This is a genomic window from Amycolatopsis coloradensis (assembly GCF_037997115.1).
GTDB classification, from domain to species: Bacteria; Actinomycetota; Actinomycetes; order Mycobacteriales; family Pseudonocardiaceae; genus Amycolatopsis; species Amycolatopsis coloradensis_A.
In genome coordinates, this window is sequence record NZ_CP150484.1 from 536967 (window position 1) to 766308 (window position 229342).

Annotated in this window: 219 protein-coding genes, 2 tRNA genes and 4 pseudogenes; 120 read left to right on the forward strand and 105 right to left on the reverse strand. The window is 69.1% G+C overall.

Features of this window, described 5'->3' with window-relative positions:
* Positions 1-70: 70 nt before the first annotated feature.
* Positions 71-790 carry a VIT family protein gene (locus LCL61_RS02370; RefSeq protein ID WP_340685293.1) on the reverse strand — a complete coding sequence of 240 codons (720 nt, stop codon included), beginning with the start codon at positions 788-790 and terminating at the stop codon, positions 71-73.
* A 111-nt stretch (positions 791-901) separates the two neighbouring features.
* Here LCL61_RS02370 and LCL61_RS02375 point away from each other — a divergent pair, with 111 nt between their 5' ends.
* Both LCL61_RS02375 and LCL61_RS02380 read left to right on the forward strand, forming a co-directional pair.
* A complete protein-coding gene (locus LCL61_RS02375) occupies positions 902-1354 on the forward strand; it encodes an ATP-binding protein (RefSeq protein ID WP_340685294.1) in 453 nt (150 codons plus the stop codon).
* A gap of 3 nt (positions 1355-1357) precedes the next feature.
* Positions 1358-2134, forward strand: coding sequence for a tRNA(His) guanylyltransferase Thg1 family protein (locus tag LCL61_RS02380; protein WP_340685295.1), 777 nt, complete (start codon positions 1358-1360; stop codon positions 2132-2134).
* Here the strand turns inward: LCL61_RS02380 and LCL61_RS02385 are convergent.
* A complete protein-coding gene (locus LCL61_RS02385) occupies positions 2098-2778 on the reverse strand; it encodes a DUF2848 domain-containing protein (protein WP_340685296.1) in 681 nt (226 codons plus the stop codon). The genes LCL61_RS02380 and LCL61_RS02385 overlap by 37 nt on opposite strands.
* Positions 2779-2885: 107 nt before the next feature.
* Between LCL61_RS02385 and LCL61_RS02390 the strand changes: the two genes are divergently transcribed.
* Both LCL61_RS02390 and LCL61_RS02395 read left to right on the forward strand, forming a co-directional pair.
* A complete protein-coding gene (locus LCL61_RS02390) occupies positions 2886-4190 on the forward strand; it encodes an MFS transporter (RefSeq protein WP_340685297.1) in 1305 nt (434 codons plus the stop codon).
* Positions 4187-4522 (forward strand): cupin domain-containing protein, encoded by a 336-nt coding sequence (locus LCL61_RS02395; protein WP_340685298.1) that lies wholly within the window; start codon positions 4187-4189, stop codon positions 4520-4522. Before LCL61_RS02390 ends, LCL61_RS02395 begins: the two co-directional genes overlap by 4 nt.
* Before the next feature lie 54 nt (positions 4523-4576).
* On the opposite strand, the gene LCL61_RS02400 is transcribed toward LCL61_RS02395, so the two are convergent.
* From LCL61_RS02400 to LCL61_RS02410, 3 genes are all read right to left on the reverse strand, one after another.
* The gene (locus tag LCL61_RS02400) at positions 4577-5071 is read right to left on the reverse strand and encodes a DUF6319 family protein (RefSeq protein WP_340685299.1); all 495 of its coding nucleotides are present in this window, start codon (positions 5069-5071) and stop codon (positions 4577-4579) included.
* A 194-nt stretch (positions 5072-5265) separates the two neighbouring features.
* Positions 5266-7236: an acetate--CoA ligase gene (acs, locus tag LCL61_RS02405; protein WP_340685300.1), complete on the reverse strand. Its 1971-nt coding sequence runs from the start codon at positions 7234-7236 to the stop codon at positions 5266-5268.
* Between the two features lie 100 nt (positions 7237-7336).
* On the reverse strand, positions 7337-7924 hold the full coding sequence (locus tag LCL61_RS02410; RefSeq protein ID WP_340685301.1) for a GNAT family protein: 588 nt from the start codon (positions 7922-7924) through the stop codon (positions 7337-7339).
* A 116-nt stretch (positions 7925-8040) separates the two neighbouring features.
* Here LCL61_RS02410 and LCL61_RS02415 point away from each other — a divergent pair, with 116 nt between their 5' ends.
* The 5 genes from LCL61_RS02415 (at position 8041) to LCL61_RS02435 (ending at position 13286) form a co-directional block, all read left to right on the forward strand.
* The gene (locus LCL61_RS02415; protein WP_126730058.1) at positions 8041-8538 is read left to right on the forward strand and encodes a phosphoribosyltransferase; all 498 of its coding nucleotides are present in this window, start codon (positions 8041-8043) and stop codon (positions 8536-8538) included.
* Positions 8535-9266, forward strand: coding sequence for an oxidoreductase (locus tag LCL61_RS02420; protein ID WP_340685302.1), 732 nt, complete (start codon positions 8535-8537; stop codon positions 9264-9266). The genes LCL61_RS02415 and LCL61_RS02420 overlap by 4 nt, the downstream gene beginning before the upstream one ends.
* Before the next feature lie 89 nt (positions 9267-9355).
* Entirely contained in the window at positions 9356-10114 is a 759-nt protein-coding gene (locus LCL61_RS02425; RefSeq protein ID WP_340685303.1) for a 3-hydroxybutyrate dehydrogenase, read from the forward strand.
* 23 nt (positions 10115-10137) lie between these two features.
* Entirely contained in the window at positions 10138-11454 is a 1317-nt protein-coding gene (locus LCL61_RS02430; RefSeq protein WP_340685304.1) for an MFS transporter, read from the forward strand.
* Entirely contained in the window at positions 11451-13286 is a 1836-nt protein-coding gene (locus tag LCL61_RS02435) for a helix-turn-helix domain-containing protein (protein WP_340685305.1), read from the forward strand. Before LCL61_RS02430 ends, LCL61_RS02435 begins: the two co-directional genes overlap by 4 nt.
* Here the strand turns inward: LCL61_RS02435 and LCL61_RS02440 are convergent.
* Together LCL61_RS02440 and LCL61_RS02445 are read right to left on the reverse strand one after the other, a co-directional pair.
* On the reverse strand, positions 13264-13848 hold the full coding sequence (locus LCL61_RS02440; protein WP_340685306.1) for a nitroreductase family protein: 585 nt from the start codon (positions 13846-13848) through the stop codon (positions 13264-13266). The two genes, LCL61_RS02435 and LCL61_RS02440, sit on opposite strands and share 23 nt — an antisense overlap.
* A gap of 4 nt (positions 13849-13852) precedes the next feature.
* Positions 13853-15124 carry a tannase/feruloyl esterase family alpha/beta hydrolase gene (locus LCL61_RS02445; protein ID WP_340685307.1) on the reverse strand — a complete coding sequence of 424 codons (1272 nt, stop codon included), beginning with the start codon at positions 15122-15124 and terminating at the stop codon, positions 13853-13855.
* A gap of 119 nt (positions 15125-15243) precedes the next feature.
* On the opposite strand from LCL61_RS02445, the gene LCL61_RS02450 reads away from it, so the two are divergent.
* Positions 15244-16098, forward strand: a complete 855-nt coding sequence (locus tag LCL61_RS02450) for an extracellular catalytic domain type 1 short-chain-length polyhydroxyalkanoate depolymerase (RefSeq protein ID WP_340685308.1) — start codon at positions 15244-15246, stop codon at positions 16096-16098.
* Here the strand turns inward: LCL61_RS02450 and LCL61_RS02455 are convergent.
* The gene (locus tag LCL61_RS02455; RefSeq protein WP_340685309.1) at positions 16075-16380 is read right to left on the reverse strand and encodes a metalloregulator ArsR/SmtB family transcription factor; all 306 of its coding nucleotides are present in this window, start codon (positions 16378-16380) and stop codon (positions 16075-16077) included. The genes LCL61_RS02450 and LCL61_RS02455 overlap by 24 nt on opposite strands.
* Positions 16381-16432: 52 nt before the next feature.
* On the opposite strand from LCL61_RS02455, the gene LCL61_RS02460 reads away from it, so the two are divergent.
* Positions 16433-17602 carry an MFS transporter gene (locus LCL61_RS02460; RefSeq protein WP_340685310.1) on the forward strand — a complete coding sequence of 390 codons (1170 nt, stop codon included), beginning with the start codon at positions 16433-16435 and terminating at the stop codon, positions 17600-17602.
* A gap of 112 nt (positions 17603-17714) precedes the next feature.
* On the opposite strand, the gene LCL61_RS02465 is transcribed toward LCL61_RS02460, so the two are convergent.
* From LCL61_RS02465 to LCL61_RS02495, 7 genes are all read right to left on the reverse strand, one after another.
* Positions 17715-18746 (reverse strand): HoxN/HupN/NixA family nickel/cobalt transporter, encoded by a 1032-nt coding sequence (locus LCL61_RS02465; protein WP_340685311.1) that lies wholly within the window; start codon positions 18744-18746, stop codon positions 17715-17717.
* Positions 18747-18813: 67 nt separating this feature from the next.
* On the reverse strand, positions 18814-19743 hold the full coding sequence (locus LCL61_RS02470; protein ID WP_340685312.1) for an N-acetylmuramic acid 6-phosphate etherase: 930 nt from the start codon (positions 19741-19743) through the stop codon (positions 18814-18816).
* 17 nt (positions 19744-19760) lie between these two features.
* Positions 19761-20759: a MurR/RpiR family transcriptional regulator gene (locus LCL61_RS02475; protein ID WP_026467087.1), complete on the reverse strand. Its 999-nt coding sequence runs from the start codon at positions 20757-20759 to the stop codon at positions 19761-19763.
* A 210-nt stretch (positions 20760-20969) separates the two neighbouring features.
* A complete protein-coding gene (locus LCL61_RS02480) occupies positions 20970-22745 on the reverse strand; it encodes a serine hydrolase (RefSeq protein WP_340685313.1) in 1776 nt (591 codons plus the stop codon).
* An 11-nt stretch (positions 22746-22756) separates the two neighbouring features.
* Complete coding sequence (locus LCL61_RS02485; RefSeq protein WP_340685314.1) at positions 22757-24025, reverse strand: DUF1343 domain-containing protein; 1269 nt, start codon at positions 24023-24025, stop codon at positions 22757-22759.
* Positions 24022-25827, reverse strand: coding sequence for a glycoside hydrolase family 3 protein (locus LCL61_RS02490; protein ID WP_340685315.1), 1806 nt, complete (start codon positions 25825-25827; stop codon positions 24022-24024). Before LCL61_RS02490 ends, LCL61_RS02485 begins: the two co-directional genes overlap by 4 nt.
* 668 nt (positions 25828-26495) lie before the next feature.
* Complete coding sequence (locus LCL61_RS02495; RefSeq protein WP_340685316.1) at positions 26496-27293, reverse strand: HAD family hydrolase; 798 nt, start codon at positions 27291-27293, stop codon at positions 26496-26498.
* Positions 27294-27867: 574 nt separating this feature from the next.
* Between LCL61_RS02495 and ssd the strand changes: the two genes are divergently transcribed.
* From ssd to LCL61_RS02535, 8 genes are all read left to right on the forward strand, one after another.
* A complete protein-coding gene (gene ssd, locus LCL61_RS02500) occupies positions 27868-28941 on the forward strand; it encodes a septum site-determining protein Ssd (protein ID WP_340685317.1) in 1074 nt (357 codons plus the stop codon).
* On the forward strand, positions 28938-30080 hold the full coding sequence (locus LCL61_RS02505; RefSeq protein ID WP_340685318.1) for a TadA family conjugal transfer-associated ATPase: 1143 nt from the start codon (positions 28938-28940) through the stop codon (positions 30078-30080). Before ssd ends, LCL61_RS02505 begins: the two co-directional genes overlap by 4 nt.
* Positions 30077-30820 carry a type II secretion system F family protein gene (locus LCL61_RS02510; protein ID WP_340685319.1) on the forward strand — a complete coding sequence of 248 codons (744 nt, stop codon included), beginning with the start codon at positions 30077-30079 and terminating at the stop codon, positions 30818-30820. The genes LCL61_RS02505 and LCL61_RS02510 overlap by 4 nt, the downstream gene beginning before the upstream one ends.
* A complete protein-coding gene (locus LCL61_RS02515) occupies positions 30814-31392 on the forward strand; it encodes a type II secretion system F family protein (RefSeq protein ID WP_340685320.1) in 579 nt (192 codons plus the stop codon). Before LCL61_RS02510 ends, LCL61_RS02515 begins: the two co-directional genes overlap by 7 nt.
* 18 nt (positions 31393-31410) lie before the next feature.
* Positions 31411-31584, forward strand: a complete 174-nt coding sequence (locus LCL61_RS02520) for a DUF4244 domain-containing protein (RefSeq protein ID WP_340685321.1) — start codon at positions 31411-31413, stop codon at positions 31582-31584.
* On the forward strand, positions 31584-31928 hold the full coding sequence (locus LCL61_RS02525) for a TadE family type IV pilus minor pilin (protein ID WP_340685322.1): 345 nt from the start codon (positions 31584-31586) through the stop codon (positions 31926-31928). Before LCL61_RS02520 ends, LCL61_RS02525 begins: the two co-directional genes overlap by 1 nt.
* Complete coding sequence (locus tag LCL61_RS02530; RefSeq protein WP_340685323.1) at positions 31925-32281, forward strand: Rv3654c family TadE-like protein; 357 nt, start codon at positions 31925-31927, stop codon at positions 32279-32281. The genes LCL61_RS02525 and LCL61_RS02530 overlap by 4 nt, the downstream gene beginning before the upstream one ends.
* A 419-nt stretch (positions 32282-32700) precedes the next feature.
* Entirely contained in the window at positions 32701-33327 is a 627-nt protein-coding gene (locus tag LCL61_RS02535; protein WP_340685324.1) for a bifunctional DNA primase/polymerase, read from the forward strand.
* A gap of 13 nt (positions 33328-33340) precedes the next feature.
* On the opposite strand, the gene LCL61_RS02540 is transcribed toward LCL61_RS02535, so the two are convergent.
* On the reverse strand, positions 33341-35806 hold the full coding sequence (locus LCL61_RS02540; protein ID WP_340685325.1) for a DEAD/DEAH box helicase: 2466 nt from the start codon (positions 35804-35806) through the stop codon (positions 33341-33343).
* Positions 35807-36124: 318 nt separating this feature from the next.
* Here LCL61_RS02540 and LCL61_RS02545 point away from each other — a divergent pair, with 318 nt between their 5' ends.
* From LCL61_RS02545 to LCL61_RS02560, 4 genes are all read left to right on the forward strand, one after another.
* Positions 36125-38419, forward strand: coding sequence for a sodium-translocating pyrophosphatase (locus LCL61_RS02545; protein WP_340685326.1), 2295 nt, complete (start codon positions 36125-36127; stop codon positions 38417-38419).
* 116 nt (positions 38420-38535) lie between these two features.
* Entirely contained in the window at positions 38536-39087 is a 552-nt protein-coding gene (locus LCL61_RS02550; RefSeq protein WP_340685327.1) for a hypothetical protein, read from the forward strand.
* A 90-nt stretch (positions 39088-39177) separates the two neighbouring features.
* The gene (locus tag LCL61_RS02555; RefSeq protein ID WP_340685328.1) at positions 39178-39762 is read left to right on the forward strand and encodes a hypothetical protein; all 585 of its coding nucleotides are present in this window, start codon (positions 39178-39180) and stop codon (positions 39760-39762) included.
* Between the two features lie 34 nt (positions 39763-39796).
* The gene (locus LCL61_RS02560; protein WP_219147549.1) at positions 39797-40408 is read left to right on the forward strand and encodes a hypothetical protein; all 612 of its coding nucleotides are present in this window, start codon (positions 39797-39799) and stop codon (positions 40406-40408) included.
* A gap of 55 nt (positions 40409-40463) precedes the next feature.
* On the opposite strand, the gene LCL61_RS02565 is transcribed toward LCL61_RS02560, so the two are convergent.
* Positions 40464-41276, reverse strand: a complete 813-nt coding sequence (locus LCL61_RS02565) for a serine protease (protein WP_340685329.1) — start codon at positions 41274-41276, stop codon at positions 40464-40466.
* 268 nt (positions 41277-41544) lie between these two features.
* On the opposite strand from LCL61_RS02565, the gene topA reads away from it, so the two are divergent.
* On the forward strand, positions 41545-44433 hold the full coding sequence (gene topA / locus LCL61_RS02570; RefSeq protein WP_340685330.1) for a type I DNA topoisomerase: 2889 nt from the start codon (positions 41545-41547) through the stop codon (positions 44431-44433).
* Between the two features lie 191 nt (positions 44434-44624).
* Positions 44625-44879 (forward strand): hypothetical protein, encoded by a 255-nt coding sequence (locus tag LCL61_RS02575; RefSeq protein WP_340688822.1) that lies wholly within the window; start codon positions 44625-44627, stop codon positions 44877-44879.
* Here LCL61_RS02575 and LCL61_RS02580 read toward each other — a convergent pair.
* Positions 44840-44965 (reverse strand): annotated as a pseudogene (locus LCL61_RS02580) (TetR/AcrR family transcriptional regulator); the annotation flags it as partial. The gene LCL61_RS02575 and the pseudogene LCL61_RS02580 sit on opposite strands and share 40 nt — an antisense overlap.
* Positions 44966-45077: 112 nt before the next feature.
* Here LCL61_RS02580 and LCL61_RS02585 point away from each other — a divergent pair.
* From LCL61_RS02585 to LCL61_RS02610, 6 genes are all read left to right on the forward strand, one after another.
* Positions 45078-45869, forward strand: coding sequence for an ESX secretion-associated protein EspG (locus LCL61_RS02585; protein WP_340685331.1), 792 nt, complete (start codon positions 45078-45080; stop codon positions 45867-45869).
* Positions 45862-46635 (forward strand): ESX secretion-associated protein EspG, encoded by a 774-nt coding sequence (locus LCL61_RS02590; protein WP_340685332.1) that lies wholly within the window; start codon positions 45862-45864, stop codon positions 46633-46635. The genes LCL61_RS02585 and LCL61_RS02590 overlap by 8 nt, the downstream gene beginning before the upstream one ends.
* 28 nt (positions 46636-46663) lie before the next feature.
* Positions 46664-47884: a hypothetical protein gene (locus LCL61_RS02595; RefSeq protein WP_340685333.1), complete on the forward strand. Its 1221-nt coding sequence runs from the start codon at positions 46664-46666 to the stop codon at positions 47882-47884.
* Positions 47885-47897: 13 nt separating this feature from the next.
* Entirely contained in the window at positions 47898-48503 is a 606-nt protein-coding gene (locus LCL61_RS02600) for a hypothetical protein (RefSeq protein WP_340685334.1), read from the forward strand.
* 146 nt (positions 48504-48649) lie between these two features.
* On the forward strand, positions 48650-50704 hold the full coding sequence (locus tag LCL61_RS02605; protein ID WP_340685335.1) for a dTMP kinase: 2055 nt from the start codon (positions 48650-48652) through the stop codon (positions 50702-50704).
* Positions 50701-51909, forward strand: coding sequence for a DNA polymerase III subunit delta' (locus tag LCL61_RS02610; RefSeq protein WP_340685336.1), 1209 nt, complete (start codon positions 50701-50703; stop codon positions 51907-51909). The genes LCL61_RS02605 and LCL61_RS02610 overlap by 4 nt, the downstream gene beginning before the upstream one ends.
* A 460-nt stretch (positions 51910-52369) precedes the next feature.
* On the opposite strand, the gene LCL61_RS02615 is transcribed toward LCL61_RS02610, so the two are convergent.
* Positions 52370-54067 (reverse strand): hypothetical protein, encoded by a 1698-nt coding sequence (locus LCL61_RS02615; RefSeq protein ID WP_340685337.1) that lies wholly within the window; start codon positions 54065-54067, stop codon positions 52370-52372.
* A 140-nt stretch (positions 54068-54207) separates the two neighbouring features.
* Here LCL61_RS02615 and LCL61_RS02620 point away from each other — a divergent pair.
* A tRNA-Thr gene (locus tag LCL61_RS02620) sits at positions 54208-54281 on the forward strand.
* A gap of 82 nt (positions 54282-54363) precedes the next feature.
* On the opposite strand, the gene LCL61_RS02625 is transcribed toward LCL61_RS02620, so the two are convergent.
* Entirely contained in the window at positions 54364-55002 is a 639-nt protein-coding gene (locus tag LCL61_RS02625) for a TetR/AcrR family transcriptional regulator (protein WP_340685338.1), read from the reverse strand.
* Positions 55003-55046: 44 nt separating this feature from the next.
* Here LCL61_RS02625 and LCL61_RS02630 point away from each other — a divergent pair, with 44 nt between their 5' ends.
* The 12 genes and pseudogenes from LCL61_RS02630 to glyA all read left to right on the forward strand — a co-directional run bounded on the left by LCL61_RS02630 (position 55047) and on the right by glyA (position 65878).
* On the forward strand, positions 55047-55973 hold the full coding sequence (locus LCL61_RS02630; RefSeq protein ID WP_340685339.1) for an alpha/beta hydrolase: 927 nt from the start codon (positions 55047-55049) through the stop codon (positions 55971-55973).
* Positions 55970-56785, forward strand: a complete 816-nt coding sequence (locus LCL61_RS02635; protein WP_340685340.1) for an SDR family NAD(P)-dependent oxidoreductase — start codon at positions 55970-55972, stop codon at positions 56783-56785. Before LCL61_RS02630 ends, LCL61_RS02635 begins: the two co-directional genes overlap by 4 nt.
* Positions 56785-57714: a ferritin-like domain-containing protein gene (locus tag LCL61_RS02640; RefSeq protein ID WP_340685341.1), complete on the forward strand. Its 930-nt coding sequence runs from the start codon at positions 56785-56787 to the stop codon at positions 57712-57714. The genes LCL61_RS02635 and LCL61_RS02640 overlap by 1 nt, the downstream gene beginning before the upstream one ends.
* Entirely contained in the window at positions 57711-58196 is a 486-nt protein-coding gene (locus LCL61_RS02645; protein ID WP_340685342.1) for an FAD-dependent oxidoreductase, read from the forward strand. The genes LCL61_RS02640 and LCL61_RS02645 overlap by 4 nt, the downstream gene beginning before the upstream one ends.
* Positions 58193-59680, forward strand: a complete 1488-nt coding sequence (locus tag LCL61_RS02650) for an NAD(P)/FAD-dependent oxidoreductase (protein ID WP_340685343.1) — start codon at positions 58193-58195, stop codon at positions 59678-59680. Before LCL61_RS02645 ends, LCL61_RS02650 begins: the two co-directional genes overlap by 4 nt.
* A 72-nt stretch (positions 59681-59752) precedes the next feature.
* The gene (locus LCL61_RS02655) at positions 59753-61285 is read left to right on the forward strand and encodes a PstS family phosphate ABC transporter substrate-binding protein (protein WP_340685344.1); all 1533 of its coding nucleotides are present in this window, start codon (positions 59753-59755) and stop codon (positions 61283-61285) included.
* A gap of 77 nt (positions 61286-61362) precedes the next feature.
* A pseudogene (locus LCL61_RS02660) lies at positions 61363-61485 on the forward strand (TetR family transcriptional regulator); the annotation flags it as partial.
* 122 nt (positions 61486-61607) lie between these two features.
* Positions 61608-62834, forward strand: coding sequence for a M14 family metallopeptidase (locus LCL61_RS02665; protein ID WP_340688477.1), 1227 nt, complete (start codon positions 61608-61610; stop codon positions 62832-62834).
* A 260-nt stretch (positions 62835-63094) separates the two neighbouring features.
* Positions 63095-63616 carry a gamma carbonic anhydrase family protein gene (locus LCL61_RS02670; protein ID WP_340685345.1) on the forward strand — a complete coding sequence of 174 codons (522 nt, stop codon included), beginning with the start codon at positions 63095-63097 and terminating at the stop codon, positions 63614-63616.
* Between the two features lie 34 nt (positions 63617-63650).
* The gene (locus tag LCL61_RS02675) at positions 63651-64082 is read left to right on the forward strand and encodes a 50S ribosomal protein L11 (protein WP_340685346.1); all 432 of its coding nucleotides are present in this window, start codon (positions 63651-63653) and stop codon (positions 64080-64082) included.
* Positions 64079-64498 (forward strand): hypothetical protein, encoded by a 420-nt coding sequence (locus tag LCL61_RS02680; protein ID WP_340685347.1) that lies wholly within the window; start codon positions 64079-64081, stop codon positions 64496-64498. Before LCL61_RS02675 ends, LCL61_RS02680 begins: the two co-directional genes overlap by 4 nt.
* A 111-nt stretch (positions 64499-64609) precedes the next feature.
* Positions 64610-65878, forward strand: a complete 1269-nt coding sequence (glyA, locus tag LCL61_RS02685; protein ID WP_340685348.1) for a serine hydroxymethyltransferase — start codon at positions 64610-64612, stop codon at positions 65876-65878.
* A 198-nt stretch (positions 65879-66076) separates the two neighbouring features.
* Here the strand turns inward: glyA and LCL61_RS02690 are convergent, their stop codons facing one another.
* Positions 66077-66595 (reverse strand): inorganic diphosphatase, encoded by a 519-nt coding sequence (locus LCL61_RS02690; RefSeq protein WP_016337787.1) that lies wholly within the window; start codon positions 66593-66595, stop codon positions 66077-66079.
* 167 nt (positions 66596-66762) lie between these two features.
* Between LCL61_RS02690 and dacB the strand changes: the two genes are divergently transcribed.
* The 13 genes from dacB to folK all read left to right on the forward strand — a co-directional run bounded on the left by dacB (position 66763) and on the right by folK (position 80584).
* Positions 66763-68769 carry a D-alanyl-D-alanine carboxypeptidase/D-alanyl-D-alanine endopeptidase gene (gene dacB / locus LCL61_RS02695; protein ID WP_340685349.1) on the forward strand — a complete coding sequence of 669 codons (2007 nt, stop codon included), beginning with the start codon at positions 66763-66765 and terminating at the stop codon, positions 68767-68769.
* A gap of 100 nt (positions 68770-68869) precedes the next feature.
* Complete coding sequence (locus tag LCL61_RS02700; protein WP_340688478.1) at positions 68870-69898, forward strand: zinc-dependent metalloprotease; 1029 nt, start codon at positions 68870-68872, stop codon at positions 69896-69898.
* Entirely contained in the window at positions 69895-70878 is a 984-nt protein-coding gene (gene tilS, locus LCL61_RS02705) for a tRNA lysidine(34) synthetase TilS (RefSeq protein ID WP_340685350.1), read from the forward strand. The genes LCL61_RS02700 and tilS overlap by 4 nt, the downstream gene beginning before the upstream one ends.
* Positions 70879-70891: 13 nt before the next feature.
* Complete coding sequence (hpt, locus tag LCL61_RS02710) at positions 70892-71455, forward strand: hypoxanthine phosphoribosyltransferase (RefSeq protein ID WP_034310045.1); 564 nt, start codon at positions 70892-70894, stop codon at positions 71453-71455.
* 144 nt (positions 71456-71599) lie between these two features.
* Entirely contained in the window at positions 71600-71962 is a 363-nt protein-coding gene (locus LCL61_RS02715) for a hypothetical protein (protein WP_125683481.1), read from the forward strand.
* Between the two features lie 17 nt (positions 71963-71979).
* A complete protein-coding gene (locus LCL61_RS02720; protein WP_340685351.1) occupies positions 71980-73344 on the forward strand; it encodes a hypothetical protein in 1365 nt (454 codons plus the stop codon).
* A 256-nt stretch (positions 73345-73600) separates the two neighbouring features.
* Positions 73601-74395 carry an ESX secretion-associated protein EspG gene (locus LCL61_RS02725; protein ID WP_340685352.1) on the forward strand — a complete coding sequence of 265 codons (795 nt, stop codon included), beginning with the start codon at positions 73601-73603 and terminating at the stop codon, positions 74393-74395.
* A 319-nt stretch (positions 74396-74714) separates the two neighbouring features.
* Entirely contained in the window at positions 74715-75548 is an 834-nt protein-coding gene (locus LCL61_RS02730) for an ESX secretion-associated protein EspG (RefSeq protein WP_340685353.1), read from the forward strand.
* Positions 75549-75737: 189 nt separating this feature from the next.
* Entirely contained in the window at positions 75738-78155 is a 2418-nt protein-coding gene (ftsH, locus tag LCL61_RS02735; RefSeq protein ID WP_126730140.1) for an ATP-dependent zinc metalloprotease FtsH, read from the forward strand.
* Positions 78124-78738 (forward strand): GTP cyclohydrolase I FolE, encoded by a 615-nt coding sequence (gene folE, locus LCL61_RS02740; protein ID WP_016337777.1) that lies wholly within the window; start codon positions 78124-78126, stop codon positions 78736-78738. Before ftsH ends, folE begins: the two co-directional genes overlap by 32 nt.
* On the forward strand, positions 78735-79577 hold the full coding sequence (gene folP, locus LCL61_RS02745) for a dihydropteroate synthase (RefSeq protein WP_340685354.1): 843 nt from the start codon (positions 78735-78737) through the stop codon (positions 79575-79577). Before folE ends, folP begins: the two co-directional genes overlap by 4 nt.
* On the forward strand, positions 79570-79983 hold the full coding sequence (gene folB / locus LCL61_RS02750; protein ID WP_340685355.1) for a dihydroneopterin aldolase: 414 nt from the start codon (positions 79570-79572) through the stop codon (positions 79981-79983). Before folP ends, folB begins: the two co-directional genes overlap by 8 nt.
* Positions 79984-80092: 109 nt before the next feature.
* Positions 80093-80584: a 2-amino-4-hydroxy-6-hydroxymethyldihydropteridine diphosphokinase gene (gene folK / locus LCL61_RS02755; protein ID WP_340685356.1), complete on the forward strand. Its 492-nt coding sequence runs from the start codon at positions 80093-80095 to the stop codon at positions 80582-80584.
* Between the two features lie 302 nt (positions 80585-80886).
* On the opposite strand, the gene LCL61_RS02760 is transcribed toward folK, so the two are convergent.
* Positions 80887-81828 (reverse strand): MerR family transcriptional regulator, encoded by a 942-nt coding sequence (locus LCL61_RS02760; RefSeq protein ID WP_340685357.1) that lies wholly within the window; start codon positions 81826-81828, stop codon positions 80887-80889.
* A gap of 60 nt (positions 81829-81888) precedes the next feature.
* On the opposite strand from LCL61_RS02760, the gene LCL61_RS02765 reads away from it, so the two are divergent.
* From LCL61_RS02765 to LCL61_RS02795, 7 genes are all read left to right on the forward strand, one after another.
* A complete protein-coding gene (locus LCL61_RS02765; RefSeq protein ID WP_340685358.1) occupies positions 81889-82350 on the forward strand; it encodes a DUF3180 domain-containing protein in 462 nt (153 codons plus the stop codon).
* Positions 82351-82419: 69 nt separating this feature from the next.
* Positions 82420-84423, forward strand: a complete 2004-nt coding sequence (locus tag LCL61_RS02770) for a DUF6779 domain-containing protein (protein ID WP_340685359.1) — start codon at positions 82420-82422, stop codon at positions 84421-84423.
* A 142-nt stretch (positions 84424-84565) separates the two neighbouring features.
* Complete coding sequence (locus LCL61_RS02775) at positions 84566-85735, forward strand: PrsW family intramembrane metalloprotease (protein ID WP_340685360.1); 1170 nt, start codon at positions 84566-84568, stop codon at positions 85733-85735.
* Positions 85736-85882: 147 nt separating this feature from the next.
* Positions 85883-86797, forward strand: coding sequence for a Rossmann-like and DUF2520 domain-containing protein (locus LCL61_RS02780; RefSeq protein WP_340685361.1), 915 nt, complete (start codon positions 85883-85885; stop codon positions 86795-86797).
* Positions 86794-87702, forward strand: a complete 909-nt coding sequence (panC, locus tag LCL61_RS02785; RefSeq protein ID WP_125683504.1) for a pantoate--beta-alanine ligase — start codon at positions 86794-86796, stop codon at positions 87700-87702. The genes LCL61_RS02780 and panC overlap by 4 nt, the downstream gene beginning before the upstream one ends.
* Positions 87703-87714: 12 nt before the next feature.
* Positions 87715-88209 (forward strand): aspartate 1-decarboxylase, encoded by a 495-nt coding sequence (gene panD, locus LCL61_RS02790; RefSeq protein WP_340685362.1) that lies wholly within the window; start codon positions 87715-87717, stop codon positions 88207-88209.
* Between the two features lie 4 nt (positions 88210-88213).
* Positions 88214-88993 (forward strand): type III pantothenate kinase, encoded by a 780-nt coding sequence (locus LCL61_RS02795; RefSeq protein ID WP_340685363.1) that lies wholly within the window; start codon positions 88214-88216, stop codon positions 88991-88993.
* 46 nt (positions 88994-89039) lie between these two features.
* On the opposite strand, the gene LCL61_RS02800 is transcribed toward LCL61_RS02795, so the two are convergent.
* Both LCL61_RS02800 and LCL61_RS02805 read right to left on the reverse strand, forming a co-directional pair.
* On the reverse strand, positions 89040-89807 hold the full coding sequence (locus LCL61_RS02800) for a class I SAM-dependent methyltransferase (protein ID WP_340685364.1): 768 nt from the start codon (positions 89805-89807) through the stop codon (positions 89040-89042).
* Positions 89804-90577, reverse strand: coding sequence for a class I SAM-dependent methyltransferase (locus LCL61_RS02805; protein ID WP_340685365.1), 774 nt, complete (start codon positions 90575-90577; stop codon positions 89804-89806). The genes LCL61_RS02800 and LCL61_RS02805 overlap by 4 nt, the downstream gene beginning before the upstream one ends.
* 96 nt (positions 90578-90673) lie before the next feature.
* On the opposite strand from LCL61_RS02805, the gene lysS reads away from it, so the two are divergent.
* Together lysS and LCL61_RS02815 are read left to right on the forward strand one after the other, a co-directional pair.
* Positions 90674-92185: a lysine--tRNA ligase gene (lysS, locus tag LCL61_RS02810; RefSeq protein ID WP_340685366.1), complete on the forward strand. Its 1512-nt coding sequence runs from the start codon at positions 90674-90676 to the stop codon at positions 92183-92185.
* A 151-nt stretch (positions 92186-92336) separates the two neighbouring features.
* Entirely contained in the window at positions 92337-92690 is a 354-nt protein-coding gene (locus LCL61_RS02815; protein ID WP_005165380.1) for a histone-like nucleoid-structuring protein Lsr2, read from the forward strand.
* Between the two features lie 6 nt (positions 92691-92696).
* On the opposite strand, the gene LCL61_RS02820 is transcribed toward LCL61_RS02815, so the two are convergent.
* Positions 92697-93536, reverse strand: coding sequence for an AraC family transcriptional regulator (locus LCL61_RS02820; RefSeq protein ID WP_340685367.1), 840 nt, complete (start codon positions 93534-93536; stop codon positions 92697-92699).
* Positions 93537-93614: 78 nt separating this feature from the next.
* Between LCL61_RS02820 and LCL61_RS02825 the strand changes: the two genes are divergently transcribed.
* A complete protein-coding gene (locus tag LCL61_RS02825; protein ID WP_340685368.1) occupies positions 93615-94196 on the forward strand; it encodes a TIGR03086 family metal-binding protein in 582 nt (193 codons plus the stop codon).
* On the opposite strand, the gene LCL61_RS02830 is transcribed toward LCL61_RS02825, so the two are convergent.
* Positions 94193-95011, reverse strand: coding sequence for a (2Fe-2S)-binding protein (locus tag LCL61_RS02830; protein ID WP_340685369.1), 819 nt, complete (start codon positions 95009-95011; stop codon positions 94193-94195). The two genes, LCL61_RS02825 and LCL61_RS02830, sit on opposite strands and share 4 nt — an antisense overlap.
* Before the next feature lie 346 nt (positions 95012-95357).
* Here LCL61_RS02830 and LCL61_RS02835 point away from each other — a divergent pair, with 346 nt between their 5' ends.
* Positions 95358-97916, forward strand: a complete 2559-nt coding sequence (locus LCL61_RS02835; protein ID WP_340685370.1) for an ATP-dependent Clp protease ATP-binding subunit — start codon at positions 95358-95360, stop codon at positions 97914-97916.
* Positions 97917-98149: 233 nt separating this feature from the next.
* A complete protein-coding gene (locus LCL61_RS02840) occupies positions 98150-99916 on the forward strand; it encodes an Hsp70 family protein (protein ID WP_340685371.1) in 1767 nt (588 codons plus the stop codon).
* On the opposite strand, the gene pcp is transcribed toward LCL61_RS02840, so the two are convergent.
* Together pcp and LCL61_RS02850 are read right to left on the reverse strand one after the other, a co-directional pair.
* Positions 99917-100552 (reverse strand): pyroglutamyl-peptidase I, encoded by a 636-nt coding sequence (gene pcp / locus LCL61_RS02845; RefSeq protein WP_340685372.1) that lies wholly within the window; start codon positions 100550-100552, stop codon positions 99917-99919.
* 26 nt (positions 100553-100578) lie between these two features.
* Entirely contained in the window at positions 100579-101994 is a 1416-nt protein-coding gene (locus tag LCL61_RS02850; protein ID WP_340685373.1) for a M1 family metallopeptidase, read from the reverse strand.
* Positions 101995-102190: 196 nt separating this feature from the next.
* Here LCL61_RS02850 and LCL61_RS02855 point away from each other — a divergent pair, with 196 nt between their 5' ends.
* Positions 102191-105376, forward strand: a complete 3186-nt coding sequence (locus tag LCL61_RS02855; RefSeq protein ID WP_340685374.1) for a BTAD domain-containing putative transcriptional regulator — start codon at positions 102191-102193, stop codon at positions 105374-105376.
* 61 nt (positions 105377-105437) lie between these two features.
* On the opposite strand, the gene LCL61_RS02860 is transcribed toward LCL61_RS02855, so the two are convergent.
* Entirely contained in the window at positions 105438-106238 is an 801-nt protein-coding gene (locus tag LCL61_RS02860; protein WP_340685375.1) for an ABC transporter permease, read from the reverse strand.
* Positions 106235-107212 carry an ATP-binding cassette domain-containing protein gene (locus LCL61_RS02865; protein ID WP_340685376.1) on the reverse strand — a complete coding sequence of 326 codons (978 nt, stop codon included), beginning with the start codon at positions 107210-107212 and terminating at the stop codon, positions 106235-106237. The genes LCL61_RS02860 and LCL61_RS02865 overlap by 4 nt, the downstream gene beginning before the upstream one ends.
* 137 nt (positions 107213-107349) lie before the next feature.
* Here LCL61_RS02865 and LCL61_RS02870 point away from each other — a divergent pair, with 137 nt between their 5' ends.
* On the forward strand, positions 107350-108366 hold the full coding sequence (locus LCL61_RS02870) for an endonuclease/exonuclease/phosphatase family protein (RefSeq protein WP_340685377.1): 1017 nt from the start codon (positions 107350-107352) through the stop codon (positions 108364-108366).
* Between the two features lie 49 nt (positions 108367-108415).
* Here the strand turns inward: LCL61_RS02870 and LCL61_RS02875 are convergent, their stop codons facing one another.
* Together LCL61_RS02875 and LCL61_RS02880 are read right to left on the reverse strand one after the other, a co-directional pair.
* Positions 108416-109243, reverse strand: a complete 828-nt coding sequence (locus tag LCL61_RS02875) for an SIR2 family NAD-dependent protein deacylase (protein WP_340685378.1) — start codon at positions 109241-109243, stop codon at positions 108416-108418.
* Positions 109236-109544 (reverse strand): antibiotic biosynthesis monooxygenase family protein, encoded by a 309-nt coding sequence (locus tag LCL61_RS02880; protein WP_016337748.1) that lies wholly within the window; start codon positions 109542-109544, stop codon positions 109236-109238. Before LCL61_RS02880 ends, LCL61_RS02875 begins: the two co-directional genes overlap by 8 nt.
* A gap of 60 nt (positions 109545-109604) precedes the next feature.
* Between LCL61_RS02880 and LCL61_RS02885 the strand changes: the two genes are divergently transcribed.
* Positions 109605-110795 (forward strand): FAD-dependent monooxygenase, encoded by a 1191-nt coding sequence (locus tag LCL61_RS02885; protein ID WP_340685379.1) that lies wholly within the window; start codon positions 109605-109607, stop codon positions 110793-110795.
* Between the two features lie 345 nt (positions 110796-111140).
* Here the strand turns inward: LCL61_RS02885 and LCL61_RS02890 are convergent, their stop codons facing one another.
* Entirely contained in the window at positions 111141-112580 is a 1440-nt protein-coding gene (locus LCL61_RS02890; RefSeq protein WP_340685380.1) for a M1 family metallopeptidase, read from the reverse strand.
* Between LCL61_RS02890 and LCL61_RS02895 the strand changes: the two genes are divergently transcribed.
* Positions 112579-113376 carry an alpha/beta hydrolase gene (locus tag LCL61_RS02895; protein ID WP_340685381.1) on the forward strand — a complete coding sequence of 266 codons (798 nt, stop codon included), beginning with the start codon at positions 112579-112581 and terminating at the stop codon, positions 113374-113376. The two genes, LCL61_RS02890 and LCL61_RS02895, sit on opposite strands and share 2 nt — an antisense overlap.
* Here the strand turns inward: LCL61_RS02895 and LCL61_RS02900 are convergent.
* The 3 genes from LCL61_RS02900 to LCL61_RS02910 form a co-directional block, all read right to left on the reverse strand.
* Positions 113358-113792 (reverse strand): thioredoxin family protein, encoded by a 435-nt coding sequence (locus LCL61_RS02900; RefSeq protein WP_034310116.1) that lies wholly within the window; start codon positions 113790-113792, stop codon positions 113358-113360. The genes LCL61_RS02895 and LCL61_RS02900 overlap by 19 nt on opposite strands.
* Positions 113793-113804: 12 nt before the next feature.
* Positions 113805-114155 (reverse strand): rhodanese-like domain-containing protein, encoded by a 351-nt coding sequence (locus tag LCL61_RS02905; RefSeq protein WP_037335273.1) that lies wholly within the window; start codon positions 114153-114155, stop codon positions 113805-113807.
* Positions 114156-114247: 92 nt separating this feature from the next.
* Positions 114248-115201, reverse strand: a complete 954-nt coding sequence (locus tag LCL61_RS02910) for a LysR family transcriptional regulator (protein WP_340685382.1) — start codon at positions 115199-115201, stop codon at positions 114248-114250.
* A 159-nt stretch (positions 115202-115360) separates the two neighbouring features.
* Between LCL61_RS02910 and LCL61_RS02915 the strand changes: the two genes are divergently transcribed.
* From LCL61_RS02915 to LCL61_RS02925, 3 genes are read left to right on the forward strand one after another with little or no spacing between them, the layout of a single operon-like run.
* Positions 115361-116047, forward strand: coding sequence for a tRNA-dependent cyclodipeptide synthase (locus LCL61_RS02915; RefSeq protein WP_340685383.1), 687 nt, complete (start codon positions 115361-115363; stop codon positions 116045-116047).
* A 2-nt stretch (positions 116048-116049) separates the two neighbouring features.
* Positions 116050-117363, forward strand: coding sequence for a cytosine permease (locus LCL61_RS02920; RefSeq protein WP_340685384.1), 1314 nt, complete (start codon positions 116050-116052; stop codon positions 117361-117363).
* Positions 117360-118328, forward strand: a complete 969-nt coding sequence (locus LCL61_RS02925; protein ID WP_340685385.1) for a LysR family transcriptional regulator — start codon at positions 117360-117362, stop codon at positions 118326-118328. Before LCL61_RS02920 ends, LCL61_RS02925 begins: the two co-directional genes overlap by 4 nt.
* A gap of 286 nt (positions 118329-118614) precedes the next feature.
* On the opposite strand, the gene LCL61_RS02930 is transcribed toward LCL61_RS02925, so the two are convergent.
* Positions 118615-120057 carry a M1 family metallopeptidase gene (locus LCL61_RS02930; protein ID WP_340685386.1) on the reverse strand — a complete coding sequence of 481 codons (1443 nt, stop codon included), beginning with the start codon at positions 120055-120057 and terminating at the stop codon, positions 118615-118617.
* 167 nt (positions 120058-120224) lie between these two features.
* Between LCL61_RS02930 and LCL61_RS02935 the strand changes: the two genes are divergently transcribed.
* Entirely contained in the window at positions 120225-121379 is a 1155-nt protein-coding gene (locus tag LCL61_RS02935; protein ID WP_340685387.1) for an MFS transporter, read from the forward strand.
* On the opposite strand, the gene LCL61_RS02940 is transcribed toward LCL61_RS02935, so the two are convergent.
* The 4 genes from LCL61_RS02940 to LCL61_RS02955 form a co-directional block, all read right to left on the reverse strand.
* On the reverse strand, positions 121324-122286 hold the full coding sequence (locus tag LCL61_RS02940; RefSeq protein ID WP_340685388.1) for a peptidoglycan recognition protein family protein: 963 nt from the start codon (positions 122284-122286) through the stop codon (positions 121324-121326). The two genes, LCL61_RS02935 and LCL61_RS02940, sit on opposite strands and share 56 nt — an antisense overlap.
* Positions 122287-122374: 88 nt before the next feature.
* Entirely contained in the window at positions 122375-123250 is an 876-nt protein-coding gene (locus tag LCL61_RS02945) for an A/G-specific adenine glycosylase (protein WP_340685389.1), read from the reverse strand.
* Between the two features lie 189 nt (positions 123251-123439).
* Positions 123440-123934, reverse strand: coding sequence for a carbonic anhydrase (locus LCL61_RS02950; RefSeq protein WP_340685390.1), 495 nt, complete (start codon positions 123932-123934; stop codon positions 123440-123442).
* Positions 123935-123985: 51 nt separating this feature from the next.
* Complete coding sequence (locus LCL61_RS02955) at positions 123986-125086, reverse strand: LacI family DNA-binding transcriptional regulator (RefSeq protein ID WP_005165317.1); 1101 nt, start codon at positions 125084-125086, stop codon at positions 123986-123988.
* Positions 125087-125286: 200 nt separating this feature from the next.
* Here LCL61_RS02955 and LCL61_RS02960 point away from each other — a divergent pair, with 200 nt between their 5' ends.
* The 5 genes from LCL61_RS02960 to LCL61_RS02980 all read left to right on the forward strand — a co-directional run bounded on the left by LCL61_RS02960 (position 125287) and on the right by LCL61_RS02980 (position 131969).
* Complete coding sequence (locus LCL61_RS02960) at positions 125287-126219, forward strand: metal ABC transporter solute-binding protein, Zn/Mn family (RefSeq protein WP_340685391.1); 933 nt, start codon at positions 125287-125289, stop codon at positions 126217-126219.
* Positions 126219-127052: a metal ABC transporter ATP-binding protein gene (locus LCL61_RS02965; RefSeq protein WP_340685392.1), complete on the forward strand. Its 834-nt coding sequence runs from the start codon at positions 126219-126221 to the stop codon at positions 127050-127052. Before LCL61_RS02960 ends, LCL61_RS02965 begins: the two co-directional genes overlap by 1 nt.
* A 174-nt stretch (positions 127053-127226) precedes the next feature.
* Positions 127227-128108: a metal ABC transporter permease gene (locus LCL61_RS02970; protein WP_340685393.1), complete on the forward strand. Its 882-nt coding sequence runs from the start codon at positions 127227-127229 to the stop codon at positions 128106-128108.
* 156 nt (positions 128109-128264) lie between these two features.
* Positions 128265-130121, forward strand: a complete 1857-nt coding sequence (locus LCL61_RS02975; RefSeq protein WP_340685394.1) for a serine/threonine-protein kinase — start codon at positions 128265-128267, stop codon at positions 130119-130121.
* A 9-nt stretch (positions 130122-130130) separates the two neighbouring features.
* Entirely contained in the window at positions 130131-131969 is a 1839-nt protein-coding gene (locus LCL61_RS02980) for a serine/threonine-protein kinase (RefSeq protein ID WP_340685395.1), read from the forward strand.
* On the opposite strand, the gene LCL61_RS02985 is transcribed toward LCL61_RS02980, so the two are convergent.
* The 4 genes from LCL61_RS02985 to LCL61_RS03000 form a co-directional block, all read right to left on the reverse strand.
* Positions 131966-133111, reverse strand: a complete 1146-nt coding sequence (locus LCL61_RS02985; RefSeq protein ID WP_425342028.1) for an alginate O-acetyltransferase AlgX-related protein — start codon at positions 133109-133111, stop codon at positions 131966-131968. The two genes, LCL61_RS02980 and LCL61_RS02985, sit on opposite strands and share 4 nt — an antisense overlap.
* Before the next feature lie 396 nt (positions 133112-133507).
* On the reverse strand, positions 133508-134731 hold the full coding sequence (locus tag LCL61_RS02990; RefSeq protein WP_340685397.1) for a DUF445 domain-containing protein: 1224 nt from the start codon (positions 134729-134731) through the stop codon (positions 133508-133510).
* A 50-nt stretch (positions 134732-134781) separates the two neighbouring features.
* Positions 134782-136008 carry a DUF445 domain-containing protein gene (locus LCL61_RS02995; protein ID WP_340685398.1) on the reverse strand — a complete coding sequence of 409 codons (1227 nt, stop codon included), beginning with the start codon at positions 136006-136008 and terminating at the stop codon, positions 134782-134784.
* A 50-nt stretch (positions 136009-136058) separates the two neighbouring features.
* Positions 136059-137288, reverse strand: coding sequence for a DUF445 domain-containing protein (locus tag LCL61_RS03000; protein WP_340685399.1), 1230 nt, complete (start codon positions 137286-137288; stop codon positions 136059-136061).
* A 123-nt stretch (positions 137289-137411) separates the two neighbouring features.
* On the opposite strand from LCL61_RS03000, the gene LCL61_RS03005 reads away from it, so the two are divergent.
* Positions 137412-138383 carry a hypothetical protein gene (locus tag LCL61_RS03005; RefSeq protein ID WP_340685400.1) on the forward strand — a complete coding sequence of 324 codons (972 nt, stop codon included), beginning with the start codon at positions 137412-137414 and terminating at the stop codon, positions 138381-138383.
* Between the two features lie 4 nt (positions 138384-138387).
* Here the strand turns inward: LCL61_RS03005 and LCL61_RS03010 are convergent, their stop codons facing one another.
* The 3 genes from LCL61_RS03010 to LCL61_RS03020 all read right to left on the reverse strand — a co-directional run bounded on the left by LCL61_RS03010 (position 138388) and on the right by LCL61_RS03020 (position 142101).
* Entirely contained in the window at positions 138388-139827 is a 1440-nt protein-coding gene (locus LCL61_RS03010; protein ID WP_340685401.1) for an FGGY-family carbohydrate kinase, read from the reverse strand.
* Positions 139824-141158 (reverse strand): MFS transporter, encoded by a 1335-nt coding sequence (locus tag LCL61_RS03015; protein WP_340685402.1) that lies wholly within the window; start codon positions 141156-141158, stop codon positions 139824-139826. The genes LCL61_RS03010 and LCL61_RS03015 overlap by 4 nt, the downstream gene beginning before the upstream one ends.
* An 870-nt stretch (positions 141159-142028) precedes the next feature.
* Positions 142029-142101 (reverse strand) — tRNA-Asn (locus tag LCL61_RS03020).
* Positions 142102-142263: 162 nt separating this feature from the next.
* Here LCL61_RS03020 and LCL61_RS03025 point away from each other — a divergent pair.
* Positions 142264-142443 carry a hypothetical protein gene (locus LCL61_RS03025; RefSeq protein ID WP_007031230.1) on the forward strand — a complete coding sequence of 60 codons (180 nt, stop codon included), beginning with the start codon at positions 142264-142266 and terminating at the stop codon, positions 142441-142443.
* Positions 142444-142495: 52 nt separating this feature from the next.
* On the opposite strand, the gene LCL61_RS03030 is transcribed toward LCL61_RS03025, so the two are convergent.
* The 3 genes from LCL61_RS03030 to dnaG are packed head-to-tail and all read right to left on the reverse strand — an operon-like array spanning position 142496 to position 145716.
* Complete coding sequence (locus LCL61_RS03030) at positions 142496-143260, reverse strand: trans-aconitate 2-methyltransferase (protein WP_340685403.1); 765 nt, start codon at positions 143258-143260, stop codon at positions 142496-142498.
* Between the two features lie 33 nt (positions 143261-143293).
* The gene (locus LCL61_RS03035; protein ID WP_340685404.1) at positions 143294-143806 is read right to left on the reverse strand and encodes a hypothetical protein; all 513 of its coding nucleotides are present in this window, start codon (positions 143804-143806) and stop codon (positions 143294-143296) included.
* A 2-nt stretch (positions 143807-143808) separates the two neighbouring features.
* Positions 143809-145716 carry a DNA primase gene (gene dnaG / locus LCL61_RS03040; protein ID WP_340685405.1) on the reverse strand — a complete coding sequence of 636 codons (1908 nt, stop codon included), beginning with the start codon at positions 145714-145716 and terminating at the stop codon, positions 143809-143811.
* 142 nt (positions 145717-145858) lie between these two features.
* Between dnaG and LCL61_RS03045 the strand changes: the two genes are divergently transcribed.
* Together LCL61_RS03045 and LCL61_RS03050 are read left to right on the forward strand one after the other, a co-directional pair.
* Entirely contained in the window at positions 145859-146797 is a 939-nt protein-coding gene (locus LCL61_RS03045) for a sigma-70 family RNA polymerase sigma factor (RefSeq protein WP_340685406.1), read from the forward strand.
* A gap of 148 nt (positions 146798-146945) precedes the next feature.
* Positions 146946-148202 (forward strand): aldehyde dehydrogenase family protein, encoded by a 1257-nt coding sequence (locus LCL61_RS03050; protein WP_340685407.1) that lies wholly within the window; start codon positions 146946-146948, stop codon positions 148200-148202.
* Here the strand turns inward: LCL61_RS03050 and LCL61_RS03055 are convergent.
* The 12 genes from LCL61_RS03055 to LCL61_RS03110 all read right to left on the reverse strand — a co-directional run bounded on the left by LCL61_RS03055 (position 148192) and on the right by LCL61_RS03110 (position 161186).
* Positions 148192-149988 (reverse strand): glycosyl transferase, encoded by a 1797-nt coding sequence (locus tag LCL61_RS03055; protein WP_340685408.1) that lies wholly within the window; start codon positions 149986-149988, stop codon positions 148192-148194. The two genes, LCL61_RS03050 and LCL61_RS03055, sit on opposite strands and share 11 nt — an antisense overlap.
* 182 nt (positions 149989-150170) lie before the next feature.
* Positions 150171-151247, reverse strand: a complete 1077-nt coding sequence (locus LCL61_RS03060; protein ID WP_340685409.1) for a serpin family protein — start codon at positions 151245-151247, stop codon at positions 150171-150173.
* A gap of 325 nt (positions 151248-151572) precedes the next feature.
* Positions 151573-152841 carry a deoxyguanosinetriphosphate triphosphohydrolase gene (locus tag LCL61_RS03065; protein WP_340685410.1) on the reverse strand — a complete coding sequence of 423 codons (1269 nt, stop codon included), beginning with the start codon at positions 152839-152841 and terminating at the stop codon, positions 151573-151575.
* A gap of 39 nt (positions 152842-152880) precedes the next feature.
* Positions 152881-153534, reverse strand: a complete 654-nt coding sequence (locus LCL61_RS03070) for a YdcF family protein (RefSeq protein ID WP_340685411.1) — start codon at positions 153532-153534, stop codon at positions 152881-152883.
* Between the two features lie 32 nt (positions 153535-153566).
* Positions 153567-154172, reverse strand: a complete 606-nt coding sequence (locus LCL61_RS03075) for a response regulator transcription factor (RefSeq protein WP_340685412.1) — start codon at positions 154170-154172, stop codon at positions 153567-153569.
* On the reverse strand, positions 154169-155365 hold the full coding sequence (locus tag LCL61_RS03080) for a sensor histidine kinase (protein WP_340685413.1): 1197 nt from the start codon (positions 155363-155365) through the stop codon (positions 154169-154171). Before LCL61_RS03080 ends, LCL61_RS03075 begins: the two co-directional genes overlap by 4 nt.
* Positions 155366-155378: 13 nt before the next feature.
* Complete coding sequence (locus tag LCL61_RS03085) at positions 155379-156107, reverse strand: ABC transporter permease (protein WP_340685414.1); 729 nt, start codon at positions 156105-156107, stop codon at positions 155379-155381.
* Positions 156104-157021, reverse strand: a complete 918-nt coding sequence (locus tag LCL61_RS03090; protein WP_340685415.1) for an ABC transporter ATP-binding protein — start codon at positions 157019-157021, stop codon at positions 156104-156106. The genes LCL61_RS03085 and LCL61_RS03090 overlap by 4 nt, the downstream gene beginning before the upstream one ends.
* 195 nt (positions 157022-157216) lie before the next feature.
* Complete coding sequence (locus LCL61_RS03095; protein WP_340685416.1) at positions 157217-158605, reverse strand: glycine--tRNA ligase; 1389 nt, start codon at positions 158603-158605, stop codon at positions 157217-157219.
* 91 nt (positions 158606-158696) lie between these two features.
* Positions 158697-159359, reverse strand: a complete 663-nt coding sequence (locus LCL61_RS03100) for a class F sortase (protein ID WP_340685417.1) — start codon at positions 159357-159359, stop codon at positions 158697-158699.
* 116 nt (positions 159360-159475) lie between these two features.
* On the reverse strand, positions 159476-160105 hold the full coding sequence (locus LCL61_RS03105; RefSeq protein WP_340685418.1) for a class F sortase: 630 nt from the start codon (positions 160103-160105) through the stop codon (positions 159476-159478).
* Positions 160106-160112: 7 nt separating this feature from the next.
* A complete protein-coding gene (locus LCL61_RS03110; RefSeq protein WP_340685419.1) occupies positions 160113-161186 on the reverse strand; it encodes a hypothetical protein in 1074 nt (357 codons plus the stop codon).
* A 257-nt stretch (positions 161187-161443) separates the two neighbouring features.
* On the opposite strand from LCL61_RS03110, the gene LCL61_RS03115 reads away from it, so the two are divergent.
* Positions 161444-161827 carry an ArsR/SmtB family transcription factor gene (locus tag LCL61_RS03115; protein ID WP_340685420.1) on the forward strand — a complete coding sequence of 128 codons (384 nt, stop codon included), beginning with the start codon at positions 161444-161446 and terminating at the stop codon, positions 161825-161827.
* Positions 161828-161829: 2 nt separating this feature from the next.
* Positions 161830-162243: a Fur family transcriptional regulator gene (locus tag LCL61_RS03120; protein WP_020629376.1), complete on the forward strand. Its 414-nt coding sequence runs from the start codon at positions 161830-161832 to the stop codon at positions 162241-162243.
* An 88-nt stretch (positions 162244-162331) separates the two neighbouring features.
* Here LCL61_RS03120 and LCL61_RS03125 read toward each other — a convergent pair whose 3' ends face one another.
* The 8 genes from LCL61_RS03125 to LCL61_RS03160 are packed head-to-tail and all read right to left on the reverse strand — an operon-like array spanning position 162332 to position 167955.
* Entirely contained in the window at positions 162332-163057 is a 726-nt protein-coding gene (locus LCL61_RS03125; protein ID WP_340685421.1) for a TIGR03943 family putative permease subunit, read from the reverse strand.
* The gene (locus LCL61_RS03130; protein WP_257488246.1) at positions 163054-164070 is read right to left on the reverse strand and encodes a permease; all 1017 of its coding nucleotides are present in this window, start codon (positions 164068-164070) and stop codon (positions 163054-163056) included. Before LCL61_RS03130 ends, LCL61_RS03125 begins: the two co-directional genes overlap by 4 nt.
* A gap of 37 nt (positions 164071-164107) precedes the next feature.
* A complete protein-coding gene (locus tag LCL61_RS03135; RefSeq protein WP_005158775.1) occupies positions 164108-164530 on the reverse strand; it encodes a hypothetical protein in 423 nt (140 codons plus the stop codon).
* On the reverse strand, positions 164527-165357 hold the full coding sequence (locus tag LCL61_RS03140) for an isoprenyl transferase (RefSeq protein WP_340685422.1): 831 nt from the start codon (positions 165355-165357) through the stop codon (positions 164527-164529). Before LCL61_RS03140 ends, LCL61_RS03135 begins: the two co-directional genes overlap by 4 nt.
* Before the next feature lie 39 nt (positions 165358-165396).
* Positions 165397-166158: a DNA repair protein RecO gene (gene recO / locus LCL61_RS03145; RefSeq protein ID WP_125676128.1), complete on the reverse strand. Its 762-nt coding sequence runs from the start codon at positions 166156-166158 to the stop codon at positions 165397-165399.
* A 49-nt stretch (positions 166159-166207) separates the two neighbouring features.
* Complete coding sequence (locus LCL61_RS03150; RefSeq protein ID WP_340685423.1) at positions 166208-166642, reverse strand: CD225/dispanin family protein; 435 nt, start codon at positions 166640-166642, stop codon at positions 166208-166210.
* A gap of 38 nt (positions 166643-166680) precedes the next feature.
* Complete coding sequence (locus LCL61_RS03155; protein ID WP_091599740.1) at positions 166681-167148, reverse strand: CD225/dispanin family protein; 468 nt, start codon at positions 167146-167148, stop codon at positions 166681-166683.
* A 54-nt stretch (positions 167149-167202) separates the two neighbouring features.
* Positions 167203-167955 carry an RDD family protein gene (locus LCL61_RS03160; protein ID WP_340685424.1) on the reverse strand — a complete coding sequence of 251 codons (753 nt, stop codon included), beginning with the start codon at positions 167953-167955 and terminating at the stop codon, positions 167203-167205.
* A 48-nt stretch (positions 167956-168003) separates the two neighbouring features.
* Here LCL61_RS03160 and LCL61_RS03165 point away from each other — a divergent pair, with 48 nt between their 5' ends.
* Positions 168004-168537, forward strand: coding sequence for a hypothetical protein (locus LCL61_RS03165; RefSeq protein WP_340685425.1), 534 nt, complete (start codon positions 168004-168006; stop codon positions 168535-168537).
* Positions 168538-168764: 227 nt separating this feature from the next.
* Here the strand turns inward: LCL61_RS03165 and LCL61_RS03170 are convergent, their stop codons facing one another.
* The 13 genes from LCL61_RS03170 to LCL61_RS03230 all read right to left on the reverse strand — a co-directional run bounded on the left by LCL61_RS03170 (position 168765) and on the right by LCL61_RS03230 (position 178975).
* Positions 168765-169217 (reverse strand): DUF2752 domain-containing protein, encoded by a 453-nt coding sequence (locus LCL61_RS03170; RefSeq protein WP_126729486.1) that lies wholly within the window; start codon positions 169215-169217, stop codon positions 168765-168767.
* Positions 169214-169564, reverse strand: coding sequence for a CD225/dispanin family protein (locus LCL61_RS03175; protein ID WP_340685426.1), 351 nt, complete (start codon positions 169562-169564; stop codon positions 169214-169216). Before LCL61_RS03175 ends, LCL61_RS03170 begins: the two co-directional genes overlap by 4 nt.
* Positions 169565-169589: 25 nt before the next feature.
* Positions 169590-169931: a CD225/dispanin family protein gene (locus LCL61_RS03180; RefSeq protein ID WP_340685427.1), complete on the reverse strand. Its 342-nt coding sequence runs from the start codon at positions 169929-169931 to the stop codon at positions 169590-169592.
* Between the two features lie 156 nt (positions 169932-170087).
* Positions 170088-170987: a GTPase Era gene (gene era, locus LCL61_RS03185; RefSeq protein ID WP_016332464.1), complete on the reverse strand. Its 900-nt coding sequence runs from the start codon at positions 170985-170987 to the stop codon at positions 170088-170090.
* Entirely contained in the window at positions 170987-171313 is a 327-nt protein-coding gene (locus tag LCL61_RS03190) for a cytidine deaminase (RefSeq protein ID WP_340685428.1), read from the reverse strand. The genes era and LCL61_RS03190 overlap by 1 nt, the downstream gene beginning before the upstream one ends.
* Entirely contained in the window at positions 171306-172658 is a 1353-nt protein-coding gene (locus tag LCL61_RS03195; RefSeq protein ID WP_340685429.1) for a hemolysin family protein, read from the reverse strand. The genes LCL61_RS03190 and LCL61_RS03195 overlap by 8 nt, the downstream gene beginning before the upstream one ends.
* A gap of 11 nt (positions 172659-172669) precedes the next feature.
* Positions 172670-173224, reverse strand: a complete 555-nt coding sequence (gene ybeY, locus LCL61_RS03200) for an rRNA maturation RNase YbeY (RefSeq protein WP_340685430.1) — start codon at positions 173222-173224, stop codon at positions 172670-172672.
* Complete coding sequence (locus LCL61_RS03205; RefSeq protein WP_340685431.1) at positions 173221-174306, reverse strand: PhoH family protein; 1086 nt, start codon at positions 174304-174306, stop codon at positions 173221-173223. Before LCL61_RS03205 ends, ybeY begins: the two co-directional genes overlap by 4 nt.
* A gap of 114 nt (positions 174307-174420) precedes the next feature.
* Positions 174421-174771 carry a histidine triad nucleotide-binding protein gene (locus tag LCL61_RS03210; RefSeq protein ID WP_340685432.1) on the reverse strand — a complete coding sequence of 117 codons (351 nt, stop codon included), beginning with the start codon at positions 174769-174771 and terminating at the stop codon, positions 174421-174423.
* Positions 174772-175300: 529 nt separating this feature from the next.
* Positions 175301-176053 carry a 16S rRNA (uracil(1498)-N(3))-methyltransferase gene (locus LCL61_RS03215; RefSeq protein WP_340685433.1) on the reverse strand — a complete coding sequence of 251 codons (753 nt, stop codon included), beginning with the start codon at positions 176051-176053 and terminating at the stop codon, positions 175301-175303.
* Between the two features lie 3 nt (positions 176054-176056).
* Positions 176057-177217: a molecular chaperone DnaJ gene (gene dnaJ / locus LCL61_RS03220; RefSeq protein WP_340685434.1), complete on the reverse strand. Its 1161-nt coding sequence runs from the start codon at positions 177215-177217 to the stop codon at positions 176057-176059.
* A 42-nt stretch (positions 177218-177259) separates the two neighbouring features.
* Positions 177260-178285, reverse strand: a complete 1026-nt coding sequence (gene hrcA / locus LCL61_RS03225; RefSeq protein WP_340685435.1) for a heat-inducible transcriptional repressor HrcA — start codon at positions 178283-178285, stop codon at positions 177260-177262.
* An 81-nt stretch (positions 178286-178366) separates the two neighbouring features.
* Positions 178367-178975: a DUF1707 domain-containing protein gene (locus LCL61_RS03230; protein WP_340685436.1), complete on the reverse strand. Its 609-nt coding sequence runs from the start codon at positions 178973-178975 to the stop codon at positions 178367-178369.
* On the opposite strand from LCL61_RS03230, the gene LCL61_RS03235 reads away from it, so the two are divergent.
* Both LCL61_RS03235 and LCL61_RS03240 read left to right on the forward strand, forming a co-directional pair.
* Positions 178974-179156, forward strand: a complete 183-nt coding sequence (locus tag LCL61_RS03235; protein WP_340685437.1) for a hypothetical protein — start codon at positions 178974-178976, stop codon at positions 179154-179156. The genes LCL61_RS03230 and LCL61_RS03235 overlap by 2 nt on opposite strands.
* 128 nt (positions 179157-179284) lie before the next feature.
* Positions 179285-180487 (forward strand): lipase family protein, encoded by a 1203-nt coding sequence (locus LCL61_RS03240; RefSeq protein WP_340685438.1) that lies wholly within the window; start codon positions 179285-179287, stop codon positions 180485-180487.
* Positions 180488-180593: 106 nt separating this feature from the next.
* Here LCL61_RS03240 and LCL61_RS03245 read toward each other — a convergent pair whose 3' ends face one another.
* Entirely contained in the window at positions 180594-182090 is a 1497-nt protein-coding gene (locus LCL61_RS03245) for a CoA-acylating methylmalonate-semialdehyde dehydrogenase (protein ID WP_340685439.1), read from the reverse strand.
* Positions 182091-182235: 145 nt separating this feature from the next.
* Between LCL61_RS03245 and LCL61_RS03250 the strand changes: the two genes are divergently transcribed.
* Entirely contained in the window at positions 182236-183858 is a 1623-nt protein-coding gene (locus tag LCL61_RS03250) for a PucR family transcriptional regulator (protein ID WP_340685440.1), read from the forward strand.
* Positions 183859-183917: 59 nt separating this feature from the next.
* Positions 183918-184283, forward strand: a complete 366-nt coding sequence (locus LCL61_RS03255; RefSeq protein ID WP_340685441.1) for an SSI family serine proteinase inhibitor — start codon at positions 183918-183920, stop codon at positions 184281-184283.
* 121 nt (positions 184284-184404) lie between these two features.
* Here the strand turns inward: LCL61_RS03255 and LCL61_RS03260 are convergent, their stop codons facing one another.
* The 3 genes from LCL61_RS03260 to LCL61_RS03270 all read right to left on the reverse strand — a co-directional run bounded on the left by LCL61_RS03260 (position 184405) and on the right by LCL61_RS03270 (position 187801).
* Positions 184405-186009, reverse strand: coding sequence for a DUF4173 domain-containing protein (locus LCL61_RS03260; RefSeq protein WP_340685442.1), 1605 nt, complete (start codon positions 186007-186009; stop codon positions 184405-184407).
* Between the two features lie 86 nt (positions 186010-186095).
* A complete protein-coding gene (locus tag LCL61_RS03265; protein ID WP_340685443.1) occupies positions 186096-187121 on the reverse strand; it encodes a HAMP domain-containing sensor histidine kinase in 1026 nt (341 codons plus the stop codon).
* A complete protein-coding gene (locus tag LCL61_RS03270) occupies positions 187118-187801 on the reverse strand; it encodes a response regulator transcription factor (RefSeq protein WP_340688479.1) in 684 nt (227 codons plus the stop codon). The genes LCL61_RS03265 and LCL61_RS03270 overlap by 4 nt, the downstream gene beginning before the upstream one ends.
* A 241-nt stretch (positions 187802-188042) precedes the next feature.
* On the opposite strand from LCL61_RS03270, the gene LCL61_RS03275 reads away from it, so the two are divergent.
* From LCL61_RS03275 to LCL61_RS03290, 4 genes are read left to right on the forward strand one after another with little or no spacing between them, the layout of a single operon-like run.
* Positions 188043-189614, forward strand: coding sequence for an NCS1 family nucleobase:cation symporter-1 (locus LCL61_RS03275; protein WP_340685444.1), 1572 nt, complete (start codon positions 188043-188045; stop codon positions 189612-189614).
* Positions 189565-190407: a nitrilase-related carbon-nitrogen hydrolase gene (locus LCL61_RS03280; protein WP_037310537.1), complete on the forward strand. Its 843-nt coding sequence runs from the start codon at positions 189565-189567 to the stop codon at positions 190405-190407. The genes LCL61_RS03275 and LCL61_RS03280 overlap by 50 nt, the downstream gene beginning before the upstream one ends.
* Positions 190407-191792 carry a dihydropyrimidinase gene (gene hydA / locus LCL61_RS03285; protein WP_340685445.1) on the forward strand — a complete coding sequence of 462 codons (1386 nt, stop codon included), beginning with the start codon at positions 190407-190409 and terminating at the stop codon, positions 191790-191792. The genes LCL61_RS03280 and hydA overlap by 1 nt, the downstream gene beginning before the upstream one ends.
* 12 nt (positions 191793-191804) lie before the next feature.
* Positions 191805-192794 (forward strand): TIGR03842 family LLM class F420-dependent oxidoreductase, encoded by a 990-nt coding sequence (locus tag LCL61_RS03290; RefSeq protein ID WP_340685446.1) that lies wholly within the window; start codon positions 191805-191807, stop codon positions 192792-192794.
* Between the two features lie 60 nt (positions 192795-192854).
* On the opposite strand, the gene LCL61_RS03295 is transcribed toward LCL61_RS03290, so the two are convergent.
* Positions 192855-194345 (reverse strand): FAD-dependent monooxygenase, encoded by a 1491-nt coding sequence (locus tag LCL61_RS03295; RefSeq protein WP_340685447.1) that lies wholly within the window; start codon positions 194343-194345, stop codon positions 192855-192857.
* Between the two features lie 174 nt (positions 194346-194519).
* Between LCL61_RS03295 and LCL61_RS03300 the strand changes: the two genes are divergently transcribed.
* A complete protein-coding gene (locus LCL61_RS03300) occupies positions 194520-195983 on the forward strand; it encodes an alpha/beta hydrolase (RefSeq protein WP_425341979.1) in 1464 nt (487 codons plus the stop codon).
* Here the strand turns inward: LCL61_RS03300 and LCL61_RS03305 are convergent.
* The 5 genes from LCL61_RS03305 to LCL61_RS03325 all read right to left on the reverse strand — a co-directional run bounded on the left by LCL61_RS03305 (position 195959) and on the right by LCL61_RS03325 (position 199150).
* Positions 195959-196363, reverse strand: a complete 405-nt coding sequence (locus LCL61_RS03305; RefSeq protein ID WP_340685449.1) for a hypothetical protein — start codon at positions 196361-196363, stop codon at positions 195959-195961. The two genes, LCL61_RS03300 and LCL61_RS03305, sit on opposite strands and share 25 nt — an antisense overlap.
* 67 nt (positions 196364-196430) lie before the next feature.
* Positions 196431-197666, reverse strand: coding sequence for a serine hydrolase domain-containing protein (locus LCL61_RS03310; protein WP_340685450.1), 1236 nt, complete (start codon positions 197664-197666; stop codon positions 196431-196433).
* A gap of 10 nt (positions 197667-197676) precedes the next feature.
* Positions 197677-198477, reverse strand: a complete 801-nt coding sequence (locus tag LCL61_RS03315) for a siderophore-interacting protein (RefSeq protein WP_340685451.1) — start codon at positions 198475-198477, stop codon at positions 197677-197679.
* Between the two features lie 76 nt (positions 198478-198553).
* Entirely contained in the window at positions 198554-198715 is a 162-nt protein-coding gene (locus LCL61_RS03320; RefSeq protein ID WP_340685452.1) for a hypothetical protein, read from the reverse strand.
* A 21-nt stretch (positions 198716-198736) separates the two neighbouring features.
* A complete protein-coding gene (locus LCL61_RS03325; protein ID WP_340685453.1) occupies positions 198737-199150 on the reverse strand; it encodes an SgcJ/EcaC family oxidoreductase in 414 nt (137 codons plus the stop codon).
* Between the two features lie 111 nt (positions 199151-199261).
* On the opposite strand from LCL61_RS03325, the gene LCL61_RS03330 reads away from it, so the two are divergent.
* The gene (locus tag LCL61_RS03330) at positions 199262-199936 is read left to right on the forward strand and encodes a TetR/AcrR family transcriptional regulator (RefSeq protein ID WP_340685454.1); all 675 of its coding nucleotides are present in this window, start codon (positions 199262-199264) and stop codon (positions 199934-199936) included.
* 205 nt (positions 199937-200141) lie between these two features.
* Here LCL61_RS03330 and LCL61_RS03335 read toward each other — a convergent pair whose 3' ends face one another.
* The 4 genes from LCL61_RS03335 to LCL61_RS03350 are packed head-to-tail and all read right to left on the reverse strand — an operon-like array spanning position 200142 to position 204026.
* Positions 200142-201164, reverse strand: coding sequence for a GNAT family N-acetyltransferase (locus LCL61_RS03335; RefSeq protein WP_340688480.1), 1023 nt, complete (start codon positions 201162-201164; stop codon positions 200142-200144).
* Positions 201158-202201 (reverse strand): GNAT family N-acetyltransferase, encoded by a 1044-nt coding sequence (locus LCL61_RS03340; protein ID WP_340685455.1) that lies wholly within the window; start codon positions 202199-202201, stop codon positions 201158-201160. Before LCL61_RS03340 ends, LCL61_RS03335 begins: the two co-directional genes overlap by 7 nt.
* Positions 202198-203301 carry a hypothetical protein gene (locus tag LCL61_RS03345; RefSeq protein WP_340685456.1) on the reverse strand — a complete coding sequence of 368 codons (1104 nt, stop codon included), beginning with the start codon at positions 203299-203301 and terminating at the stop codon, positions 202198-202200. The genes LCL61_RS03340 and LCL61_RS03345 overlap by 4 nt, the downstream gene beginning before the upstream one ends.
* Positions 203301-204026: a hypothetical protein gene (locus LCL61_RS03350; protein WP_340685457.1), complete on the reverse strand. Its 726-nt coding sequence runs from the start codon at positions 204024-204026 to the stop codon at positions 203301-203303. The genes LCL61_RS03345 and LCL61_RS03350 overlap by 1 nt, the downstream gene beginning before the upstream one ends.
* Before the next feature lie 322 nt (positions 204027-204348).
* Here LCL61_RS03350 and LCL61_RS42535 point away from each other — a divergent pair.
* From LCL61_RS42535 to LCL61_RS03370, 6 genes and pseudogenes are all read left to right on the forward strand, one after another.
* A pseudogene (locus LCL61_RS42535) lies at positions 204349-205299 on the forward strand (glycosyltransferase family 2 protein); the annotation flags it as partial.
* A 435-nt stretch (positions 205300-205734) separates the two neighbouring features.
* A pseudogene (locus LCL61_RS42540) lies at positions 205735-206214 on the forward strand (ATP-grasp domain-containing protein); the annotation flags it as partial.
* Positions 206191-206583 (forward strand): hypothetical protein, encoded by a 393-nt coding sequence (locus tag LCL61_RS42545; protein ID WP_425342029.1) that lies wholly within the window; start codon positions 206191-206193, stop codon positions 206581-206583. The pseudogene LCL61_RS42540 and the gene LCL61_RS42545, both read left to right, overlap by 24 nt.
* On the forward strand, positions 206580-207857 hold the full coding sequence (locus tag LCL61_RS03360; protein WP_340685459.1) for a hypothetical protein: 1278 nt from the start codon (positions 206580-206582) through the stop codon (positions 207855-207857). The genes LCL61_RS42545 and LCL61_RS03360 overlap by 4 nt, the downstream gene beginning before the upstream one ends.
* 20 nt (positions 207858-207877) lie before the next feature.
* Entirely contained in the window at positions 207878-209680 is a 1803-nt protein-coding gene (locus LCL61_RS03365) for a carbamoyltransferase family protein (RefSeq protein WP_340685460.1), read from the forward strand.
* Positions 209677-210369, forward strand: coding sequence for a hypothetical protein (locus LCL61_RS03370; RefSeq protein WP_340685461.1), 693 nt, complete (start codon positions 209677-209679; stop codon positions 210367-210369). Before LCL61_RS03365 ends, LCL61_RS03370 begins: the two co-directional genes overlap by 4 nt.
* A gap of 444 nt (positions 210370-210813) precedes the next feature.
* Here the strand turns inward: LCL61_RS03370 and hemW are convergent, their stop codons facing one another.
* From hemW to LCL61_RS03385, 3 genes are all read right to left on the reverse strand, one after another.
* Positions 210814-212028, reverse strand: coding sequence for a radical SAM family heme chaperone HemW (gene hemW / locus LCL61_RS03375; protein WP_340685462.1), 1215 nt, complete (start codon positions 212026-212028; stop codon positions 210814-210816).
* A gap of 65 nt (positions 212029-212093) precedes the next feature.
* On the reverse strand, positions 212094-212450 hold the full coding sequence (locus LCL61_RS03380; protein ID WP_340685463.1) for a hypothetical protein: 357 nt from the start codon (positions 212448-212450) through the stop codon (positions 212094-212096).
* Between the two features lie 85 nt (positions 212451-212535).
* Positions 212536-212949: a VOC family protein gene (locus LCL61_RS03385; RefSeq protein ID WP_340685464.1), complete on the reverse strand. Its 414-nt coding sequence runs from the start codon at positions 212947-212949 to the stop codon at positions 212536-212538.
* An 83-nt stretch (positions 212950-213032) separates the two neighbouring features.
* On the opposite strand from LCL61_RS03385, the gene LCL61_RS03390 reads away from it, so the two are divergent.
* The 10 genes from LCL61_RS03390 to LCL61_RS03430 all read left to right on the forward strand — a co-directional run bounded on the left by LCL61_RS03390 (position 213033) and on the right by LCL61_RS03430 (position 221016).
* Complete coding sequence (locus tag LCL61_RS03390; RefSeq protein WP_340685465.1) at positions 213033-213605, forward strand: TetR/AcrR family transcriptional regulator; 573 nt, start codon at positions 213033-213035, stop codon at positions 213603-213605.
* Between the two features lie 153 nt (positions 213606-213758).
* Positions 213759-213845 carry a putative leader peptide gene (locus tag LCL61_RS42550; protein WP_360907593.1) on the forward strand — a complete coding sequence of 29 codons (87 nt, stop codon included), beginning with the start codon at positions 213759-213761 and terminating at the stop codon, positions 213843-213845.
* 36 nt (positions 213846-213881) lie between these two features.
* Positions 213882-215576, forward strand: a complete 1695-nt coding sequence (locus LCL61_RS03395; protein WP_340685466.1) for a nitrite/sulfite reductase — start codon at positions 213882-213884, stop codon at positions 215574-215576.
* Positions 215573-215725, forward strand: coding sequence for a hypothetical protein (locus LCL61_RS03400; protein ID WP_007034818.1), 153 nt, complete (start codon positions 215573-215575; stop codon positions 215723-215725). The genes LCL61_RS03395 and LCL61_RS03400 overlap by 4 nt, the downstream gene beginning before the upstream one ends.
* Positions 215722-216417 (forward strand): phosphoadenylyl-sulfate reductase, encoded by a 696-nt coding sequence (locus tag LCL61_RS03405; protein ID WP_192745816.1) that lies wholly within the window; start codon positions 215722-215724, stop codon positions 216415-216417. The genes LCL61_RS03400 and LCL61_RS03405 overlap by 4 nt, the downstream gene beginning before the upstream one ends.
* 11 nt (positions 216418-216428) lie before the next feature.
* Entirely contained in the window at positions 216429-217349 is a 921-nt protein-coding gene (gene cysD, locus LCL61_RS03410) for a sulfate adenylyltransferase subunit CysD (RefSeq protein ID WP_340685467.1), read from the forward strand.
* Positions 217349-218611, forward strand: coding sequence for a sulfate adenylyltransferase subunit 1 (locus LCL61_RS03415; RefSeq protein WP_340685468.1), 1263 nt, complete (start codon positions 217349-217351; stop codon positions 218609-218611). The genes cysD and LCL61_RS03415 overlap by 1 nt, the downstream gene beginning before the upstream one ends.
* Positions 218608-219345, forward strand: coding sequence for a sirohydrochlorin chelatase (locus LCL61_RS03420; protein ID WP_340685469.1), 738 nt, complete (start codon positions 218608-218610; stop codon positions 219343-219345). The genes LCL61_RS03415 and LCL61_RS03420 overlap by 4 nt, the downstream gene beginning before the upstream one ends.
* Before the next feature lie 194 nt (positions 219346-219539).
* Positions 219540-220163, forward strand: coding sequence for a cyclase (locus LCL61_RS03425; RefSeq protein ID WP_340685470.1), 624 nt, complete (start codon positions 219540-219542; stop codon positions 220161-220163).
* Positions 220164-220242: 79 nt separating this feature from the next.
* Positions 220243-221016, forward strand: a complete 774-nt coding sequence (locus tag LCL61_RS03430) for an enoyl-CoA hydratase-related protein (RefSeq protein ID WP_340685471.1) — start codon at positions 220243-220245, stop codon at positions 221014-221016.
* Here the strand turns inward: LCL61_RS03430 and LCL61_RS03435 are convergent.
* From LCL61_RS03435 to LCL61_RS03445, 3 genes are read right to left on the reverse strand one after another with little or no spacing between them, the layout of a single operon-like run.
* Complete coding sequence (locus LCL61_RS03435; protein WP_340685472.1) at positions 221013-221369, reverse strand: barstar family protein; 357 nt, start codon at positions 221367-221369, stop codon at positions 221013-221015. The genes LCL61_RS03430 and LCL61_RS03435 overlap by 4 nt on opposite strands.
* Positions 221366-221845: a ribonuclease domain-containing protein gene (locus LCL61_RS03440; protein WP_340685473.1), complete on the reverse strand. Its 480-nt coding sequence runs from the start codon at positions 221843-221845 to the stop codon at positions 221366-221368. Before LCL61_RS03440 ends, LCL61_RS03435 begins: the two co-directional genes overlap by 4 nt.
* An 11-nt stretch (positions 221846-221856) precedes the next feature.
* On the reverse strand, positions 221857-222060 hold the full coding sequence (locus LCL61_RS03445; RefSeq protein WP_340685474.1) for a hypothetical protein: 204 nt from the start codon (positions 222058-222060) through the stop codon (positions 221857-221859).
* 59 nt (positions 222061-222119) lie between these two features.
* On the opposite strand from LCL61_RS03445, the gene LCL61_RS03450 reads away from it, so the two are divergent.
* The 3 genes from LCL61_RS03450 (at position 222120) to LCL61_RS03460 (ending at position 225867) form a co-directional block, all read left to right on the forward strand.
* Positions 222120-223097: a zinc-binding dehydrogenase gene (locus tag LCL61_RS03450; protein WP_340685475.1), complete on the forward strand. Its 978-nt coding sequence runs from the start codon at positions 222120-222122 to the stop codon at positions 223095-223097.
* A gap of 171 nt (positions 223098-223268) precedes the next feature.
* Positions 223269-224312: an alpha/beta hydrolase gene (locus LCL61_RS03455; protein WP_340685476.1), complete on the forward strand. Its 1044-nt coding sequence runs from the start codon at positions 223269-223271 to the stop codon at positions 224310-224312.
* 79 nt (positions 224313-224391) lie between these two features.
* Positions 224392-225867: an amino acid permease gene (locus LCL61_RS03460; protein ID WP_340685477.1), complete on the forward strand. Its 1476-nt coding sequence runs from the start codon at positions 224392-224394 to the stop codon at positions 225865-225867.
* Here the strand turns inward: LCL61_RS03460 and LCL61_RS03465 are convergent.
* On the reverse strand, positions 225842-226891 hold the full coding sequence (locus LCL61_RS03465) for a nitronate monooxygenase (protein WP_340685478.1): 1050 nt from the start codon (positions 226889-226891) through the stop codon (positions 225842-225844). The two genes, LCL61_RS03460 and LCL61_RS03465, sit on opposite strands and share 26 nt — an antisense overlap.
* A gap of 154 nt (positions 226892-227045) precedes the next feature.
* Between LCL61_RS03465 and LCL61_RS03470 the strand changes: the two genes are divergently transcribed.
* Both LCL61_RS03470 and LCL61_RS03475 read left to right on the forward strand, forming a co-directional pair.
* On the forward strand, positions 227046-228809 hold the full coding sequence (locus LCL61_RS03470) for a family 20 glycosylhydrolase (RefSeq protein ID WP_340685479.1): 1764 nt from the start codon (positions 227046-227048) through the stop codon (positions 228807-228809).
* Positions 228810-228866: 57 nt separating this feature from the next.
* Positions 228867-229313 (forward strand): pyridoxamine 5'-phosphate oxidase, encoded by a 447-nt coding sequence (locus LCL61_RS03475; RefSeq protein WP_340685480.1) that lies wholly within the window; start codon positions 228867-228869, stop codon positions 229311-229313.
* The last annotated feature ends 29 nt before the right edge of the window (positions 229314-229342 follow it).

Below are 229342 nucleotides of genomic sequence, written 5' to 3' on the forward strand. Positions count from 1 at the left end.
CTCCTTCACCGCATAGGAAGCGGTGAAGGGCCCTTTCGCTGCGTCTTGCTCCTCAAGTGCGCGAGGTCGCCTACGCCACGCTCGTCCCGAACAGCACACCGACGTAGTAGGTCACCAGCATCGTCAGCGCACCGACGCCGACGTTCCGCGCGATCGCGCGGCCCACGCGGGCGTCGCCGAGTTTCGCGCTGATGAACCCGGTCAGCGCCAGCCCGGCCACGACCGCCGACGCGCACGCCCAGACCCGCGCCGAGGTCGGCGTCCACACGATCGCCAGCAGCGGCAGGAGCGCGCCGACGGTGAACGCCACCAGCGACGCCCACGCCGCCTGCCACGGGCTGGTCAGATTGTCCGGATCGATGCCGAGTTCGGCTTCGGCGTGCGCCTGCAGCGCGTCCTTTTCGGTCAGTTCACGGGCGACCTCGGCGGCGAGTTCCGGGGAAAGCCCCTTCTCCTCGTAGATTTCCGCGAGTTCCCGTTCTTCGGCCTCGGGCATCTCTTTCAGTTCGCGCTTTTCCAGCCGCAACTGGGCGCGTTCGGTGTCGCGCTGTGTGCTCACGGAGACGTATTCGCCGCCCGCCATGGAAAGCGCGCCCGCGACCAGTCCCGCGATTCCCGCGGTGGCGATCGCGGTGGAGTCGGTGGTCGCGCCCGCGACGCCGACCACGATGCCCGCCACCGAGACGATCCCATCGTTCGCGCCGAGAACCCCGGCGCGCAACCAGTTCAGCTTGCCGCCGAGGTCCGCGTGCGGTTCGTGCGGATGTGAAGTCGATACGGTATCGGTCACCTTTTCAGTGAAACACAAAGAACGGCATCCGGCGAGCGAAGAACGTTTCGGTAAATAGAGGCAATCCTTATTGACTATTGCCTTACCTAACCCATCGGCTACGTTGTGTCCGTGGCCGAGGTGGTGATCCTGATCGGGCTCCAGGCATCCGGGAAGACGACGTTCTTCCGCCGGGAGTTCGCGGCGACGCACGTCCACGTCAGCAAGGACACCTTCCCCAACGCCAGGCGGCCGCAGGCCCGGCAACTGCGGATGCTGTCCGAAGCGCTCGAGGACGGCCGTTCGGTGGTCGTGGACAACACCAACCCCTCGCCGGAGGAATGGGCGCCGTTGGTCGAAGTCGCCAGGCGGTACGGCGCGGGGGTCCTCGGATACTGGTTCCCGCCGGATCTCGAAGGCTCCCAAGAGCGCAACGGCCGCCGGAAGGGGAAAACCCGGGTGCCCGACGTCGGTCTGTATGCGACGCTGAAACGCCTCAGGCGCCCGAGCGCCGAAGACGGTTTCGACGAGCTGTACACCGTCGGTTTCGACGGCGAAGGCGGTTTCGTCGTCGAGCGGGGGTGAACCATGGACGCCGGTGATTTCGAGGCGCGGCAACGGGAACGAGAGTGGTTCCACGGGCTGACCGTGCCGCCGGGAGCCTGGACGGTGCTCCGCGTCGACGGCCGGGGTTTCTCGAAGTTCACCGAAGCGCGGTTCGAGAAGCCGTTCGATCCCCGGTTCGCCGACTGTATGGCAAAGGCGGCGGGCGCCTTGCTGTCGGAGTTCGCTTCACCTTACGTATACACGGAAAGCGACGAGATCTCGCTCGTGCTAGCCCCGTCCGCCGACCTCTTCGGCCGGGGTGTCGAGAAGCTCGTGTCGATCTCCGCCGGCGTCGCCTCGGCCGCGTTCACCCACGCGGCCGAGGTACCCGCGCACTTCGACGGCCGCGTTTGGCTCGGCACGACGGCGGACGACGTCGTCGACTACTTCTCCTGGCGCCAGGCGGACGCGGCCCGATGCGCGCTCAACGGCTGGTGCTACTGGATCCTCCGCAAGGCGGGGAAATCGGCGAACGAGGCCGGAGCCGTCCTCGACGGCGCCGGCGTCTCCGAGAAGAACGAGCTGCTCTTCGCGCACGGCGTCAACTTCGCCGAAGTCCCCGCCTGGCAACGGCGCGGCGTCGGGCTGTACTGGGAGTCCTACGAGCGCACCGGATTCGATCCGGTGCGCGAGGTCGAGGTCTCCGCGACCCGCCGCCGCGTTCGCGTGGAGCGTGAGCTGCCGATGAAGGACGAGTACCGCACCTTCCTCGGCGAACTGCTTCAGCCGATCGGTTCGGGCAGCCGTCTCACGGTGTAGGCGAGTTCGATCGTCTCGCCGGTCGCCGGGTCGCCCAGTTCCACGCGCCAGGAGTCGGCGAACTGGTCGACGCCGTGCACCATCGGGATCGTCCCCGAGATCAACACGGTGCCCGGCGCGTGCAGGCCGCGTTCGCGCAGCACGTCCAGCCAGTACGACGGCGGCAGCAGTTCCGCGAGCTTTCCTTGCTGGATCAGGGTTTCCCCGGCCCAGGCGGACAGCGTGAGGTCGTCGAGCCGGTCCTGGACGTCCACGAGCCGCCACGCCTTGGCGGCGAGGACGTCGGGGCCGGCGTTCTTGCTCCACGCGACGCCGTGCGCTTCGAGCGCGCGGTCGGTGTGGTCGCAGGCGGCGGTCAGGAGGACGTCCTCGGGCGCGGGGCCGGTGATGACGATGGCCCATTCGGCCTCGCCGGAGGTCCGCTCGTGCTGCACCGGGACCTCGTCGGTCTGGCTCGCCAGGTACGGCGCGACGGGGTAGAGCGCCGGGATCACCGAAGGCGCGGGGACGCCGAGTTCGGCAAGTTCGGCCACGTGGGCGGCGACGTCCTCCTGGCTGCGACCGGCGTATCCGGCGTTCAGCAGCGTGTGGACCTCGGTCCACCGCTCCTGGCCGTCGGGAAGGGTGAAACGCAGCTCAGGCATCTGTCCTCCGAGATTGGGGGTTGCGCATACAGCTTGTATACAAGGAGTATATCCGCAATTCAACCCCTCCCGGCGGGGTTGCGGATCTCCTATGGACGGATGTGGACATGACCTCACCAGCCGGTGACCGGCGTTCGTTGCACAAGGCCTTCGCGGCCAGCCTCTCGGGAACAGCGCTCGAGTGGTACGACTTCGCGGCCTACTCGGTGGCGGCCGCGACGATCTTCGGGAATCTCTTCTTCCCCTCGGAAGACCAGCTCGCGAGCACGATGGCGGCGTTCTCCACCTACGCCGTCGGCTACCTCGCCCGGCCGCTCGGCGGGTTCCTGTTCGGCCGCCTCGGCGACGTGCTCGGCCGCAAGCGAATCCTGGTCATGACGCTCGTGCTCACCGGGGTGGCGACGTTCCTCATCGGTGTCCTGCCCACTTACGAGACCATCGGCGGCTTCGCGGCGGTGCTGCTCGTGGCGCTGCGGTTCGCGCAGGGTGTCGGCATCGGCGGCGAGTGGGGTGGCGCCGTCCTGCTCTCGAGTGAGTTCGGCGATCCGAACAAACGCGGTTTCTGGGCCTCCGCCGCCCAGATCGGCCCGCCCGCGGGCAACCTGCTCGCCAACGGCGTCCTCGCCGTGCTGGCCGGACTGCTCACCGAGGACCAGTTCAACAGCTGGGGCTGGCGGATCGCGTTCCTGCTTTCCGGCGCGCTGGTCGGGTTCGGCCTGTGGATCCGGCTCAAGCTGGAGGAGACCCCGGTCTTCAAGCAGATCCAGGAGCGCGGCGAACGTCCGTCGGCGCCGATCTCCGAGGTCTTCCGCACCGAACGCCGCGCGCTGGTCGCGGCCGTGCTGATCCGTGTCTGCCCGGACGTGCTGTACGCGCTGTTCACCGTCTTCGTCCTCACGTACGTCACCACGCACACCGATCTCTCGCGCGGCGCCGGGCTGGCCGCGGTGATGATCGGTTCGGCGTTCCAGCTGGTGCTGATGCCTCTGTTCGGCGCGCTCTCGGACCGCGTCTCGCGGCGCAGGATGTACCTGATCGCGACCATCGCCGCCGGGATCTGGCCGTTCGTGTTCTTCCCGATGGTCAGTGGCGGTTCGTTCGTCATGCTGGCGATCGGGATCGTGCTCGCGCTCGTCATCCACGCGGCGCTCTACGGGCCGCAGGCCGCGCTCGTCACCGAGCAGTTCTCGCCGCGCCTGCGCTACACCGGCAGCTCGCTGGCGTACACGCTGGCCGGCGTGATCGGTGGGGCTCCCGCGCCGCTGCTGTTCACGGCGCTGCTGGCCGGTTTCGACACCTGGCTCGCGATCGGAGGCTACTTGCTCGTGACGGCGGTGGTGACCATCATCGGTGTCGTGCTCGCCCGTGACCCGGACCGCGAGGAGGCGGCTGCCATGGAGCCGGTGCGATGACCTGGACGACCATGTCCACAGTGGAGGGTCTGCCGCTGATCGGCGGACAGGGCCGGTTCCGCACGCTCGCCACGGCGGAAGGCGGGCTGGCGTACGAGATCGCCTACCCGGCGGGCGTCGCTTCTCCCGTGCACAGCCACGATCACGACAGCATCGTGTACCTGGTTTCGGGTTCGCTGCGCGGCACGCTCGACGGCCGGGAAGTGGCCCTCGAAGCGGGCGGCACGATCGTCCACCCGCGTGGCGTCCGGCACAGCGTCGAGGCCATTGTGGACAGTCAGTGGGTCGAATTCAAGACGCCACTGCCTTCGCGGCCGCCCATCGCGGAATGAAAAAACCGGGGCGGACACTGATTTCCAGCGTCCGCCCCGGTCAGGAGGAAAGTCTTACGCGTCCAGCTCGGCCAGCGCCAGCTTCGCCTTCTCCAGCTCGGCTTCGAGCTGGGCGACCTTCGCGGCCTGCAGCTCGCGGGCGGCGTTGATGACCTCGTCGATCGGGCCCGACAGGTCGGCGTGCAGTTCCTTGGCGGCGCGGGACACGGCCGCGGCCGGGATCTCCAGGCCCTTCGTGACCCACTTGCTGCCGTTCTTGAGCTCGGCCTGCCACTCGCCGTCGGCGGTGCCGGTGACCGTGAGGGTCAGCTCGACGGTGCGGGTCTTCTTCGCCGTCGTGGCGACCTTCGGGCGGCCACGCTTGGGCTTGGGGGACTCCGCCGCCTCTTCGCCGGGGGTCTCCGCCGGGGTCTCCGGGCTTTCCGGGGTCTCGGTCTTCGCCTCGGCCGGGGCTTCGGCCGTCTCCGCCTGCGGCGTCGAGTCGACGGGCGCTTCGGTAGCCGCTTCTTCGGACACGGCGTCAGTGCGTGTCAAGGCATCCACGGTCATCGTCGGTGTCGTCTCCTTGCCCGGGTATGGGGTGGTACCCGGCACATCCTAGAACAGGCGTTCGAGTGACGCGAACCGGACAATTTCGCGAGCGGTACGAAGTGCAGGCCGACCACGAAGAGCACCCACGCGGGCACGGCTTCGNCATCGCAAAATTTGCGATGAAAGACTCCTTCATGTCAGGTGGGAGGTCGCTACTCCTCGGACTTGCCGGACTTCAGGCCCGAAGAGATCAGGTCCATCACCGACGAGTCGGCCAGCGTGGTCACGTCGCCGACCTGGCGGTTCTCCGCGACGTCGCGCAGCAGGCGGCGCATGATCTTGCCGGAGCGCGTCTTCGGCAGCTCCTGCACGACCAGGATCTGCCGCGGCTTCGCGATCGGCCCGATCTCCTTGGCGACGTGGTTGCGGAGCTCCTGGACGGCCTCATCGCCACCGTCCACCGCGTTTCCGCGCAGGATGACGAACGCGACGATGCCCTGCCCGGTGGTCGGATCGGTCGCGCCGACGACGGCGGCCTCCGCGACCGTCGGGTGCGAGACCAGCGCCGACTCGACTTCGGTGGTCGAGATGCGGTGCCCGGACACGTTCATCACGTCGTCGACCCGGCCCAGCAGCCAGACGTCGCCGTCAGCGTCGTACTTCGCGCCGTCTCCGGCGAAGTAGAAGCCCTGGTCGGCGAAGCGGGACCAGTAGGTCTCGCGGAAGCGCTGCTCGTCGCCCCAGATGCCGCGCAGCATGCCCGGCCACGGCTTGTCGAGCACCAGGTATCCGCCGCCGCCCTTGCCGACCTCGACGCCCTGGTCGTCGACGACCTTCGCCGAGATGCCCGGCAGCGCCTTCTGCGCGGAGCCCGGCTTCGTGGCGGTGACGCCCGGCAGCGGCGAGATCATGATCCCGCCGGTCTCGGTCTGCCACCAGGTGTCCACGATCGGCGCGGCGTTCGCGCCGATGTTCTCGCGGTACCAGATCCACGCCTCGGGGTTGATCGGCTCGCCGACACTGCCGAGCACACGCAGCGACGAGAGGTCGTACTTCTGCGGGATCTCGTTGCCCCACTTCATGAACGTGCGGATCAGCGTGGGCGCGGTGTAGTAGATGGAGACCTTGTGCTGCTGGACGATCTCCCAGTGGCGGCCCTCGTGCGGGGTGTTCGGCGTGCCTTCGTAGACGACCTGCGTCGTCCGGTTCGCCAGCGGCCCGTACACGATGTACGTGTGCCCGGTGATCCAGCCGATGTCGGCGGTGCACCAGTAGACGTCTTCGCCTGCCTTGTGGTCGAAGACGTTGTGGTGCGTGTACGCGGCCTGAGTCAGGTATCCGCCGGAGGTGTGCAGGATGCCCTTCGGCTTCCCGGTGGTGCCGGAGGTGTAGAGGATGAAGAGCGGGTGCTCGGAGTCGAACGCCTGCGGCGCGTGCTCCGCGGACTGGCCGTCGACCAGTTCGTGCCACCAGATGTCGCGGCCTTCGGTGATCGGCACCTCTTCACCGGTGCGGCGGACGACGATGACCTTCTCGACCGATTCGGCGCCTTCGAGCGCTTCGTCGACATTGGCCTTCATCGGGGCGGCCTTGCCGCGACGGTACTGGCCGTCGGTGGTGATGACGATCCGCGCCGCCTGGTCGTCCACGCGGGAACGCAGGGCTGTCGGGGAAAAACCACCGAAGACGACACTGTGCAGGACGCCGATCCGGGCGCAGGCGAGCATCGCGACGATCGCCTCGGGCACCATCGGCATCTGGATGGCGACGCGGTCGCCCGCCTTGAGGCCGAGGGACTCGAGCGCGTTCGCGGCCTGGGAAACCTCGTCCTTCAACTGGGCGTAGGTGATGTCGCGGCTGTCGCCGGGCTCGCCGACCCAGTGGATGGCGACCTGGTCGCCGTGCCCGGAATCGACGTGGCGGTCGACGCAGTTGTACGCGACGTTGAGCTTCCCGCCCACGAACCACTTCGCCACCGGCGCATTGGTCCAGTCCAGTACCTGCGACCACTTCGTTTCCCAGTGCAGGCGCTCGGCCTGCTTGGCCCAGAACGCTTCCCGGTCGGCGTCGGCTTCGGCGTAGAAGTCGGCGGTGGCATTCGCTTGCGCGCTGAAAGCCTCACTCGGGGGGAAGGTCCTGCTCTCCGTGAGCAAATTGTCCAGCGCCGGCGACTGCTCGGTCATGGTGCGATGCCTCCTGTGATTCGCGTGTCTTCACGCCCGTTGGCACGCTATCGACGTTACGACGCGAAGTAAAAGGTTGCATCGCGGTTGCGTGCGGCATTCACACGCTTGAGGACAAAGCGGTACGGACCGCAGGCCATTCTGGTCCGGTGAGGGAGTAGACGACAGTGTCGCGGACGCTTCCGTCGGGCCGGACGCGATGCGCGCGCAGCACCCCTTCCCGTCGCGCGCCGAGACGTTCGATCGCCTTCTGTGACTTGAGGTTGCGGATGTCGGTCTCCCACGAGACGCGGTTCGCGCCGAGGTCGTCGAAAGCGTGGCGCAGCAACAGGAGTTTCGACTCGCGGTTGAGTCCGGTCCGCTGCCATTCGGAACCGATCCAGGTGTGGCCGATGGAAACGATCTTGTGGCGCGCGCTCATCGCGTAGAACGACGTCGTGCCCGCGACTTCGCCGGTGCGCGCGTCGATCTGGGCCCAGGCGCGGCGGTCGGTGTCGGCGAGGATGCCGTCGACCATGGCTTCGGTGGCGGCGAGGTCCTGCGGCTGCCGGAGGCTGAGCCAGGTCCAGATCGCCGGGTCGGAGCCCGCCGCGAAGAGGCCCTTCGCGTGGTCGCGGGTGAGGGGTTCGAGGCGGACGCGTTCGCCGCGCAGGGTGGCATGGACACTCCAGCTGTTCCAGTCGGTCACGGCCTCGACGCTACGTCCTTGTAATGGCCTTACTGGATAGCCAGTTTCGAAGCATTCGAGAAGGCCACTACGGCGTTGCCTATGCTCGCGGGAACGATCGACGAAGGCGAGGCACCATGGCCGAAGAGCGGGAAGAGCTCACCTGGGAGTTGTTCGGGACGGCCAGCAGGGAGCTGGCGCAGGCCGTCGCCGACGACGGCTTCGAGCCGGACCTCATCCTGTCGATCGCGCGCGGCGGGCTGTTCGTCGCCGGCGCGCTCGGTTACGCGCTCGACGTGAAGAACCTGCACGTGATGAACGTCGAGTTCTACACCGGCGTCGACCAGCGTCTCGACCTGCCGGTCATGCTGCCGCCGGTGCCGAACGTCGTCGACCTGACGAAGAAGAAGGTGCTCGTCGCCGACGACGTCGCGGACACCGGTGCGACCCTGAAGCTGGTCCGCGACTTCTGCGCCGACCACGTCGCCGAGGTGCGCTGCGCGGTCGTCTACGAGAAGCCGCGCTCCGAGGTCAAATGCGAGTACGTCTGGAAGCACACGGACCGCTGGATCAACTTCCCGTGGTCGGTGCAGGCGCCCGTGGTGCGGCGCGCGGGACAGGTGCTGGACGCGTGACCGATCCGCTGAAGCCGCTGCTGGACCTCGAAGGGGTCGCCGCGGCCGCGAAATCGGCGCAGGACGCGGTGTTCGCCGTCCATCGGCTGCCCGCCAACCTGCGCGGCGGCGCGGCGACGGCCGCCGAAGCGTCCGTGCGGTCGGCGCGGGCGTCGGCCGGGATCGAAGGCGCCGCGCCCGAGCTGCCCGAATCCGGTGAAGTGACCGATCCGGTGCTGGCGGGCGCGCTGCGGGTCGCGGAAGCGCTGGAGGGTCTGCTGCCGACGTGGCGGCGCGCGCCGTTGCAGGCGTTGGCGCGTCTGCACGTTCTCGCCGCGTCGGATCTGGTGACGGATCTCGACGCGCTGGGGCGGCCGCGGTCGTCCGGTGACGTCGGGCCGCGGCTGGAGATGCTGGCGCAGCTGGTCACCGGTGCGACGTCGGTGCCGGGGCCGGTGCTGACCGCCGTCGTGCACGGGGAACTGTTGGCACTCAAGCCTTTCGGCTCCGCGGACGGTGTTGTCGCGAGGGCGGCGGCGCGGCTTTCGGCGGTGGCGACCGGACTGGACCCGAAGGCGCTGACGGTACCGGAGGTCGCGTACTTCCGGCGGGTGCCGAAGTACCTCGAAGCCGCTTCGGCGTTCGCGGGCGGAACCCCGGAGGGCGTCCGGGCTTGGCTGCTCTTTTCGTGTGAAGCGTTCGAGGCGGGCGCTCGCGAGGCGAAGTCCATCTCCGACGCCGCCGGCTGACCCCTGGCGAGATCTCACACGGGATCTTGCCCAGGTGTAGTGCGTGACCACATGGCCTAAGCGCGCCGGGAGACCTAACGTCGTCCGGCATGAGTGGTGCGTATCACAGCGATCTGGCCGGTAAGTCCGCGCTGGTCACAGGCGCGGCGAGCGGGATCGGCCTGGCCTGCGCCGAAGCGCTCGCCGAGGCGGGGGCCAAGGTCCACCTCGCGGACATCGACGACGCCGTCGAGAAGGCGGCGGCCGACGTCAACGGCATCGCGCACGTCGTCGACCTCACCGACGCCCAAGCCGTCGAGACGCTCCCGGCCGAGGTCGACATCCTCGTCAACAACGCCGGTTTCCAGCACATCGCGCCGATCCACGAGTTCCCGCCGGAGACGTTCGCCCGCGTCCAGGCGCTCATGGTCACCGCGCCGTTCCTGTTGATCCGCCGCGCGCTGCCGCACATGTACGAACGCGGCTGGGGACGCGTGGTCAACATGTCCAGCGTCCACGGCCTCCGCGCGAGCCCGTTCAAATCCGCGTACGTCACCGCGAAGCACGCGCTCGAAGGCCTCTCCAAGGTCACCGCGCTCGAAGGCGCGGAGCACGGCGTGACCAGCAACTGCGTCAACCCCGGCTACGTCCGCACGCCGCTGGTCACCGGCCAGCTCCAGGCGCAGGCCGAGGAACACGGCCTCGAACGCGACGCCGTCATCGAACAGGTCCTCCTGCGCCGTTCCGCGATCAAGCGGCTCATCGAACCCGCCGACGTCGCCGCGTGCGTGCTCTGGCTGTCCGGCGAGCACGCCGCCCATGTCACCGGTACCTCGATCCCCCTCGACGGCGGCTGGACCGCCGCGTGAACCCCCAAGAAAGGACGTCTTCGGTGACCACCCAGAACCGTGGCTCGATCGCGAAGGTCGTCAGCGCCAGCCTGATCGGAACGACGATCGAGTGGTACGACTTCTTCCTCTACACCTCCGCCGCGGCGCTGGTGTTCGGCAAATTGTTCTTCCCCTCCAACGATCCGCTGACCGGTACGCTGCTCGCGTTCCTGACCTACGCCGTCGGTTTCCTCGCGCGGCCGATCGGCGGGCTGGTGTTCGGCCACTTCGGTGACCGCGTCGGCCGCAAGAAGCTGCTGGTGCTGAGCCTGTTGCTGATGGGCGGTTCCACCTGCGCCATGGGCATCCTCCCGACGTATGCCTCCGTCGGTGTCCTGGCACCGATCCTGCTGACGCTGCTGCGGCTCGTGCAGGGTTTCGCGCTCGGCGGCGAATGGGGTGGCGCGGTGCTGATCGTCTCCGAACACGGCGACGACAAGCGACGCGGATTCTGGGCGTCCTGGCCGCAATGCGGTGCTCCCGGCGGGAACCTGCTCGCGACGGCGGTGTTGGCGATCCTCGCCGCGACACAGTCCGACGAGGTGTTCCTCAGCTGGGGTTGGCGGATCCCGTTCCTGCTTTCCGGTGTCCTTGTGGTGATCGGGCTGTGGATCCGGCTCGCGGTCAGCGAATCACCGGTCTTCCTCGCCGCGCAGAAGAACAACGCGACCACGCACGCGCCGGTCGTCGAGGTGTTCCGCAACAGCTGGCGCGCGGTGCTGATCACGATCGGTTCGCGGATGGCGGAGAACGTCTCGTACTACGTGATCACGGCGTTCATCCTCGTCTACGTGACCACCGGCCTGAGCCTGCCGAAATCGGCGGGGCTCAACGCGGTGCTCATCGGTTCGGCCGTGCACTTCCTGACCATTCCCTTGTGGGGCATGCTTTCCGACCGGATCGGCCGCCGCCCGGTGTACCTGTTCGGCGCGATCGGCATGGCGGTGTGGAGTTTCGCGTTCTTCGCCATGCTCGATACGAAGAACCCGGGCGTCATCATTCTCGCGGCGACCGTCGGGCTGGTGCTGCACGGCGCGATGTACGGCCCGCAGGCCGCGTTCTTCTCCGAGCAGTTCCCGACGCGGGTGCGCTACACCGGCCTTTCGGTCGGCGGTCAGTTGTCGTCGATCGCGGCCGGGGCGGTGGCGCCGCTCATCGCGGTCGCGTTGTTCAGGGAGTTCGGCAGCACGATCCCGGTCTCGCTCTACGTGGTCGCGATGTGCGTGCTGACCGTGATCGCCCTGCTCGCCGCCCGCGAGACCAAGGGCGAGTCCCTGCACTCCGAAGTTCTCACGGAGCGCGGTCACGTGTCAGCATGACCGTTGTGGACGGTTCCGCGCAGTTGCGCCGGCTGCTCGAACTGCTCGCCTCCGGGGCGGGCAGCGAGCAGCTGGCGCACGTCCCCGTCGACCCGAAGGCCACCGAGCTGGCGCTGCGGATCCGGGACACCGTCGCCGAGCACAGGCGGCGCGAGGCGGAGCTGGCCGCGCTGTTCGACACGGCCAGTGACCTCGCCCGGCTGGACGATCCGGACGCCGTCCTGCGGTCGATCGTGCGGCGGGCGCGGGCGTTGCTCGGCGTGGACGTCTCGTATCTCAGCCTCAACGACGAGACCGAAGGCAAGACCTACGTCCGGGTCACCGACGGGTCGGTTTCCGCGCTGTTCCAGGACATCGTGCTCGGCATGGGCGAGGGGCTCGGCGGCCTGGTCGCGCAGACCGCGCGGCCGTACGCGACGGCGGATTACTTCGACGACAAGCGGTTCCGCCACACCTCGTCGATCGACACGGGGGTGCTCGACGAGGGATTGACCGCGATCCTCGGGGTGCCACTGGCGATCGGCAGCAAGGTCATCGGGGTCCTGTTCGCCTCGGACCGGACCACGCGGGAGTTCTCGCCCGACGAGGTCGCGCTGCTGTCGTCGCTGGCCGACCACGCGGCGATCGCGCTGGACAACGCGCATCTGCTCGACGAGACGCGCCGCGCGGTCGCCGAGCTGAACGCCGCGAACGCGACGATCAGCGCGCACAACGACGCGATGCGCCGCGCCGAGGACGCGCACGACCGGCTGATGGATCTCGTGCTGCGCGGTGGTGACCTGGCCGAGGTCGCCGCCGCGGTCGCGGACGTGCTCGGCGGCGCCATTGCGGTCTACGACGCGGACGGCGCGGTCCTCGCCAGGACCGACGGCGAGCTGAGTCTTTCGCGTACCGCGGTTTCCGCGTCTCGGACGAGCGGGCGCGCGGTGTCCACTGAGGACGGTTGGCTGTGCGCGGTCCAGGCGGGGCAGGAATTCCTCGGCAGTCTGGTACTCGGCGGCGGGCCGTCGCTCGGCGAGGCCGACCGGCGGCTGTTCGAGCGGGCGGGCGTGGTCACCGCCGTCCTGCTGATGCAGCGGCGTTCCGTCGCGCGCGCCGAGGACGAGGTGCGCGGGGAGTTGCTGTCGGACCTGCTCACCGCGCCGGGCCGCAATCCCGCCGCGCTGCTGGCCCGCGGCCGCCGCCTGGGGGTCGATTTGTCGGCACCGCACGCGGTGCTGGTCGCGCATGCCGACGACGTCTCCCGGCGGAGGCTGGCCACGGCGGCCGCGCGGCACGCGGACCTCGTCGGTGTCCACGCCGACGAAGTGGTGCTTCTGATTCGAGGTGCGGATGCCGGGGCGCTCGCCCGGTCCGTCGCCGCCGAGCTGACGTCCACAATGGACTGTGCGGTCACGGTCGGTGCGGCGGGGCCGGCGGCGTCACCGCGGGAGCTGGCCGTGGCGCACGCCGAAGCCGCGCGATGCGTCGCGTCACTGCTGGCGCTGGGCCGGGCTGGGGAAGGCGCGAGCATGGCCGACCTCGGTTTCGTCGGGCTGCTGCTCGGCGAGCACGCCGACCTCGGCGCGTACGTGACCGCCACGATCGGCCCGGTGCTCGACTACGACGAACGCCGCGGCACGGATCTGATCGGCACCCTTCGCGCGTATTTCGCCTGTGGCGGCAACTTGACACGCGCGAAGGACCTGCTCCACGTGCACGTCAACACCGTCGTGCAACGACTGGACCGCATCGCGTCACTGCTGGGCGAGCAGTGGCAGGCACCCGAGCGCGCGCTGGAACTCCAGCTCGCGCTCAGGCTGCACCGACTCACCAATGACCGAAACGGATGACGTCGTCGAAGTCGCGCCGGGCGATCGTGGTCGGCGACGAGCCCGGCGACGGACCGGATTCGGCGCCGTGCCCGAGCGCCACGACACCGATCGGGTCGTGATCCTCCGGCACGCCGAACTCGCCGTGCAGCCGCTCCACGCTTTCCGGCGCCAGCCCGAAGAACACCGCGCCGAGACCCTCGTCGACCGCCGTCTGGAGGATCAGCATCGTCGCCATCCCGGTGTCGACATCCCAGTACGGCACGCGCCACCACGAGTCGTCGCCCTCGGCGAAACCCTTGTCCGGCTTGGCATAGCGGTCGAGGTACGCGTTCTTGACCGAAAGCGGCACGATCGCGACCGGGGCCGTGGTGACGGATTCCGGCGCCCAGCTCGCCCCGAACTCCCAGAATTTGGCGAGTTCTTCGCCGGTGAGGACGAGAAATCCTTGTCCCTGTGAGAATCCGGCGGAGGGGCCTTTCAGCGCGTTGCGCAGGACGCGCTGAAGACTCGCCTCGGCGACGGGCTCGTCGGTGAACTTCCGGACCATGCGACGGCGTCGTACGACGTCCTGGAATTCCATGCGATCAGCTTAGTGCGCAAGTGGTCGCCAGGTCACCGCTCGCGCGCGGGATCGTCGCCGAAGCGGGCGGGCGGACGCCGTCGAGCCAGCCTTCGAGAGCGCTGAAAGCCGTGCGGAAACACGGGCCGATGGGCCGCAGCCTGTCCGGGTGCGCGTCGTAGAGCCCGTCGACGTGGTTGCCGTCGACGATCCGGTAGTAGCGCTGGAGTCCGGCACGGCCCTGGTCGGCGATCATCCGCTGGTAGACGTCGGAATCGCGGGTGATCGGCAGCAGGGTGTCGAGGGTGCCGTGCAGGGTGATCAGCGGTTTGCCGATCCGGCCGGTCAGCGAGATCCGTTCCACCGCGCGGTGCACCGACGGCGGGCGAGTGGCGTAGTCGTAGTCGGTTCCGGCGAACGACGGATCGAATTCCGCCTGATGGATGCGCTGGGTCAGGCCCCAGTAGACGTCGTTGTGGTACGGCCAGAGGAATTCCGAGCCCGGCGCGAAACCGGCGTCGAGAATCCGCTGATGGGCTTGCGCGGAACCGGCGGCGTACGCGGGGTAGGCCTTGATCGCGGGCGGCAGGAAGGTGAACAGATTCGGGCCGTCTTCGTGCCACAGCGTGCCCTCCCAATCGATACCGCCGTCGTAGAGCCACGGCCGGTTCTCGAGCTGCCAGCGGACGAGATAGCCGCCGTTCGACATCCCGGCCGCGAGGGTGCGGCTCGGCAGGCGCCCGTAGCGATGCGCGACGGCGGCCTTCGCGGCGATCGTCAGCTGGGTGACCCGTGAGTTCCACTCGGCGAGCGCGTCACCGGGGCGTCGTCCGTCGATGTGGAAGTCAGCGCCGGTATTGCCCTTGTCGGTGGCGGCGAACGCGTAGCCGGCGGCGAGGACCTGGTCGCCGATCGCGCGATCGTTCGCGTACTGCCGTCGCACACCGGGCGACCCCGAGACCACCAGGCCACCGTTCCAGCGATCGGGCAGCCGCAGCACGAACTGCGCGTCGTGGTTCCAGCCGTGCGTCGTGTTGGCCGTCGACGAATCCGGGAAGTAGCCGTCGATCTGGATGCCGGGAACCGCCTTGGGCGCGGGGAAACCGACCGAGGTGAGTCCGGCCCAGTCGGACTGGACGGTGTGCCCGGTGACCAGGGTGCCGGTCGTGGTCAGATCGTCCAAACAGGACAGTTGTTGTTTCGGAGCGCCGGGAACGCGGACGTTCCCGCAACCGCTCGCCGCCTGGGCGGGGGTCGCCAGGGCCAGCATCATCGCGAGGACCAGAATGAGCCGCATCGGCCGACGGTAAGCGGGCGTTTCGCGGATCGGTACCCGTCGCGACCACACAAAACGGGTTGCCGCTGTGGTGGTCTTCCACGTGGAAACCCCGTAGGCGCCGGTTTTAGCCTGAGGTGATGCGAAAACTCCTCATCGGCGCGGTGGTTTCGGCATTGGCCCTTCTCTTTCCTGCTCCGGCGCAGGCGGCGGCGATCCGCCCGATCACCGGGTTCGGGAGCAATCCCGGCGCGTTGCAGATGTTCGAATACGTTCCCGACGGGCTGCCGTCCGGACGTCCGGCGGTGGTCGTGCTGCACGGCTGCACCCAAGACGTGGCCGGGTACGCGCGTGACTCCGGCTGGATCGGGCTCGCGGACAAGCTGCGGTTCAAACTCGTTCTGCCGCAACAGGTTTCGGCGAACAACTTCAGCAAGTGCTTCAACTGGTTCCAGGCGGGTGACATCAAGCGAGGATCCGGAGAGGCCGAATCGATCGCGCAGATGGCGCGGTTCTCGGCAGGGAGCCGGACGTACGTGACCGGTCTGTCGGCGGGTGGCGCGATGACTTCGGTGATGCTTGCGGCGTATCCGGATCTGTTCGCGGGCGGCGGTGTCGTCGCGGGGCTGCCTTACGGCTGCGCGACTTCGATGATCGACGCGTACTCCTGCATGAACCCCGGCAAGGACCTGACCCCGAAGCAGTGGGGTGACAAGGTGCGGGCCGCGGGCAGTGGGCCGCGTTCGCCGGTCAGCGTCTGGCACGGGACCGCGGACCACACGGTGGCTCCGATGAACATGCGCGAGCTTGCCGAGCAGTGGACCGACGTCGGCGCGGCCGTCGACACGCACGCCGTCACCGGGATGGGGCACGGTCAGCCGATCGCACCGGGAGCCGGATGCGGGCAGGCGGGGCCGTATCTGCTCGACGTCGGCGTGTGCGCCGCGGCGGAACTCGCGGCGAAGTGGCGGCTAGGCGAGGACGGCGTCCAATAGCCCGGGGAAGCGCGCGTGGACGTCTTCGGTGCGGAGCTCGACCCAGCGGGTCCGGCCCTCGACGAACGTCGTCGTGAGGCCGGCCTCGCGCAGAACCTTCCAGTGATGGGAGAGCGTCGGCGCGCTGATCTCGACGTCGTACTCGGTGATGGCGCAGCTTCGCGGCGAAGGATTGCTCCGCAGTGCGCGGATCAGCTCCAGGCGTACGGGGTCCGCGAGCGCCTGGAGCACCGGCACGATCTCGATCTCGTCGATCGACGGCTGCGGCAGCGTGGTGCTCACTTCACTCCAAACTGTTTGACAGTCATCGAATAGTCACGCCACTATACCGCGCATGACGATTCGACGATCATCAAATGATCGGCTCGCTCTGGGGGCTCTGCTGGTACTCGCCGTCGGGACGTTCACCGTCGGCACCGACGGATTCGTCCTGAACGGGCTGCTGCCCACCATCGCCGCGGACCTGCGCGTCTCCGAGGCCGTCGCGGGTCAGCTGACCACGGTCTTCGCGGTGACCTACGCGGTTTCCTCGCCGATCATCGCGGCCTTCACCGGACGGCTCGACCGGCGCTGGGTGCTCGGCGCGGGGATGGTGCTCTTCACGATCGGCATGGCCGGTCAAGCGCTCGGCGAGTCCTTCGCCGTGGTCGCCGTCGCACGCGTGCTGGCCGCCCTCGGCGCCGCCGCGTTCCAGTCCAACGCCTATGTCCTCGCCGGTGCTCTGGCGTCGGACGAGCGCCGTGGTCGGGCACTGGCCACGGTCTCCGCCGGGATGAGCGTGTCGATGGTGCTCGGCGTGCCGATCGGGGTGCTGGCCGGGAACTGGTTCGGCTGGCGTGCGGTGATGTGGGGGATCGGCGCGGTGGCGCTGATCGTGATGCTGCTCGTGCCGCTTCTGCCGGGAGTCCGGATGCCGACGGTGTCGTTGCGCGACAGGCTCGCCGTCGTCGTACGGCCACCGATCGCGCGCGTGCTCGGCGTGAGTGTTCTCGGTACCGCCGCGGGCTTCGCGGCCTTCGTGTACTTGCCGGTGCTGGTCGCTCCGGTGGCGGCGGGCGCGATGATCTCGTGGCTGCTCGTCGGTTTCGGGATCGGGCAGATCGCGGGCAACGCCTTCGCGGGCCGGGCCACCGACTCGCTCGGCCCCGCGCGCGTCCGCGCTCTCTCGCTCATCGGGACGATCGTGACCCTGGCGCTGGTGGACGTCGCCGTGCTGAGCCTGCCCGGCGCGCTGATCCTCGCGCTGGCATCGGGCGTGTTCGGCGGAATGCTGATGGTGCCGCAGCAGCACCGGCTGTTCTCGCTGGCGCCCGACGCGCCGACGGTCGCCTTGGGGCTGAACGGTTCCGCGATCTACGCGGGTGGTGCACTCGGCGCCGCGCTGGGTGGCGTCGTCCTGTCCTCGGCGGGCGTTTGGTGGGTCGGTCCCGTTGCCGCCTTCGTCGCTCTGCTGGGCTTCGCGCTTTCGGTGCCTTCGCGGACGCGGGTGCCCGAGCCCGCCTGATCAAAAGGGGAGCAAGGGACCTTTGCTCTCGTTTGCGTAGGCATGCTAACTACCGCGTGGACGCGCCCAGCGGCAGTAAAGGTCCCTTGCTCTCTTTTCGCAGGTCAGAACGCTATTCGACGGACCAGCGCTCCTCGATACGCGCGAAGCGCCACACGAGGAGCGCGAAGAGCCACGTAAGCACGAAGAGCGCTACGACCGCGTAGCCCACGTAGTCGAGGCTCAGCGACCCGATCGCCGCGAGCGGTCCGGTCGTGATGCCGAAGCGTTCGGTGATGATCGAGATGACCTCGATCGTCCCGATGAGCAAGGCGACCGCGACGGAAAGCGCCGTCACGATGAGGTTGTAGTAGATCTTCCGCACCGGCTTCGCGAGCGCCCAGCCGTACGCGTAGTTCATGAAGCAGCCATCGGCGGTGTCGAACAGCGTCATCCCCGCGGCGAACAGGATCGGCAGCACCAGGATCGCGTACCAGGGCAGCGAAAACGCGGCCGCCCCGCCGGCGAGCACCAGCAGGCTGATCTCGGTCGCGGTGTCGAAGCCGAGGCCGAACAGCAAGCCGATCGGGTAGATGTGCCACGGCTTGCGCACCGCTTTGGTGGCGCCACGGAGCAGGCGGTTCAGGAAACCGCGGTTGTCGAGTTGCCGCTCCAGCGCCGCTTCGTCGAACTCGCCCCGCCGCATCCGCCGGAACACCTTCACGATGCCGACCAGCACCACCAGGTTCATGATCCCGATGAGGTACAGGAACACCGCGGAAACCGACGTTCCGATCAGCCCGGTCGCCTCGTGTAGCGCCGAGGAGTCGTCCTCGACGGCGCCGGCCAGCGCTCGCACGCCGAGCGACAGCAGCAGGCACAGGGCGAACACGATCGTCGAATGGCCGAGGGAGAACCAGAAACCGACCGAAAGCGGCCGTTGCCCGTCGGCCATCAGCTTGCGAGTGGTGTTGTCGATCGCGGCGATGTGGTCCGCGTCGAACGCGTGCCGCATCCCGAGCACGAACGCCGTGACACCGAGGCCGACCCCGAACACGCCCGTGGCGCCGAGCTCGTATTGGCGCGGCGCCACGAAAAGCGTCAGGACCCCCCAGCCGATGACGTTGAGCAGCAGGATGAACCCGGCCATCCCGGCGACGGACACCCGTTCGCGTCGCGTGAGCGCGAGGCGTCGGGATGAACGGGTCTGTCCGCCGGAACTGGGCAATCGATCAGCTCGCGCGCACCCGCAGGGAGTCGAGAGCCTTGCGTACGTGGCCATCGTTGGCCGCCAGCGCCTTCGCCGCACTCGCGACGTCCTCGCCGGACAGCAGATGGACCAGCGCGACCTTGAGGTCGCCGTCGGCCTCGGTGAGCGCGTCGGAACAGTCCGCCATGCTCATGCCGGTGGCCTCGCGCAGGATCCGGATGGTCCGTCCGCGCAGCTTGGCGTTGGTCGCCCGCATGCTGACCATCAGGTTCGAATACGTGCGCCCGAGCTTGATCATCGTCGCGGTGGAGAACCCGGTGAGGATGATCTTCTGCGCCGTGCCCGCCTTCATCCGCGTCGACCCGGCGATCGCCTCGGGGCCGGTGTCCACCGCGATGAGGACATCGACGCCCGGCGGCGTCACCGCGGCCGGATTGCCCGACACCAAGGCGGTGCGGGCACCGCGACGGCTGGCCGCGGCCAGCGCGCCGAGGACGTAGGGCGTCCGGCCGGAAGCGGTCAGCCCGAGCACGAAGTCGCCGGGTGCGACGGACTCGGCCACCTCGGCGGCTCCGGCCTTCGCGTCGTCCTCGGCGTCTTCGACGGCTTGGCGCAGAGCGCGCGCGCCGCCCGCGTGATGCGCGATGAACCAGTCCGAGGGCACGTTGAACGTCGGCACGAGTTCCGCCGCGTCCAACGTCGCCAGCCTGCCGGAGGTGCCGGCCCCGAAGTAGTGCACGCGGTGTCCCGACCGCAGCGCTTCCACGGCGAAGTCGACCGCCCGCGCCACCTGCGGCAGCACCGCGGCGACGGCTTCGGGGACCCGGCGGTCCTCGGCGTTGATCGCGCCGAGGATGCCCATGGTCGACATCAGGTCGATGTCGGTCGTCCGTGGATTGCGCTGTTCGGTTGGCGAATCGACGTGCACCACCTGGCGTGGGACGGTCATCATGCGCCTCACTTTTTCGCTCATTTGCCGGTTTCCCGCGGCCGCCGCCTGCCGTCGGGCCGGACGCCCAGACGGTGCGAGCCAACCGCGTCCCTGGTCGCGTCGAGCGCGTTGACCGACGCGTCCATGTGCCGCTGCGCGACACCGATGAACAGGCAGTCGATGACGGTCAGCTGCGCGATGCGACTGGCGGTCGCACCCGAGCGGAACGTCGTCTCCCGCGCGGCCGTGGTCAGCACGTGGTCGGCGACCTCCGTGATCGGCGAACGCGGGAAGTTCGTCACGGCGACGGTGATCGCGCCGTGCTCACGAGCCACACGCAGCGCCTCGACGGTGTCCGTGGTCGCGCCCGTGTGGGAGATGCCGATCGCGACGTCGCCGGGGCTCAGCACGGCGGCCGAGGTCAGCATGATGTGCGTGTCCGACCAGGCGAAGCTGACCCGCCCGATGCGGTGCAGCTTCTGCTGCAGGTCCGCGGCGACGAACGCGCTCGCGCCCACGCCGTAGACGTCCACGCGCCCCGCGCCGGCCACGATGTCGATCACGCGCTGTAGCGAAGGGACGTCGAGCTGGTCAGCGGTCTCCTCCACGGCGCGGGCGTCCGCGAAGCTGACCTTGCCGATGACCGCGGCCAGGTCGTCCTCCGGCCCGATCTCGCCGCCGAGGTTGCGGGACGACCGCGCCTCGGACCGGGCGGTGTCGGCCGCCAAGGCGATCCTGAGCTGCGGATACCCGCCGACGCCGACCGCCTTGCAGAACCGCGTGACGGTGGTTTCGCTGGTGTTCGCGGCCAGTGCGACCTCGGTGATGCTGCGCCGCGCGACCTGCGCGGGGTCGTCGAGGACGACCTTCGCGACGCGCTGCTCTGCCCGGGCGAGCCCGGGCAGGAGAGAGCGAATCCGGACAAGCGGACTCGCGTCGGCGTCCCGTGTCGGCTGCGCCGGCACGGCCTCGGACGGTGCGGCCGCGATTACGGATTCGGTATCGCCCACCGTGGGAAAGTTACTAACCGTTGGCATCTGCGACAAGGCTACCCACACCCTTCGGGAAGATCGCAACCTATCCGTGTCTGCGGATTCGATTTGCGATTAATCGTTGACCAGAAAGTCGCTAACCAGGTCGAGGCCGTTAACGAGGTCGAGCTAACGACTTGGCAACTTAGTGTCGCGACGCAAGGGGCTGCGTCCCGGTCAACGGGGCGGTTCGGTCAGCGCAGTGAAGCGGGCCGGTTACCTAGTGCTCAACTTCCAGCCGGTAGCGACGAAAGTAGGCGGATTATGCTCACTGTCCAGCAGTATGCGGCCGCGTTCAGTGACTTTCACACCGTCCAAGGAAATTCCCCGTCCGGTGTAACGGGCATCGGTCGTGTAACGCCAGCGGAGGGTGATTTGTGAGCTTTGCGACACCTCGGCCGCAGCCCGCCACCAAGCCCGATGACCGTGCCCGCCGAGACCGGGTTGGTCCCCGGCGGGAGCGCCTGGTCCGTTTGCACGCAGAGTAATCGTTTTCCAGGTGGCTCCGCCGTCGGTACTTGTTTCCAGGAACAGCGAGTCCGAGGGGCCTTCGGTGTCCACGAAGGTGTCGAAGGTGACCTTCAACGGCCCGCCGCGCGTCTGTAACGGCGGAGTCGTGAGCGTGGCCGTGGAGACGTCCCCGGCGCCGCTGAACCACGCGTCGTGGCCGCGCGCCGGGCGGACGGCCATCGCCTTCGCCAGCGAGCTCGCCCAGGTCTCCCGGGCGATGTTGATCGAGCCCCAGTTCCGGGTCGGGTGCACGCGGTTGGTGAGCAGGATCGCGAACGACCGCGACAGCGGGTCGATCACCAGCGAGGTCCCGGTGAACCCGGTGTGCCCGGCCGTCGAGGGTGCCGACAGCGCGCCCATGTACCAAGGCTGGTCGAGCTCGAAGCCGAGGCCGTGCGCGTTGTCGGGGAACTTGTGGTTGTAGTTCGTCAGCATCGCCCGCACGGTCTCCTCGCGCAGGATCCGGTGGCCTCGGTACGCGCCGCCGTTGAGGAGCGTCTGCGCCAGCACCGCCATGTCGGCGGCCGTGGAGAACACGCCCGCGTGCCCGGCGACGCCGCCCAGCGACCAGGCGTTTTCGTCGTGGACCTCGCCGCGTACGAGCCCCCGAGGCGGTTTCGTGGCGTACTCGGTCGCCGCGACCCTGGCCAGTTTCGACGCGGGCGGGTTGTACCCGGTGTCGGCCAGGCTTAGCGGAGCGGCGATACGGTCCTGGACCACCTTGTCCAGCGGTACCCCGGCCACCTTCTCGACCAGGAAGCCGAGCGTCAGCAGGTTGATGTCGGAGTACAAGTACGTACTGCCCGGCGCGTTCTTCAGCGGGCTGTCGAGGACGGCCTTGCGGCGTGACGGGATGTCCGGGTAGCCCTCCCACAGCGACGGGAGCGGTGTCGCGGCGAAGCCCGAGACGTGGGTGAGCAGCTGCTGGACGGTGACGGCCTCCTTGCCGTTCACCCCGAACTCCGGCAGATACCGCACCACCGGCGCCGAGATGTCCAGCTTGCCCGTCTCGGCCAGCTGCATCACCGCGATGGAGGTGAACAGCTTCGAGATCGAGGCCATGTCGAAGATCGTGTCCGCGCGCATCGGCACCTGTTGCTCGGGCGGCAGTTCCGTGCCCTTCGCGTCGGCGTAGCGGACCGCGCCACCCACTGCCTGCCGCTCGACGACCACGCCGTCGTGCGCGAGCAGGCCGACCGCTCCGGAGAAGTGCGGATGCCCGGTGGCGTCCGGCTTCGTCCAGCTCTCGATGAACCGCTCGGCCGATTTGATCGGCTCCGGGTCGAGACCGACGTCGGAGGGCGCGCCGTCACGCAGGACGGTGGACGCGGGCGCGAAGCCTTCGCGCGGCTTGTCGAACCGGCCCGCCGCGCGGTCGCGCTGCTGCTCGCTCCCTGGAATCGCCTGTGCTCCCGCCGTCGACAGCGTGGTCGCCGCGACCAGTACGGAGACGGCCGCGATCAGGATCTTCCTAACACGCAAGGTCGTTCCCCTCAGCGATAGATGAGATGGCGACGGCGTTTCCGGTCGAACTCGGCCAGTTCGGCCTGCCAGGATCCGACGATCTCGTCCACTCCGGCGCCTTTGTCGATCATCGTGCGCAACCTGTCGGAGCCGGAGAGCTTGTCGAGGAAGTTGTCGGGCCGCCACTTGAACTTGTCCGGGTGCACCTGCTTCGCGGTGACGAACATGGTGACCGCGGTGCGGATGGCGTCGAACGCCCGCGGGTCCGTGACGGTCACCTGCACGCCGCCGCAGGGCTCGTTGACGAACTTGCCGAACGTCGGCACGAAGTACGCCTCGCGGAACTTCACCCCGGGCAGCCGTAGCTCGCCGAGCTTCTCGCGCCAGCGCCAGTCGAGGCCCGGCGCGCCGATGATCTCGAACGGCCTGGTGGTGCCCCGGCCTTCGGAGAACACGGTGCCCTCGAACATCCCGGTGCCGGGATAGACGAGCGCGGTGTCCGGCGTCGGCATGTTCGGGCTCGGCGGGACCCACGTCAGCCCGGTGCTCGCGAAGAGCTGATCACGTCGCCAGTCCCGCACTTCGACGATTTCGAGCTTGCCCGGCGTGACACCCTCGGCAGGCAGGAACTCGGCGGCGAAGAACCGCGCGAGCTCGCCGACGGTCATGCCGTGCTGCTGCACGATCGGCTTCCGGCCGACACCCGAGGCGAACGCCGGGTTCAGCATCGGCCCGGCGGCCTTGCCGCCCAACGGATTCGGCCGGTCCAGCACGACGACCGACGCGCCGGCCTTCGCCGCCGCGACCATCGCCGTGTACAGCGACCAGATGTAGGTGTAGAACCGCGCGCCGACGTCGGCGATGTCGAAGACGACGGTGTCGACGCCCGCCTTCATGAACATCCCGGCGAGCTTGGTCGCGTCGGCGCCGTACGCGTCGTAGACGGGCACGCCGGTGCGTGGATCGGTGTAGTCGCCTTCCGAGCCGCCCGCTTGCGCGCTGCCGCGGAAGCCGTGCTCCGGGCCGAACGCGGCGAGCGGCCGGACCCCGGCGGCGACCATCGAGTCGACGATGTGGTCGCCGCTCGCCAGTACGCCCGTCGGATTCGACAGGACGCCGAGCTTGCGGCCGGACAGCGGCGCCCAGCCCTTGGCGGCGAGCACGTCCGCTCCGGTGCGGGTGAGCGAGGGACCTTTGCTCTCGCTGTCCGGCTGGGCCCCCGCGACCGAGGACCCGGCCGTCAGCGCGGGGACCGCGAGCGCGCCGGTGGCGAGGAAGTGGCGGCGGTTGAGGTTCACCAGGTCAGCCCGTGGCCGAAGGGGTACTTCACCGTGCCGACGTCCTTGCCGGCGGGAACGTCCACAGGCAGCTTGCCCTGCGGCTTCACCTTCCCGAGGATCACCCTCGCCAAAGCCTCGAGCGAAGGCGAGATGTAGCCGTACGTGGCGAGCCACGTCTCGATCGGGTTCTCGTAACCGGCGTCGTACGGGATCTGGGCGGCGACCGCGACGACGGGTTTCCCGGTGTCGGCCAGCGCCTGCAACAGCTTGCCCTGCAACGGATACGTACCGACGTTGTTGGTCAGCACGACGACGAGGTCGACGTTCTTGGCCGCCGCGACGGCCTGCGAGATCTGCGCGTCGGTCGGCGCCTGACCGGTCTGCAACGCGGTCGCCTGCGTGCCGTGTGCGGTGAGCTTCGCGGCCAGCGACGTCGTCGTGCTCACGCCCCAGCCGGTCACGAGCGTCTTCGCGGGCTGTTGCTTGAGCGGCAGGACGCCGCCGTCGTTGCGGATCGCGGTGACCGACCGGTCGGCGATGCCCTGCGCGGTCGCGAGGTTGGCCGGGGTGCCGACCTTCGACATCACCTTGGCCGGGTCGACGAACGGCGAGGTCAGGATGCCCCGGTTCAGCTTGAGCTTGAGCACCCGCAGGACGCTCTCGTCGATGCGCCGCTCGGTCAGCTCACCCTTGCGGACGGCGTCGAGCACGGAGTTGATGGCGAGTTCGAGGTTGACCGGCATGAGCAGCTGGTCGATACCCGCCTTGAGGGCCAGCACCGGGATCTCGGCGTCGGTGTGCATTTCGCGCACGGCGTCCATCGACAGCGAGTCGGTGACGACGACGCCGCGGTAACCGAGTTCCTCGCGCAGCTTGCCGGTGAGGATCGGCTTCGACAGCGTGGCCGGCTCGCCCGACGGGTCGAGGCTGGGGAACTGGATGTGGGCGCTCATGATCGAGTCGATACCCGCCTTGATGGCGGCCTTGAACGGCGGCACGTCGGTCGCGCGCCAGCTGTCCTCACTGCGGTCGATCCTGGGCAGCTCGTGGTGACTGTCGGTGGCCGCGTCGCCGTGGCCGGGGAAGTGCTTCGCGGCGGCGGACACCGTCTCCGAGCGCCGTCCGGAGTTCTGGAAGCCCTTGACCTGGGCTTCGACGAACTGGCTCGCCAGCTCCGGGCGGCCGGAGAAGGAACGGACGCCGATCACCGGGTTCGCCGGGTTCGAGTTCACGTCGGCGTCGGGGGCGAAGTCCTGGTTGATACCGACTGCGCGCAGCTCGTGCCCGAGGATGCGGGCGGCCTCCTGCGCGGCCTTGGTGTCACGGCCCGCCGAGATCGCCATCGCGTTCGGCAGCTCGGTGGCGGGGGCACCCATCCGGGTGACCGTGCCGCCTTCCTGGTCGGTCGCGATCTGCAACGGGATACGGGCGCCGCTGCGGAGCGCGGCCCGCTGGAGCCCGTTCGACAGCTTGGCGACCTGCACCGGGTCGTCGAAGTTGTCGCGGCTGTCGTTGTTGAAGTAGATGACGCCGCCCAGGTGGTACTTCTCGATCACCTGCGCGGGGGTGTCGACGCCGAAGTCGGCCTTGTTCTTGGCGTTGACCTCGTCGGCGGACTTCCCGTTCACCCACGTGACGAACAGCTGCCCGACCTTCTGCTCCAGGGTCAGCCCGCGCAGCGTCCGCTGCGCCTCCACGTCCGCCGTCACCGGCTGCGCGGTCGCCGGGACGCCCGCGACACCCAGGGTGAGCAGGCCCGCGAGGGGCAGGGCGAACGCATGGATCCTCCGATGACGGGCGTGCGCGGTTCGGGTCGTCACCTCAAGCCTCCCAGATTCGTGCCTGACTCTCAGATGGAAAGAAGTCCACCTGGAAGCACTGATATCCGGAAGCTACCCACGAGCACTTTGCTTGTCCATCGGCCACCCGCACGAACGGTCCGTTCATACACAAAGGGACGCGAAGGGGCCTGTCACGCTTGAAAACGGGGGCAAAACACTGGCGGCGCCCTCGACGATCACGGTCCGATGGTCGGNAGACCGTCCTTCCCGCCGAGTATCGCGTGCTCGAACTGCGCACGGTCGGCGAACTCGTCGACGCCCGTCGGCAAGAAGCCGGCGGGCGCCGCCAGTCAGTGCGGACGACTCGGGCGACCAAGCGTGCAACTCTGGTCGTACCTTCATGGACTCGGCGTCCGGCGTCCCGGTACGCAGTCCCTAGACGACGAGCCTCCCGCGGCGCGCTGCGCGTGGGTACCCGGTGTCCGCACACGGAGATTCGCCGGGGTGGAACAGGCTTCTCTTCTACCTGTTCCCTGGCCGACCGAACGTCCGCACCTACTTTCTACGCCGTGAGCCGGGTCACTTCAAGTGCGCAGACGGGTGCACCGGTACAGAGGCTCGATCTAGTGACACGGGCACCCTCCGCGACGGACAATTCGCCGCCCTGACTGCGAAAACCGGCCCGGTACCGCCGTGTGGGCGTGTGCTCAGCGGGTGCGTTTGCGCCGGTTGTAGCCGTACCAGGTGGCTCCCGCCGCGACGGCGCCGAGCGCGACCAGTCCGGCCGAGCGCGCCGGGATCCGGGTCCGCAGCGACATCGGGTGCTCGAAGGCGAGGATCTCCCAGCCTTGTTCCGTCGCGTGCTTGCGCAGTACGCGGTCGGGGTTGACCGCGTGCGGCCGTCCGACGACCTCGAGGAGCGGGATGTCGGTGCTCGAGTCGGTGTACGCGTGGCACTGGGTGAGGTCGTAGCCGTAGGTCGCCGCGAGCTGCTTCGCCGCGACGGCCTTGTTCTCGCCGTAGCAGTAGAAATCGACTTCGCCCGAGTAGCGACCGTCCACAATCTGCATCCGCGTGGCCACGCTGCGCGTCGCGCCGAGCATTTCGGCGACCGGCGCGACGACTTCCTCGCCGGTCGCCGACAGGACCACGACGTCGTGCCCGTCCGCGCGATGCGAGGAGATCAGTTCCGCCGCCTCCGCGTAGACGAGCGGGTCGACGACGTCGTGCAGCGTCTCGCGGACGATCGCGGAGACCTGCGCGACGTCCCATCCGGCGCACAGCGCGGAAACCTCGGCCCGCATCCGCTCGGTCTTCGCCGCGTCCGCGCCCGCGAGGGAGAAGACGAGTTGGGCGTACGCGCTGCGAAGCGCGGCTCGGCGGTTGATGAGGCCTTCACGTAAAAGCGGCTTGCTGAAGGCCAACGCGCTCGATGACGCGATGATCGTCTTGTCGAGATCGAAGAACGCCGCGACCTGGCTGGGCGTCGTGCTGGGTCGGTCCACTCGCCAAGGATAGGAGAGCCGGACCGGCGCGCGCCCGTTGGTCGACCACGATCGGGATACCGCGGTGGAAAATTCACGACCGCGCACCCGATCGGGCGCGTCGTGCCGTTACCGAATTGTGGGTACGGAGGTCGCCCGCAACAGGCCGGTATCGGAGCTACAGTGAGATTATCCGGTGTCGCACCGGGCCCAGGTTCAGTCCGACCCCCCGGGGCTGAACCCCAGGCGGCCCTCGTCCCTCCCCCCTGGCGAGGGCCGCCTCCTTTATCCCTTGTGGTTTCAGTGGTTCAGACCTCGTCGGCCGCGAAAACCTCGCCCGGGCAAGGCTGGAACCGCCCGGAGTTCGTTAACTTTCTTTTATCTCAACTGTTTTCGTGCTCGTCACCGTGCCGAAAATGGGTCGTGGGTTCGTGCTGGGAAGGACCGACAAAACCGTGGGAAACCGGTTTCCCACGACGGAGTTGTCCACAACACCCCGGTTGTCCACAGGTGGTACGGAATGGCGTTGTGCGCGGCGGGGACCGGCGCGACCGTGGAGTCATCACCCGAGTCCGACCGAATCACTGGGGGAGCCATGACCGCGGAACATCCGCTCGTCGTCGCCGGCGACGACATCCTGCTCGACGAGATCCTGCGCGTGGCCGCGGCCGCGGGCTGCGAGGTCGAACGCGCGCCCGATCTGGCCGCCGCACGCGGCAGGTGGGCCCGCGCGCCGCTCGTGGTACTCGACGAGGAAGCCGCGAGCGCGCCGAACCGCCTGCTACGGCGGAACAAGGTCCTGTTGGTCTGCAAGGGCGCGCCGACGCCGGTGACGTGGGAGCGTGCTTTCAACACCGGTTCGGAGAAGGTCCTTTCGCTCCCGGACGAGGAGGGCGACCTCATCGGCGAGTTCGCCGACGTCGTCGACGGGCCGGCGCGTGACGACGGCGTCGTCATCGGGATCATCGGCGGGCGGGGCGGTGCCGGGGCTTCCGTGCTGGCGGCCGCAGTCGCGTACCAAGCGGAGAAGTCCGGCACCGGTGGGCTGCTGGTCGACTGCGATCCGCTCGGTGGCGGGGTCGACGTCCTCCTCGCCGCCGAGCGCGATCGCGGGCCCCGGTGGCCGGAGCTCGATCTCGGCGGCAGGGTGTCCATGGCCGCGTTGAGCGAAGCCCTGCCGCGAAAGAAATACTCGACCGGCTCACTGTCCTTTGTGTCCTATGGCAGGGAAGGACGCGGCCCCGGGCCCGACGCGATCGAGGGCGTGCTGAACGCCGGACGGCGGGCGGGGCGGACGGTCGTCTGCGATCTGCCGAGGTATTTCGGCGCCGAGACGGGCACCGTGATCGGGCTGGCCGATCTCGTCGTGGTCGTGGTCCCCGCGGAACTCCGTGCCTGTGCGGCGGCGAAACAGGTCCTCGCCAGGCTCGAACCTCACGCGACGAGGATCGGTGTCGCGGTCCGTGGGCCGTCGCCCGCCGGGCTGATCCCGCAGGAGATCGCCGACGCCGTCGGCGTCCCGCTCATCACGTCGATGGGTCGCGAGCGATCCCTCTCGGCGGCCCTCGACCGCGGCGAATTCGTCCCGAGGCATCGCGGGCACCTGGCCACCGCGGCCACCGAAGTCCTCGCGGCGGCGCGCGGAAACCTGGCCGGTGCCTCGCGATGACCGAAGATCTGGTCGAGCGGGTCCGACGGCGGCTGGCCGGGTCGGCCGCCCCGGCGGATCCGGTGAGCGTCGCGCGGGCGGTGCGCGCCGAAGCAGGCGGTTCGCTCGGTCAGGACGCCGTCCTCGGAGCGGTCAGGCTGGCCCGCGACGAGTTCGTCGGCGCCGGCCCGCTCGCGCCGCTTCTCGAAAAGCCCGGCGTCACCGACATTCTCGTCACCGCTCCCGACAAGGTCTGGGTGGACACCGGTGAAGGTCCCCAGGAGACGGAAATCCGTTTCGCCGACGAGGAAGCGGTCCGCCGGCTGGCCCAGCGGCTCGCCCTCGCCGGCGGGCGGCGGCTGGACGACGCGCAACCGTTCGCCGACTGCTGGCTGCCGGGTGTGGGGCCGCAAGGCCGGGTCCGCATGCACGCCGTACTCCCACCGCTCGCGCCCGCCGGGACCGCTCTCTCGCTCCGCGTTCTCCGGCCCGCCAGCCATGACCTCGCCGAACTCCGGTTGCGCGGGGTGTTCGGCACCAGCGGCGCGGATCTGCTCGACTCGGTCATCCGGCGACGGCTCGCGTTCCTGGTCTCCGGCGCGACGGGGTCGGGCAAGACGACCTTGCTCGCCGCGTTGCTCGGCGCCGTACCCCCGTCCGAACGCATCGTCTGCGTCGAGGATGCCGGAGAGCTGCAACCGGACCATCCACAGTTCGTCAGCCTGCTCACCCGCCCGGCCAACGTCGAGGGCGCGGGCGAGATCGGGCTGAGCGAACTGGTGCGTCAGGCATTGCGGATGCGCCCGGACCGCCTGGTCGTCGGAGAGGTGCGTGGCCGGGAGGTGATCGCGTTGCTCAACGCGATGAACACCGGGCACGAGGGTGGCGGCTGCACCCTGCACGCCAATTCCTCGGAGGAGGTCCCGGCACGCATGGAGGCGCTGGCAGCGCTCGGCGGGCTGAAACGCGACGCGCTGCACAGCCAGTTGACGGCGGCGGTGCGGGTGGTCCTGCACATGGTCCGTCTGCCGAGCGGGATCCGGCGGCTGGACGAGGTCGGTGTCCTCAGGTCCTTTCGAGGTGAGGCCAAAGTCGTCCCGGTTTGGAGCAAAGGCACCTGGATCGGCGACGAGACTCCTTTCGAGGAGTTGGCGGCATGAACCCCTGGTTCCTGCTCGCCTGCGGCGCGGGGCTGGCCTGCTGGCCGAAGCAGATGGTGCGCGCGCCGATCGCCTGGCGTTTGCCCCAGGCGGTTCGGACGGGTTGGTGGCCTCTGCCGTCGCTGCTCGTCCTGCCGTTCCTCGGGATCGGCTGGGCGGTGGCGGTACTCGTGTTCACCGTGACCGTCCGCCAGGAGGTCCGGTCGCGGGCGCAGGCGAACGCGGCGCAGGCCGAAGCGGAGCTCACCGCGTCCGTGCTACGGACGATGATCGGTGAACTCCGCGCGGGCGCCCATCCGGTGACGGCGGCCGAAGCCACCGCGGAGGCGATCCCCGCGGCGTCCGGGCGGCTGCGCGGACTCATCGCGGCCGCCCGGCTCGGTGGTGAGACCGCCGCCGATCCGGACGCGCCACCGGCACTGGTGAACGCATGGACGCTCGCGAACCGGTTCGGGCTGCCGATGGCCGACGTGCTCGACGCCGCGAGGCGGGACGCGGAGGCGGGGATCGGCTTCCGCCGCCGGCTCAAAGCCAAGATGGCCGGTCCCCGGGCGAGTGCCGCCGTGCTCGCGGCCCTCCCGCTGGTGTGCCTGCCGCTCGGCGAGGCGATGGGGGCGGGTCCGGTCCAGGTCCTCACCGGGACCGGCGCCGGTCAGCTCCTGCTCGTCGTGGGCAGCGGGCTGATCTGGGCGGGCACGGCCTGGTCCCGTGCCCTCACCGGGCGGGTGGCGTCATGCTGACCGGCGCGGCGTTGATCCTGCTGGGCGGTGCCGTCTTCTGTTGGCCACACGTCGCGGCCGGAGACGTAGCGCGACCAGGTCGGCTTCTCACGCGGATCCGGGCACGGTCGCCCCGGGACAAAGGCGCCTTCGAACTCGTCCGGTCCGCGGCCATCCTCGATCTGCTGGCCGCCTGCCTGGCAGGCGGGCTGCCGGTGCCCGTCGCGCTCGAGGCCGTCGCGCCGACCGCCTCACCGAAGACCGCGGTGGCTCTGCGTTCGGTGGCGTCGCATCTGGCCGTGGGCATCGGGCCGGCGGAAGCGTGGGCGCCGGTCCGCGACCTGCCTGGCCTGACCGAACTGGCCGTCGCCGCCGTCCGGACGGCGCGGGCGGGCACCGCGCTCGCCACGCATGCGAAGGACCTCGCGCGAAGGCTGCGCGAGTCGCTTTCCGCCGAAGCCGAGGAACGCGCGGAACGGGCGGGAGTGCTGCTGGCGGCACCGATCGGCCTGTGCTTTCTCCCCGCGTTCCTCTGCCTCGGCGTCCTGCCCGTCGTGCTCGGCCTGGCCGGGCGGCTCGACGGCGTCCTCTGAACTGAAAGGCGATTCCCTATGAACAAGGTCCCCGACTTCCGTGCAGACGACGGCATGGCGACGATCGAATACGCCATCGCCACCCTGGCCGCCGCCGCGCTGGCGGCCGTCCTTTACTTGGTCATCGACAGCGAAGCCGTCCGCGCCGGGCTCACCGCGCTCATCGAGCGGGCGCTGTCGGTGAAGTTCTGATGCGCGGCGAGGATCGCGGCTCCGTCACCGTGGAAGCCGCGCTCGGCATCGGCGCGCTGACCTTCGTCTCGGCCCTGTTGCTCGCCGGGATCGGGGTCGCCTCCGACCAGCTCCGCTGCACCGACGCGGCCCGCGAGGCCGCCAGGCTCCTCGCCCGCGGCCAGCCCGCCCGTGCCGAACAGGCGGTGCGGGAGATCGCGCCGCCCGGCGCCCGGCTGGACGTCGTCCGCGAAGGCGACGCGATCACCGCCGGCGTCGAGGCCGAACCGGTCGCCGGGCTCCTGCCGGGTATCCGGCTGCGTTCCAGCGCCTTCGCCATCGCCGAGCCGGGGAGCGGGCCGTGACCGGGGACGATCGCGGCGTCGCGACCGTGTGGACCGCCTCGATCGTCGCCGTCCTGGTCGGCGCGGCGGCGTTCGCCTTCTGGATCGGTGCCGCCGTCACGACCCGGCACCGCGCCGAGGCCGCCGCGGATCTGGCGGCGCTCGCGGCGGCCTCACACGCGTCGGACGGTCCCGCCGCGGCCTGCGAACGGGCGCGGCAGGTCGCCGTCCGGATGTCGGTCACGTTGCTGACCTGCCGTTGGGAGCGCGGTGATGCCCTGGTCGAAGTGCGTTCGGAGCCGTCGGGGCGGCCGGCGGTCACCGGACGGGCGGAGGCACGGGCCAGGGCGGGTCCGGTCGACCGGTCACCGTGACGGAGTTCGCGCGGTGAACGGTCGCCGGGCGGCGACCGGCGGGTGGTACGCGCGAGTAACCGCTGAGCGCGAGCAGCGGTCGTTGACGCGCGGCGAGCGGTCGAAGCCATGATCAGCTCTCCGCCGAACGGCCGCTCGCCGCTCACCGCGAGCGCCGCCGCGCAGGAGGGAAGCCCAGGTCGGCTGCGACGAACGGCTCCATACCGGTCGTGCGCGCCCGTTGACCGGACGTCCGGCGTTCGGTCCGTCCGGTCGCACTACCGCGCGTTCATCGCTAAGTAACCGCCGGTTGTCGCGTGAGGTCTTCTCCCGATGTGCAACTTGCCGTTTATTGAGATGTGCGCCACTTCGAAGAGTTCGCCGAGGCCGGTGCGACAGAGACAGACACAGGACAGAGTTGACCTGAGGCAGGGACAGTAATGTTGGACGCGAATTGGCCGGACAGCTGGCGGGGCGCCTTCCGCATCGAAATGCGGGCGGAGGCGATCGGTCTCGCCTGGCGTGGCTGGCCGGTGTTCCCGGGTGCCGAGCCCGCGGCGCTCACCGCCGAAGGTGACGACCTCACCTGGCGGCGTCCGGTCCCGGCCCAGGACAATTGGCGTGAACTGACCGAGACCCACCCGCACGAGGTCGCCACCTGGTTCGGCGACGACACGCACAGCCTCCTCGTCGCCACCGGCACCGTGCTCGACGCCATCGAGGTCGACGACGAGCTCGGCAAGGCCGCCGCCCGCCTGCTGCGCGCCACCGGGCACCCCGCCCCGATCGTCGCGATGCCGAACGGCCGCTGGCTGTTCCTCACCACCGTCGCCGCGAGCATCCCGCGGGAACTGGCCGACCAGGCCTCGATCCAGTGGCACGGCGCGAACGGCTACATCCCGCTGCCCCCGTCGCCGTTCCAGCATGGTGTCGTGCACTGGCGGGTCAAGCCCGAGGTCTGGGGCTGGCAGCTGCCCGAGGCCGCCGACGTGCACGACGTGCTCGTCCGTGCGCTGGCCGGTGACCAGGCCGTCGCCCCGGTGGCGAGCCTTAGCACCGCCGCCTGATCAACCCACAATTTCAAGCCACCCCGTGGCCGGACACGGACCCGTGCTGACGCAAAGCCCCGAGCACGGTGTCCAGAACGGCCACCGCCCCCGCCTTGTCCAGCGGATCGTTGCCGTTCCCGCACTTCGGCGACTGGACGCAGGACGGGCAGCCGGCCGGGCACTCGCAGGAAACGATCGCCTCCCGCGTTGCGGCCAGCCAAGGGACAATCGCGGCAAATCCGCGGTCGGCGAATCCCGCACCCCCGGGATGACCATCGTGCACGAACACCGTCGCCTCCCCGGTGTCTTCGTGCCACGCGGTCGACACCCCGCCAATGTCCCAGCGGTCGCAGGTAGCGAACAGCGGTAGCAGGCCGATCGCCGCGTGCTCGGCGGCATGCAGGGCACCGGGGACGCGCGCCGGATCCAACTCGGCGCCCGTCCCCGGTGCTCCGCCAAGTTCCTCGGTCCCCACCCCGGAGCCTCCGGTCCCCACCGGCTCCAGAACTTCGGTCCCCGTCCGATGGCCCCCGGTCCCCGCCACGCCATCGGACGCGCCGAGCAGCTCGGCCGAGATCGTGTACCAGACGGCACGGGTGTGCAGGCTCTGCTCCGGCAGATCCAGCGGAGTCTGGTCCAGCACCTCGCCGGACGGACGTCTCCGCAAGTAGCCGACCACTCGCGAGCTCACCGAAACCTCGCCCAGGTTCACCGTGACCCCGCCGTGCACTCGCTTCTCGTCGGTGCGCAGCACGCTGATGTCGACGACCTCGCGCGGTGACGTGGTCCAGTCCGGATCCTCCGCGTGCACCAGGGCGAGCCCGGTCTCCAGATCCAGTTCGTCGACCACGTAGGACGAACCCTGGTGCAGGTACACCGCGCCGGGATGGACCGCGTAGCAGGCGGAGCCCGGGTCGACCGTGCCGAGCATCCGACCGGAATCGGCCTCCACCACCGCGATCTGTTCGCCGCCGGAACCCCGGATGCCGACTTCGGCGTGCGGCCGGTCGCGCGAGGTCCAGTACCAGCCGCTCGTGCGGCGGCGGACGATCTTCTCCTTGACCAGATCGGCGAGTACGGCGCGCGCCGAGTCGCCGCCGAAGGCCGCGACCTCAGGCTCGGTCAGCGGGAGTTCGGCGATGGCGCAGGCCAATTGCGGCCCGAGCACATACGGATTCGACGGGTCGAGGACGGCGGCCTCGACGGGCCGGTCCAGGATCGCGGCCGGATGGTGCACGAGATAGGTGTCCAGCGGATCGTCGCGGGCCACGAACACGACCAGCGCCGCGTCGCCCGCGCGCCCGGCCCGTCCCGCCTGCTGCCAGAACGACGCGAGCGTCCCCGGATAGCCTGCCAGGACCACCGCGTCCAGCCCGGCGATGTCGACGCCGAGTTCGAGCGCGTTCGTCGTCGCGACACCGAGCAACCGCCCGGACAGCAACGCCGCTTCGAGGGCGCGCCGCTCCTCCGGCAGATACCCGGAGCGGTACGCGGCGACGGATTCCGCCAGTGCACCGTCCACTTCGGACAGAATCCGTCTGGCGCCGAGCGCGGTCAGCTCCGCGCCTCGCCGCGACCGGACGAACGCCAGCGAGCGAGCGCCTTCGATGACCAGTTCGGCGAGGATCCGGGAGGCCTCGGCCCCCGCCGAGCGCCGCACCGGTGCTCCGTTCTCGCCAGAGAGCTCCGACAGCAGCGGGGGTTCCCACAACGCGACCGTGCGAGCGCCGCGCGGCGAGCCATCCTCGGTGACCGGGACACAGTCCTGTCCGGTGAGTTTCGACGCGAACGCCGCCGGGTCCGCGGTCGTCGCGGACGCGAGGACGAAGACCGGCGAAGCGCCGTAGTACGCAGCGACCCTTCGCAACCGGCGCAGCAGCAGCGCCACGTGGGAACCGAAGACACCGCGATAGCTGTGGCATTCGTCGACGACGACGAACGAGAGCCGCCGGAAGAACCGGGACCAGCGCGCGTGCGACGAGAGGATCCCGCGGTGCAGCATGTCCGGGTTCGTGAACACCCAGTTCGCGTGCGCGCGGACCCAGTCCCGCTCTTCCAGCGGAGTGTCCCCGTCGAACGACGCCGCCCGCGCCTTCTTGATGTCCAAAGAGGACACCGAGCGCAACTGGTCGGCGCCGAGCGCCTTGGTCGGCGACAGGTACAGCGCCGTGGCCCGCTCGTCCTCGACCAGTGCCGAGAGCACCGGTAACTGGTACGCGAGCGACTTGCCCGACGCGGTGCCGGTCGAGATCACGACGTGCCGGCCCTCACGGGCCAAGGACGCGGCCTCCGCCTGATGCCGCCATGGCGTCTCGACTCCGTTCGCCTTCAGCGCCTTGACGACCGGACCCGCCGCCCACTCCGGCCAGTCCACGGAATCCGCCGGACGGGCCGGCAGTTCGGCCACATGGGTGACCGGGTACAGCGAAGCCGGGATCCCCGCCGTCGCGCGGTCGAGAAGCCGCCGGCCCTTGCCGGATCGCACCGTGCCGTCCACCTTCGGAAGCTTCGCACAGCGCACCGACAGAAACGGTCCGCCGCCGGACGGAACGGGCACTGGAAGTGGCCGCCGATGATCGATACAGTGACCAGCCTCACACGATTACGGAACGTACGGTGGCGGGGACGCCTTGCCGCCCGCCATCCCACTACCAATACACTCCCGCAATCCACACCGTCTGTGGCGAGCGTCATGTGAGACGTGCCTTGCAGTGCGACTAGCGTGACGTTCGGCTCAGATCCCCATGCCAGCGTCGGCACGCCGGTTCCATCGGCGGATCGTCGTTGGCCAACGGCGACGTCTCCAGGAGGACGAATGTCCCGGCAGTTCCTCGCGGAGGGCGAACTCACGCTCTCCGGAGGTGGTTACACCATCGTCGGTGTGATCGCCGTGGTCGCCCTTGCCGCACTGGTCATCGGCTACGTTCTGCTCAAGGAGGTCTTGGCCGCGGGCCAGGGCACCTCCAAGATGCAGGACATCGCGAAGGCAGTGCAGGAAGGCGCGGCTGCCTATCTCAAACGGCAGCGCAACACCCTAGCGATCTTCGGTGCGATCGTTTTCGTGCTGCTCTTCGCTTTGCCGGCCGATGACTGGAACGAGAAGATCGGCCGGTCCATCTTCTTCTTGGTCGGCGCTGGGTTCTCCTTCGCGATCGGCTATCTCGGCATGTGGCTGGCGACACAGGCGAACCTGCGTGTCGCGGCCGCTTCGCGCGAGGCGGGCGGTCGCGAGAAGGCGATGCGCCTGGCCTTCCGCACCGGTGGCGTCGTCGGCATGATCACCGTCGGTCTCGGTCTCTTCGGCGCCGCGGTGGTCGTCCTCGTCTACACCGGACAGGCCCCGAAGGTGTTGGAGGGCTTCGGTTTCGGTGCCGCGCTGATCGCGATGTTCATGCGTGTCGGCGGCGGTATCTTCACGAAGGCCGCCGACGTCGGCGCGGACCTGGTCGGCAAGGTCGAGCAGGGCATCCCCGAGGACGACCCGCGCAACGCGGCCACCATCGCCGACAACGTCGGTGACAACGTGGGCGACTGCGCCGGGATGGCGGCGGACCTCTTCGAGTCGTACGCGGTCATGCTCGTCGCGGCGCTGATCCTGGGTAGCACCGCGTTCGGCGTGCACGGCCTGATCTTCCCGCTCATCGTGCCCGCCATCGGTGTGATCACCGCGGTCATCGGTGTCTACATCACCAAGGCCAAGGCGGGCGAAGGCGGTCTGGTCACGATCAACCGCTCGTTCTACATCTCCGCGGCGATTTCCGCGGTGCTCTCGACGATCGCGGCGTTCGTCTACCTGCCCGGTTCGTTCTCCGAGCTGACCAGCGGTGCGACCAGCGAGCCCGGTAGCCCGGCGCTGATCGCGACCATCTCGGTGATCATCGGCATCGTGCTCGCGGCGGTCATCCTCAAGCTCACCGGCTACTACACCGGCACCGAGCACAAGCCGGTCAAGGAGGTCGGCAAGTCCTCCGAAACCGGTGCGGCGACGGTGATCCTGGCCGGTATCTCGGTCGGGTTCGAGTCCGCCGTGTATACCGCGCTCGTCATCAGCGCGGCCGTGTTCGGCGCGTACCTGCTCGGTGGCGGCGTCGCGCTGTTCGCCGTGGCGCTGGCCGGTACCGGTCTGCTCACCACCGTCGGCGTCATCGTCGCGATGGACACCTTCGGCCCGATTTCGGACAACGCGCAGGGCATCGCCGAGATGTCGGGTGACGTCGACGAAGACGCCGCGCAGATCCTCACCGAGCTCGACGCGGTCGGCAACACCACCAAGGCCATCACCAAGGGCATCGCGATCGCGACGGCGGTCCTCGCGGCGACGGCGCTGTTCGGGTCCTATCAGGACGCGATCAGCAAGGCGCTGAAGTCGATCCCGGAGGCGGCGCAGGCCAGCGCGTCCGCGCTGAACTTCTTCGTCAACGAAGTGGTCAGCCCGAACACCCTGGTCGGTGTCATCATCGGTGCGGCGGTCGTGTTCCTGTTCTCCGGTCTCGCGGTCAACGCGGTGTCCCGTGCCGCCGGCGCGGTCGTCTACGAAGTGCGCCGCCAGTTCCGCGACATCCCGGGCATCATGGAGGGCACCACCCGTCCCGAGTACGGCCGGGTCGTCGACATCGTCACGCGTGACTCGCTGCGTGAGCTGACCACGCCCGGTCTGCTCGCGGTCTTCGCCCCGATCGCGGTCGGCTTCGGCCTCGGCACCGGCGCTCTCGCCGGTTACCTCGCCGGTGCGATCGCTTCCGGCACCCTGATGGCGATCTTCCTCGCCAACTCCGGTGGTGCCTGGGACAACGCGAAGAAGCTCGTGGAGGACGGAAGCCACGGCGGCAAGGGATCGGACGCGCACGAGGCCACCATCATCGGTGACACCGTGGGTGACCCGTTCAAGGACACCGCCGGTCCCGCGATCAACCCGCTGATCAAGGTGATGAACCTGGTGTCGGTGCTGATCGCCCCGGCGGTCGTGCAGTTCTCGATCGGCGCGGACGCCAACGTCGGCATCCGCATCGCGATCTCGCTGGTCGCCGTCGCGATCATCGTCGCGGCGATCGTGGTCTCCAAGCGCCGCGAGTCGGTGCTTTCCGAGAACCCCGCGCAAGCGAAGGCTTAACGCCGGAAAGTTTCCTCCGCCGGGCCCGTCACGATTTTCGTGGCGGGCCCGGCGGCTGTCCGGCGCAGGCTAATGTCTGCGCGTCACGCCGATCCGATCCCGGGGGAGTCCCTGCCATGAGGCGTTCGATCATCCTGTTCGCCGCCGTTTTCCTGCTGGCGGGCTGTGGCGGCGCCGAGCGGACGGCCGCCCCTTCTCCTTCTTCTCCCGCCCCCGCGGCCGGGAGTTCCTGGATGGACGGTTTCTGCGGTTCGCTGATCGACTTCGCCAAGATCGGCGATTTCACGATGCCCGACTTCGAGCAGGACGACGTCGCCAGTGCGCGGAAGGTGATGGACGAGGCCTTCGGGGTGTTCGCGCCCGGTTTCGACAACGCGGTCACCGGTTTGGGGAAGCTCGGCCAGGCGCCGAGCGCGGAAGCCGACGCGGCGCGCAGGAGCATCGTCGACGCGCTGACGCCGATCCGGGACAAGGTGCTCGCCGCGAAGGCCGCGCTCGACGCGGCGCCGAAGGACGACAAGGCCGCCGTGGCGGCCGCCGCGGTTTCCTTCCGGCAAATCGGATCCGACATCAACGACATGCCCGACCCGTTCCAGCAGCTGGAAACGAACGTTTCGTTGAAAACACTGGCCGCGCAGGCCCCGAACTGCAAGAAGCTGCCTTCCTGACCTTCTTTCCGCCGCGTTGATTTGCATTGCCCCCCGGTATCGGTACCGTCGGGGGCCAGCCGGGAAGTCGTCAGGTCGGGAGGTGTTTTCGTGCGGCCGCGGTTCACCGTCCTTGCCGCGCTAGCAACAGGTATCGGACTCGGCCTCGCCGGGTGCGGGCACCAGCCCGCGGTGACTTCCCACGCCAGACAAGAAGGTCTCGCGACGGTCAGCGCGTCGGAGGCCGACCCCGCCTCCGCTTGGACGGAGGGGTACTGCGGCGCGGCGGGCGGCCTCGTCCGGACGCTGGCGACGCTGCCCAGCGTCGATCCGAGCACGCCACAGCAGGCTTCCCGTACCTCCAGCGAGCTGATGACCTCGGTGGTCGAAGGGCTGGACCGCACCTCCGCCGCCTTCGAGAACCTCGGTCCGGCGCCGGTCACGGGCGGTGACACCTCGCGCACGGCCGCCGTCGCCCAGCTCGCCGGCATCCGCGCCCGTGCCGACGACGTCCGTCACCGCCTCGACTCCTCAAGCGACCCCGAGGCGACGAAAACGGCGCTTCGCGACGCGAGGACGTCCCTCGACGAACTAGACCGCCTCGACCTTCTCAGGGGCCTTAACGACGTCCCTCAGCTCGCCGCGGCGAGCAGCCGGATCCCGATTTGCCAGGAATTGGTCAAACAACCTCGCTGAGTCACCCCGCGATCACTGGTCATGACTCGAACTTGTGTTCTATTCTGTCCGGGTGGACGGGACGATCTCGCTCTTCTCGGCGGAGGCGAGCGGGCCGGGGCTCGCCGATCTCGCCGGTGTGCTGTGCGGGCCCGGGCGGATGACGGGCTTCGGGCGGACGGCCGCGCGGCTGTCCGCCGTGGTCGACGAGCCGTGGCGGGCGGGTGCCCTCGCCAGGGAATGCCGTCGTCGCGGCGCGGAGGCGCAGGTCTCGGCCGCCGAATGCGGGCGGCCGCTCGTGAGGACGCCGTTCCGGGTCGACCTGCTGCCACTGGAGCAGCGCTGGAACCGTGGTGAAGAGAAGGTCCTGCCGGAGGGCTTCCGGCTCGACGGGGCCATGTTGAGGATGTGGGCGCTCGCGGCGGGCAGTCCCCAGGGCAACGGCTATCTGCTCGCGCTCGATCCGGAGGCGCCGGAGACGCACGAGCGGCTGATCACGGCGCTGGCCCAGCTGGGCGTGCCGGCGAAGGCGCAGAAAGGTGAAGAGGCACTGCTCCGGGTCACCGGACGGAGGCGGCTCGCGCATGTGCTGGAGCTGATCGGAGACGCGCCGGCGGGTGCCGAGCCCGCTTGGCCCAGTCTCGTGCCCGTGGTGCGTGCCGTTTGACGCTCGTGAGTGGTAAGGACGGTTAGAACCGTCCTTACCACTCACGAGGTAGACATCAGGGTTTCGGAGCCCGGCAGTTCGGATTCGACAGGTCGAGTTCACTGTGCGAGAGGCAGGAGGTCAGCTGGTAGGTCTGCTGCCCGTAGTTGATGCCCTTCCGCACGGTCACCTTCCCGGCCGCGTCCACCTCGCACGGGTTGTTCATCGTGCACCGCTGGCCGCTTTCGTTGCCGGTGTTGTTGACGCCGACGACCTTGCCGGTCGACCTCTCGACGATCGGCGACCCCGAGGTCCCGCCGATCGTCTTGCACGCCGAGGTGTACCTGATCGAGTCCTTCCAGACCCAGTTCGCCTCGCGCAGCTCGTGGACGAAGCCGTCGACGTTGCAGGAGTAGATCTTCTTCCAGTAACCCGACACCACGTCCATCGCGATACCCGCCGACGGACGGGTCGGCGAGAGCGTCAGCGGGGCGATGCCGTAGGCCGACTTGATCTTGGCGTAGCTGGTGTCGAGCTGGTAGAGCGAGACGTCGGTGTCGGTCATCGTCGCGTAGAGCAGCTTCTTCGCCTTGAGCGTGCCGAGCGAAGAGCGGCCGTCCTTGGACAGCAGGCTGAAGGTCCGCGTGGACGGCTTGTCGACGATTACTTCCCCGGGGTCCGGGAAACCTTCTTGCAGGCAGTGTCCGTTGGAAAGGACGAGGGCGGGGTCGTCGAGGCTCGCCTCGGGTGGTTTGACCACCGATCCCGAGCAGTTCGACAACGCCACGGTTCCGGCGAAGGTGGTCGTGGCCGCTTGCGCTGTCGCGGTTCCGACCAGCGCGGACGCGGTCAGCATGGCGAACAGTGTGCCGAGGAGTCGTCGGGTCACGTGGAGTCCTTTCGGGTCGGCGTGGACATCAAGTGAAGCGTTGGCGGGAGGGGGCCACCACCGTCGAACGGAGGGTGTTCGCCCCGTCACGCGGGCCCCCGGGCGGACGTGTCCGACATCACGTGCTAGGTGTTGAAAGGAAACGTCGACGAGGTCAGCGGCGATGCGCTGGACACACGATCGGCGGCGTGTTGCACCACCTAGCCGTGGTCCGGGCGGTGCGAGCGTGCACACTGACGGGTCGAGAGGCGGCGCGAAGGCGCCGAAGATGAGCGGAGAGCAGGACAGCGTGGCAGGAGCACGGACGAAGAAGACCGCGGCGTCGGACGACGGCGCGGGCCGTCGTCGGCTGGTGATCGTCGAGTCGCCGACCAAGGCCCGCAAGATCGCCCCGTACCTCGGCGGTAACTACGTCGTGGAGTCCTCCGTCGGACACATCCGCGACCTCCCTCGCGGCGCGGCCGACGTCCCCGCCCAGTACAAGGGCGAGTCGTGGGCGCGGCTGGGTGTCGACGTCGACAACGACTTCAAGGCGCTCTACGTCGTCACGCCGGACAAGAAGTCCAAGGTCACCGAGCTGAAGGGGCTGCTTAAGGACGTCGACGAGCTCTACCTCGCCACGGACCCCGACCGCGAGGGCGAAGCCATCGCGTGGCATCTGCTGGAGACCCTCAAGCCGAAGGTCCCGGTGCGCCGGATGGTCTTCCACGAGGTCACCGAGCAGGCGATCCGCGCCGCGGCCGACAGCACCCGCGAGCTCGACGGGGACCTGGTCGACGCGCAGGAGACCCGCCGCATCCTGGACCGGCTCTACGGCTACGAGGTCTCGCCCGTGCTGTGGAAGAAGGTCATGCCGAAGCTTTCGGCCGGCCGCGTGCAGTCCGTCGCGACCAGGATCGTGGTCGAGCGGGAGCGCGAGCGCATGCGCTTCACCTCGGCGTCGTACTGGGACATCTCGGCGACCATGGACGCCGGAGCCGACGCCTCCCCGCGCACCTTCCCCGCCAGGATGATCGCCGTCGACGGCGCGCGCCTGGCCACCGGCCGCGACTTCGGCTCGGACGGGCAGCTCAAGGCCTCCACCAGCGAGATCCGCGTGCTGGCCGAGGCCGACGCGGTCCGGCTGGCCGAGGCGCTGAAGAACCGCGACTTCAAGGTCGCGAGCGTCGAGGAGAAGCCGTACACGCGCAAGCCGTACGCGCCCTTCATGACCTCGACCCTGCAGCAGGAGGCTGGCCGCAAGCTGCGGTTCACCTCCGAGCGCACCATGCGGATCGCGCAGAAGCTGTACGAGAACGGGTACATCACTTATATGCGTACCGACTCCACGACGCTTTCGGAGTCGGCGATCTCGGCGGCGCGCAGCCAGGCGACGCAGCTGTACGGCAAGGAATACGTCTCGCCGTCGCCGCGCCAGTACACCCGCAAGGTGAAGAACGCGCAGGAAGCCCACGAGGCGATCCGTCCCTCTGGCGAGGTCTTCCGCACGCCGGGCCAGGTCGCGAAGGATCTGGACACCGACGAGTACCGCCTCTACGAGATGATCTGGCAGCGCACGATCGCGTCGCAGATGGCGGACGCGAAGGGCACCACGATGTCGGTGCGCATCGTCGGCACCGCGACCAGCGGCGAGGAGGTCACGTTCGCCTCGTCGGGCCGCACGATCACCTTCGCCGGGTTCCTCAAGGCGTACGTCGAGGCCGTCGACACCGAGAGCGGTGGCGAGGCGGACGACAAGCAGAGCCGTCTCCCGCAGCTGGTCAAGGACCAGGCGCTGACCGCGACCGAGCTGAGCCCGGACGGGCACACCACGTCGCCGCCGGCGCGCTACTCGGAGCCGAGCCTGGTCAGCAAGCTCGAAGAGCTGGGCATCGGCCGCCCGTCGACGTACGCGTCGATCATCAAGACCATCCAGGACCGCGGCTACGTGTGGAAGAAGGGTTCCGCGCTGGTGCCGTCCTGGGTCGCCTTCGCGGTGATCGGCCTGATGGAGCGGCACTTCGAGCGGCTGGTCGACTACGACTTCACCGCCGGCATGGAGGACGAGCTCGACCGTATCGCCGCCGGTGACGAGCACCGCACGCAGTGGCTGTCGAAGTTCTACTTCGGTGGCGACATGGGCGTCGACGGTTCGGTCGGCCGTCTCGGCGGGCTGAAGAAGCTGGTCGGCTCGGGCGTCGAGGACATCGACGCCCGCGAGATCAACTCGATCCCCCTGTTCACCGACGCCGACGGTCACACCGTCGTCGTGCGTGTCGGCCGCTACGGCCCGTACCTCGAGCGCGAGGTCGACGGGACGTCGCAGCGGGCGAACCTGCCCGAGGACCTGCCACCGGACGAGCTGACCAAGGACATCGCGGAGAAGCTGTTCGCGACGCCGCAGGAAGGCCGCGTACTCGGCAAGGACCCGGTCAGCGGACACGAGATCGTGGCGAAGGAAGGCCGTTTCGGCCCCTACGTCACCGAGCTCCTGCCCGAGCCTGAGCCGCTGCCCGAGGGCGCGACGGCCGCGCAGAAGAAGGCCGCCAAGGCGAAGCAGCCGAAGCCGCGGACGGGATCGCTGTTCAAGTCGATGTCGATCGAGACGATGACTCTCGAAGACGCGCTGAAGCTGCTCTCGCTGCCGCGCGTGGTCGGCAAGGACCCGGAATCCGGCGACGAGATCACCGCGCAGAACGGGCGCTACGGGCCGTATCTGAAGAAGGGCACGGACTCGCGTTCGCTCACGACCGAGGACCAGCTGTTCTCGATCACGCTCGAAGAGGCGCTGAAGATCTACTCGGAGCCGAAGCAGCGTGGCCGGTCCGCGACCGCGAAGCCGCCGCTGAAGGAACTGGGCGACGACCCGGCGTCCGGTAAGCCGATGGTGGTCAAGGACGGCCGCTTCGGCCCGTACGTGACAGATGGCGAGTACAACGCGACGCTGCGGAAGTCGGACAGCATCGAGGAGCTGACCGCCGAGCGCGCCGCCGAACTGCTGGCGGAGAAGCGCGCGAAGGGCCCGGCGCCCAAGCGCAAGGCTCCGGCGCGGAAGACGGCGGCGTCGAAGACGACGGCCACCAAGACGACCGCGGCCAAGAAGACCGCCGCGACCAAGTCGACGGCGACCAAGACCGCGGCGGCGAAGAAGCCTTCGACGGCCACGAAGACGAAGTAGTTCCCTCAAGTGCTATGAAGGGGCCTTTCATAGCAAAATTTGCTATGAAAGGCNGGATCGTCGTCGCCATCACGTGGACGTCGAACTCGCGGAACTCTCCCGACTCCTGGCCCCAGCGCAGGATGCGTTCGACCGGTTCCAGCGCCGCCCGCTCGTTCGCCGGGTCGTAGTCGAGTGCGCCGCCGAGGAAGATGTTCAGCAACGCGCGCATCCGGGTCGGCTGCGTTGCGGCGAATTCGAGGTTCGCCTCCAGGTACGTCCGCAGCGCCTCGCTCGCGGACGCGGGCTCGCTCATCCGCTCGGCCATGAACGCGCCGATCTCGCGGAAGACGTCTTCGAGGACCGTGCGGACGAGTTCCTCCTTGTTCGCGAAGTGGTACGAGATGAGCCCGGTGCTCGACAGGTTCGCCTGTTTCGCGATCCGGGCGAACGACGCGCGGGCGTAGCCGAGCTCGGCGATCGTCTCGATGGCCGCGGCCACGATCTGTGCGCGTCTCGCACTCTCGGTGAACGTCTTCGCTTTTGCTTGCATGAGCAATAAATAGCTCAGACGAGCAAAACTGTCGACCGGAAACCGCTCGCCGACCGTTCGCCGAACGACCTCACCCGTTCGAACAAAAGTTCTAAAAATTGTCGGTACCAGGGTGTTCAATGGTCAGGTGAGCACTTCAACGACCGCTGTCTTCGACGTCATCGACGAGGTCATCGCCCCGCTGGCCGCCGAGGTTCCGGAGCGTCCCTCGGTGATGGAGTTCTACGATCCGGAGCTCGTCGTGCCGCCGGTCCTCGCCGACGAGGAGCCGACTCCGGGGCTCACGCTTGCCGAGGAGGTGGAGCAGTACACCCGGTTCGTGAGCGGGATGGCGACCATCGGGCTGGCCCCCGGCGGTGAGGTCACGCCCGAGGCCGTCGGGCTGTATCGCGCGCTGCGCGGCGGGTTCATCCGCGGCGTGGTGACCGGGGTGTTCCCGTCGCGCGCGGAGCCGTGGGAGGTCCGGTTCTTCGGCGACGAGGACTACACCACGGTGCTGAACAAGCTCGGCAGGCGAGCGCGGCTGCGGTCCGGTTTCCTCAGCGCGCTGCCGGGCTGGGTGTTCGACGGGCTGCCCGACCATCCGCCCGGCACCGGCGAGACGGTGCGCATCGAGACGGACGCGGGCGGGCTGATCCCGGTGCGGGCGCGGGAAGCCGTCGAGGTGATCCGTGAGGGTGCTTCGCGGCCGCGGCACGGCACGGTCCTCGTCGATCTCGCGGTGCGGAACGCCATCCTCGCCGAGTACCCGCACGGCGCGTTCGGCCTGGTGGACAACGACCTCGGCCGGTACCAGTTCAGCGCGGCGATGGACGGCGACGGCCGCTGGACGCTCACCTGGGGCCCGGCCAGCCGGTCGACGGCCGAGCAATGGATCGTGAAGGCGGTGCAGAACCATGCGTGAACCGGCGACCGTGAAGGAACTGATGAGGCGCGCCGCCGAGCCGGTGCTGCGCGCCGTGCCCGAGCGGCGGAGCGTGTACCTGGGCTACGACCCCGAGATCACCGACGACGAGATCCGCCGTCTGTGCCCGTCGTACGACGAGCCGGCGGATCTCGTCACCCAGGCCGAGCGGTACGCGGCCAAGGCGGCGATGCTCGAAGAGGCAGGCCTGATGGAGAACGGCGAAATCCATCCCGCGGCGGTCCGGATGCACGGCGTGATGCTGCGAGGTTCGGTGCGAGGCGTCCTCACCGGCGTCTTCGCGTCCGCGCCCCGCTCGGTGCGCGTCGATTGCTACGGCGACGGGCATCAGGCGGTCGTCTGGCGGATGAGGGCGGGGCGGCGGACCACGTTCAGCCTGAGCGATTTCGGCGAGCTGGGCGCCCGCGTCTTCGGCGGGCTCCCGCATGTCCCCGCCGGTGAGACCGAGCCGATGCGCATCAGGATCGACGGGCACGGCGTGCCGCTGCCCGGCCAGGACGAAGGGGTCGGCCTGGTCGCGGACACGCTGAGCCGTCCGCGGACCGGCACGGCGATCCTCGATCTGGTCGCCTTCGGCGGACTGAACGCCGAGTACCCGGACTACGGCTTCGTGATCGTCGACAACGATCTGGGGAGGTTCGTGTTGTACGCCGCCCCTTCCGAAGGGTGGCTGATGTTCGGTGGAATGGACCGCCGGGCACTGGCGGGCTGGCTGCACGAGGCGGTGGATTTGAGCCGGACGTAGCCGCCTTGAGCGAGGACGAGGGGGAGGCATGGACCTGGACCGGCGCGCGGCCGACGCGTGGTTCCGTCGGCGAGGGCTGCCGATGGTCATCCACCGGCGGAGGCGCGGGGCGGGGATGTTGCGCCGGTCCACACCAGGGCTGGTGTTCCTGTGCCTGCTCGACCTGCTGCTGGCCGGGCTGCTGAAGCTGCTCGACGTCCCCGAGGACGTGCTCGCGGCCAGGATGCGCGACAGCGGTGTCGGCTACGTCCTCGGCGTGCTGGCACTGACGTTCGCCGTGGTCGTGGTCCCGGTGATCGCCGGTCGTCTGATGGCGAAGCTGCTCCGCGTGCTCAGCCGCACCAGGGTCCGGTTGGCCGTCATGGCGGCGACGATCGGCTTCTGGCTGTTCGTGCTGCCGCTCGGCGAGCGGCTCACCGGGCTGGTGGCGTGGGACAACCCCTTGTGGATCGCGGTGCTCGCCAACCTCGCCGCGCTGGGTGTGCTGATGCTGCTGGTCCGGATCGGCGTCGGTTCGATCCTGACCTGGGCGGCGCGGAGCGCGGTCGCCCAGGTCAGAGCCATCGGCTCGCTGGCGTCACGGGCGTTGCCGCTGCTCCTGCTGGTGGTGATGTTCAGCTTCTTCACCGCCGAGCTGTGGCAGGCCGTGGAACGGCTGACCCCCGGCCGGTTGTGGCTGGTGGCAGGCTTCCTCGTCCTGATCGGCGCGGTGTTCCTGGCGTCGATGCTCTCCGACGAGATCAAGGAGCTGAAGTCCTGGACCGTGGAATCCGGGGCGACCGTCCTGCGCGGCACGCCGTTCGACGACGACACGCCTCCGCCGGACCGGCGCGCGCTGACGAAGACCGAGCGCCTGAACATCGCCTTGGTGCTGTTCTTCGCCCAAGCGGTGCAGATCGTGGCGTTCGGGGTGCTGGTGTTCGCCTTCTTCGTCGTGTTCGGCGTGCTGATCCTCAGTCCGGAGGTCGTGACCGAGTTCGCCGGCCGCGAATCGGCGCCCGGCACACTGCTGGGTGTCCCCCTTCCGGTGAGTTCCGCGCTCGTCAACGTCTCCGTCTTCCTCGCCGTCTTCTCCGGTCTGTACTTCGCCGCGTCGACCGCGACAGATGCCCGGTACCGGCGTTCTTTCTTCGAGCCTTTGCTGGAGGATGTGAAGATCAGCCTCGCGGCGCGTGACATTTATCTGGCCCATTGGGCGGATGTGCGGCGGGCCGAGGTGGTTACCCTGGAAGCAGAGGACATTCCGTAGTGAGGTGGTCACCATGAGCGGGAAGGGCGAAACTCCCTTCTTCGATGCCCCCGACTTCGTGAAAGGCGACGGCACTCAGGCAGATCCTCCGGGCGACACGTTCGCCGACCCGCTGTCCGGGCTGGTCACGACCGGCGCGGCGTCCCCGTCGGCGGGAGCCGACGACGTCCACGTGCAGGTGCCGGGACCGGTACAGCACGACCCGGAAGTCGTGAGCAGGATGGTCGACGCGGCCATGCTCGCGGACGAGCGTCCCGCCGAAAGCCCGGGCGCCGAGCAGACCGCCGCGCAGTCACCCGCCAAGATCGTCAGCACGGTCGGTGAGCAAGGCGCTGCGCCGATCGGGATCCTGCCCCAGCAGCGCACTTGGCCGTCGAGGCCTTCTCAGCTGATCCGCCAGCCCCGGCGCGTGAAGCAGGAAGAGCCGGTCGAGGTCGACGAAGAGGCCGAAGTCGAAGTACGGCGTGCAAAGCGCTCCATGCAGATGCCGCGACTCGGTAAACCGTCGTCGAACACGGCAGGCGTCATGATCGCGATCACCCTCATGATCGTCTTCGCGGTCCTCGCCATCCAGCTGCTGTCCAGCCTGTTCAACAGCATCGCGGGGATCTTCGGGTAACCCGTCCGGCGGATAGCGCCGGACGGGGCCGTCCATCCATACCTCACCCATCGGGATACCCTGGCCGTACGGTCGGGGTACCCGGTGTTGACCCGGGTCGCACCTCGGCGCCGCGTGACTAGTGGGGTGGGCGTATCAGCGAGGGCGTGCAGTCTTTGCCCGAAGCGGGCACGGGTGATTCGGCGGGGCGTGACGCTTCCACCATGCACCGCGTGCGGCGGGTGCTGGCGATCAAGCCGTTCCGCCGGATCTGGGGTGTCTCCTACCTGTGCAGCGTCGCGGACTGGCTGAACCTCCTGACGTTGACCGGTCTGGTCACCAAACTGACCGACAACTACGCCGCGCAGAACTTCGCGTTCGTCGGGGTCGTGCTGACCTCGCTGCTGCCGGGGCTGCTGTTCGCCCCGCTCGGCGGGCTGCTCGCCGACCGGTTCGACCGGCGCAAGGTGATGGTGCTCTGCGACCTCGGCCGGTGCGGGTTCCTGCTGTCGATCGCGTTCGTCGGCACACCGTGGTGGGTGTTCGTCGGCAACTTCCTGGTCGGCTGCTGCTCGATGATGTGGATCCCGTCGAAGGACGCGGCGGTGCCGAACCTGCTGCGCCGTCCGGACCAGGTCGAGACGGCCAACCAGCTCGGCATGGTGATGACCTACGGCCTCGCGGTGATCACCGCGGCCGGGGCGAACGCCGTGCTCACCGGTAGCAACACGACGTTCCACTTCTTCCAGGGCGACGCCCAGCTCGGCATCGCCAAGGTCGCCGTCGTCATCACCGGCCTGCTGTACCTGGCCAGCGCGATCGTGATCGCGACCCGGATCCCCGAGCTGTCGCTGCGCAACGTCCACGCGGTCGAGAAGCCCAAGGTCAAGGCCGCCGACGAGGAGAAGTTCGGCTTCCGGCAGATGATCGCCGACGGCGCCCGGTTCGTGCGGACGACGCCGCTGGTTCGCGGGCTGATGATCGGTGCGTTCGGCGCGTTCGCCGCCGGTGGCGCGGTGATCGGATCCGCCAAGCCGTACTCGTCCAGCCTGCTCGCCGGTGACGCGGCGTTCAACCTGCTCGTCCTCGCCGTCTTCCTCGGGCTCGCCACCGGTATGGCGGTGGCTCCGAAGCTAGCGCGACGGCTCGCGCACGACCGGCTGTTCGGGATCTCGATCGTCGCCGCGGGCCTGTGTCTCGTCGTGGTGGCGCTGTCGCCGCATCTCGCCGTTTCGCTGGTCGCGGTCGCCGCCGTCGGCGTCTGGGCGGGGACCGCGTTCCTGACCGGTGTCACGATCATCGGTTCGCGGATCGAGGATTCCATCCGCGGCCGGATCAACGCGATCTACCAGTCGCTGATGAAGATCGTGCTGTTCGGTGCGACGGTGCTGGTGCCGGTGCTGATCAGCCTGGTCCAGCCGACCGCGATCTCGGTGTGGGGCAGCACCATCACGATCGACGGCACGCGGCCGGTGATGATCGGCGGCGGCATCCTCGCGCTGCTCGCCGGCATCTTCGCGTACCGGCAGATGGACGACCGGCGGGCCGAGCCGATCCTCGCCGACCTCCGCAACGCCCTGCGCCGTAGCCCGCGTCGCGTGAACGGGCTGCTGATCGCGCTCGAAGGCACGCGGGCGATCAACACCGAGACGCAGGCCGCGCGGCTGGCCGAATGGCTGCGCGCCGGTACTCGTCCTGTCGTGCTGGCCGCCGACCCGGCGCTGGACGATCAGCGGCTCGCGAAGCTGGTCTCCGGTGCTTCGCTGTCCGGTGCGCGGGCGCAGGCGCTGGCCGCCGCCGCGGTGCGGGCGGACATCGTCGAACGGGACATCCAGCCGGCGCTCGACGCCGGGTCCGTCGTGGTGATGGAACGGTTCGTGGACTCGCCGCTGGCGCATCTGTCCGCGGTGGCCGGCCTGGACAGCCAGGAACTCGAAGGGCTCGCCGACTGGGCGACCGGCCGGTTGCGGCCCGACATCACCATCCTGCTCGACGCCGATCCCGGCACCGTGATGCGAAAGTCCGCATCACTGGACGCGCAGTGGCGGGTGCAGCATCTGCTCACGGAAATGGCCGCCGCCGACCCGGACCGGTACGTCGTGGTCGACGCGGAAGGCACCGAGGACGAGGTGAGCGACCGGGTGCGGACGGCGATCCGCGCGGTGCTCGTCGGCAGGCTCGCCGGGCTCGCTCCGGCGGAGGAAAAGGTCGAGGTGAGATGACGGAAGCCCCTGCGCTGATCGGTGTCTGGAAGCAGCTCGTCGGCCAGGAGCCCGCCGCGCGCACGCTTTCCACGGCGTCGGCCGCGGCCGCGCGGATCGTCGACGACCAACCTGTCGCGCCCGGCGCGATGACGCATGCCTGGCTGGTCACCGGTCCGCCGGGTTCGGGGCGCTCGACGGCCGCGCGGGTCTTCGCGGCGGCGTTGCAGTGCAGCACCGGCACCGGATGCGGCGAATGCCCTGGCTGCCGCACCGTGCTGGCCGGGACGCACGCGGACGTCAAGCTCGTCGTGCCCGAAGGCCTTTCGATCTCCGTCGCGGAAATGCGTTCGCTGGTGCAGGCCGCCGCCCGCCGCCCGACCACCGGGAAGTGGCAGGTGGTGATCATCGAGGACTCCGACAGGCTGACCGAAGGCGCGTCGAACGCGTTGCTGAAGGCCGTCGAGGAGCCGCCGGACCGCACGGTGTTCCTGCTGTGCGCGCCGTCGGATCACCCGGACGACGTGTCGGTGACGATCCGCTCGCGGTGCCGTCTGGTCACGCTGCGGACGCCGCCGCCGGAGGCGATCGCGCAGGTGCTCATGGAGCGCGACGGCATCGATCCCGAACGCGCGCGGTGGGCCGCGTCCGTCTCGAGTGGACATGTCGGCCGTGCGCGGCGGCTCGCGACCGACGAGGCTGCCCGGCAACGGCGGGCGACCGTGCTGCGGATCCCGCTCGGCCTGCGCCGTCCGTCCGATGTGTTCACTTGCGCCGATCAGCTGATCAGCGCCGCGGAGGCCGACGCGGGCGAGGAGAGCAAGGTCCGCGACGAGGCCGAGCGTTCCGAACTCCGCACCGCGATGGGCGGCGACGGCATCGGGAAGGGCGTCGCCGGGGCGAAACGAGCCGCCGAAGCCGCCGTGAAGCAGCTCGAGAAGCGCCAGAAGTCCCGCGCGACCCGAACCCAGCGGGACACTCTCGACCTCGCGCTGGTGGACCTGGCCGCGTTCTACCGGGACGTGCTCGTGACCGCGAGCGGCGCGGGCGCCACGCTGAACCACCCCGACCACGCCTCGGAAATCGCGCAGGCCGCCTCCGCCTGGGCGCCGGACTCGATCCTGCGCCGGCTCGAAGCCGTCCTGGAATGCCGCGAGGCCATCGACCTGAACGTGAAGCCGAGGATCGCCGTCGAAGCCATGGTCACCACCCTGCGCCAAGGCTGACCCGCTCGGCTCCGCCACACCCCAGCCCCCGCCCGTCCCAGGGGGGCGACCCCGAGTCCAGTCTACCGGGGGTGGAGGGGTAAAAGGGCTGGTCGCGGGAGTTGTCCACAGGTGGGGATGGTTGTGGACAAGTGCTGTGGGTAAGTGAAGTCGCTTCGGATTCGCGGGGCGGCGGTGAGGGTTCCCAATGTCGCATTTGAGACGCTCAACGCCCCTGATGCGACTTTGGGGAAATCAGGCGAGGCGATCGGGAGAGGGGTGTGTGGAAATAGGGACACTCAACGTCGCTATTTCCACACACCCGCATCGAACTGCCCCGGTGACCGTGTGTCATCCGCCGCGCCGAAATCCAAAGCACGGGGCCTTCACCGCGTCAAAGCGGCGAAGGCCCCACGTACGAACGGACCTCTCACGCCGGGGCTAGGCGTGAAAGGGCCGTTCATCACCCTCCTCGCCCCGTCTAGTCCTCCGAGTCCAGCGAGCGCGGCCGCGGCGAAGGCTTGAACCCCGGCGATCCAGGCGAGTTCTTCGCGATGGGAACCACCGCGAGCCGACGCCGTCCCGGCATGGCGGCCACGAGAACGACACCGATCAGCAGCATCGCCGTACCCGTCCAGAACATCGGCACCGTGTCGTAGGCCGCGTTGGTGTAGGCCAGGTTCTTGACCGGCCCCTTCGGCGCCGCGCCACCGTTGTTGCCTGCGGGCGGCGGAGTAGCCGTGCCGCACTCGACACCACCGGCCGGCGCGTACGCGCGGGCGATCTGCTCGCCGAGCGAGACCTGGGCCAGCGACGACGGGAGGTTCTTCGCGGCTTCCGGCGGGAGCGCCTTCTGCAACGCGGTCGTCGGCAGGATCTGCAGGTCCAGCAGCCGCGCCGAGGCACCCATCTGGAAGCCCTTGAACGGCGAGGTCATGTCGCTCGACTTCTGGTTCAGCCCGGCGATCGACAGCTTCAGCACCCCGAGGTCGAGGGTGAGCCCGTTCCCGGCCTCGCCGCCGGGAAGGTGCTTGGTGGCACCGTCCATCATCTCGGCGAGCCCACCGACGACCGGCACGTTCTTCAGCTGCTCGAAGCCGGGGACCTGCTTGAGCGACGGCAGCGGGATCCCGATCGGGATGTCCTTGGTCGGGTTGTTCGCGTCGAGGGTGAACAGCACCTTGTCGCCGCGGACGATCTGCAGCACCGGCGCGGTGTACTCGACCTTCGACGTCTTCTTGTCGCCGGTCGAGGTGACCCGCAGCGTCGGCTGGCTGGCGACCTTGATCGTCAGGCCGAGCGGCGTGCCCTTCAGTAGTTCGATGTTGGCCGCCTGCAGGGTCGACGTCGACTCGACCGCCTTGTTCTTCGAGCCGGGGATGTCGACCAGCCGCACGACCGAACGCGACGACAGCGTGTTCGGCAGGCTCAGCACGGCGCCCTTGCCGTCGGCGTTGGTGCTGGTTCCCGAAAGCAGGCCGCCCAGGTTCGCCAAAGGACCCAGGGCCGCCAGACCGGCCTTGAGCTGGTCGGAGGCCTGGGTCAGCTGTTCGGCGCCCGGGATGTTCGGAATGGTCGGCAGCAGCGCGAGGTTCGCGATCGACGTGCTCGAATCGGCGATCGTGCCGACGCACGGCCCGAGCGTCGGGCTCCAGCGCGCGTGTGCCTCACCGTTGAGCAGGCCCAGGTTGAACAGCGGGTTCTTCGGCGCGTTGAGGCCGCCGCTGATCGGCTTCGGGTTGTCCGGCAGCGCCGTCTGCACGAGGCTGCCCGGCGTCTGCGGCGCGTTGCCCGCGGCGGACAGGCCGAACGGCGACGACTGCGCGATCGCCTTTTCGTAGCTCAGGTAGGCCTCGGAGTTGGCCTGCGCGCTGGAAAGCCCCATCCCGGCCTCGAGCGCGGACTGCTTCGGCAGCATCTCGCCGGCTCCGGGGAGGATGGCGCTCGTCGGTACCGCGTTCGGCAGCAACCGCAGGACGCCGAGCGCCGCCCCCGCGTCACCGACCGCCTTGCCCAGCGGCTGCGGCCCGATCGGCGCCGACATCGGCGGCTGTCCCGGGTTCGCCGGATCGGGGATCGGCGTGGTCGGGATCGTCTGGGCGGTCGCCGGGGCCGCGGTCAGCAGAAGCAGGGCCGCGGCGGCCGGAAGCGCCAGCACACGGGGCAGTCGTTGCCGCATGAACAGGTCCTCCAGTGGGGATGGGCCGATCTTGGGGGACTGAGACCGGCGTCATAGGACCTTAACGACGGTGGCCCTGGAAGGTGACGTTCGAGCCTCCGCTACACTTGTCCCCGTCATCGGGTGCGAGCCCGATGTCCGCCGCCTTAGCTCAGTCGGCCAGAGCGATTCACTCGTAATGAATAGGTCAGGGGTTCGATTCCCCTAGGCGGCTCCGCAGGTCAGGGCCCCATTCGGATACTCCGGATGGGGCCCTGAGCCGTTTCCGGGGCCGGCGGCGCTGGCCGCCCCGAAATTCACCCGTTGGTGTCACCCTTGAGGAACATCCGCGACAGCGAAGTGCCCACTCCGGTGAGGTGGCCGACGAGCGTGTCCGCGTCCGCGTCGAGCAGGCCGGAGCGCCACGCGAGCATGATCTCGACGAAGCCGCCGATGCCCAGCAGGACGTTGACCCGGAACTCCAGCCCGTCCACGTCCGGCTTCAGGTGCGGCCGGGCGAGTTCGATCAGCAGGCCGGTGGTCTCCTGGACGGTCTGCCGCCGCAGTTGCTCCAGCACCGCGCTGCCCGCGTGGTCGCCGAACAGGATCTGCGCGCGGGCAGGCTCTTCCTGTACGTGGTGCACGACGACGTCGACGGCGGCACGCAGCTGCTCCAGCGCGGGTTGCTCGATGCGGGCGGCGACGGCGTCGAGGACCATCCGCAGGGTCTCGTCGCGGACCTGTTCCCAAGCGGTGGCGAGCAATGCGTCGCGGTTCGCGAAGCTCTCGTAGAAGTACCGGTCGGTCAGGTTCGCCCGCGCGCACACGCCGCGCATGGTGACCGCCGCCCAGCCTTGTTCCTGCCAGATGTCGAGGGCGGCGCCGAGGAGGGCGAGCCGTCGTTCGGAGCGGCGTTCGTCGGCGGTCTTGCCGCTGTAGCGGCGGGACGCGGTCACCTCTCCATCTTGACAGCAGGTGCCCTCAGATTCATTCTGAGGGCATGCGACCGCAGAATGGCCTGCGAACCGGTCTGGCCGCCGCGCTGACGTCCGCTTTCGTGCGGCCGATCGCCAACGCGATCCCGGCCAACCGGGTGGGCGTCGCCTTCTCCCGCGCCTTCATCGCGAGCAGCCTGTGGCTGGCCTCGCCGCCGTTGAAGGGGAGCCGCGTCGAGCCGGGCATCCGCGGCGAGTGGGTCCGCGCGCCCGAGGTGACCGAAGACAACGCCGTGGTCCTCTACCTCCACGGCAGCGGTTACGCGCTCTGCTCGCCGCGCACCCATCGCGGGCTGACCACACGGGTCTCCGCCGGCACCGGGCTGCCGGTCTTCGCCTGCGAATACCGCCTCGCGCCCGGACATCGTTTCCCGAGCGCCGCCGACGACGTCCGCGCGGCCTACGACCGGCTTCTCGGCCAGGGATACCGGCGGATACTTGTCGCGGGTGACTCCGCGGGCGGGCATCTCGCGGTCGACCTCGCCGCGCAGCTGATCCGGGAACGAAAAGACCCGCCTGCCGCGCTGGCCCTCTTCTCGCCGCTGTTCGACCTGACGTTCTCGTTGGCGGCCCAAAGAGAGCGCATGAGCCCGGACCCGATGATCTCCGCCGCCGCGGCCGCGCGGCTGGTCGGTCTGTACACAGTGGACGCCGACCTCGCTTCGACGCGATTGAGATTCGCCTTCGACGACATCAAGGGTTTCCCGCCGACGATCATTCAGGCGGGCGGACTCGAAATGCTCGCCGCGGACGCCATCGAGCTGGCCAGGGCCCTGCGCCGCGCGGGAGCGGACTGCGAACTCGAAGTGGTCCCCGGCCAGATGCACGTCTTCCAGGCGTTGACCCGCTTCATCCCCGAAGCGGCACCGGCGATGGAGCGGGCTTGCCGCTTCCTCACCGGCAATCTTCCGGCGATCGTGAGGGCGGCATGACGAAACGGACCCAGGGAGCGCACGCCGTCGTCACGGGCGCGGGCAGCGGGATCGGGAGGGCGATCGCGGCCGAGCTCGTCCGTCGCGGCAGCCGGGTCGTTTGCGCCGACATCGATCTCGAAGCCGCCGAAGAAACCGCGAAAACGCTCGAGAACGCGGTCGCCATCGCCTGTGACGTGTCCGATGCGGACGAAGTCGCGGACTTGGCGAGCCAGGCACGCTCCTGGTTCGGCCGCGAGCCGGACCTCGTCGTCAACAACGCCGGGATCGGCGCGGGCGGCAAGTTCGTCGGGGAGAGCCCGCTGTCCGATTGGCGACGCACCCTCGGCGTGAACCTCTGGGGCGTGATCCACGGCTGCCACACCTTCGTCCCCGCCATGCGCGCGGCGAAGGCGGGCGGCGTCATCAATGTCGCGTCGGCCGCCGGTTTCACCGCCGCACCGAGGATGGCCGCGTACAACGTGAGCAAGGCCGGGGTCGTCAGCCTTTCCGAAACGCTGGCGGCCGAGCTGTCCGGCACCGGCGTCTCGGTCACCGTGCTGTGCCCGACCTTCGTGCGCACCAACATCTTCGGCGGCGAACTCATCGACGCCGAGGCTCGCGGGCTCGCCAAGCGGGTCTCCGACGTGGTCGGGTTCTCGCCGGAGCGCGTCGCGCGGATGACGCTCGACGCCCACGATCGCGGACGCCTGTACGTGGTGCCGCAGCCCGACGCCCAGCTTCTGTGGCACGCCAAGCGGTTCGTGCCCGTCCCGTACACGCGGATCGCCGGCCTGCTCGGCCGGTTCCTGCCCGCCGAAAAGGAGAAGTGATGGCCTACGACTTCGCCGCGATGCTCCAGACCATCAAGGACAAGCAGTGGTCGCTGGCCGACATCGACTGGGACGCGCCCGGCGCCGAGACGATGACCGACGAACTGCGCGCCAAGATGCGGCCGTTCATGGCCGATCTCGTGTGGATCGAGCACGTCGGCGCCCGCGGGTTCGCCTCGCTGGCCAAGAAGGCGCCGACCCCGGTGATCCAGGAGATCTACCGCTACTTCCACGCGGAGGAACAGAAGCACGCCAACGCGGAACTGGCGTTGATGAAACGCTGGGGCATGCTCGACGAGCACGGTTCGATGCCCGAGCCGAACATCAACGTCAAGCTCGCCATCAAGGTCCTCGACGACTACGGCGACACGCTCCCGCTGACGGCGCTGGCCACGCTCATCCCGCTGCTGGAATGCGCGCTGGACGGCGCACTGGTGAAGTTCCTGCTGGAAGAGGTCTCCGATCCGGTTTGCCACCAGGTGTTCCGGCATATCAACTCCGACGAGTCCCGGCACATCACGGCCGATTTCGAGGTGCTGGAACTGATCGGAGCCGGCTCCACGACCAAGCTCCTCACCGAATCCGTCGGCTCGCTCAAACCCCAGATCGTCCTCGGCCTGATCGTGGTGTTCGTCCCGCTGATCAACAAGATGCGGGACAACATCGTCGCGATGGGCCTGCCGGAGAAGAAGCTGTACAACGCCGTGAAGCGGTTCTCCGCGATCGGCGGCCGCGGCGAGTTCACCAAACGCATCCCGGCGTACCACGTGCTCAAGGCGCAGGCGGCGATGATCGTCGACCGCTCGCACGTCTACCACCGGCTGCTCGCCGACCCGATGGTGAAGGTGACCCGGCTGATCCCCGCGCGGCTGCTGGGAAAGCCGCAGTCGTGGACCGAGGAGATCACCCACGAACCGGTCGCGTCATGAGCCTCGGTGAATTCCGGGGCGAGGTGCTGCGCGGCACCGAGTGGTTCGGGCACGACTTCACCGGGCAGCGTGTCGCCGTGGTCGCGCCCGGCCGCGAGGCGGCGCAGATCGTGCCCGAAGTGGTGGCCACCGCGCGTTCGGTGAAGGTGTTCCAGGAGGAGCCGGACTGGGTGGTGCCGATGCCGGTCCCCGGGCCGACCGTCCTCGGCGTCGCCGTCGCCCGGGTTTTCCTGCGCTGGCAGGTGAAAGACCCCTGGATCCGCAGGCTCCTTACGCCCGACCGCCGATTCGGCTCGCGGCGGACGGCGCCGGGACTCGGCTACTACGGCGCGCTCCGGCGGCCCGGCTGCAAGCTCATCACCTGGCCGGTCTACGCCTTCGCGCCCGACGGGATCCGCACGGCCGAAGGTATCGAGCATCAGGCGGACGTCGTCGTGCTCGGCGCCAGTTCGCTCTTCGCCAAGGAAGGACTTCCCGCATGACGCCGGACCACGAGATCGCGATCATCGGCGGAGGCTTCTCCGGTATCGGCGCCGCGATCCTGCTTCACAAGGCGGGTTTCGAGGACTTCCTGATGCTGGAAGAGGGCGACGGCGTCGGCGGTGCCTGGCACTGGAACACCTATCCGGGTGTCGCCGTCGACATCCCGTCGTTCAGCTACCAGTTCTCGTTCGAGCAGATCTCCGGCTGGTCGCGGGTCTACGCGCCGGGCCGCGAGCTGAAGGCGTACGCCGACTACTGCGTCGACAAGTACGACATCCGCCGCCGCACGCGCCTCGGCAGCAAGGTCGTCTCCGCGACCTTCGACGACGAAACGCACTTGTGGCGCCTCGAAACCACCGAGGGCTGGTCGATGACGGCACGGTTCGTGGTCGGTGCCACCGGCGTGCTCACCCAGCCGAAACCGCCGGACATCGACGGGCTCGATGGTTTCGGCGGCAAGGTCATGCACACCGCGCGCTGGGACCACGGCGTCGATCTGCGCGGTAAACGCGTCGCCGTTGTCGGCACCGGGGCTTCGGCCGTGCAGGTGATCCCGTCCATCGCGCCGGAGGCGGGTCACCTGACGGTGTTCCAGCGCACGCCGATCTGGTGCCTGCCCAAACCCGACGCCGTCCTGCCGCGGCCGGCGCGGCTCGCGTTGCGGCGGCTGCCGGGCGCGAAACTGGTGTCCCGCTTGGCCAGCCAGGCACTCGTCGAGGTGACCTTCCCGCTGGCCGCGCATTTCCACAATCTCCTGCCGACCGCGGGCGCGGGGGAGCGGATCGGGCGCGCGCATCTGCGCCGCGCGGTGAAGGACCCCGTGACCCGCGAGAAGCTCACGCCGCGTTATGCCTTGGGGTGCAAGCGGCCGAGCTTCTCCAACGAGTACCTCCAGACGTTCGACCGGGACAACGTCACGCTGGAGACCACGGGTATCGACGCGATCACCGGATCCGGAGTGCGCACCGCCGACGGCACCGAGCACCCGGTCGACGTCCTGGTGCTGGCGACCGGGTTCAAGGTGTTCGAGAAGGGCAACATGCCCGCCTTCACCGTGCGCGGATCCGGTGGTGCCGATCTGGAGAAGTTCTGGGAGGAGAACCGGTTCCAGGCCTATCAGGGTGTCAGCGTCCCCGGCTTCCCGAACCTGTTCACGATCCTCGGGCCCTACGGCTACAACGGTTCCTCGTACTTCAACCTGATCGAGACGCAGACCGCGCACATCATCCGGTGCCTGCGCAATGCCCGGAAGACCGGCGCGACCCGCGTCGAGGTCACGCACGAGGCCAACGACCGGTACTTCCGGAGCATGCTGGACCGCCGCAAGCACCAGGTCTTCTTCCAGGACAGCTGTTCACTGGCCAACAGCTACTACTTCGACGCGAACGGGGACGTGCCGTTCCGAGCCTCGCCCACGCTGGAAACCATGGTGACGAGCCGGTTCTTCGACCTCGACGACTACGCCTTCGCGGACGGCCGGTGAACACTGGCTGAAGTCCGCCGTCCCCCGCCGGGATGAGCCATAGGTTCGACACCCCGAACCTGGAGGCTGGTCTTGGAAGGCTTTCCCTGGGACGTCCTGCTCGCGGTGGCCGGGATCGCCGTCCCGGCCGTCGCGTTCCTGTGGGAGTTCGTGCTCGTCGGCCGCAAAAGGCTCGGCTACCGCGTGCAGATGGACACTCCGACGGCGTCCGGGCGCGGGTTCGCGCCGACGGCCGACGCGCTCGCGCAGCTCCAGCACGAGAACGGCGAGCGGCTCGTCGACCCGTCGTTCGTGCTGCTGCGCATCGAGAACAACGGCACCACCGACATCGACACCGACGACTACGCGGTCAACGAGAACGACCGCGTCGGCATCCGCGTGGAGTTCCCCGGCCGCACCGTGGCCGGGATGGTGGTGACCGAACTCAGCTCGCCGCATCTGCACGAATGCTTCGGCGACGACTCCGGTTTCGGCGCGCGCGACGAGAATCCCGAACGGCCGTCCGGCGTGATCGACCTGCCGAGGGTGCCGCTGAACCGCGGCGCGCACTACAAGATCCTCGCCGTGCTCGACCGCGTCCCCAACGGCTCGCCCGACGATTTCGACGATCCTCAGGTCGTCGGTGAGATCAAGGGCGGCAGCCTCCGTGAGACCAAGAGCCGCACAGGGCCGACGGGCTCGGTGATGGCGCTGGTCCTCTTCCTCGTCGTGATCAGCATCTTCCAGCTGACCCGGTCACTGTTCTTCGACGAGAAGCCGCCGCCGCTGGACTGCGCGGCCGGGAAACTCACGATCACCGGATCGACGGCCTTCGCGCCGGTGCTGAAGGAGGCGACGGCTTCGTACGCGAAGACGTGCCCGGGTGCGTCGTTCGTCTTCGACACCCGGGGGAGCGCGGAAGGGCTCGGCAGCCTGAACCAGGCCGGGAACGACGGCGTGCTGGCGTTCTCCGACGGCGCCAAGGGCGAGGGCTTTCCGCAATTGCTTCCGCGTCCGGTCGCGTTCTCGCTGTTCACGCTTGTGGTCAACAAGGAAGCCGGAGTCCAGGACCTCACGCTCGCCCAGATCCGCGACGTCTACGACGGCAAGATCGGGAACTGGCGCGAGATCGGCGGCAAGGACCAGCCGGTCCGGCTCGTCGACCGGCATTCCGACTCCGGCACGCGACGGACGTTCGAGGCCCAGATCCTGGCGGGCAAGCGGGAACCCGGCGACAACTCCGACGACTGCCTCAAACCGGCGCCGGGCGCCCAGCCGGGAGTGGTGCGGTGTGCGAAGCCGTCCACCAGCGACGTCCTCGACGCGGTTTCGCGGGTGCCGGGCGCGCTGGGCTACAGCGAACTGGGCGCGGCCACGAAACGCGAGGACGTGCTGCCGGTGCGGATCGACGGCCACCAGGCGACCCTGGAGGGCGCGATCCACGCGGCGTACCCGTTCTGGGAGACCGAGTACGCGTACACGTTCGGAGAGCCGAAGGCCGATTCGCTGGTCGCGAGCTTCCTGCGGTACCTGACGAATCAGGTCGGCAAGGACATCGTCCGGTCGCACGGGCACCGGCCGTGCGCGGAACTGGCGAACCCGGTGCTGTGCCGTCCGGGCGCGTGAAGGCCCCCTTCCCTCGGCTCAGCCGAGGGAAGGCGGTCATGCCGGGGGCGGTGTCGTTGTAGGTGAAGCCGAACGNGGCGCGAGCGCGAGCCCTCCTGTCCTATCTGCTCGGCGCGATCGTCCAGCAGCGCGTCCGGCGGCGGCCGTTCGCCGCCTTGCGCGGAGACATCGAAGCTCTCTGTTTCGCGAACTACGGGTAGAAATACGCATTAGATCCGTACCGTTACGGATTGTTCTCCTCTTCCGGCTCCGGCCATGGTGAGGTTCCCCCTCCCTTCCCTTGCCTGAGAGCTAGGAGACGACGATGCGCATAAGACGGTGCATGGCCGTGGCGATCGCGGCCGTCGCGGCGTTCACCATCCCGGTCGCCGCGAGTCCGGCGACCGCGGACCAGCAGGCCGAGGACGCGCAGGTGCAGATCTACGAGGTCTTCGGCACCGGGACTTCGCAGCAGCGCACCCAGATCTCCCGGCTCGGTGTCGACGTCCTCGGTTCCGCGGGTGGCACGACCACGTTCATCGGCGAGGCACGCGACGCGGCGAAGATCCGTTCGCTCGGCTATCGCGTCGAGCAGCGTGGCGTCGTCGACAGGTCGGAGAAGGTGGGCACCAACGCGATCAACGACTTCCCGCCGTCGGACTCCGGCTACCACAACTACGCCGAGGTCACGACCGAACTGCGCAACGCCCAGTCGAACTTCGGCTCGATCGCGCGGCTGAGCAGCGTCGGCAACTCGTACCAGGGCCGCGCGCTGAACATGCTCAAGATCAGTGACAACGTCGCCACGGACGAGAACGAGCCCGAAGTCCTCTTCACCTGCAACCAGCACGCCCGCGAGCACCTCACCACCGAGATGTGCCTGCGGATCGTGAACCGGTTCACCCAGGGCTACGCCTCCGACCCGGCGATCAAGCGGTTCGTCGACAGCGTCGAGATCTACGTGATCCCGAACGTCAACCCGGACGGCTCGGAGTACGACATCTCCGGCGGCAGCTACAAGTACTGGCGCAAGAACCGGCAGGGCAACGGCACCGACCCCAACCGCAACTGGGCCTACAACTGGGGCTGCTGCGGCGGTTCGTCGGGCTCGACGACCAGCGAGACCTACCGCGGCCCGTCGGCGTTCTCCGCACCCGAGACCCGCGCGGTGTCCAACTTCGTCAACTCGCGCAAGATCGGCGGCGTCCAGCAGATCAAGGCGAGCATCGACTTCCACACCTATTCGGAGCTCGTGCTGTGGCCGTTCGGCTTCACCTACAACGACACCGCCCCCGGCATGACCGCGGCGGAAGCGCAGCGGTTCCAGACGGTGGGCCGTCAGCTGGCTGCGACGAACGGCTACACGCCGCAGCAGTCGAGCGACCTGTACATCACGGACGGGACGATCGACGACTGGATGTGGGGCACCCACAAGATCCTGAGCTTCACCTTCGAGATGTACCCGCGGGGATCGAACCCCGGCTTCTACCCGCCCGACGAGGTGATCGTCCGCGAAACCACCCGTAACGACCGCGCCGTGGACCTCCTCCTCAACACCGCCATCGGCTGACAGCCGTGGGCTGAAAGGGTCCTTCGCCGCATGTGACGCGGTGAAGGGCCCCTTCGCGTCACTTGGCGGCGGGGAGGGTCTTCACTCTCATTCGGTGGTGGCGGGTCGGCGTGTCCCCAATGTGGCATTGGGGACACTCAGCGTCTCGAACGCCACATTGGGGACGCCCGGCTTGCGCCGCGCGGTCCGTGAAGGCCTCCTTTCCTACGCTCAAGGTAGGGAAGGAGGCCTTCACGGACTTTCGGCATAGGGTGCGGGGCATGCCGATGTTCGAATTCGAGGGACACCGTCCCCAGGTGGATCCCGAAGCGTGGATCGCCCCCACCGCCACCCTGATCGGCGACGTCGTCGTCGAGAAGGGCGCCTCCGTCTGGTACGGCGCCGTGCTGCGCGCCGACTTCGGGAGGATTCTCATCCGTGAGGGCGCCAACATCCAGGACAATTCGGTCATCCACGTCAACGACGGTGTGACCGAGGTCGGCAGGAACGTCACCGTCGGGCACCAGTGCCTCGTGCACGACTGCACGATCGGCGAGCAGGCGCTGATCGGGAACGGCTCGACCGTGCTCGACAAGGCGCAGATCGGCGCGAAGGCACTGGTCGCGGCCGGCGCCACGGTGACACCCGGGATGATCATCCCGCCGGAGACGGTCGCCATGGGCAGCCCGGCGAAGAAGCACGTCCCGCTCGACGGCACCGCCCGCGGCTGGGTCGAGCACAACGCGGCGATCTACCAGGACCTGGCGCGCCGTCACGCGGAAAGCGTCAAGCCGATCGATTGACTCTCCAGTAACTGGAGACCATAGCTTCGGACGCATGGCACCGAAGTCGAAGAAGAAAACGCACCAGGCGACGCTCGAGTTGACCGCCGGCAACGCGCCGGTGGTCGACCTCGGGAAGACGCTCGGGCAGACCGGCGTGAACCTCGTCGAGGTCAAGAAGGCCTACGACGCGGCGACCGCCACGCAGCGCGGCGACATCGTCCCGGTGGTCGTCTCGGTGTTCGAGGACCGCTCCTTCGAGCTCCGGCTGAAGACCCCGCCGACGTCGTTCCTCATCAAGAAAGCCTTGGGCGGCAAGGGCGCCGGCCGGCCGGGACATGAGGTCGCCGGCACGCTGAGCCAGGAACAGCTGCGCGACATCGCGGAGCGGAAACTGCCGGACCTCAACACCGGCGACCTCGGCGCGGCCATGCGCACGATCGCGGGCACGGCTCGCTCGATGGGCGTCGCGATCGAAGAACCGTGACGCGCAAGCATGTGATCGTCCCGCCTTTCCGTGACCTCGACCCGGCGCTCGAGGTCGCGGAAAGGCTGCTGGCGCAAGGAAATCCGTCGCTCGCCGGAGTCGTCTCGGCGCTGCCCGACGAGCACGCCGCCGCCGACCGGCTCAACCGGGTCCTCGCCGGGAACGGTGCCGCGCCCCGGCTGGTCGAGGCCGGGAACGGCTGGCGCATGGTGCAGGTGGCGTCGTGGCCGGGCTGCGGGGACCTGGTCGCGGGCGCCTCCGGGCTGGCGGAACTCGTCGTGTTCGGCGGCTGGCGGCGGATCAAACGCTGCGCCGTCTGCGCACAGGCGTTCTGTGATCGCACGGCCGGATGCAGCCGCCGATGGTGCGCCGCGCATCGTCCGCACGCCGAGCCGGGCACGAGCGGAGTGCTCTAGTCTGGTCCGCACCAGCGACTGGCGCCATTTGAGGTGGAGCACCACCGGGAAGCGACGACAAGGCCGGTACCGCGCGCCTGGGTCCGGCCGTCTCTGGCAGGAGTACGTCCGATGACACACCAGCCCGAACTTTCCGCGCTCGCCGCCGCCGACCCGCAGATCGCGGGGCTCGTGGAGGACGAGGCGAAACGCCAGCACGACAAGATCCGCCTGATCGCGTCCGAGAACTACGTCTCCCAGGCCGTGCTGGAGGCGACGGGCACCGTCCTCACCAACAAGTACTCCGAGGGCTACGCCGGCAAGCGGTACTACGAGGGCCAGCAGCTCATCGACCAGGTCGAGAACCTCGCCATCGAGCGTGCGAAGGCGGTCTTCGGTGTCGACCACGCGAACGTGCAGCCCTACTCCGGTTCCCCGGCGAACCTGGCGGTGTACCTCGCGTTCGCGCAGCCGGGTGACACCGTGCTCGGCATGGCGCTGCCGGACGGCGGCCACCTCACGCACGGCTGGAGCGTGTCCGCGACCGGCAAGTGGTTCACCCCGGTCCGCTACGGCGTCCGCAAGGAGACCGGCCGCGTCGACCTCGACCAGGTCCGCGAACTCGCGCTGAAGCACCGGCCGAAGCTGATCTTCGCGGGCGGCACCGCGATCCCGCGCACCATCGACTTCCCGGCGTTCGCGGAGATCGCCCGCGAGGTCGACGCCGTCCTGGTCGCCGACATCGCCCATATCGCCGGGCTGGTCGCCGGTGGCGCGCATCCGTCGCCCGTCGGGCACGCGCAGGTCATCACGACGACCACGCACAAGACGCTGCGTGGTCCGCGCGGCGCGATGATCCTTTCCGACGCCGACCACGCGAAAGCCGTCGACAAGGCGGTGTTCCCCGGACTGCAGGGCGGCCCGCACAACCACACGACCGCCGCGATCGCCGTCGCGCTGGGCGAGGCGCAGAAGCCGGAGTTCGCCGAGTACGCGCACACGATCGTCGCCAACGCGCGGGCGCTGGCGGAGGCGCTGGTGGAGCGCGGCTACGACCTCGTCTCCGGCGGCACCGACAACCACCTGCTGCTGATCGACCTGACGAACAAGAACGTGCCGGGCAAACCCGCCGCGCAGGCGCTGGACCGGGCCGGCATCGAACTGAACTACAACACCGTGCCGTTCGACCCGCGCAAGCCGTTCGACCCGTCCGGCATCCGGCTCGGCACCTCCGCGATCACCACCCGCGGGCTCAAGCCGGAGCACCAGGTGCAGGTCGCCGAGTGGATCGACCGCACGATCACCGCGGCGGCGGGCGAGGAACAGTCCGCTTTGGACACCATCGCCGCCGAGATCCGCGAGTTCCTGGCGCCGTTCCCGATCCCGGGCTACTCGGCTTAGTGCTGCTCCCGCAGATAGTCGACTAACTGCGGGATACGCGAAGGGGCCCTTCACCGCACGCGATGCGGTGAAGGCCACCAACCTGGTGGACACGCTCAACAGCCAGCAGGCCATCACCGNCAGGGCACCGACCTGAGCAGCCTCGCCAAGCGGACCGTCGGCATGTCCGGCGCGGACCAGGCCCCTTCGGCACTGCGACTAGTGAGCCGCCGGACCGTCGATGGCCTCCTTGGCCAGCCGGTCGGTCTCACGGTCGAGCGAACGCTTGATCTCGGCCTCGGCCTCGGAGCGCCCGACCCAGGTCGAACCCTCGACGCTCTTGCCCGGCTCCAGGTCCTTGTACACCTCGAAGAAGTGCTGGATCTCGAGCTTGTGGAACTCGTTCAGGTGGTGGATGTCGCGAAGGTGCTCCAGCCGCGGGTCGTTCGTCGGCACCGCGAGGACCTTGTCGTCCGGGCCCTTCTCGTCGGTCATCCGGAACATGCCGATCGCGCGGCAGCGGATCAGGCAGCCGGGGAAGGTCGGCTCCTGGACGAGCACCAGCACGTCGAGCGGGTCGCCGTCCTGGCCGAGGGTGTCGTCGATGAACCCGTAGTCGGCGGGGTACTGGGTGGCGGTGAACAGCGTCCGGTCGAGTTTGATCCGACCGGTCTTGTGGTCCACCTCGTACTTGTTGCGCTCCCCCTTGGGGATTTCGATAGTGACGTCGAATTCCACGCCGGCCTCGCTGCTCTCGTCTTTGGTACGCCCCGCCGTCGCGGACGGCTCACCGAAATCATCGTCTTGTCTTCACTAGTGTGGACCACGGGGGCTCGGGCGGTCGCATCGATGTGGTCGTATGTGAGCTTGGCCCCTTCCCCGGACGGTGGATGAAGGAGCGTTGAGTGCCGGAAAACGATGCCCCGAGGTGGCCGTCGGACGACAAGGACACCTCATCCGCCGAGCCCAAGAGCACCAAGGGGGAGGGCGAGGCCACCATCTGGCTGCCCATGACGGGGATGGCGAACGGCAAGACCGAAGAGCTGTCAGTGCCGAAGGTCACACCCGAAAGTGGCTCCTGGTTCGAGCCGGTCGTCGAGGTGGAGGAGGAACCGGATGTTCCGGAGACCCCGACGCCGAAGTGGTCCGCCTTCGAACCGGTGACGCCGGTCGAGCCTGAACAGCGCGAGGAGCCGAAGACGCTCTTCGTCCAGCCTGTCCAGCCGCAGCACACGGACGAACCGGACTGGGACCAGTTCGACAGGGTCGCCGAATCCCCGAGACCCGAGCCGAGGCAGGAGCCCCCGCGTCAGGAGCCGCCCCGCCGTCCCGAGCAGAGCCGGGTCGAGCCGCCGCCTCCCGCGCAGGTCCCGTCCGCGACCATGCACGCGCGCCCGGTCCGCATCGAGCCCGCCGAAGAGCGCTTCGACTCCGAAGCGACCGTCGGGATCCAGCGGCCCGAGCCGCCGTCCCAGGAACCCCCGGCAACCGAGGCCGCGCCCGCGCCGAAGCCGAAGCGCAAGCGCAAAGCCCTGCTGATCACGACCCTGGTCGTCGTCCTGCTGCTCGCCGGTATGGGTGGCGCCGCCGCGATGCCGAAGGTGTCGAACCGCCTCGGCCTGCCCTGGGCGCCTAACGCGCCGAAGGGCGAGATCCCCAAACCCGCGGGTATCACCCGGGTCCTGCACGGGCCGGACATCAACGGCGCCGGGCCGACGAAGGAAGGGCTCGCGGCCGCGCTGGCGGGCCCCGCCGGTTCGCCGGACCTGGGCACGCTCACCGGCACCGTCGTGGACGCGGCGTCCGGCGAAGTCCTGTGGGACAAGAACTCCGGCACCCCGCTGACCCCGGCGTCGACCACGAAGATCCTCGTCGTCGCGGCCGCTCTGCTGTCGATGGACCACGGGACGCAGTTCTCGACGAAGATCGTCCAGGGCGCCGAGCCCGGCACGGTCGTCCTCGTCGCGGGCGGCGACCCGTCGCTGACCTCGCTGCCGCTGGGCACGGACTCGCCGCTGTACCCGGGCGCGGCCCACGTCGACGACCTCGTCGCCCAGGTCAAGAAGGCCGCGGGCGGCAAGATCTCCAAGGTCCAGCTGGACATCAGCCTGTTCAAGGGGCCGACGTCCGCGAAGGGCTGGGACCCGGAGGACACCGCCGCCGGGAACACCTACATGGCGCCGGTCCTCCCCGTGATGGCCGACGGCGGCCGCACCGACCCGAAGAACGACCACGCGCCCCGCGTCGCGAACCCGGCTGCCGCGCTGACCCAGAAGATCGCGGGCAAGCTCGAAGCCCAAGCCGGCGGTACGACGACGGCGCCGAAGGACGCGAAGGTGCTCGGCGAGGTCAAGTCGCAGCCGCTCGCGGAGTTCGCCAACTCGCTGATGCAGCTTTCGGACAACCTGATGGCCGATGTCCTCGCCCGCCAGCTCGCGATCTCGAAGGGCGCGGAGGCGTCGTTCACCGGCGGCGCGACCGCGACGATGGACGTGCTCAAGCAGGCCGGGTTCGACCTCACCGGTGTCCAGATCAACGACGGCAGCGGACTGTCCGACCAGAACAAGATCCCGGCCAAGGTGCTCAGCGAGATCCTCGCGGTCGCGGCGGCACCGGACGGCAAGGATCCGAGGACGGCCAAACTGCGGCCCCTGCTGGCCGGCCTCCCCGTGGCGGGTGGCAGCGGGACGCTGGAGAAGCGCTACGGCGATCCGGCGTCGGCCGCGGGCCGCGGCTGGGTGCGCGGCAAGACCGGCACGCTGTCCGGGGTGAACACCCTGGCGGGCGTGGTGCTGGACACCGACGGCCGGATGCTGGTGTTCGCGCTGATGTCGTCCGGTTCGGACCAGAACAAGGGCAGGGCGGCGCTCGACGTCGTCGCGGCGACGCTGCACAAGTGCGGCTGCCGGTGAGTGACCGGAATCGGAGCGTGAGGAAGTCGGGACGGAATCCGGTCTTCCAGCGGGTAGCGTCATAAGAGTGACTGAGGAAACGCCGACCAAGACACGTTCGATGGTCGACTGGTCCCTGGCCGCCTCGACGGGCGCGCTCCTGGTGCGCGGCGGCCCGGTGGTCGACCGCGAAGAGGCCGAAGAGGCCGTCGCCGATCTCCGTGACCTGACCGGCGAGGCGGAGAGGCATGTCCGTGAGCTGACCGGTCTCGGCCTCGACCTGCCGCTGCTGCCCGCCGAAGTCGTCGACAGGCCCGGCTGGGTCCGTTCGGCCGCCGCCGGGCTCGACGCGCTCACCGGCCGTGCGCTGCCGGAGGCGCAGGGCGGCCCGCTGGCTCCCGTGCTGGCCGGTGGCGCCGGTGTCCAGACCGGTCTGGTGCTCGCCTTCCTGGCTTCCCGCGTGCTCGGGCAGTACGACCCGTTCGGCGGGCCGGACCGCGGCGGGCAGCTGGTGCTCGTCGCGCCGAACGTTGTCGCCGCCCAGCGCGCGATGGACGTGCCGGGGCACGATTTCCGGCTGTGGGTCTGCCTGCACGAATGCACCCACCGGCTGCAGTTCACCGCGGTCACCTGGCTGCGCGACTACTTCGCCGACGAGGTCGAGCGCCTGATCGGCGGGCTCGCCGGCCGGGACGCGGACGGGCTGAGCGATCTGGTCGGCCGCCTGCCGGACACCATCAAGCAGATCGGCAAGGGCAAGGCGGGCGGCGCCGGCCTCGCCGAACTCCTGCAGTCGCCGAGCGAGCGAGCGGTGTTCGACCGGTTGCTGGCCCTGTCCACGCTGCTGGAGGGGCACGCAGACTTCGTGATGGACGCCGTCGGGCCGCAGGTCGTGCCGAGTGTCGAGCTGATCCGTTCGCGGTTCACCGCCCGGCGCAAGGGCGGCGGCCTGATCGACCGCGTGCTGCGCAGCCTCCTCGGCGTGGACGCGAAGCTGCGCCAGTACGAACAGGGCGCGAAGTTCACCAAGCACGTCGTCGAGGCCGTCGGCATGGACGGCTTCAACGCGGTGTGGACGTCGCCGAACACGTTGCCGACCAGGGCCGAGATCAGCGATCCGGCGGCCTGGGTGCGGCGCCTGCACGGGTGAGCGGGCCGGATCCGGCGATCGCGGCCGTGCGGACGGCCGTGCGGGACTTCCTCGCGTCGATCGACAGCACAGGCGCCGTCGACGAGCTGTGCGTCGCGGTTTCCGGGGGCGCGGACTCCTTGGCGCTGGCCGAAGCGGCCGCGTTCACCGGCGGCCGCGCGGGGCTGAAGGTGCGGGCACTCGTCGTCGACCACGGCCTCCAGGAGGGTTCCGCCGAAACCGCCGCCCGCGCCGCGAACACGGCTCGGGAGCTGGGCGCCGACACGGCCGAAGTCCTGAAGGTGCGGGTCGAGGGCGCGGGCGGACCGGAGGCGGCGGCCCGCCGGGCCCGCTACGGCGCCTTGCGCTCGGCGCTGCCGGACGGACGCGGGGTAGTCCTGCTCGGCCACACCCTCGACGACCAGGCCGAAACCGTGCTGCTCGGCCTCGGCCGGGGTTCCGGGCCGCGGTCATTGGCCGGGATGCGCCCGCACGACCCGCCGTGGGGACGGCCGCTGCTCGGCATCACCCGCGCCACCACCCGGCGGGCCTGCCAGGCGCTCGGCGTCGACCCGTGGCAGGACCCGCACAACGAAGACCCGCGGTTCACCCGTGTCCGGTTACGGACCGAAGTACTGCCCCTCCTGGAGGAGGTGCTGTCCGGCGGTGTCGCGGCGTCGCTCGCCCGCACGGCGGCGCAACTGCGCGAAGACACGGAGGCGTTGGACACACTCGCGGGCGAGGTCCACCTGCGCGCCTTCACCGGTGAAGGGCTCGACGTCGCGGTGCTCGCCACCGAACCGCCCGCGCTGAGGCGGCGCGTCATCCGCAGGTGGCTGCTGGACTCCGGCGTCCGCGAACTCACCGACGCCCACCTGCGTTCGGTCGACGCTCTGGTGGGGAACTGGCGGGGTCAGGGCGGGGTCTGGCTACCCGGCGACTTGGTGGCCGCGCGGGCGCATGGCAGGCTCTCCCTCGAAGCACCCCAGTCCACCACCTAGAGGGGATCGTCCCGTGTACGAAGGCGAGATCGCCTCCGTGCTCGTCACCGAGCAGCAGATCAACGACAAGATCGCCGAGCTGGCGGCAAAGGTCGCGGCGGACTACCCGGCCGACGGCCCCGGCGCCGGGCAGGGAGACCTCCTGCTCGTCGGCGTGCTCAAGGGCGCGGTGATGTTCATGACCGACTTCGCCAGGGCGCTCCCCCTTCCCTGCCAGCTCGAGTTCATGGCGGTCTCCTCCTACGGCTCGGCGACGTCGTCGTCCGGCGTGGTGCGGATCCTCAAGGACCTCGATCGCGACATCGCCGGCCGCGACGTGCTCATCGTCGAGGACATCGTCGACTCCGGGCTGACCCTGTCCTGGCTGCTGAAGAACCTCGCGAGCCGGAACCCCGCCTCGCTCGAGGTCGTCTCGCTCCTGCGCAAGCCGGAGGCGGTCAAGGTCGATGTACCGGTCAAGTACATCGGGTTCGACATTCCCAACGAATTCGTAGTCGGATACGGCCTCGACTACGCGGAGCGTTACCGGGACCTGCCCTACATCGGCACCTTGGATCCGCACGTTTACACGTCCTGAGAACCGCTTGCCCGCGTGTGCGGAAATACGGAACCCTGAGCGGCGAGAACGCGTCATAGGCTGCGATCGAGTGCGTTAACCTATGCGAAGACCTTTGCCACACAGCCGTCGTGGCCTGGCCCGGGGGAAACGGAGAGAGCTCAGATGGGGAACAGCTTGGCGGACGCGAACGCGTTCAAGAACGCCGCGGCCCAGGGTCAGGTCGGGATCGACCCTGACGCGGCCCAGACCGTCCTGAACAAGATCCGCACCGGCAAGGACGCCATCGAGGCCCTCCTCCAGCGGGCCGGCGACCTCGGGCAGGCGCCGAAGCTGGGCAACAACCCGGTCGGCAACGCGATCGCCGCGAAGGTGGCGAACCGTGCCGACGGCGGAGGCGACTCGTACGCGGCCGCGCTCCAGAACCTTTTCCAGCAGTACGAGGCCGCCGAGTCCGGCATCGTGACGGCGATGGCCCGCTACCACGAGATCGACCAGGCCGCGGCCGAGCCGTTCCGTAACGTCTGAGGGGGAGTCAGAAAGCCATGCCACCGAAGCACAGCGCCGACTCTTACGGCGAAAGCAGCAGCAGCACCACGCCGGTCCAGCTCGGCGACAACTCGCACGCCGAGAGCATCGTCTCCTCCGCGCGCGGCCGTTCCGACGGGTTCGACATCGGCGCCGACCGCGCCATCACGAACCCGCCGAACTGGGAGAGCGCGCCGAGCAGCCAGGACCTGTGGAACCAGGCCAACATCGGCAACGACCCCAGCACGGCGACCGCCATCAGTCAGTCCTGGGGCTCGCACGGCAGCAAGCTGAGCCAGGCGTCGAACGACCTCTACAACGCGATCTCCGAACTGGGCGCCGCCTGGATCGGACAAGGCGCCGCGGCCGCGCAGGGTTCGCTGGTCGCCATCGCGAACTCGGGTTCGCAGGCCTCCGAGGCCGCGCACACGATGTCGGACAGGCTGCAGAAGCAGGCCGACGCCGCCACCAAGGTCAAGCTCATGCCGAAGCCGACCGACTACAGCCCCGAGAAGGCCATGGGCCAGGCGCTGGCGGCGGGCCCGATCGGCATGATCACCGACCAGAAGCCCCTCGCCGACCAGGACAAGGAAGTGCGGGCGGAGCAGGCCAGGTTCCTCGAGGCCTACACCAAGGAGATGAGCGAGGTCGACAGCTCGACCCCGAGCTTCGGCCCCGAATCCCTCGGCATGAAGCCGACCGCGACGCACAACAGCGCTTCGTTCAGCGGCGTCGGCAACATCGGCGGAGGCCTCAACTCGGGCGCGGTCTCCGGCACCCCCGTCTTCGGCGGTACGCACGGTTATGGCGGCGCGCAGGGCAGCGTCGGGGCTCCCGTCCACGCCGGTCCGGACTCGGGCGTGTTCTCGCAGGCCGGGTACAGCCCCGCCGCGAGCCCGGCCGCCGGTGTCGCGCCGGGTGCGGGCGTCGCGTCCGGCGCCGGTGCCCCGATGACCCCGCACGCCCCGGCGAGCGGCGGCAACGGGCTCGGCCAGGCCCTCACCGCGGCCGCGCTCGGCGGTGGCCTCGGCTACGCGGGCGCCAAGGCGCTCGGCCAGGGCAACAAGTCCGGAGCCAAGGACACCGACAGCACCGACGCCGCCGCCACCGAGAAGGGCGGCCCCGCGCAGAGCGCCGCGTCCCAGGCCGTTCCGCAGCAGGGCATCGTGTCCTCCAGCGGCACCATCGGTGGCGCCACCCCGCCGCCGATGCAGGGCATGGGCGGTATGGGTATGGGCGCCCACGGCGCGCAGGCCGAACAGGAAGAGGAGCACACGCACGCGTCGTTCCTCATCGAGCCGGACCCGGACGACGCCTTCGGCGCCAACGAGGCGACCCCGCCGCCGGTCATCGGCGCCTGGACCGAAGACGACGAACGCTAGAGCGGTTTTTCACCGGGCGCGCAACGTGTCCGACTCGGTCCTCGATTCGCTGAGCCGGGCGCTGCGGCTGCATCGTGNCCGATCTGGCCGATCCGGCCGCGCGCCCGCTGACTTGTGCGAGAGCCTGCCCCGGCCGAAGGCCCCGCCATCGCGGTGGCAGGACGCCCTGTCCGCGGTCGTGAGGCAGCTGACCAAGCAGTGTCCTGCCGACGCCGATCGCGGACGCGGGTTCACCAACAGACACTAGGGGCGGAAGATGGCGAACGGTGAACTGCTCACCCCGGTCGAGCTGGACTTCCTGTGGGAGGGCGCGAACGCCGGAGAGCTGCCGTACCCGCTGCGGCTCCGCTCGCACGGGGCGACCATGGACGAGCGCGGCGCCCTGCGGACGCAGACGCTCCAGTCGCTGAACCAGCGTCGTCTCGCCGACGAGCGCGGACGCCCCGAGCCGCATATCGAGGACTACTTCGGTGTCCTCGCGAGGCCGGACCTGAGCCTGGACTGCGTCCAGCTCAACAATCCCAACACCGAACCGCTGCTCGCGGTCGCGTCGCTGCTCGGCGGCCAAGGCCTGCTGACGGTGCAGGACCCGCGCGGTTTCCACTTCCACCCGATCGCCCCGGACGGCCTCGCGAGCGCGATCGTCTCCCTCCTGCCGCCGGGTTCGCGCGGGACGGAGAAGTCGATCACCCTCCCGCTGGACGGGCTCGTCGGCGCTTCGGGCGCGGACTTCCTCCAGCGTCGTCAGCCGCAGGTCGACGGTTCGGCGACGTCCGACGAGGACCGCAAGGCCCTGTCGAGGCTCCAGGCGCAGCCGCGGCTTCGCGGTGGCCAGTTCGGCGCCAACGCGCGCAGCAAACACGGCACGCGGAGCCGGTCTTCGGTGCTGAGCTGGTTCGACACACAGTCCGGCCGGTACTTCACCCAGGCCACCCGCGGTTCCGACGGCCGGGACTGGATCACCGTCGCGCCCGCGGACCCGGCGACGCTGCGGCAGCGGCTCACGGAGTTGCTGGGGAAGATCGCGGCCGAGGCCTCGCCCGCGCACTGAGCCGAGGGTGGGCAAGGGGGCCTGCACTGCTCTCCGATCGCCCCACCCCGTGCCGCGAAAGCCACTTTCGAGACATCAGACGTCGCGAAAGAAGCCTTCGCGACACGCGTCCCGGCTGGTACATGAAGGCTCCCTTCCCGTACCCAGGCGCAAGGAAGGGCCTTCATGTACCTCGGGAACCGGGTTCCGGAGCCGCGGCCGTGTACCGGTCGTCGATGATCGGCCGATCCGGCCGCCGACCGTCGTACCCCTTCGCTATCGTGAACCTCTGGGCGTCCCGAGGCCCATGAAGCCGAGGTGCCGGGAGGGCACGGAGCACATGCACCAGGAACACTTCACACCGATGGCGTTCGACTTCCTCTGGGAGTCCGCCGAGCTCGGCGACCTGCCATACCCGCTGCGCGTCCGGTCGCACGGCGCGACCGAGCTCGAGCGCCGGGCGCTGCGCCAGCGCGTCGACAACGAACTCCAGGCCCGCGGCATCCGCGACGGCAGGGGAAGGCTGGAGCGGAGGATCGAGGACTGGCTGTATCTCCTCGCCCGCGGTTCGCTGACCATCGACGCGCTGCACATCCCCGAATTCCAGGCCCCGACGATCGCCGTGCTCGGCGCCACCGACGGCCGCGACGCGGTGATCGCGATCCAGGACCAGTCCGGGATCTGGCTGCGCGAAGCACCCGCAGACGGGCTCCCGACAGCGGTCGTCGACCTGCTGCCCCCCGGGAAGCGCGGCTCGGAGGCGTCCGTCACGCTGCCGATCGACGACGCCCGCCGCACCGAGCCGATCCGCGCGGCCATCAACCCGACGAAGCAGGCCGAGGAGCCCGAAGCGGCGAAGAGCCGCCGCAAGGACAGGTCGCGCGTCTCGCTCAGTGAACGCATCACCGCGGATCCGCGCGAGGCGTTCGGCAAGCTCACCGGCCAGCCGAGGCTGCGCGGCGGTCAGCTCGCGGCGAACAGCCGGTCCCACGTGGGCGCCAAGCAGCGGTCCCGGGTCCTCGGCTGGTTCGACACCGCCAGCGGCCGCTATCTCAGCACGTCACAGGCCGGTCCCGACGGACGCGAGTGGGTCACCGTCTCGCCCGCCGACGTCAAGACACTCCGAATGCGGCTGGGCGAAATGGCCGCCGGTGTGGCGGTCGACACACGCTAGGGTCCCGCTCCGGGAACCCTCGCGCGACGTCCGCCGTTTACGTCCGAGAGGCTCACCACCCTCATCCGTCCAGGCGGGCGGTATCCTGAGGGGCGGGTGTCGGAGCACCATGGGTCGTCAAGATCGTGATGGCGGGTATCACAGGAGCCGCCCAACCAGGAAGGGTCGAGGCCACCAGGGCCGAGTCGTATGAACCGGAAGAGCGTGCTCAGGAACCCAGTGCTCTGGATTCTCGCGGCGGTACTGGCGTTTCTCGCATACAACACGATCTTCGACAGTGATCGTGGCTACACCCAGGTGCCGATCTCGATCGCGAACCAGCAGATCACCGCGAACAACGTCAAGGAAGCCTCGCAAGAGGACAAGGAGCAGCAGATCAAGCTGCTGCTGAACAAGAAGATCGAGGTCGACGGCCAGCAGGTCGACCAGATCATCGCGCAGTACCCGGCGAACGTCGCGGGCACCATCTACGGCCAGCTCATCGGCCTGAAGAGCGGTGACAACCCGGTCAAGTTCACCACCAAGGTCACCCAGCAGAACGTCCTCACCCAGATCCTGATCTTCGCCATCCCGCTGGCGCTGGTGCTGGGCCTGCTGATGTGGATGATGAACAACGCCCAGGGCGGCGGGAACCGCGTCCTCAACTTCGGCAAGTCGAAGGCCAAGCAGCTCAACAAGGACATGCCCAAGACGACCTTCGGGGACGTCGCGGGCGCCGACGAGGCCGTCGAAGAGCTGTACGAGATCAAGGACTTCCTGCAGAACCCGGCGCGCTACCAGGCTCTCGGCGCGAAGATCCCCAAGGGCGTCCTGCTCTACGGGCCGCCCGGTACCGGTAAGACGCTGCTCGCGCGAGCCGTCGCCGGCGAGGCGGGCGTGCCGTTCTACACGATCTCCGGTTCCGACTTCGTCGAGATGTTCGTCGGTGTCGGTGCTTCCCGAGTCCGCGACCTGTTCGAGCAGGCCAAGCAGAACGCGCCCTGCATCATCTTCGTCGACGAGATCGACGCGGTCGGCCGCCAGCGCGGCGCCGGCCTCGGCGGCGGCCACGACGAACGCGAGCAGACGCTGAACCAGCTCCTCGTCGAGATGGACGGCTTCGACGCGCGCGGCGGCATCATCCTGATCGCCGCGACCAACCGTCCCGACATCCTCGACCCGGCGCTCCTGCGTCCCGGCCGCTTCGACCGCCAGATCCCGGTGTCCGCGCCGGATATGCGCGGCCGCAAGGCGATCCTCGAAGTGCACGCCAAGGGCAAGCCGATCGCGCAGGGCACCGACCTGAGCAGCCTCGCCAAGCGGACCGTCGGCATGTCCGGCGCGGACCTGGCGAACGTGCTCAACGAGGCCGCGCTGCTCACCGCCCGCCAGAACGGGCACGTGATCACCGACGCCGCGCTGGAGGAGTCGGTCGACCGCGTCGTCGGCGGCCCCGCCCGCAAGAGCCGGATCATCTCCGAGAAGGAGAAGAAGATCACGGCCTACCACGAGGGCGGGCACGCGCTCGCCGCGTGGGCGATGCCGGATATCGAACCGGTCTACAAGCTGACGATCCTGCCGCGCGGGCGCACCGGCGGTCACGCCCTGCTCGTGCCGGAGGACGACAAGGAGTTGATGACCCGTTCGGAGATGATCGGGCGCCTGGTCTTCGCGATGGGCGGCCGGACGGCGGAGGAACTCGTCTTCCACGAGCCCACCACCGGTGCCTCCTCCGACATCGAGCAGGCGACGAAGATCGCCCGCGCGATGGTCACCGAATACGGCATGAGCGCCCGGCTCGGCGCGGTCAAGTACGGCCAGGAGCAGGGCGACCCGTTCCTCGGCCGCTCGGCGGGCCGCCAGGCGGACTACTCGCTCGAGGTCGCGCACGAGATCGACGAGGAGGTGCGCAAGCTCATCGAGACCGCGCACACCGAGGCGTGGCACGTGCTGAGCACCTACCGCGACGTGCTGGACGAGCTGGTCATCGAGCTCCTCGAAAAGGAGACGCTGACCCGCAAGGACCTCGAGCGGATCTTCGCGACCGTCGAGAAGCGCCCGCACATCACGATCTTCAACGAGTTCGGCGACCGCAAGCCGTCCGACAAGCCGCCGATCAAGACCCCCGGCGAGCTGGCGATGGAGCGCGGCGAGCCGTGGCCGCCGCCGGAGGAGAAGAAGGAGCAGCCGGTGCTGCAGCCGGCGCCGACCCCGGTCGGCACCGCGCAGGGCGGTGGCGACCTTCCCGGCGGTCCGCCGTACGCGCAGCCCGCTCCGCCGCCGGACCCGAACGCGAACCCGTACGCTCCGCCGCCGCCGGGCGCCTACCCCAACGGTGGTCGCCCCAACGGTGGGCCGAACGGCACCGGTCACTGGCCCCAGGCATATGGTGGTCAGCAGCCGGGCGGTCCGGCAGGCGGTTACCAGGGTGGGCCCGTTGGCGGTCCGCCGAACTACGGGGCTCCTCCCGGATGGACCCCGGCCACGCAGCCGGGCGGCCAGCCGAACCAGCCCTGGCGTCCCGCCGAAGACCGCCCGCGCGACGGCTGGTTCGCTGACCAGCCCGGCGGTCAGCAGGACGAAGGACAGCAACGGCGTGACGACGGACAGGACGACACCAAGCGGTAACGGCGCAAGCCCGGTCTTCGACCAGGACCGGGCCGAGAAGGCCGTACGCGAACTCCTGCTCGCCTGTGGTGAGGACCCGGACCGGGACGGTCTCTTGGAGACCCCGGCCCGGGTCGCTCGCGCTTACCGGGAAATGTTCGCCGGGCTCTACACCGAACCGGACCACGTCCTGGACCGCACGTTCGACGAGGCACACGAAGAACTCGTGCTCGTGACGGACATCCCGATGTTCAGCACCTGTGAACACCACCTCGTGCCCTTCCACGGTGTCGCCCACGTCGGCTACATCCCGAACGGCCACGGCAAGGTCACCGGCCTGTCCAAACTGGCCCGTCTCGTCGACCTCTACGCCAAGCGCCCGCAGGTCCAGGAGCGGCTCACCTCCCAGGTCGCCGACGCGCTCATGCGCAAACTCGAGCCCCGCGGCGCGATCGTCGTGGTCGAGGCCGAGCATCTCTGCATGGCCATGCGCGGTATCCGCAAACCCGGAGCCAGGACGACGACGTCCGCCGTGCGCGGGCTGCTGCAGTCTTCGGCGTCCTCGCGGGCGGAGGCGCTGGATCTGATCAAGGGCCGTCGATGACCGCCCTGCCCCGGCCCGGCCGGTGTGCGGTGATGGGCATCCTGAACGTCACCCCGGATTCCTTTTCGGACGGTGGCCGCTACCTCGGTGTCGAGCAGGCTTTGGAACACGCGCACGAGATGTGGGCGCGCGGCGCGGATCTGATCGATGTCGGCGGGGAGTCGACGCGGCCGGGGGCGTCCCGGGTGGACGCCGAGACCGAGATTTCCCGGATCATGCCGGTGATCCGCGCGCTCGCCGCCGACGGTGTCGCGATGTCCGTGGACACCACCCGCGCCGAAGTCGCCCTCGCCGCCGTCGAGGCGGGCGCTTCCGTCATCAACGACGTCTCCGGTGGGCTGGCCGATCCGAACATGGCGAAGGTCGCCGCCGAAACCGGTGTCCCGTATGTGCTGATGCACTGGCGCGGGCACAGCAAGGACATGAACGCGCTGGCGTCCTATGAGGACGTCGTCGCGGACGTACGCGCCGAGTTGCTGTCCCGAGTGGACGAAGCGCTCGCCGCGGGCGTCGACGACGGCGCGATCGTGCTCGATCCCGGGCTCGGGTTCGCGAAGAACGCCGAACACGACTGGGCGTTGTTGAACGGCCTGGATTCCTTTCTGGCACTGGGTTTCCCGGTCCTCGTCGGCGCCTCGCGCAAACGGTTCCTCGGGCGCCTTTTGTCTGGAAAGGACGGAACGCCCGCCCCGCCGGACGGTCGCGAGAACGCGACCGCGGCCGTGTCCGCGCTCGCCGCGGCGGCCGGTGCCTGGGGAGTGCGGGTGCACGAGGTCGGCGCGAGTATCGACGCCGTGACCGTCGCGGCGGCTTGGCGGAAGGGGAGTCCCGTTGTCTGACCGGATCACGTTGACCGGATTGAGGGTCTTCGGCAGGCATGGGGTCTTCGACCACGAGAAGCGGGATGGGCAGGAGTTCGTCGTCGACATCGTGGTGTGGCTGGACCTCGGCCCGGCGGCCGCGTCCGACGACCTGACCAAGACGCTGCACTACGGCGAACTGGCGGAGCTCGCCGCCGGGATCGTGGCGGGAGAGCCGTACGACCTCATCGAGAGTGTCGCCGGGAAGATCGCCGGCGAGGTGCTGCGCGACGAGCGGCTGACCGCGGTCGAGGTGACGGTGCACAAGCCGTCCGCGCCGATCCCGCTGAACTTCGACGATGTCGCCGTCACGGTGTTTTCCGCGCGCGCTGACGAAAACGCGCAGACGGGGCGCGGACCGGAGCCACCCCGGCGGTCGGCATGACCGGCGCCCCGGCAACGCGTTTTCGGGCGGCCTGGCGGCCGCGAAAGAGGGCGCGCGCGGTGAAGTCCCCGATCGTGCGCTGCGCGCACTCACAGAGACGGCGGGAGCGATGAGCCGCGCGCTGCTCTCGCTCGGCTCCAACCTGGGTGACCGGCTCGCGTTCCTTCAGTCCGCCGTCGACGCGGTCCGGCCCGCGGTCGTCGCGGTGTCGTCGGTCTACGAGACCAAGGCATGGGGTGTCGAGGATCAGCCGGACTTCCTCAACGCCGTCGTCCTGGTCGACGACCCGGCGCGGGATCACTGGGACTGGCTGCGCATCGGGCAGGCCGCCGAGCAGGCGGCGGAACGCGTGCGCGAACTTCGCTGGGGTCCGCGCACGCTGGATGTCGACATAGTGACCGTGGACGAGGTTCGCTCCGACGACCCTCGGTTGCTGCTTCCCCATCCCGGCACGCCGGAGCGCGCGAGCGTGCTGATCCCCTGGCTGGAGATCGAGCCCGGCGCGGTGCTCCCCGGCCACGGTCCCGTCGCCGATCTCCTCGCCGCCCGCCCCGCTTCGGACCGCGACTCGGTCCGGCTGACCCCCTTGACCCTGGCCTGACCCTCGCCTCCCGCGTTTCGTCCTCTGAATGCGGTAGTTGGCAGTGCGAACCACCGCGTTCAGAGGACGAAACGCGCTTCGAGCGGGAGGGTGTGGATATAGGGACGTGAAGTGTCCCTATGTCCACACACCCCTCGCGTGCGGTCACCTGGCGGTGATGATCGGGCCTGCCGTGCGGGACCGGGTGGATTTCGGTGCGTGGGACGACCAGAAATCCACACGGTCGCCGCCCGCCCCCGCATTTCGTCCTCTTCTTGCGGTAGTTCGCGGCACGAACCACCGCCAGGAGAGGACTGATCGCGCTACTCCAGCGCGGAGCGCAGGGCGGCGATGATCCACTCGGCCTGCGCCATCTGCGAGGGGAACGACGGCCAGCCGTTCATCTTCCCCAGCAGCAGCCAGTACCGCTCGGCGCGCGGGTCGGAGCTGATCGCCATCCCGTCGGTCAGCCGCTTCCGCCAGGCGGGGTCGGCCGGGTCCTGGCCGTTCCGCGAAGACTGCGTGAAGATCGTCTCCGCCAGCTCCCGGCCCTCGGCCGAGTCGGGCGCGAGGCCGGCTTCGAGCGCTTCGGTCGCCTTCGCGCTCCACGCCATCCACAGCTCCTGCTGCTTCGCGCCGAAGTCCGCTCCGTCCTGCTTCCGGAGCTGCGAGTGCCACTCGCTCATCCGCCGGATGGACGCTCGGAACTCCTCGTGCTGCACGAGTTCGGCGAACTCGATCCAGGCCTCCAGCTGCTCGGGCGTCGGGTCGTCGGGCAGTTCCGGTTTCGCCGAGCGCATCCGCTCGTAGAACTCCGGATCCAGGTCCAGCCCTTCGACCATGTCCGCCCAGAACTCGTCGAGCAAACGTTTGCGGTCTTCGTCCGACATCGACGCGAGTTTGTTCATCAGTTCGACCTCCTCCAGTGGTGAGTCCCGTTTGGCCACCGCTCGCAGGACCGCCCGGCGCAGCTTCAGCCGCCGGATCTGCTCGTCCAGGGCGGCGACGTGCTGGACCGCGAGGTCCCCGATGGTCGCTTCCCTGGTCAGCGCCCGCTCCACGTCGGCGAGGCCGAGCCCGAGCTCCCGCAGCGTCCGGACCAGCTCGAGGCGCGCCATCGCGGTGGCGTCGTAGAGCCGGTAGCCGGAGCTGGTGCGGTCGGTCGGGGGCAGGAGCCCCTCGTCGGAGTAGAAGCGGATGGTCTTCACCGGCAGGCCGGTCCGTTTGGCCAGCTCCCCGATGGTGAAAACCGCTGCGGTGCCCATATGCTTCATCGTCGACTCTCCAGTTGGTGGAGAGTCAAGCCTGCCAGGTAGCGTTGGACCATGCACTTCACCCGGCCACGTGAGCTGGCGGTGGCCGGCCTCCTGGGTCTGCTCCTGGCCTATCTGGTCTTCCAGGTCGCCTACGGATCCATCCCCGCGCTTCCGCTCTTCGCCGGAGTCACGCTGCTCGTCCTCGCGCTCTGCGAGTTCGTGCTCGCCTTCATCATCCGGTCGCGGATCAAGGAGGGCCGCGTGCTCGCCGCGATCTCCGTAGCCCGATCGGTGGCCCTCGCCAAGGCCTCTTCGCTCGCCGGATCCGCCATGACGGGCGTCTGGCTCGCGGCTTTCGCGTATCTTTTTCCGCGACGTGACGAACTCCTCGCGGCGAGCGGTGATCTCCGCTCGGCGACGGTCGGGATCGTCAGCTCGGCGGCGCTGGTAGCTGCGGCTTTATGGCTCGAACACTGCTGCCGGACCCCCGAGGGCGGTGATCGGGACAGCGATCCCGAGCCGACCGGTTAACGCTCGGGAGCCGCCGCTCGAAGTACCGACTAGGTCTCGTTCGGATTACTAGAAGGTACGGTGTTGGGCATGACCGGGGTGGGTGACGACTCGCGCGGCCGCCTTGCGGGTAGGCCGTGGCTTGTCGTCGGCTTGGTTCTCGCCGTCGGCGCGACTCTCGCATTGGTGCTTTCCGACGACCTCCGCTACTTGCGTCTGGGGATCGTCGCGGCGCTGTGGGCCGCCTTGATCGGTGCGTTCCTGGCGGTCCGCTACCGCAAGCACGTGTCACAGAGCGAGGACGCCGTCGCCGAGGCGCAGGCCGTCTACGAGCTGGAGCTGGAACGCGAGATCGCCGCCCGCCGCGAGTTCGAGCTCGAAATCGAGGCGGAGACCAGGCAGGCCGCCGAGAGCCGCTCCCAGGAAGAGCTCGAAGCGCTCAGAGCCGAGGTGAGCGCTCTGCGTGAAAGCCTCCAGTCGCTCTTCGGCGGCGAGGTCCTCCTCGAACGCGTCGCGCTCACCGCGCAAGCCACCCGGATGCGGTCTCTCGACAACAAGCAGCTGATGAGCGCCGGGTCCGAGAACGGCAACGGAAAACCCCAGCTCATGGCGGCCAAAAGCACCACGATCGACGTCGACGAGCGTGAGCGTGAGCGCGACCGCCCGACCGAGATGATCGACCGCGTCCTCGAGCCCGCCTCCGCGCGGGCCGGGACACCGCCCGCCGCTCGCCGCAAACCGGCGAACGGCCAGGTCAACGGCACCAACGGCTACGGCCAGAGCAATCAGGTCCAGCGGCCGAAGCCGGTCGACGAGTCGACTCGCCGCAGTATGCGCAAGGCGGACGCCCGCGCCTCGAAGGCGGCCGAAGCACTCGCCGCCGAAGCCGCCCGTCGCGAGCGGCTCGAGATGTCGAACCCCGGGATGTCGCCCGCCGAGGTCTCCCGGCCGATGCCGAGGGTCGACCCCCAGCGCAAGACCCCGCCGCCGGTGACCCCGGCCGAGGTGTCCCGCCCGTCCATGCCGGGTGTGTCGCGCGCGGAGGTCTCGCAGCCGTCGATGCCCACCGTCGCCCGGCAGCCCCAGCGCCCGGAACCCCAGCGCAACGAACCGCCCCGCCGCCCGCAGCAGTCTTCGCTGCAGCAGCGGCTCGACGCCGGCACCGTGCAGCGTCCTCCCGCGACGCGGCCCGAGGAGCAGACCCGCAAGCAGACGCCGCCGGTGAAGCCCCCCGCGCAGGCGAAGCCGGTCAAGAAGGTCGAGCCGGATCGTCCCCGCCCGAACCGCGAGCTCGGCCTGACCCGCCCCGGTATGAAGCCGGTCGAGCGGTCCAGTCCGGCCGGCGGCACGCCGCCGCCCGCGAACAAGCCCGCCGCGCCGGAGCCGATGGAGGCCACCGGCGAGTGGAAGCCGTCGTGGACGCAGGAGCGCCCGGTCTCCGACCTGAGCGCGGCGTTCCCCAGGAAGGACGACTTCCAGGACCGGCCGCGTCCCACGCCGCCGCCGAAGCCCCAGCCCTCGGTCTCCTTGCCCCGGCCCGAGCCGAGGCCGGAGCCGCGTCGTGAGCCGGAGCCGCCGACGCCGCCGTCGATCCCGGCCGTGTCCGAGCCGCCTCGCCGGGCCGAGCCCGTGCGGAAGCCGGAGCCCGAACCGGTGCGCCGTCCGGCGGCCGAGGCGCCGTCGCGGCACAGCTCGCCGCCCGTCGAGGAGCCGCCCGCGGTCAACCCGACGCTGCCCGAAGAGATCCGCCTGGCGCAGAACGGCGGCGGTGGACGTCGTCGTCGCGCGGCGGAAGACTCCTCGGTTTCGCTCACCCCGGCCCCGAACGTCCCCGAGCCCACCGGTGGCGGTCGTCGACGTCGTCCGGACGGGGAGCCCCCGGCCTGGCAGAGCACCGAGTCCACAGGCGGCCGTCACGGCGGCGGGCGGGCGAAGCCGGACGACGAGGAGTCGTCCCGCAACGGGTCCTCGCACAGCCGTCCGGAGAACTCCGCCGCGGGTTCCCACGCCTCCGGCCGGTCGGTGATGGATCTGCTCGCCGCCAACGGCGCGAACGAATCCACTCCGCGGCGCAGGCGGCGCGCCGAAGACTGACCGCGTCCGACAGGTGAACCAGCGATCGGCGTCGGCAGGGCCAGGTCTTCGGCCGGACGGGTTCACACGTGTGGCCGGTACTGTGTCGAACTTCAGCTCCACGTCCCGCTCTTGTCCCGTACCGACGGTAGGGTGACCCGCTGTGAGCGAGCCTTCCTCCCCGGCGCCCGGTCCCGACCGGACCCGCCGGTCTCGGTCGATCACCGTGCTGCTGCCGGTGCTCGGGCTGATCGCCGTCGCGCTGTGCGGGCTGTTCGTCTTCGGCACGGTGACCGAAAAGGTCGGCCCGCTCGCGGTGGGGATCGGCGTGCTCGCGGCGCTGGTCCCGGTCGCCGTGGTGGTCACCGCGTTCCTGTGGGTCGACCGCTGGGAACCGGAGCCGCCGAAGCTTCTGCTGCTGGCCTTCGTCTGGGGCGCGTGTGTCGCGACGATCATCGCGCTGCTGCTCAACAGCGGTGCCGAGGCCGTCGGTGACCTGCTGCTCGGCACCGGCGTCGGCGGCAAGATCAGCGGTCTGGTCTCCGCGCCGCTGGTCGAGGAGGCCGCGAAGGCCGCTTTCATCCTGCTGTTGTGGTGGCGCCGCCCGATCGAGTTCGACGGCGTCGTGGACGGCATCGTCTACGCCGGGTTCACCGCGGCGGGCTTCGCCTTCACCGAGAACATCTATTACTTCGGCCGCGCCTTCGCCGAGCACGGCTTCGGCGACGGCACGAGCGCCGGTGTGCTCGCGGCGTTCTTCCTGCGCGGTGTGCTCTCGCCGTTCACCCATCCGCTGTTCGCCGTGATGACCGGGATCGGGCTCGGTGTCGCCGCGAGCAGCAAGGTGCGCTCGCTGCGGATCCTGGCGCCGATCGGCGGCTACATCGTCGCGGTGCTGCTGCACGCGCTGTGGAACGGTGCCGCGCTGCTCGGCGGTGCGAAGACCTTCCTGAACGTCTACTTCCTGATCATGGTGCCGCTGTTCATCGGGGTCTTCTCGGTGGTGGTCATGCAGCGACGCCGTGAGCAGCGGATCGTCGCGGCGGCGCTGCCCATGATGGTCGACGCACGCTGGATCGCCCCGTCGGAGGTCGCGCTGCTGGCCAGCCTCTCCGGACGCCGGTCGTGGCGGAAACAGGCGCGGAAGCAGTCGGGGCGGGAGGCCGCGAAGGCCGTCAGCCGCTACCAGGCCAGCGTGACCGAGCTCGCGTTCCTGCGGCGCGGACGCAAGCTCACCGAAGACGCGAAACAGCGGCAACGTGAGCTGCTCCAGGTGCTCAAGACGTCACGGGCCGAGGCCGTGCGGCTGGCCGACGGCGCGCCGCGCGGGTGACCACTGTCAGGTGAAGCTGGTCACGGGGGCCGGTTCAGAGGCGGGCCGGAGGGTTACCCTCGCGCCGTCGTCTGGTACCCGCGACCGCAGAGCGGGACTGGAACGAGTTGAGGAGTTTTCGACCATGAGCGTCCACTGGCGCACGCCATGATGAGGCCCGCTCGCCTGGCCGTCGGCGTCGTTTCCGCGGGGCGCGTCGGCAGCGTCGTCGGCGCCGCGCTCACCCGCGCCGGGCACACGGTCGTCGCCGCTTCGGGTCTTTCCAACGCCTCGGTGCGCCGGGCGGAGCAACTGCTCCCCGACGCGCCCCTCCTGTCTCCTGACGAGGTCGCCCGCCGTGCCGACCTGGTCCTGCTCGCCCTTCCGGACGACGCGCTCGCCGGGATGGTGCGCGGTTTCGTCGCCACCGGATCCCTCCGGCCAGGGCAGATCGTCGTGCACACCTCCGGCGCGCACGGTATCGACGTCCTCGCGCCCGCCGCCGAGGCCGGGGCGCTGCCGCTGGCGCTGCACCCCGTGATGACCTTCACCGGCCGCGCCGAAGACCTCGACAGGCTGGCCACCTGCAGTATCGGTGTCACGGCGACAGAAGGTGACGAAGCGGCGTGGAACGTCGGCGAGGCGCTGACCGTGGAGATGGGCGCGGAGCCCGTCCGGGTCCCTGACGAGGCGCGGGCGCTCTATCACGCGGCGTTGGCACACGGCGCGAACCACCTGATGACACTGGTCGCCGACTGCGCGGAACTGTTGCGGGAGGCGGGAATCGCCCAGCCCGAACGCCTGGTGGCTCCGTTGTTGTCGGCGGCGTTGGATAATGTTCTGCGACACGGGGACCGGGCTCTCACCGGGCCGGTGGCCCGTGGTGATCTCGGCACCGTGCGCAAGCATCTCGCGGTGCTGGCCGAACGTGGCCCCGACGTCGCCCCGAGCTACCGCGCGCTGGCCAAGCGCACGCTGGCGCGTGGCGACGCCGCCGGGCTCTTGGACGCTTCGGCCGCCGCCGAGCTCACCGAACTCCTCAGTGATCCCGCAGATCCCGCCGAAGGGCAGCAAAACCAGTGACCACACCGAAATTCGCCCGAGGCACGCTGCACACCTTCCAGCCGCCCGAGCAGGTCAGCCAGGTGACGCGTGCCCTGCACGGCGTCGGCCGCAAGGTCGCGCTCGTGCCCACGATGGGCGCACTGCACGCGGGGCACCGCGAGCTGATCCGCCGGGCGAAGCGGCTGCCGAACACGGTCGTCGCGACGTCGATCTTCGTGAACCCCCTGCAGTTCGGGGAGGGCGAGGACTTCGAGGCGTACCCGCGTCCGCTGGACAAGGACCTCGAGGTGCTGAAGGAGGACGGCGTCGAGCTGGGCTTCCTGCCCAAGGCGTCGGATCTTTATCCCGACGGGGCCACCGTCACGGTGCATCCCGGCGCGCTCGGCGACGAGCTGGAAGGCGCGGTGCGGCCGGGGCATTTCGCCGGCGTGCTGACCGTGGTGGCGAAACTGTTCAACATCGTGCGGCCGGACTACGCCTTCTTCGGGGAGAAGGACTACCAGCAGCTGGTGCTGATCAAGAAGATGGTGCGTGACCTGAACTTCGACACCCGCGTCATCGGGGTGCCGACGGTCCGGGAACGCGACGGGCTGGCGTTGTCCTCGCGCAACGTCTACCTGACTCCGGAACAGCGCGAGGACGCGATCGTGTTGTCGGCGGCACTCACCGCGGGTGCCTTCGTCGGACGCGACGGCGCGGAAGCCGTGCTGGCGACCGCCAGGCAGACCCTCGCCGCGCGGCCCGCGGTCGAGGTCGATTATCTGGAATTGAGGGGAACCGACCTCGGGCCCGCGCCCGTGGACGGTGAGGCGCGGTTGCTGATCGCGGCCAGGGTGGGGAGTACCCGGCTGATCGACAACGTCCCGGTGGTGCTCGGCGCCGCCGCGGACCATCCGGAACACGCGCTGGACGCAGGGGAATAGGGAGAGTCCACGATGTACCGCACGATGCTGAAATCGAAGATCCACCGGGCGACGGTCACTCAGGCCGACCTCCACTACGTCGGCTCGGTGACCGTCGACGAGGACCTGATGGACGCGGCGGATCTGCTGCCGGGCGAACAGGTGTCCATTGTGGACGTCACGAACGGCGCGCGGCTCGAAACGTACGTGATCGCTGGCGAACGCGGCAGCGGGGTGCTCGGCATCAACGGTGCCGCGGCGCATCTGGTGCACCCCGGCGATCTGGTGATCCTCATTTCGTACGCGCAGATGGAGAACGCCGAGGCTGCCGCGTTCCGGCCGCGGGTCGTCTTCGTCGACGCGGACAACCGGATCGTCGAGAAGGGCGCCGACCCCGGGCACGCGCCGGAGGGCTCCGGTCTGTTGAGCGGCACCGTGACACTGCCCGACGACGACACGATGACCTTCCCGGTCGCCGAAACCGCCGACGCCCGCCGTCTCGACGCGCTGCTGCACGCCGAAAGCTGAGCCCTTGCTGCTCACGGTCGACGTCGGCAACACCAACATCGTGCTCGGGCTGTACGACGGCCGAGAGCTGATCGGTGACTGGCGCATGCGCACCGACGCGCGGATGACCGCCGACGAACTCGCGTTGACCATGCGCGGCCTCCTCGGCTCACACGCGGACGCGATCACCGGGATCAGCGCGCTGTCCACGGTTCCCGCCGTGCTGCGGGAGCTGCGCGTCATGCTTTCGCGGTACTACGCCAAAGTGCCGAAGATCGTCGTCGAGCCGGGGGTGCGCACCGGCGTGCCGCTCCTGGTCGACAACCCCAAGGAGGTGGGCGCGGACAGGCTGGTGAACACCCTCGCCGCGCACCATCTGCACCCGGACACCGCTTGCGTGGTGGTGGATTTCGGGACTTCGACCAATGTGGACGCCATCTCCGCCAAGGGCGAGTTCCTCGGTGGCGCCTTCGCGCCCGGCATCGAGATCTCGGTCGACGCGCTGGCCGCGCGGGCCGCGGCGCTGCGCAAGGTGGAGCTGGTGCCGCCGCGGTCGGTGATCGGGAAGAACACCGTGGAATGCCTGCAATCCGGCATCCTCTACGGTTTCGCCGGCCAGGTCGACGGCCTGGTGAAGCGGATCAAACGCGAGCTCTCGCCCGGCGGGGCGGATCCGGTCGCGGTGATCGCGACGGGCGGCCTCGCGCCCCTGGTGCTCGGCGAGTCCGAGACGATCACCGAGCACGTCCCGGACCTGACGTTGCTGGGCCTGCGGCTGGTCTACGACCGCAACCACCGCGTTTAGTCCTCTGAACGCGGTCCTTGCGTGTGCAACTACAGCATTCAGAGGACTAAACGCGGCGGCGTGAGGCGACCATCAGCACCCGCCGCGTCATCAGGTCCTGGTTCCGCAGCGTCTGCTCGAGGCTCGCCCGCAGCCGCGCCGGATCCTGCCCCGATTCCGCGGCCAGTTCCTCCAGTCGTTCGAGCGACAGCTCCACGGTCCGCCGCTGCCACGCCCGCCAGCCGGGCGTCTCCTCGTAGGAGAGGACGTCGAATCCCGCCGCTTCCAGCAGTGGCCGGTGGTCGGCCACCTGGGGCGGCCGGTTCACCGGTTGCCCGTCGAAGTCCCAGGTCGTGACGAGCAGGCGCCCGCCAGGCACGAGGATCCGCGCGAACTCCGCGCAGGCACGCCGCTTGTCGGGCGCGAACAGCAGCGCGTCGACGCTCATCACCGCCTCGAACGACGCGTCGTCCAGTCCCGTGTCCTGGAAATCACCGACCAGGAACTCGGTCGCTTCGATGTCCATCGCCTCCGCGCGACGCCGCGCCGACGCCAGCGCCGTCTCCGCGATGTCGACACCGGTGAGCGTCGCGTAGGTCCGTGCGGCGACCCACAGCCCGGGACCGCCGCGCCCGCAGCCGATGTCGGCGAGCCGCCCGCCCGGTTCGAGTCGCGCTTCGGCCGCGATACGGCGCAGGTCCGTCCGGGTCACGAAGCTGTAGGTGTCCAGCTCGGCGGGGTACTCGTCGCCGTACACCTCGGCCCAGATCCGCGCGGACACGGCCGACGCGGGAGCGCCGAACGTCGCGGTGAACGCCGCCTTCCAGTCGGTCATCGCTTACGCGCCCGGAAGACGGTGGTGGTGATCGGCAGGTCGAACTCCCCCGAGGCGGTTTCCGGGTTCCGGTCGAGGAATTCCCGCGCCATGCGAAGTTTGGCTTCGCGTTCCTCCGCCGGGGCCACCAGCATGTGCGAATGGGTGGCGAGAGTCGCCACCAGGGTCTCCGCGGTCCTCGGCTGTTTGTGGCCGAACGTCTTCTTCTCGAACGGCTCGAAGGCCTCGTGTTCCGGCAACGATTCGTAGTCGCTCAGCCAGCGCCTGCTCATCGAGGTCTTGATCAAGGTGTTCAACTCGGCGAGCCAGCCCGCCGACTCGTCGTCGTGGTTCCACAACGCGGCCACGACACCTCCCGGTTTCAGCACCCTGGCCATCTCCGGATACGCCCGGTCGAGGTCGAACCAGTGGACGGCCTGACCGACGACCACGGTGTCCACGGAACCGTCGGGCAGCGGGATCTCCTCGGCCGTCCCGATGAGCGGGGTCACGGAGGGGAGCGCCTTCTTCAGTTCCGCGAGCATCTTCTCGTCCGGCTCCACCGCGGTGACCTCGACACCCAGCGCGAGCAGCCCTTCGCTGACCTTGCCGGTCCCGGCCGCGAGGTCCAGTACCCGTTCCGGCGCGTGCCGGGCGCCGGCGAGCCCCCAGGCCAGTGCCTTTTCCGGATAGTCGGGCCGATGCGCGGCATAGGCGGCGGCTCTCGCGCCGAACGAAGCGGCGCGGCGTGCGTGCAGTTCGGGTTCGATGCCGGGACTGGATGAGTTCACGCGCTCAAGGTTAAAGGACAGAAAACCGGCCGGTCCGGAGTCGGAAAAGGTAATCCGGTTGGCGTAGGGAAGCGGCGGGTTCGTACGCTGTGCGCCATGACTGAAATCCCCGCATCCGAGGGCGTGAGCCCCGACGAAGACCTGCCGGAACAGATGCGGGTGCGCCGGGACAAGCGCGACCGGATAATCGCGGAGGGTATCGATCCGTATCCGGTAGAGGTGCCCCGGACGCACTCGCTGGCCGAAGTGCGCGAGAAGCATTCCGGTCTTCCTGTCGACACCGCCACCGGCGAGATCGTCGGCGTCACCGGCCGGGTCATGTTCATGCGCAATACCGGCAAACTGTGTTTCGCGAGTCTTCGTGAAGGCGACGGCACCGAGTTGCAGGCGATGCTCAGCCTCGCGAAGGTGGGCGAGGACGCGCTCGCGTCGTGGAAGTCCGATGTCGATCTCGGTGATCACGTATTCGTCTCCGGCGAGGTCATCACCTCCAAGCGCGGTGAGCTTTCCGTGATGGCTGACTCCTGGCGCATCACGTCGAAAGCATTGCGCCCGTTGCCCGTGGCGCACAAAGACCTGGCCGAGGAAACGCGGATTCGGCAGCGTTATGTCGATCTGATCGTGCGTCCCAAGGCTCGGGACGTGGTGCGCACCCGCGCCGGTGTGCTGCGTTCCCTGCGTGACTCGTTTCACGGCCGGGGATTCCTCGAGGTCGAGACCCCGATGCTGCAAACGCTGCACGGCGGCGCGGCGGCCAGGCCATTCGTCACGCATTCGAATGCCTTCGACCTCGACCTCTACTTGAGGATCGCGCCGGAGCTGTACCTCAAGCGTTGTGTGGTCGGCGGTATCGAGAAGGTCTTCGAGATCAACCGGAACTTCCGGAACGAGGGCAGCGACTCCTCGCACTCGCCGGAGTTCGCCATGCTCGAGTACTACGAAGCGTATGCGACCTATGACTCCAACGCGGTGATGACGCGCCAGCTCATCCAGGAGGCGGCGCAGAACGTTCTCGGTACTCAGGTGGTCACTCTCGCCGACGGTTCGGAGTACGACCTGTCCGGCGAGTGGACCACACTCGGAATGTACGAGTCGTTGTCCGAGGCGTTGTCAGAAGAGGTCACTCCCGAGACATCGGCGGACAAGCTGCGTTCCTATGCCGAAGCGCGAGAGCTGGAGCTCGACCCAAAGTTAGGCCACGGCAAACTCGTCGAAGAACTTTGGGAACATCTCGTCGGCGATCATCTCCACGAACCTACTTTTGTCCGTGATTTTCCGGTCGAGACCTCCCCGCTGACCAGGCAACATCGCAGCAAGCCGGGGGTCGCCGAGAAGTGGGATCTGTACGTGCGCGGATTCGAACTGGCCACCGGGTACTCCGAGCTGGTCGATCCCGTCGTGGAGCGTCAGCGGCTGGTGGAACAGGCCCGGCTGGGTGCGCAGGGCGATAGTGAGGCCATGAACCTGGATGAGGATTTCCTCCGTGCGCTGGAGTACGGAATGCCGCCGAGCGGTGGTGTCGGAATGGGGATCGACCGGTTGCTGATGGCGCTGACCGGCCTTGGTATCCGGGAGACCATCCTGTTCCCGCTCGTCCGACCCGAATAACCCGTCCGCGTGACAGATACCTCGATCGTTCTCGTAAACAAGATTTGCGTTATGTCTCGGTAGCGGGTATTAATGTCGCTAGACAAAGTCTTCTGTCCGGGGCATGCCCCGTACCAGATCATTCGTGTAAGCCCCCAGCAGGAGGAAACAGATGGCACAGAAGGTGCTCGTCTCGCTCGTCGACGACCTCGACGGCACTGAGGCGGAAGAGACCGTCGAGTTCGGTTTGGACGGTGTGAGCTACCAGATCGACCTTTCCGCGGAAAACGCGGAAGAGCTTCGTGACGCGCTGGCCCAGTATGTGGAGCACGCCCGTCGTGCGGGTGGCCGTAAGCGCACCGCCATTCGTCCGGTCGCCGGCGTGAAGGCCGCCGCCCGTCCCGCCACCGTGGACCGCGAGCAGAACCAGGCCATTCGCGCCTGGGCCCGCAAGAACGGCTTCCAGGTTTCCGACCGCGGACGTATCCCGTCCGAGGTCGTGGAGGCCTACCACAAGAAGAACTGAGGTCTTTCAGACTCGCACGCCGCCGGGAATCCGTTCCCGGCGGCTTTCTTGTTCTTGTACACGGTTCAAGCGGGCGTACTCGGTGGGCGTCCATCCGGTCACGGAGCGGAAATCCCGGATGAAGTGCGCTTGGTCGCTATAGCCCAGCGTGGTCGCCAGTTCCGCGTAGTCCGGCCGTTCCTCGGCGGCGATCCGTGTCGCCGCTTCGTTCAAGCGGTATACCTGAATCGCCCATTTGGGGGCGGCGCCGACATGTTCGGCGAAGAGGCGTTGCAGGCTTCGGCGAGACAGGCCCGTCCGGCTCGACAGCTCGCCGACTCTGGTAATGGCCGGATCGGCCGCGATTGTTTCGACCGCTTCGACGGCCGTCCTGGCCGCGGCGGTGAGCACGGGATCTTTCGCGAGGAGCAGTTCCTCGCACCGGCGGACCATTTCGAAGTCGTCCGTCGCATTCCGTACCGATTCCGTCACCGGTCCGGCACCGGGGAAGAGATCGGTGAGTGGAACGGAACCGCCGGAGATCATCGAGACCGGACCGGTGAGGAATGCCCGGAAAGCCCCCGGCCGGAATCGCACGCCGATACCGTGGTCCGTGCCCGCGACGGTGTAGCGGAAAGGTCGTTTCCCCGGGCCGAACGCGCCCGCCGCGTCGCGGAAGAACGTGACGTTCACCGCGAGATTGGGCAGAACCACCTGTTCATGGGGCGGACGGCCGCTCAGGTCCCAGCGCAGCACCCAGTGGTGGTCGACGAACGGGCGCAGCTCCGGCGCGGGGCGATGCCGGACCAGGCTGAACTTCGCCTCCCGCATGGTGACGATCCCGGCCGGGATCCGGTGCCCGCTCACCGGAACAACCTAGGCCACGGCCCAACCCTGTCGCGTTTCTTCAAGACAGCGCGCCGGGTTCCGTGAACTCATGCCCTCATGTCCGAACACGCTGCCCTGATCGCTCCCGCCGCGGCGGAATTCGCCGGAATCCTGCGCCGGATCGGCGAGTCCGACCTCTCCGCGCGAACCCCGTGCGCCGAATACGACGTCCGCGCGTTGCTGAACCACCTTCTCTACTGGGGCCCCTGGCTCGAAGCCGCCGGGCGCAAGGCGCCACCGCCCGAGGTGTCCTCCGGCGAGGCCGAGGCGGATCTCGTCGGCGACGGATGGCTCGACGGCATCGAAAAGCAGACCGTGCGGCTCGTGGACGTCTTCGGGGCGCCGGAGGCATGGCGGGGGCAGACCACTTTCGGCGGCAACCCGATGCCCGCGTCGATGGCGGGGTACATGGTGCTGGACGAGTTCGTCTTCCACGGCTGGGACCTCGCCAGGGCGACCGGCGCGGAGTTCACCGTTCTCCCCGAAGTCGCCGACGCCGTGTACGCCATCGCACTGGAGATCGGTGACCAGGCGCGCGCGATGAAGGTGTACGGCGAAGAAGTGACCGTCGCGGATGACGCGACGGCGTTCGAGCGCGCCTTGGGCGCGACGGGACGTAATCCCGGCTGGACGCCTTAACGAACTCTCGGGCAGCCGCCGCATTCCGATTCCGCGGGAAGCAGATAGTTGAAGCAGCAGCTTTCGCGGGTTCTCGCCCACTCGCGGCGTCCGTCGGCTCCCGTGGTCAGCGTCAGCTTCGACGGCGATGTCAGTGGCGGGAACCGGGCTTCGAGGACCAAGGCGGCGTCCGCCACGCCGGCGCCCTCGGATTCCGGGGTCCCGCCCAGCCGTCCCGCCGACCACAGCGCGTTGTCGAGCGCGTCCGTGGCGGCCGCCCACAACTGCCGTCGCCCGAGTCTCGTCAGCGGGCCGTAGACGTCGATGAACCGGCTCGCGTGGGCGACGAACCTGCCCCGCAGCACCGTCGCCAGTGCTCGCTCGTCCGGGACCACGACGGCACTCGGATGCGCCGAGCCCGGGTCGGTCGGCAGACAGTGGAAGCCGTCACCGAGGACGGCGACGGAGTCCGGGTGGGGCCGTCCGGCCCCGATCCGGAACGCCAGCGCGGACGGCGCCAGCGACGGGACGCGGCGTCCGTGGTGGAGCAGCATCGCGCCGGCGAGGGCCGGAACGTGCAGGTACCAGGACAGGATCCAGCTCGCCGGGGTCCGTTCGGGGATCACAGGGGCGTCCCAATACGTCTCGGCCAGCCAGCAGGCGAGCCGCTCCCGCCACCGCACGAGCCGGGCCGGTTCGCCGAGCAGGTCGCCGCAGAGGACCCAGTCCGGCTCGCCCGCCGGGACGTCCGCGCGGAGCCGGGCGTCCTCGGGCATCCTGGAGAGTGAGGCCCTCAGCCCGCCTTCGGGTGACGCCAGCGTCCGCGGATGTGACACGCCACCCTCCCGTCCTTAGGTACGGCTAACCTTACATGCGATCCGTGGCTACTCCGGACGGGTGTCCATTCACCGGGCAGACCCGTGTTCGCGCTCAGCGGACAACCCTCGTCCGGCGGAATCCGCGCGCGCGTTCGTACGTTGAGCTTGACGTAAAGGTGCAGGGCAACCGGAAGATGAAAGAGCGCACGGCCGGAGAACGGCCGGGGCGCGAACGGGCCGCAATCAGCCGTAGTGGTACGCCAGCGCGACCACATGGCTACTAGAGTGGTCTCACGGTGCTGAATCCATCGCGGTGAAAGCACGATGGAAACGGGCCGCCGTCGCAGCAGTCGAGGGAGTGCACATGTTTGAGAGGTTCACCGACCGCGCGAGGCGGGTGGTCGTCCTGGCCCAAGAAGAGGCCAGGATGCTCAACCACAACTACATCGGCACCGAGCACATCCTCCTGGGTCTGATCCACGAGGGTGAAGGTGTCGCCGCCAAGGCGCTGGAATCGCTGGGCATCGCGCTGGAGGGCGTCCGCCAGCAGGTCGAGGAGATCATCGGCCAGGGGCAGCAGGCCCCGAGCGGGCACATCCCCTTCACCCCGCGGGCCAAGAAGGTGCTTGAGCTGTCCCTGCGCGAAGCGCTGCAGCTCGGCCACAACTACATCGGCACCGAGCACATCCTGCTCGGGCTGATCCGCGAGGGTGAGGGCGTCGCCGCGCAGGTGCTCGTCAAGCTCGGCGCGGACCTCAACCGGGTGCGTCAGCAGGTCCTGCAGCTGCTGTCGGGCTACCAGGGTGGCAAGGAGTCGGCCGAGACCGGTTCCGGACGCGGTGAAGGCACCCCGTCGTCGTCGCTGGTGCTCGACCAGTTCGGCCGCAACCTGACCGTGCAGGCCCGCGAAGGCAAGCTCGACCCGGTCATCGGCCGGGGCAAAGAGATCGAGCGGGTCATGCAGGTGCTGTCGCGGCGCACCAAGAACAACCCGGTCCTGATCGGTGAGCCCGGCGTCGGCAAGACCGCCGTCGTCGAAGGGCTCGCGCAGAACATCGTCAAGGGCGAGGTCCCCGAGACGCTGAAGGACAAGCAGCTCTACACCCTCGACCTCGGCTCCCTGGTCGCCGGTTCCCGGTACCGCGGTGACTTCGAAGAGCGCCTCAAGAAGGTGCTCAAGGAGATCAAGACCCGCGGCGACATCATCCTGTTCATCGACGAGCTGCACACGCTCGTCGGCGCGGGTGCCGCCGAGGGCGCGATCGACGCCGCGTCGATCCTGAAGCCGATGCTGGCCCGTGGTGAGCTGCAGACGATCGGCGCGACCACGCTCGAGGAGTACCGCAAGTACATCGAGAAGGACGCCGCGCTGGAGCGCCGCTTCCAGCCGATCCAGGTCGGCGAGCCGTCGCTCGAGCACACGATCGAGATCCTGAAGGGTCTCCGTGACCGGTACGAGGCGCACCACCGCGTCTCGATCACCGACGGCGCCCTGGTGCAGGCGGCGACCCTCGCGGACCGCTACATCAACGACCGCTTCCTGCCGGACAAGGCGATCGACCTGATCGACGAGGCAGGCGCCCGGATGCGCATCCGCCGCATGACCGCGCCGCCGGACCTGCGCGAGTTCGACGAGAAGATCGCCGACGTGCGCAGGGACAAGGAGTCCGCGATAGACGCGCAGGACTTCGAGCGCGCCGCCCGCCTCCGCGACGAGGAGAAGACCCTCCTCGGCCAGAAGGGCGAGCGGGAGAAGCAGTGGAAGGACGGCGACCTCGACGTCGTCGCCGAGGTCGACGAGGAGCAGATCGCCGAGGTCCTCGCCAACTGGACCGGTATCCCGGTGTTCAAGCTCACCGAGGAGGAGACCACGCGTCTGCTCCGCATGGAGGACGAGCTGCACAAGCGGATCATCGGCCAGGAGGACGCGGTCAAGGCCGTCTCCCAGGCGATCCGCCGCACCCGTGCCGGCCTGAAGGACCCGAAGCGCCCCTCCGGCTCGTTCATCTTCGCCGGCCCGTCCGGTGTCGGTAAGACCGAGCTGTCCAAGGCGCTCGCGGCGTTCCTGTTCGGCGAGGACGACGCGCTCATCCAGATCGACATGGGCGAGTTCCACGACCGCTACACCGCTTCGCGGCTCTTCGGTGCCCCTCCGGGCTACGTCGGCTACGAAGAGGGCGGCCAGCTGACCGAGAAGGTGCGGCGCAAGCCGTTCTCGGTGGTGCTGTTCGACGAGATCGAGAAGGCCCACCAGGAGATCTACAACACGCTCCTGCAGGTCCTCGAAGACGGCCGTCTCACCGACGGTCAGGGTCGTACGGTCGACTTCAAGAACACCGTGCTCATCTTCACCTCGAACCTGGGTACCTCGGACATCTCCAAGTCCGTGTCGCTCGGGTTCTCGTCCGGGGGCGACACCGCCAACCGGTACGAGAAGATGAAGCAAAAGGTCAACGAGGAAATGAAGAAGCATTTCCGGCCCGAGTTCCTGAACCGGATCGACGACATCATCGTCTTCCACCAGCTGACCAAGGACCAGATCATCCAGATGGTCGATCTGATGATCGCCCGGGTCGAGACGCAGCTCAAGGCCAAGGACATGGAGCTCGAGCTCACGCCCAAGGCCAAGTCGCTGCTCGCCAAGCGCGGCTTCGACCCGGTGCTGGGCGCGCGGCCGCTGCGCCGCACGATCCAGCGCGAGATCGAGGACCAGCTGTCGGAGAAGATCCTGTTCGGCGAGGTCCAGCCCGGCCAGATCATCCTGGTCGACGTCGAAGGCTGGAACGACGAAGAGGGCGAGAAGGACGACAAGGCGCACTTCGTCTTCCGTGGCGAAGCCCGGCCCTCGTCGGTACCGGACGCCCCGCCGGTGAGCATCGGTGCCGGCTCGACCGAAGAGAACGGTGAAACCGAGGGCGAGTAAGTCCTTTCGGTTCCGGAAGTGCCCGTCGCGGGTTCGCCGCGGCGGGCACTTTCGCGTCCGGGGCGCCGTGTCGTCCGTCAAATCACGCGTGTTCGCCGTTCAATCACGCGAGTTCGGTGCCCAAGCACGCGAGTTCGCCCTTTTCGCACAGGGAGCCTGCGTGCGTGATCAGGCGGCGAACTCGCGTGATCAATGGGCGTGAGACGATGCCCTCGGGTCCGGGAGGGGGTCAGGTGGACGTTCTGGCGATCGATTTCGGTACCTCCAGCACGGTGGGGGTGCTTTCGATCCACGGCAGGGGGACGCAGGTCGTCGAGATCGACGGGTCGGTGACGATGTCGTCCGCGATCTACGCCGACAAGGACGGCACGGTCTTCGTCGGTCGTGACGCCGAACGCCGGGCCCGGCTGGATCCGAGCCGGTTCGAGGCGAATCCGAAGCGGCGCATCGACGAGGGTGCCCTCCAGCTCGGTGACGTCTCGCTCCCCATCGCCGACGCCTTCGCCGCGGTCCTGCGCCGGGTCGGCGAAGAGGCCGAGCTGCTCCTCCAGCGTCCGCCCGCGCAGGTGCGCATCTCGCATCCCGCGGGCTGGGGTCCGGATCGCAAGCAGATCCTCCGCGACGCCGCGCTCAAGGCCGGTTTCGGTACGACGATGCTCATTCCCGAGCCGGTCGCCGCCGCCGCGCATTACGCCTCACTCGGCAACGGTCACCGGCCGTCCGGTCCGATCGCGGTGTACGACCTCGGGGCGGGCACCTTCGACTGCGCGGTGGTCGGTGTCAGCGCGCAGGGGTTCGCCGTGCTGGCCGAGGACGGTCTGCCCGACCTCGGCAGTCTCGACATCGACCAGGCGCTGCTGGTGCACATCGGCCGCGAGGTTTCGCATTCCGAACCCGCGCGCTGGCAACGGATCCTGCGCCCGCAGTCGGTCAGCGACCGCCGGACGCGCCGGTCGTTGCTGCAGGACGTCCGTGACGCCAAGGAAAGCCTGTCCCGCCACCAGCAGACCGAGATCCCGATGCCGGAGCCGTTCGGCGACGTGCGGGTGACGCGGACGGAGCTCGAGGCGCTCGTCCGGCCGAGTTTCCTGCGCAGCGCCGAGCTTCTGGCCACCACGATCCGCCGTGCCGGGCTGTCCCCGGACCGGCTCGGTGGCGTCTACCTCGTCGGTGGCCCGAGCCGGATGCCGTTGCTGGCGAGCCTGCTGGCGAATCAGCTCAGGATCGCGCCGACGACGCAGGATCAGCCGGAGACGGCGGTCGCGTTCGGGCTCCACCACGTGCCCGCCGGTGGCGAGGACTCCCAGCTGACCGTGCCCGCCTTCGCGCCGGTCGCGCCGCCAGTGCGGCAGCAGCCCGTGCAGCGACAGCCGCCGCGGCGCCCGCAGCCGCCGCGCTGGACACCGCCCACACCCCCACCCGCGCCGGGCCGGAACTGGCGGAAGCCCACGGCCTACGGCGTCATCGTGCTCGCTCTCGCGGCGATCGTGACCACGATCTTCCTGCTCAGCGGCGGCGAAGACGAGCCGGTCGCCGGAACCGCCCCGGCGAAACCGGTCAGCTGCGATCAGCCGGGGCCGAAGGACGCGCAGGGGTTCACGGACTGTCTCCGCCGGATCGCCGCCGTCATCCCGCAGCGGGACGACTGCCGGGACGCGCCGGACGCGGCCGCCACGGTGGGGGCGGCGTCGGCGGTCACCTGCGTGTTCAAGGACGGCAAGGGATCGAACGCGATCAACTACTACCAGGGCATCGCGATGACCGGCCTGGAGGACGGCGTCCGGCAGCGCATGACCAAGGGCAAGCCCGCGGAGGGCACCTGGGCGGCAGACGGGCTCCGGGGGCGCTACTTGGCGGGCGTGGGGCAGCGAAGCGGCATCGTGCTCTTCGGGACCGAAGACGCGCCGTTGAGCGCGATGCTGGTCTCGACCCGCAGCGACGGCTCCGCGCGGACGACCGCGGAGATGGTCGAGTTCTTCACGGCGCAGCTCAAGCCTTGATCAGTGCAGGGTGCCCGCCGGGGTCGAAAGATCCTCGGTCACCGAAAGCGAGGTCTCCACGATGATCTCCAGCGCTTCCGCCGCGCGGTGCACGGCCAGGCTCGGCGCGGTCGTCCGCGCGGCCTGCTCCGGCGTGTACGGCACGTGCACGAAACCGCCGCGAACGCCGGGAAAGTCGTTGTCCAGCAAGTGCATCAGCCCATAGAAGACCTGGTTGCACACGTACGTCCCGGCGGTGTGCGAGACCGACGCCGGAAGTCCCGCGTCCTTGATCCCCGTGACGCACGCCTTCACCGGCAGCGTGGTGAAGTACGCGTTGGGCCCGCCTGGGATCACCGGGACGTCGACGGGCTGCGAGCCCGCGTTGTCCGGGATGCGGGCGTCGATCAGGTTGATCGCGACCCGTTCCGGGGTGACGTCGGGGCGTCCGCCCGCCTGCCCGACGCAGATCACCAGTTCCGGCCGGTATTCGTCGATCGCGTCGCGCAAGGTAACCAGCGAACGCGAGAACACGCACGGCAGTTCGACGGCGACGGTGTCGTGCCGCCGTCCGGTGAGCAGGGAAACCGCCTGCCACGACGGGTTCACCCGCTCACCGCCGAACGGTTCGAAACCGGTGAGGAGCACGGACGTCATGCCCTCACCCTAACGTGTGACGACGGTCAGGCGGCCGGCTTGAGGTCCCCCGGGTAGAGGAACTCGGGTGCCGGTTTGGTGTCGCCGTAGAACCACGCGTCGAAGAAGCCCTGGAGATCCTTGTGCGCGACGCGTTCGGCGAACTTCCGAAACTCCGGCAGGCTCGCGTTGCCGTCGCGGTGGATGGCGGGCCACGTCTTCAGGATGCGGTCGAACGACGCCGCGCCGATGTAGTTCTTCAGCGCGTGCAGCGCCACCGGGCCCTTCGAATACACGTACGTGAACTCGTTGCCGGGCCCCATGTCGTACAGCTTCCCGGCCCAGAAGCGGTCGGTCGCCTTCTGCACGGCGGTCAGGTAGCGCGCCTTGAGGTCCTGGCCCGACTTCGCCTCCGACCACAGCCATTCCGCGTACGAGGCGAAGCATTCGTTGAGGCAGACGTCCTTCCATTTGTCGACGGCGACCGAGTCGCCCCACCACTGGTGGGCGTTCTCGTGCACGATCGTCGGGACATTGCCCGCCGCGCCCGAGTAGATCGGCCTGCTCAGCGTCTCCAGCGAGAACCCGATCGGCTCGGCGAGGAAGATGCCGCCCGCCGCGTCCACCGGGTAGCGCCCGAACTTCGACGCCAGGAAGTCGATGATCTCCGGCAGCCGCGCCTCCGCCTGCTTGGTCGAGGCGGGCGTGCCGGGGGCGTAGGCGTTGACGACCGGGGTGCCGTCGGACAGCTTCGTCCGCTCGAACTCCCATTTGTCGATCGCGACCGTCGTCATGTACGGCACGGCCGGGGTCTCTTCGGCCCAGACGTACGTGGTGTTCTTCCCCGAAGCGAACTTCCCGCGCTCGCGGCCGTTCGAGATGACGCCCCACTCCGAGGGCACGGTGACGGCGAGGTGGAAGGTCGCCTTGTCGCGCGGGGTGTCGTTGACCGGGTACCAGGTGGTCGCGGATTTCGGCTCGCCCGCGACGAACGCGCCGCCGGATTTCGCGTACTGCCAGCCGTTCTCGCCCAGCGCCGGATCCTCGATCGGCTGCGGGACGCCGTGGTAGGCGATCTCGGCGGTGAACCGCTCGTGGTTCCGCAGCGGACGCGCCGGGGTGATCACGAGTTCGTGGTCACCGGTCCGGGTGAAGGCCGCCTTGCGCCCGTTCACCTTGACCGAGTCGACGGTCAGCCCGTGCAGGTCGAGGTTGAACGAGCTCAGCGCCTGGGTGGTGCGCCCGGTGATCGTCTGGAGGCCGGTGAGCCGCTTGGTGGCGGGCTCGTAGCCGATCTTCAGGTTGTAGTCGGCGACGTCGTAGCCGCCGTTGCCGTCCTGCGGGTAGTAGCTGTCGCCCGCGCCGTCGGCGCCGGGTTTCCCGGTGTCGGCGACGGCGGTCCCGCCGCCGAGGACACTCGCGGCCAGAACGGCGGCGACGACGGCCGCACTCCGGTACCTCATTCACGCTCCCAGTCGATCGGCTGTGACTCGGTCACGAACGTAGCGCCGTGACCTCGGCCGTCCGCCCGGAAAGATCCTTCGTGCCCGGATAATCCCCACTTCCGTCGCCTGATCGGGGTCCGGAGTCCGAGAGCGCGCTCTGAGAGACACAGCCTGATGGGGCTATCCGTTTGCGGCTTCTGGAAAGCTGGGGGTCGTGCGTGTGACGCTTCTGGGCCCGGTCGGAGCGGAGGCCGGAGACGGCACCCCGGTCGACATCGGCGGTGCCCGCCTCCGCATGCTCTTGGCCCGGCTCGCGCTGGAGCCCGGCCGCGCCGTCCCGGCGGCGGCCCTCATCGACGGTCTCTGGGGCGCGGAGCCGCCCGCCGACGCGGCGAACGCGCTGCAGTCCCTGGTCTCGCGGCTGCGCAAGGTCCTGCGTGCCGACGACGTCGCCCTCGACTCCGGCCCCGGCGGTTACCGCCTGGACGTCGCCCGCGAGGACATCGACGTGTTCCGTTTCGAACGGCTGGCCGCGGAGGGCCGCGCGGAACTGTCGGCGGGACGGGACGCCGGTGCGGCCGCGGTTCTCGCCGAGGCGCTCGGCCTCTGGCGTGGTCAGGTGCTGTCCGACGTGCTCGATGCCCCGTTCGCGCAGGCGCCGGCGACCCGGCTGGAGGACCTGCGCCTGGAAGCGGCCGAAGATCGTTTCGAGGCGGAGATCCGGCTGGGCGGGCACGACCGCGTGCTCGCGGATCTCAAGGAGGCCGCCACGCGGCACCCGTTGCGCGAACGGCTTGCCGGGCTGTGGATCCGGGCACTGTGCGCGGCCGATCGCCAGTCCGACGCCCTCGCCGTCTACGAGGAGGTCCGGGCGGCGCTGGCCGATCAGCTCGGCGTCGACCCGTCGGCCGAACTCCGGGAGATCCATCTCGCCGCGTTGCGCGGTGAGCTCGGCCCGCCACCCGCGGCCACCGATCATCTCCCGGTCCGGCTCACCAGTTTCGTCGGCCGTGACGACGAGTTGAAGCTGGTCGCCGAGCTTCTCGCGGGTGCGCGGCTGGTGACGCTCGTCGGGCCGGGCGGCGCCGGGAAGACGCGGCTGGCCACCGAGGTCGCGACGCGGCATCCGGCACACACGCGCGGACGCGTCTGGTTCGTGCCGCTCGCCGGCGTCCGCGACCCGGGAGACCTGCCCGGTGCGGTCTTCGCCGCCCTGGAGCTGTGGGATCTCGGTCTTTCGCACGGCGGCGACCCGATGCGCCGCCCGGTGGACGCGCTGGCCAGGGTCGTGGAGACGCTCGGCGCCGGAGAATCGGTGCTGGTGCTGGACAACTGCGAGCATCTGGTCGACGCGGCCGCGGAGCTGGCGAACACCCTGTTGCGCCGCGTGCCGACTCTGCGCATCCTCGCGACGAGCCGGGAAGCGCTGGCCATCGACGGCGAGACGCTGTGCCCGCTCGGCCCGCTGTCCGTTCCGGAAGGCTCGCCGACCGTCTCCCAAGCCGCCGAGGCGGGCGCGATCCGGCTGTTCGTCGACCGGGCGGTGGCCGTCCGCCCGGACTTCGTGCTCGACGAGTCCACTGTGGACGACGTCGCGCAGATCTGCCACCGGCTGGACGGGATGCCGCTGGCGCTGGAACTGGCCGCCGCGCGGCTGCGGTCGATGACCGTCGGGCAGATCTCGCGGCGGCTCGACGACCGGTTCCGCCTGCTGACCTCCGGCAGCCGGACCGCGTTGCCGAGGCAGCGCACGCTGCGTGCCGTCGTCGAGTGGAGCTGGGACCTGCTCGACGACGCCGAACGCGTGCTCGCCAGGCGGCTGTCGGTCTTCGGGGCAGGCGCCGAGGTCGAAGCGGTCGAAAGTGTCTGCGCCGGTGACGGCCTGCCCGCCGAAGACGTCCTGTACGTCCTCGGCTCACTCGTCGAGAAGTCCATTGTGGACGCCATCGCCGGAGACCACGGTGAGCCACGGTACCGCATGCTGGAGACCATCCGGGCCTACGCGGCGGAACGTCTCGACGAAGCCCAAGAGCGAGAGCAGCTCACGAAGGCCTATCACCGCTATTACGCCCAGCTCGTCGAACGGCTGGAGCCGATGCTGCGGACGGCGGATCAGCTCGTCGCCATCTCACGGTACGACGCGGAGCACGGCAACATCGTGACGGCGCTCCGGCAGGCCATCGACGCCGGCGACGCGGAAATGGCGACTCGGCTGTTCGGCGGCACCTTCTGGTACTGGCTGGTCAAGGGGGACAGCGACCGGGGCGAGGCCTTCGTCGACGAAGTGCTCACCTTCGGAGAACGCCTGGAGGACGACTTCGCGGCCGCGTTCCGGGCGATGCGTGCGATCACCGGCATGGTGCCGGGCGTCGGCGATCCCGAGGCCGTGCGGGAACTCATCGACGACTGTGTGCGGACGAACGCGCACACCCGGTTCGCCGGGCTGGCGATCGGCCTGCCCATGCTGGCCTTCTTCAGCCAGAACAAGGAACTGGCGCACCGTGAGGTCGAGCGGGCGCTGGCGAGCCCGGACCCGTGGGCCAGGTCGGCGGGGTCGTGGGCGCAGAGTTTCCTTCTCGTCGACGACGGAGACCCCGAGGGCGCGGACAGGGCCAGGGACAAGGCGTACGAAGGATTCACGGCCGTGGGCGACCGCTGGGGCACCGCGATGGCCGTGGGCATGAAGGCGAGCGACATCTCGATGTCGGGTGATCACGAGGCCGCGATCGCGCTGTACCGGCGAGGTCTCGCCCTCGCGCTCGAGCTGGGATCGCAGGACGATGTGATCCAGCAGCGCTGGCGGCTCGCGACGGAGTACGCGCGGGCCGGGGACCTCGAGACGGCGATGCGCGAGATGCGCGACGCGGAGCGCTACGCGATCGACACGGGCAACGACCAGCTCGCGGTGATGGTGCTGGTGGGCAAGGCCGATCTGCTCAGTCGCGCCGGACGGATCGACGAGGCGCGCGCGGTCGGCGCCCGGTTCCGGGAGCGGATGGCGACGGTGCCGATGCCGGGCCTCTTCGGCGACGAATTCGGCGGGTACATCGACACCGAGATCGCGCTGGCCGCCGGAGAGCTGGACGAGGCCGCGCGCGGTGCCGCGATCGTCGTGAAATCCACCGCGGAACGCGGCGACATGGCCGACCTGGGCCGGATCGTGGAGGTCTGCGGCCTGATCCGGTTCCGGCAGGAGAAGCCCGAGGCGGCCGTCCGGCTGCTCGGCGCGGCGAAGCTGCTGCGCGGCAGGCTGGACCTCGGGGAACCCGGTATCCGGCAGCTCATCGACGACCTTCGCGAGCATTTCGGCGAGGAGCGCTACGAAGAGCTCCTCGTCCAGGACGCCGGTCTGTCGCGTCCGGACCTGGTCGCCTGGATCTGTCAGGAAACGAGCGCGTGAAGAAGGGCTCCTCGCCAGGCAGAGGCGAGGAGCCCTTCACGCGCGTTCCCCCTGACCCCCGTCAGACGCGCTTCCGGTAAGCCCACGTGGCGAGCGGGAAGAAGACCGCGAGCGCGGCCGCCATCCAGATCAGCGCCCCGGTCAGCGGCCCGGCGACCGGCCCGCCGTTCATCAGCCCGCGCAGGACGTCGGACATCTGCGTCACCGGGCTGATGTCGGCCCAGGCCTTCAGCCAGCCGGGCATGGTGTTCGTCTGCACGAACACGTTGCTGCCGAAGGTCAGCGGCATCAGCACCACGAACATCAGGCCCTGCACCGCGCCGGGGCTCTTCACCAGCATCCCGACGAACACCGAAGCCCAGCAGAACGCCAGCGCGAACGCGATGACGAGCACGATCGCCAGCGCGAACTCGGCGGGCCCGGTCTGGATCCGGTAACCCATGATCGTCGCGACGACCATCAGCACGACCAGGCACACCAGATACCGCACGATGTCGGCCAGTACGGCGCCGATCAGCGGCGCGGACCGCGCGATCGGCATGGCCCGGAACCGGTCGAACACGCCCTTCGTGACGTCGGTGTTCAGCTGGACGCCGACGGTCATGCTGGCCTGCAGGATGTTGAACACCATGATGCCGGGCACGATCATCTGGAGGTAGCCCTCGGTACTGCCCATGATCGCGCCGCCGAACAGGTAGACGAACATGACCAGGAAGATGATCGGCGCGATGGTGACGTCGGCCAGTTGTTCCGGGTTCTTGCGGATCTTCAGAACACCGCGCCAGGCAAGGGAAAGCCCGTGCCGCACGCTGCTGAGCAGTGAAACGTGCCGTGGTGGTGCGGGCATCGCGATGGTCGTCATACCAGGCTCCCTTCCGGAGTCGTGTCCTTTGTGGACTCGCCGGTCTTCTTGCCGGTCAGTGCGAGGAACACCTCGTCGAGGCTGGGCAGCCGGAGCGCCAGCTCGTCCGCGGTGATCCCGGCCTCGTCCAGCTTGCGGACCAAAGTGGACAGCAGGACCGGGTCGGCGACGGGCGCGGTGAGCAGCCCGGTGTCGTCGTCCCGGTGCGGCCGGGCCCCGGTGAGCCCGGCCAAGATGCGCTCGACGGCGTCGAGGTCGGCGAGCGCGGAGGGCCGGACCTGCAGTGTCTGGCCGCCGGTCCGCCGTTTGAGTTCGTCGGCGCGCCCGTTCGCCACGACGTGCCCGCGGTCGAACACGGTGATCGTGTCGGCCAGCTGGTCGGCCTCCTCCAGGTACTGCGTGGTGAGCAGCACCGTCGTGCCGTCGGCGACCAGCGTCCGGACCACGGCCCAGACCTCGTTGCGGGCGTGCGGGTCGAGCCCGGTGGTGGGCTCGTCCAGGTAGAGCACCTTGGGACGGCCGACCAGGCTCGCGGCGAGGTCGAGCCGCCGCCGCATCCCGCCCGAGTAGGTCTTGATCGCGCGGCCGGCGGCGCCGGTCAGTTCGAACCGCTCCAGCAGGTCGGCCGCGCGCTTCTTCGCGTCCGCCCTCGAGAACTCCAGGAGCCTGCCGATCAGGACGAGGTTCTCCGTACCGGAAAGGTCCTCGTCGACCGACGCGTACTGCCCGGTCAGCCCGATCATGCTCCGGACCGCCATCGGGTTCTTGACGACGTCGTACCCGAAGACACTCGCGTGGCCGCGGTCCGGCCGGATCAAGGTGGCCAGGATCCGGACGGCGGTCGTCTTCCCCGCGCCGTTCGGCCCCAGTACCCCGACCACCTTGCCCGCCGGGACCTCCAGATCGACCCCGTCGAGCGCCTTCGTCTCCCCATAGTGTTTGACCAGGCCCTCGGCCCTGATCGCGTGAGTCATCGCTTTCCTCCTGTGGATCTCGCCCCGCGGACAAAGGTGCACCCGGCGCCTGGCAGACCGCGCACAGCGCGCTGGCAGCGGCTGACAGGACCTGATAAGCGCTGGTAGACGCGGTGTGAGGAGGTTGTGAAGGTGTTGTGGAGACGGCCGTCACGACGCTCTTGATCGGCATACTCGACGGCATGGTGATCGAAGAACGCGTGCGGCAGGGCGCCGGGCGGAAGCTGGTCAGCGGGCTGCTCGTCGCGGCGGTCGTGCCGTTCGCGGTGCTGACGGCGTTGCGGCTGGTGGGCTACGACGGCAACACGTACACGATCGCGGCGCTCGCGCTCACGCCGTACGCCGGGATCGCGACGCTGGTGCTCGGTGTCCTCGCGCTGGGGCTCCGCCGCTGGTGGACCGGGGTGGTCGCGCTGGTGCTGACCTGCACGATCGGATCTCTGGTGCTTCCACGAGCGTTCGCGAACGAGCAGAAGGCGCTCGACGGGAAGCACGTGCGCGTGCTGGCGTCGAACATGCTCGGCGGGCAGGCGGATCCGGACCGGATCGTCGGCTACGTGAAGGAACACCAGGTCGACGTCCTGAGCCTGACCGAGATGACGCCCGAGGCGATCACCGGTCTCGAACGGGCCGGGTTGTTCCAGGTCCTGCCCTACCACGTGCTGCACCCGGCCGAGTGGGCGTCGGGTTCCGGGCTGGTGTCGCGGTATCCGCTCACGCCGCTGAGGCTGAGCGGTAATTCGGACTACAAGCAGCCCAGCGCGAGCGTGGACCTCGGCGACGGCGTCCGGATCGAGGTCGTCGCGGTCCATCCGGCGGCGCCGATGTGGGACCGGCACGCGTGGGTCGACGAGGCCAAGGACCTGCCCTACGCCGACGCCGAGCATGACATCCGGATCCTGGCGGGCGACTTCAACGCCAGCCTGGACCACGCGCTCTTTCGTGAGCTGCTGACCAGGGGATACGTGGACGCGGCCGATCAGCTGGGGAAGGCGTTGGAGGGGACCTGGACGAACGGGCTGGTGCCGCCGGTGCCGATCGACCACGTGCTGGCGGACAAGCGGACGGCCATCGCGGACTTCAAGGTGCTGGAAACGCCGGGCAGCGATCACGACGCCGTCTACGCGGAGGTCGTGCTGCCCAGAGCGGGCTGAAGGGGACTTTCGCCGCATGACACGCGGCGAAAGCTCCCTTCACCGCGTCTCATGCGGGCATGGTCCCCTTCAGCAGGGCGTCCAGTGCCTTGAGCGTTTCGAGGCCGTTGCTCGCCAGGGAAACGCCGCGGCCGTGCCGGACCTGCGGCTCGCGCGGGTTGATCCGGACCAGCGCGCCGGTCGCGGCGCTGGCCAGCTCCGAGTACCGCCGCACCGTCGGCACGGCCTGTCCGGCGCCGAGTTCCACGACCACGAGGTCGCGATGCTCGCGGCGCCACGCGTTCAGCTCGTCGAGCTGGGCCTGGCTGCGCCGCCCGAGCCAGTCGTAGTCGCCGAACATCAGGATGTTGGGCCGGGCGAGGCCGCCACAGCGCGGGCACGACGGCAGCGGCCCGAGCGCGCGCATGCTTTCTTCGTCGATCGGGACCGCGACGTCGTCCGCGGGCCAGATCTCCTTGGTGCAGCTGGCGAGGCACTGCAGATGGTGGATGGATCCGTGCGCCTCGGCGACCCGCGGAAAGCCCGCCTTCTGGAACTGTCCGTCCACATTGGACGTGAACGCGCGCGTGCCGCCCGGTTTGCGCGCTCCCCAGGACAGCAGGAGACGAAAGCCGTCGTGCGGGACGGTGGCGCGGTACAGCGCGAGCCGGTGCCCGTAGAAACCCCAGGCCAGCTCGGGGTCTTCGGCGAAATGCCGCGGGTCGGCGAGCTCGACGAAGCTGATGCCCAGCCGTTCGTACGGCGGATACGCCTTCCAGAAACCTTCGTCGCCCCGGAAATCGGGCAGGCCGGAGTCGACACCCATCCCGGCACCGGCGCAGACGAGCAGCGCGCCGGCGCCGTCGATCAGTTCCGCGGCTCGTTCGAGCTCACTCACCCGGCTTCGAAGCCTGGACGACCTCGAATTCCAGCAGGTTCGCGCCGGTGGAAACCGGCTTCGCGCGCTCGCCCGCGTGCGCCTCACGCGCCGGGCCGGACGCCCACGCCTGATACGCCTCTTCGGACTCCCACTTGGTGTAGACGAAGTAGCGCGACTCGCCGGAGACCGGGCGGAGCAGCTCGAAGCCGAGGAAGCCGGGCTGGTTGTCGACGGCGTGCAGCCGCGCGGCGAACCGCTTCTCCAGCTCGGGGCCTGCGCCTTCGGGGACCTCGATCGCGTTGATCTTCACGACAGCCATGCCGCCAGCCTACGACGAAACTCTTTTGCGCCGCGATGTGATGCGTGGGACCTTCCCAAGGTGGCCGACATCAAGATCCTCATCTCCGGGGCGAGCGTCGCCGGGCCGGCGCTGGCCTTCTGGCTCGCCCGGTACGGCTTCCAGGTGACCGTCGTGGAGCGCGCGCCTTCGCTGCGCCCCGGCGGCCAGGCCGTCGACCTGCGCGGAACGGCCAAGGAGGTCGCGCGCCGGATGGGCCTGGACGAACGTATCCGCGCCGCCTGCACGGACACGAAGGGCGAGACGCTCGTCGACCGGAAGAACCGCACGAAGGCCACGATCCGCGCCGACGACTTCGACGGTGACGGCGTCGTCGCCGAGATCGAGATCCTCCGCGGCGACCTGACCGAAGTGCTCTACGAGGCGACCAAGGAGACGACGGAGTACGTCTTCGGTGACCGGATCACCGCGCTGGACGAGCGGGCCGACGGTGTCGACGTCACCTTCGCCGTCGGTGCCCGGCGGACGTACGACTTGGTCATCGGGGCGGACGGGCTGCATTCGGGAGTGCGGGCGCTGGCCTTCGGCGAAGAGTCCCGGTTCGTCCGGCACCTGGGCTCGTACCTGGCGTTCTTCACCGTGCCGAATCGGCTGGGCCTGCGGAACTGGGCCGTCGGCTACGACGACGTCGGCCGGTCCGCCGGGATCCGAGCCGTCCGCGACGGCGACGAGGCGATGGCCTACTTCGGGTTCGCCTCGGAGAAGATCGACTACGACTATCGCGACGTCGAGGCGCAGAAGGCGCTGGTGCGCGAGCTCGGGGCCGGGATGGAGTGGGAGGCGCCCTGGCTGCTGGACCGGATGGACGAGGCGTCCGACTTCTACTTCGATTCATGCGCCCAGGTGATCATGGAGTCCTGGTCGCGCGGCCGCGTCGGGCTGCTGGGTGACGCCGCTTTCTGTCCCTCGCCGCTTTCCGGGCAGGGCACGAGCCTGGCGTTCGTCGGAGCGTACGTTCTCGCCGGAGAGCTCGCCGCCGGTCTCGACACCGGGCTCAAACGCTACGAGGCGGTCATGCGCGAGTTCGTCGAGAAGACGCAGGAGATGGGGCGGGAGAACGCGGAGTCGATCTTCGCGAAGTCGCGTACCGCGCTGCGGATGCGCTACGTGATGATGCGGGTGATGCGGCTCAAGCCGTTCGCCGCGCTGGCATCGCGGAAGATGCGGGACGTGGTGAACGGCATCGACCTGCCGGACTATCCCGGCGTCTGACCGCATTCAGAGGACTAAATGCGGGAGTTTCAGCCTCGCGGCAGGTAGCCTGGCGCGCTCTTGACCGTCCATAAGGGACGCTAGTCCCGGTGACGGCGTCCTTTTCGGGTACTCGTGAGTGGTAATGAGCGTTCTAACCCTCTTTACCACTCACGACCCCCGCGCCAAACTGTGCATATGGGCACCAAAGGGACATTTCGCCGCACCAGTGTGTCCCTTGTGGACGGTCAGCGCGGTCGCCACGCTGTGAAGGCCTCCTTCACTACCTTGAGGGTAGGGAAGGGGCCCTTCACGGACGGCCGCGCCAGTCGGCACTCCGCATTTAGAGGACTGAATGCGGGATTTTCAGCCTCGCAGGGTGCCCGGCAGCAGCTCGGCGTCCGGCGGGATCGTCGTCCCGTGGAACCACGCGTCGAAGAACGGCCGCAGGTTCTGCTCCGAAAGCTTGATCGTGAACGCCTCGAAGTCCGCCCAGGATGCGTTGGTGTTCCGGTACGCGGCCGGCCATTCCTTCAGCAGGCGCGTGAACGCGCCTTCGCCGATCTTCCGCCGCAGCGCGTGGATGGCCAGGATCCCCTTGTCGTAGACGCCGTGGAATTCCTGCCCGGCCCCCATGTCGACCAGCTTCGACGTCCAGAAATCCTGGCTGCCCCGCATGATCTCGAGGGCGGCGCGGTAGCGGTCGTCCAGGTTCTCGTTGTCCCGCGACTCCTGCCACAGCCATTGCGCGTACGACGCGAGGCATTCGTTGAGGCAGATGTCGGACCACGATTTCAGCGTCACCGAATCGCCGAACCACTGATGCGCGGTTTCGTGCACCACGGTGATCAGGTCGGCCCATTTCGCGTAGGTCGGCCTGGTCTGGGTCTCCAGCGAGAAATGGATGTCCTCGTCGAGATAGATGCCGCCCGCCGCGTCCACCGGGTACGGCCCGAACTTCGAGCTCAGGAAAGCGATGATCTCCGGCAGCCGCCTGCCGGCGTCGCGCCGGTCCTCGGCGCCCGGCGCGTACGCGTTGACCACCGGGGTCCCGTCCGGAAGCGCCATCCGGTCGACGGTGAACTTGTCGATCGCCACCGTGGTCAGATAGGACGCAACGGGCGTGCGCTCCTGCCAGGACGCCGTGGTCCAGCCGTTCGCCGAGGACTTCTGGATCTCGCGCCCGTTCGAGATGACGGTCCAGCCGTCCGGCACACGCGCGGTGAGGGTGAACATCGCCTTGTCGCGCGGGGTCTCGTTGACGGGGTACCAGAACGACGCCGAATGCGGCTCGCCGACGATGAACGCGCCGCCGTCCTTCGACTTCTGCCAGCCGTTCTCGCTGCCGCCCGCCTTGGGTGTCGCCGACGGGTCGCCGCCGTAGAGGACCTTCGTGCGGAAGGCGGTCCCGTTCCGGATCGGCTCGGCGGGCGTCACCACCAGTTCGAATTCGCCCTCGCGCGCGAACTTCGCCGGTTTCCCGTCCACTTCGACGGATTGCACGGTCAGGCCGCGTAAGTCCAAGTTGTACCGATCGAGGTCCTGTGTCGCGTTCGCGATCACCGTGGTGTCGCCGTCGAGACGCCCTTTCGCGGGGTCGTACGTGATACCCACCTGGTATTCGGTCGCGTCGTAACCACCGTTCCCGTCCATCGGGTAGTACGGATCGCCCGCGCCCGAAGCGCCAGGAGCCGGGTTCAGCGGCGGCGGTGGGGGCGTGGCCGGAGGCGGATCGGCGGTGCAGCCGATAATCAGGGCGCAGACGACCCCCAGGACCAGACCGGCGGCGGGGACACGGCTGCGCATGGAGGGGAGCTTAGTGGTGATTCAGCGCGACGGGTTGGTCACTTTCGGCGGTGACGGGCCGCCGATCGTCCTTCTGCACGGACTGATGGGCAGGGCGACGACGTGGTGGCGGGTCGCGCGAAGGCTCCAGCCGTACGGGCGTGTCCACGGCCTCGACGCGCGCGGGCACGGCCGCGGACCGCGTGGCGGACCCTGGCGCACCGAGCGGTTCGCCGACGACGTCGCCGCGGTGCTGCGGACCTTCGACGAACCCGCGGTCCTGATCGGACATTCGATGGGCGGCCTGCACGCGTGGGTCACCGCGGCCACCCATCCCGAGCTCGTCCGCGCCGTGGTCTGCGAGGACTTCGCGCCGGACCAGCGCGGCCGGACCGTGGACACCTGGCGCGGGTACTTCGAATCGTGGCCGGTCCCGTTCCGCTCGCTGGCCCACGTGCGCGAGTTCTTCGGCGACACCGGCGACTACTTCGTCGAATGCGTCGAGGAACGCGACGACGGCTACCACCTGATCGCGTCCCTCCCGGACCTGTACGAGATCGCGGCCGAATGGGGCAGGCGCGACTTCTGGGAGTTCGTCGAACGCGTGAAATGCCCGCTGCTCGCGATCGAGGGCGAACGCACCGCGATGCCGCACGGCCAGCAGGCCGAGCTGGCCGCACGCGTGCCCGGCGGCCTCGGACGGCACATCGTCGTCCAAGGCGCCGGGCACGTGGTGCACGACGAAGCGCCGGAGACCTACCTCGGTGCCGTCGAAGCTTTTCTCTCCGACGTCCTCGGTCAGCCCTTCGCGAGCTGAGCGTCGATCCAGGCGCGCAACCGCGCTTCGCCCGGGTAACCGATGTTCCGCGACGACGGCAGTTCGGCGGCGTTGCGGACACCGACCAGCGTCGGGAGGTAGCGGATGTTGTACCGGGTGGACAGGTCGCGGCTCTGGTCGACGTCGACCTCGCCCAGCAGGAACCGGCCGCCGTATTCACCGGCGAGCCGTTCGATCACGGGCTTCATCTGGCGGCACGGCGGGCACCAGGTGGCGCCGAAGTCCATGATGACCAGCTTCTGCCGCGAGATGTTCATGACCTCGGCGTAGTTGGCCGAAGTCACCGTCATCACGTTCTCGGCCGCCGGCGCGGCCGAAGCCACGCCGTTGCCGAAGCCGGTGATGAGCGCCAGCACACCGGCCAGCACGCAGACGAACCGTTTGCACTTGGACAAGACGATCTCCTTTCAGGACGATGACCAGGTCGGAAGATCGTTCGCGACCCAGTCTTCGATGCCTTCGCGGTACTTGCGGACGTTCGTGTACCCGAGCTCCAGCAGCCGCCGTCCGACGAATTCACTGTTGCGGCACGGCGTGTTCGCGCAATAGACGACGATCGCGGCGGCCTTGTCCGGAAGCACCACGGGTGCCAGCCGGTCGGTGAATTCGGCGGCCCGCTCGTACGGGAAACCCGGAATGTTGCGCGCTTCCGGCAGATGCTCCTTGTCGAAATAGGCGACCGGCATCGTGTCGACCACGACCACCGAACCGGACTCCATCCGGGAAAGCAGTTCCGTACGGGTGATCAACGGCAGCATGGTGCCCCTTCTTTCGGCGACCGTGATTGACGATTCACATCGTCGGTCGTCTCGCGGGACACGCTCTAGTGCCGCCTCGGCATGCCGAGGGGTTATCCAGCGGCCGCCCTGCCGTGGCGGTGCAGCCAGGAGCGGTACGACGCCGTCCGTTCGGCGAGCCGCCAATAGCCCGCTCTCGCCTCGGTGGCGAGTTCCGGGACACCGTGCGCGCACGGACCGTCTTCCCGCCACGCGAGCACATGCCGCACGCACATCGGCGCGCCGGCCAGCGGCCGGATGGCCAGCCCGTCCGCCGGTGGCCGGGTCGGCTGGACCAGCCCGACGCCGTACCCGCCGCTGACCAGATCCTCGCGCGTGGTGTCGATGTCGGCGTCGTGGGTGATCCGGGGGTCGAAACCGTGCGCGAGACACATTTCGCGGAACACCACCCGGCAGCCGTCGCCGCCACTCGACACGATCCAGTCCTCCCCGGCCAGCTCGGCGAGCTCGATCTCCTCTTCGGCGGCGAGCGGGTGTTCCGCGGGGATCGCCACGAACGACGGCTCCTCCACCAGGGTCATGGTCCGCACGTCCGGCGGCACAGGGAGGCCGCGCCCGCCGCAGATCATGATCAGCGCGAGGTCGATGCCCCGGTTCGCGACCTGCGCGAGCAGCCGCGTGCGTGAGGTGTCCGCGCGTGTGCGGAACGGCTCGCCCGGGCGCAGGTCGCGCAGTCCGCCGAGCAGCGAACCCGTGATGGCGCTGTCGTTCCAGCCGATCCTGATCGATTCTGCCGTCTCGGGTTCCTGACGGTGGAAGTCGAGCTCCAGTTCGTCGAAGGTGAGCACGATCGCCCGCGCCCGCCGCAGGATCAGGGCGCCGAGTTCGGTGGGCCGCACCCCGTGCTGGTCGCGGTGGAACAGCGGGCCGCCGACCATCCGCTCGATCCGGCGCAGCTGGTGGCTGAGCGCGGGCTGGCCGAGTCCCAGTCCGGCCGCGGCACGGTTGAGGCTGCCGGAGGCGGCTATCTCACAGATCACGCGAAGATGCCGAACCTGAATCTCCATGACTTCGTATACCGCGACCCGTTCGCGCCCGGCACCCCCGAAAGTCGAGACACCCGATTTCTCATAACCCGGTGACAACATTCGGTGGCAATACCCGTGCCATCCGGCCGTGGCTACGTTCGGTCGACGCCCCGCATATCACGCGAATCAGGAGCCGTCTTGCCGCGACCACTGCCGCTCACGGAGCATTGCGCTGATCCGCTGGCGCGAGCCGAACACGTTTGCCTGGGTGTCAGCCCGTTCAACAGCCATTTCACCGTGGACCGCATCGCCGATCTCGCCCGCTGGGCCATGTCGGCCTTTCACGGTTTCCATTTCTTCGTCCCCGACGGCCCGTCCGCGTTCACCCTCGAAGCGCTCGGCTACGACCCGGTCCGCGCCGCGCAGAAGGCGCAGCGGCAAGGAAATTACACGCGGAACAAGATCGTCCGCGCGCTGGAGCAGGTCTGTTCGCCGGATCCGCACACCTTGATCCTGGATTCCGCGGCGCTCGAAGCCGACAGCGCGTACCTCGGCCTGCTTTCCGAGGCACACCACCGGTTCGCCACCGATCCGGAGTTCGCCGAGCAGTGCCTTGGCGCCACGGGCTGGGTGCTGGACCGGCGGCTGCCCGAGGGCGAACATCCCACGCGCGACCAGTTGCGCAGCGCGGTCCGGTACTTCCTCGCCGAGTTGCCGATGTTCGTCGGCACCGTCGCGGTGGCCGGGGTCGAAAGCTCCGTGTTCGCCTATCACCAGCGGGTCGCCTTCCTCGAACGGCTCTACCGCGGCGAACTCTCGTGGCGGCCGCTGCCCGGCCAAGGTTTCGTCGTCCTCGAACAAGCCGTCCCGGAACGAGTGGAGTGACCGTGGAACACGACGACTTCTCCCTTCGCCGGGTGCCCGCCGACCGCCGCTACTCCTGGATTTCCGTCGCGTTGCAACGGTTCGGTCAGGTGTCCTCGTTCCACCAGTTCCTGCTCGGCGCGGTGCTCGGCTTCGGCATGACGTTCTGGGAAGCGGTACTGGCCATCACGATCGGTTCGGTATTGCTGGAGATCATCACCATCCTGATGGGCATCGCCGGCACCCGGGAGGGGCTTTCGACATCGGTGCTCGCGCGCTGGACCGGATTCGGCACCGGCGGGTCCTCGCTGGTCGGTCTCCTGATGACCTTGAGCCTGGCAGGCTGGTTCGGGGTGCAGAACGACGTGTTCGCCCACGGCCTCCACGCCCTGATGGGCGGCCCGCCGGTGTGGGTGTGGGCGCTCGCGGGCGGCGCGCTGGTCACCGCGATCGTCGTGTTCGGCTTCCACGCGATGGCCTGGACGGCGTATCTGACGGTGCCCGCTTTCCTCGCGCTGGCGGGGTTTTCGATCATCTCGGCGCTCGGCGACCATTCCCTGCCGGCACTGATGGCCGAGCCGCCGCCGGGACCGTCGATGTCGCTGGCACAGGGCACCACGCTGGTGGCGGGCGCGTTCATCATGGGCGCGATCATGACGCCGGACATGACCCGGTTCAACCGGACCGCGTCCGACGTGGTGAAGCAGACCCTGGTCAGCGTCACCCTCGGCCAGTACCTCATCGGCCTGATCGGGGTCCTGCTCGCGCACGCGGCGAAAAGCGCCGACGTGGTCGGGATCATCACCTCGTCGTCCGGTGTGCTCGGCACGCTGATCCTGGTCACCGCGATCCTGAAGATCAACGACTGGAACCTGTATTCGTCCTCGCTCGGGCTGGTGAACACCGTGCAGGTGCTGCTGTCCCGGCGGTTGGACCGCACCACCGCGACCCTGCTGCTCGGCGGTCTCGGCACGGTCCTCTCCGCGATCGGCGTCCTCGACCACTTCACCACCTTCCTGACCTGGGTCGGCGTGCTCACGCCACCGGTGGCCGGGGTGGTGATCGCCGAGTACTACGTGGTCCGGCGCTGGAAACCGGAGCTGGACGCCACCCGCGCGTCCGGGGAGCTGCCGTCCACCTGCCCGTCCTGGGTTCCTTCCGCGCTGATCTGCTGGGTGGCCGGGGCGGCGGTGGGGGCCTGGCTGCCGTGGGGAATCCCCACCGTGAACTCCGTTCTTGGTGCTTTTCTCCTGTATATTCTTTTCGGCAGACGGACCGCGGCCGCGGTGTCCTCCACGGCCATGACTTCTTCCGGCGGGTCGAAAACCCGTTCGTGACAAAGGAGTTCGACGTCGTACAGCTGGATGTCCACCACCTGCGGGTGATCAGGGCGATCGCGGACACGGGAAGCCTTTCCCGGGCCGCGATCGCTCTCGGTGTCACCCAGCCCGCGGTTTCCGCGCAACTCAAACGGCTGGAGAACATGCTGGGCTACCGGTTGTTCGACCGGCGCGAGGGCGGTGTGACCCCGACGCCGATGGGCGAACTGCTCTTGCGCCGCACCGCCGCTTTGTTGCCACAGCTGGACAAACTGCTCGAAGACATCGAGCAGCGCGGCTGTCCCGGCGGCCCGCCCGACGTGGTCCGGGTGGTGGCGGTGGCCAGCGCGCTGGTGGCGCACCTGCCCTCACTGGTGACGGGATTGTGGCCCGAGGTCTCCGAAGTGCAGGTCGTGCACGACGACCACCCCGAACGGCTGCTGCCGCTGCTGGCCCAGCGGCGCGCGGAATTGGGGCTGGTCAAGGACTATCCGGGATACGAGCTCGAACTCCCCGCGAACGTGGACACCGCGGTGGTGGTGACCGAGCCGACCTTCGTCCTGCTGCCGGAGTTCCATCCGCTGGCGCGCGAGAAGGTCGTCGACCTGCGCGACCTGCGGGACGAATCGTGGGTGATGGTGTCCGATTCGTCGGCGGCCACGTTCACCAAGTACTTCGCCGACACCTGCGCGCGGCACGGCTTCAGCCCGTCGTTCACCCATCAGGTGACTTCGCAGCAGGTGGCGCTGTTGGTGGTCAAGGCGGGCGCGGTCGGGCTGTCGCAACCGATCTGCGATCCGGGGAACCACGGCATCGTGCCCCGGCCGCTGCGCGGGGATGTGTTGCCGCGCAGGCACATTCTCGCGTGGAACAAGGAGACCTTCGTGGCGGGGCGGCGGGAGGAGCTGATCTCCGCCGTGGTCGAAGCGTACTGGGCCGAAGCGAGGACGGCGCCCGTCTACGCCGAGTACCTGGACTCGTGAGCGGTAAGGACGGTCTTAGGTACGTACTGCCGGTGCGCGGACGGCGGTTTCGCGTGATTGGACGGACGACACGCGTGTTGGGATGGACGACGCGTGTTCAGGAGGACGACTCGCGGCGTCCATCCAGTCACGCGTGTCGTCCACCGGATCACGCGTGTCGTCCGGTCAATCACGCGAACCCGCCGCATCGGTACGGAGACTCACGAGTCTTGACGTCAGGTGCCAGTGTCATTGCCCGCCCGGAATCCACGGAGGTACCTAGGACGAGGACGGTTCGTACGAGGCCCTACGTCCCGGGAAAGAGGAGTTCGTCCGGCGGCCGCACCGTGCCGTCCAGCCAGGCCTGGTTGAACTCGCCGAGGTCACGCTGGGTCATCGCGGAGACGTAGAGCTCGAAGTCGTGCCAGTTCTGATTTCCCTGCGGGTTGATCATCGGGAAGCCCGCCATGATCTGGAAGAACGCTTCGTCGCCGATGTGACGGCGCAGCGCGTGCACCATGAGCACCGCCTTGGTCGTCGGCGCGAATTCGGTGCCCTTGCCCGGATCGGTGAGCTTGGGCGCCCAGAAAGCCGGGTCGTCGCGCACCGCGGCCACCATCTCCCGGTAGCGACGGTCCAGATCGGCACCGCTCTTGGTCTCGTCCCACAACCAGACGGCGTACCGCGCGACGGACTCGGGCATCAGCGCGTCGCGCCACATCTTGCCGCTCACTCCGGCTCCCCACCACTGGTACGCGACGGCGTACACCAGATCGGCGATGGTGGCGGTGCGGCCGTACACCGGCCGGGTCTGCGCGCCGTGCGTGTAGCCGAGGGAGCGGTCGAGGAACAGCCCGCCCGCCGCCGATTGCGGGTAGTCGCCGAACTTCCCGGTGAGGAATTCCAGGACCTCGGGCAGCCGCCCGCCGATCTGCCGCTTGTCCACGGCGCACGGGTGGTAGGCGTTGACCGCCGTCCGTCCACCAGGAAGAGCGATCCGCTCGACCTCCCAGCGCCCGATGCCGAGCATCGCCGTGCTCGGCGCGAGGGCGGTTTCCTCCGACCAGGTGACAGTGTGCCGTCCCGGGCCCGCGGGCACGTCGGAGACCTGGAAACCGTTGCCCAGTACGGAGAATTCGTCTTGGACGGTGACGGAGACCTGCAGCGCCGCCTTGTCGGCTTCGGTGCCGTTGACGGGGAACCAGGTCATCGCCGAACGCGGCTGCCCAGTGGCCACGGCCGAATCGCCGTAAGCGGCGAGCCAGCCGACCCGGCCCCGCGCGGTGGGAATCGGTTCCGGGCGGCCGTCGTAATCGACCACCACGGTGAACGTCCTGCCGACGGCCACCGGGGTCCGCGGGGTGATCACCAGCTCGTGTTCACCTGCCCGCCGGAACGTGGCGGCCACCCCGTCGACGGTGACCGACCGGACGGTGAGCCCGCGCAGGTCGAGGTCGAACCGGCTCAGGTCCTGAGTCGCCGTCGCGGTGATCGTCGCCCTGCCGCTCAGCAGCATCGAGTACGGCGCGTACCGCAGCGCGAGTGAGTACTTGCCGACGTCGTAACCGCCGTTGCCGTCCTTCGGGTAGTAAGGATCGGGTCCGAGGACGGTCCCGTCGGGCGAGACGTGCACGTATCCGTCGCTGCCGGGTGCCGGCTGGGCCGCCGCCGAAGCCGGGCAGGTGCCGATCATCGTGGTGGCGAGCAACGCGGTGCACAGTGGCTCCTGCCACCGAAGCCGCACGGTCATGAACGAGCCTTCTCTCTCAAGGGGAGGATGTCCGGTCATCGTGCGTACGTGCGCGCCGCGCGCGGCACTGCCAGCCGGTCATGCCGCCGGGTTATCCCGGCCGATAACCCCTCGGCATACCCGCCAGGGACTATCGCGCGCCGCGAGGGAGTGGAGATCGTCGAGGCATGCTGCCTCTCCCGGCGCTGCTCGCGCTGACGACGACGGTCTTCCTCGGCTGCCTCACCGAAGTGCTGCCCGCCGGGCTGCTGCTGGGCATGTCCGAGGATCTGGGCGTTTCCCCGTCGGCCACCGGGCAGCTGGTGACGGTCTACGCGATCACCACCGCGCTGACCGCCGTCCCGCTCACCGGCGCGACCCTCCGGGTACCGCGCAAACGCCTGCTGCTGGCGCTGATCGCAGGCTTCCTGGTCACCAACCTGGTGATCGCCGTGGCCTCGTCGTACCCGCTGATCCTGGCCGCGCGGGTCGTTTCCGGGGCGCTGACCGGGGTGATGTGGTCACTCGTGGCCGGCTACGCGATGCGTCTCGCCCCGCCGGGGCTCACCGGGCGGGCGCTGGCGGTGGCCATGTCGGGCACACCGATCGGCTTCGCGCTGGGCGTGCCCGCCGGTACCGCGCTCGGCGAACTCGCCGACTGGCGCTGGGCGTTCGCCGCGATGGCGCTGATCACCGTGCCGTTGCTGGTTTGGGTGCTCGTCGCGGTGCCCGCCGTGCTCGCGGACCCGGCAGGCCCCACCCGGCCGCTGGCCGCGTCACGGCTGCCCGGGATGCGTCCCGTGCTCGCGACGGTGGCGTTGTTCTCGCTGGGGCACAACGTGGCCTACACCTACGTCGGTCCGGTGCTCGCCGGTCTGGAGGCGGAAACGTTGCTGGGCGCGGCGTTGCTGGTGTTCGGCTGCGCCGCGGTGGGCGGGATGGCCGCGGTCGGCTCCGCCCTCGACAGCCGTCCGCGCGCCGTGCTGCTGTCCTGCACCGTCGTGACCGCCGCCGCCATCGTCCTGCTGGGGATCAGCGACGGTGTCCACGGTCTGGTGCTGGCGGCCGCCGGCCTGTGGGGCCTGGGGTTCGGCGGCGCGCCGACCGCGTTCCAGGCCGTCACCGCCTTGCTCGCGGGCCCCACGGCCGACGCCGCCCAGTCGCTCACGATCGCGGCCTGGAACGGCGCCGTCGCCGGGGGCGCGCTCATCGGCGGACTGCTGCTGCCGCTGGGAACGGGTCTGCTCCCTTGGTACGCCGCCTTGGTGATCCTGTCGCCGCTGCTGTTCAGCCCGCGAGTCGTGCTTTCAGCGCCCGCAGATCAGTGCCGGACCCGACGATGAGCGGCCAGACGTCGGAGCCGAGGAAGCCGGTCTCGTCGGTCGCCGCGGTCGCGCCGCAGGCGTCGCGTTCCAGCCTGTGCCGGGCCGCCACCGCGGCGACGGCATCCTTTGTGGACTGTCCGAAGAGTCCGTCGGCGGGCACGGCGAAACCGCGTGCCCGCAGGAGTTCCTGTGCCATCCGCACCCGCGGCCCGCTGTCGCCGGGTTTGAGGAGCGGCCATTCCGGCAGATCCACCTTCGGCGACGCGGATCCCAGCAGCTTGCCGACCTCGGTGCGCAGTTCCGGAAGCCTGTTGTACAACACGGTGCCCGGGCATTCGGTCGAGTTGAAGTCCCGGTGGCCCTTGATGAATTCCGGCGAAATCCCGTACTGCGAAGCGATGTACGCGACCAGCTTCACCAGCGAGTCCCAGAGCGCCGGCGTGACGTCCTCTTCGCTGTAGAGGCCTTCGTTCTCGATCCCGATGCAGGTGCTGTTGTTGTTGCCCACGTTCGCGCCCAGCACGTGCTGGGTACCGCCGCGCAGGATCTCCAGGCTGCGATGCCTGCCTTCGGTGATGTGCCCGCCGCGGCTGTTCGTGAACTGCTGGCCGGTGTCGACCCAGCCGCGGGTGTCCATATGGAAATTCTGGATGGAGCGCGACGCCCAGAAGGCGTGTTCGAGCGTGTAGTCGGTGACGTTCCCCGGCTCGACCGTGTGGTGCACGACGATGTACGTCGGCTTGTGGTTCTGCACCTCGATCGTGCCGTTCGGCGGCCGGGCGCTCCACGCGGCCGTTCCGTATATCTTCGGTTCTGTCACCCCGGACGCCGCGTCGGCGGCGGAAATCGTTGCTGTCCCCAGTAGCCCGACGGCGCTTACCGTCAGGCCGCCCTTGAGCGCGGTACGTCGGTCGAAGTCGGCCACGGGCGAAACTCCCATCATGCGCGTTGGCCGGAAAACTAACCCGCCACCGTGCCGATGACAACCATTTACCGACTTTTGTCGTAATGCGTTAGTGTTCGCCAGGAAGTGCGAACAGGCCGTCCCCGGTCTGTTCGAGCAGCCCGTCCACGAGCAGGGAGTCGAGGCAGCGGTCGCGCTGCCCGGATTCGTGCCAGACGAGATCGAGCCGCGCCTTCTCGACCGGGCCTTCGCTGCCACGCAGGACGTCGAGCAGCAGCCCGCGCACTTGGCGGTCGGTGCCGGCGAACTTCTGGACCTGCTTCGCGGGCCCGGCGTATGCGGGCCTTCCCGCGTGCTGCCACGCGCAGTCGTCGTAGATCGGGCAGTCCGCGCATCGCGGCGAACGCGCGGTGCAGACGAGCGCGCCGAGTTCCATCAGCGCGGCCGAGAGTTTCGCGGCGGGCGCGTCGTCCGGCGGCAGCAGCGCTTCGACGTCGGCCATGTCGCGGGTGTTCGACGGCGGCCCGGCGTCACCGGCGCCGTGCACGGCCCTGGCCACCACGCGCCGGACGTTCGTGTCCACCACCGGTGCCCGTTTGCCGTAGGCGAAGGCGGCGACGGCGCGCGCGGTGTACGCGCCGATGCCGGGCAGCGCGAGCAGAGTGTCCACATCGGACGGAACGACGTCGCCGTGTTCGGCGGCGATGACGGCCGCCGCGGCGTGCAGCCGCAACGCGCGCCGCGGGTAGCCGAGTTTGCCCCAGGCGCGCACGACCTCGCCCTGCGACGACGCCGCCAGCGCCGACGGCACCGGCCAGCGCGCCATCCAGTCGAGCCAGATCGGCTGGACCCGCGCGACCGGTGTCTGCTGCAACATGATCTCGCTGACGAGCACACCCCACGCGGTGCATTCGGGCTCACGCCAAGGGAGGTCGCGCCCCACTTCGTCGAACCACTCGGTCAGCACATCCGCGTCGACGCCCACCGAGCCAGCTTAAAACGAGCGCCCGGTCGCGCCTCAAAGGCGTCTCCCCAAGGGCGCTCCGCGCCCGACGGAGACTTCACCCGTCGCGCACGCTCTTTTGGGCCGGAGGCCCACGGAAACACGATGAAGGGGCGCCTCCTTGCTCAACGTGACGTTCAGCGGGATCGGCGCCCCTTCGGCGGGTTTCCGTCAGTGCGCGACCTCATGCAGCTGCCCCAGCTTCACGTCGTAGACGAACCCGCGCACGTTGTCGGTGTGCGGCAGGAAGTCGCTGCGCCGGACGCGCTGCACCGACCGGCGCACACTGTCCTCGACCTCCCGGAACGCCTCGACCGACCATGTCGGGCGCAGCCCGCTGGCGGCTTCGAGTTCGTCCTTGAAATCGTCTTCGGTGACCATGGAGAGGCCACAGTCGGTGTGCTGCACGATCAGCACCTCGCGCGTGCCGAGCTTCCGCTGGCTGAGCGCGAGCGAGCGGATCATGTCGTCGGTGACGACCCCGCCCGCGTTACGCAGGATGTGGGACTCGCCCTGGATCAGGCCGAAGATCTCGAACACCCGGATACGGGCGTCCATGCAGGTCAGAATAGCCACCTGGAGTGATGGCCTCGGAGACGAGCGGTCACCAGGAGTGACATCACCCAGCTCCTGGTTGCGCTTGAGCAGTACGTCGATTGAGGTCACACGCTCATTGGAACCGACACGCCGGGGGAGAGCAACGTGTGCGGGCGCAGATCACGGCCCGAACCAGCGTTCTTCCGCCGTTCGTGGCGGCGCCGACGTGCGGCCGACCCGTAGTTCCGTCTGCAGGGTGATCACCTTCGGCCCGACCCGGTCGGCCGAGCTGAGCAGCAGCTTGCCCGCCGCCTTGCCCTTCTCGAGCACCGGCTGGTGGACCGTGGTGAGGCCGGAGCGCTCGGCCTCGGTGATGCCGTCGAACCCGGTGACCGTCAGGTCCTGCGGCACGCGCAGGCCCCGGCGTTCCGCCTCGGCCAGAGCGCCGAGAGCGAGGATGTCCGACGTGCAGATCACGGCCGTGACCTGCGGATACGCGTCGAGCAGCTGGCGTGCGGCCGACGCGCCGTCGTCCACGGTGTGGTCGAAGCGCTCGACCACCGGCACCGTCGCCCAGTCGACCCCGGCCGCCGAGAACGCGGCGGCCAGCGCCTCCAGCCGGATGCGCTGGACGTGGAAGTGTGCGGCGCTCTGCCGCTGGATGGAGACGAAGTCGTCGTTGCGCTCGCGGGCCAGCCGCATGCACAGCACGCCGATCTGCCGGTGGCCCAGCGAGATGAGGTGCTCGGCCATGGCGGTGACCGCGGCCGCGTCGTCCGGGCCGACCCGGTCGACCCCGTCCACCCGGGGCTGGTCGACGATCACCGTCGGCACCGGGCGTTCCAGCACGGCACCGAGATGCGGGTCGTCGTCGGGCACCGAGTAGACGACGAAGCCGTCGACGCCGGCGCGGTGCACGGCCGCGACGTCCTCCCTGCCCGGGCTCGCCGGGACCAGGTGCAGGCCGACGCCCGCGTCCTCGCAGGCCAGCGCCAGCCCTTCGAGCACGCCGACGGCGGCGGGGTCGCGGAAGGCGTAGGAGAGGTTCTCGGTGAGCAAAAGGCCGACAGCGCCGGCTTTGCGCGTCCGCAGTGAACGGGCCACCGGGTCCGGGCCCGGGTAGCCGAGGCGGCGTGCGGTCTCGAGGACGCGACGGCGCAGCTCAGGGGACAACTGGTCCGGTCGGTTGTAGGCGTTCGAGACGGTGGTCCTCGACACACCGAGCTCTGCGGCCAACGACGCCAGTGTCGCCTGCCTCCTGGTGCGGATAGGACGGCCCATCCGCAAACCGTAACGGTTCAGAACGTTTTGCAGAAGCATCACCCGACGTGTGGCAGGTCTCGATTCAGAGTGACCCTGGGTACAGCTCGGACCTGGACCGGAGGTGTCGTCATCCTGATGGGGTACAGTTGAATCTGACAACGGTTTCCATTACCCGGCATTGGGGACACCTGGCCAGGGCATCCGCAGGAGTGCAGTAAATGAATTCCCGCCGTACCAAGAGTGTTTTCGCGGCCGTGTCGGCCCTGGCCGTCCTCGCGCTCGGCGCGACGGCCTGCGCGTCGAGCGACAAGGCGTCGACGGGCTCCGGTTCGCAGAACGCGTCCGCCGCGAACCCGGGCGGCGGCGAAAAGATCAAGGTCGTCGCCTCGACCGACGTCTGGGGCAGTGTCGTGACCGCCGTCGGCGGCGACAAGGTCGAGGTCACCTCGATCATCCACGACCCCTCGGCCGACCCGCACTCCTACGAGACCACCGCGAGCGACGCCGTCGCCGCGAAGAACGCGAAGCTGACGCTGTCCAACGGCGGCGGCTACGACGACTTCTTCTCCAAGCTCGCCGACCAGGCCACCGGCGCGCAGAAGCTGGTCGCCGTCGACATCGCCGCGACCGGCAACGAGAACGAGCACGTCTGGTACAGCCTGCCCGGCGTCGAGAAGGTCGCCGACCAGGTCGCCGCGAAGCTCGGCGAGATCCAGCCCGCCTCGAAGGACGCCTTCACCGCCAACGCGACCGCGTTCAAGGGCAAGACCCAGGAACTCCTGAAGAAGGTCTCGGGGCTGGGCGCCTCGGGCGCGAAGGTCGTCGCGACCGAGCCCGTCGCGCACTACCTGCTCGACAGCGCGAAGGTCACCGACGCGACGCCGCCGGCCTTCGCCGAGGCCGTGGAAGCGGAGCAGGACGTGCCCGCCGCCGCGCTCAACGAGGTCAAGCAGCTGATCTCCGGCAAGCAGGTCAAGGCGCTGGTCAACAACGCGCAGACCACCACCCCGGTCACGCAGCAGGTCGTCGGCGACGCCAAGAACGCCGGTATCGCGGTCATCGACGTCACCGAAACGCTGCCCCAGGGTGTGACCGACTACATTGCATGGATGACCAAGGAAGTGGACGCGCTGGCCGGAGCACTGAAGTAGTGACCTCCGTACCCGCCGAAGCTCGCCCCGCGGTCCGTGTTCGCGGGGCGAGCCTCGCATTCGGCCCCAGGACCCTCTGGTCCGGGCTCGACCTCGACGTCGAACCCGGCGAGTTCCTCGCGATCCTCGGGCCGAACGGCTCCGGGAAGAGCAGCCTGCTCAAGGTGCTGCTCGGCCAGCAGGGGCTGCCCGAGGGCACGGTCGAGATCGCGGGGCGGCGCCCCGGCGGGACGAACCGGCGGATCGGCTACATCCCTCAGCAGCGCGCCCTCGACGAGGGCCTGACGATGCGCGGCGTGGACCTGGTCGGCCTCGGCCTGGACGGGCACCGGTGGGGCACCGGCCTCTTCGGGATCTCGAAGCGGCGTCAGCTCGTCGCGCGGGCGATCGAGTCCGTCGGCGCGCAGGCGTACGCGAAGCAGCCGGTGGGGCGGCTTTCCGGTGGCGAGCAGCAGCGGCTCCGTGTCGCGCAGTCCCTGGTCGGTGACCCCGAAGTCCTGCTCTGCGACGAGCCGCTGCTCTCCCTCGACCTCGCGCACCAGCGCGCGGTCAGCGAACTGATCGACGAGCGGCGGCGCTCCGCCGAGACGGCCGTCCTGTTCGTCACCCACGAGATCAACCCGATCCTGTCCTATGTGGACCGGGTGCTGTACCTGGTGAACGGTCAATTCCGGGTCGGCAAGCCGGACGAGGTGATGAACTCGGAGACCCTGTCCGAGCTGTACGGCACCCGCATCGAGGTGCTGAAGGTCGGCGGGCAGATCCACGTCGCCGGTGCGCAGAGCGCGCTGTGCGAGGACGAACCCCACCACATCGACGAACAGGCTTGTTAGCGCCGTGGTAGACGAAGTGAGGTCATTCGTGCGGTCCGGACCACACGCCGAACCCGCCCCGGCCGGAGGCCGCGGGATCGGGCCGGCAGGGCGCCTCGGCAGGCCGGCTCGACCGGCGGCGCGAACCAGCGCCCTGGTGACGCGATCCCGGTCGCGGGTTCTTGGATAAACACCGTGGACAAGATGTTCGACTTCGCCCTGACCGGTGAACTCCTCGGTCTCGACTTCGTTCAGACGGCGCTGCTCGCGGCCGCCGTTCTCGGCCTGGTCGCCGGGGTGCTCGGCCCGCTGGTCGTCATGCGGCGGATGTCGTTCGCCGTGCACGGCACGGCCGAACTGGCCTTCACCGGCGCGGCAGGCGCGCTGCTGCTGGGAGTCGGCGTCGAACTCGGCGGCCTCGCGGGCGCCGTCATCGCCGCCCTGCTGATCGGGCTCCTCGGCGGCCGCGAGTCCGAACGCGACTCCGTGATCGGCGTGATCCTCGCCTTCGGTCTCGGCATGGGCGTCCTGCTGCTGTCGTTCTACGAAGGCCGCAGCGCCAACAAGTTCGGCATTCTGGTCGGGCAGATCATCACCATCGACTCGACCAACCTGAACCTGCTCGTCGGCGCCTCGGTCGTCGTGCTGGTGGTGCTCGCGGTGATCTACCGGCCGCTGCTGTTCGCCACGGTCGACCCTGCGGTAGCGACGGCGCGCGGCGTCCCGGTGCGGTTGTTGTCGCTGATCTTCGCGGTGCTGGTCGGGATTTCGAGCGCGCTCGGGGTGCAGATCGTCGGCGCCCTGCTGGTGGTCTCGCTGATGGTGACCCCGGCCGCGGCCGCCGCGCGGGTCACGGCGAGCCCGTGGAAGGCGACCGTGCTGTCGATCGTGTTCGCGGAGATCGCCGCGCTCGGCGGGATCGTCCTTTCGCTGGCGCCGGGCAAGCCGGTGAGCGCCTTCGTCACGACGATCTCGTTCGTGATCTACCTCGTCTGCCGTCTCATCGCGTGGCTGCGTGGCCGGAGCTCACGGGTCCGCGTCGAGCCGACAGCGACGGCACAGTCCGCCCTGCGCTAGCTTCCTGAGCCGGAAATACGCGGAGAGTGATTCGAGGATCGGCCGGAAGTTCCACCGTGATTTCGGCGAAGAATCATTCGACGAGGTCTATCCGGCCGTAACCGGATATTCCGCGCGCCCGCCTTTTGTATCATCGCCCTTGAAAAAGGGGGCTTCGTGAAAGCATTGAACGCCGGGGAATCCGCTCAGGTGGGTCGCTACCGCGTGTTCGCCGTGCTCGGCGAGGGTGGAATGGGCCGGGTGCTGCTGGGTCGTTCGTTCGACGGGCGGCTGGTCGCCCTCAAGCAGGTGCGTCCGGCCTTCGCCAACGACCCCGGATTCCGGGAGCGGTTCCGCCGCGAGGTCATCACTTCGCGCATGGTGTCGGGCGCCTTCACCGCCGCGGTGATGGACGCCGATCCGGACGCCCCGACACCCTGGCTGGCGTCGGTGTTCGTACCGGGCCCGTCGTTGTCGGAGGCGGTGGCCGCCGGCGGGCCGCTGCCTCCGCCGTCGCTGCGGTACCTGGCCGCCGGGCTGGCGCTGGCGCTGGGGGAGATTCACCGGGCCGGTCTGGTTCACCGCGATCTCAAGCCGGGCAACGTCATCCTCGCCGCCGACGGCCCACGGGTGATCGATTTCGGCATCGCGCGCGCGATCGAGGGCGACTCGGAACTCACCCACACCGGAGCGATCATCGGCTCACCCGCGTTCATGTCGCCGGAGCAGGCGGAGGGGAAGCCGCCGACTCCGGCCGGCGACATGTTCTCCTTCGGGGCGTTGCTGGTGATGGCGGCGACCGGGCAGAGCCCGTTCACCGGATCGTCCACCCCGCACACCCTCTACAACGTCGTGCACGCCAGGCCGGACCTGAGCCGGCTGCCGGAGGACCTGCGGACGATCGTCGAGCCCTGCCTGGCGAAGGATCCCGAGGACCGGCCGACCCCGGCATGGGTCATGCGGCAGCTCGGTCCCGTCGCGCCGGCTTCCTCACCCTGGCCGCCTCCGGTGCCGCAGCTGACCGAGACGCAGCAGGCCGAGGTGTGGGGGCTGCTGAACCCGGTCCCGCCCAAGCGGTCCCGGCGCCGGCTCCGCGCGGGGCTCGCCGCGGCGGCCGTGGTGCTGCTGGCCGTCTCCGGGGTCGTGGCGGTCAAGCTGCTGACCCGGCCGGACCCGGCACCCGAGATCGCGGCGGCGCCGCGGTCCGGGGTGCCGCCGACCACGCCGGCCAACCCGGACCCGCTCGGCCCGGACAACCTGCGCCGCGTGGACCTGTGCGAGGTACTGGCCGGCTGGGTGGCGCCCGTGCTCGGCACCCTCGCCGCGACGTCGCCCGGACGGCGGCTGGACTGTCTTTACGGCGCGCTGAACCTCGCCGTCGGGCCACGGCTGCTCGACGGGGTACCGGCCGGGGAGCTGGAAGGGCTGCCGATGAACACCACAGCCGTCGGTGGTTCGTGCTCGGCGGCCGTTCCCGTCGCCGGCCTCCAGAACGTCGTGCTCTTCACCGAGGTCGGCGCCATGGTCTCGTCGGACGAGGAGTGCGTGGTGGCGAAAGCCGGGCTCGGTGAGGCGGTGCGGCGGATCCGCGCCGGCGGCCACGCACGCGACCTGCCGCCGGGCTCACTGATCGGGCTGGATCCCTGCGCGCTGCTCCCGCCCGACAAAGTCGACCGGTCGATCGGCCCGGTACGGGCCACCGCTCTCGAGGACCTGCACCACTGTGTCCACCAGGGCGACGGCACCTTCGAGCTGCTCGTGGAGCACGGATATCCGCCGCATGGGCCGGAGCAGGTCAAGGCAGGAGGCTTCCTGCCGGTGGAGGTCGGGGGCACCACGGTGTATCGGGAGGAAAACCCGCCGGCGGGCGTCCGCGGTTGCGTGCTGACCTGGCAGCACCGGGCAGTGAGCGAGAACGTCGGCGAAAACGTCAAAGTGACGTACGAGCCCCAGGGCGCCAAGACCATACAGCAGGCCTGCGCCAAGGCCGAGGAGCTCGTCAGGGCGCTTCTGCCTGCGCTCCCGAAACCCTAGGACAGACCAGTGAAGCCGTTGAATCCCGGCGAACCCCGGCAGATCGGGCCCCACCGGATCATCGCCGCCCTCGGGGAAGGCGGCATGGGCCGGGTCGTTCTCGGGCTCGCACCCGACGGACGGCTCGTGGCCGTCAAACAGATCCATGCCCAGTTCGCCCACGATCCCCGCTTTCGTGAACGCTTCCGCCGCGAGGTCACCACCTCGCGCATGGTGTCCGGCGCGTACACCGCCGCCGTCATGGACGCCGATCCCGAAGCCGAAACCCCCTGGCTGGCCTCGGTTTTCGTCACCGGTCCCGATCTGCGCGAAGCCGTCGACGAGTTCGGCCCGCTCCCGATGGCAGCGGTGCGCCTGCTCGCCTCCGGACTGGCCGCGGCCCTCACCGAGCTGCACCGTGCCGGGCTGATCCACCGGGATCTCAAGCCCGGCAACATCATCCTCGCCGCCGACGGCCCCCGCGTCATCGACTTCGGCATCGCCCGCGCCGTCGAAGAGGCCCAGCACCTCACCGGCACCGGCTCCATCATCGGTTCACCCGCGTTCATGTCGCCGGAACAGGCCGGAAGCGGCCTGGTCGGCACAGCCTCCGACGTGTTCTCGCTCGGTGCCATCCTGGTCATGGCGTCCACCGGACGCGGACCTTTCAGTGGCACTTCGGCGCCTCAGACGCTCTACAACGTGGTCCACGCCGAACCTGAGCTGTCAGCCGTGCCGGCGGAAATCCGGCCGCTCGTCGAACGGTGCCTCGCCAAGGACCCGGCTCGACGGCCCACACCCGAGCAGATCCTGGACTTCTTCGGCCCCGTGCCGCCGGGGATCGCGCCCTGGCCGGACGTCGTGCACGCCCGCATTCAGCGGCAGGACGCCGAAGTACGTGCGGTGCTCTCCTTGCCGATTCCAGCGTGGCGGCCACCGGCCCGGCCCGAGCCGGAACGGAAAAGCCGTACCGGGCTGGTGATCGCGGGGGCGCTGGCGGTGGTGGCCGCGCTGATCGGAACGCTGGTCGTCGTCATCCAGGACGCGACTTCACCACAGGACATCGGGCCCGCCACCATACCGGTGGCGGAGGCGTTGACCTTGGAGCGGCTCCGCCGCGTCGACGCGTGCACGGTGCTCGCCGGCCGGTTCACCGAGGACCTCGGCACACTCAAGCCGGACTCGAACCCGTTGTCCCCGGACAGGTGCACCTACAGTGGCTCCAACGGTCTCCGCTTCGACGTCCGGCTCGGGGAACCCGTGGTCAACGGTGGTATCGGCGCGACGAACCGCACCGCCGAAGGGCTGCCGCTGCTGCGCGCCTCCTTCAGCGGAGGCTGCCACGCGCTCATCCCGGTGACCGGTGTCCCGGAGCTCTACGTGATGCTCTACAACGACACCGACGTGGGTGACGAATGCGCCGTCGCCGACAGCGCACTCACCGTCGTGCTCGCCCGCCTGCGTACCCACGAGGTCGATCGTGCGGACGATCCGGCGGGCTTGCTCCCGCTGGACCCCTGCGTCCTCCCGGATGCCGCCGTGGTCGCCGCGAACATGAACGGAGCACCGGTCCGCCCGATCAGCCTGCGGAACTGCAGGTGGACGGGCGACGGCGAAAGCCTGGACGTCAAAGTGCAGCGGAGCCTTTACGTCGACGACGGTCGTGCGGTCGATCTGGGCAACGGGGTCACCGGGTACGTGAGTGAGAGCAGCGATTCCGTCTGTCTCCTCTCCTGGCCGCACCGCACGCTTCCGGACGGCGACGCCGAGTACGTCTCGGTGTGGCTGCAGGGATACAGCGGCGACCGGGCCTGCGACCGGGCGCGCGCGGTCGCCGTCTCCGTGCTGGCCCGGCTGCCGAAGCGCTAGCGGATCGGGTGCTCGGCGAGCGCCTTCTTGACCGCTCCGAGGAAATCGGGGGCGATGAACGCGAGCTGGCCGGCGGCCACACTGCGTTCCACGACTTCGACGACCACGACGTCCGCGTTCACGAAAGCGTCGACGGCCTCGGCCTGTGACGTCTTCTGGGTGAAGTGCGCCAGCATCGTCAGGTTCGTGAAAGCGCCGGAGAGATACCGCGAAGACGCTTTCGTGAACGAGTCGCCGTAGACCAGCACCTTCTCGTCGACGGTCCCGATCAGCGGGCTGGCGGTGCGGTACACCGGCCGGTCGATGTCGCCGTTCGACTCGCCCGCGCGCTCGACGACGCCGTCCGGACGGAGGCTGTACACCGTGTTCGTCTTCGTGCCCTGCTTGTTGATCAGCGGCGGCAGGTCGGCGGAGGATTCGTACTGGCCGACGGGAACGCTCACCCAGGTCTGCGTGACGCCCGGTTTGATCGCGTTCGCGATGGCGCGCGTCATCACCAGCGCGCCCTCGTCGGCCCAGTGGGTGTCGTTCGGCGGGTAGATCGGCCGCTGCACCCTGCCCTCGGACGCGCGAAGCTCGGGCCGCAGGTCGATCGCGCGCGCGTCCTTGAGCATCCGGTGCCAGGTGGACGCTTCGGCCGACCGCGAGCAGTCCTTGCCCGGGTAGGTGTCGGGCAGGAACTGAGGGACCATCGTCGACTTGTCCGGCGCGACGACGAACTCGAACCGCCTACCGGACTGTTCGACCGCGCGCCGCAGCTCGTTGATCTTGGCGATGGTCTCGCTCAGCGGNCGCCTACCGGACTGTTCGACCGCGCGCCGCAGCTCGTTGATCTTGGCGATGGTCTCGCTCAGCGGACGGGACGGATCGCATTTCGCGTCGGCGTCGTAGCCGTAGTACAGCCAGCCGTCGCGGCCCTGCACGACGCGGCGGTACCCGGAGGCGGCGTTCGGCGCCGGCCCCTGGGTCGGCGCGGTCTTGGGCTGTGACGGCGACGGCTGGGCGGGGATCGGGCCCGCCTGCTGCTGCGGTGCCGGCTGGTCGAGCGGGGCGCTCTCGCCGAAGACGCCGCGGCTGATCGCGTCTGCGGCGGCGATCGCGCCCGGCCGGAACGACAACTGGTCGATCGCCCAGGTCGGCATGTCGGTGAAGAACCCCCAGCCCCGGTCCAGACCGGGGAAGCTCGCGAGCTTGTGGTTCTCGATCTCGCCAGGCCGGACACCGAACACCCACAGCAGCGCGGGGGTGGTGAAGAACAGGAGCGCGCTGATCAGCGCGGTCAGCTGCCTGCCACCGTGACGGGGACGGTGCAACGCGTGCTCACGCGGAAGCCACGCCTCGTGGACGGCTGGCAGCTGCTGGGGTTCGGACGCCACCCCTTTACCGTAATCATCCCGTGTCGCGCGCACGTGAGAACGCCTCACTTCCGCGCCCCGGATCGCGTTCAGCAGGCTAAACGCGGGTCCACCGGGCTCCGGGCGGACCGCTCCTCCTCCGGGACGCGCCCACCCGAAGCGCGTTTAGCGGGCTGAACGCGATCAGTGGAGCATCAGGAGGACCTGCAGCTCACCGACCAGGAAGCCGATGAGCCCGCCCACCGCGATGAGCTTCCACTCGTCCTGCCGGAACGCGGGCCTCAGCAACCCCTCGAACTCCAGCGGCGTCAGCCCGAGCATCCGCCGCTCGACGATCTTCGCGACGTCCATCGCCTCGGTCAGGTAGCCCTCGGCGTGGCGGATCGTCGGCGGGAGCCGCTCCAGCGCCTTCCGCGCGGCCGCCTGTTTGATCTCGTTCAGCCGCTGTCCGCCGACGGCCATCGCGACCATCGGTTTCGCGACGCTCGCCTGCTCGTCGACGGCCCGCGCCACGAGCCGCTCGACCAGCGCGTACAGCCGATCCGACCGCGGTCCGCGCAGGACGGCGTCGAGCAGGTTCGGCACGGTGAGGATCTCGTTCGCGATCATCTCGCCGTACTGGTGTGCGACGTCGGCCCGCCGCCGCTGGAACTTGCCCTGCAGGATCACCCGGCCGACCCGCACCGGCTCGCGCGGCACGAAGATCAGTTTGATCGCGAGCCAGTCGGTGAACAGCCCGATGCAGCCGCCGAAGATCGGCAGCACCCACGGTTCCTTGGTCGCCGCCCAGACGATCGCCTGCACGATGCCGAGCCCGAAGCCGAAAAAGATCCCCGTGCGCGCGATGAACGCCATCTCCGGCCGCGACGTCTCGCGGATCAGCCGGACGAGCAGCTTCTTGTCCCTGGTGAGCCGCCGCACGGTCATATGCTGGAAGTCGAGCACCTCGTCGAGGTTCTCGGTCATCTCCGCCATGAACTCGCGCACCAGCCGCGGCGTCGACGACTGGACCTGCTTGATCAGCAGCTCCTGCGCCATCGTCGGCATGACCTCCCAGAGCCTGGGATGGTGCTTTTCGAGCACTTCGCGGGCGACCTCGTCGACGGCCCGCAGCAGCGGCTGCTCGATCTCGCGCGTGATGATCGCCGGATCGATCCGCCGGAAGACCTCCTTGACGTCCAGCAGATTCGACGTCAGCAGCTCGGTCGCGACGGCGGCCATCCGCCCGCCGTGTTTGGGCACCACACCCTGCCAGCCGAGGAACGGTTTGATCCCGACGAATTCGAGCGGTTTGAACATCATCTCGATGGCGACGCGTTTGGTGACGTAGCCGATCAACGCGGCGACGAAAGGAATCGCGGCGTACAGCCACCAGTGCCGGGCGAGGTCGTCCAGGACGGCGTCCACACGACCTCCTCGCTTCGCTCAGGGAAGGGGGAAACCGTATCGGTTGGCCCTCAGTGAAGCAGCAGAAGCACCTGAAGTTCACCGACAAGGCCCCCGATCACCGCGCCGACGGCGATCAGCTTCCACTCGTCCTGTCGGAACGCCGGGCGCAGCAGCTGCTCGAATTCGAGCGGGTTCAGCCGCCGCATTCTGTCCACAATGGTGTTCCGGACGTCGAGCGCGTTGACCGCGTAGCTCTCGGCGTGGCGGATCGTCTCCGGGATCCGTGCCGCCGCCTTCGCCGCCGCCGTCTGTTTCATCTCCTGGAACCGCCTGCTCCCGACGGCCAGCGCGACGAACGGCTTCACGACGCTCGCCTGCGCGTCGATCGTCCGCTGCACCTCGCGCGTGATCATCGTGAACAGCTTGTCCGACTTCGGCCCGCTCAACACGGCTTCGAGCAGGTTGGGGATGGTGATGATCTCGCGTGCGATCATGTCGCCGTAGTCGGCGGAGACCTGGTCCTTGCGTTTCTGGAACACGCCTTGCCAGGTGTAGAAGCCGAAGAACCGCTTCGGCTCCCGCGGCAGGAAGATCATCTTCAGGGCGATCCAGTCGGTGAACCAGCCGATGCCGATACCGAACAGCGGCAGCACGATCGGCGACTTCGTCAGCGCCCACACCAGCAGCTGCACGCAGCCGAGCGAGAACCCGAACACGATCCCCGACCGCGCGATGAACCGCATCTCCGGCCGCGAGATGTCGCGGATCAGCCGGTTCAGCAAGGCTTTGTCGCGCACCAGGTTCGTCACGACCATGTGCTTGAGGTCGAGCACGTCCTCGATGTTCTCCGCGATCTCGCCCATGATCTTCGTGATCGCGCGCGGCGCCTCGGCCTGCACCCGTTTGAGCAGCAGCTGCTGTGCGGTGTTCGGGAGTACTTCCCAGAGTCTGGGCTGGTACTGCTCCATCACCTCGCGCGTGACGTCCTCGACGATCCGCAGGAGTGGCTGCTCGATCTCCTTCGCCACCTGGGCCGGGTCGAGCCTGGCGAAGATCTCCTTCGGGTCGACGAGATTGGTCGTAAGTATCTCGGTGGCGGTCGCGGCCATCCGCTCGGCGTTGGCCGGCAGCACTCCCTGCCAGCCGAGGAACGGCTTCACACCGACGAATTCCACCGGTTTGAACATCATCTCGATGGCGACGCGTTTGGTGACGTAGCCGATCAGCGCGGCGATGAACGGCATGCTGACGTACACCGGCCAGTGCTCGCCGAGATCGGCGATGACGGCGTCCACTTTCCTGCCCCTCTCGCGTCGCGCTTGAGGGGCAACCTAGCCGCCGGTCCTCAGTGGAGGAGTAGCAGGACCTGAAGTTCACCCACGAGCCCGCCGATCACCGCGCCGACCGCGATCAGCTTCCATTCGTCCTGCTGGAAGGCGGGTCGCAGGATCCCCTCGAACTCGAGCGGGGTCAGCTGCTGCATCTTCGTGACGATGGTGTTGCGGACGTCGAGCGCGTCAGTGGCGTAGCTCTCCACGTGTTTCACCGTTTCGGGGAGATACGCGATCGCCTTCTCCGCCGCGGCCTTCTTCATCTCCTGGTACTGGACCCCGCCGACGGTCAGCGCCACCAAGGGTTTCGCGATGCTCGCCTGCGCGTCGATGGTGCGCTGCACCTCGCGGGTGATCATCGTGAACAGCTTGTCCGACTTGGGCCCGGTGAGCACGGCCTCCATCACGTTCCGCACGGTGAGCACCTCGTCCGCGATCAGCGCGCCGTAGTCCTTGGCGACCGCCTGGCGGCGTTTCTGGAACATGCCCTGCCAGCTGAAGAACAGGAACCGGCGCGGCTCGCGCGGGTAGAAGATCATCTTCAGCGCCAGCCAGTCCGTGACGAAGCCGGTGACGAAACCGAAGATCGGCATGATCAACGGCTGCTTCGTCACCGCCCACGCGACGAACTGGATCAGGCCGATGACGAAGCCGAACCAGATACCGGACCGGGCGATGAAGCGGAGCTCCGGCGTCGCGACCTCCTTGATCAGGCGGCAGGTCAGCGATTTGTCGCGGACCATCGCGTTGATCAGCATCTCGTTGACGTCGAGGACCTCGTCGATGTTCGTCGACACCTCGCGCATCAGCTTCGCGACGACCTTCGGCGCCTGCGCCCGGACCTGGTCGACCAGCATGCGCTGCGCCCGGGTCGGCAGCAGTTCCCACAGTCTGGGCTGGTACTGCTCCATGACCTCGCGGGTGACGTCCTCGACGGCCTTGAGGAGCGGCTCCTCGAGTTCCTTGACCACCTCCTCGGGATCGAGCCGGGAGAAGATCTCCTGCGGATCGACGAGGTTCTTGGTCACCAGGTCGACGGCGGTGGTCGCCATCCGGCGCGAGTTGGCCGGGATGACCCCCTGCCAGCCGAGGAAGGGTTTGATCCCGACGAACTCCAGCGGCCGGAACATCATCTCGATGGCGACGCGTTTCGTGATGTACCCGATGAGCGCGGCGATGAAGGGCATCGTGGCGTAGACGTGCCAATGCTCGCGGATGTCTTCGAGGATCGCCGAGATGTCCAACCGGGCCTCCTCTGCTTACGACCTGTCAACAAAGCAGGATGCCATGTGATCGCCCTGCCGCACGCCGAGTGCAGCCGTTTGGCGGTACTGCCCCACGGGTCCCCGCTCATTAAGGTGGCCGCCATGGTCGCTCCTGAGAAGACGGCGCCTCAGGCGCCCTCAGCGAAATCGCCCCAGTTCGCGGGCGCTGTCCGCGGTTACGACAAGCGCCAGGTCGACGAGCGTCTCGCCGAGCTGGCCGCTGAAATCAAGCAGGCCTCACGCAGCCGCGACGAGGCCGTGGCGACCGCCGGTGAGCTCACCAAGGCACTCGGCCACGCCCAGAAGGAACTGGACGAGACGAAGGCCGCCCTCGTGCGGATGAGTGCGAGCCCGTCCGGCGCCGGCGCGATGGCCGAACGCGTCCGCATGATGATGCAGCTCGCCGAGGAGGAGATCACCGACCTCAAGGCCGCCGCCGAAGCCGACGCCAAGTCGACACGGGCCGAAGCGGACAGGTACGCCCACGAGACGCAGCGCGCGAGTGACAAGGCGGCCAAGGACGCGCAGGCGGAGCGGGAGAAACTGCTCGCGGACGCCAAGGCCGAGATCGAGCGGCTGAACTCCGAGGCGGCACAGAAGCGCAAGGAGCTGGACCTGGAGAGCGTCCGGGCCCGCGCCGCGGCGGACAAGAAGGCCGAGGAGGTATCGGCCGCTCGCCGCGCGGAGGCGGAGAGGGCGTCCGCGGACAAGATCGCGGAAGCCGACCGGGTATCCGCGGCCAAGCGTGCCGAAGCCGAACGGATCTCGGCGGAGAAGATCGCCAAGGCGGAGAAGTCTTCGGCGGAGGACATCGCCGCGAAGCAGGAGCAGGTCGCGGAGGCCCTCGCCGACGCGAAGACCCAGCAGACCGAAGCTCAGCAGGCTCGGAAGCTCTCGCTGGAACTCCGGTCGAAGGTCGCTGAGCGGCTTTCCGCCACGGACGCCGCCGTCCAGGAGGCCATCCGGCTGCTGGCTCCCGCCCCGGACGCCGCCGAGGCGCCCAAACCGAAAGCGGCCGAGCCGGCTACGCCGAAGCCGGCTCCTACCAAGACCAACGGCCCACGCCCTTCCTGATTTCTCACCGCTGGGCGACGGCGAACAGCTCGTCGTCGATCCAGCCCCTGGTGTGCAGCTCGGTGCAGAACCGCCGGTAGGACTCGGCGAGCGCGGCGCTTTCGCGCTCGTCGGGTTCGACCAGCGTTCCCTTGCCGAGCCCTGCGGACGCCTCCGTGAGCCCACCCGGCAGGACACCCGCCGCGGCGAGCAGTGCCGCGCCGTATCCCGTTTCGGCCCGTGGGGACACCCGCAGGCCGAGCCCGGTGACGGTCGCCCGGATCCGCGTCCACAAAGGACTCTTGCTGCCGCCGCCCGCCGCCAGCAGCGGAGCGGTGATCGTGACGCCGAGGCGGCGGAGGTGATCCAACGCCAGCCGCTCGAGGAAGGCGACTCCCTCCAGCCTGGCCCGGTGCAGCTCGACCTCGTCGGCTTCGCCGGACACGAAGCCCTCGGCGTCCGCGCTGGCGAACGGAAAGCGTTCGCCCTTGCGCCGCAACGGGTACGCGACGATCTCGGCCGGGCCCAGCGCGGCCGCCGCGGCGTCGAGTTCGGGAAGACACTCCTGTCCGGCGACGGCCTCGCCGCCGGTGTTCGACGCGCCGCCCGGGAGCCACCAGCCATCCGGATGACGGTGGCTGTACATCGCCCCCGTCGGATCCGGGACCAGTTCTTCGGTGACTCCCTTGAGTACATAGGTCGTGCCGAGGATCCCGACGAAGCTCCCGGGGGTGACCGCCCCGGCCGCGAGCTGGCCCGCGCAGCCGTCGGTCATCCCGGCCACGACGGGGCAGCCCGCCGGGAGCCCGGCGACCGGACGGGCCACCTCGCCCAGCACGGTGGCCGGCGCGACCACCGAGGGAAGCAGGCTCGCCGGTACCCCCAAGGCATCGAACACCTCGCCCGGCCACTCGAGGGCGAGCGGGTCGTAGCCGCTCTTCAGCGCATGCGACCAGTCGGCCGGCACCGGCCCACCGGTGAGTTCCGCGGCGATCAGGTCGGGTGTGTGCCGGATCCCCGCGACGCCGGGGACGTGCTCGGCCAGCCAGGCGACGCGGCCGAGCGCGGCCGTGGCGGACACGCCGAAACCGAGCCGCCGCCAGCGATCCGCGCCGAGTTCGGTGGCCTTGAGGTTGAGCTCCGCGCCACGCCTGTCGTCGTACATCAGCGCGGGCGTGACCGGCTCGCCCGAGGCATCGACCCCGACGATCGTCCCCGACGTCGCGGCGACGGCCACCGCGGCGACCTCGCCGCCCCTGCCCGGCAGCTCGCCGGTGACCTTCGCCAGCACCGTCTTCACCGCGGGCAACCAGGACCGGGCGTCCTGCTCGCTGCGCCCGCGGTCATCGCGAACCGGAGCGGGCAGCGGCGCGGCGGCCGAAGCGAGGACGGTGCCGCCGCGTACCGCGAGGGCGCGGACCCCCGCGGTGGCGACGTCGATGCCGATCGTGACGGGTTGGTTCACGTGGTGACGACCTTCTCTCCGGCTTCCTGCAGACTCTTGTCCTCTTCGATCGCCTTCGCCGTCTCATCGGGCAATTTCAGGTAGCGCACCATGACCGCCGCGACCAGATACAGCGCGGCGAAGACGATCACCACTCCGGCCGCTCCCAGCGGGCCGAGGAACACGCTGACGATCGCCGGCCCGGCGAACGCCGCCGCGCCCGCGCCCAGGTTCAGCAGTGCCATCGCACCGCCCTTGTTCTCCGGGGCGAGGGAGGGGAGCAGCGCCGAGATCGGCACGAACCCGGCGAGCGTGGCGCCGTACAGCGCGCCGACGAGCAGCGCGAGCCAGTAGTACTCGGCGCCCATGGCGATCGGGACGAAGTACAGCAACAGGATCGAGATCGCGCAGCCGATCGCGCCGAACCAGAAGATCGTGGTGCGCCAGCCGATCCGGTCGCTCAGCACACCGAAGATCAGGTTGAAGAAGATGTTCGTGCCGTAGATGACCGAGACCAGGAGGAGCCAGCGGCTCTCCCCGAAGCCGATTTCCTCGATGAAGATCGTCGGGAAGAACACCAGCATCCCGAACTCGGGCGCCGTGTTGATGACGCGGACGAGCATCCCGACGCCGACGCGCGGCTTCTTCCACGCGATCGACACGCTGGACACCAGGCTCTGCACCGGTTTCACGTCCGGCGGCGCGAGCCGCGTGTACCCGGTCCGCTGCCGGACCCCGAAGATCGCCAGCACTCCGCCGGCCGCCAGCAGGGCCACCGACACCCAGAGCGTGCCGTACTGGCCCAGCACCGGGTTCGTGAAGCTCGCGACCAGCGCGCCCAGCGTCGGCAACCCGCCGGTGAACGCGAAGTAGAACCAGCCCACGGCCGCGCCGAGCCTGGCGACCGGCGCCACCGCGGTGATCCAGACCAGGAAACCGAACGCGAACATCGGATAGCCGAAACCGCGGAGACCGTAGAACACCAGCATCAACGGGTAGTTCTCGCCCGACACCGCGACCGCGAGGAACAGCACGTCGAACACCAGCCAGATGGCCAGGCCGACCATCATCACGCGCCGCGGCCCCCACAGGTCCGACAGCGCGCCCGACAACCACGACGCCAGCATCACGGCGACGCCGTACACGGTGATGACGTACGAGGCCTTGATCTCGGTGCCCGCGCCGTTGTCCGCCATGAACGGCGCGATGAAGCCCGACTCGACTCCGTCGCCGATCATGAACAGCAGCAGCCCGGCGTAGCCGAGGAACAGCGGGGCGGGCAGGCCCCAACGGTTCAGTACACGGGCGAACCCGCTCCCGGATCGCGATAACGGCGGTGTTACCTGGTTCATGCACGCCTCCATGACGTCGTGTTCAGCGTATCATGGATCGTGTTAACTTAACTTTCAAGATGTTACATCAGTGGGTTTTCGTGTTAGCCTCGCGCGCCTGGACGGGCCTCGGCCGCGCGTGTGTCGTCCCGTCAATCACGCGAAACGGCCTGCTCGACAGGGTGATCGTTAGGCCGTTGCAGGTGTCTATTGTGACCGAAGTTCTTCACGGAACCGGCAGTACATGCGGGCCGTCGTGAGTGGCGATTCGGGTTCTAACCCAATGTCACGTAGCTTAAGTTGATCTTGGGTGAGGTTGACAGGTGGGGTGAAGGCTCCCTTCGCTGCGTCTGATGTGACGAAGGGGCACCTTCGGCCCTGGTCGTGGGTCGGGTTGGTCGTGAGTGGCGTTTCGGATTCAAACCCGAAACGCCACTCACGGCCCCCTCGTGAAAGCAGTCGGCTCCTGTCGGCCAGGGCAACCGAGCACGTGACCTGCGGCAACCCTCACCGCTTACGATCAAGATCCCCATCCAAGATCAACTTAAGCTACGTGGCATGGAGGTCGCCCCGTCCTTGATGAACCGGGCTCAGGGTGTCGACCTGGTGGCGACATGGCCGACCGCGCCACCGCCGAGGCGGTGATCCGGAACCGGCCCCGCAGGGCACGATCGCCCCCGCCGATCAACTCAAAGCTGTTCTCGCAGGTCAGAATGCTTACCCTTGGCGACTCCGCTTTCCGCGGGAGGGATCCGTGCCGCGGAAAGCCGTCTACCCGAGAGCAGCACGCTGGGCACCGCCACAGCCACGATCTTCAGCACGCCGCCCCTGGACCCCAAACACGAAGAAGCCCAGGCCGCGTGGCCTGGGCTCTCCTGAAGGAACTCTGTGCTCCCCCGCTTGGACTCGAACCAAGAACCCTCCGGTTAACAGCCGAATGCTCTGCCAGTTGAGCTACAGGGGATTGTGCTCCGTACCGGCCGGATCGCTCCGACCGATGAGAGAACTTTAGCCCATGCCCCCGGCGGCCGCGCACCCACCCCCCACTTCGGGGATCACCTCCTCAAGCTCGCGTTTTGAGGGACAATGGCGGCTGGAGCAAGATCGAACGGAGGCGTGGACTCGGATGAAGATGTTCCTGCTGGGCGCGGCCGCGGGCTACGTGCTGGGCGCGAAGGCCGGCCGGGGGCGGTACGAGCAGATCGTGCGGACCTACCGCAAGATCGCTGACCACCCCATGGTGCAGGGCGCCGCCGGGGTCGCTCGCGCCAAGGTCGGTGAGCGGTTCGGGCGGCCCCAGCGCTGACCGTGCCCGAGACGAACCGAAGGGGCCCTTCGCCACTGGCGGAGGGCCCCTTTCACGGCACGACGGCGACCACGAAGACGCGCCGGAACTCGAACCAGGTTGTTCCGTCGGGACGCGGCGGGTAGGCCTCGTCCAGCTTTCGGGCGATCTGCGCCCGGAAGTGGTCCCAGTCCTCGCCCGGCAGGGCCTCCTTGACCGGCCGCAGCGAGGTGCCGGTGATCCATTCGAGTACGGCGTTCTCCCCGGTCAGCCGCTGCAGATACGTCGTCTCCCAGGCGTCGACCGCGCATCCCTCGTCGGCCAGCAGGTTCCCGTAGCCGAGCGGGCTGTCGACGGCCTCGTTCTCCCGCAGGACGACGTCGGCGAGGCGCGGGGCCCACTCCTCGGTGCGCGCGAGGGCGCGGACCAGGGCATGCGACGGGGCATCGAAGTTGCCGGGGACCTGGAACGCGAGCGTCGCCCCGGACGGCAGGAGGCTCACCCAGCGGCGGAGCAGGTCGCGGTGCTCCGGGACCCACTGGAGCACGGCGTTCGAGATGACCACGTCGGTGTCCGGTCCGGGCACCCAGTCGTTGACGTCGAGCACTCGTGCGTCGACGCCGCGCGAGCGGGCGGCTTCGACCATTTCCGGTGAGCTGTCGCTCGCCTCGATGATCGCGCCGGGCCAGCGTTCCGCCAGGCAGGCGGTCAGGTTGCCGGGTCCGCAGCCGAGGTCGGCGACCCGGCGGGGCTTGTCGGCGGGTATCCGCCCGACGAGGTCGTGGAACGGCCTGGCCCGCAGGTCGGCGTAGTCGAGGTACTTGACCGGATCCCACATGGCACCTCCCAGCGATACAGTACGAGCGTACTGCTAGCCGCCGGGCTTCGCCAGCTTCTTGGCCGCTTCCTCGGCGATCGCCTTGACGACGTCGACGTCGGTGCCCGGATCGGGGCGTACCTGCAGCACCGTGCCGTCCTGACCGGGGACCTTGCGCTCGACGAACCACGCTCCCCCGGTTCCGAGGTCCTTGCGGTGCCGTCCCCGGACCGAGCCGTCGACCCGCTGCCGCACCAGGATCGGGACCTTGCCGGGCTTGGGCAGCCGGAACCGGACCGGGGCCTTGTCGGCCAGCAGTACGGCGTTCCCCGCGGTGCCGGTCTCCTCGGACTCGGTCAGGGTCAGCACGCCGTCGGACCACGCGGCCTTGCCGACCAGATGCCAGCCGACCCGGCGCGGCCCCGGTATCCACAGGCCCAGCGCCGTGACCAGCAGGTATCCGCCGCCCTCGACCGCCGCGCCGCCGACGACGTGCTCGCCGTCGTCGAGCGAGCCGTCGAAATCCGCCGGGACACGGTCACCCAGCAGGTGACGCAGCCAGCCCATGCTCAGTCCAATCCGCCGATGGCCTGTTCCTTCAGCGCCTTCCGGTACTGCTCGAGCGCGACGAGGTCGCCGAACAGGGCGCGGTAGTCGTCCGGCGCCTCGACCGGGGAAAGCCGCTGGAGCTTCGACTTGATCTCGTTGATCTGGCGGCCGACGAGGCTCTCCTGCACCGCCGCGAGTTGCGCGGAGATATAGCGCGAATCGACCTCGCCCTTGGCGCGCAACGGTTCCACCGAAAGCTCGCTGAGCACTCGCCGCACCGTCCCCTGCGGGCAGTGCGGGGCGGCGGCGTCGAGCAGGGCGGGTCCGGTCAGCCCGGAGCCCGCTCCCCCGGCGGCCAGCAACGCCTTGTGGATGGTGACGTAAACCGGATGGGTGAAAGCGTCCTCGGGGAGCGAGTCGTACTCGGCCCCGGCGAGCATCGGTTGCTGCAGCGCCGCCTTGAGCGCCTCACGCTGCGCGATGAACCGCGGGTCGCCGGGCGCGGGCCTGGGCAGGTCCTCCTCGGCCGCGGCCGCCGCCGAGGAGGGAGCGGGCCGCCGGACCTCGACGGTGGCGGAGCGTTTCGCCGTGGCCCCCGCGCTGCCGCGCACCCGGTTCACCACCTGCGCCGCGTCCTGCCAGCCGACCCACCACGCGAGCTTCGACGCGTAACCGTCGCGGCTGGCGCGGTCCTTGATCCCCGCGACCATCGGGACGGTCTTCTGCAGCGCCGCCACCTGACCGTCGACGGAGTCGAGGTCGAACGCCTTGAGCATGCTCTTGATCGCGAACTCGAACAGCGGGATCCGCCGCGCGACCAGGTCGCGCACCGCGGCGTCGCCCTTGGCGAGCCGCAGCTCGCAGGGGTCCATGCCGTCGGGGGCGACCGCGATGTAGGTCTGCCCCGCGAAGGTCTGGTCGCCCTCGAACGCCTTCAGCGCCGCCTTCTGGCCCGCCTCGTCACCGTCGAAGGTGAAGATCACTTCGCCGCGGAAGGCGTCGTCGTCCATCATCAGCCGCCGGAGGACCTTCATGTGGTCCTCGCCGAACGCCGTCCCCGACGACGCGACGGCCGTCGGGACACCGGCGGCGTGCATCGCCATCACGTCGGTGTAGCCCTCGACGACGACGACCTGGTGCCGCTTCGCGATCTCGCGTTTGGCCAGGTCGAGGCCGAACATCACCTGCGACTTCTTGTAGATCGGCGATTCCGCCGTGTTCAGGTATTTCGCCGAGACACGGTCGTCGTCGTGCAGGCGCCGCGCGCCGAACCCGACCACCTCGTTGCCGACGTCGCGGATGGGCCAGAGCAGCCGCCGGTTGAACCGGTCCATCGGCCCGCGCTGCCCCTCCTTGGCCAGCCCGGCCGTGAGCAGTTCCTTGACCTCGAATCCACGATTGAGCAGATGTTTCGTGAGCTTGTCCCAGCCCGCCGGCGCGTACCCGCAGCCGAACGTCTGCGCGGCGGCCGCGTCGAAACCCCGTTCGGACAGGAAGTCCCGCGCCGCCCGCGCGTCCGGGGTGAGCAACTGCTCGGCGTAGAACTCCTGCGCGGCGCGGTGCGCCTCGATCAGCCGGGAGCGGGTGCCGCGATCACGCTGGACGCTTCCGCCGCCACCTTCGTAGGTCAGCCGGAACCCCACGCGATCCGCGAGGCGCTCGACGGCTTCCACGAACGAGATCAGGTCCATCTTCTGGATGAACTTGATCACGTCACCGCCTTCACCACAGCCGAAGCAGTGGAAGGTGCCGTGGGTGGGGCGCACATTGAACGACGGGGTCTTCTCGTTGTGGAACGGGCAAAGCCCTTTCAGGCTGCCGCCGCCGGCGTTGCGGAGGGCCACGTAGTCACCGATGACCTCGTCGATCCGGTTGCGCTCGCGCACCTCCGCGATGTCGCTCTCCCGAATCCGTCCTGCCACGCTCATCACTCTAGGCCGTGTCCGGTCAGTCGCTTCGATGGGCTTCGTGATTCAGGTCAGTGGCCGCCCGGGCGCGAAGACCGCGAAGTGACTGACCGGACACGGCCTGAGCTCCCGCTCCCCGAGCGCTGTGCGGCACACTCGGGGAATGAGCACCGCCCTGGACGAACTCGCCGGGAATTTCGCCGAGCTGCGCCCCCATCTGGTGTCGGTCGCCTACCGGCTGACCGGCACGCTGTCCGACGCCGAGGACGCGGTCCAAGAGTCGTGGCTGCGCCTGAGCGGCCTGGACGAACGACGTCGCTCGGCCATCGAAGACCACAAGGGCTGGCTGACCACCGTCGTCAGCCGGATCTGCCTCGACCGGCTGCGGTCCGCGGTGGTGCGCCGCGAGCGGTACGTCGGCGAATGGCTGCCCGAACCCGTCCTCGGCCCGCTGGGCACGCCGCCGTCGGAGGATCCGCTGACCGTCGCCGTCCGCGACGACGGGATGCGCATGGCGGCGATGGTGGTCCTCGACCGGCTGACACCGGAACAGCGCGTCGCGTTCGTTCTGCACGACGCGTTTTCGGTGCCGTTCGGGGAGATCGCCGAGATCCTGGGCTGCACGCCGGAAACCGCGCGCCAGCACGGTTCCCGCGGCCGCCGCGCGGTCGCCGACGCCGACCCCCCGCCCCGGACGGCGCTCGCCGAGCAGCAGCAGATCATCGAGAAGTTCATGACCGCGATGCTCACCGGCGACATCCAGGCCGTGGCCGAGGTCCTGCATCCCGACGTCGTCCTCGTCGGCGACGGCGGCGGCAAGGCGCGCACGGCGGTCCACACGGTCGCCGGGTTCGACAAGGTCACCCGGCTGTTCCAGGGCCTCATGCGGATGTACGACCCGGCGGGGATGGAGCAGGCGAGGCTCGCGCTGGTCAACGGTGACCTCGGGGTCTACCTCCCGCCTCAGCCCGGTTCGGACCGGTACCGGGCGCTCGACGAGCACGTCGACGCGTTCGTCATCCGCGACGGGAAGATCGTCGCGATCTACGACATGGCGAACCCGGACAAGCTCACCACCGCGCGGACCCGCGTCGGCCCCTGACCGCGTTTAGTCCTCTGCGATCCCCCAGCCCAGCGTTTGGCTGTACGCGCCGAAGGTGACACCGAGAACGANCCTCCTGGAGACGCCATGACCCTCGCCGATTTCCCGCGCTACCCGCTGCTGTTCGGCCCCTCCCCGAGGAGGATCGATGCTCGCCGTCGAGGATCCCGCCACCGGACAACGGATCACGGCCGTCCCCGACTGCGGGCCGGCCGAAGTCGACAAAGCGGTACGCGCCGCCGCCGAGGCCTGGCCCGCTTGGCACGCCTCGGATCGGCACGCGGCGCTGGCGTCGTGCGCGGTCGTCGTCGAGGAGGCCGCGTCCGTGCTGGCCCCTGTGCTCTCCGAAGAGCAGGGGAAACCGCTTCACGAGGCCGAAGCCGAGTTCGCCGGGGCGGCGTCGCGGTTCCGGTACTTCGCCGGGCTGCGGCCCGGACCGCAAGCCGATGGCGACGGGCCGGTCGCCGCGATCACGTCGTGGAACTTCCCTGTGCAGTCGGCCGTCGCGAAACTCGCGCCGGCTTTCGCCGCCGGGAACACGGTGGTGCTCAAGCCGTCGCCGCGCACCCCGCTCACCACGCTGCACCTCGGCCGGATGCTGGCGCAGGTGCTGCCGCCGGGCGTGCTGACCGTGCTCACCGGACAAGACCCCCTCGGCGAGCGTCTGCTCGCCCATCCCGGGATCCGGAAGGTCGACTTCACCGGATCGGCGGACACCGGGAAGCGGATGGCCGCCGCGTCCGCGCCGGAATGGCGACGGCTGACGCTGGAACTGGGCGGCAACGATCCCGCGATCGTCCTCCCCGGCACGGATCCGGCCGCCATCGCGGAACGGCTCTTCTGGAGCGCCTTCGCCAACTGCGGCCAGATCGGCGTGGCGGTCGAGCGGGTCTACGCCGTCGGGTCCGTCCACGACGGTGTCGTCGAGGCGCTGGCGGCCGTGGCGGAGCGAGTCGTGGTCGGCGGCGGACGGACACCCGGGACACAGCTCGGCCCGGTGAACAACCGGCCGCGGTACGACCTCGTCATCGGTCTCACCGACGAGGCGCGGGCGGACGGCGCGCGGATCGTGACCGGCGGGCCGCTCGGCGGGCCCGGGTACTTCTTCGCCCCGGCGATCCTCGCCGAGGCGCACGACGGCATGCGAGTCGTGACCGAGGAACAGTTCGGCCCGGTGCTGCCGGTTGTCAGATGCTCCACAGTGGACGAAGCGGTCGGGCTGGCGAACGCCACGGCGCCCGGCGTGTGCGGTTCGGTGTGGGGTGCGGACGAGGAGTACGCCGCCGAAGTCGCGGCACGGCTCGGAAGCGGGACGGTCCGGGTCAACGAGCACCTGGCGATGTCCGTGGACGGACCGTTCGCGGGCTCGCGGTGGTCCGCGAGCCGCGCCGGCCTCAGGGGGTGATCGTCCGGACGTCCCACACCCAGACGCCGTCGATGAACTCGGCGGGCTTCCGCAGCAGCAAGTCCACGGTGGTCCGGAAGGCGTCCTGGTGTTCGCGCGGGATCAGCACGAGCACGTCGGCGTTCCAGTACCGCAGATCCTCCAGCGCCTGCACCCGCTGCGACTCGGTGATCGTCGCCGGCACACCGGTCTGCTTGATCTGGTCGAAGATGATCGACGTCGGCCGCTGGATGGCGCCGTAGCGGCCGCGTTTGTCGTCAGGACCGCTCGGCCCGACGAAGTAGCCCTCCGGCATCGAATAGCCGAGGCCCGCGTCGATCTGCCAGTGCAGCGGTTCGGATTCGCCGGAACTCGGCAACGGCACGGGGACCACGGTCCCGCCGGGCGCGACATAGCTCCGCCAGGTGCCGTCGGCGAGGAACCTCGGTGTCGGCGGCCGTTCCTTCACGATCAGCTGCGTCGGCGCGATCGGCAGCAGGACCGCGATGACGACGCCGATCCACAGCAGCCGCAACGGGAATCGCCGCTCCCCCGGCACTTCGGGGAGTTTCGACGCGACCGCGTAGACGCGCTCGGTCGCCAGCGCCAGCAGAGCGCCGATCAGCGGGATGCAGCCCATCGCGAGCCGTGACTCCAGCAGCGACTCGAACAGTGGCAGTTCCGAGAAGAGTTTCCACGGTCCCGGGATCCCGGTCTCCTCGTGCACCACGATGATCTGCACACCGAGCGAGAGCCAGGCCATCACGAACATCGAGATCGCCAGCGCCCGCGCGAACACCTCGCGCCACAACCACGCGGTGATGACCACCATCAGCACGATCAACGGCCAGCCGAAGAAGGCGTTCTCCTCGGTGCGGTTCATCGACACGTCCGCGGCGGCCTGCGGTTGCCCGGCGACCGACTGCGTCGCGAACCGGGTGAACGCGGCCGTGTCGTTCCCGACCGGGCCGTGCTCGATCGCCTGATAGCTCTGCGGGCCGAAGAACTGCCACCACAGCGGGAAAGCACACAGCACGAGCGCCACGAGGACCCCGATGCCGACGCCGATCCCCAGCGGTTTCGCCATCGGCGGGAACTCGCGGTAGTTCGTCGCGAAGTAGGCGATGGCGAAGATCGCGAACGCCATCGCGAAGATCAGCAGCGGTTCCTCACCGAGGAAGATCTGGTACGCCGCCAGCAGGCCGAGGAAGATCCCGTTGCGGACGGGCCGTTCGCCGCGGGCGATCTTGAAGACCAGCAGCGCGATGAACGGCAGGACGAACCACGCGACGAAGTTCGGGTGCGCGTTGCCGTGCGAGATCATCGGCGGGGCGAAGCCGGCGAACGCGCCGCCGATGGCCGCGCCGACCCGGTGGGTGACCAGATGCCGCGAGAAGACCCAGTACCAGGCCGCCGCGGTGCCGGCGAGACCGCCGGTGAGCGCGATGGCCCAGGTGGCCGTCGGGCCGAAGGTGAGCGTGACCGGCGAAAGCGGGATGCCGATGCCGAGCATGGCCGTGTTGGCCATCAGGTTCACGCCGAGCGGATGGTTCTGGAAATGCGAGCTGAGCGGATTCCTCAGGTGCAGCACGTTGTCCGCGGTGACGGAGAAGAACCACTCCCACAGGTTCTGATCCGACGCGCTGTTCCAGAGATAGCCCTCCTTGAGATCGAGCCAGAGCCCGTTGTAGAGCAGGAAGGCGAACAGCAGGAAGCCGCCCATGATGGCGGCGTCGGCGGCGGCGAATCGGCGGGGTCTCGTGGGAGTCTTCTCGGCCTCCACCTCCGCCGCCTCAGTGGTTGCCATCGGAAGTCCTTCGGGGGTATTCAGCGGATCCAGATTTCCGCTGGGCGTGCGGCCGTGAGGCCCTCGTACCGGGCTGTACTCGGGTCTCACGGCCGTGCGTCCAGCGGGAAGCTGGGCCGTCGAGTCCCCCGGAGGACTTCCGATGGTGACCACTTAGCCTGGAAAAGACTCACTGACCATCCTCACGGCTCGACAACGCGGGCGAGAAAGTAGATCACACCCGTCGAGGCATGCCTGACGAGCAGAAGGAAGGGCCGATCGACGGCGACTTCCAGGGGTTCGTCGACGATGAGCGACGTCAGCCGCATCAGCACCGCCGTCGCGGCGGCGCCTTCGAGGCCTTGTTCGTCGATACGGAGCACGGACTGGTGGAGGACCTCGGACACTTCGAGCCGGTCGTCGTCGGCGAGCCCGGTGAGGTCGGCGTCGGCGGTGAACATCGTCCGCACCCCGAGGTTCTGGAGTTTCGCCGTCAGCGGGCTGTCGACGTCGAGGTCGAGTTTCGGCAGCGACAGGGCGATGGTCTTGGACCGCGTGTTCTCCAGCAGCCGCGCCAGCTTGCCCGCGTCGAGTTCGGCGTCGTCGAGATCGCCGTCCGGAAGCAGGACGACCGCCTCCACCCCACCCTCGGCGCCGAGGCGGACGACCTGCCAGCCGTCCTCGTGGGTGTGGTCGAGCTGCTTTTCGAGCCGCATCGTCGGCACCGTACGGGTGCCGGAGGGCGCGTGGAAGTCCGCGGGCGCGGTGTTGTCACGCGAGAACGGTTTGGTCCAGGCGGTTTTGAGATACAGGGCGTTGACGATCGCGGCGACGGTGTCCGGCGCGACGGTCCCCGGCTTCAGCAGTTCGGGGATCAGTTCGCGGGTGGCCTCGGCGACGTCGGCGTTGATCAGCCGTCGCGCGGCCTCCGGATCGTCGCCGAACGGGGCGCTCTCGACCTTCCCGCCCGGCCAGGTGGCGAGTTCCTCGCGGAAGGAGTTCTCGAGCGGGAGCCCGTCCCAGGCCCAGAGCGTGTTCGCGACCGCGAGTTCGGGGCCGTCGTCGAGCAGCGACGAGGCCTTGCCCAGCAGGTCGGCCAGCTCGTCCGGGTCGCCGAGCAGGGCGATCAGCTCTTCTCTGGTCTTCCCCTTGGCGGCCTGCGTCACCAGGCCGAGCGCGCTCGCGATCGAGTACGGCGAGAAGCACGCGTTCTCCGCGCGGCTCGCCAGCACCCGATAGAGGTCCAGACCAAACCGGAGGTGGCTTTCGACAGCGCCCATGCCGCAGACCGTACCGTGGACAGGCCCGCCCGTCTCCTGTCCGAAAGTTCCGCCTTGAGCGATCAGGGTTCTCTAAAGAGGTAAGTCGAAGGTGTCGTGCCCTGAAGGCCCCCTTTGAGACGTGAAGGTCTTAAAGGGGGCTTTCAGAACATCAGCTTCGACGCCGGGACAGCGGGAGCACCGAACGGGTGGTGAAGGCCTCCTTCACTACCGTCAGGGTAGGCAAGGAGGCCTTCACCNGCACCGAACGGGTGGTGAAGGCCTCCTTCACTACCGTCAGGGTAGGCAAGGAGGCCTTCACCACCCTTTGCTGTAGATGAAGGCCTCAGCCGTGCCTGCCCGTGTGCCAGGCGTGCCACGCGTAGGCCTGCGCGTCCGTGAGCGACGCCACCTGGTCGACGACCACGCGCAGGCGCGCCGCGTCGTCCGGGGCGGCCTCCCACGCGGGAAGGAAGAGCCCGTCCAGCGCGTCGGGCGCGCGACGGCACAGCGCCTCGACCAGTTCGGCGAGTGTCTGCCGCTGGCCGTCCTGCATCGCGAGGCGCCGCCTGTCACTCATCACGTACCGCAGCGCTAGCGCCTTGAACAACGCGACCTCGGCCGCGACCTGCTCCGGAATGACCAGCCGCGCGGCGTAGCGGCTCAGCGGCCCTTCGCCGTACACCTCCCGTGTCGCGCCGACGACTGCCGTCGCGAACCGGCCGACCAGCTCGCTCGTCAGCCGTTTCAACGCGACCTGCGCCTTGAGCGATCCGTCGAGCCCCGGTTCGCTGAGCTCGGCGACCACCGGCAGATCGAGCAGTTCCTTCGCCGCACCCTCCAAAGTGGACTGCGACTGGTGCGAGAACCTTCGCGCCGCCTCGGCCACCGCCGCGCGTTCCTCCGCGTCGGCCAGCACCCGCAACGAGATCCGGCCCGCCAGCACCCCGTCTTCCACGTCGTGCACGGAATACGCGACGTCGTCGGACCAGTCCATGATCTGGGCCTCCAGGCAGGTGCGGCGCTCTGAGGCGCCTTCCCGGACCCACGCGAACACCTCGGCGTCGTCGGCGTAGACGCCGTACTTCGGATTGCCTTCTTCCCGTTGCCACGGGTACTTCGTCGAGGCGTCGAGACAGGCGCGGGTGAGGTTCAGCCCACCCACGACCCCGCCTTCGAGCAGGACCTTGGGCTCCAGCCTGGTGAGGATCCGCAACGTCTGCGCGTTACCCTCGAAACCACCGCACGGCTGGGCGACCTCGTTCAGCGCGCGCTCGCCGTTGTGCCCGAACGGCGGATGCCCGATGTCGTGCGCGAGGCCGGCGGTGTCCACCAGATCGGGATCCGCGCCCAGCTCGTCCGCGATGCCCCTGCCGATCTGGGCGACCTCCAGCGAATGCGTCAGCCGCGTGCGGGGCACGCCGCTGACCTCGGCCCCTTCACCTGGGCCGACCACCTGGGTCTTGCCCGCCAGACGGCGCAGAGCGGCCGAGTGCAGCACTCGGGCGCGATCACGGGCGAAGGCGCTCCGCCCGTCCGCGGCGCCTTCCAACGCCGCGCCCTTGGGCCGCTCCGGCAGCAGGCGCGCCCTGTCGGCCTCGGTGTAGGTGTCCACCCGACCAGACTAAACGTGGTCACCGACACTTATCGGGCGTCAGGCCTCGCCGGTACCGAACAGACTGTCCGCCGGCGACTTCGTGAGGCGGTAGTACAGCAGCGCGCCGGTCTCGCGGACGATGTAGCGCGCCTGCGTCTCGCGGGTCTGCACGATCGGGCCGCGATGGGTGGGCGATGTCCAGGTCTCGAGCCCGAGGTCGTCGGCCATCACCCGCGCGCGGAAGGAGTGCCACGGGTCGCTGACCAGCACCGCGGTCTTCCAGCCCCGTTTCCGCACCTGCTCGGCGACCGCGCGGAGGCTCCGCAGGGTGTCGCTGCCCTCACCGACCGGCAGCGTCGCCGAGGTGGGCACACCGCGTTTGCGCAGCCACTGCGCGCCCGCGTGCGCCTCGGTGTAGTTGTCGTCCGCCTTCTTGCCGCCCGCGGTGACGATCACCTTGGCCACGCCCTGGTCGTACAGCGTCTTCGCCTTGGCCAGCCGGGCCTGGAAGATCTCCGACGGCCTGCCGTTGTACTGGGCCGCGCCGAGCACCACGATGACGTCGGCCCGGTCGCGCACGTCCTCGCGCGCGACCTGCCAGACCCGGAACGCCGTTCCGCCGATCACCGCGACGACGACCAGCAGGAACCCCGCCACGATCCGGCGCACCCAGCTCGCGCGAGTCGGCTTCGTCCGTTCGGCGGTACTCACGCGGGTGATTCTCGCAGAGCGGGGAGTCGATCTCAGAGCCAGCCGTGCTCTTCCGCGAGCCGCACCGCCTCGGCCCGGGTCCGCGCCCCGGTCTTGCCCATCGCGGCCGAAAGATGGTTGCGCAAGGTGCCTTCGGAAAGGTGCAGGGCACGGGCGATGTCGGCCACCGTGCTGCCGTCCTTGGCGGCACGGAGTACGTCGTGTTCGCGTCCGGTGAGCGGGCTCGCGCCGGTGGCGAGCGATTCGGCGGCGAGCGCGGGATCGACCACCCGGAGCCCGCCGTGGACCCTGCGGACGGCGTCCACGAGCTCCTCCGGCGGAGCGTCCTTGACGACGAATCCCGCGGCACCCGCGGCCATCGCCCGCGAGAGATAACCGGGCCTGCCGAAGGTGGTGCAGATGATGATCCGGCACAGCGGAAGCGCGCCGTGCAGCTCGGCCGCGGCTTCGAGACCGTCCTTGCCCGGCATCTGGACGTCGAGCAGCGCGACGTCCGGGGCGGTCTCCTTCGCCCGCTGGAGCACTTCGTCGCCCGAGCCGACCTGGGCGACCACCTCGATGTCGGCTTCGAGGCCGAGCACGGTGGCCAACGCCCCGCGCACCATCGCCTGGTCGTCGGCGAGCAGGACCCGGATCACGCGCAGCCTCCAGCGGATTCGGAGAGTGGCGCGAGCGCGCCGCTCCGCAAGGCGGATTCGGGTACCTCCGCCCGGACGAGCCATCCTCCCCCAGGTGGTGTGGTGGCGGTCAAGGTCCCGCCGACCGCGTCCAACCGTTCGGTGAGCCCGCGCAGGCCATTCCCCGCCGCGGCGTCACCACCCTCACCGTCGTCCTCGACTTCCAGCCAGATCTTGCCGAGGCGGACTTTCACCCGTTTCGCCCCGGAATGCCGGATCACGTTGGTGACCGCTTCCCGCAGCACGTAGCCGAAAGTGCGCTGCAGGGCGGGGTCGACGTTGTCCACCGCGTGCGGCAGATCCGCGTCGATCTCGGCCGCCCGCAACGCCGCCCGCGCCCCGGCGACCTCGGCCGACAGCGACACCTCGCGATACTCGGAGACCGTGGCCCGGATGTCCGACAGCGCGCTGCGGGTCAGCCCCTCGACCTCGCGGATCTCCTGCAGCGCGCGGGAGTCGTCCTTGCCGCTCTCCAGGATCCGGCGGGCGAGCCCGGCCTTGACCGTGATGGTGGTGAGACTGTGGCCGAGGATGTCGTGCAGATCCCGCGCCAGGCGCTCACGTTCACCCGCCACCGCGAGCGTCGCGATCTCCTGGTTCGCCGCCTCCAGTTTCCGCACCGCGCGGACCAGGTTCGCCATGAAGAACATCGCCGCCGTGATCGAGAGGACCGCCACCAAGTCACCGAAATCGTCCTTCCCGACGACCAGGTGGACGGCCAGCACCACCAGCAGGGCGCCGCCGTCCAGGATCACCGCCCACGTCGGCGGAAGCGTGAACGCCAGCACCGCCGTCGCGTAGATCAGGATGTACGGGTTGTTGTCGTGCAGGAAGACCAGGATGAGACCGAGGAGCAGCATCACCACCGAGAAGAGGTAGGTCGTCTTCCGCCGGGAGGACCGCAGGACGAGCGGGAACAGCAGGTAACAGGCGCCGTAGGCGATCAGGAAACCGACGACCACCAGCGTTTCCGCGGTGACCCCGCCGGTGGTCAGCTCGACCACCGTGGGAATGAAGGTCGGCAGGACAAAGGCGGTACCGAGTACGGCCCACTTCGCCGGCCGGGGCCCGCCGCCGGTCCGCGGCGGCATGTCCGACCACCAGTTCTCCCGGTCGTCCAAACCCGTCTTCACCCTGGCCGGGTACTCGTTCACCGGTTCACCCTTCTCAGACCCGCGCACTGTCCTTACGGTAACGCCTGATCACGAGCGCCCCGAGGACCGCGGTCCACGCCGCCAGCACGCCGAGCGCGGCCGCGAGACTCACCGTGAGCTGGTCGGTGACGACCGGGCGGACCAGCTGGATCAGCCAGTACGTCGGCGTCACCTGGGCGATGTCGGCCATCCACGACGGCATCCCGTCGATCGGGATCCACAGGCCGCCGAGGAAACCCATGCCCATCATGACGATCATGTTCAGCGGCTGCATCGACTCCGGCGTGCCGAACTGGCCGAGCAGGAGGCCGAGCAGCACCAGCGGGATCGCGCCGAGCCAGATACCTGCCACGAGCCGCAGCCAGCCGGCGGCGTCGAGGTGGACGCCTTGGAGGAGGACGCCGACCAGCGGGACGACGAGCAGCGACGGGAGCGCGACGAGCAGCGCCGAGAGCGCCTTGCCGCCGAGGTAACCGGCTCCGGTCAACGGGGTCAGCCGCAGCTGGCGCTGCCAGCCGGTGGACCGCTCGATGGCGAGTTTCGCGCCGCTCGTCATGGCGGCGGAGAAGGCCCCGAAGGCCATCATGTTGACCATGATCACGCCGGCGATGTTCACCTCGCCCCCGGCGAAAACGTTGGCCTGCAACAGGAACATCAGCACCGGGAAGGCGACGGCGAAGAGCACGAACCGCGTCGAACGAAAGGTACGGACGATCTCGGTCTTGAGGTAGGTGGGGTTCATCGGACGGCTTCCTCGCCGGTGGTCAGGGACAGGAACGCGCCTTCGAGACCGACGGCGCTGATCTCGATGTCGTGCGCTCCGGGCACGTGGGTCAGCAGCGCCCGCAACGTCGCGTCGGAATCGGAACTGGAGATCGCCACGCGACCGGCGCGGAGTTCGAAACCGGTGACCGCGGGCAGCGCCGCGATCACCGGCTCAGCCGCCGCGGGCACCACCGCGCGGATCGTGCGCCCGCCGGCCAGCGCACGGACCTGCGCGACCGAACCGTCCGCGACGATCCGCCCCGACCGCATCAGCACGACACGGTCGGCGAACTCTTCGGCCTCTTCGAGATAGTGGGTCGCGAACAGGACCGTGCGTCCCGAGTTCGTGTACTCGTACATCGACTTCCAGAACTCGCGGCGCGTGCCGACGTCCATCGCGGCGGTCGGCTCGTCGAGGATCAGCAGATCGGGGTCGCTCACGAGCGCGACGGCGAACCGCACGCGCTGCTTCTGCCCACCGGAAAGCTTGGTGGAGCGCCGGTTCGCGAGGTCACCGATCCCGGCGCGGCGCAACGCCTCGGGCACGGGCATCGGCTCGCGGTGCAGCGCCGCGACCATGCCGACGGTCTCGGCGACCGTGAGATCCTCGACGAGCGCGCCGCCCTGCAGCATCGCGCCGATCATCCCGTCGCCGACCGCGTCCCCCGGCTCGCGCCCGAAGACGGTCACGGAGCCGCTGTCGGGCACGCTCAGGCCCAGGATCATGTCGACCGTGGTGGATTTGCCCGCGCCGTTGGGGCCGAGGAGGGCGACCACCTCGCCCGGCGCGATCGTCAGGTCCACGCCGTCGACGGCGTGGACGTCGCCATAGTGCTTACGCAGACCGGAAAGCCGGACCGCGGCCCCCGCGATGATGTCTTGTTCTCGCATGACTGAAGCTTGTCGCGCTTGGCCGTCCGGGGCGTGGGCCGCGCGTCACGACCTGAGGGTGACAGTTGTCAGGGGTAGCCCTTCGACGCTTCCCCCCGGTGCAATGAAAGGCCCCTTCATCGCAAATTTTGCNAAAAGGCCCCCTCATCGCAAATTTTGCGATGAAGGGGCCTTTCATGTCATGGGCCGAGTGCGTCAGGCGCCGATCAGGCGCCCCGCCAGATACGACTCCAGCTTGTCGATCGCGACCCGCTCCTGCGCCATGGTGTCGCGCTCCCGCACGGTCACCGCGTGGTCGTTGAGCGAATCGAAGTCGACGGTGACGCAGTACGGCGTACCGATCTCGTCCTGGCGCCGGTAACGGCGGCCGATCGCGCCGGCGTCATCGAAGTCGGCGTTCCAGTGCTTGCGCAGCGCCGCGGCGACATCGCGCGCCTTCGGCGTGAGATCGGCGTTGCGCGACAACGGGAGCACGGCGACCTTGAACGGCGCGAGCCGGTAGTCCAGCTTGAGCACCGCGCGGGTGTCGGTGCTGCCCTTGGCGTTCGGCACCTCTTCCTCGTGGTAGGCGTCGACGAGGAACGCCATCATCGACCGGCCGACACCGGCCGCGGGCTCGATGACGAACGGGCGGAACCGCTGCTTCGTGGCCTGGTCGAAGAACGACAGGTCGACGCCGGAGTGGTTCGAGTGCGTCGTGAGGTCGAAGTCGGTGCGGTTCGCGATGCCTTCGAGTTCGCCCCATTCCTGGCCGGCGTTGAACGCGAAGCGGTACTCGATGTCGACGGTGCGCTTCGAGTAGTGGGAGAGCTTTTCCTTCGGGTGCTCGTAGAGGCGGAGGTTGTCCGCCTTGATCCCGAGGTCCTTGTACCACTCGGTGCGCGCGTCGATCCAGTACTGGTGCCAGGTCTCGTCCTCGCCCGGCTCGACGAAGAACTCCATCTCCATCTGCTCGAACTCGCGCGTGCGGAAGATGAAGTTGCCCGGCGTGATCTCGTTCCGGAACGATTTGCCGATCTGGCCGATGCCGAACGGCGGCTTCTTGCGCGCCGCGGTCTGCACGTTGAGGAAGTTGATGAAGATGCCCTGCGCGGTCTCCGGGCGGAGGTAGTGCACGCCTTCCTCGGACTCGACCGGGCCGAGGTAGGTCTTGAGCATCATGTTGAAGTCACGCGGCGCGGTGTACTGCCCGCGGGTGCCGCAGTTCGGGCACGGCACCTCGGACAGGTCGTCCTCGGACACCTCCTTGCCCGAGCGGGCGGAGAAGTCCTCGGCCAGCTGGTCGGCGCGGAAACGCTTGTGGCAGGACAGACATTCGATCAGCGGGTCGGTGAAGACGTCGAGGTGACCCGACGCGACCCACACCTGGCGCGGCAGGATCACCGAGGAGTCGAGGCCGACGACGTCGTCGCGGCTCTGCACGACGGTCTTCCACCACTGGCGCTTGATGTTGTCCTTGAGTTCGACACCGAGGGGCCCGTAGTCCCACGCCGACTTGGTACCGCCGTAGATCTCTCCACACGGGAAAACGAAGCCTCGACGCTTGCACAGGCTGACGACGGTCTCAATGGTGTTGGCGGGCACTCCACGCTCCGAAGCATGCGGGGACGGGTATGGACTAGAAGGACAAGACTAACCGCCCGTCCCCGCACGACCTCCGGCGAGGTCGGACCGCTCAGGGCCTGCTGACCAAGGAGGCGGTGACGATGCGGTTGTCCTCGTAACCGTCGGTCCCGCCGACGTACTCGCCACCGCAGGTGACCAGCACCAGCCGATGCGGCCCGTCCGGTCCGAACAGCTTCTCCGCCTGCTCGGCCAGCTTCGTCTTGTGCACGGTGACGATCTCGCCGATCTTGTAGACCCACTTGCCGCCGTCGGTGTCGACGAGGTCGACCTGCTGGCCGGTCTTGAGCCGCCACAGTTCGTCGAACGGGCCCTTCTTCCCCTTCCAGTTCACATGCCCGGAAAGCAGGGAAGCCCCCTGGCCGGCGCCCAGTTTCGCGCCCCACCAGGTGGCTTCGTCGAGACCCTCGGGGATGGGGAGGGTCCCGTCCGCGGTCAGTTCCTTGCGGATCAGTTTCGCCGTGCCGCCGCCGGGGAGCCTGACCGTGCCGGGCGCCTGTCCCGTGTCCGCCGGAGCCTGGGGTGTCTGCACCGACGACGTGGTCACCTGGTCCTGGGCGGCCGCGACGACGGAATCACTCTTTCCGGTGAAAACCAGCACCGCGACCACGGCCACCACCACGAAGATCGCGCCACCGGCGAGGATCCAGCCCAGGCCGGAACGCTTTTTCGGCCGCACCTCGCTCGCCGTACCGTCGTCGAACTGTCCCACCATCGGGTATTACTCCTTGCTCGCGTCAAGCCGCCGGAGCGGCCGGTGTGGCTAGACACGCGACGCGAGCCGAGAGAGGTTGCACCGACTTCCCGCATTTCGTCCTCTGAATGCGGTAGTCAGGCGGGCGGCCCGGAAACGAGAGTCGCGACGATGACCCGGTTGTCCCGGTAGCCGTCCGTTCCCCCGAGGTAGTCGCCACCGCAGGTGACCAGCACCAGCCGGTGCGGCCCGCTCTGCGCGAACAGCTTCGCCGCCCGCGCGGGCAGGTCGTTCTTGTGCACGGTGACGACCTCGCGCACGCGATAGACCCAGATGCCGCCCGCCGCGTCGCTGACGGCCACCTCCTGGCCCTCGTGCATCCGCCACAGCTCGTCGAAGGGCCCTTTGACGCCGCCCCAGTTGACGTGCCCGGAGATCAGCGACGTACCCGCTTCGGCGCCGAGCCGCGCACCCCACCACGCCGCGTCGGCGAGGCCGCGCGGGATCGGGAGGACACCGTGGGAGGTGACTTCGGAGCGGACGAGTTTCGCCGATCCGCCTTCGGGCAGGCGGATCGTGCCGGGCCGCTGCCCCCGTTTCGAACTGTCGGCGGGCAGCGCCAAGGGAGCTCCGTCCTCGCCCGGCATGACCGCGGGTTCCGCGAACGAGACCACCGGTTCCGGCGGGATCCAGGTCAGCACGACGACGCCCGCTGAGATGGCGAGCGCGGCGACGACGGCGGACAGTGCCGCCAGCCAGGACCGCACGGGGCCGCTACTTCTCCCGGACCGGCACGGGCTTGCGACGGCGGAGCAGCAGCATGGCCGCGGCGCCGATCACGATGCCGCCGCCCAGCAGCCCGAGCCCGACCACGGTCCGCGTCGAGTCCGCGTTCTGCGGCGGGATACCGCCTGCGGGCACCGTCCCCGGCACCGCGGGCTGCGCGGGCGCCGCGCCCGGTCCCGTACCGCCGGCGGGCTTCGCCACGAAGTTCCTCGGGATACCGCAGCTCACGCCGCCGAGCACGATCGTCGTGCGGGCCTCGCGCAGATCCTTGTCCTCCTCGTCGCGCACGTGCGTGACGACGTCGACCTTCCAGCCCGCCACCGCGGTCACGTCACCGGCGCGCCAGCCGTCCTGCCGGATGAGCTGGTCGAAGGCGGTCACCCGCGACACCGTCAGGTCGGAGGTGGTCTTGTCCTTGCTGGCCGTCTTGTCGATCCCACCGGTCGACGGCGGGCCGAGCTTGAGTCCCTTGACGTCGATACCCGAAGCGCCGGACGGCTTCAGGTCACCGTTCTGGTCCCGCACCCAGATCTTGCCCACGCTCGTCGACGACGTCGCCTTGCCAGGCGAGGAGCAGTCGACGGAGCTCTTCGCGCCTTCGAGCACCAGCACGGTGTTGTCGATGGGCTTCGCGCCGCCGCGCCCGTTGTCGATGAGGGCGTAGTTGCTCTCCGCGACCGCCGTCGGGACCGTGGTCTGCTGCAGCGCGGCGATCACGTTGTGGTCGCGGCTGGCGATCCCGGCCGGGAAGGGGCTCTGATCGCCGTAACGGCCAAGGTTGATCGCCCATTGGTCACCGAGGGTGGTCCGCTCACCGGCGTCACGCGGGACGACGGTGCGGTCCGGGGAGAGTTTCGACTGGCCGGGGGTCAACGGCGAACGCTGGGTCTCGGTGATCAGTGATCCCGGGTTCCCGATGCGCACCGACGCCACGTTCGCGAACGACACGGGACCGGTCTTCTCATCGACGGCCTGCGTCGTCTGCGCCGAGGCGAGCCCCGGAACCGACGCCAAAGCGATGGCCGCCGTCGCGGCGGCCAGCTTCGTCACGAAACGAGTCATGTCTCCCCACTGCCTCTCGGGCTCTCAGAGCGCGGTCGTCAGCGAGAAGCGACGAAACGCTCCGCGACAACCTTGCACCGTCGGCGACGACATGCGAAGCGGAATGGCCATTTCTCCGCGAACTCACCCGAATGGAGCAGTAACGCCGCCACCGAGTGGTCGCCCGGTCGGCGAACAGACCACCCGGGACGGGAACACTAAGATGGACTGGACTGTTACTGGCAATGACTTCGGAAATCATGAACATGGAGGCGGCGATGGCTACGGTGACCCCGGACTCGGCCGCCCCGGGCCTCTCGGAAGACCCCGGACCGCATTCGTCGGCCCGTCCCCCCGCCGAACCCGCCGTATCGGCCTCGCCCGCCGTCCTCGCGGACGCCGGCGACCTGCTCCGGGCACTCGCCGCACCCGTGCGCATCGCCATCGTGCTGCAGCTGCGTAACGCGGACCGGTGCGTCCACGAACTGGTGGACACGCTCGATGTCGCGCAGCCGCTGATCAGCCAGCACCTGCGGGTACTGAAGACCGCGGGTGTCGTACAGGGTGAGCGACGCGGCCGTGAGGTGGTGTACCGGCTGGTCGACGATCACCTTGCGCATATCGTGGTGGACGCCGTAGCCCACGTTCAGGAGGGGAAGTGAGCATGAGTCCGACGACGGCCAACAGTTCCGCGCCGGTGCCGGGACGCCGGTCGACGAAACAGCGGGCCGCCGTGGTCGAGCTGCTCAAGGAGATCGACGACTTCCGTTCCGCCCAGGAACTGCACGACGAGCTGCGCAAACGCGGCGACGGGATCGGGCTCACCACGGTCTACCGGACGCTGCAGTCGCTCTCGGAGGCGGGCGAGATCGACGTCCTGCGCACCGACACCGGCGAGGCCATCTACCGGCGCTGCTCGTCGCACCACCACCATCACCTGGTGTGCCGGCTCTGCGGCAGCACCGTCGAGGTCGAGGGACCGGCCGTGGAGCGGTGGGCCGAGAAGATCGCCTCGGAGCACGGCTTCTCCGACATCAGCCACACCGTGGAGATCGTCGGGACCTGCTCGAACCACTGACGCCCTCTAGTAGTGCGATGAAGGACGCTTTCATAGCAAATTTTGCTGTGAAAGCGTCCTTCATCGCACGCCGCAGGGGGGGGCGCGGTCAGTACTCGTAGGGGTCCTTCGGCGCCGGCACCTGCCGCACCGAGGTGAGCGTCAAGTCCGGCATGTAGCTGTTCTCCCGCACCGCGGTCCCCGGCACGACCGTCCCGGTGACCTCCAGCCAGGTGTCGTCGCCGAATCCCGACGCGCCCTCGCCCACCATCCGCACGGTGATCGGGAAGGCGTCGGCGGCGCAGCAGCCGATCACCATCCTGGCCAGCATCGTGTTGCCCTCGTTGTGCACCACGAACCCGGACAGCCGCACCGTCCGCCCGTTCAGGCTGCCGCTCTTGTCCCAGCCCGCCCGGCTGACGAACTCGTTGACCTCCAACGGGACCACGTCCCCGGCGGGCAGGGGCGGGAAGGCGGCCGCGTTGCTCGCCGAAGCGCTTTGCGGCGCCCTGGCCTCGGTGCGGGTCACCGAATCGGCGCCCAGCGCGGGCGGCGCGACCAGGAACACGGCCAGCACCGGCACCATCAGCAGCCAGGCCGACCGGGTGTTGTGGTCGTGCGCGTGGACGTCCCCGGACACGACGGCGGCGGCCCGCGCGGCCAGCAGGTCACGGACGATCGCGACCGCGCCCAGCGCGACCATCACCGCGCCGCCGGCGATGATCCACGGCTGTTGCGCGGGTTTGACGTAGCGCAGGTAGTCGCCGTTGATCGTGATCTTGAGCAGCGCCCCGCCGAGCAGGATCAGGAGGATGTTCTGGGTCTCGCGTTTCACGCGCCACCTCCGAGGATGAGCACGCCGGAGACGACGGCGCAGGAGAGCGCGACGACGAACGTCACAGGCGCGAACCGCAGCGCGAACGACTTGCCGAAGGTACCGGTCTGGAGCGCGAACAGCTTCACGTCGATCGCGGGCCCGACCACCAGGAACACCAGCTTCGGAAGCAGCGGCATCGCGGTCAGCGACGCGGCGACGAAGGCGTCGGCCTCACTGCACAGCGCCAGCACGACGGCGAGCACGGCCATCACCAGCACCCCGAGCACGATCTGCTCCCCCAGCACCCCGAACCATTTGGCGGGCACCAGGACGTTCATCGCGGCGGCGATCATCGCGCCGAGCACGAGGAACCCGCCCGCCTCGACCAGGTCCGCCCGCGCGGTCTCGGCGAAGGTCTTCCAGCGCGAACCGTGCTGGACCTCGGGAAGACGCCGCAAAGCGCGCTCCGCTATCCAGTCGAGCTTCCCCCACTTCGCCCACAGCCAGCCCATCACCATCGCCGTGGCGAGCGAACCGGCGAACCGGGCGAACACCATCTCCGGGTTCCCAGGGAACGCCACCGCGGTGGCCACCAGCACCACCGGGTTCACCGCGGGCGCGGCCAGCAGGAACGTCAGCGCGGCCGCGGGCGCGACACCCTGTCCGATCAGCCGCCGCGCGACGGGCACCGAGGCGCACTCACAACCCGGCAGCGCGACCCCGGCCAGCCCCGCGACACCGACCGCCGCGCCGGCCCGGCGAGGAAGCACCTTCTCCAGCACCCGCGCGGGCACGAACGCCGCGATCGCGCCACTGATCAGCACCCCGAGCACCAGGAACGGCAACGCCTGCACGCAGACCGCGACGAACACCGTCGAGCCCGTCCGCAGCGCGGGCACGTCGAACACCTGCTGGAGCCAGCTCTGCCCGAGGATCGCGATCAGCAGGATCGCGCAGAGCACCTCGATCGAGGTGATCTTGAACCGCCGGGCGGGCTTCCGCTCCGGGGCGCTCCTGGAAATGGTTTCCATGCGCGCGATGATGCCAGGTGACCCTGCGTTCCGGCGGTCACTCCCCGGGAGCGGTCCCCAGCAGGTCCGAACGCAGCTGCGACGCCGTCGAGACGACCAGCATGAGCAGCGTTCCGAGCGGCGAGGGATCCATGCCCTCCGCCGGGAACGCGTACCTCAGCGTGATGTCGATGCCCTTCTCCGAGCGCACGACGCCGAGCGTCCCGAACAAGCCCTGTCCAGCGCGTTCCGCCGCCGAGGCCGCGATCGCCGGGTCGTCCGGCAGGTCCCAGGCGACGACGCAGGTCAGGCTCAGCACGGTCAGCCCTTCGGCCAGCCGGGTCGCCTGGATGACGCACGGGACGTCCGCGTGCGAGAAGGTCAGCGCGCCGTCGTCGTCGACGTGGACTTCGAGATAGCGCTCGAGGGCTTCCCGTGCCGACGTCAGCAACGCCGCCGTGTCCGCTGCTTCGGTGGTCATGCGGTCCCTTCGGAAGCCTTGTCGGCTTTGTCGACGGCCCCGCCGAAGCGGCGGTCCCGTTTCGCGAACTCGAGGCAGGCCCGCCACAGGTGGGTGCGGTCGAAGTCCGGGAAGAGCGTGTCCTGGTAGACCATCTCGGCGTAGGCCGACTGCCAGAGCAGGAAGTTCGACGTGCGCTGCTCCCCCGACGGCCGCAGGAACAGGTCCACGTCCGGCATGTCGGGCTGATACAGGTACTTCCCGATGGTCTTCTCGGTGACCTTGTCCGGGTTCAGCTTCCCGTCGGCGACGTCCTGGGCGATCCGCCGCATGGCGTCACCCAGCTCGGCGCGGCCGCCGTAGTTGACGCACATGGTCATGTTGAGCGCCGTGTTGTGCTTGGTCTTCTCCTCGGCGACCTGCAGTTCCTTGATGACGCTCGCCCACAGCTTGGGGCGGCGGCCCGCCCAGCGGATGCGGACGCCGATCGAACCGAGGTAGTCGACCTGGCGGCGGATGGTGTCGCGGTTGAAGCCCATCAGGAAGCGGACCTCCTCCGGGCTTCGCTTCCAGTTCTCGGTGGAGAACGCGTACACCGACAGCCATTTGACGCCCAGCTCCACGGCACCGCTGGCGACGTCGATCATCACCGCTTCCCCGCGTTTGTGGCCTTCGATCCGCGGCAGTCCCCGCTGGTTGGCCCAGCGGCCGTTGCCGTCCATCACCAGCGCCACATGCTTCGGGAGGAGTTCCCGGGGGATCTCCGGCGGCCGGGCACCGGACGGATGCGGCTCCGGCGCGCGAAGTTCGAATTGTGACGCCTTGTTCTCGCGTCCCCTGCGCAGCACCTTCGAGCCTCCTGATCGAGCGAACCTGTGCCTGCGACCCTACTGCGCCTGCGTGCTGGTCTCCCGCGCACGCCTCTCCACCAGCGGCAGCGACCGCAACTGGCGCTCCAGATGCCACTGCAGATGGGCCGCGACCAGGCCGGACGCGTCCCGCCGCGGCACCGGCTGCGAAGCCTCGGCCACCGGCCACTCGCCGTGCAGGAGCGCCGCGAGCAGGGTCAGCACCTCCGGGGAGGGGTGGACACAGCCGGGGACCCGGCAATCCGGGCACATCGAGCCGCCCGCCGACACGCTGAACGCCTTGTGCGGTCCTGGCAGGCCGCACCGGGCGCATTCGGTGATCGCGGGCGCCCAGCCGGCGTACGCCATCGCCCGCAGGAAGAAGGCATCGAGGATGAGGGAACTGTCCCGTTCCCCGCCCGCGAGCGCGCGAAGGGCTCCGACGACGAGCATGTAGAGCTTGAGCACCGGCTCGCCCTCTTCGGCGGACAGGCGGTCCGCCGTCTCGGCGATGGCGCTCGCGGCGGTGTAGCGCTGGTAATCGGCCACCAGGGGCAGCGCGAAGGCGTCGACCGTCTCGACCTGGGTGATCACGTCGAGGGAACGGCCGGTGTAGAACTGGACGTCGACGTGCCCGAACGGCTCCAGACGAGCCCCGAAGCGCGATGACGTCCGACGCACGCCCTTCGCGACCGCACGGACCTTGCCGTGCCGCCGCGTGAGCAGGGTGACGATCCGGTCGGCCTCACCCAGCTTGTGCGTCCGCAACACCACTCCGGTGTCGCGATAGAGGTTCACCACCCCGACATCGTCCCACCCGGGACCGACATCGGGGTGGTGCGCCCCGGAATCAGCAGTAGCGGCCGTAGCAGCTCGGCACGGACGCGGCCGCGACGATCGAGATGATGATCATCACGATGGCGAAGAGGCAGCCGAGGCCGCCGATGATCGACGCGATCATGCACATGGTCCGTGTCGACCGTGACGCGTCCGCGGCGGCGGCGTAGTTGCCCTGCATCTTGTACGTGTTGACCTCGTTGGACTTCATGATCGCGAAGATCGCGATGATCCAGCAGAGGAAGATGCAGCCGATCGCCCAGCCCTTGTAGTCCTTGATGGCGTTGATGTCGCCACCGCCGCCCGGCATACCGCCCGGAGCGCCGTAAGGGGAAGGCTGGCCGTACGGGGCGGGCTGCCCGTAGGGAGCGGGCATGCCACCGGAGGGCGGCCCATAGCCAGGCTGCTGCTGTCCGTAGGGCTGCTGCTGGCCGTAGGGGTTGGTCATGAAAGTGGTCCTCGTTGTTCTTTCGGCTACGGGTCGGGCTAGATGCTCGCGGCGACCAGGACGATCCAGAGAATGGAGAACAGGCAGCCGACCCCGCCGATGATCGAGGCGATCATGCACATGGTCTTCGTCGACTTCGACGCGTCCATGGCGGCGGCGTAGTTGCCCTGCATCTTGTACGTGTTGACCTCGTTGGACTTCATGATCGCGAAGATCGCGATGATCCAGCAGAGGAAGATGCACCCGATCGCCCAGCCCTTGTAGTCCGGGATCGAGTTGATGTCGCCGCCACCGGGCATGCCGCCCGGAGCGCCGTAGGGCGCGGGCTGACCGTACGGCGCGGGCTGGCCATACGGCGCCGGCTGGCCGTACGGCATCGGGTTCGCGCCGGAAGGCTGGCCGTACGGCGCGGGCGTGGCGCCGGACGGGGGTCCGTATCCGGGCTGAGGCTGCTGACCATAGGGCTGCTGGCCGGGGCCGGGCTGCTGGCCGTACGGGTTCGTCATCGGGTTCCCCACTTGTGTCGTGCTTCCCGACGGGTGGATCCCGCCGGTCGTTCCTTACTGCTGCGGTGTTCCGGGCACGTTCGGCCCATCCGCTCCGGGCAACTGCTGCCTCAGCTGCTCCGGGGTGATCTTCTGCGTCGGCTCGGCTTCGTCGAACCCGGACGGCGCCTGCTGAGGCTGCTGCCCCGGGCGAAGGACCTGCGTCGGCTCGGACTCGCCCAGGGCCGGTCCAGGCTGGGACTCCGAGGACGGCGCCGTGGTTCCCTTCGGCTGCTGACCGAACGGCTGGGGCGGCTGCTGTCCGAACGGCTGTGGCTGCTGGGGCTGTTGGGGCGCGCCGAACGGCTGCTGCTGCGGCTGCTGGCCGAACGGCGAGGGCGGCGCGGGGAACGACGACGAAGCCGGCTGCGGCGGCTCGGGGAACCCCGGCGCCTGGCCGAAGGGCGCCGACGCGGGCGCGGCGGCTTCGCCCGGCACGACGACGGTGCTGAGGATCTTGTCGGCGAACGTCTGCTTCTTCTGATCCCACAGCGGCCAGAGGTAACCGAGACCGCAGACCCAGCCGTCCAGGTTGTGGCACAGGTCCCGGACGAAGGCCATCAGCGGGCCGATCGGCTGCCCGTCACTCTCGCGGACGAGTTTGATCTTCAGGATCTTCTTGCCGAGCGACTGGCCGGTGGTGCCCATCTTGATCCACCGGTTGTAGACGGTCCAGGCGATCCCGGCGAGGTAGCCGACGCCGGAGATGATGCCGCCGACGAGCGAATTCGCGTTCGTGGCGATGATCGCGCCGATGATCGGGAGCACGAAGATCGGCGCGAAGTCGATCAGCGACCCGGCCGCGCGCAGGCCCCAGTGGGCGTAGTCGGTCTGCGGGCCGAACTGGGCGGCCTGACCGAACGGCGAGGGCTGGCCCTGCTGCCCGAACGGAGAAGACTGCCCCGGCTGCTGGCCGAACGGGGACTGCGGCTGCGCTCCGAACGGCTGACTCGGCTGCTGCCCGAAGGGCGACGACTGGTCACTCTGCTGCGACTGCTGCTGCCCGAACGGCGAAGACTGGCCACTTTGCTGCGGCTGCTGGGACTGCGGCGGCTGTTGCCCGAACGGCGAGGGCTGCTCACCAGGAGCCTGCTGCCCGAACGGCGAAGACTGGCCACCTTGCTGCGGCTGCTGGCCGAACGGCGAGGGCTGCTCGGCGGGCGCTTGCTGCCCGAAGGGCGAAGGCTGACCAGATTGCTGCTGCCCGAACGGCGAAGCCTGCTCACCAGGAGCCTGCTGGCCGAACGGCGAAGCCTGGTCACCTTGCTGCGACTGCTGGGCCTGTTGCCCGAACGGCGAAGACTGTTCTCCCGACGGCTGCTGTCCGAACGGCTGCTGCGGCTGCGGTGACTGCTGCCCCTCTCCCGGCGGGGGCCCGGATCCGGGCGGCGGCTGCTGTCCCGGCGGCTGCTGGCCGTAGGGAGTGGTCATCGAAATCCCCTCGCTGGTTCCTCGCCCCTGGCGCACGGGGCCTAGTGGGCGACCCGGGCTGAATGTACGGCATGGGTACACACCGAGCAGACCGGTGCGCGGGAGCGTACTCGGTACCACCGACGATCCGGGCCTCGGCCCGGCACTCACACGTAGAGCGAGGTGAACGGGGCGAAGGGCAGGTTACGGATGACGAACCAGACGACGAACACGACACCGAACGCGAGCGGCGTCCAGCGCCAGTGCAGCCAGCTGTTCACCGCACGGCCACGGAGCCTGCCGACCGCCCAGGCGACGGTGCTCCAGACGAGCAACAGAAGGACCACAAAGGACACCGCGTTGTAGTGCAGCGCGGCGGGGATGTCCCCGTGCAGCGCGCTGTAGACCATGCGCATGCCGCCACAGCCCGGACAGGCGATGCCCAGCAGGGTCTTGGTGGGACAGACCGGAAGCGGCCCGCCCGGAGTGGTGGGATCACCCAGCCAGAGGACGACGCAGCCGAGCCCCGCGCCGGCGGCGATGGCCAGGGGCGGCCCCAGCGCGCGGGCCTTCGCCTTGAACCCGCGCGCCGGGAATCCCGTGTAGACGGACGACGTCACGGCGTGAAGCTTCCCGCCGACGCGCCGATGATGACCATCACCACGATGAAGATGATGTACAGCAGGAAAAGAACGCCAGTGGAGATCGCTCCCCACATGGACCACTTCTTCGCGTCGTCGGCGGCCTTCTGGGCTTCGGCGTGGAAGCCCTGCGACCACAACGTCTGCACTTGGCTCGACTTCACGATCGCCACGATACCCAGCGGCAAGCAGCACAACACCGTGCAGAGGATGGCCCACACCAGGTTGTTGTCCGGCGGCGGACCGTAGTTCGGCACGCCGCCGTAGTACGGCTGCTGCGGCGGTGGCCCGCCGGGAGGCGGGTAGTTCGGGTACTGGTCGGTCATGAGGTCTCCCCCTCGATCGCCTCGATCAGCGGTAGTTGTTCACGTCGACCGAGGTCGCGAAGACACCGAGCACGACGACGAGGATGACGTACAGAACGGCGATCACGGCGCCGACGATCGCCGCGATGATCGACCACTTCTTGGCCGCGTCGGCCGCTTCCTGCGCCGCGGCGGGCTGGCCCTGCGCCCAGAGGGTGTTCACCTGGTTCGCCTTGACGATGGCGACGATACCGAAGGGCAGGCAGCACAGGATCGTGGTGAGGATCGCCCACACCAGGTTGTTGTTGGGCGGCGGGCCGGGGTTGTTGAAGCCTCCACCGCCCTGAGGGTCGCCGGAGTAGTTGGGCAGGCCCTGGTTGTCGGTCATTTACCGCTTTCCCTTCACGAATGAGATGTGGAAATCGACCCGGGCGCCGCCGCCCGATCAGCGATCACCGGAGTCAAGGGTTGAGACTCTAAGGTCACCCGTCCGGTTCCACACCATCAACCGGTCTCCGCGACCGAATCGAGACATTCCGTTCAGTCAGAAGCCCAGCCGTCGCAACTGACGGGGGTCGCGCTGCCACTCTTTGGCGACCTTGATGTGCAGGTCGAGGTAGACCTTCGAACCGAGGAGCCCCTCGATCTGCTGCCGGGCGCGGGCGCCGACGTCCTTCAGCCGCTCACCCTTGTGCCCGAGGATGATGCCCTTCTGGCTCGGTCGTTCCACATAAAGGAACGCGTGCACGTCGATCATGTCGTCCCTGCCCTCGTGGGGCAGCATTTCCTCGACGGTGACGGCGATCGAATGCGGGAGCTCGTCCCGGACACCCTCCAGCGCCGCCTCGCGGATCAGCTCGGCGACCAGGGTCTGCTCGGGTTCGTCGGTGAGTTCGCCGCCCGGGTACAGCTGCGGGCCTTCGGGAAGGTGCCGCACCAGCAGATCCGAGAGCGCGCCGACCTGGAAACCGTCCACAGCGGACACCGGGATCAGCTCGGCGAACTCCATGACCTCCTGCAGGGCGAGCAACTGCTCGGCGACCTGCTCGGGTTTCACGAGGTCCGTTTTGGTGACGACGCCGATCACCGGGGTGCGCTTGGCGATCTTCTTGAGCTCGGCGGCGATGAACCGGTCACCGGGACCGACTTTTTCGTTGGCTGGCACGCAAAGCCCGACGACGTCCACTTCGGACCATGTCGAGTGGACGATGTCGTTGAGCCGCTCGCCGAGCAGGGTTCTCGGCCGGTGCAACCCCGGTGTGTCGATGATCACCAGCTGGGCGTCGTCGCGGTGGACGATGCCGCGGATGGCGTGGCGGGTCGTCTGCGGTTTGCTGGAGGTGATCGCCACCTTGCTGCCGACGAGCGCGTTGGTCAGCGTCGACTTGCCCGCGTTGGGGCGTCCGACGAAGCAGGCGAATCCGGAACGATGCGGCTCGGCCATCAGCTCAGCACCTTGCCGCTGGGATCCGCGAGATAGACCGGGGCGTCTTCGGCGATGTCCCGCACCGCCTGGAGCGAAGCGCCGTTCAGGAGGGCGTCAGCACTGACGACGACGGCGGCCTCGATTCCTTCGGCTCCACTCGAAACGGCGGCGGCGACGGCGGCCTGGAGCGCGGTGAGCTTGAAGGACGGCTGGTCGACCGTGCTCGCCGCGTACGTGCGGCCGTCGGTGTCGCGGAGCGCGGCACCCTCGGCGGCCTGGGTGCGGGCTCGCGCGGACCTGGCCAGGGTCACCAGCTTCTGGTCCTCGGCGTCCAGCTCAGGCATGTTCGACACTCCTGTCACTTTCATCGGGCTGCGGGACCCGGGTCCGGCGCCTGCCCTGGGCAGCGTCGGTCACCGCGTCCGCGTCGGCGGGGTGGACGACCACCGTGGTGATCCGCATCCGCCCGCGCCGGTCCTTACCGCCTTCGGCGAACAGCCGAAGTCCGGCGACCTCGGCTTCGGCCCCCGGCAGCGGGACCCTACCCAGTCGCTCGGCGAGCAGCCCGCCCACGGTCTCCACGTCGTGGTCTTCGAGGTCGATCCCGAACAGTTCGCCCAGGTCGTCGATCGAGAGCCGGGACGAGACGCGGACCGCGCCGTTTTCGAGTTCTTCGACCTCGGGACGTTCGTCGGTGTCGGATTCGTCGGTGATCTCGCCGACGATCTCCTCGAGGATGTCCTCGATGGTGAGCAGGCCGGCGGTGCCGCCGTACTCGTCGACGGCGATCGCCATGTGGTTGTGGGAGACCTGCATCTCCTTGAGCAGGTCGTCGAGCCGCTTCGAGTCCGGCACGAAGCTCGCCGGGTTCATCAGCTCCTCGACCTGGCGCTGCGAGCCGCCCTCGGCCATGTACGCGGGCATGAGGTCCTTGATGTTGACCACGCCCACCACGTCGTCGACGGAGTCGCCGATCACCGGCAGCCGGGTGAACCCGGTCCGCAGGGCCAGCGCGAGCGCCTGGCGCACGGTCTTGTCGTGCTCGATCCAGACGATCTCCGTGCGCGGCACCATGACCTCGCGCGCGACGGTGTCCCCGAGCTCGAACACCGAGTGGATCATCTCGCGTTCGGATTCCTCGACGACGCCGCGTTCCTGGGCGAGGTCGACCAGTTCACGCAGTTCGACTTCTGAGGTGAACGGGCCTTCGCGGAAGCCACGGCCGGGGGTGATGGCGTTACCGAGGACGATCAGCAGCCTGCTGAGCGGGCCGAGGATCGACCCGAGGACGCGTACCGGGCCCGCGACGACCAGGCCGATCCGGTACGGGTGCTGGCGGCCGAGGGTGCGCGGGCCGACCCCGATGAGCACGTAGCTCACCACGACCATCACGCCGGCGGCGACGACCACGGCGAGCCACAGCGGCCGGACCCAGCCGAGGACGTCGACGGTGACCAGCACGGTGGCGGTCAGCTCGCAGGTCATCCGCAGGAGCAGGATCAGGTTGATGTGACGGCGGCGTTCGGCGATGACCAGCGCGAGCTGACGCGCGCCGGGACGGCCGAGCCGGACGAGACCGTCGGCACGGGCCTTGGAGACCGTGCTGACCGCCGCGTCGGCGGCCGCGAACACCCCGGCGAGCAGGATCAGCGCGATGGCGATGATCAGCAGGGCCGCGGGACTACCCATTTCGGCGCCGCCTAGGCCGGCGGTTCGTCGGCGGGCACGGCGTCGAGGCCGGCGGTTCCGAGGAGCCTGTCGTCGGCGGAGCGCTGCGCGTCACGCTTGTTGAGCGCGGCCACGGCCGCCTGGAACTCGCCGAGGATCCGCTTCTGCAGGCCGAACATCTCGCGTTCCTCGGCCGGTTCGGCGTGGTCGTAGCCGAGCAGGTGCAGCACGCCGTGCGTGGTGAGCAGGTGCAGCTCGTCCATCAGGGAGTGACCCGCCGTCTTGGCCTGGTCCTTCGCGAACGCCGGGCACAGCACGATGTCGCCGAGCAGCGCGGGCGACGCGTCCGGCGCGTCGGGGCGGCGCGACGAGTCGAGCTCGTCCATCGGGAAGGCCATCACGTCGGTGGGACCGGGCAGGTCCATCCACCGCTCGTGCAGGTCCTCCATCACCTCGAGGGTGACGAGCAGGATGGACAGCTCGGCGAGCGGGCTGACCTCCATCTTGTCGAGCGCGAAGCGGGCGGCCGACACGATGGAGGCCTCGTCGACGTTCACGCCCGATTCATTGGCGATCTCGATGCTCATGAACGGCGTTGCCCTTTCCAGCCGTTGCCTTTGTCCTGGCTGTCCTGCAGCGCCTGCCACTTCTCGTACGCGTCGACGATGTCGCCGACGAGCTTGTGCCGCACCACGTCCTGGCTGGTGAGCTGGGCGAAGTGCAGGTCCTCGACACCTTCGAGGATGTCGCGGACCACCCGCAGGCCGCTCTTCTGGCCGGTGGGGAGGTCGACCTGCGTGACGTCGCCGGTGACGACGATCTTGGCGCCGAACCCGAGCCGGGTGAGGAACATCTTCATCTGTTCCGGCGTGGTGTTCTGCGCCTCGTCGAGGATGATGAAGGCGTCGTTGAGGGTGCGGCCGCGCATGTACGCCAGCGGCGCGATCTCGATGGTGCCCGCCTGCATCAGCCGCGGGATCGACTCGGGCTCGACCATGTCGTGCAGCGCGTCGTAGAGCGGGCGCAGGTACGGGTCGATCTTCTCGTTGAGCGTGCCCGGCAGGTAGCCGAGGCGCTCACCGGCTTCGACCGCCGGACGGGTCAGCACGATGCGCGTGACCTGCTTCGCCTGCAGTGCCTGGACGGCCTTCGCCATGGCGAGATACGTCTTGCCGGTACCGGCGGGGCCGATGCCGAAGACGATCGTGTGCTTGTCGATGGCGTCGACGTAGCGCTTCTGGTTGAGCGTCTTGGGCCGGATCGTCTTGCCGCGCCGGGAGATGATGTTCATGCTCAGCACTTCGGCCGGTGACTCGTGGTCACCGGTGGAGAGCATGCCGACGGTGCGGCGGACGGTGGCCGGGTCGACCTGCTGGCCGCGGCCGGCGATGGTCACGAGTTCGGCGAAGACACGCTCCGCGAAGGCGACGTCGGCGGGTGCGCCGGTCAGGGTGACCTCGTTGCCCCGGACGTGGACGTCGGCGGCGAGGAGTTCCTCGGCGACGCGGAGGTTCTCGTCCCTCGAGCCGAGCAGGCTGAGCGCGGCGGCGTCGGGAATGGGGAATCGGGACTGCGCCGCCTCGGTGACCGCGGCCTCGTCGGTCTTCGTCGGGATGACGTCCGCGGGAACGTCGGGTCGGGCGGCTTCACCCGGTACGGTTCCGGCCACGTGGCCTCGGGCCTACTTCCTGCGCTTACGCTGCGATTTTCAACGACAGTGACAAGTTCGATGTTACTGGTTGCGGGTGTCGGCACGCAGTCCGGTTTCCGCGGGGCGCGCGCTTCAGCGCCCGAAATGCCCCAGCTGCTCGCCGCCGAGCACGTGCGCGTGCACGTGGAAGACGGTCTGCCCGGCGTCACCGTCGGTGTTGAACACCACCCGGTAACCGGACTCGGCGATCCCCTCGATCTCCGCCACCTTGCGGGCCGTAAGCGCGACATCCGCCAGCAACTGCGGATCCGCCGCCGCCAGCTCCGCCACGTTCCGGTAGCGCTTCTTCGGCACCACGAGCACATGCACCCGGGCCTGCGGCGCTATGTCCCGGAACGCATACGTCGTCGCGTCCTCGTACACCTTGTCGGACGGGATCTCCCCCGCAATGATCCGCTCGAACAACGTCTCCGCGTCACTCATTCCCCCACCCTATCCCCACGCTGAGTACGTGCGCGGATGGCCGACACACGTGATCAGACGGACGACACGCGTGATGGAACGGACGACTCACGACCGACGCGCCTCCATCTCACCAGGCGAGGGCCGCCAGGCCCTAGGCCGGTACCGAAGACCTACGCACGCTCGTTCCCCTACGCACGCTTCGCTTTGCCGCTCCGCCCGCCAACCTCCGCCGACCGCACCGTGGGGGTCCGGGGGGCTCGGCCCCCCGGGTCAACACGCGGAACCGCGCCGCGGCAGCGAATTTCGGGGCGGAGCCTGCGAAGCCCCCGAAATGAAGATGCCGCGGCGCGGTGGAGCCTGGGGGTCGCTCCACCGCCGCCGCGGCGCCGCCGGACCGAGGGGGGAGGTGCCCGGCGGGGATTCACGCGCGCGACTGGGCTTCATCCCCAGTGGCGCGCCGAAACCGTGTGTTGCGCGTCAGTTAACGAGAGTAACGGCTGTTTGCGTGATCGCGCCATAACTCGCCGCAAATTAGTGGGGTGTTTTTTCACTTCCAGCGCTCCGTGAGAACCCCCAGCGCCCCGAGTGCCACGGCGGCGGCGGTGGAGGTGCGCAAAACGGTGGGGCCCAACCGAATGGCGGTCGCGCCGGCGTCGGTGAGGGTACTCAGTTCTTCGTCGGTGATGCCGCCTTCGGGGCCGACGACGAGGAGGATGTCGCCTTGTGCCGGGAGTTCGATCTCGGTGAGGCGGGTGGTGATGCCGGATTCGAGGACCAGCGCGCGGGAAACGGTCTGGGCGAGTTCGGCGAGTTCGCGGGTGGTGACGGGTTCGGCGACTTCGGGGACGTGGGCGCGGCGGGCTTGTTTGGCGGCGGCCCGGGCGGTGGTGCGCCAGCGGCTGAGGGCTTTGTCGCCGCGGGTTCCTTCTTCCCAGCGGGCGACGCTGCGCGCGGCGCGCCAGGGGACGATGGCGTCGGCGCCGGCTTCGGTGGCGAGTTCGACGGCGAGTTCGCCGCGGTCGCCCTTCGCGAGCGCCTGGGCGACGATGACGCGCAGGGCGGGCGGTTCCTCGATCCAGTGTTCTTCGATGGCGAGGGTGAGCGCGGCGTCGCGGCCCGCCTGGACGGCTTCGACGACGCAGCGTGCCATGCCGCCTTCACCGTCTGAGAGCACGAGACGTTCGCCGACGCGCAGGCGGCGGACGGTGGCGGCGTGCCGGGCTTCCTCACCGTCGAGCGTGGTGCGCCCGGAGCCGGGCAGCGCGGCGGTGAGGAAGACCGGGAGTGTCGTCTCCGGCACGGGTTACCGGTGGTTCTTGGTGCGCAGCTTGGAGAACAGCCCGCCGGGCTTGGAGCCGTTCGAGGCGAGCGAAGGGACGTCTTCGCCGCGTTGCTGGGCGAGTTCGACGAGGAGGTCGCGCTGGGCGTCGTCGAGTTTGGTCGGCACCACGACGTCGATGTGGACGTGCAGGTCACCGCGGCCGTCGACGCGGCCGGAGGACCGCAGCCGCGGCATGCCCTTGGCGGTGAGCACGAGTTCGGTGGCGGGCTGGGTACCCGGCTCGATGTCGAGTTCGTAGTCGCCGTCGATGAGCGTCTCGATGGGCACCGTGGCGCCGAGGGCGGCGGTGGTCATCGGGATGCGGAAGTTGCAGTGCAGGTCGTTGCCCTGCCGGACGAACACCTCGTGGGGGGCCTCGTCGATCTCGACGTACAGGTCGCCGGCGGGGCCGCCACCGGGGCCGACCTCGCCCTGGCCGGAGAGGCGGATGCGCATGCCGTCGCCGACGCCCGGCGGGATCTTGGCGGTGACGTTGCGGCGGGCGCGGACCCGGCCGTCGCCGCCGCACTGGCGGCAAGGGTCGGGGATGACCTCGCCGAAGCCTCGGCAGACCGGGCACGGACGGGCCGTGACGACCTGGCCGAGGAAGGACCGCTGCACGGACTGGACCTCGCCCGCGCCGCCGCAGGTGTCGCACGTCTTGGTGCCGGTGCCTTCGGCGGCGCCGGCGCCGCGGCACAGGTCGCAGACGATGGCGGTGTCGACGGTGATCTCGCGGTCGACGCCGGTGGCGCATTCCTCGAGGGTGAGGCCGAGGCGGATGAGCGCGTCGGAACCGGGCTGCACGCGGCTGCGCGGGCCACGGCCGCGGCCGCCGCCACCTCCGGCGGCGCCGAAGAAGGCGTCCATGATGTCGCCGAGGCCGCCGAACCCCGAGAACGGGTCTCCGCCGCCGCGGGCGCCGCCGTCCATCGGGTCGCCGCCGAGGTCGACGACCTTGCGCTTCTGCGGATCGGACAGCACCTCGTACGCGGTGGTCACCTCGCCGAAGCGGTGCTGAGCGTCTTCCGACGGGTTGACGTCGGGGTGCAGTTCACGGGCCAGTTTGCGGTACGCGCGCTTGATCTCCTGATCCGTCGCGTTCTTCGCAACCCCGAGAATGCCGTAATAGTCCCTCGCCACCGTCTTCGCCTTCTCCTTCTGACTTCGACCTCAACGCCGCGTTCAGCGGCCGGAGAGGATCTGCCCCACGTAGTTCGCCACCGCGCGCACCGCGGCGATGGTGTTCGGGTAGTCCATCCTGGTCGGCCCGACGACGCCCATCCCGCCGAGCAGCATGTCGTCCATTCCGTAGCCGATGGACACCACCGAGGTGCTGCGCATCTGCTCGTCCTCATTTTCCTCACCGATGCGCACACTGATCGCACCGGGGTTGCGGGCGGCCGCCAGCAGCTTGAGCACGATGACCTGCTCCTCGAGCGCCTCCAGCACCTGCCGCAGCGATCCGGGGAAGTCCGAAACGTTGCGGGTGAGGTTGGCCGTGCCGCCGAGCACCAGCCGCTCTTCGGGGTGTTCGACCAGCGATTCCACCAGCACGGTACAGACGCGGGTGAGGCTGTCGCGCAGTTCACCCGGCGACTTCTCCGGCAGTTCGGCGACCGCCGCCGCGGCCTCGGAGAGACGGCGGCCCGCCAGCGCCCCGTTGAGCACCGTGCGCAGCCTGGCGACGTTCTCCTCGGTGATGACGTCCCCGAGGTCGACGGTGCGCTGGTCGACGCGGCCGGAATCGGTGATCAGCACCAGCATCAGCCGCGCGGGGGTGAGCGGCACCACTTCGAGGTGGCGGACGGCGGAGTTGGTCATCATCGGGTACTGGATGACCGCGACCTGCCTGGTCAGCTGCGCGAGCAGGCGGACGGAGCGGCGCAGGACGTCGTCGACGTCGGTGCCGCTGTCGAGGAAGGCCGTGATGGCCCGGCGTTCGGCCGCGCTGAGCGGTTTGACCTCGGCGATCCGGTCGACGAACAGGCGGTATCCCTTGTCGGTGGGGATCCGGCCCGCACTGGTGTGGGGCTGTGTGATGTAGCCCTCTTCCTCCAGCGCCGCCATGTCGTTGCGCACCGTGGCGCTGGACACCCCGAGGTTGTGTCTGTCGACGATCGCCTTGGACCCGACGGGCTCCTGGTTGGAGACGTAATCGGCGACGATCGCGCGCAGCACTTCGAATCGGCGTTCTTCCGCGTTGGCCACCCGCACCTCCCTCGGCTCGTCCTCACAACGAGTTTACGGAAGGCGAAGTGCCCGGGGAGCCACCGGACTTCTTTGGGGCCGTCAACCGCGACCGCGAAGGGAGCGCCGCCGCGGCTCCACGGGCCTTCGGATCACTTTCACCGACCCCCACCAGGCGAAACCCGTGACGCGGAGCACCGGCGCGCCCGTCGTCGGCCGCCGCCGCCCCGTCCCGCGGCCGGTGCCGAATCCGCCCATCAGGCCGATGCCCCGGACGTCGAGGGCGAAGTCCTCGGGAACGACGATCTTGACGCCGCCCATGACCGCCACCGCCCTGATCGTGCAAGGTCCGCCGTCGATCCGGGCCCGCCGCAGATCGAGGCGCACGCTGCCCCAGAACGCGCGGCTGACATGGTTCGGCGGCAGTGGCCCGGCGAACCGCCGCGTGGTGGCGGACATGACGGCGAACGAGCGCCGTCCGCCTTGCTCCTCGTCGCCGGCGTGGGTCAGGGCGAGCGTGCCGCCGGGGGACAGATCCGCGACGACGGGTTCGAATTCCGCGAAGGTCTTGGCCGCGTAGACGGCGGCCAGCCTCGTTTCCAGTTCACCGGCGGTGATCCGTCCCGCGCCCATGGCTTCGCACAGCAGTCGCGCGACGTTTTCGCGATCGGAATCGGCCACCCGCATCGCCGACCGCTTCGATTCTGACATGACGGCGATGCTAACCGGAATCGGCGATCGCTCCGGCCATTCCCCGGCGGCCGGACGGAAAGCCATGACCACCATGAGCGAATTCGGTTTCTCCACACTGACCGTAATGACAAACCATTTTCGCCTCATCGTCCGCCTGACAATCGCGGACGCGGACAGCCGTACCGACGCGACAATTTGACGACCGGCGATTGACTGCGCGGGCACGGAAGGGCTTACATCTAGGCATTTCTTCCACCGGCCGCACTTTCCGACCCAGCGTGGAGCGCAGTAATGACTTCTCCCTTTCGCCATACCCTCATCGCCATCTTGACCGCGACCCTGGTCGCGGCAGGCACGGCGGCGACCTCGGCGGTCGCGAGCGCGGACACGAATTCGGTGTACACCTCCTCTTCGCCACTTCCCGCCGGCGAGAACGGTGACGTGGTCAAGTCGCAGCCCTCGACCTACAACGGCGCGAAGGCGACCCGGATCCAATATCTGTCGCGGGACAACAAGAACAAGCAAGTCGCGGTGAGCGGCACCGTTCTGGTACCGGACAAGCCGTGGAACGGTCCCGGCGAACGGCCGATCGTGGCCTACGCGCCCTTCACCTTCGGCATGGGGCCGGACTGCGCTCCCTCGAAAACCCTCGCGGGTGAGGGGGCCTCGGACCTGATCTCCGGTTTCCAAGGCGGTTTCGTCAACGCGTTGCTGGGCGCCGGGTTCGCCGTGGCGCAGACCGACTACATCGGACCGTGGGTGGAGGGCGGTGGCGACCACCCGTACGTCGTCCGGTTGTCCGAGGCGCACACCGTGCTCGACGTCATCCGCGCCGCGCAGCGGCTGCCGGGAACGGGCCTGTCCGCCAAGGGCCCGGTGGGCATCGCCGGCTACTCCGAGGGCGGCAGTGCCGCCGCGGCCGCCGCCGAACTGGCCGCCACCTACGCGCCCGAGCTGGACATCAAAGGCGTCTACTCCGGCGCACCGCCCGCGGACAAGGCCGTGCTGTCGAAGTCGCTCGACGGCGGGATGTACGCCGGGTTCCTCGGTTACGCCCTGATCGGTCTCAACCAGGCCTACCCCGAGGCCAGGTTGATGGACCTGGCCAACCAGGCCGGTGCCGAGCTGTTCCTGCGGGCCCGGCAGACCTGCACCATGAACGCGGTCCTCCAGTTCATGTACAAGCAGTCCAGCTCGCTGACCAAGGACGGCAAGCCGGTGTCCGCCTACCTGACCCAGCCGCCGTTCGACGCGATCGTGGCGGAGAACCGGATCGGCACGATCAAGCCCGCCATGCCGGTCATGGTCGAACACAGCCCGCTGGACGACGTCATCCCGGCCGCCGTCGGCAAGCAGATGGCGAAGGACTGGTGCGGCAAGGGCGCCAACGTCCAGTGGAAGGACTTGACGACCTTCACTCCGTTCTTGTCCCACGCGCTGGGTATGACGACCGCGTCCGGCGACGCCACCGAGTGGCTGAAGGGCGCGTTCACCGGGCAAGCCGGCAACGGCAACTGCGGCCGATTCTGACGCGCGGCGCGACCCACCCGAGCGGCCTCGCGAGTGACCCCGGTCCGTCCTCGTGAGTGGCTAGGACGGTTAGAACCGTCTCCTAGCCACTCACGAGACCCGAGCGTCAGCTGTTGCGCGGGAAGCCGAGGTTCACCCCGCCCTGCGAGGGGTCCGGCCACCGCGACGTGACGACCTTCGTCCGCGTGAAGAAGTGGAACCCCTCCGGCCCGTACGCGTGACTGTCGCCGAACAGCGAGTCCTTCCACCCGCCGAACGAGTAGTAGCCGACCGGCACCGGGATCGGCACGTTCACGCCGACCATCCCGACCTCGACCTCGTTCTGGAACCGCCGCGCGGCCCGTCCGTCGTTGGTGAAGATCGCGGTGCCGTTGCCGTAGGGGTTGCCGTTGATCAGCTCCAGCGCCGCGTCGTAGCCCTCGGCCCGCGCGACCGCCAGCACCGGCCCGAAGATCTCGTCGGTGTAGATCGACATCTCCGGCGTGACGTGGTCGAACAGCGTCGGGCCGAGCCAGAAGCCGCCGTCCTCGCCGTCGACCTCGACGCCGCGGCCGTCGACGACGAGCCGGGCGCCCGCGTCGACCCCCGCCCCGACATAGGACTCGACGCGTTCGTGGTGGGCGGCGGTGACGAGCGGCCCCATCTCCGAGGTGGGCCGCGTGCCGTCGCCGACGCGGAGCCGCTTGATCCGCTCGGCGATCTTCGCGACCAGTTCGTCGCCGACCGGGTCGACCGCGACCACGACCGACACCGCCATGCACCGCTCCCCCGCCGAGCCGAAGCCCGCCGAGACGGCCGCGTCGGCGGCGAGGTCGAGGTCCGCGTCCGGGAGCACGACCATGTGGTTCTTCGCGCCGCCGAGCGCCTGCACGCGTTTCCCGTGCCTGGTCCCGGTTTCATAGACGTACTTCGCGATCGGCGTCGACCCGACGAACGAGATCGCCTTGACATCGCGGTGTTCCAGCAACCCGTCGACGGCCACCTTGTCGCCGTGCAGGACGTTGAGCACGCCGTCGGGCAGGCCCGCCTCGGCGAACAGTTCCGCGATGAAGACGGCCGCGGACGGGTCCTTCTCGCTCGGCTTGAGCACGACGGTGTTGCCGCAGGCGAGCGCGTTCGGCACGAACCACAGCGGGACCATCGCCGGGAAGTTGAACGGCGAGATCACGCCGACCACGCCCAGCGGCTGCGAGATCGAGTAGACGTCGACACCGGTGGAGGCGTTCTCGCTGAACCCGCCCTTGAGCAGCTGCGCGGCACCGCAGGCGTACTCGACGTTCTCGATCGCGCGCGCGACTTCGCCCGCCGCGTCGGATTCGACCTTGCCGTGCTCGCTCGTGACGATCTTCGCCAGCTCGTGGCGCCGCGCCGAAAGCAGCTCACGGAAGGCGAACAGCACTCGCGTCCGCCCGGCCAGCGACGTCCCGCGCCAGCCCGGCAGCGCCCGGGAGGCGGCCGCGACGGCGGCGTCGACGTCGTCCCGCGCGGCGAAGGCGACCTTCGCCCGCACCTGGCCGGTGGCCGGATCGAACACGTCCCCGGATCGTTCGCTCACGCCTTCGCACGGTTTGCCGTCTATCCAGTGGGTGATGCGGTCGGTCACGGGTTCCGCCCTCCTGATCGCCGGGTGCCTGCTCCCGGTCGAGTCTGGGCGCGCGCGCCACACCGACGCCATCGGCAACGTGTACGGACTCCCGGTCCCGGCCGTACAGTCTGTCTCCAGCGTTGCCGAACCGAGTGGGAGGCCGATGTACCCGACCGTCGCCGAGGTGCTCGCGCTGCCGGTGCTGCGTCAGGGCAGGCCCCATGTGGTGGCGGGGGCGGCGGGGCTGGACGCGCCGGTCCGCTGGGCGCACGTCGCCGAGGTCGCGGACATCGCCCCGTTGCTGCGCGGCGGGGAACTCGTGCTCACCACCGGGGTCGCGCTGCCCGACGACGGCGCCGCGCTCGCCCGGTACGTCGCCGATCTGGCCGGTGTCGGAGTGGCGGGGATCGTCGTCGAACTCGTCCGGCATTGGAGCGAGAAGCTGCCGCCCGCGCTGGTCGACGCCGCGGACCGGCACGGTGTCCCGCTGATCACCCTTTCGCGCGAGACGCGCTTCGTGTCGGTCACGGAGGCGGTGAACGGGCTGATCGTCGACGCCCAGGTCGACGAACTCCGCGCGGCGGAGCGGGTCCACGAGACCTTCACCGCGCTGACGGTCGCCGGTGCCGAGCCGGGAGACATCCTGCGCGAGGTCGCGAGGCTCACCGAACATCCGGTCGTGCTGGAGACGCTGTCGCACGAGGTCCTCGCCTACGACACGGCGGGGACCGACCCCGGTGAACTGCTGCCCGGCTGGCCGTCCCGGTCGCGGCCGGTGCAGGTCGGCGAGCGGACCGGTTACCACCCGGGCGCGGGCTGGCTGATCACCGTGGTCGGCGCGCGCGGGCACGACTGGGGGCGGCTGGTCGTCGTCTGCGGGGATCCGCCCCCGCACCGGCACGTCGTGGTCGCCGAACGCGCCGCGTCCGCGCTCGCGGTCCACCGGCTGGTCGCCAAGGACACCGACTCCCTCGAACGCCAGGCGCACCGCGCGATCCTGACCGAACTGCTGGCCAACCCGGTGCCGCCCGCCGAACTGACCGCGCGGGCCTCGGCGCTGGGTGTCCCGCTGACGGGACGGCTGCTCGTCGGGGTCTCCGTGCGGCCGCGGATCACCGTGACCACCAAGGCCGCGCAGTCCACCCCGGTGCTGCTGCGGGAGCTCGCCGAGGCGACCGTGCTCGCCGCCCGGCACGCCAAGGTGTCCGCGCTGGTGGCCACCGACGACACCCAGGTGCGCGCGCTGATCGCGCTGTCGCCGGAGGCCGGGGTCGACGCGGTACTGAGACGGCTGGCGAACGACGTCCACGAGGCCCGCGCCGGAGCGCCCGCCGTGGTCGCGGTCGGGACCACGGGCGGCGGGCCCGCCGACGCGCGCCGGACGCTCGTCGAAGCCGCGCAGGTGGCCGCCGCGGCGCTCGCGGAAAACGTCGAACGGGTGGTCCACCGGCTCGACGACGTCCGGTTGCGCGGACTGCTGCATCTGCTGGCGGGCGACGAACGGATCACCGCGTTCGCCGCGCGGGAGCTCGGCCCGCTGCTGAGCCGGGACGCCGCACAGGGCAGCAGACTCGTCCAGGCGTTGAGGCATTACTGCGAGCACGGCGGAAACAAGTCGGCGGCGGCCGCCGCCGCGCACACCTCGCGCACCGCCTACTACCAGCAGCTGGCCAGGATCGAGCAGGTCCTCGGGGTACGGCTCGAAGATCCGGAGTCGATGCTCTCGCTTTATGTCGCTTTGCTCGCCCACGACATTCGAAAAGCGGACGACCACACGTCCGAGTGAGTAAATCTCACCCGAGCGTGGAACACAGTGACCGGGTCACGTAAGCCGATAGGGTTGATATGGCTTTCTTCGAACCGATCGGCGCCTGCGTGCTCGCGCTGGCCTGTATGGCCCCCGCGCAACCCGCCGAATCCACGTTTCAGCTGACCAGCCACGACACCCGGGGCCGGATCGGCACCGTCTCGCTCACCTGCGAACCCACCGGGGGGTCTCACCCGGGACGCGGTGGCGCCTGCGCCAAGCTGTCCGAAGTGGACGGAGAGTTCGACCGGCTCCGCCCGGAACCGCGGGCCTGCACCCTCGAGTACGCCCCGGTGGACGTCTCCGCGGTCGGCAAGTGGCGCGGCGAGCCGGTCACCTACCGCACTTCCTACGCCAACCGTTGCGTCGCCGACGCCGAGTCGGCAGGCGTCTTCACCTTCTGACCGCTCCCCACTCCGGCGTGGTGATCGCCGGGTCTTCCCCTCGATGGCCCGGCGGCGCCGGTCACCGCGGCCTTGATCGCCCTCACCCCCACGAGGGCGATCAAGGCCGTGGTGTCACGACTCAAGAACGGGGCAGGTACCGGCACCCGATCCCGTCCTCCGCGGCGACAGGGGTCTGACGCGCGAGGGACCGGCTCAGGTTCCAATCGCGCCAATCATCTTCCGAAATTTCCCGCACGACCGGCCTGAGCACACAGGACCGCAGCGGCTCCGGAAGCCGGTCGGCCGACGGCACGACGTCAGCGGAAAACCTTGAGAGGTAACCGGTGTCGAGCGTCTTGCCGTGCGCGAGCCGGTCGATGTTGCGGTCGGCGATGAACCGTTCCGGATCGAGGACGGCCAGTCCGAGCAGCGCCGCGACGGCGGCTCCGATGGCCGCGCGCGGCAGCCATGCCGACCGCAGCGGGATCAGGGAAACGAGCACCAGCAAGAAGATCAGTCCGATCCAGAGTTCGCAGAACTCGACCAGTAGCCGCAGCACGGTGAACCCGTACGCCTGCTGGTATGTCCACATGCGACTCAACGCCGAGGCGACCAGCACCAGGCTGAGCACGCTCAGCGCGCCGAGGAGGCCGCGCTGCCAGGCCCGATCGGCCGCCGACGACTTCGGCGCCCATCGCAGCGCGGCGGCGACCAGCAGCAGGGTCAGCACGGTGATGGCGGAGAGCTGCCAGAACCCGCTCCTGGCGTATTCGGCCGCCGTCAGGCCGCTCGTGGCCAGAAGGTATTCGGTGCCGCCGAACAACACGACCAGGCGGACCACGACGAAGCTCGTGAACAGCGCCACCAGCACCCCCAGCGGCAACGTCCATTCGAGCCGGTGCGCCAGGCGTTTGCGCGCCGTGTCGACAGCAGCACTGTCGGACGGCAGCGGGGGCGCCGCCAGCAGGTAACACGCGCCGGTCACGGCCGACGCGGCCACGACGAAGAAGAATCCCCAGCGCACGAACGTTCCGGGGTTCAGTTCGGGGAGCACCGCGTCGACGACGTTCGCGAACGCGGCGTCCGCGCCCCGCAGCAGCGGCACGAACACCAGCAACAACAAGGCGCTGGCCAGCACCGGCACCAGGAACCTCGGCCTCGCGCGGCCTTCCTGCTTCTTGCCGAGCTTCGCGAGCCCGCGCCCGACCCACGGGATCGAAAGCAGCGCTTCGATCGGGACCGCGAAGACGTCGTAGATGATCGTGTTCACCGTGCGCTTCCCGACCACGGCGAGGGATCCGGCGACGAGGGCGGCCAGCACGCACAACACGTTCAGCCACACGGACGCGCGGACCATGCCGACGGCGAGCAGGCCCAGCGCGGCCGCCGCCCATACCGCGTTGACCAGACGGAAGTGCGGTTCGGCGTCGCCGCGGGCGCGCTTGTCGGCGAAGTAGACGGCCACCGCGAACGCGAGCCCGGCCACGAACCAGCCGGCTCCGGGCTCGTCCGGCATGGCGAAGGCGGCGATCAACCCGGCCGCGACCGCCGCGGGCAGGACGGAGCCGGGAAGCGGGACGATCGTCGATTTGGGCGGCACGCGGGGCCGCATCAGCACCGGGACCTGCGGCGCGGGCGGCATGGGCTTGGGCGGCAGGGCTCCGTCGGGCACGGTCGGAGCCATCGTGCTCGTCGCCCTCGGGGGCGACGCGTGCGCCTGCCGGCCTTCTTGTTCTTCGCTCATCAAGTCCTCCAGTTTGCGAAAGCACATCTCGTGAGTCAGAAGGGCGCCTTCGCCCCATCGCATGCGGGGAAAGTCCCCTTCAGCCCCTACGGAACGGGGATCACGACGCGGATGACACAGCCCGGCCGCTGCTCGGGCGTGACGACGGCGATGCTGCCGTCGTGGAGATCGACCACCCATCGCGCGATCGCGAGCCCCAGGCCGGTGCCCCCGCCGCCGGCCCGTTCGCCGCGGGTGAACCGCTCGAACACGCTGTCGCGCTCACCCGGCGGGATCCCGGGGCCTTCGTCCTCGACCTCGATGACGACGTCGGTCTCGCGGGCCTCCGCCCGCACCCGGACCTCTCCCCCGGCCGGGCCGTGCCGGACGGCGTTGTCGAGCAGGTTGACCACGACCTGGTAGAGCCTGCCGCGGTCGGCGACGGCCGTCGCGCCGGGCGGCTGGACGTCGACGGAGAAGCGCACTCCGCGACCGGTGGCCCCGGCTTCGGTGGCGACCTCCTCCAGCAGCAGTTCGAGATCGAACTCCTCCAGCTGCAACGGGAACGCGCCCGCGTCGATCCGCGAAAGATCGAGGAGTTCCGAGACCAGCCTGCCGAGCCGCTCGGTCTGCTGCAGCGCGGTCTTCAACGTCGCCGGATCGGGTTCGGCGACGCCGTCGACGAGGTTCTCCAGCACCCCGTTCAGCGCGGTGATCGGCGTGCGGAGTTCGTGGGAGACGTTCGCGATCAGCTCCCGGCGCCGCTGATCCGAGGCGTCCAGGTCCGCGGCCATCTGGTTGAAGGCGTGCGACAGCTCCCCGACCTCGTCGCGAGCGGTCGCCCGGACCCGCCGGGTGTAGTCGCCCTTGGCCATCGCGCGGGCGGCGGCGGTCATCTCGCGCAGCGGCCTGGTCATCCCGTGCGCCAGGATCTGCGAGGTCACCACGGCGAGCACCATCGCGGCGATCGTGGTCCGCGGCGGCAGCCAGCCGATCTGCCAGTTGAAGAAGGCGAACGCGATACCGCCCGAGGACACCAGCAGGATCGCGAGCTTGAGCTTGATGGAGCGGACCGGGTCGAGCGGTCTCGGGAGCGCGTCGACGACGCGGCCGAGCAGGGGGCGAAGCTTCACGATCCCACCTCCAGGGCGTAACCGACGCCGTGCACGGTGCGGATGAGGTCGGCGCCCAGCTTGCGGCGCAGCGCCTTGATGTGACTGTCGACCGCGCGGGTGCCCGAACCGGTGCCCGCGACGTCCCAGTCCCAGACCTCGCTGAGCAGGCGTTCCCTCGGCTGCACCGCCCTCGGGCGCTTCGCGAAGTGGACGAGGAGGTCGAACTCGATCGGCGTCAGCTGGGCCTGGTTGCCCGCGCGCGTGACCCGCCGCTGCTCGACGTCGATTTCGAGGTCGCCGAGGACGATCTTCGTACCGGCGTCGCTCACGTCGGTCCTGGCCGCTCGTTCGACGCGGCGCAGCAGCGCGTGCACCCGCGCCGAGAGCACCCGCATGGAGAACGGCTTGGTGAGGTAGTCGTCCGCGCCGACGCCGAGACCGATCAGCATGTCCGTCTCGTCCGAACGGGCGGTCAGCATCAGCACCGGGACCGGACGGCGGGCCTGGATCCGGCGGCAGACCTCGAGCCCGTCGAATCCCGGGAGCATCACGTCGAGCACCACCAGGTCCGGCTCGCGCTCGGCGTCGGTCTCGACGCCGGACGGGCCATCGTGCGCCAGGTCCACGGTGAATCCCTCGGCCCGCAGCCGCGCGGCGATGCTCTCGGCGATGGTCACGTCGTCCTCGACGACCAGCACCCGGCGTCCTCCCAGTTCCATGGGGATGACTGTAAGCACCGGCCGTGGAGACCATCCGGGTGAGCTGTGGAGATCCTGTGGAGATGTTTCGGCCGGTTTGCCGGATTGCAACGTCCGTGTGTGTGACGTAGGTCATGCACCGCGAGCCTTCGAGCGCAATCGACAGTCTGCGCTCCGACGCCATCAACAGTGAACAGTCTGCCAGTCCCACCCGCGCGGCGCGGGCGAGCACGATTCCGCAATGGAGCCGACGGCACGCGGTACGCAGCACGTGCATCCTGATGGCCGGGTGGAACTCGGCGAGGTCGAGTCCTTGAAGGACAGCCGCTTCTACAACGAAGAACTCGCCCCGGTCCCGGTCGAAAAGCGCACCTGGACCACGTACACCTACTTCGCGCTGTGGATGGGCATGGCGCACAACATCCCCTCCTACGCGCTCGCGGCGTCGCTGATCGCGCTCGGGATGAACTGGGTACAGGCGTTGCTCACGATCACGATCGGCAACCTGATCGTGTTGATCCCGATGCTGCTCAACAGCCACGCCGGGACGAAGTACGGCATCCCCTTCCCGGTGTTCGCCCGCGCCTTCTTCGGGATGCGCGGCGCGAATCTGGCGGCGTTGCTGCGGGCGTTCATCGCGTGCGGCTGGTTCGGCATCCAGACCTGGGTCGGCGGCGAGGCGATCTACATCATCGTCGGGCGGCTGGCCGGCTCCGGCTGGAAGGATGCCACCGTCGTCCTCGGCCAGCACTGGACGCTCTGGCTTTCGTTCGGCCTGTTCTGGCTGTTCCAGATGCTCGTCATCTGGCGCGGCATGGAGGCGGTCCGGAAGTTCGAGAACTGGACGGCGCCGCTGGTGTCGGTCGGCTTCCTGATCCTGCTGGGCTATGTCCTGGTCAAGGCGGGCGGCTTCGGCCCGATCCTGGCCGAACCCGGGAAACTCGGCTGGGGACCGGACTTCTGGAAGGTGTTCGCCCCGGCGCTGATGGCGATGATCGCGTTCTGGTCGACGCTTTCGCTGAACATGCCGGACTTCACCCGGTTCGGCGGCAGCCAGGGCAAACAGGTCCGCGGCCAGATCCTCGGTCTGCCGACCACGATGACGTTCATCGCGATCGTGGCCATCCTGACCACCTCGGGCGGCAGTGTCCTCTACGGCGAGCAGATCTGGGACCCGGCGAAACTGGCCGACCGGTTCGACTCGCCGGTCGTCGTGGTGGTCGCGCTGATCGCGCTGGTACTGGCGACGGTGTCCGCGAACCTGGCGGCGAACGTGGTCAGCCCGTCCTACGACTTCTCCAACGCTTTCCCCAAGAAGATCACCTTCGCCGTCGGCGGGCTGATCACCGGCATCATCGGCATCCTCATCCAGCCGTGGCGGCTCTACTCCGATCCGAACATCTACATCTTCGCCTGGCTCGGCTTCTACGGCGGCCTGCTCGGCGCGGTCGCCGGGGTGCTCGTCGCCGGTTACTGGGTGGTCAACCGCACGCGCCTCAATCTGCGGGATCTCTACACCGAACGCGGCGTCTACTGGTTCAACGGCGGCTGGAACTGGCGGGCGCTCGTCGCGACGCTGGTCGGTGCCGTCCTCGCGGTCGGCGGCGCGTACGGCGGGCCGTTCCCCGCCGACGGGCTGATCCCGCTCCTGAAACCGCTCTACGACTACAACTGGGTCGTCGGCCTGGCGGGCGCCTTCGTCGTCTACCTGCTGCTGGCCCTGCCCGAACGCAACCGCACCACCGAGATCGAGGAGGATGCAAGTGAGCGACCTGGTCCGAGCCGGATTGATCCAGCAGCGGTGGACGGGTGACAAGGAGTCGATGATCGCGAACGCGGTCGAAGCCATCGGCAAGGCCGCTTCGCAGGGAGCGCAGGTCGTCTGCCTGCAGGAGTTGTTCTACGGCCCGTACTTCTGCCAGGTGCAGGACACCGACTACTACTCCTACACCGAGGGCATCCCCGACGGGCCGACGACGAAGCTCATGCAGGAGGTCGCCGAACGCCACGGCGTCGTGCTGGTCGTCCCGATGTACGAGGTCGAGCAGCCCGGCGTGTACTACAACACCGCCGCGGTGATCGACGCCGACGGCACCTACCTCGGCAAGCACCGCAAGAACCACATCCCGCAGGTGAAGGGGTTCTGGGAGAAGTTCTACTTCCGGCCCGGGAACCTGGGCTACCCGGTGTTCGACACCGCCGTCGGCCGGATCGGCGTGTACATCTGTTACGAGCGGCACTTCCCGGAGGGCTGGCGCGCGCTGGGCCTGGCGGGCGCGAAGATCGTGTTCAACCCGTCGGCGACCAGCCGGGGCCTTTCGGAGTACTTGTGGCGGCTGGAGCAGCCCGCGGCCGCCGTCGCGAACGAGTACTACGTCGGCACGATCAACCGCGTCGGCGTGGAACCCCTGGGTGACAACGACTTCTACGGCCAGTCGTATTTCGCGGACCCGCGCGGCCAGCTCGTCGGCGAAGCCGCTTCCGACACCGAGGAGGAGATCGTCGTCCGCGACCTCGACATGGCGAAGCTCGCCGAAGTGCGGGACCTGTGGGCTTTCTACCGAGACCGGCGTCCCGACAGCTACGGACCCCTCGCGGAGGCGTGATGACCACCCTCATCAGCGGCGGGCGGGTGCTGTCCACGGCGGGCGCTTCGGCGGCGGACGTCCTCGTCGACGGCGAGACGATCTCGGCCGTCGGCGCCCCCGGCACACTGGGGCCCGCCGATTCGGTGATCGACGCCACCGGGAAGTACGTGCTGCCCGGCGGGATCGACGCGCACACCCATATGGAGATGCCGTTCGGCGGAACACATTCCGTCGACACCTTCGGCACCGGGACGACGGCGGCGGCGTGGGGCGGGACGACCACGATCATCGACTTCGCCGTCCAGGCCAAGGGCACGTCTCTACTGTCCACTATGGACAAATGGCACGAGAAGGCCGACGGCAACTGCGCCATCGACTACGGCTTCCACATGATCGTCTCGGACGTCAACGATTCGTCGTTGAAGGAGATGCGGGCCTGCGTCGACGGCGGTGTCGGCAGCTTCAAGATGTTCATGGCCTATCCGGGGGTGTTCTACTCCACGGACGGCGAGATCCTGCTGGCCATGCAGAAGGCGCGCGAGATCGGCGCGACGATCATGATGCACGCGGAGAACGGCATCGCGATCGACCAGCTGGCCGCGCAGGCGTTCGCCGCCGGGAAGATCGACCCGGTGCAGCACGGGCTCACCCGGCCGCCGGAGCTGGAGGGCGAGGCGACGTCGCGCGCGATCCAGCTGGCCAAGGTGACCGGGGCGCCGCTGTACATCGTGCACCTCTCGGCGTCACAGGCGCTCGCGGCGGTCGCGGAAGCGCGTAACGACGGGCAGAACGTCTTCGCGGAGACGTGTCCGCAGTATCTCTATCTGTCCATCGAGGACTTGGCGAAGCCGGATTTCGAGGGTTCGAAGTACGTCGCCTCTCCCCCGTTGCGGGAGAAGTCGCATCAGGCTGACCTGTGGCGAGGCCTGCGCACCAACGACCTCTCGGTGGTGTCGACGGATCACTGCCCCTTCTGTTTCAAGGACCAGAAGGAGCTCGGCCGCGGCGACTTCCGCGCGATCCCCAACGGGATCCCCGGCGTCGAGCACCGGATGGACCTGCTGCACCAGGGTGTCGTGGCGGGTGAGCTCACCCTCGGCCGCTGGGTCGAGACCTGCTCGACCACCCCGGCGCGGATGTTCGGGCTCTACCCGCGCAAGGGCGTCATCGCGGCGGGTTCGGACGCGGACATCGTCGTCTACGACCCGGCGGCGAAGCAGACCTTGTCGGTCGAGACGCACCACATGAACGTGGACTACTCGGCCTACGAAGGGATGGAGATCACCGGCAAGGTCGAGACGGTGCTGTCCCGCGGGCGCGTGGTCGTGTCGCCGTCCGGCTTCTCGGGCAGTACGACGCACGGGAAATTCCTCTCGCGCGATCTGAACCAGTACCTGAATTGAGGCGGTGGCCGGATGGACTTCGGGATTGTACTTCAGACCGATCCGCCCGCGCGTGACCTCGTGCGGCTGATGAAGGCCGCCGAGGACCAGGGTTTCCGCTACGGCTGGACGTTCGACTCGTGCGTGCTGTGGCAGGAACCGTTCGTCGTCTACTCGCAGATCCTCGCGGCGACGTCGTCGATGATCGTGGGCCCGATGGTGACCAGCCCGGCCACCCGGGACTGGTCTGTGATGGCGTCGACTTTCGCCACGCTCAACGACATGTACGGCAACCGGACCGTCTGCGGGATCGGCCGCGGCGACTCGGCCCACCGGGTGGTCGGCATGCCACCATCCACTTTGGCCACCGTGCGCGACTGCATGCACGTGGTCAAGGAACTCGCCGAAGGACGCGAAGTCCTGTTGCGGGGCAAGCCGGTGCAGATCCCCTGGATCCGCAACGGCAGACTTGAGATGTGGATGGCGGGATACGGGCCCAAGGCGCTGAAGACGGTCGGCGAGCACGCCGACGGCTTCATCCTCCAGTGCGCCGATCCCGCGATCGCCCGGTGGACCATCGGTTCCGTCCGTGAGGCCGCCCGCGCGGCCGGCCGGGATCCGGCGGGGATCACGATCTGCCTCGCGGCCCCGGCGTACGTCGGCGACGATCTGGCGCATCAGCGGGAACAGTTGCGCTGGTTCGGCGGGATGGTCGGCAACCACGTCGCGGACCTCGTGGCGCGGTACGGCGATTCCGGTCCGGTGCCACGCGAACTGACCGACTACATCCGCGAGCGGCAGGGCTACGACTACTCGCACCACGGGCGGGCGGGCAATCCGTCGACCGATTTCGTCCCGGACGAGATCGTGGACCGGTTCTGCCTGCTCGGGCCTTCTTCGGCGCATGTGGAACGCCTGGAGGAGCTGGCTTCGCTCGGTGTCGACCAGTTCTCGCTGTACCTGATGCACGACCAGCGCGAAGAAACCCTGAAGCGCTACGGCTCGGAGGTCATCAACCGCTGACGATCCGCATTTCGTCCTCTGAATGCGTTCTTACCGCATTCAGAGGACGAAATGCGTGGGTCAGGCGCCGAACCAGGCGGCGAGGGCCTCGCCGAGGCCGTCCGGGGCGTCGCCCGCCCAGGCGACGTAGCCGTCGGGGCGGATCAGGAGGACGTCGGCGGGCCGGTCCTCGGTCTTCGCGGTGTGGACGTCGACTCGCCCCTGCGCGAGGTCACGCAGTTCGGGCCTGCCCGCGAGGTCGAGCAGGACCGGCCGCGCCGGGCGCAGCAGTTCGGCGACGCTGGTCGGGCCCTCGTCGGTCTCCAGCGCGAGATCCGGGACGAACGTGCCGGCGAGCGCGTGCCCGGAGCCCGGCATCGGATAGCGCGTGTCGGTCCCGGCGACGTGGGAGGCCAGCCGACGCGCCGCCTGCTCGTCGTCCAGCAGTTCCTGGAAGACCGCGCGGAGCGCTTCGGCCGCTTCGTCGTGCCCGCGCCGCAACGCGACCTGCGCCCGGGACTGCAGGAGCGCACGCGCACCGGCGGCATGCCGTTCCGCGTGGTAGGTGTCCAGCAGCCCTTCCGGCGCCCGGCCCTGGATCTCCGCGGCCAGCTTCCACGCCAGGTTGACCGAGTCGGACATCCCGACGTTGATCGCCGTGCCGGTGGACGGCAGCAGGTGGGCCGCGTCGCCCGCCAGCAGGACCCGCCCTTCGCGGTAGCGCTCCGCCTGGCGGGCGGAGAACTGGTAGCGCGAGAGCCGGACCGGCTCGCCCAGCGGGACGTCGCCGCCGAGCACCCGCCGGATGCTGTCCCCGAGTTCCGCGAGGGTCATCGGCACGTCGTCGTCGACCTCGCCGGGATCGTCCTCCGTGGTCTGGATGAACACGATCCCCGGCGTCAGCGAACCGAGCGCGAACACGCCGGTGTCGGTGCGCGTGAAGCCCGCCTTGATCCGGCCCAGTTCCGGCGTCTCGATGTCGCCGTTGTCGTGGACGGTGAGCCCGTCGGGGATCTTGACCTGTCCGATCCGGTTGACCTCGGGATAGGTGGTGCCGGGGAAACCGATCCCCGCCATCGAACGGACGGGACTGCGTCCGCCGTCGCAGCCCACCAGGTACGGGGCGCTGACCTCGTACGATCCGCCGGGTCCGCGTACCTCGGCGGTCACCGAGTCCTCGTCCTGGCGCAGCCCGACGACTTCGTGCCCGCGACGCACTTCCGCGCCGAGCTCGATGGCGTGCTCCTCCAGCAGCCGCTCCAGCGACTGCTGCCGTACCGAAAGCGCCTTCAGCGGCGGCTCCTCGAACCGGGTGAGGTCCACGTGCACCCCACCGAACGGGAACCGATGCGGCGGGACGGGGTCGGTGACGAGCCCCCGCACCCGCTCCAGCAGGCCGCGATGGTGCAGCAGGTCCAGGATCTGCCCGCTGAGGCCGTGGGCCTTCGGAGTCTTCCCCTGTTCCGGCCGCCGTTCCAGGATCAGCGGGCGCGCACCGGCCAGCCGCAGTTCGGCGGCCAGCATCAGACCGGTCGGGCCGGCACCCACGATGATCACGTCGACGTCCGTCAAATCTTCACTCCTGTTCGGCCTGTTCTCGCTACGGCCGAGGATTCTGCGGCATCGCCGGGGTCTTGCCGCAAGCCCCCTGGTGCGCTATATGTTGAACATGGAGGGGCTTACCCCACCATTTTTCCGGGTACGAGCACCCGGGATCGCGCGCCCGCGAGGCGAGACGCTGGCTTGGTGACCAGAATCCGCATCGCTACTGTGCTCACTCTCACCGCACTCGCCGCCGTCACGATCACGCCCGCGGTCTCGGCCGCGCCGAAGGGTCTCGCCTGGGGTCCCTGCCCGTCCGGATCGCCACCGGGCTACGACTGCGCCGAGATCGAGGTCCCGTTGTCCTATCAGGACCCGGGCGGCCCTCGGATCACCATCGCGCTCGGCCGCCTCCCCGCGACGGACCAGAAGCACAAACGCGGCACCCTCTTCACCAACCCCGGCGGCCCCGGGAACCATGGCCGCTTCAGCAGGTTCCAGACCCCGTCGCTGCACCGGCAGTTCGACATCGTCGGCTTCGACCCGCGCGGCGTCGGCGCCAGCACACCGGTCCGATGCTTCGCCTCCGACACTGAAACCGTTCCGCTCAAACGAATTCTGGGAAACTTCCCGATCACCGCCGAGCAGGAGACCCGGCATTTCGCCGACGCCCGCGAGGTCACCGCCTCCTGCGGCCGCAACGCCGGGCCGCTGCTCGGCCACCTGTCGACCGCGAACGTCGCCAGGGACCTCGACAGGATGCGCCAAGCCGTCGGCGAGCCCCGCCTGCGCTACTACGGGCTTTCCTACGGCACCTACGTCGGCGAGGTGTACGCCAACCTGTTCCCGCATCGGGTCGGCGCCTTGGCACTGGACGCCGTCAACGATCCGATCGCCTGGTCCACCGGACACCGCCCGGAGGACGCGAACGTCCCGTTCAGCACCAGGCTCGGCGGCTTCCGGGACGCCGACCGCGCACTCCAGGCGTTCCTCGACGCGTGCGCGGCCGACACCCGGTGCGCGTTCCGCGAGCCGGGGAAGGACTTGCGGGCCAAGTACGACGGGCTCCTCGACCGGCTGGAAGCCACGCCGGGGCCGGTCACCTATCAGGAGGTCATCCGGCGTACCCACCACGCGCTGACCGACGAGGCCCACTCGCCCGCGCTGGCGGAATTCCTCCAGTCCGTGACGAAACCTGTCGTGGAGAAGGCCATCGCGACACCTTTCGATTCCGCGATGGGTGGCGGCGGGACGATCTGCGCGGACACCACGAACCCGCGTGACCCGGCCGCCTGGCCTCGCGCGGCCCGCGCGGCCGACCGGGAAAGCCGCGGTTTCGGTTCGTACGACGCGTATCTCTCCCTGCCGTGCGCCTTCTGGCCCGCCTCCGACCCGGCGCGGTACACGGGACCGTGGAACCGGCCGACCGCGCCGATCCTGTTGCTGGCCAACGGCAAGGGTGACCCGGAAACGCCGTACGCCGGGGCGAAGCGGGCCGAACGCATCCTCGGCAACGCCCGGCTCCTGACGCTGGACGCCTGGGGACACGGCGCGTTGAACCGCAGCACCTGTGTCGACGCGGCTGTCGACGCCTACCTGTCCCACGGACGCCTTCCGGCGCGCGGCACCGTGTGCGCCCCGGATCACGCGCCGTTCGACGCCAGGTAAGCCAGCGCGGTGTCCGCGTCGGTGAGCCAACCGGCGTAGTCGGCGGGATCGGCGAAGATGTTCGCGAACCGGCGCGCCACCTCGGGCGCCGTCCGCGCGGCTTCCAGGGTGGCCAGCACGTGATCCGGCGGTGGACCGAGCAGATCGTTGCTCAGCCGGGTCGCGTGCTGCGCCTTTTCCCAGTATTCGGCGAAAGTTCCGCGCAGGAACGCTTCGTCGAACGGGCGGTCACCGTGGTCGAGGATGCGCCGTTCGTAGACCGCGGCCGCGTGCGCCGCCATATTCGCGCCCTGTCCGGCGATCGGGTCGTTCGTCACCGCGGCGTCGCCCATCGCCAGGACCTTCGCCCCCGACGGCAGTGTCCCGACCGGGTCGCGCACGATCGGCAGGACCCGGCCGCGCAGAACGTCCGGCGGCCCGCTCGGGCGAGCGTCGGCGAGCTCCCCCTCAGTCGACCAAGGCTTGGTACACCAAGTTCCTCAATTCGACGCGGATCGGATAGGTCGACGACGGCAGCAACTGGGTGAAGAACAGGACCGTGACGTCCTCGTCCGGATCGACCCAGAACGCGGTGCTCGCCGCGCCGCCCCAGGCGAATTCCCCGGCGCTGGCCAGGGTCTTGGCCTTCACAGGGTCGTCGAGCACGGAAAAGCCCAGGCCGAAGCCGAAACCGTCGTACGGCGCCTCGGAGAACCCGGTTCGCCCGCAGGTCTCCAGGTCCACGCCGCCGGGCAGGTGGTTGGTCGCCATGAGCCGCACCGTGCGCGGGCCGAGCAGCCGGACGCCGTCGAGTTCGCCGCCGCGCACCAGCATCTGCGCGAAACGGTGGAAATCACCCGCCGTGGAGACCAGACCTCCGCCACCCGAGAAGCACGAAGGCGCGACGCGGCCGACCTTGCCCAGCTCGTCGTGACGGAACGGCTCCTTGGTGGCGGGATGCGGCACGTAGAGCGCGGCCAGCCGGTCGAGATCGCCGGCGGCGGCCTGGAACCCCGTCTCGTGCATGCCGAGCGGAATAAAGATCCGTTCGGCGAAGAAGACGTCGAGTGACTGCCCGGAGACGACCTCGATCAGCCTGCCGAGGATGTCCGTCGCGACCGAATAGTTCCATTCCGAACCCGGCTGGAACAGCAGCGGCAACCGCGCGATCGCTTCGGAAACGCCCGCCAGATCGAGCCCGGGCGCGGTGCCGAGGTCGAACCCCGCCTCGCGGTAGAGCGCGTCGACCGGATGCGTGCGGTGGAAACCGTAGGTCAGCCCCGCGGTGTGGGTGAGCAGATGCCAGAGGCGGATCGGTTCGGCGGCGGGCACGGTCGCCGGCTTCACCGACGAGCCCCCGGCGAAGACCCGCGGTTCGGAGAACTCCGGCAGCCAGCGCGAGATCGGGTCCTTGAGGTCGATGAGGCCCGCTTCGACGAGCATCATCGCGGCGACGGAGGTGACCGGCTTCGTCATCGAGTAGACGCGCCAGATCGTGTCGGTCTCGACCGGAAGCCCGGCCTCGATGTCGCGCTGCCCGTTCGACGCGAGATGCGCGACCTTCCCGTTCCTGGTCACCACGGCCAGATACCCGGGGAGCCGCTTTCGCTCCAGATACCCGTCGAAGTGCTTGTCGATCCGGCGCAGCCGCTCCGCGTCGAAACCCACCTCGGCCGGGTCGACGTCCACCTTCAGCTCGATCATGCGACCGAGGCTACGCGTTCCGCTCGGCCTGTTTCTCCAGTCGCCACGCCTCGTCGGTCTTCCCGATCCGCCAGTATCCGGAGATCGACAGCAGGTCGCGACGCATGCCCCGGTCGTCCAGCAGATGACGCCGCAGGTCCCGGACGAACCCGGCCTCACCGTGGACGAACGCCTGCACGACACCTTCACACCAGTCGAGCGCGCGGACGGCGGCCGCGAGATCGTCACCCCGGCTCCGGTGCAGCCAGGTGATCCGCGCGTCGCCCTTGGTGGTCAGCGACTGCTCTTCGGCGGCGTCCTCCACGAGGATGAACGCGTGCACGGGAACACCGGCCGGCATCGCCTCGAGCGAAGCGGCGATCGCCGGAAGAGCACTCTCGTCCCCGGCGAGCAGATGCCAGTCGGCCTCCTCGCCCGGCGCGTACGCCCCGCCAGGTCCCGAAATGAGCAGCTCGTCGCCGGGTTTCGCGGCGGCGGCCCACGGCCCGGCGACCCCCTCGTCACCATGGTGGACGAAGTCGAGCACCAGCTCGCCGAGGTTCGCGTCGAAAGCGCGGACGGTGTACGAACGCATCCGCGGCCACTGCTCGCGCGGCAGCTCTTCGCGGACGCGGGTCAGGTCGAACGGTTCGGGATAGGCGACGCCAGGCACCCGGAAGTGCACCTTGACGTAGGCATCGGTGAATTCGTTGGGCTGGAAGGAGGCGATCTCTTCGCCCCCGGCGACGATCCGGACCATATGCGGGGTGATCCGCTCGGTGCGCAGCACCCGCAGCCGGGTCGCCGACACCGCTCTCCGCGCCTCGGCCATGCACACTTCCTTTCCAGGGTTAGGTGAACCTAACCGAGCGTACGCCTTTCGCCGTCGGGCCGGGCGAGGTCTCCCATCATCCGATCAAAGCCTCGCCGACGTCGTACACCCGGCGGGTCACCCCGGCACCGGCCGGGGCCTCCTCGACGGTGTACTCACCGCGATACCACCAGTCACCCAGCCGGGCGAGGAAATGACGCTCGGCATCCGTTCGGCGATCGGCGCCGGGACCACACACCGGACACCTCGACCAGGAGCTTCACGAAGCCCTCGCGGCCGGATCGCTCACCCGGGTGTTCTGGAAGGACGCGACGCGCCAGCCATCGGGCTCCTCCACGAGCACGTACGTCAGCGTCGACTCGCGGCCAGGTTCCGGCTTGTCGTCGGACAGCGACGATCCGCCGCCGGACACGACGATCGCGACGTCCGGCCGGATGAACCGCACCTTGGGCTCGCGACCGCCCGCCACCAGCTTCGATCCCTTGAGCGGCCCCTCGAACAAGGACCGGTGCGCGCTTTCGATCATCGCGCGGCCAGGCATGTTCATTCCGAAAAAGGTCACGTAATCGGCGTCTTCGGTGAAGAGCGACGCGTACGCGGCCGCGTCGCCGTCGTTCCACGCGTCGGCGAGCTTGCCCAGTACGGCCAGGACTTCGGCCTGTCGTTCCGTCATGACTTCCTCCCATTGGACGAACGGCGTTCGTTAGACGAACACCGTTCTACAAGCGAACGGTGTTCGCGTCAAGTAGAGTTCCCGCGAACCCCGGATCAGGAGGCGAACGAAGTGAGCAGGCCCCGGCGTCGCGCCGAGAAACCCGTGCTGTCCCAGGAGCTCGTGGTGAAGACGGCACTGGATCTCCTCGCCGCCGAGGGGCTGGAGGCGGTGAGCATGCGGCGCGTGGCCCAGGCGCTGGAGACCGGCCCGGCGTCGCTCTACGCCCACGTCGCGAACAAGGAAGAGCTCCACGAGCTGATGGTCGACCACGTCCTCGCCTTCGGCCCGTTCCCGGAACCCGATCCGCGGCGATGGGTCGAACAGGCGAAAGACCTGTTGCGCGACAACGTGCGCGCGCTGACGTCGGTTCCGGGGATCGCCAAGATCGCGTGGGCCATCCCCGTCCCGGTCGGCGCGAACGCCCTGCAGCAGGCCGAAGCGATGCTCGCGGTGCTGCGTGCGGGCGGCCTCGACCTCAAGCGGGCCCTGTTCGCCGCCGACGCGTTATGGCTCTACGCCAAGGCTTTCGCCTACGAAGGCGCCGGCTGGCAACACGGCGACATCGACCTGGCCGACCAGGAGGAACGCGGCAAGCGAATGGTCGAATACATGACGTCGTTCCCGCCCGGCGCCTTTCCGAACCTACTGGCTTCGGGTGAATACTTCACCGCGGAGACCGCGCAGGAACGGTTCGAGTTCGCCATCGACCTCTTCTTGCGCGGCTTGGCCTCCGCCGCCTCATGATCTGACGTGGCGACGTGTTGCGAAAGGACGGCGTGCCCAGGTGAGCGTCGGTCGGGTCGGCCGGGCGCGGGCGGCGGTTTCGCGTGTCTGGATGGACGACACACGTGATCGACCGGACGACTCGCGGCGGAGCCTCGGCCCCGGGCGTGTCGTCCATCCAGTCACGCGTGTCGTCCGCCGGATCACGCGCGGCGGTCGGGCGAGCTCAGAGCAGCGCGACCGCGGCCGCGTACTGCGGCACCAGATGCGCCCCCAGCGAAGCCTTCATCTCCGACATCTTCTTCCCGAACACCACCTGCGGCCGCCCGGTTTCCACCGCCCACCGCACCGTTTCGCCGTAGAAGTGGAAGTACAGATTGGGCCGCCCGCCGAGTTCCGGCGGCAGCGCCGCCCAGTGGCGGGCGATCGGCAACGCCGGGTGGTCGAGAAGGGTCGCGACGGCGATCGCCCGGCCCGTCGCCGTCTCACGGTATTCGATGACGTGCACGTCCGGCTGTCGCAGGAGGGCACCCACGTACCCCACGAACGCCGGGAGCGGCACGATCGGCACGTCGTGGTGTTTGGATTCGTTGTGCCGCAGCAGTTCCGCGATCTCGACCGGATCGGCCTCGGCACCCGGCCGCACGCGCACCTCGATCGACGGGTCGGCATCGAAGGTCCGGAAGATCTTGCGCAGGTTCTGTTTGCGTTTCCTGGCCAGCGAGTTCATCCAGTCGTCCCGGCTCGAGAACGGCGAGACGTCGAGGATCGCGACGTCCTCGGTCCGCCGCACCATCTTCAGCCCGCCGCGGACACTGTCCACTCCGGACTCACCGACCTGGCGCACCAGCAGCGCGCGCAGGCCGAAACCGAGTTCCGCGCGCATGGCCGGGACGAACGAGTCCAGCAGCATGCCGACGCCGCCGTCCCCGTCCGCGCCGTCGAACCACCAGCCCGGCATCGCCCCCGAGCCGGGGGACCGCACGTCGAGCCCGCCGAACCGACCGCGTCCCATCGGCCGGGCGAACCGGTGCCGCCGGGTGAGTCCGGTGACCCAAGCGGAGCTGACCACGCCCCGCGGTTCCCCGTCTTCGAGCAGGACCGTGACCGGCTGCTCGGTGCGCGCCGCCCACGCCTGGGTGGTGAGCACCTCCCAGCTCCAGTCCGCCCGCAGACCGGCCTTGGCCCGCAGCGATTTCCAGTACGCGGGCTCCGGATCACGGCGCGGGTCCAGCACGTCGATCACCAGCGCGTCACCGGCCTCGGCACGATGACCCCGAGCAGCGGGACCGGCTGGAAACCGAGTGTCGCCTTGAGCTCGGTCAGCCCCCGGCCCATCGACAGCGACTTCCGGTTGCCGTCGATCATGTAGCGCACGTTCCGCACGACAGCCTCGAAGTAGAGGTGCTTCGGCCGTCCCTCCTCCGGGGCCAGCGCGGCCCAATGCTGGTGCAGCGGCGCGACGGGATGGTCGAGCACGTTGGTGAACGCGAGCAGCCTGCCCTCGCCGTCATGGTAGGTCGAGGTGATCACGTCCGGCCTGCGCACGAGTTCCCCGAGGTATTCGGCGGTGACCGGACCGCGCCGGTCGAACTTCACCGGTCCCATCCGTTCACGATGCTCCCGCAGCATGGTGGCCAGCTCCAGCGCGTCGAGGTCGGTGCGGGCGGCCTCGGTGCGGACGATCACGTCCGGGTCGGCGGCGATCTTCTTCGACTGACCGCGCAGGCTCAGCCGCCTGCTCCGGCGCAGGGACGCCAGCCATCCGTCGACGTCGACGAACCGGTTCTCCAGCACCGACGTCGGCATCGTGTCGCGCACGGGCCTGCCCCGGCCGGTCAGCATGTCGAGCGACTCAGGCTCGACGGTCCGGTAGAGGACGCCCAGGCACCCCGGCCCGGTGAAGCGGCACACGGCGCGCTCGAACCGGCGCATGATCTCCCGCCGGTCGGCGACGTCGACACCGTCCGCGAACAGCCACGGCGGGTATCCGGAAAGCCACGCGTGCTGCACCTCGGCCCAACGCGGCCCGAGCCGCGCCACGCCGCGCACGGCGCCGGGACGATCCGGGGAGACCGGGGCGCACAGCATCGCCAGTACCGCGGCGACGATCTCACCCCCGTCCCTGATCACGGTGAGCACGTTCGGGCTGGGGGAAAAACGCGACTCCACCCGCAGCAATCCGTAGTCCCACGGGACCGGGGCCTGCTGCGCGGCGAGGAATCCCGCCCAGTCCTCGGGTTCCGGATCGATCCGCGGGTCGAGCACCCGCACTTCCCAGGTCATCGGCCCAGCACCGGTCTCGGCACGGCGACCGACACCAGGGACCTGGTGCCGAAGCCGAGCGGGGTCTTGTTCTCCAGCATCGCACGGCCGGCGGTCAGTTCGGGGCGCCGATGCGTGATCATGTGCTCCACTCCCCTGGCGTAAAAGTCGACATAGAGCCCTTTTCGTCCGCCTCCCGCGCTCGGCAGCGCGGCCCACTGGTGCAGCGCGCAGCCGCCTTCGGCGTCGAACACCGTGCCGAATCCCAGCAGGCGCCCGGATCCGTCGCGGTAGGTACGGGTGATGACGTCCGGACGACGGATGAGCGCGTCCAGATAGGACGGTGCGATCGGGCTGCGGGTGTCCATGTGCAGTCCGCCGAACCTTGACCGCTGTCCTCCGGCCCAGGCGCGATCGTCCTGCCTGGAGCGGTGGGCGTTGAGCAGCACGGCGAGTTCGTGGCAGTCCAGGTCCCGGCGGGCCGACTCCGCCTCGGTGCGCAGGTCCCCATCTTCACGCAGTTCGTGCAGTGTCTTGCGGATCCCGTCGTCGAGCGACCGTTCCCAGTCGTCCACAGTGGAGTAGTCGTTGGTCAATACGGCGGCCGGGTCGATCTCGCGGGTCATCCGACCGCGGCCTTCCAGCGCCGGAAGGAGTTCCGGATTCATCGCACGGTAGATCAAGCCCAGCAGTCCCGGGCCGAGGTGGGCGCACAGTGCCCGTTCGAACCGGCGGACCACTTCCCGCCGCTCGGTCTCGTCCAGTCGCTCGTCGAGCACCCCGGCGGGATACCCGCTGAGCTGCCAGAGGTAGGCCTCCGCCCAGCGAGGGCGGAACCGCCCACCCAGGACGGACAGCGGCGCGAACTCACCCGCTCGCCAGCTCCGGCACACCATCACGGTGAACGCGCCGACGATCGTCCCGTTCCGGCGGAGCACCGCGAGTACCGCGGGGTTCTTCGCCATCCAGGCTTCCCTGCGCAGGACCTCGTACTCCCACACCGGCCACAACCGCGCCCGCCGCAGGAACCCGCTCCAGCCTTCGGGTTCGGCCGCGCTTCGCGGATCGAGCACCTCGACCTCGAACGTGGTGCTCCGTGCCGCCACCTTCATGGTCCCCATCACGTGAGCACGACCGGTGTCCCGTGTCGCGGGCACGGCGCGATCTCACCACGGACGCCGCCCGCCGGGAGCACGTCCACGAACCGCGGGGAATCCTGCCGCAGCAGTGTGAACGCGAGACCGCCCGGCGTCGCGCGCGCGTAGACGCGGGGCCAGTCGAGGTGCCATCGGCCGCATTCCTCGATCGCGCCCAGGTAGCCCAGCGCCGGATCGTGGAGCACTCCGTACGGGCCGGAGTCCATTGTGTCCAGTTCTCGTCGCGGTACGGATTCGACCCGGTACGCACGGTCTTCGGGCAGCGCCGCCGCGAAGACGGCGAGCTGCTTGTCGTCACCGACCGCGAGCACGCGGCGACCGCGACGGAGGTGGGACGACAGTTCCGCCAGGACACTCGGCGCCGGTACGTCAGGATCCACCACGCAGCAACGAACTCCACGCGGAAGGTCCACCGGTGCCCGCGCCTCGTCCCCGCCGAGCACGACGACCAGTGCGTCTCCGGTCACCGAACGTGCCTTACGCAGCACGGGACCCAGCCCACGGCTCGGCTCGATCCGTTGGGTGCCACCGGCGAGCGGTACCAGGTCGACGATCTTGTGCACCGCCTCGGCCAGCGGCGCCGCGCCGGAATCCGTCCCGGTGCGACCGGGCACCAGCACGGGATCCGTTCTGCCGTCGAGTGCCCAGCGCTCCCGGTAGAACGGCACCGTCGCGAAGGCCGACCGCACGGACCGCCGGTAGGCAGCCCGCCAGGCAGCATTCACCCCCACAGTCCACATGGCGCGCAAGCCTGCGTCATCGACGCCGGTTTGGGAATACCCCGCGCCGGGTTCATCCGGTTTTCGGCCGACTTCCCACCTTTTCGACTGAGCTGAAAGGACGAACTTGCGGATTCCGCTGGCGGGAACAAAGCGAGTCTGCCTATAACACGGGAACTTTCGAGCCGGCACGACCTGCCGGACGCCTGGGGCCAAGGGGACTCATGAACCGTGAAAACACAACGCGTGACGCTACGAACACGATAGCGCACTCACCGCAGGGATACGACAGATGAGCTGGCCGGCCCCCGGCCCCGCGGAAAGCGGACTCACCGTAGTCGTCCCGTGCTTCAACGAAGTCGACAACGTCGAGCCCTCCTATCAGGAGATCGTCGCCGAGTTGGGAAATCTCCCACTCGAACTGCTCTATGTGGACGATGGGAGTACCGACGGGACGCTGGACGTCATCCGGGCACTCGCGCACACCGACCCCCGGGTGCGGTACGTGTCCTTCACCAGGAACTTCGGCTTCGAGGCGGCCTTTTCCGCCGGTTATCGGTACGCGGGGAAACCGTGGCTCCTGCACATCGACGCCGACCAGCAGTTCCCAGCCTCCGAAGCGGGGAAATTGATCACCGCCGCCGAGGCGGGCAACGACGCCGTTTTCGGTGTTCGCACCAATAGGCAAGATCCCTTACCAAGACGCTGGGGTACCGCCGCCTTCCATTTCCTCGGCCGCCGCGTGCTGCGCATCGAGATCCCGCCCGGCGCGACGGCGTTCCGCCTGGTGCGCACGGAGCTCGCGCGCAAGATCGTCGATCTCCGGCTGGGCACCCCGTACTTCCTCGCCACCGTGCCGAGACTGACCAGCCGCTACACCACCGTCCAGGTGGCACACCGGGCCCGTGAGCGCGGTGAGTCCAAAGTGGGCTTCGGTTTCCTTTCCTCGCACGCCATCGAGCTGTTCGTCGGATTCACCCGGCGGCTGACGACGGTGGCTTCGAGCACGGCGATGCTGACCGCCGGGGTCTCGGTACTCGCCGGGATCGCGGCCGCCACCGGGCTTCTCGGACTGACCGCCGCGTCGGCGCTGACGTTCGTCCTGTTCTCCGTACTGCTCACGGTGCTCGCGTTGACCGTCCGCTACCTGGTCGTGGTCGGCGCCGGACAGCCGCGGCCACGGCAGTTCTACATCAGGGAAGCCAACTTCCCGGTCGACGAGGACGACCGGCTCTACGCCTCGGCCATGGCCGAGATCCATCCTGGGGAAAGGCAAGCGGGAGTGAAGAAAACCGAAGACACGGCGGCCGCACGGAGCCTGGTGATCCTGGGCGGCGCCGACGGTTCGGTCAGCACGTACCACCGGGCGCGGGAACTCGGTTTCCGCACCATCTGCGTGGACGTCCGCACGAGCGCGCCCGCCGTGGCGCTGGCCGACGAGTTCGTCCAGGTCAGCGTCCGCGCGCCGGAGCAGATCGCGGCGGCACTCGAAGGACGGGACGACATCGCCGGGGTGCTCTGTCCGGCCAGTGACGTCGGGCTGCCCGCGCTCGCCTGGCTCACCCGGCACTGGGGCCTGCCGGACCCGCTGCCCGAGGCCGCCGTCGCCGCTTCGGTCGACAAGTCCGTCTTCCGCGAACTCTGTGACAGGCTGCGCCTGCCGACTTACCGGAGTGTCGGCGGGAAACCGGGCCCGGATCTCGCGCTCGCCGCGCAGCAGCTGCGGTTTCCCACGCTGGTGAAACCGGTCGACTCCTCCGGCAGCCGCGGTGTCGTCTCGTGCGCGAGCCCCGGCGGCCTGACCACCGCTTTCTCCGACTCGCTCGCGTTCTCACCGTCCGGCAAGCTGGTCGTCGAGGAACATCTCGACGGCTCGCACTACACGATCGAAGCGCTCGTGGTCGACGGCCGGATCGTGTTCCACGCGGTCACCCGCCGCACGCTGACCCCGCCGCCGTTCTTCGTGACGGCGTCCCACCTGTTGCCCGCCGGGCTGCCGCCGGTGGTCGACCGCGCGCTGCCGGTGATGCTGGCCGCGTTGTGCGCCGAACTCGGTTACCGCACCGGGCCGCTGACGCTCGACGCGGTACTCGGCCGTGACGGGAAGTTCTACCTGATCGAGATGGGCGCCCGGATGGGCGGGAACGGCCTGGCCGAGGCGATCGAGCACAGCACCGGCGTCGACCTGATCGCCGCGGGGATCGCCGCCGCGACCGGCGGTGAGGTCGTGCTCTCGCCGCGCGCCCCGCGACCGACGCTCATCCACATCCTCGCCTCCGACCGCGGCGGCCGGATCGTGCGCATCGAAGGCGTCGACGAGGTCCGCGCCATGCCCGCGGTGCACAACCTGGAACTGTTCGCGGAGCAGGACTCCTACGTCAAACCGTACGAGCAGGCGGGCTACAAGATGGGGTACGCCGTGCTTTCCGCGCCGACCGTGCCCGAGGTGCTCGCGGCGGAGGACGAGTTGCGTGGCACGCTGAAGTTCCTGCTCGACGAGCAGGGAATGGCGGTACCGCTCCCTTGACCGGAACCTCGCTCACCGGTGCCGGCACCGCGTCGATCGCGGCGCCGAAGCGGTCGATGGTGCTCCGGCTGCTCGCCGGGCGTGGCGTCTTCCGGCTGGCGATCCAGGCGATGGGCCTGGTGCTGGTCACCGCGTGGGGTGCGCACGACTACGGCCGGTTCGCCACCGCGCTCGGGCTGATGACCTGGCTCAACTTCGTGCCGTCCGCGGCGGAGAAGTCGGCGTTGAAATGCCTGCCCCGGCTGCGGATTACGCGGGACGCGGTCGCGGCGCTGGCCGTCCGCGTCGCCGTCGTCCCGGTTCTGGTGGTCCTGGCGGCGATGGCGGTCGCGCTGATCGTCGCACCGGACTCGGACGCCGCGCTGTACCTGACGGCCGCGGGCTGGTCGATCTCCGGTGGCCTCCTGATGACGGTCTCCGGCCTGCACCGCTTCACCGGTAGGTCCACTTTGGACGCTCTGGCGTTCACCGCGGGAGCACTGGTGGTCGGCGCCGTGACGGTGGGCACCTGGTTCGTCCGCTGGCCGCCGTTGACCCACCTCGGCCTGCTGCTCGGCGGGATCCTGCTCATCCTCGGTTTCTCCGCGGCGCTGCTGCCGAGGAAGTGGCTGCGCGTCCAACGGATCGAGGGACACCGGCTCCTGCCCGCGTTCGGCCGGACCACCGTGCTGCTCGGGATGACCGAGGTGCTGGACGTCCTCGCGACGTCGACGGTGTTCGGGGTGCTGGCACTGGCGGGCCGGACCGTCGACAGTGGACCGTTCTACGTCGCCTTGCTGGCCGGCAGCGCGTTCTGCTCGCTGCTGTTCTATCAGCTCCGGGTGCACCAGCCGTCGATTTCGGCGCGGCTGCGCGGAAGCGGGGCGGCGGCGGGCAGGGCCCGCGCGGTCGCACTGCTGAAGCTGGTCGAACGGGGCTCGCTCGCGTTCCTCGTCCTGGTGGGCCTCGCCTTCGTGATCCCGGTGGCCCGCCCGGTGCTGACCGCTGAAGACACCGTCGGCGCGTACGTGGTCCTCGGTGTCTTCGTCCTGGTCGAGACGGTGTTGTTCGCTGTCCAGCTCTACGCGGGCTTCCTGATCGAGAACACCAACAGCAAGGTCCTCACGCTCACCGCGTCGGCGTCGATCGCCGGTCTGCTCGCCACCCCGTCGGCCGCCGCCGCGCTCGTGCCGGCGATGGGGCCGGTCGGCGGGTTCGCCGCACTCGTCTTCGCGATCGGCGCGCGGGCGATCGTCCTCCGGCGGCTGCTGCGCCGCCACCACCCCGAACTCTGAACGTCGCACTGGAGAAGGAAATGTACGTACTGGGAATCAGCAGGGTCCACGACTCGGCGGCCGCGCTCGTGCGCGACGGCGAGATCATCGCGTTCGCCGAAGAAGAACGCTTCACCCGGAAGAAGCACGACGGGGACTTCCCCGCGGAGGCGATCAAGTTCTGCCTGGAGCGCGGCGGGATCACCCTCGCCGACGTCGACCACGTCGCCTACTACTGGCAGCGCTGGCGCGAAGGCATCCACGCGGCGAAGGTGTTCGCGAAGTACTTCCCGGCGACGCTGGAGGTCTTCCGCAACCAGAACGGTGACGAGGGCGGCTCCTCGGCGGGAATGGTGGAGACGTTCAAGACCGGTGGCGGCAAAGGCGTCGACGACTACCACGTCGGCGGCGCGGTGCTCGCGCACATCAAGCGGTCCTTCACCCTCGAACGCGACGTGAAGGAGGCCGTGGGCTGGACCGGCCCGACGAAGTTCAAGACGCATCTGGTCGACCACCACAAGGCGCACGCCGCCAGCGGGTACTTCATCTCGCCGTGGGAAGAGTCGGCGGTGCTCACCTTCGACGGTATCGGCAGCGACGGCACCGCGACCTATCTCGGCCATGGCAAGGGAAACCGGATCATCGACATCCGGCGGATCAAGTTCCCGCACTCGCTGGGCGCGATGTACGCCGGCGTCACCGGCTACCTCGGCTTCTACCCCACCCGTGACGAAGGCAAGATCATGGGGCTGGCGCCGCTCGGCGACGCCACCTACGTCGACGCGTTCAAACAGCTGATCCACCTCGACGACGACGGCGGATACGAGCTCGATCTGAGCTTCTTCGGCCACCACCGCACCGGCAAGCACGTGATGTCGAAGAAGTTCACCGACCTGTTCGGCCCGGCGCGGCCCAAGACCAGGGTCACCGCGGAGAACCCGGTGCCGCAGCACTACTGCGACGTCGCCTACGCGTTGCAGGTCACCCTGGAGGAAGCCGGACTGCACATCGCGCGCTGGCTGCAGCGGGAAACCGGGTCGCGCCGGCTGTGCGTCGCGGGCGGTGTCGCGCTGAACAGCGTGATGAACGGGCGGATCCTGCTGGAGACCCCGTTCGAGGACTTCTTCGCCCAGCCCGCGGCCGCCGACGACGGCTGCGCACTCGGTTCGGCGCTGGAGGTGTCGGTCGGCAAGTACGGCAAGCCGCGTCCTCGTGACGGCTACACCTACACCGGCCCGGACTACACCGAGGCGGAGATGGAACTGGCGCTGCAGGACGCCGGGGTCCGCTACACCAAGGTCGACGACATCGCCGCGCACACGGCGAAGAAGATCTCCGAGGGCAAGATCATCGGCTGGGTGCAGGGCCGGATGGAATGCGGGCCGCGTGCGCTCGGCAACCGCTCGCTGGTGGCCGACCCGCGCGACCCCGATTCGAAGACGCGGATGAACGAGAAGGTCAAGCACCGCGAGGCCTTCCGGCCGTTCGCGCCGTCGTGCCTGGCGGAACGCGCGGGCGACTGGTTCGTCAGCGACTACCCGTCGCCGGTGATGCTGCTGGTGTTCGACGTCCTGCCGGACAAACGCGACGAGGTCCCGGCCATCACCCACGTCGACGGGACGGCCCGCGTGCAGACGGTGACCGAATCGGACAACCCGCTGTACTACCGGATGATCAGCGAGTTCGAGAAGATCACCGGGGTGCCGATGGTGGTCAACACCTCGTTCAACGACAACAACGAACCGATCGTCGCCAGCCCGGCCGACGCGGTGGCCTGCTACCTCAAGACCGACGTCGACGCGCTCGCCCTCGGGCCGTTCTGGGCAGAGAAGGACGACCTGTGACCGCGACACTGCCCGACACCGACGGCTGGATTCCCGCGCTCTACCGGCGGCGGAAATGGCTGTGGCTGGTGCCCGCCGTTCCGGCCGTGGTGACCACGCTGCTGATCATGGTGATCCTGCCGCCGGACCAGACGCTGGACAACGTCGTCGACTGGGCGTTCAAGCTGTGCCCGTTCGTGTTCGCGGTCGCCACGGTGGCGCTCTTCCCGCGCACCAAATGGGGTCCGGCGCTGATCGTGCTCGCGGTGTTCGTCTATATGTCCTATTTGGACACCGAGCTGATCATGCGGATCCAGGCGTTCGCCAGGAACGCCGCCACCGACGAGGACGCCTTCCAGCCGGTGTACCAGTTCGAACTGTTCATCGTGACGTTCATCGTCCTGTTCGGACTGATGGCGTACCGGCTGGGCGGCGGCCGGACGGCGAACGTGCTCAAGACCGGGATCGCGGCGATCCTCGTGGTCATCTCGGGCGCGAACGACCTGACGTTCTGGGCGCTCAACGACGTCTGGGCCGCCGGGACGAAACCGACCGAGCTGAAGTGGGCGTCGCACATGATCGTGTTCCTCGGCGGACCGCCGAGCGTTCCGGTCGCGGTGATGTTCATGCTGGTGCACCTGGTGCTGGCGGCGATCGTGGTGGCGCTGCCGGTGGGCCGGTGGGTGGACCGGGCACTGGGGCTCACGTGAGTCGGCGCGTGTCGGGCTCTATTGACGGGTAAGACATACGTGGCGCGCCGGAGTTGGACTCGCCAAAGAGACCCGACACGTTCATATCTGGCCATAAAGGACACTTTTCCCGGTGAAAGTGCCCGATTTAGGCGATTTGCATGGCTTCGCAAAGCGGTCGTGAGTGACAAGGAGGGTCAGAACGCTACTTGCCACTCACGACCCTCATCGAAACCGCACATCTAGTCAACAAACAGACATTCTACCGCCGACATGTGTCCCTTGTGGACGCTCAAGACACAGCCAACTCCTGCCGGCCAGTCCAGAACCACACCACGAAGACCGCCTCTCCCACTTTTCGGCAAAGGGCCCTTCACCGCAGGGACTCGACCACGACACATTGCCCCCACCTCTCAATAACTCGTAAGTCAAAGGTGGCGTGTCGCAACAGGCCTGCCCCACCGCTCAGGTGAGCCGGCGCACCAGACCGTCCGCCAGCAACCGCCCCCGGTCGGTCAGCACCGCGCGTCCCTGACCGTCCAAAGCGGACTGGTCCAGCAGTCCTTCGGTGGCGGCGGCGCGGGCTTCGGCCCGGCCGTCGTCGTCGAGCGCGTCGAGCGGCAGCCCTTCGGACAGCCGGAGTTCCAGCATCACGCGTTCCAGATGCCGGTCCTCGCCGGTCAGCAGTTCGCGGCCCGCGGCAGGCGATTCCCCGTCCGCGAGGGACGCGGCGTAGCGGGCCGGGTGCTTGACGTTCCACCACCGGACGCCGCCGACGTGGCTGTGCGCGCCTGGCCCGGCGCCCCACCAGTCGCCGCCGCGCCAGTAGCCGATGTTGTGCCGGCAGCGGGCTTCCTCCGAGGTCGCCCAGTTGGACACCTCGTACCAGCGCAGCCCCGCCGAGGCGAGGACGCGGTCGATCATCTCGTAGTCGGCCGCCAGCACGTCGTCGTCCGGCGCGGGCAGTTCGCCGCGGCGGATGCGGCGGGCGAGCGCGGTGCCCTCTTCGACGATCAGGGCGTACGCCGAGACGTGGTCGACACCGGCGGCCAGGACCGCGTCCAGGGAAGCCTGGAGATCTTCGGTCCGCTCCCCCGGCGTGCCGTAGATGACGTCGAGGTTGACGTGCTCGAACCCCGCGGCGCGGGCCTCTTCGGCGGCCGCGACCGGACGGCCCGCGGTGTGCACCCGGTCGAGGATCTTCAGCACGTGCTGCGCGGCCGATTGCATCCCGAGCGAGATCCGGTTGTACCCGGCGTCACGGATACCCGCGAAGAACTCGGGCGAGGTGGACTCGGGATTGGACTCCGTCGTCACCTCGGCGTCCGGCGCGAGCCCGAAGGTGTCCCGGACGGCGTCGAGAACGCTTCTGAGCCCGTCGGCGCCGAGCAGGGACGGGGTACCGCCGCCGACGAAGACGGTGTCGACCGCGGGCGGCTTCCCCAGCACGCGCGCGGCCAGGTCGAACTCGCGCTTGAGGCCTTCGAGCCAGGACTGCGGCGACGAACCGCTGTCCAGCTCACCGGCGGTGTAGGTGTTGAAGTCGCAATAGCCGCAGCGGGTCGCGCAGAAGGGGACGTGCACGTAGACACCGAACGGTCGTGTGCCGAGCCCTTCCAGCGCGCTCTCGGGGAGCGCGGACTCGACGGGCGTGGTGGTTTCGGGCAGCAACGCGGGCACACCCCAGTGTCCCCCACGCCGTGAAGGCCTCCTTCCCGGGGGAAAGAGGCCTTCACTCCGACGCGCTATCTGTCGGCGATGCGCACCTTGACCGACGTGGAGCGGGTGCCGTCGTCGAACCGCACCCAGACGAGGGTCTCCATGCTCAGCGAGTAGTCGTTGACCACGTGGTCCACCGACCAGTCGCCGTGGTCGTCCGCGACGACGTCGCGGCTCATGGCGACCTCGACCAGCACCGTATGGGCCAGATGTCCCCGGACGTTCGGCGAGCAGCCGACCGCCTCGAACCGGTACGAATCACCCTTGTGCAGCACCGCCCCTTCGTCAGGCGAGATCAGCCTGCACCCCTGCTGAGCCCCGGAAGCGGTACCCGGGATCAGCAGGGACGCCAGCACCATCGCGGCGACCACCCATCGGCGCATGCGCAACTCCTCCGTCCTCTGTGGATCGGAGACCGAAGCTAGCGGCGACAGCGGCCTCGCGCGGCCTCACTCACCCGAAGCGGTACTAGGCCAACCCGTTCGCGGCCAGCCATTCCGGCGACGGCGGGATCGCCTCGATGATGTCGATCAGAAAGCCGTTGAGGTCCTCGATGTAGAAGTGCCGCTGGCCGAACTCCTCGTCCACGAGCTCGGTGACGATCTTGACCCCCTCTTCGCGCAGCCGCTCGTATTCGGCCGCCGCGTCGTCGACCATGAAACCGACCATGGAGCCGGCCGCTTCCTGCGCCCGCCACGGCTCCGGCGTGGCCTTGTGACCGCGCTTGGCGAAGCTCATTTCGTAGCCGGGGACCCCGACGTTGAGGCTGGAGAACCAGTCGAGCTCGATCGTCACCGTCAATTGCATGTGCCGCTTCCACCAGGCGGTGGTCTCGGCGATGTCGTCGACGAGCACACAGGCACCGAAACCGCTGAGTTGCATCTGGTGTTTCCTCCCAGTTCTAAACCACTTGACCCGTAGTACTATAAACATAGTGGTTTGACTGAGGCAAGGAGAATGTCCCGATGCGACAGAACCCGGAACGCAGGACCGCGCTGACCGACGCCGCCATCACCGTCCTCGCCCGCGAGGGCGCGCGCGGGCTCACCTACCGCGCCGTGGACGTCGAAGCGGACGTCCCGCCGGGAACGACGTCGAACTACTTCCGCAACCGGGATCAACTGCTCGGCGAGGTCGGCGTCCGCGTGCACGAGCGGCTGTCGGCACCGGCGGACGTGATGGCGAACCCGCAGGCCGAGTCGCCGTCCCACGACCGGGTCGGCGTCCTACTGGGCGAGCTCATGGGCCGCCTGACCGCTCACCGCGAGCCCTATCTCGCCCTGCTCGAACTCCGCCTCGAAGCCACCCGGCGCCCGGATCTCTCGGCCGCGCTGACCAAGACCATCCGCGAAGGCATCGACATGAGCGTCGACTGGCACGTCGCGGCAGGCATGCCGGGCGGGCGCGCCGAAGTACTGCTGATGTACCTCGCGCTGACCGGGCTCACCGTGGAACGGCTCACCCTGCCGGAGGTGCTCGCGGACGTCGCCGACGAGGACGTCATCCGGATCATCGTGGACCGCGTCCTGCCGTCGTGAGGAGCGCGCGTTCTGCGTCACAATGCCCGTCGGCGAACCCGGACTTGACCTTCGTGTCAGGCCTTTGACCAGCAAAAACAGCCGGATCCGGACGGGGTTCCCAGTATTCGGACCGGCCTGGACCACATAGTGGGCGCGTGGCACGCTGAATCAATGACCCGCGCCGGAATCACCCTCGTGGCACGCCGCCACGTGGATCTCCGTCGTGTGGCGAGCGCGCTCTGTGCGACGAACCGCTGACTCCCCGCCACCACCACGATCTGCCGGAGGACTCCCATGTCGTCGCCCACGCGCGAGACCCCTGCCCGCACGCCCCGGGTGAAACAGAAACGGGGCGAGGGGCAGTGGGCCCTGGGGTATCGCGAACCCCTGAACCCCAATGAGCGGTCCAAGAAGGACGACAACCCGCTCAACGTCCGTGCGCGGATCGAGAACATCTACGCCCGCGGCGGCTTCGATTCGATCGACCCGGGTGACCTCCGCGGCCGGTTTCGCTGGTTCGGTCTCTATACCCAGCGCAAGCCGGGGATCGACGGCGGCCGCACCGCGACGCTGGAACCCGAAGAGCTCGACGACCGCTACTTCATGCTGCGGGTGCGGCTCGACGGCGGCGCGCTGACCACCGACCAGCTCGCCGTGCTCGGCGAGATCTCGCAGACCCACGCGCGCGACACCGCCGACATCACCGACCGGCAGAACATCCAGTACCACTGGATCCAGATCGAAGACGTCCCGACGATCTGGGCGAAGCTCGAAAAGGCCGGGATGACCACGCTGGAGGCGTGCGGCGACAGCCCGCGCGTCATCCTCGGCTCCCCCGTCGCGGGCATCGCCGCCGACGAGATCATCGACGGCACCCCGGCGATCGACGAGATCAAACGCCGCTACATCGGCGACCCGCGCTACTCGAACCTGCCGCGCAAGTTCAAGACCGCGGTCTCCGGGCAGCAGGACGTCGCGCACGAAATCAACGACGTCGCCTTCGTCGGCGTGAACCACCCCGAGCACGGCCCCGGCTTCGACGTCTGGGTCGGTGGCGGGCTGTCCACCAACCCGATGATCGGGCAGCGGCTGGGCGCCTGGGTGTCCCTCGACGAGGTCCCCGACGTGTGGGAAGGCGTGATCAGCGTCTTCCGCGACTACGGCTACCGGCGGCTCCGCGCCCGCGCCCGGATCAAGTTCCTGGTGAAGGACTGGGGCGCCGCGAAGTTCCGCCAGGTTCTGGAAGACGAGTACCTCAAGCGCAAGCTGACCGACGGCCCGGCACCCGAGGTGCCCGCCGCCCAGATCGACCACGTCGGCGTGCACCCGCAGATCGACGGGAAGTTCTATGTCGGTGCCGCGCCGGTCGCGGGCCGCGTGTCCGGCGCGATCCTGCTGGCCGTCGCGAAGGCCGCCGAGCGGGCCGGGTCGAATCGTGTCCGCTTGACCCCGCACCAGAAGCTCGTGGTCCTCGACGTCCCCGAGGCCGAGGTGAACGGGCTGAAGAGCGAACTGGCCGATCTCGGCTTGGAGACCGAGCCTTCGCCGTGGCGCCGCGGGATCATGGCCTGCACCGGCCTGGAATTCTGCAAACTCGCGATCGTCGAGACCAAGGCCCGCGCGATCGAACTGGTCACCGAACTGGAAAAGCGTCTCGCCGACATCCAGGCAGAGATCGAGAACCCGGTGACCGTGCACCTCAACGGCTGCCCCAACTCGTGCGCCCGCGTCCAGACCGCCGACATCGGACTCAAGGGCCAGATCGTCACCGACGAGGACGGCAAGCAGGTCGAGGGTTTCCAGGTGCACCTCGGCGGCGGGCTCGGCCTGGACGCCGGGTTCGGCCGGAAACTGCGCGGGCACAAAGTGACCGCGTCGGAGCTGACCGCGTACGTCGAACGGGTCGTGCGGGCGTACATCGCCGGACGCGAACCCGGCGAGCGGTTCGCCCAGTGGGTCCTGCGGGCCGACGAGAGCGTCTTGCAGTGACCGAGCGCGCGACTCCGTACCACTGCCCTTTCTGTGGCGATGAAGACCTGCGGCCGGAAGAGGGCGGCTCGTGGCTGTGCTCGGGCTGCCGCCGGGTCTTCACCGTGAAGTTCCTCGGACTGTCCTTTCCGGAGGTGTCGCAAGGATGACCGCCACTGCCGACTACAAGACGCTCGCCGAACGGGCTTCGAAGGAGCTCGCGGAGGCGACCGCGACCGAAGCCCTGCGCTGGACCGCGGAGACCTTCGGTGACGACTTCATCGTCGCCTCCAACATGCAGGACGCCGTCCTCATCGATCTGGCCACCCAGGTCAAACCCGACGTCGACGTGCTGTTCCTGCAGACCGGCTACCACTTCCCGGAGACCATCGGCACCCGTGACGCGGTGCAGGCGGTGTACCCGGGCGTGCGGATAGTCAACGCAGAGGCCGAACAGAGCGTCGCCGAACAGGACGCCGAGTACGGCCCGAAGCTGCACGAGCGCGACCCGAACCAGTGCTGTCACCTGCGCAAGGTCGTGCCGCTGCGGAACACGCTCGCGAAGTACTCGGCGTGGGTGACCGGCGTCCGCCGCGTCGACGCGCCGACCCGCGCGAACACCCCCATCGTCACCTGGGACGACCGCAACGGGCTGGTGAAGATCAACCCGATCGCGCCGTGGTCCGACGACGAGTTCAGGGACTACATCGACGAGCACGGGATTCTCGAGAACCCGTTGGTGTCCATCGGTTATCTGTCGATCGGCTGCGCGCCGTGCACCGCCAAGGTCGCCCCGGGCCAGGACCCGCGCAGCGGCCGCTGGGCCGGGCAGGGCAAGACCGAATGCGGCCTCCACGGGTGAGAAGGGACGAAATGACCACGCTCGAACCGGCCACAGATGCGGCGCAGGACAACCTCGCCGCACTGGAATCCGAGGCCATCCACATCTTCCGCGAGGTGGCGGGTGAGTTCGACCGGCCGGTGATCCTGTTCTCCGGCGGCAAGGACTCGACGCTCCTGCTGCACCTGGCGATCAAGGCGTTCTGGCCCGCTCCGGTGCCGTTCCCGTTGCTGCACGTGGACACCGGGCACAACTTCGACGAGGTCATCGACTTCCGCGACCGCGTCGTCGAGCGGCACGGGCTGCGGCTGGTGGTGGCGAAGGTCCAGGACTGGATCGACGACGGCAGGCTCGAAGAGCGCGCCGACGGGATGCGCAACCCGCTGCAGACCACGCCGCTGCTCGACACGATCGCCGAGAACAAGTTCGACGCGGTCTTCGGCGGCGGGCGCCGCGACGAGGAGCGCGCTCGCGCCAAGGAGCGGATCTTCAGTCTGCGCAACGCTTTCGGCCAGTGGGAGCCGCGACGGCAGCGCCCCGAACTGTGGAACCTCTACAACGGCCGTCACCGTCCAGGCGAGCAGGTCCGCGTCTTCCCGCTGTCCAACTGGACCGAGGCGGACGTCTGGAACTATATCGCGCGGGAGAAGGTCGAGCTGCCGTCGATCTACTACGCGCACCGGCGCGAGGTCTATCAGCGCGACGGCATGTGGCTGGCCGAAGGCCCATGGGGCGGGCCGCGGCCGGACGAGGTCGTCAAGGAACTGACCGTGCGCTACCGGACCGTCGGCGACGGTTCGTGCACGGGCGCCATCGAATCGACCGCCGCCACGGTGGACGAGGTCATCGCCGAGGTTTCGGCCTCCCGGCTCACCGAGCGCGGCGCCACCCGCGCCGACGACCGGATGTCGGAGGCGGCGATGGAAGACCGCAAGCGGGAAGGGTACTTCTGATGTCCAGCCTCCTCAGGCTCGCGACCGCGGGCAGCGTGGACGACGGGAAGTCGACCCTGGTCGGGCGGCTCCTGTACGACACCAAATCCGTCCTCGCCGACCAGCTGGACGCGGTCACCCGCGCCAGTGTCGACAAAGGACTGTCCACTCCGGACCTCTCCCTGCTCGTGGACGGCCTGCGCTCGGAACGCGAGCAGGGCATCACGATCGACGTGGCGTACCGGTACTTCGCGACGCCCAGGCGCAGTTTCGTGCTCGCGGACACGCCCGGCCACGTGCAGTACACGCGGAACACGGTGACCGGGGCATCGACCGCGCAGCTCGCCGTGCTGCTGGTCGACGCGCGCAAGGGCGTCATCGAGCAGACCCGCCGTCACGCCGCCGTACTCGCCCTGCTCGGCGTCCCGAACCTGGTGCTGGCGGTCAACAAGATCGACCTCGTCGGCTACGACGAAGCGACGTTCACCGTGATCGCCGAGGAGTTCGCCGAGCACGCCGCGTCCCTGGGCTACGAACGGGGCTCCGTGCTCGCGGTGCCGGTTTCGGCGCTGGTGGGCGACAACGTGGCGGAGAAGTCGGCGAAGACCCCGTGGTACTCCGGCCCGACCCTGCTGGAGCACCTGGAAACCGTGCCGGTGGCGCCGGATCCGCACGATTCGGCGTTCCGCTTCCCGGTGCAGTACGTGATCCGGCCGCGCACTGCCGACCACCCCGACTACCGCGGGTACGCGGGGCAGATCGCGGCGGGCACAGTCCGGCCCGGTGACGAGATCGTCGTGCTTCCGCAGGGAATCCGCAGCCGGGTGGAGGGCATCGACACCGCCGACGGGCCGCTCGCCGAAGCCGGCGCCGGTACCTCGGTGACCCTGTTGCTCACCGACGATGTCGACATCTCGCGAGGCGACCTGATCGCCGCCGCCGACCGGCAGCCGACGGTGACCGACGAGATCACCGCGACGTTGTGCTGGCTCTCGGCCAAGGCGCTGAAACCGGGCGCGCGGGTGCTGGTGAAGCACGGGACGCGGACGGTGCAGGCCCTCGTCGGCGAGCTCCACGCACGGTTCGACGAGCAGACCTTGTCCAGTGTGGACGACCCGGGCACGTTGGAACTCAACGACATCGGCCGGGTCACGCTCCGGCTGGCGGAGGAGATCGGCGTCGACGACTACGGCGTCAGCCCGCGGACGGGCGCTTTCCTGGTCATCGACCCGAAGGACGGCGATACACTGGCGGCCGGACTCGTCGGCGAAAGGTTCGCATGACCCCACCCCTGCTCGCCGTCGCCCACGGCAGCCGCGACACGCGGTCCGCCGCGACCATCCGCGCCCTGCTCGACGTCTCCCGTGGGCTGGCGCCGGGCCTCGATATCCGCGAGTCCTTTTTGGATCTTTCGGAGCCGTTGCTCACCGACGCCCTGCGCGGCCTCTACGCCGAGGGACATCGCGAGGTCGTCGTGGTGCCCCTGCTGCTCGGCGTCGCGTACCACGCCCGGGTCGACCTGCCCGCGCTCGTCGCCGAGGTGACCGCGGACTGCCCGGGCCTCGACGTGCGGGTTTCCGGGGTGCTGGGGATCGATCCGCTCATCGAGACGGTCGCGCTGGACCGGCTCACCGAGGCGGGTGCCGAGCTCGACGACCCCGGGCTGGGTGTCCTGCTGGCGGGCGTCGGCTCGTCGAACGTCGCGGCGAACGACGCGGTCGCCGGGATCACCACCCGCTGGCACCTGCGCCGCGGATTGCTCGCGACGCCCGCCTTCGCCAGCGCCGCGCAGCCGGACGTGCCCGCCGCCATCGCACGGCTGCGCCTCAACGGCGCACAGCGGCTCGCGGTCGCGGGCTGGTTCCTCGCGCCAGGGCTGCTGCCGGACCGGATCGCGCGACTGGCCCGCGAAGCCGATCCGTCGGTGATCGTCGCCGGGCCGCTGGGGCCGGATCCGCGGATCGCCGGGCTCGTCCTGGACCGCTACGACGTCGCCGCCTCCCGGCTCGCCGCCTGATCATTCATCGGCACAGTAGAGCGGCGCGTCCCGTTCGGGCGCTTGATACCGATTTTCGGTGGGTTCCGTTCCCAGTTCCGTGACACCCCGCGTATGGGAACGGAGATTTCTTGACGAGTTACTTAACTTGCCGGTAACTCTCTAAACGCTGCGCAGCTCCCTCTCTCCCCCTCGAACCCCCAGGTAGGTGGAACATGAAGGCTGCCATCCGTGCCCTGGTCTGCGCCTCGGCCGTGCTCGTCCCGCTCGTCGGGCTCGCCGCACCGGCTTCCGCGGCGACCACCGTCGTCTTCGACTGCGAGGCGAAGCCGCCGCTCGTCGGCAACAAGTACCTCAAGCTGAACCAGGACGCCGACGTCACCGCTCCGGCCACGGTCGCCCCCGGCGCCGCGCTCGACGTCGTCATCGATCCGGCGCCGAACACGGTCCCGGCCGAAGTCAGCGGCTACCAGGTCAAGAACATCAAGGACTTCTCACTGAAGATCCCGATCCCGGCGAACTCGACCTGGGTGGGCGCCGACCTCGCCGGCGGCTCCGGCATCGGCTCGACCCCGCCGAAGATCACCGTCTCCGGCAGCGTCGCGACGCTGAGCTTCCCCGGCCCGATCGCGGGCGGCTCGACGTTCGAACTGCCGACCGTGACCGCGCACCTCACCGCGGGCTCGTCCGGCACCATCGAGACGAAACTGGGCGGGACCAGCTACAGCGACCCGGGCCTGACGTTCACCGCCGTGGTCAGCGCCGGTTTCGACGTCTCCGCCCCGACCGCCTGTTTCCCGAACCCGAGCCCGACCTTCACCACGACGACGATCGGCTGACCAGTGCCTGCGCCACCGTCGGTGGAGATGGTGGCGCAGGCCACTGCCCGGCCTGTCTTCGCCCATGCGAAGGTGGGGCATGGCTGACGAACTGGTGCACTACGACGTGGTGGGCGGCACCGCCACGATCACCTTGGACTCCCCGCACAACCGCAACGCGCTCTCTGCCCAGCTGCGGCGTGAACTGAGCGAATCGCTGGACAAGGCACGGGCGGACGACGCGGTGCGGGTCATCGTGCTCACCCACACCGGTCCGGTGTTCTGCGCGGGAATGGATCTCAAGGAGGCCCGCGGCGCCGGTGCGGGCGCCCAGGGCGTCAACGAGTTCCCGAAGATCCTCGAGCAGCTGTGGACCAGCCCCAAACCTGTCGTGGCCAAGCTGGCGGGCCCCGCGCGGGCGGGCGGTATCGGCATGGTGGCCGCGACCGACATCGCCGTGGCCGTTCACGAAGCGACCTTCGCCTTTTCCGAGGTGCGGATCGGCGTCGTGCCCGCCGTCATCTCGCTCACCGTGCTGCCGCGGCTCAACGCCCGCGCCGCGCACGAGCTCTTCTTGACCGGTGACACCTTCGACGCGAAACGCGCCGTCGAGATCGGCCTGTTGAACTCCGCCGTCCCCGCCGACGAACTCGACGGCGAGGTCGCCCGCTACGTCAAGGCACTCGCCCTCGGCGGACCGAAGGCGCTCGCGGCCACGAAGGAACTGCTCAGCAAGCCTCGCCCGGCGACACCGTCCGAAGGCTTCGAGGCCATGAACAAGCTTTCCGCCGGCTTCTTCGCGAGCGAAGAAGGCCAGGAGGGCATCACGGCCTTCGCGCAGAAGCGCAAGCCGAACTGGGTCCCGGAGGCCTAATCCGGCAAGACGACAGTGAGGCGCCGGGAGTCCTTCCGGTCACCGGAGGGCCCCAGCGCCCGCTGCGCGTCGGAAAGCACGCTGCGGACGGCCAGGTATGCCTTGGGATCGCGCTCCCTGAGGCCCGAGGAACCGGACCAGATCAGCACGTGCTCGCCGACCGGGAGCCACGACAGGTCGGTGAGGCAGTCGTAGAGCGCGTCGAGATTCTTCCCGAAGTAATCAGGGAACGACAGCGCCTCCGCGATCGCGTCGAGCGTCGTGTCCTTGTCGACCGTCCGCGCGCCGTCGATCAGATGCGGATACGCACCGCGGGCGAACGCCTTGTCCGCCGCTTCCTTGCCCGCGCTCATCGACTGGGATCCACTACGACGAAGGATTTGTAGTGGTCGTCGGTGTAGTACAGCTCCTTGCCGCTACCGGTCACCAGTCGCCTGGCCCCGCGATCGGGGCTGCCCGGCGTCTTGACCGTGTACTCCCGGTAGTAGCCGGACCCCTTGGCGGGCAGGACCTTCTCCCGGTTCTGGAAGGTGACATCGTCGTTGCGCGGGTACGGGTACGGCCCACCCGCCTGGATGAGCTTCCAGGTGTCGGACGCCTGCGGGGGAAGTCCGGTGAGCGGTTTGACCGGGAGACCCGACTCCGCGCCCGCGACCTTGCCCTTCGCCTGGCTCGCCGCGGCGTCGCCCGAAGGCGCGGCCGAAGCGGACGAACTCGCCGGAGCGCTCTTCGTGTCGTCACCACTGATGCCGTCCTTGACGAACCAGCCTGCGAGCACCAGCACGATCAGGCCGATCAGGGCGGCGGTGATCCGCCTACGGTTGAACATGGTGTGCCAGCTTAGGACGGCCGGTCGGGGTCGTTCGCATCGCGGGCCGTGCCGAAGAGCCGGGCGACCTTTCCGAACACCGAGTCGAGCACCCAGGCCGCGACCAGGCACAGCGGCACGACGACCGCCATGACCAGTACGAACTGCACGGGAAACGGGGCCTGCGCGAGCCACAGCTCGACGCCGTCCCACCAGTCTGCGAGCCCGTTGAACACGATGTGAGCCTACGCTCGCACCCACTGCCACCGCCGGTCAGGCCATGTAGGTTGCTGACATGTTCGCCGTCTACGCATCCGAACCCAACGCCGAAAAGCCGCTGGACTCGCTGGTGATCGGCGAGCGACCCGAGCCCGACGTGCCCGAAGGCTGGGTGCGGGTCAACGTCAAGGCCGCCAGCCTCAACATGCACGACCTGTGGACGTTGCGCGGCGTCGGCATCAAACCCGAGCAATTCCCGATGATCCTGGGTTGCGACGGCGCGGGCACCCTCGACGACGGCACCGAGGTCGTCGTCCACTCGGTGATCAACGCCCCGGGCTGGCAGGGCGACGACACTCTCGACCCGAAGCGCACCTTGCTCACCGAGAAGTACCAAGGCACCTTCGCCGAGCAGGTCGTGGTTCCGGCGCGCAACGTCGTGCCGAAGCCGTCGAACCTGACCTTCGCGGAAGCCGCGACCATGGGCACGGCGTGGCTGACCGCGTACCGGATGCTGTTCGTGAAGTCCGGGCTGCGACCGGGGCAGACGATGCTCGTGCAAGGCGCCTCCGGCGGCGTCTCGACCGCCCTCGTCCAACTCGGGCGCGCGGCCGGGTTCCGGGTCTGGGTGACCGGGCGTAGCGAGGAAAAGCGTGCGCTGGCCGAGAATCTGGGCGCACATCAGACCTTTGAGTCCGGCGCGCGACTGCCGGAGCGGGTCGACGCCGTCTTCGAAACCGTCGGGAAGGCGACCTGGTCGCATTCGGTGAAGTCGCTCAAACCGGGCGGGATCATCGTCGTTTCCGGCTCGACCAGCGGACCGGATGCTCACGCGGAGTTGCAGCGCGTGTTCTTTCTGCAACTGCGTATCGCGGGTTCGACCATGGGGACCAGGGACGAACTGAACGATCTTCTCGCCTACCTGGAACTCACGGGGGTGCGTCCGCGGATCGGCGCCGAACTGCCGTTCGCGGAGGCCGAAACCGGGTTTAAGAACATGCTCGACGGGGAAACTTCCGGCAAGGTGGTCTTCACGCAGTCGTCGGAGGGGTGAGTCCTCCCCCGCGCCACGATGAAACGCGCACACAGGCGCACGCCCGCGCGTTCCGCGCAGGTCAAACAGTCATTTCACAGTCTTGTCAAGTGTCAAGAACGTTATGACTCGGGGAGCTTTTCACGACCAAAGTTCGACCAAAATCCGACCTCTCGCGGTTAGCCTTGAAGGATGACCGCATCGCAGCGGCCCGAACCGGCGGACCCGGGGGGCCGGACCACCACCGACGCCGACCCCATCCGCGTCTCGTTCCGGCGCTACGCCGGTGTCCGCACCAGAGTGCTCGAAGTCGGGCCGCAGCCGGTGGAGTCCACCGACCGCGCCCCACGGCGGGTGCTCGGTAAGCGGGCCACCGCGCGCGGGCAGGTCAAACCGACGGCGCCGAGGCTGGTGCTGCTGCACGGCTATTGCGACAGCGCCGACACCTGGCGCCCGGTTCTGGAGCTGCTCGCGGCCGCCGGTGTTCCGGCGGTCGCGGTCGATCTGCCCGGATTCGGTGACGCTCAGCCACTGCGGCCGGGCCCGATGCTCCCGCAGTTGGACGCGTTCACCGCGGCCGTGGTCAAGGAGCAGGCGGTACTCGGCACGGTGGTGCTCGCCGGCAACTCGCTCGGCGGCACGATGAGCCTCCGGGCCGCCGAGAACCACCGCCTGCCGGTCGCGGGCGTGGTCTCGATCGCCGCACCCGGTTTCGTGGACAGCTGGCTCATCCGCACCGTGGCCCGATACCCGCTGCCGCTACGGATGTACTCGGCCCTGCCGCTGCCGATCCCCGGTTTCCTCGTGCGCGCCGTCGCCGAGCAGGTCGTCCCCCGGCTGCTGTACGCCGACTCCTCCGTCGCGGACGCCGCTCAGGTCCGCCGGTTCACCTCGCTGTTCCCGGACTACCGGTCCACCACCACCCGGCTCGAACAGGCGAGGCAACTCGTCGAAGAGCTGACGAACGCGTACCGGCTCGAGGAGATCCGGGTCCCGCTCCTGGTGGTCGTCTGCGGCAAGGACAAGCTGGTCAGCGCAGCCTCCGGGCGCCAGCTGCACGCGCTGGTCCCGCACAGCAGGCTGATGGTGCGCGGGGACTGGGGCCACTGCCCCCAGCTGGACGACCCCGTCGAGATCTCCGAGCTGCTGACCTACTTCTCCGCCGGCGCGTCCAGGCCGTCGAAGATCGCCGCTCGCGTGGCCGCCGAAGTGAGCGAGGACACTGTCGCCGGATAGGTGCGATGTCCCGACTCCCGCTACGGTGCCTTTCGGACTGTGACCCAGTCCGAAAGGCACAACCTGTTGGGAGACGACGATGTCCGCACCGCGCAGCCTGGGCTCGGGATCCGGGATTTTCCGCCGTAAACCGATCGATCAGATCCAAGAACTCAGCGGGGGCGGAGGGCTCCAACGCACGCTCGGCCTGCGACAGCTCACCGCGATCGGCGTCGGCGGCATCATCGGTGCGGGGATCTTCTCCCTGGCCGGCGCGGTCGCGAACAAGACGGCCGGACCCGCCGTGCTCATCTCGTTCCTCATCGCGGGTATCGCCAGCGCCGCGGCCGCGTTCTCCTACGCCGAGTTCGCCGGGCTGATCCCCCGCGCCGGGTCGGCCTACACCTACGGCTACACCGTGCTGGGTGAGATCGTCGGCTGGTTCATCGGCTGGGACCTGCTGCTGGAGTACACCGCGATCGTGGCGGTGGTCGCGATCGGCATCTCCGGCTACTTCAACGAACTGCTGGGCTACCTCAACATCGAGCTCCCGACATGGATGTTGGGCGCTCCGGGCACCGAAAAGGCAGGCGTCGAACCGGGGTCCTACAAGATCAACCTGTTCGCCGTGCTGCTGTGCCTGCTGATCGCCTTCATCCTCAACCAGGGCATGAAGAACGCGGCCCGGTTCGAAACGCTGCTGGTCTACCTGAAGGTCGGCCTGGTCCTGCTGGTCATCGTCGTCGGCGTCTTCCACATCAACACCGACAACTATTCGAACTTCTTCCCGTTCGGCCTCAGCGGCGCGTTCACCGGCGCGGCGACCGTGTTCTTCGCCGTCTTCGGTTACGACGCAATGTCCACCGCGGCCGAGGAGTCGACCGACTCCCAGAAGCACATGCCGAAGGCGATCATCTACTCGCTCGCCATCTCGATGGTGCTCTACGTGCTGGCCTGCCTGGTCCTGACCGGGATGGTCAACTACAAGGACATCGACAGCGAGGCCGCCTTCTCCAGCGCCTTCGCCGGCCTGGGCATGAAGTGGCTCGGCCTGATCATCGCCGTCGGCGCGATCATCGGCATCACCACGGTGCTGTTCACCTTCCTCATGGGCGCCAGCCGGGTCGGCTACTCGATGAGCCGCGACGGCCTGCTGCCCAAGTGGTTCAGCAAGACCCACCCGGTGCGCAAGGTGCCGAGCCGGATGACCTGGGTGCTCGGCATCGCGTCGGCGGTCATCGCCGGGCTGCTGCCCATCGGTGAGGCCGCGGAGCTGACGAACATCGGCATCCTGCTCGCGTTCGTCGTCGTCTGCATCGCGGTGATCGTGCTGCGCTACAAGCAGCCCGACCTGCCCCGCACGTTCAAGACGCCGGGTATGCCCATCGTGCCGATCATCGGCGTCGTCTTCTCGATCTGGCTGATCACGTTCCTGAACCCGGAGACCTGGCTGCGGTTCGCGGCCTGGTTCGGCGTCGGCCTGATCATCTACTTCGCCTACAGCCGCCGTCACTCCGCGATGAACGCGGACAACGGCGACGCGAAGCAGGTCAGCGGAGACGACTCAAACGCGTAGCGGCTTCGCGGGCTTCGGTCTGGAGGCGTTCGACGATCGACGCCGCCGGGCCGGAGCCCGCGAGTTCGTAGGTCTGCCCCGCGTAGAGGGACATGATCTCGGGGTCGCCCGCCTTGCCCGCCGCCGCACGGATCGGCTTGGTCAGGTTGTTGACCTCCGGATACGCCGACGGCGCCGTCGCCGAGAAATCCGCGACCGCGCGGTTGACCAGCGACCGGGCGGGACGACCGCTGAACGCCCTGGTGAACGCCGTCGGCCTTCCGCCGTCCGCGAGCGCCTGCCGGTGCGCGGACTGCGTCCCGGCCTCGTCCGCCCGCAGGAAAGCGGTGCCCAGCTGTGCCGCGACGGCCCCCGCCGCCAGCACCGCCGCGATATCGGCGCCGTGCACGAGGCCGCCCGTCGCGACGAGCGGCAAAGCCGTCCGCGCCGAGACCAGGCGAAGCAGGCTGAGGACGCCATACTGCGCGCCGCCACCTTCAGCTCCGGGCTCGTCAGCGAAGATCCCTCGATGCGCTCCTGCCTCGAATCCCTGGACCACGAGCGCGTCCGCGCCGACGGCCACGGCCTGCTCGGCTTCCGCCGGGCCGGTGACGGTGACAGCGACCCTGCTCCCGTTGGCGTGCAAGCGTTCGACGTCCTCGAGCGAAGGTGTGCCGAAGGTGAACGAAACGACCGGCACCTTCCGCTCCAGGACGACGTCGAGCTTCGCGGCATAGGCGTCGTCGTCCCAGCGCGGCTCGCCGGGCTCGACACCGTGGCGTTCGGCCTCGGCTCGCCAACGCTCGATATGCGCGCCGAGATCCGCCTCCGCGGCGCCGCCCGGGACGAAGAGGTTCACGCCGAACGGCTCGCCGGTCAGCGCGGCCGTCTTCGCGATCCGGTCCGAGAGGGCGTCGGCGCTCAGATAGCCCCCGGCCAGGAAGCCGAATCCCCCCGCCGCGGTCACCGCGGCCACGAGCTCGGGAGTGGTCGGCCCGCCCGCCATCGGGGCCACGATCACGGGAAAACGCAGATCTTCGAACACGTTTCCGACGATAGACCGCTCGTGGCGACACGGAATGTGACGTTCGAGTCACTCCGAGATTCGCTCTTGATGGTCTAGACCTTTGACGCCGAAGATGCGACGATCGGACCCGCGCGTGACGCGCGTCACGCCCCCTGTCCCCTGGAGGCACCCGGTGAAGACCTTGAAAGCGCGGCTGGGCCGCGCCTTCGTCGGGGTGGCGCTGCTCGCCGGCGCCACCACCGCAGCCGCCCCCGTCGCCGACGCGGCCACTCCGCCACTGCAGGCGATCGTCCCGGTCCCGGTCTCGGTCCGTGCGGTCACCGGCTCCGACCACACCTTGACCACGAACACCAAGATCTACACCCAGGCCGGTTCGGCACAGGCCAAGGCCGTCGGCGACTACCTCGCCGGAATCTTCCGTGCCTCCACCGGCTTCCCCTTGCCCGTCTCCGACGCACCGTCGGGCACCCCGGCCGACGGAATCTCACTCCTGCTGTCCGGCGCCGACTCTCGCGTCGGCGACCAGGGCTACCAGCTCAACTCGACATCCGCTTCGGTCGTCCTGCGCGCGACGACCGCGCAAGGTCTCTTCGGCGGTGTACAGACGCTTCGGCAGTTGCTGCCAGGCAAGATCGAAAGCCCCACGGTCCAGCAGGGTCCGTGGACGATCCCGGGTGCCGACATCCTGGACTACCCGCGGTTCGGCTACCGAGGCGCGATGCTCGACGTCGCCCGGCACTTCCATCCGGTCGCCACGGTCAAGCGGTACATCGACCAGCTGGCGCAGTACAAGATCAACAACCTGCACCTGCACCTCGCCGACGACCAGGGCTGGCGCATCCAGATCGACAGCTGGCCGCGGCTGACCACCTACGGCGGCAGCACCCAGGTCGGCGGGGGCGCCGGCGGCTACTACACCAAGGCGCAGTACACGGAGATCGTGAACTACGCGGCCTCGCGGTTCATCACGGTCATCCCGGAGATCGACATGCCCGGGCACACCAACGCCGCCCTGGCCTCGTACGCCGAGCTGAACTGCAACAACACCGCTCCCCCGCTGCGCACCGACACCGCCGTCGGCTACAGCTCGCTCTGCATCTCGAAGGAGATCACCTACACCTTCGTCAACGACGTCATCCGCGAGGTCGCCGCGCTGACGCCCGGGCCGTATTTCCACCTCGGCGGCGACGAGGCCCAGGCCACCAGCGACGCGGACTACCGCACGTTCATGAACCGGGTGCTGCCGATGGTGGCCACCGCGGGCAAGCAGGTCGTCGGCTGGCACGAGATCGGCAAGGCCACCCTGCCCGCCACGGCGACTCCGCAGTTCTGGGGCACGACGACGTCCAGCACGGAGGTCACGAACGCCGTCGCCCGCGGCAGCAAGGTGATCCTGTCGCCGGCGAACAAGGCCTACCTGGACATGAAGTACAACTCCAGTACCCCGATCGGGCTCTCGTGGGCCGGCTACATCGAGGTCCAGGACGCCTACAACTGGAATCCGGGCGCCTACCTCTCCGGCGTGCCCGAATCCGCCGTTCGCGGCGTCGAATCGCCGCTGTGGACCGAAACCGTGGTCACCCCGGCGAACATCGACTACCTCGCCTTCCCCCGGCTCCCCGCGCACGCCGAACTCGGCTGGTCGCCGTGGTCGACCCACGATTGGAACACCTTCCGAGTACGCCTCGGCGCTCAAGCCCCGCGATGGCAGGCCCAGGGCCTCGACTACTACAAGTCGAGCCAAGTGCCTTGGGAAACCGGATCCGGGAACCCGGGCACCTGCTCGCTCCCCGCCTGGGACCGCGCTTCGGTCTACACCGGAGGAGCGACCGTCTCCCACAACGGGCACAAGTGGACGGCGCAGTGGTGGACGCAAGGCGAGGAACCCGGCGCAGGCGGCCAATGGGGTGTCTGGCGCGACAACGGCACCTGCTGATCCTTCCGATGGTCCGCTCGGCCCTCTTCCCCTGGCCGGGCGGGCTACGGTGGCCCCATGGCCGCAGACCTCGAACTCGTCCGCGCCCTTTCCTTGCGCGAAAACGGACTCGCGACCGTCTCGACGGTCCGCGCGGACGGCACCGTCCACTCCTCGGTGGTCAACGCCGGCGTCTTCGAAGACCCGGTCACCAAGGCACCGGGGGTCGCCTTCGCGGCGATGGGCGGGGTAAAGAAACTCGACCTGTTCCGCCAGGCCGGCCACGCCACGGTCACCTTCCGGCGCGGCTGGGAGTGGGCGGCGGTCCAGGGAAGCACGCACCTGATCGGACCGGACGACCCGGACCCGGACTTCGACCCGGCAGGTCTCCCCCGGTTGCTGCGCGAGGTCTTCATCGCGGCGACGGGGACCCACGACGACTGGCACGAGTACGACCGCGTGATGGCCGCCGAACGCCGGGTCGCCGTCTTCGTCACGGCGAACCGCATCAGCGGGAATCGCTGACGCGAAAAGGCCGCTCGGATCGCGATCAG

What these genes read in the sequence shown, in the direction of transcription:
- LCL61_RS02380 (WP_340685295.1), top strand. Translation starts at nt 1,358, where the DNA reads ATGGACGCCGGTGATTTCGAGGCGCGGCAACGGGAACGAGAGTGGTTC.
- LCL61_RS02385 (WP_340685296.1), bottom strand. Translation starts at nt 2,778, where the DNA reads ATGCCTGAGCTGCGTTTCACCCTTCCCGACGGCCAGGAGCGGTGGACC.
- LCL61_RS02390 (WP_340685297.1), top strand. Translation starts at nt 2,886, where the DNA reads ATGACCTCACCAGCCGGTGACCGGCGTTCGTTGCACAAGGCCTTCGCG.
- LCL61_RS02395 (WP_340685298.1), top strand. Translation starts at nt 4,187, where the DNA reads ATGACCTGGACGACCATGTCCACAGTGGAGGGTCTGCCGCTGATCGGC.
- LCL61_RS02400 (WP_340685299.1), bottom strand. Translation starts at nt 5,071, where the DNA reads ATGACCGTGGATGCCTTGACACGCACTGACGCCGTGTCCGAAGAAGCG.
- acs (WP_340685300.1), bottom strand. Translation starts at nt 7,236, where the DNA reads ATGACCGAGCAGTCGCCGGCGCTGGACAATTTGCTCACGGAGAGCAGG.
- LCL61_RS02415 (WP_126730058.1), top strand. Translation starts at nt 8,041, where the DNA reads ATGGCCGAAGAGCGGGAAGAGCTCACCTGGGAGTTGTTCGGGACGGCC.
- LCL61_RS02425 (WP_340685303.1), top strand. Translation starts at nt 9,356, where the DNA reads ATGAGTGGTGCGTATCACAGCGATCTGGCCGGTAAGTCCGCGCTGGTC.
- LCL61_RS02435 (WP_340685305.1), top strand. Translation starts at nt 11,451, where the DNA reads ATGACCGTTGTGGACGGTTCCGCGCAGTTGCGCCGGCTGCTCGAACTG.
- LCL61_RS02440 (WP_340685306.1), bottom strand. Translation starts at nt 13,848, where the DNA reads ATGGAATTCCAGGACGTCGTACGACGCCGTCGCATGGTCCGGAAGTTC.
- LCL61_RS02445 (WP_340685307.1), bottom strand. Translation starts at nt 15,124, where the DNA reads ATGCGGCTCATTCTGGTCCTCGCGATGATGCTGGCCCTGGCGACCCCC.
- LCL61_RS02450 (WP_340685308.1), top strand. Translation starts at nt 15,244, where the DNA reads ATGCGAAAACTCCTCATCGGCGCGGTGGTTTCGGCATTGGCCCTTCTC.
- LCL61_RS02460 (WP_340685310.1), top strand. Translation starts at nt 16,433, where the DNA reads ATGACGATTCGACGATCATCAAATGATCGGCTCGCTCTGGGGGCTCTG.
- LCL61_RS02470 (WP_340685312.1), bottom strand. Translation starts at nt 19,743, where the DNA reads ATGATGACCGTCCCACGCCAGGTGGTGCACGTCGATTCGCCAACCGAA.
- LCL61_RS02475 (WP_026467087.1), bottom strand. Translation starts at nt 20,759, where the DNA reads ATGCCAACGGTTAGTAACTTTCCCACGGTGGGCGATACCGAATCCGTA.
- ssd (WP_340685317.1), top strand. Translation starts at nt 27,868, where the DNA reads ATGACCGCGGAACATCCGCTCGTCGTCGCCGGCGACGACATCCTGCTC.
- LCL61_RS02505 (WP_340685318.1), top strand. Translation starts at nt 28,938, where the DNA reads ATGACCGAAGATCTGGTCGAGCGGGTCCGACGGCGGCTGGCCGGGTCG.
- LCL61_RS02510 (WP_340685319.1), top strand. Translation starts at nt 30,077, where the DNA reads ATGAACCCCTGGTTCCTGCTCGCCTGCGGCGCGGGGCTGGCCTGCTGG.
- LCL61_RS02515 (WP_340685320.1), top strand. Translation starts at nt 30,814, where the DNA reads ATGCTGACCGGCGCGGCGTTGATCCTGCTGGGCGGTGCCGTCTTCTGT.
- LCL61_RS02520 (WP_340685321.1), top strand. Translation starts at nt 31,411, where the DNA reads ATGAACAAGGTCCCCGACTTCCGTGCAGACGACGGCATGGCGACGATC.
- LCL61_RS02525 (WP_340685322.1), top strand. Translation starts at nt 31,584, where the DNA reads ATGCGCGGCGAGGATCGCGGCTCCGTCACCGTGGAAGCCGCGCTCGGC.
- LCL61_RS02535 (WP_340685324.1), top strand. Translation starts at nt 32,701, where the DNA reads ATGTTGGACGCGAATTGGCCGGACAGCTGGCGGGGCGCCTTCCGCATC.
- LCL61_RS02545 (WP_340685326.1), top strand. Translation starts at nt 36,125, where the DNA reads ATGTCCCGGCAGTTCCTCGCGGAGGGCGAACTCACGCTCTCCGGAGGT.
- LCL61_RS02550 (WP_340685327.1), top strand. Translation starts at nt 38,536, where the DNA reads ATGAGGCGTTCGATCATCCTGTTCGCCGCCGTTTTCCTGCTGGCGGGC.
- topA (WP_340685330.1), top strand. Translation starts at nt 41,545, where the DNA reads ATGAGCGGAGAGCAGGACAGCGTGGCAGGAGCACGGACGAAGAAGACC.
- LCL61_RS02575 (WP_340688822.1), top strand. Translation starts at nt 44,625, where the DNA reads ATGTTCAGCAACGCGCGCATCCGGGTCGGCTGCGTTGCGGCGAATTCG.
- LCL61_RS02590 (WP_340685332.1), top strand. Translation starts at nt 45,862, where the DNA reads ATGCGTGAACCGGCGACCGTGAAGGAACTGATGAGGCGCGCCGCCGAG.
- LCL61_RS02595 (WP_340685333.1), top strand. Translation starts at nt 46,664, where the DNA reads ATGGACCTGGACCGGCGCGCGGCCGACGCGTGGTTCCGTCGGCGAGGG.
- LCL61_RS02600 (WP_340685334.1), top strand. Translation starts at nt 47,898, where the DNA reads ATGAGCGGGAAGGGCGAAACTCCCTTCTTCGATGCCCCCGACTTCGTG.
- LCL61_RS02610 (WP_340685336.1), top strand. Translation starts at nt 50,701, where the DNA reads ATGACGGAAGCCCCTGCGCTGATCGGTGTCTGGAAGCAGCTCGTCGGC.
- LCL61_RS02615 (WP_340685337.1), bottom strand. Translation starts at nt 54,067, where the DNA reads ATGCGGCAACGACTGCCCCGTGTGCTGGCGCTTCCGGCCGCCGCGGCC.
- LCL61_RS02630 (WP_340685339.1), top strand. Translation starts at nt 55,047, where the DNA reads ATGCGACCGCAGAATGGCCTGCGAACCGGTCTGGCCGCCGCGCTGACG.
- LCL61_RS02635 (WP_340685340.1), top strand. Translation starts at nt 55,970, where the DNA reads ATGACGAAACGGACCCAGGGAGCGCACGCCGTCGTCACGGGCGCGGGC.
- LCL61_RS02640 (WP_340685341.1), top strand. Translation starts at nt 56,785, where the DNA reads ATGGCCTACGACTTCGCCGCGATGCTCCAGACCATCAAGGACAAGCAG.
- LCL61_RS02645 (WP_340685342.1), top strand. Translation starts at nt 57,711, where the DNA reads ATGAGCCTCGGTGAATTCCGGGGCGAGGTGCTGCGCGGCACCGAGTGG.
- LCL61_RS02650 (WP_340685343.1), top strand. Translation starts at nt 58,193, where the DNA reads ATGACGCCGGACCACGAGATCGCGATCATCGGCGGAGGCTTCTCCGGT.
- LCL61_RS02665 (WP_340688477.1), top strand. Translation starts at nt 61,608, where the DNA reads ATGGCCGTGGCGATCGCGGCCGTCGCGGCGTTCACCATCCCGGTCGCC.
- LCL61_RS02670 (WP_340685345.1), top strand. Translation starts at nt 63,095, where the DNA reads ATGCCGATGTTCGAATTCGAGGGACACCGTCCCCAGGTGGATCCCGAA.
- LCL61_RS02675 (WP_340685346.1), top strand. Translation starts at nt 63,651, where the DNA reads ATGGCACCGAAGTCGAAGAAGAAAACGCACCAGGCGACGCTCGAGTTG.
- glyA (WP_340685348.1), top strand. Translation starts at nt 64,610, where the DNA reads ATGACACACCAGCCCGAACTTTCCGCGCTCGCCGCCGCCGACCCGCAG.
- LCL61_RS02700 (WP_340688478.1), top strand. Translation starts at nt 68,870, where the DNA reads ATGGTCGACTGGTCCCTGGCCGCCTCGACGGGCGCGCTCCTGGTGCGC.
- LCL61_RS02715 (WP_125683481.1), top strand. Translation starts at nt 71,600, where the DNA reads ATGGGGAACAGCTTGGCGGACGCGAACGCGTTCAAGAACGCCGCGGCC.
- LCL61_RS02720 (WP_340685351.1), top strand. Translation starts at nt 71,980, where the DNA reads ATGCCACCGAAGCACAGCGCCGACTCTTACGGCGAAAGCAGCAGCAGC.
- LCL61_RS02725 (WP_340685352.1), top strand. Translation starts at nt 73,601, where the DNA reads ATGGCGAACGGTGAACTGCTCACCCCGGTCGAGCTGGACTTCCTGTGG.
- LCL61_RS02730 (WP_340685353.1), top strand. Translation starts at nt 74,715, where the DNA reads ATGCACCAGGAACACTTCACACCGATGGCGTTCGACTTCCTCTGGGAG.
- ftsH (WP_126730140.1), top strand. Translation starts at nt 75,738, where the DNA reads ATGAACCGGAAGAGCGTGCTCAGGAACCCAGTGCTCTGGATTCTCGCG.
- folP (WP_340685354.1), top strand. Translation starts at nt 78,735, where the DNA reads ATGACCGCCCTGCCCCGGCCCGGCCGGTGTGCGGTGATGGGCATCCTG.
- folK (WP_340685356.1), top strand. Translation starts at nt 80,093, where the DNA reads ATGAGCCGCGCGCTGCTCTCGCTCGGCTCCAACCTGGGTGACCGGCTC.
- LCL61_RS02760 (WP_340685357.1), bottom strand. Translation starts at nt 81,828, where the DNA reads ATGGGCACCGCAGCGGTTTTCACCATCGGGGAGCTGGCCAAACGGACC.
- LCL61_RS02765 (WP_340685358.1), top strand. Translation starts at nt 81,889, where the DNA reads ATGCACTTCACCCGGCCACGTGAGCTGGCGGTGGCCGGCCTCCTGGGT.
- LCL61_RS02770 (WP_340685359.1), top strand. Translation starts at nt 82,420, where the DNA reads ATGACCGGGGTGGGTGACGACTCGCGCGGCCGCCTTGCGGGTAGGCCG.
- LCL61_RS02780 (WP_340685361.1), top strand. Translation starts at nt 85,883, where the DNA reads ATGATGAGGCCCGCTCGCCTGGCCGTCGGCGTCGTTTCCGCGGGGCGC.
- panD (WP_340685362.1), top strand. Translation starts at nt 87,715, where the DNA reads ATGTACCGCACGATGCTGAAATCGAAGATCCACCGGGCGACGGTCACT.
- LCL61_RS02800 (WP_340685364.1), bottom strand. Translation starts at nt 89,807, where the DNA reads ATGACCGACTGGAAGGCGGCGTTCACCGCGACGTTCGGCGCTCCCGCG.
- lysS (WP_340685366.1), top strand. Translation starts at nt 90,674, where the DNA reads ATGACTGAAATCCCCGCATCCGAGGGCGTGAGCCCCGACGAAGACCTG.
- LCL61_RS02815 (WP_005165380.1), top strand. Translation starts at nt 92,337, where the DNA reads ATGGCACAGAAGGTGCTCGTCTCGCTCGTCGACGACCTCGACGGCACT.
- LCL61_RS02825 (WP_340685368.1), top strand. Translation starts at nt 93,615, where the DNA reads ATGTCCGAACACGCTGCCCTGATCGCTCCCGCCGCGGCGGAATTCGCC.
- LCL61_RS02835 (WP_340685370.1), top strand. Translation starts at nt 95,358, where the DNA reads ATGTTTGAGAGGTTCACCGACCGCGCGAGGCGGGTGGTCGTCCTGGCC.
- pcp (WP_340685372.1), bottom strand. Translation starts at nt 100,552, where the DNA reads ATGACGTCCGTGCTCCTCACCGGTTTCGAACCGTTCGGCGGTGAGCGG.
- LCL61_RS02850 (WP_340685373.1), bottom strand. Translation starts at nt 101,994, where the DNA reads ATGAGGTACCGGAGTGCGGCCGTCGTCGCCGCCGTTCTGGCCGCGAGT.
- LCL61_RS02860 (WP_340685375.1), bottom strand. Translation starts at nt 106,238, where the DNA reads ATGACGACCATCGCGATGCCCGCACCACCACGGCACGTTTCACTGCTC.
- LCL61_RS02865 (WP_340685376.1), bottom strand. Translation starts at nt 107,212, where the DNA reads ATGACTCACGCGATCAGGGCCGAGGGCCTGGTCAAACACTATGGGGAG.
- LCL61_RS02880 (WP_016337748.1), bottom strand. Translation starts at nt 109,544, where the DNA reads ATGGCTGTCGTGAAGATCAACGCGATCGAGGTCCCCGAAGGCGCAGGC.
- LCL61_RS02895 (WP_340685381.1), top strand. Translation starts at nt 112,579, where the DNA reads ATGGAGGGGAGCTTAGTGGTGATTCAGCGCGACGGGTTGGTCACTTTC.
- LCL61_RS02890 (WP_340685380.1), bottom strand. Translation starts at nt 112,580, where the DNA reads ATGCGCAGCCGTGTCCCCGCCGCCGGTCTGGTCCTGGGGGTCGTCTGC.
- LCL61_RS02905 (WP_037335273.1), bottom strand. Translation starts at nt 114,155, where the DNA reads ATGCTGCCGTTGATCACCCGTACGGAACTGCTTTCCCGGATGGAGTCC.
- LCL61_RS02910 (WP_340685382.1), bottom strand. Translation starts at nt 115,201, where the DNA reads ATGGAGATTCAGGTTCGGCATCTTCGCGTGATCTGTGAGATAGCCGCC.
- LCL61_RS02930 (WP_340685386.1), bottom strand. Translation starts at nt 120,057, where the DNA reads ATGACCGTGCGGCTTCGGTGGCAGGAGCCACTGTGCACCGCGTTGCTC.
- LCL61_RS02935 (WP_340685387.1), top strand. Translation starts at nt 120,225, where the DNA reads ATGCTGCCTCTCCCGGCGCTGCTCGCGCTGACGACGACGGTCTTCCTC.
- LCL61_RS02955 (WP_005165317.1), bottom strand. Translation starts at nt 125,086, where the DNA reads ATGGGCCGTCCTATCCGCACCAGGAGGCAGGCGACACTGGCGTCGTTG.
- LCL61_RS02960 (WP_340685391.1), top strand. Translation starts at nt 125,287, where the DNA reads ATGAATTCCCGCCGTACCAAGAGTGTTTTCGCGGCCGTGTCGGCCCTG.
- LCL61_RS03005 (WP_340685400.1), top strand. Translation starts at nt 137,412, where the DNA reads ATGGTCGCTCCTGAGAAGACGGCGCCTCAGGCGCCCTCAGCGAAATCG.
- LCL61_RS03015 (WP_340685402.1), bottom strand. Translation starts at nt 141,158, where the DNA reads ATGAACCAGGTAACACCGCCGTTATCGCGATCCGGGAGCGGGTTCGCC.
- LCL61_RS03025 (WP_007031230.1), top strand. Translation starts at nt 142,264, where the DNA reads ATGAAGATGTTCCTGCTGGGCGCGGCCGCGGGCTACGTGCTGGGCGCG.
- LCL61_RS03030 (WP_340685403.1), bottom strand. Translation starts at nt 143,260, where the DNA reads ATGTGGGATCCGGTCAAGTACCTCGACTACGCCGACCTGCGGGCCAGG.
- LCL61_RS03035 (WP_340685404.1), bottom strand. Translation starts at nt 143,806, where the DNA reads ATGGGCTGGCTGCGTCACCTGCTGGGTGACCGTGTCCCGGCGGATTTC.
- dnaG (WP_340685405.1), bottom strand. Translation starts at nt 145,716, where the DNA reads ATGAGCGTGGCAGGACGGATTCGGGAGAGCGACATCGCGGAGGTGCGC.
- LCL61_RS03045 (WP_340685406.1), top strand. Translation starts at nt 145,859, where the DNA reads ATGAGCACCGCCCTGGACGAACTCGCCGGGAATTTCGCCGAGCTGCGC.
- LCL61_RS03050 (WP_340685407.1), top strand. Translation starts at nt 146,946, where the DNA reads ATGCTCGCCGTCGAGGATCCCGCCACCGGACAACGGATCACGGCCGTC.
- LCL61_RS03055 (WP_340685408.1), bottom strand. Translation starts at nt 149,988, where the DNA reads ATGGCAACCACTGAGGCGGCGGAGGTGGAGGCCGAGAAGACTCCCACG.
- LCL61_RS03060 (WP_340685409.1), bottom strand. Translation starts at nt 151,247, where the DNA reads ATGGGCGCTGTCGAAAGCCACCTCCGGTTTGGTCTGGACCTCTATCGG.
- LCL61_RS03085 (WP_340685414.1), bottom strand. Translation starts at nt 156,107, where the DNA reads ATGAACCCCACCTACCTCAAGACCGAGATCGTCCGTACCTTTCGTTCG.
- LCL61_RS03090 (WP_340685415.1), bottom strand. Translation starts at nt 157,021, where the DNA reads ATGCGAGAACAAGACATCATCGCGGGGGCCGCGGTCCGGCTTTCCGGT.
- LCL61_RS03100 (WP_340685417.1), bottom strand. Translation starts at nt 159,359, where the DNA reads ATGGTGGGACAGTTCGACGACGGTACGGCGAGCGAGGTGCGGCCGAAA.
- LCL61_RS03110 (WP_340685419.1), bottom strand. Translation starts at nt 161,186, where the DNA reads ATGACTCGTTTCGTGACGAAGCTGGCCGCCGCGACGGCGGCCATCGCT.
- LCL61_RS03115 (WP_340685420.1), top strand. Translation starts at nt 161,444, where the DNA reads ATGGCTACGGTGACCCCGGACTCGGCCGCCCCGGGCCTCTCGGAAGAC.
- LCL61_RS03120 (WP_020629376.1), top strand. Translation starts at nt 161,830, where the DNA reads ATGAGTCCGACGACGGCCAACAGTTCCGCGCCGGTGCCGGGACGCCGG.
- LCL61_RS03130 (WP_257488246.1), bottom strand. Translation starts at nt 164,070, where the DNA reads ATGGAAACCATTTCCAGGAGCGCCCCGGAGCGGAAGCCCGCCCGGCGG.
- LCL61_RS03135 (WP_005158775.1), bottom strand. Translation starts at nt 164,530, where the DNA reads ATGACCACCGAAGCAGCGGACACGGCGGCGTTGCTGACGTCGGCACGG.
- LCL61_RS03150 (WP_340685423.1), bottom strand. Translation starts at nt 166,642, where the DNA reads ATGACCAACCCCTACGGCCAGCAGCAGCCCTACGGACAGCAGCAGCCT.
- LCL61_RS03155 (WP_091599740.1), bottom strand. Translation starts at nt 167,148, where the DNA reads ATGACGAACCCGTACGGCCAGCAGCCCGGCCCCGGCCAGCAGCCCTAT.
- LCL61_RS03175 (WP_340685426.1), bottom strand. Translation starts at nt 169,564, where the DNA reads ATGACCGACCAGTACCCGAACTACCCGCCTCCCGGCGGGCCACCGCCG.
- LCL61_RS03180 (WP_340685427.1), bottom strand. Translation starts at nt 169,931, where the DNA reads ATGACCGACAACCAGGGCCTGCCCAACTACTCCGGCGACCCTCAGGGC.
- era (WP_016332464.1), bottom strand. Translation starts at nt 170,987, where the DNA reads ATGGCCGAGCCGCATCGTTCCGGATTCGCCTGCTTCGTCGGACGCCCC.
- LCL61_RS03190 (WP_340685428.1), bottom strand. Translation starts at nt 171,313, where the DNA reads ATGCCTGAGCTGGACGCCGAGGACCAGAAGCTGGTGACCCTGGCCAGG.
- LCL61_RS03195 (WP_340685429.1), bottom strand. Translation starts at nt 172,658, where the DNA reads ATGGGTAGTCCCGCGGCCCTGCTGATCATCGCCATCGCGCTGATCCTG.
- ybeY (WP_340685430.1), bottom strand. Translation starts at nt 173,224, where the DNA reads ATGAGCATCGAGATCGCCAATGAATCGGGCGTGAACGTCGACGAGGCC.
- LCL61_RS03210 (WP_340685432.1), bottom strand. Translation starts at nt 174,771, where the DNA reads ATGAGTGACGCGGAGACGTTGTTCGAGCGGATCATTGCGGGGGAGATC.
- LCL61_RS03235 (WP_340685437.1), top strand. Translation starts at nt 178,974, where the DNA reads ATGACGGCGATGCTAACCGGAATCGGCGATCGCTCCGGCCATTCCCCG.
- LCL61_RS03230 (WP_340685436.1), bottom strand. Translation starts at nt 178,975, where the DNA reads ATGTCAGAATCGAAGCGGTCGGCGATGCGGGTGGCCGATTCCGATCGC.
- LCL61_RS03250 (WP_340685440.1), top strand. Translation starts at nt 182,236, where the DNA reads ATGTACCCGACCGTCGCCGAGGTGCTCGCGCTGCCGGTGCTGCGTCAG.
- LCL61_RS03255 (WP_340685441.1), top strand. Translation starts at nt 183,918, where the DNA reads ATGGCTTTCTTCGAACCGATCGGCGCCTGCGTGCTCGCGCTGGCCTGT.
- LCL61_RS03260 (WP_340685442.1), bottom strand. Translation starts at nt 186,009, where the DNA reads ATGAGCGAAGAACAAGAAGGCCGGCAGGCGCACGCGTCGCCCCCGAGG.
- LCL61_RS03275 (WP_340685444.1), top strand. Translation starts at nt 188,043, where the DNA reads ATGGAGCCGACGGCACGCGGTACGCAGCACGTGCATCCTGATGGCCGG.
- hydA (WP_340685445.1), top strand. Translation starts at nt 190,407, where the DNA reads ATGACCACCCTCATCAGCGGCGGGCGGGTGCTGTCCACGGCGGGCGCT.
- LCL61_RS03290 (WP_340685446.1), top strand. Translation starts at nt 191,805, where the DNA reads ATGGACTTCGGGATTGTACTTCAGACCGATCCGCCCGCGCGTGACCTC.
- LCL61_RS03310 (WP_340685450.1), bottom strand. Translation starts at nt 197,666, where the DNA reads ATGATCGAGCTGAAGGTGGACGTCGACCCGGCCGAGGTGGGTTTCGAC.
- LCL61_RS03315 (WP_340685451.1), bottom strand. Translation starts at nt 198,477, where the DNA reads ATGGCCGAGGCGCGGAGAGCGGTGTCGGCGACCCGGCTGCGGGTGCTG.
- LCL61_RS03325 (WP_340685453.1), bottom strand. Translation starts at nt 199,150, where the DNA reads ATGACGGAACGACAGGCCGAAGTCCTGGCCGTACTGGGCAAGCTCGCC.
- LCL61_RS03340 (WP_340685455.1), bottom strand. Translation starts at nt 202,201, where the DNA reads ATGACCTGGGAAGTGCGGGTGCTCGACCCGCGGATCGATCCGGAACCC.
- LCL61_RS03345 (WP_340685456.1), bottom strand. Translation starts at nt 203,301, where the DNA reads ATGGGGACCATGAAGGTGGCGGCACGGAGCACCACGTTCGAGGTCGAG.
- LCL61_RS42545 (WP_425342029.1), top strand. Translation starts at nt 206,191, where the DNA reads ATGGGCGGGAACGGCCTGGCCGAGGCGATCGAGCACAGCACCGGCGTC.
- LCL61_RS03365 (WP_340685460.1), top strand. Translation starts at nt 207,878, where the DNA reads ATGTACGTACTGGGAATCAGCAGGGTCCACGACTCGGCGGCCGCGCTC.
- LCL61_RS03380 (WP_340685463.1), bottom strand. Translation starts at nt 212,450, where the DNA reads ATGCGCCGATGGGTGGTCGCCGCGATGGTGCTGGCGTCCCTGCTGATC.
- LCL61_RS03385 (WP_340685464.1), bottom strand. Translation starts at nt 212,949, where the DNA reads ATGCAACTCAGCGGTTTCGGTGCCTGTGTGCTCGTCGACGACATCGCC.
- LCL61_RS03390 (WP_340685465.1), top strand. Translation starts at nt 213,033, where the DNA reads ATGCGACAGAACCCGGAACGCAGGACCGCGCTGACCGACGCCGCCATC.
- LCL61_RS42550 (WP_360907593.1), top strand. Translation starts at nt 213,759, where the DNA reads ATGACCCGCGCCGGAATCACCCTCGTGGCACGCCGCCACGTGGATCTC.
- LCL61_RS03395 (WP_340685466.1), top strand. Translation starts at nt 213,882, where the DNA reads ATGTCGTCGCCCACGCGCGAGACCCCTGCCCGCACGCCCCGGGTGAAA.
- LCL61_RS03405 (WP_192745816.1), top strand. Translation starts at nt 215,722, where the DNA reads ATGACCGCCACTGCCGACTACAAGACGCTCGCCGAACGGGCTTCGAAG.
- cysD (WP_340685467.1), top strand. Translation starts at nt 216,429, where the DNA reads ATGACCACGCTCGAACCGGCCACAGATGCGGCGCAGGACAACCTCGCC.
- LCL61_RS03415 (WP_340685468.1), top strand. Translation starts at nt 217,349, where the DNA reads ATGTCCAGCCTCCTCAGGCTCGCGACCGCGGGCAGCGTGGACGACGGG.
- LCL61_RS03420 (WP_340685469.1), top strand. Translation starts at nt 218,608, where the DNA reads ATGACCCCACCCCTGCTCGCCGTCGCCCACGGCAGCCGCGACACGCGG.
- LCL61_RS03425 (WP_340685470.1), top strand. Translation starts at nt 219,540, where the DNA reads ATGAAGGCTGCCATCCGTGCCCTGGTCTGCGCCTCGGCCGTGCTCGTC.
- LCL61_RS03430 (WP_340685471.1), top strand. Translation starts at nt 220,243, where the DNA reads ATGGCTGACGAACTGGTGCACTACGACGTGGTGGGCGGCACCGCCACG.
- LCL61_RS03435 (WP_340685472.1), bottom strand. Translation starts at nt 221,369, where the DNA reads ATGAGCGCGGGCAAGGAAGCGGCGGACAAGGCGTTCGCCCGCGGTGCG.
- LCL61_RS03440 (WP_340685473.1), bottom strand. Translation starts at nt 221,845, where the DNA reads ATGTTCAACCGTAGGCGGATCACCGCCGCCCTGATCGGCCTGATCGTG.
- LCL61_RS03450 (WP_340685475.1), top strand. Translation starts at nt 222,120, where the DNA reads ATGTTCGCCGTCTACGCATCCGAACCCAACGCCGAAAAGCCGCTGGAC.
- LCL61_RS03455 (WP_340685476.1), top strand. Translation starts at nt 223,269, where the DNA reads ATGACCGCATCGCAGCGGCCCGAACCGGCGGACCCGGGGGGCCGGACC.
- LCL61_RS03460 (WP_340685477.1), top strand. Translation starts at nt 224,392, where the DNA reads ATGTCCGCACCGCGCAGCCTGGGCTCGGGATCCGGGATTTTCCGCCGT.
- LCL61_RS03475 (WP_340685480.1), top strand. Translation starts at nt 228,867, where the DNA reads ATGGCCGCAGACCTCGAACTCGTCCGCGCCCTTTCCTTGCGCGAAAAC.